At 44.4% G+C, this 230,686-nt stretch carries 212 protein-coding genes, 3 pseudogenes and 1 riboswitch (1 of these 216 cut by a window edge); of the genes and pseudogenes, 118 read left to right on the top strand and 97 right to left on the bottom strand.

The window, feature by feature from the left end:
- The first annotated feature begins 167 nt into the window (after window positions 1–167).
- From dnaA to VC82_RS00015, 3 genes are read left to right on the top strand one after another with little or no spacing between them, the layout of a single operon-like run.
- Entirely contained in the window at window positions 168–1,592 is a 1,425-nt protein-coding gene (gene dnaA, locus VC82_RS00005; protein WP_045800571.1) for a chromosomal replication initiator protein DnaA, read from the top strand.
- A 10-nt stretch (window positions 1,593–1,602) separates the two neighbouring features.
- Window positions 1,603–2,052, top strand: coding sequence for a low molecular weight protein-tyrosine-phosphatase (locus VC82_RS00010; protein WP_045800572.1), 450 nt, complete (start codon window positions 1,603–1,605; stop codon window positions 2,050–2,052).
- Window position 2,053: 1 nt separating this feature from the next.
- Entirely contained in the window at window positions 2,054–2,785 is a 732-nt protein-coding gene (locus VC82_RS00015) for an SAM-dependent methyltransferase (RefSeq protein WP_045800573.1), read from the top strand.
- Window positions 2,786–2,803: 18 nt separating this feature from the next.
- On the opposite strand, the gene VC82_RS00020 is transcribed toward VC82_RS00015, so the two are convergent.
- From VC82_RS00020 to dapF, 4 genes are all read right to left on the bottom strand, one after another.
- Window positions 2,804–3,442, bottom strand: coding sequence for a lysozyme family protein (locus VC82_RS00020; protein WP_045800574.1), 639 nt, complete (start codon window positions 3,440–3,442; stop codon window positions 2,804–2,806).
- A gap of 160 nt (window positions 3,443–3,602) precedes the next feature.
- A complete protein-coding gene (mltG, locus tag VC82_RS00025) occupies window positions 3,603–4,646 on the bottom strand; it encodes an endolytic transglycosylase MltG (RefSeq protein ID WP_045800575.1) in 1,044 nt (347 codons plus the stop codon).
- Window positions 4,643–5,170, bottom strand: coding sequence for a GNAT family N-acetyltransferase (locus tag VC82_RS00030; protein WP_045800576.1), 528 nt, complete (start codon window positions 5,168–5,170; stop codon window positions 4,643–4,645). Before VC82_RS00030 ends, mltG begins: the two co-directional genes overlap by 4 nt.
- A complete protein-coding gene (dapF, locus tag VC82_RS00035; RefSeq protein WP_045803116.1) occupies window positions 5,164–5,940 on the bottom strand; it encodes a diaminopimelate epimerase in 777 nt (258 codons plus the stop codon). The genes VC82_RS00030 and dapF overlap by 7 nt, the downstream gene beginning before the upstream one ends.
- A gap of 132 nt (window positions 5,941–6,072) precedes the next feature.
- Here dapF and VC82_RS00040 point away from each other — a divergent pair, with 132 nt between their 5' ends.
- From VC82_RS00040 to VC82_RS00080, 9 genes are all read left to right on the top strand, one after another.
- Window positions 6,073–7,464: a S1C family serine protease gene (locus VC82_RS00040; protein WP_045800577.1), complete on the top strand. Its 1,392-nt coding sequence runs from the start codon at window positions 6,073–6,075 to the stop codon at window positions 7,462–7,464.
- Between the two features lie 122 nt (window positions 7,465–7,586).
- The gene (locus VC82_RS00045; protein WP_045800578.1) at window positions 7,587–9,035 is read left to right on the top strand and encodes a glyceraldehyde-3-phosphate dehydrogenase; all 1,449 of its coding nucleotides are present in this window, start codon (window positions 7,587–7,589) and stop codon (window positions 9,033–9,035) included.
- Window positions 9,036–9,150: 115 nt separating this feature from the next.
- A complete protein-coding gene (locus VC82_RS00050; RefSeq protein WP_045800579.1) occupies window positions 9,151–9,762 on the top strand; it encodes a hypothetical protein in 612 nt (203 codons plus the stop codon).
- A 9-nt stretch (window positions 9,763–9,771) separates the two neighbouring features.
- Complete coding sequence (locus VC82_RS00055; protein ID WP_045800580.1) at window positions 9,772–10,224, top strand: GNAT family N-acetyltransferase; 453 nt, start codon at window positions 9,772–9,774, stop codon at window positions 10,222–10,224.
- Between the two features lie 27 nt (window positions 10,225–10,251).
- Complete coding sequence (trmD, locus tag VC82_RS00060) at window positions 10,252–10,929, top strand: tRNA (guanosine(37)-N1)-methyltransferase TrmD (protein ID WP_045800581.1); 678 nt, start codon at window positions 10,252–10,254, stop codon at window positions 10,927–10,929.
- A 120-nt stretch (window positions 10,930–11,049) separates the two neighbouring features.
- Window positions 11,050–11,400 (top strand): 50S ribosomal protein L19, encoded by a 351-nt coding sequence (rplS, locus tag VC82_RS00065; protein ID WP_045800582.1) that lies wholly within the window; start codon window positions 11,050–11,052, stop codon window positions 11,398–11,400.
- Between the two features lie 562 nt (window positions 11,401–11,962).
- The gene (locus tag VC82_RS00070; RefSeq protein ID WP_045800583.1) at window positions 11,963–14,182 is read left to right on the top strand and encodes an NADP-dependent isocitrate dehydrogenase; all 2,220 of its coding nucleotides are present in this window, start codon (window positions 11,963–11,965) and stop codon (window positions 14,180–14,182) included.
- Between the two features lie 103 nt (window positions 14,183–14,285).
- Window positions 14,286–16,694 carry a TonB-dependent receptor gene (locus tag VC82_RS00075; protein ID WP_045800584.1) on the top strand — a complete coding sequence of 803 codons (2,409 nt, stop codon included), beginning with the start codon at window positions 14,286–14,288 and terminating at the stop codon, window positions 16,692–16,694.
- Between the two features lie 3 nt (window positions 16,695–16,697).
- Window positions 16,698–17,603, top strand: a complete 906-nt coding sequence (locus tag VC82_RS00080) for a DUF4249 family protein (protein WP_045800585.1) — start codon at window positions 16,698–16,700, stop codon at window positions 17,601–17,603.
- A gap of 3 nt (window positions 17,604–17,606) precedes the next feature.
- On the opposite strand, the gene VC82_RS00085 is transcribed toward VC82_RS00080, so the two are convergent.
- Both VC82_RS00085 and VC82_RS00090 read right to left on the bottom strand, forming a co-directional pair.
- Window positions 17,607–18,935: a GntP family permease gene (locus VC82_RS00085; protein ID WP_045800586.1), complete on the bottom strand. Its 1,329-nt coding sequence runs from the start codon at window positions 18,933–18,935 to the stop codon at window positions 17,607–17,609.
- Entirely contained in the window at window positions 18,923–20,059 is a 1,137-nt protein-coding gene (locus VC82_RS00090; RefSeq protein WP_045800587.1) for a glycerate kinase, read from the bottom strand. Before VC82_RS00090 ends, VC82_RS00085 begins: the two co-directional genes overlap by 13 nt.
- A 67-nt stretch (window positions 20,060–20,126) precedes the next feature.
- Between VC82_RS00090 and VC82_RS00095 the strand changes: the two genes are divergently transcribed.
- Complete coding sequence (locus VC82_RS00095; RefSeq protein WP_045800588.1) at window positions 20,127–20,354, top strand: DUF6095 family protein; 228 nt, start codon at window positions 20,127–20,129, stop codon at window positions 20,352–20,354.
- Between the two features lies 1 nt (window position 20,355).
- On the opposite strand, the gene VC82_RS00100 is transcribed toward VC82_RS00095, so the two are convergent.
- The gene (locus VC82_RS00100; RefSeq protein WP_045800589.1) at window positions 20,356–21,054 is read right to left on the bottom strand and encodes a DUF4294 domain-containing protein; all 699 of its coding nucleotides are present in this window, start codon (window positions 21,052–21,054) and stop codon (window positions 20,356–20,358) included.
- 102 nt (window positions 21,055–21,156) lie between these two features.
- Between VC82_RS00100 and VC82_RS00105 the strand changes: the two genes are divergently transcribed.
- Both VC82_RS00105 and VC82_RS00110 read left to right on the top strand, forming a co-directional pair.
- Window positions 21,157–22,245, top strand: coding sequence for a M42 family metallopeptidase (locus VC82_RS00105; protein WP_045800590.1), 1,089 nt, complete (start codon window positions 21,157–21,159; stop codon window positions 22,243–22,245).
- Window positions 22,242–22,871 carry an NUDIX hydrolase gene (locus VC82_RS00110; RefSeq protein ID WP_313777705.1) on the top strand — a complete coding sequence of 210 codons (630 nt, stop codon included), beginning with the start codon at window positions 22,242–22,244 and terminating at the stop codon, window positions 22,869–22,871. Before VC82_RS00105 ends, VC82_RS00110 begins: the two co-directional genes overlap by 4 nt.
- Here VC82_RS00110 and hisS read toward each other — a convergent pair whose 3' ends face one another.
- The 6 genes from hisS to rpsF all read right to left on the bottom strand — a co-directional run bounded on the left by hisS (window position 22,872) and on the right by rpsF (window position 29,251).
- A complete protein-coding gene (gene hisS, locus VC82_RS00115) occupies window positions 22,872–24,254 on the bottom strand; it encodes a histidine--tRNA ligase (RefSeq protein WP_045800591.1) in 1,383 nt (460 codons plus the stop codon).
- A 73-nt stretch (window positions 24,255–24,327) separates the two neighbouring features.
- A complete protein-coding gene (locus VC82_RS00120) occupies window positions 24,328–24,798 on the bottom strand; it encodes a DUF6495 family protein (protein WP_045800592.1) in 471 nt (156 codons plus the stop codon).
- 60 nt (window positions 24,799–24,858) lie between these two features.
- Window positions 24,859–28,047 (bottom strand): TonB-dependent receptor, encoded by a 3,189-nt coding sequence (locus tag VC82_RS00125; protein ID WP_045800593.1) that lies wholly within the window; start codon window positions 28,045–28,047, stop codon window positions 24,859–24,861.
- Between the two features lie 98 nt (window positions 28,048–28,145).
- Window positions 28,146–28,598: a 50S ribosomal protein L9 gene (rplI, locus tag VC82_RS00130; RefSeq protein ID WP_045800594.1), complete on the bottom strand. Its 453-nt coding sequence runs from the start codon at window positions 28,596–28,598 to the stop codon at window positions 28,146–28,148.
- A gap of 13 nt (window positions 28,599–28,611) precedes the next feature.
- Window positions 28,612–28,908, bottom strand: coding sequence for a 30S ribosomal protein S18 (gene rpsR / locus VC82_RS00135; protein ID WP_045800595.1), 297 nt, complete (start codon window positions 28,906–28,908; stop codon window positions 28,612–28,614).
- Window positions 28,909–28,912: 4 nt separating this feature from the next.
- Window positions 28,913–29,251: a 30S ribosomal protein S6 gene (rpsF, locus tag VC82_RS00140; RefSeq protein WP_045800596.1), complete on the bottom strand. Its 339-nt coding sequence runs from the start codon at window positions 29,249–29,251 to the stop codon at window positions 28,913–28,915.
- Window positions 29,252–29,489: 238 nt separating this feature from the next.
- Between rpsF and VC82_RS00145 the strand changes: the two genes are divergently transcribed.
- Window positions 29,490–30,182: a LytR/AlgR family response regulator transcription factor gene (locus tag VC82_RS00145; RefSeq protein WP_045800597.1), complete on the top strand. Its 693-nt coding sequence runs from the start codon at window positions 29,490–29,492 to the stop codon at window positions 30,180–30,182.
- Here the strand turns inward: VC82_RS00145 and priA are convergent, their stop codons facing one another.
- Genes priA through nadC form a run of 4 tightly spaced genes read right to left on the bottom strand, consistent with a single transcriptional unit; the run spans window position 30,183 to window position 34,902 of the window.
- Window positions 30,183–32,642 carry a replication restart helicase PriA gene (priA, locus tag VC82_RS00150; protein ID WP_045800598.1) on the bottom strand — a complete coding sequence of 820 codons (2,460 nt, stop codon included), beginning with the start codon at window positions 32,640–32,642 and terminating at the stop codon, window positions 30,183–30,185.
- 1 nt (window position 32,643) lies between these two features.
- Entirely contained in the window at window positions 32,644–33,039 is a 396-nt protein-coding gene (locus tag VC82_RS00155) for a DUF2147 domain-containing protein (protein ID WP_245615928.1), read from the bottom strand.
- A gap of 28 nt (window positions 33,040–33,067) precedes the next feature.
- Window positions 33,068–34,045 (bottom strand): YihY/virulence factor BrkB family protein, encoded by a 978-nt coding sequence (locus VC82_RS00160; protein WP_045800600.1) that lies wholly within the window; start codon window positions 34,043–34,045, stop codon window positions 33,068–33,070.
- Window positions 34,045–34,902, bottom strand: a complete 858-nt coding sequence (gene nadC / locus VC82_RS00165) for a carboxylating nicotinate-nucleotide diphosphorylase (RefSeq protein WP_045800601.1) — start codon at window positions 34,900–34,902, stop codon at window positions 34,045–34,047. Before nadC ends, VC82_RS00160 begins: the two co-directional genes overlap by 1 nt.
- 97 nt (window positions 34,903–34,999) lie before the next feature.
- Here nadC and rlmH point away from each other — a divergent pair, with 97 nt between their 5' ends.
- On the top strand, window positions 35,000–35,473 hold the full coding sequence (gene rlmH, locus VC82_RS00170; protein WP_045800602.1) for a 23S rRNA (pseudouridine(1915)-N(3))-methyltransferase RlmH: 474 nt from the start codon (window positions 35,000–35,002) through the stop codon (window positions 35,471–35,473).
- A gap of 75 nt (window positions 35,474–35,548) precedes the next feature.
- Here the strand turns inward: rlmH and serA are convergent, their stop codons facing one another.
- Both serA and VC82_RS00180 read right to left on the bottom strand, forming a co-directional pair.
- Entirely contained in the window at window positions 35,549–37,441 is a 1,893-nt protein-coding gene (serA, locus tag VC82_RS00175; RefSeq protein ID WP_045800603.1) for a phosphoglycerate dehydrogenase, read from the bottom strand.
- A 146-nt stretch (window positions 37,442–37,587) separates the two neighbouring features.
- Window positions 37,588–38,040, bottom strand: coding sequence for a methyltransferase family protein (locus VC82_RS00180; protein WP_052698840.1), 453 nt, complete (start codon window positions 38,038–38,040; stop codon window positions 37,588–37,590).
- A gap of 43 nt (window positions 38,041–38,083) precedes the next feature.
- Between VC82_RS00180 and VC82_RS00185 the strand changes: the two genes are divergently transcribed.
- The 5 genes from VC82_RS00185 to VC82_RS15160 all read left to right on the top strand — a co-directional run bounded on the left by VC82_RS00185 (window position 38,084) and on the right by VC82_RS15160 (window position 43,541).
- The gene (locus tag VC82_RS00185) at window positions 38,084–38,671 is read left to right on the top strand and encodes a non-canonical purine NTP diphosphatase (protein WP_045800604.1); all 588 of its coding nucleotides are present in this window, start codon (window positions 38,084–38,086) and stop codon (window positions 38,669–38,671) included.
- Between the two features lie 122 nt (window positions 38,672–38,793).
- Window positions 38,794–40,524, top strand: a complete 1,731-nt coding sequence (locus VC82_RS00190; protein WP_045800605.1) for a DEAD/DEAH box helicase — start codon at window positions 38,794–38,796, stop codon at window positions 40,522–40,524.
- A gap of 76 nt (window positions 40,525–40,600) precedes the next feature.
- A complete protein-coding gene (locus VC82_RS00195) occupies window positions 40,601–41,377 on the top strand; it encodes a carboxypeptidase-like regulatory domain-containing protein (RefSeq protein ID WP_045800606.1) in 777 nt (258 codons plus the stop codon).
- A 65-nt stretch (window positions 41,378–41,442) separates the two neighbouring features.
- Entirely contained in the window at window positions 41,443–43,137 is a 1,695-nt protein-coding gene (locus VC82_RS00200; protein WP_045800607.1) for an alpha-amylase family glycosyl hydrolase, read from the top strand.
- A gap of 11 nt (window positions 43,138–43,148) precedes the next feature.
- On the top strand, window positions 43,149–43,541 hold the full coding sequence (locus tag VC82_RS15160; protein WP_052698841.1) for a heavy metal-binding domain-containing protein: 393 nt from the start codon (window positions 43,149–43,151) through the stop codon (window positions 43,539–43,541).
- A 3-nt stretch (window positions 43,542–43,544) separates the two neighbouring features.
- Here the strand turns inward: VC82_RS15160 and VC82_RS00210 are convergent, their stop codons facing one another.
- The 3 genes from VC82_RS00210 to VC82_RS00220 all read right to left on the bottom strand — a co-directional run bounded on the left by VC82_RS00210 (window position 43,545) and on the right by VC82_RS00220 (window position 45,281).
- Window positions 43,545–43,925, bottom strand: coding sequence for a VOC family protein (locus tag VC82_RS00210; protein WP_045800608.1), 381 nt, complete (start codon window positions 43,923–43,925; stop codon window positions 43,545–43,547).
- 92 nt (window positions 43,926–44,017) lie between these two features.
- Window positions 44,018–44,545 (bottom strand): SRPBCC family protein, encoded by a 528-nt coding sequence (locus VC82_RS00215; protein WP_045800609.1) that lies wholly within the window; start codon window positions 44,543–44,545, stop codon window positions 44,018–44,020.
- Window positions 44,546–44,621: 76 nt separating this feature from the next.
- Window positions 44,622–45,281, bottom strand: coding sequence for a TrmH family RNA methyltransferase (locus VC82_RS00220; RefSeq protein WP_045800610.1), 660 nt, complete (start codon window positions 45,279–45,281; stop codon window positions 44,622–44,624).
- Window positions 45,282–45,355: 74 nt separating this feature from the next.
- Here VC82_RS00220 and VC82_RS00225 point away from each other — a divergent pair, with 74 nt between their 5' ends.
- On the top strand, window positions 45,356–46,048 hold the full coding sequence (locus tag VC82_RS00225; RefSeq protein ID WP_045803120.1) for an SIR2 family NAD-dependent protein deacylase: 693 nt from the start codon (window positions 45,356–45,358) through the stop codon (window positions 46,046–46,048).
- On the opposite strand, the gene VC82_RS00230 is transcribed toward VC82_RS00225, so the two are convergent.
- Window positions 46,020–46,487 (bottom strand): heme-binding domain-containing protein, encoded by a 468-nt coding sequence (locus tag VC82_RS00230; RefSeq protein ID WP_045800611.1) that lies wholly within the window; start codon window positions 46,485–46,487, stop codon window positions 46,020–46,022. The two genes, VC82_RS00225 and VC82_RS00230, sit on opposite strands and share 29 nt — an antisense overlap.
- A 32-nt stretch (window positions 46,488–46,519) precedes the next feature.
- Here VC82_RS00230 and VC82_RS00235 point away from each other — a divergent pair, with 32 nt between their 5' ends.
- The gene (locus tag VC82_RS00235) at window positions 46,520–47,092 is read left to right on the top strand and encodes a hypothetical protein (protein WP_045800612.1); all 573 of its coding nucleotides are present in this window, start codon (window positions 46,520–46,522) and stop codon (window positions 47,090–47,092) included.
- Window positions 47,093–47,135: 43 nt separating this feature from the next.
- Window positions 47,136–48,479 carry an adenylosuccinate lyase gene (gene purB / locus VC82_RS00240; protein ID WP_045800613.1) on the top strand — a complete coding sequence of 448 codons (1,344 nt, stop codon included), beginning with the start codon at window positions 47,136–47,138 and terminating at the stop codon, window positions 48,477–48,479.
- 56 nt (window positions 48,480–48,535) lie between these two features.
- Here the strand turns inward: purB and VC82_RS00245 are convergent, their stop codons facing one another.
- From VC82_RS00245 to VC82_RS00265, 5 genes are all read right to left on the bottom strand, one after another.
- Window positions 48,536–49,351 carry a mechanosensitive ion channel family protein gene (locus tag VC82_RS00245; RefSeq protein WP_045800614.1) on the bottom strand — a complete coding sequence of 272 codons (816 nt, stop codon included), beginning with the start codon at window positions 49,349–49,351 and terminating at the stop codon, window positions 48,536–48,538.
- Between the two features lie 148 nt (window positions 49,352–49,499).
- Window positions 49,500–50,039 (bottom strand): DUF4252 domain-containing protein, encoded by a 540-nt coding sequence (locus VC82_RS00250; protein ID WP_045800615.1) that lies wholly within the window; start codon window positions 50,037–50,039, stop codon window positions 49,500–49,502.
- Between the two features lie 76 nt (window positions 50,040–50,115).
- The gene (locus VC82_RS00255; RefSeq protein WP_045800616.1) at window positions 50,116–50,658 is read right to left on the bottom strand and encodes a DUF4252 domain-containing protein; all 543 of its coding nucleotides are present in this window, start codon (window positions 50,656–50,658) and stop codon (window positions 50,116–50,118) included.
- A gap of 12 nt (window positions 50,659–50,670) precedes the next feature.
- Window positions 50,671–51,108 carry a hypothetical protein gene (locus tag VC82_RS00260; RefSeq protein ID WP_045800617.1) on the bottom strand — a complete coding sequence of 146 codons (438 nt, stop codon included), beginning with the start codon at window positions 51,106–51,108 and terminating at the stop codon, window positions 50,671–50,673.
- A complete protein-coding gene (locus VC82_RS00265; protein ID WP_045800618.1) occupies window positions 51,095–51,604 on the bottom strand; it encodes an RNA polymerase sigma factor in 510 nt (169 codons plus the stop codon). Before VC82_RS00265 ends, VC82_RS00260 begins: the two co-directional genes overlap by 14 nt.
- A 194-nt stretch (window positions 51,605–51,798) precedes the next feature.
- Here VC82_RS00265 and VC82_RS00270 point away from each other — a divergent pair, with 194 nt between their 5' ends.
- Window positions 51,799–53,235: a S41 family peptidase gene (locus VC82_RS00270; RefSeq protein WP_045800619.1), complete on the top strand. Its 1,437-nt coding sequence runs from the start codon at window positions 51,799–51,801 to the stop codon at window positions 53,233–53,235.
- A gap of 44 nt (window positions 53,236–53,279) precedes the next feature.
- Here the strand turns inward: VC82_RS00270 and VC82_RS00275 are convergent, their stop codons facing one another.
- Window positions 53,280–55,151, bottom strand: coding sequence for a TonB-dependent receptor plug domain-containing protein (locus VC82_RS00275; RefSeq protein WP_045800620.1), 1,872 nt, complete (start codon window positions 55,149–55,151; stop codon window positions 53,280–53,282).
- An 86-nt stretch (window positions 55,152–55,237) separates the two neighbouring features.
- Window positions 55,238–55,533, bottom strand: a riboswitch (cobalamin riboswitch).
- A 34-nt stretch (window positions 55,534–55,567) separates the two neighbouring features.
- Between VC82_RS00275 and VC82_RS00280 the strand changes: the two genes are divergently transcribed.
- The 4 genes from VC82_RS00280 (at window position 55,568) to VC82_RS00295 (ending at window position 60,003) form a co-directional block, all read left to right on the top strand.
- Window positions 55,568–56,734 carry an ABC transporter substrate-binding protein gene (locus VC82_RS00280; protein ID WP_045800621.1) on the top strand — a complete coding sequence of 389 codons (1,167 nt, stop codon included), beginning with the start codon at window positions 55,568–55,570 and terminating at the stop codon, window positions 56,732–56,734.
- Window positions 56,735–57,766 carry a FecCD family ABC transporter permease gene (locus VC82_RS00285; protein WP_045800622.1) on the top strand — a complete coding sequence of 344 codons (1,032 nt, stop codon included), beginning with the start codon at window positions 56,735–56,737 and terminating at the stop codon, window positions 57,764–57,766.
- Window positions 57,766–58,542 carry an ABC transporter ATP-binding protein gene (locus tag VC82_RS00290; protein WP_045800623.1) on the top strand — a complete coding sequence of 259 codons (777 nt, stop codon included), beginning with the start codon at window positions 57,766–57,768 and terminating at the stop codon, window positions 58,540–58,542. The genes VC82_RS00285 and VC82_RS00290 overlap by 1 nt, the downstream gene beginning before the upstream one ends.
- A 117-nt stretch (window positions 58,543–58,659) precedes the next feature.
- Window positions 58,660–60,003, top strand: a complete 1,344-nt coding sequence (locus VC82_RS00295) for a DNA recombination protein RmuC (protein WP_045800624.1) — start codon at window positions 58,660–58,662, stop codon at window positions 60,001–60,003.
- 14 nt (window positions 60,004–60,017) lie between these two features.
- Here the strand turns inward: VC82_RS00295 and pgl are convergent, their stop codons facing one another.
- Window positions 60,018–60,731, bottom strand: coding sequence for a 6-phosphogluconolactonase (gene pgl, locus VC82_RS00300; RefSeq protein WP_045800625.1), 714 nt, complete (start codon window positions 60,729–60,731; stop codon window positions 60,018–60,020).
- 164 nt (window positions 60,732–60,895) lie between these two features.
- Window positions 60,896–62,431, bottom strand: a complete 1,536-nt coding sequence (zwf, locus tag VC82_RS00305; RefSeq protein ID WP_045800626.1) for a glucose-6-phosphate dehydrogenase — start codon at window positions 62,429–62,431, stop codon at window positions 60,896–60,898.
- Between the two features lie 126 nt (window positions 62,432–62,557).
- Between zwf and gndA the strand changes: the two genes are divergently transcribed.
- The 3 genes and pseudogenes from gndA to VC82_RS15940 all read left to right on the top strand — a co-directional run bounded on the left by gndA (window position 62,558) and on the right by VC82_RS15940 (window position 65,135).
- Entirely contained in the window at window positions 62,558–63,976 is a 1,419-nt protein-coding gene (gene gndA, locus VC82_RS00310; protein WP_045800627.1) for an NADP-dependent phosphogluconate dehydrogenase, read from the top strand.
- Window positions 63,977–64,284: 308 nt separating this feature from the next.
- Window positions 64,285–64,656 carry a DUF2200 domain-containing protein gene (locus VC82_RS00315; protein WP_045803121.1) on the top strand — a complete coding sequence of 124 codons (372 nt, stop codon included), beginning with the start codon at window positions 64,285–64,287 and terminating at the stop codon, window positions 64,654–64,656.
- 169 nt (window positions 64,657–64,825) lie between these two features.
- Window positions 64,826–65,135, top strand: a pseudogene (locus tag VC82_RS15940) (CorA family divalent cation transporter).
- 221 nt (window positions 65,136–65,356) lie between these two features.
- Here the strand turns inward: VC82_RS15940 and carB are convergent.
- Both carB and rpmH read right to left on the bottom strand, forming a co-directional pair.
- A complete protein-coding gene (gene carB / locus VC82_RS00325) occupies window positions 65,357–68,209 on the bottom strand; it encodes a carbamoyl-phosphate synthase large subunit (RefSeq protein ID WP_045800628.1) in 2,853 nt (950 codons plus the stop codon).
- Between the two features lie 87 nt (window positions 68,210–68,296).
- Window positions 68,297–68,455, bottom strand: coding sequence for a 50S ribosomal protein L34 (rpmH, locus tag VC82_RS15340; RefSeq protein WP_084598129.1), 159 nt, complete (start codon window positions 68,453–68,455; stop codon window positions 68,297–68,299).
- Window positions 68,456–68,642: 187 nt separating this feature from the next.
- On the opposite strand from rpmH, the gene VC82_RS00330 reads away from it, so the two are divergent.
- The gene (locus tag VC82_RS00330; protein WP_045800629.1) at window positions 68,643–69,158 is read left to right on the top strand and encodes a membrane protein; all 516 of its coding nucleotides are present in this window, start codon (window positions 68,643–68,645) and stop codon (window positions 69,156–69,158) included.
- Window positions 69,159–69,239: 81 nt separating this feature from the next.
- Here VC82_RS00330 and VC82_RS00335 read toward each other — a convergent pair whose 3' ends face one another.
- Together VC82_RS00335 and VC82_RS00340 are read right to left on the bottom strand one after the other, a co-directional pair.
- Complete coding sequence (locus VC82_RS00335) at window positions 69,240–70,193, bottom strand: lytic transglycosylase domain-containing protein (RefSeq protein WP_045800630.1); 954 nt, start codon at window positions 70,191–70,193, stop codon at window positions 69,240–69,242.
- Window positions 70,194–70,235: 42 nt separating this feature from the next.
- Window positions 70,236–70,871, bottom strand: a complete 636-nt coding sequence (locus tag VC82_RS00340) for an alpha/beta fold hydrolase (RefSeq protein ID WP_045803122.1) — start codon at window positions 70,869–70,871, stop codon at window positions 70,236–70,238.
- A 204-nt stretch (window positions 70,872–71,075) separates the two neighbouring features.
- On the opposite strand from VC82_RS00340, the gene VC82_RS00345 reads away from it, so the two are divergent.
- A complete protein-coding gene (locus tag VC82_RS00345) occupies window positions 71,076–71,369 on the top strand; it encodes a GNAT family N-acetyltransferase (protein ID WP_045800631.1) in 294 nt (97 codons plus the stop codon).
- 32 nt (window positions 71,370–71,401) lie between these two features.
- Here VC82_RS00345 and mtaB read toward each other — a convergent pair whose 3' ends face one another.
- The gene (mtaB, locus tag VC82_RS00350; RefSeq protein WP_045800632.1) at window positions 71,402–72,727 is read right to left on the bottom strand and encodes a tRNA (N(6)-L-threonylcarbamoyladenosine(37)-C(2))-methylthiotransferase MtaB; all 1,326 of its coding nucleotides are present in this window, start codon (window positions 72,725–72,727) and stop codon (window positions 71,402–71,404) included.
- 264 nt (window positions 72,728–72,991) lie between these two features.
- On the opposite strand from mtaB, the gene VC82_RS00355 reads away from it, so the two are divergent.
- On the top strand, window positions 72,992–73,549 hold the full coding sequence (locus tag VC82_RS00355) for a hypothetical protein (RefSeq protein ID WP_045800633.1): 558 nt from the start codon (window positions 72,992–72,994) through the stop codon (window positions 73,547–73,549).
- Between the two features lie 247 nt (window positions 73,550–73,796).
- Here VC82_RS00355 and VC82_RS00360 read toward each other — a convergent pair whose 3' ends face one another.
- Window positions 73,797–74,972 (bottom strand): GlmU family protein, encoded by a 1,176-nt coding sequence (locus VC82_RS00360; RefSeq protein ID WP_045800634.1) that lies wholly within the window; start codon window positions 74,970–74,972, stop codon window positions 73,797–73,799.
- Window positions 74,973–75,052: 80 nt separating this feature from the next.
- The gene (locus VC82_RS00365; RefSeq protein WP_045800635.1) at window positions 75,053–75,331 is read right to left on the bottom strand and encodes a type B 50S ribosomal protein L31; all 279 of its coding nucleotides are present in this window, start codon (window positions 75,329–75,331) and stop codon (window positions 75,053–75,055) included.
- 161 nt (window positions 75,332–75,492) lie between these two features.
- On the opposite strand from VC82_RS00365, the gene VC82_RS00370 reads away from it, so the two are divergent.
- Window positions 75,493–76,017: a DUF4199 domain-containing protein gene (locus VC82_RS00370; RefSeq protein WP_045800636.1), complete on the top strand. Its 525-nt coding sequence runs from the start codon at window positions 75,493–75,495 to the stop codon at window positions 76,015–76,017.
- A 41-nt stretch (window positions 76,018–76,058) separates the two neighbouring features.
- Window positions 76,059–77,006: a glycosyltransferase family 2 protein gene (locus tag VC82_RS00375; protein WP_045800637.1), complete on the top strand. Its 948-nt coding sequence runs from the start codon at window positions 76,059–76,061 to the stop codon at window positions 77,004–77,006.
- Here the strand turns inward: VC82_RS00375 and VC82_RS00380 are convergent.
- Entirely contained in the window at window positions 77,003–79,648 is a 2,646-nt protein-coding gene (locus VC82_RS00380; protein ID WP_045800638.1) for a T9SS type B sorting domain-containing protein, read from the bottom strand. The two genes, VC82_RS00375 and VC82_RS00380, sit on opposite strands and share 4 nt — an antisense overlap.
- A 150-nt stretch (window positions 79,649–79,798) precedes the next feature.
- On the opposite strand from VC82_RS00380, the gene VC82_RS00385 reads away from it, so the two are divergent.
- The 6 genes from VC82_RS00385 (at window position 79,799) to VC82_RS00410 (ending at window position 85,470) form a co-directional block, all read left to right on the top strand.
- Window positions 79,799–81,511: a phospho-sugar mutase gene (locus VC82_RS00385; protein ID WP_045800639.1), complete on the top strand. Its 1,713-nt coding sequence runs from the start codon at window positions 79,799–79,801 to the stop codon at window positions 81,509–81,511.
- Window positions 81,508–83,331, top strand: coding sequence for an ABC transporter ATP-binding protein (locus VC82_RS00390; RefSeq protein ID WP_045800640.1), 1,824 nt, complete (start codon window positions 81,508–81,510; stop codon window positions 83,329–83,331). The genes VC82_RS00385 and VC82_RS00390 overlap by 4 nt, the downstream gene beginning before the upstream one ends.
- Window positions 83,332–83,468: 137 nt before the next feature.
- Entirely contained in the window at window positions 83,469–84,011 is a 543-nt protein-coding gene (locus VC82_RS00395; protein WP_045803123.1) for an RNA polymerase sigma factor, read from the top strand.
- Window positions 84,012–84,044: 33 nt separating this feature from the next.
- Complete coding sequence (locus VC82_RS00400; RefSeq protein ID WP_045800641.1) at window positions 84,045–84,581, top strand: hypothetical protein; 537 nt, start codon at window positions 84,045–84,047, stop codon at window positions 84,579–84,581.
- Complete coding sequence (locus tag VC82_RS00405; RefSeq protein WP_045800642.1) at window positions 84,568–85,011, top strand: hypothetical protein; 444 nt, start codon at window positions 84,568–84,570, stop codon at window positions 85,009–85,011. The genes VC82_RS00400 and VC82_RS00405 overlap by 14 nt, the downstream gene beginning before the upstream one ends.
- Window positions 85,012–85,119: 108 nt before the next feature.
- Complete coding sequence (locus VC82_RS00410; protein WP_045800643.1) at window positions 85,120–85,470, top strand: DUF6515 family protein; 351 nt, start codon at window positions 85,120–85,122, stop codon at window positions 85,468–85,470.
- Between the two features lie 156 nt (window positions 85,471–85,626).
- On the opposite strand, the gene VC82_RS00415 is transcribed toward VC82_RS00410, so the two are convergent.
- Entirely contained in the window at window positions 85,627–86,661 is a 1,035-nt protein-coding gene (locus VC82_RS00415) for a WD40/YVTN/BNR-like repeat-containing protein (protein WP_045800644.1), read from the bottom strand.
- Between the two features lie 188 nt (window positions 86,662–86,849).
- Here VC82_RS00415 and VC82_RS00420 point away from each other — a divergent pair, with 188 nt between their 5' ends.
- From VC82_RS00420 to VC82_RS00460, 9 genes are all read left to right on the top strand, one after another.
- The gene (locus tag VC82_RS00420) at window positions 86,850–88,061 is read left to right on the top strand and encodes an RsmB/NOP family class I SAM-dependent RNA methyltransferase (RefSeq protein WP_045800645.1); all 1,212 of its coding nucleotides are present in this window, start codon (window positions 86,850–86,852) and stop codon (window positions 88,059–88,061) included.
- Between the two features lie 352 nt (window positions 88,062–88,413).
- The gene (purL, locus tag VC82_RS00425; RefSeq protein ID WP_045800646.1) at window positions 88,414–92,157 is read left to right on the top strand and encodes a phosphoribosylformylglycinamidine synthase; all 3,744 of its coding nucleotides are present in this window, start codon (window positions 88,414–88,416) and stop codon (window positions 92,155–92,157) included.
- A 141-nt stretch (window positions 92,158–92,298) separates the two neighbouring features.
- Window positions 92,299–94,068 carry an AMP-dependent synthetase/ligase gene (locus VC82_RS00430; RefSeq protein ID WP_045800647.1) on the top strand — a complete coding sequence of 590 codons (1,770 nt, stop codon included), beginning with the start codon at window positions 92,299–92,301 and terminating at the stop codon, window positions 94,066–94,068.
- A 92-nt stretch (window positions 94,069–94,160) separates the two neighbouring features.
- On the top strand, window positions 94,161–94,409 hold the full coding sequence (locus VC82_RS00435) for a hypothetical protein (protein WP_045800648.1): 249 nt from the start codon (window positions 94,161–94,163) through the stop codon (window positions 94,407–94,409).
- A gap of 113 nt (window positions 94,410–94,522) precedes the next feature.
- The gene (locus VC82_RS00440; protein ID WP_045800649.1) at window positions 94,523–94,972 is read left to right on the top strand and encodes a MarR family winged helix-turn-helix transcriptional regulator; all 450 of its coding nucleotides are present in this window, start codon (window positions 94,523–94,525) and stop codon (window positions 94,970–94,972) included.
- A 14-nt stretch (window positions 94,973–94,986) separates the two neighbouring features.
- Window positions 94,987–97,392 (top strand): 3-hydroxyacyl-CoA dehydrogenase/enoyl-CoA hydratase family protein, encoded by a 2,406-nt coding sequence (locus tag VC82_RS00445; RefSeq protein WP_045800650.1) that lies wholly within the window; start codon window positions 94,987–94,989, stop codon window positions 97,390–97,392.
- 46 nt (window positions 97,393–97,438) lie between these two features.
- Entirely contained in the window at window positions 97,439–98,629 is a 1,191-nt protein-coding gene (locus VC82_RS00450) for an acetyl-CoA C-acyltransferase (RefSeq protein ID WP_045800651.1), read from the top strand.
- Window positions 98,630–98,639: 10 nt separating this feature from the next.
- The gene (locus VC82_RS00455) at window positions 98,640–100,451 is read left to right on the top strand and encodes an acyl-CoA dehydrogenase family protein (RefSeq protein WP_045800652.1); all 1,812 of its coding nucleotides are present in this window, start codon (window positions 98,640–98,642) and stop codon (window positions 100,449–100,451) included.
- Window positions 100,452–100,554: 103 nt separating this feature from the next.
- Window positions 100,555–102,006 carry a pyridoxal phosphate-dependent decarboxylase family protein gene (locus VC82_RS00460; protein WP_045800653.1) on the top strand — a complete coding sequence of 484 codons (1,452 nt, stop codon included), beginning with the start codon at window positions 100,555–100,557 and terminating at the stop codon, window positions 102,004–102,006.
- On the opposite strand, the gene VC82_RS00465 is transcribed toward VC82_RS00460, so the two are convergent.
- Window positions 101,996–103,795 (bottom strand): glycoside hydrolase family 15 protein, encoded by a 1,800-nt coding sequence (locus VC82_RS00465; RefSeq protein ID WP_045800654.1) that lies wholly within the window; start codon window positions 103,793–103,795, stop codon window positions 101,996–101,998. The two genes, VC82_RS00460 and VC82_RS00465, sit on opposite strands and share 11 nt — an antisense overlap.
- A 102-nt stretch (window positions 103,796–103,897) precedes the next feature.
- Between VC82_RS00465 and VC82_RS00470 the strand changes: the two genes are divergently transcribed.
- Genes VC82_RS00470 through VC82_RS00490 form a run of 5 tightly spaced genes read left to right on the top strand, consistent with a single transcriptional unit; the run spans window position 103,898 to window position 110,902 of the window.
- Window positions 103,898–106,099: a bifunctional alpha,alpha-trehalose-phosphate synthase (UDP-forming)/trehalose-phosphatase gene (locus VC82_RS00470; RefSeq protein ID WP_045800655.1), complete on the top strand. Its 2,202-nt coding sequence runs from the start codon at window positions 103,898–103,900 to the stop codon at window positions 106,097–106,099.
- Window positions 106,096–107,292, top strand: a complete 1,197-nt coding sequence (locus VC82_RS15345; RefSeq protein WP_245615932.1) for a nuclear transport factor 2 family protein — start codon at window positions 106,096–106,098, stop codon at window positions 107,290–107,292. The genes VC82_RS00470 and VC82_RS15345 overlap by 4 nt, the downstream gene beginning before the upstream one ends.
- 11 nt (window positions 107,293–107,303) lie before the next feature.
- Window positions 107,304–107,927, top strand: coding sequence for a TMEM175 family protein (locus VC82_RS00480; protein ID WP_045800656.1), 624 nt, complete (start codon window positions 107,304–107,306; stop codon window positions 107,925–107,927).
- A gap of 2 nt (window positions 107,928–107,929) precedes the next feature.
- On the top strand, window positions 107,930–109,258 hold the full coding sequence (locus VC82_RS00485; RefSeq protein WP_045800657.1) for a M28 family metallopeptidase: 1,329 nt from the start codon (window positions 107,930–107,932) through the stop codon (window positions 109,256–109,258).
- A 9-nt stretch (window positions 109,259–109,267) separates the two neighbouring features.
- A complete protein-coding gene (locus tag VC82_RS00490) occupies window positions 109,268–110,902 on the top strand; it encodes a M1 family metallopeptidase (protein ID WP_045800658.1) in 1,635 nt (544 codons plus the stop codon).
- 29 nt (window positions 110,903–110,931) lie between these two features.
- On the opposite strand, the gene VC82_RS00495 is transcribed toward VC82_RS00490, so the two are convergent.
- Window positions 110,932–114,333, bottom strand: a complete 3,402-nt coding sequence (locus VC82_RS00495) for a ThuA domain-containing protein (protein ID WP_045800659.1) — start codon at window positions 114,331–114,333, stop codon at window positions 110,932–110,934.
- 108 nt (window positions 114,334–114,441) lie between these two features.
- On the opposite strand from VC82_RS00495, the gene VC82_RS00500 reads away from it, so the two are divergent.
- Window positions 114,442–115,020: a YdeI/OmpD-associated family protein gene (locus VC82_RS00500; protein ID WP_045800660.1), complete on the top strand. Its 579-nt coding sequence runs from the start codon at window positions 114,442–114,444 to the stop codon at window positions 115,018–115,020.
- Window positions 115,021–115,041: 21 nt separating this feature from the next.
- On the opposite strand, the gene VC82_RS00505 is transcribed toward VC82_RS00500, so the two are convergent.
- Window positions 115,042–116,313 (bottom strand): MFS transporter, encoded by a 1,272-nt coding sequence (locus VC82_RS00505; RefSeq protein WP_045800661.1) that lies wholly within the window; start codon window positions 116,311–116,313, stop codon window positions 115,042–115,044.
- A gap of 98 nt (window positions 116,314–116,411) precedes the next feature.
- Here VC82_RS00505 and VC82_RS00510 point away from each other — a divergent pair, with 98 nt between their 5' ends.
- Together VC82_RS00510 and VC82_RS00515 are read left to right on the top strand one after the other, a co-directional pair.
- Complete coding sequence (locus VC82_RS00510; RefSeq protein ID WP_045800662.1) at window positions 116,412–117,779, top strand: amidohydrolase family protein; 1,368 nt, start codon at window positions 116,412–116,414, stop codon at window positions 117,777–117,779.
- Window positions 117,776–118,741: a sugar phosphate isomerase/epimerase family protein gene (locus VC82_RS00515; protein ID WP_157517921.1), complete on the top strand. Its 966-nt coding sequence runs from the start codon at window positions 117,776–117,778 to the stop codon at window positions 118,739–118,741. The genes VC82_RS00510 and VC82_RS00515 overlap by 4 nt, the downstream gene beginning before the upstream one ends.
- A 26-nt stretch (window positions 118,742–118,767) precedes the next feature.
- Here VC82_RS00515 and VC82_RS00520 read toward each other — a convergent pair whose 3' ends face one another.
- A complete protein-coding gene (locus VC82_RS00520; RefSeq protein ID WP_045800663.1) occupies window positions 118,768–119,298 on the bottom strand; it encodes a hypothetical protein in 531 nt (176 codons plus the stop codon).
- A 254-nt stretch (window positions 119,299–119,552) separates the two neighbouring features.
- Here VC82_RS00520 and VC82_RS00525 point away from each other — a divergent pair, with 254 nt between their 5' ends.
- The 4 genes from VC82_RS00525 (at window position 119,553) to VC82_RS00540 (ending at window position 128,159) form a co-directional block, all read left to right on the top strand.
- On the top strand, window positions 119,553–122,837 hold the full coding sequence (locus tag VC82_RS00525) for an amidohydrolase family protein (protein WP_045800664.1): 3,285 nt from the start codon (window positions 119,553–119,555) through the stop codon (window positions 122,835–122,837).
- 44 nt (window positions 122,838–122,881) lie between these two features.
- On the top strand, window positions 122,882–126,112 hold the full coding sequence (locus VC82_RS00530) for a WD40/YVTN/BNR-like repeat-containing protein (RefSeq protein ID WP_045800665.1): 3,231 nt from the start codon (window positions 122,882–122,884) through the stop codon (window positions 126,110–126,112).
- The gene (locus tag VC82_RS00535) at window positions 126,112–126,843 is read left to right on the top strand and encodes a DUF2490 domain-containing protein (RefSeq protein WP_045800666.1); all 732 of its coding nucleotides are present in this window, start codon (window positions 126,112–126,114) and stop codon (window positions 126,841–126,843) included. The genes VC82_RS00530 and VC82_RS00535 overlap by 1 nt, the downstream gene beginning before the upstream one ends.
- 92 nt (window positions 126,844–126,935) lie before the next feature.
- Window positions 126,936–128,159 (top strand): bifunctional alpha/beta hydrolase/OsmC family protein, encoded by a 1,224-nt coding sequence (locus tag VC82_RS00540; protein WP_045800667.1) that lies wholly within the window; start codon window positions 126,936–126,938, stop codon window positions 128,157–128,159.
- A gap of 21 nt (window positions 128,160–128,180) precedes the next feature.
- Here the strand turns inward: VC82_RS00540 and VC82_RS00545 are convergent, their stop codons facing one another.
- Window positions 128,181–128,468, bottom strand: coding sequence for a hypothetical protein (locus VC82_RS00545; RefSeq protein ID WP_045800668.1), 288 nt, complete (start codon window positions 128,466–128,468; stop codon window positions 128,181–128,183).
- Window positions 128,469–128,590: 122 nt separating this feature from the next.
- Between VC82_RS00545 and VC82_RS00550 the strand changes: the two genes are divergently transcribed.
- The 4 genes from VC82_RS00550 (at window position 128,591) to VC82_RS00565 (ending at window position 134,862) form a co-directional block, all read left to right on the top strand.
- Window positions 128,591–129,070, top strand: coding sequence for a YdeI/OmpD-associated family protein (locus VC82_RS00550; protein ID WP_045803126.1), 480 nt, complete (start codon window positions 128,591–128,593; stop codon window positions 129,068–129,070).
- A gap of 71 nt (window positions 129,071–129,141) precedes the next feature.
- Entirely contained in the window at window positions 129,142–131,976 is a 2,835-nt protein-coding gene (locus VC82_RS00555; RefSeq protein WP_052698842.1) for a M16 family metallopeptidase, read from the top strand.
- A gap of 77 nt (window positions 131,977–132,053) precedes the next feature.
- The gene (locus VC82_RS00560) at window positions 132,054–132,641 is read left to right on the top strand and encodes a superoxide dismutase family protein (RefSeq protein WP_045800669.1); all 588 of its coding nucleotides are present in this window, start codon (window positions 132,054–132,056) and stop codon (window positions 132,639–132,641) included.
- Window positions 132,642–132,741: 100 nt separating this feature from the next.
- A complete protein-coding gene (locus VC82_RS00565; protein ID WP_045803128.1) occupies window positions 132,742–134,862 on the top strand; it encodes a glycoside hydrolase family 97 protein in 2,121 nt (706 codons plus the stop codon).
- A gap of 40 nt (window positions 134,863–134,902) precedes the next feature.
- Here the strand turns inward: VC82_RS00565 and VC82_RS00570 are convergent, their stop codons facing one another.
- Complete coding sequence (locus tag VC82_RS00570) at window positions 134,903–137,404, bottom strand: ABC transporter permease (protein WP_045803129.1); 2,502 nt, start codon at window positions 137,402–137,404, stop codon at window positions 134,903–134,905.
- Between the two features lie 50 nt (window positions 137,405–137,454).
- A complete protein-coding gene (locus VC82_RS00575; RefSeq protein WP_045800670.1) occupies window positions 137,455–138,144 on the bottom strand; it encodes an ABC transporter ATP-binding protein in 690 nt (229 codons plus the stop codon).
- Between the two features lie 65 nt (window positions 138,145–138,209).
- On the opposite strand from VC82_RS00575, the gene VC82_RS00580 reads away from it, so the two are divergent.
- The 4 genes from VC82_RS00580 to VC82_RS00595 are packed head-to-tail and all read left to right on the top strand — an operon-like array spanning window position 138,210 to window position 140,866.
- The gene (locus VC82_RS00580) at window positions 138,210–138,902 is read left to right on the top strand and encodes an arylesterase (RefSeq protein ID WP_045800671.1); all 693 of its coding nucleotides are present in this window, start codon (window positions 138,210–138,212) and stop codon (window positions 138,900–138,902) included.
- A 28-nt stretch (window positions 138,903–138,930) separates the two neighbouring features.
- Window positions 138,931–139,461: an RNA polymerase sigma factor gene (locus tag VC82_RS00585; protein WP_045800672.1), complete on the top strand. Its 531-nt coding sequence runs from the start codon at window positions 138,931–138,933 to the stop codon at window positions 139,459–139,461.
- A complete protein-coding gene (locus VC82_RS00590; RefSeq protein ID WP_045800673.1) occupies window positions 139,462–140,256 on the top strand; it encodes an anti-sigma factor in 795 nt (264 codons plus the stop codon).
- A gap of 37 nt (window positions 140,257–140,293) precedes the next feature.
- A complete protein-coding gene (locus VC82_RS00595; RefSeq protein ID WP_045800674.1) occupies window positions 140,294–140,866 on the top strand; it encodes a cysteine hydrolase family protein in 573 nt (190 codons plus the stop codon).
- Between the two features lie 79 nt (window positions 140,867–140,945).
- On the opposite strand, the gene VC82_RS00600 is transcribed toward VC82_RS00595, so the two are convergent.
- Complete coding sequence (locus tag VC82_RS00600) at window positions 140,946–141,659, bottom strand: TIGR04283 family arsenosugar biosynthesis glycosyltransferase (protein WP_052698843.1); 714 nt, start codon at window positions 141,657–141,659, stop codon at window positions 140,946–140,948.
- Window positions 141,660–141,806: 147 nt separating this feature from the next.
- On the opposite strand from VC82_RS00600, the gene VC82_RS00605 reads away from it, so the two are divergent.
- Entirely contained in the window at window positions 141,807–142,595 is a 789-nt protein-coding gene (locus VC82_RS00605) for a DUF547 domain-containing protein (RefSeq protein ID WP_084598253.1), read from the top strand.
- A gap of 158 nt (window positions 142,596–142,753) precedes the next feature.
- On the opposite strand, the gene VC82_RS00610 is transcribed toward VC82_RS00605, so the two are convergent.
- The 3 genes from VC82_RS00610 to VC82_RS15845 all read right to left on the bottom strand — a co-directional run bounded on the left by VC82_RS00610 (window position 142,754) and on the right by VC82_RS15845 (window position 145,526).
- Complete coding sequence (locus VC82_RS00610; RefSeq protein WP_045800676.1) at window positions 142,754–144,028, bottom strand: tetratricopeptide repeat protein; 1,275 nt, start codon at window positions 144,026–144,028, stop codon at window positions 142,754–142,756.
- 90 nt (window positions 144,029–144,118) lie between these two features.
- Window positions 144,119–144,823: a DUF4331 family protein gene (locus tag VC82_RS15840; RefSeq protein WP_045803131.1), complete on the bottom strand. Its 705-nt coding sequence runs from the start codon at window positions 144,821–144,823 to the stop codon at window positions 144,119–144,121.
- 10 nt (window positions 144,824–144,833) lie between these two features.
- Window positions 144,834–145,526 carry a DUF4331 family protein gene (locus VC82_RS15845; protein ID WP_045800677.1) on the bottom strand — a complete coding sequence of 231 codons (693 nt, stop codon included), beginning with the start codon at window positions 145,524–145,526 and terminating at the stop codon, window positions 144,834–144,836.
- Between the two features lie 149 nt (window positions 145,527–145,675).
- Between VC82_RS15845 and VC82_RS00625 the strand changes: the two genes are divergently transcribed.
- Window positions 145,676–146,869: an LETM1-related biofilm-associated protein gene (locus tag VC82_RS00625; RefSeq protein WP_045803132.1), complete on the top strand. Its 1,194-nt coding sequence runs from the start codon at window positions 145,676–145,678 to the stop codon at window positions 146,867–146,869.
- A 75-nt stretch (window positions 146,870–146,944) separates the two neighbouring features.
- Here VC82_RS00625 and VC82_RS00630 read toward each other — a convergent pair whose 3' ends face one another.
- The 5 genes from VC82_RS00630 to VC82_RS00650 all read right to left on the bottom strand — a co-directional run bounded on the left by VC82_RS00630 (window position 146,945) and on the right by VC82_RS00650 (window position 149,243).
- Entirely contained in the window at window positions 146,945–147,700 is a 756-nt protein-coding gene (locus tag VC82_RS00630; protein ID WP_045800678.1) for a LytR/AlgR family response regulator transcription factor, read from the bottom strand.
- A gap of 52 nt (window positions 147,701–147,752) precedes the next feature.
- Window positions 147,753–148,085 (bottom strand): 2TM domain-containing protein, encoded by a 333-nt coding sequence (locus VC82_RS00635; RefSeq protein WP_045800679.1) that lies wholly within the window; start codon window positions 148,083–148,085, stop codon window positions 147,753–147,755.
- A 1-nt stretch (window position 148,086) separates the two neighbouring features.
- A complete protein-coding gene (locus VC82_RS00640; RefSeq protein ID WP_045800680.1) occupies window positions 148,087–148,398 on the bottom strand; it encodes a 2TM domain-containing protein in 312 nt (103 codons plus the stop codon).
- Window positions 148,399–148,483: 85 nt separating this feature from the next.
- Complete coding sequence (locus VC82_RS00645; protein ID WP_045800681.1) at window positions 148,484–148,786, bottom strand: 2TM domain-containing protein; 303 nt, start codon at window positions 148,784–148,786, stop codon at window positions 148,484–148,486.
- 181 nt (window positions 148,787–148,967) lie between these two features.
- Window positions 148,968–149,243, bottom strand: a complete 276-nt coding sequence (locus VC82_RS00650; protein ID WP_045800682.1) for a 2TM domain-containing protein — start codon at window positions 149,241–149,243, stop codon at window positions 148,968–148,970.
- A 622-nt stretch (window positions 149,244–149,865) separates the two neighbouring features.
- Here VC82_RS00650 and VC82_RS00655 point away from each other — a divergent pair.
- The gene (locus VC82_RS00655; protein ID WP_045800683.1) at window positions 149,866–150,660 is read left to right on the top strand and encodes a cation efflux transmembrane domain-containing protein; all 795 of its coding nucleotides are present in this window, start codon (window positions 149,866–149,868) and stop codon (window positions 150,658–150,660) included.
- Window positions 150,661–151,159: 499 nt separating this feature from the next.
- Here the strand turns inward: VC82_RS00655 and VC82_RS00660 are convergent, their stop codons facing one another.
- Window positions 151,160–151,384 (bottom strand): hypothetical protein, encoded by a 225-nt coding sequence (locus VC82_RS00660; RefSeq protein WP_157517923.1) that lies wholly within the window; start codon window positions 151,382–151,384, stop codon window positions 151,160–151,162.
- Window positions 151,385–151,513: 129 nt separating this feature from the next.
- Between VC82_RS00660 and VC82_RS00665 the strand changes: the two genes are divergently transcribed.
- The gene (locus tag VC82_RS00665; RefSeq protein WP_045800685.1) at window positions 151,514–152,179 is read left to right on the top strand and encodes a hypothetical protein; all 666 of its coding nucleotides are present in this window, start codon (window positions 151,514–151,516) and stop codon (window positions 152,177–152,179) included.
- 2 nt (window positions 152,180–152,181) lie between these two features.
- Here VC82_RS00665 and istB (VC82_RS00670) read toward each other — a convergent pair whose 3' ends face one another.
- Window positions 152,182–152,919, bottom strand: a complete 738-nt coding sequence (istB, locus tag VC82_RS00670) for an IS21-like element helper ATPase IstB (protein WP_045800686.1) — start codon at window positions 152,917–152,919, stop codon at window positions 152,182–152,184.
- A gap of 24 nt (window positions 152,920–152,943) precedes the next feature.
- Window positions 152,944–154,488, bottom strand: a complete 1,545-nt coding sequence (istA, locus tag VC82_RS00675; RefSeq protein WP_045800687.1) for an IS21 family transposase — start codon at window positions 154,486–154,488, stop codon at window positions 152,944–152,946.
- A 479-nt stretch (window positions 154,489–154,967) separates the two neighbouring features.
- Here istA (VC82_RS00675) and VC82_RS00680 point away from each other — a divergent pair, with 479 nt between their 5' ends.
- From VC82_RS00680 to VC82_RS00715, 7 genes are all read left to right on the top strand, one after another.
- Window positions 154,968–155,207 carry a helix-turn-helix domain-containing protein gene (locus tag VC82_RS00680; RefSeq protein ID WP_045800688.1) on the top strand — a complete coding sequence of 80 codons (240 nt, stop codon included), beginning with the start codon at window positions 154,968–154,970 and terminating at the stop codon, window positions 155,205–155,207.
- Window positions 155,191–156,135, top strand: coding sequence for a hypothetical protein (locus tag VC82_RS00685; protein WP_052698844.1), 945 nt, complete (start codon window positions 155,191–155,193; stop codon window positions 156,133–156,135). The genes VC82_RS00680 and VC82_RS00685 overlap by 17 nt, the downstream gene beginning before the upstream one ends.
- Window positions 156,136–156,192: 57 nt before the next feature.
- A complete protein-coding gene (locus VC82_RS00690) occupies window positions 156,193–157,593 on the top strand; it encodes a DNA cytosine methyltransferase (protein WP_045800689.1) in 1,401 nt (466 codons plus the stop codon).
- 377 nt (window positions 157,594–157,970) lie between these two features.
- A protein-coding gene (locus VC82_RS00700; protein ID WP_157517925.1) for an IS3 family transposase occupies window positions 157,971–159,064 on the top strand; the annotation gives its coding sequence in 2 pieces (ribosomal slippage) (window positions 157,971–158,232 and window positions 158,232–159,064; 1,095 coding nt in all).
- A 72-nt stretch (window positions 159,065–159,136) separates the two neighbouring features.
- A complete protein-coding gene (locus VC82_RS00705) occupies window positions 159,137–160,927 on the top strand; it encodes a DUF262 domain-containing protein (protein WP_045800692.1) in 1,791 nt (596 codons plus the stop codon).
- Between the two features lie 65 nt (window positions 160,928–160,992).
- The gene (locus VC82_RS15165) at window positions 160,993–161,367 is read left to right on the top strand and encodes a hypothetical protein (protein WP_052698845.1); all 375 of its coding nucleotides are present in this window, start codon (window positions 160,993–160,995) and stop codon (window positions 161,365–161,367) included.
- A 3-nt stretch (window positions 161,368–161,370) separates the two neighbouring features.
- Window positions 161,371–161,718, top strand: coding sequence for a hypothetical protein (locus VC82_RS00715; protein WP_045800693.1), 348 nt, complete (start codon window positions 161,371–161,373; stop codon window positions 161,716–161,718).
- Window positions 161,719–161,962: 244 nt separating this feature from the next.
- Here VC82_RS00715 and VC82_RS00720 read toward each other — a convergent pair whose 3' ends face one another.
- Entirely contained in the window at window positions 161,963–163,018 is a 1,056-nt protein-coding gene (locus tag VC82_RS00720; protein WP_045800694.1) for an IS110 family RNA-guided transposase, read from the bottom strand.
- Window positions 163,019–163,209: 191 nt separating this feature from the next.
- Here VC82_RS00720 and VC82_RS00725 point away from each other — a divergent pair, with 191 nt between their 5' ends.
- The 4 genes from VC82_RS00725 to VC82_RS00740 all read left to right on the top strand — a co-directional run bounded on the left by VC82_RS00725 (window position 163,210) and on the right by VC82_RS00740 (window position 169,125).
- Window positions 163,210–164,046: a helix-turn-helix domain-containing protein gene (locus tag VC82_RS00725; RefSeq protein ID WP_045800695.1), complete on the top strand. Its 837-nt coding sequence runs from the start codon at window positions 163,210–163,212 to the stop codon at window positions 164,044–164,046.
- Between the two features lie 200 nt (window positions 164,047–164,246).
- Complete coding sequence (locus VC82_RS00730; protein ID WP_045800696.1) at window positions 164,247–165,137, top strand: ABC transporter ATP-binding protein; 891 nt, start codon at window positions 164,247–164,249, stop codon at window positions 165,135–165,137.
- Complete coding sequence (locus VC82_RS00735) at window positions 165,130–168,633, top strand: M1 family aminopeptidase (RefSeq protein WP_045800697.1); 3,504 nt, start codon at window positions 165,130–165,132, stop codon at window positions 168,631–168,633. The genes VC82_RS00730 and VC82_RS00735 overlap by 8 nt, the downstream gene beginning before the upstream one ends.
- Window positions 168,634–168,786: 153 nt before the next feature.
- Entirely contained in the window at window positions 168,787–169,125 is a 339-nt protein-coding gene (locus VC82_RS00740; RefSeq protein WP_045800698.1) for a hypothetical protein, read from the top strand.
- 486 nt (window positions 169,126–169,611) lie between these two features.
- Here VC82_RS00740 and VC82_RS00745 read toward each other — a convergent pair whose 3' ends face one another.
- Entirely contained in the window at window positions 169,612–170,667 is a 1,056-nt protein-coding gene (locus tag VC82_RS00745) for an IS110 family RNA-guided transposase (RefSeq protein WP_045800694.1), read from the bottom strand.
- A gap of 184 nt (window positions 170,668–170,851) precedes the next feature.
- Here VC82_RS00745 and istA (VC82_RS00750) point away from each other — a divergent pair, with 184 nt between their 5' ends.
- From istA (VC82_RS00750) to VC82_RS00775, 6 genes are all read left to right on the top strand, one after another.
- The gene (gene istA, locus VC82_RS00750; protein ID WP_045800687.1) at window positions 170,852–172,396 is read left to right on the top strand and encodes an IS21 family transposase; all 1,545 of its coding nucleotides are present in this window, start codon (window positions 170,852–170,854) and stop codon (window positions 172,394–172,396) included.
- Between the two features lie 24 nt (window positions 172,397–172,420).
- Window positions 172,421–173,158 carry an IS21-like element helper ATPase IstB gene (gene istB / locus VC82_RS00755; protein ID WP_045800686.1) on the top strand — a complete coding sequence of 246 codons (738 nt, stop codon included), beginning with the start codon at window positions 172,421–172,423 and terminating at the stop codon, window positions 173,156–173,158.
- A gap of 308 nt (window positions 173,159–173,466) precedes the next feature.
- Window positions 173,467–173,760: a type II toxin-antitoxin system HigB family toxin gene (locus VC82_RS00760; RefSeq protein ID WP_045800699.1), complete on the top strand. Its 294-nt coding sequence runs from the start codon at window positions 173,467–173,469 to the stop codon at window positions 173,758–173,760.
- Between the two features lie 2 nt (window positions 173,761–173,762).
- Complete coding sequence (locus VC82_RS00765; RefSeq protein ID WP_045800700.1) at window positions 173,763–174,119, top strand: helix-turn-helix domain-containing protein; 357 nt, start codon at window positions 173,763–173,765, stop codon at window positions 174,117–174,119.
- A gap of 316 nt (window positions 174,120–174,435) precedes the next feature.
- Window positions 174,436–175,545: a hypothetical protein gene (locus VC82_RS00770; RefSeq protein WP_045800701.1), complete on the top strand. Its 1,110-nt coding sequence runs from the start codon at window positions 174,436–174,438 to the stop codon at window positions 175,543–175,545.
- Between the two features lie 181 nt (window positions 175,546–175,726).
- Complete coding sequence (locus VC82_RS00775; RefSeq protein WP_157517927.1) at window positions 175,727–176,119, top strand: hypothetical protein; 393 nt, start codon at window positions 175,727–175,729, stop codon at window positions 176,117–176,119.
- Here the strand turns inward: VC82_RS00775 and VC82_RS00780 are convergent.
- The 3 genes from VC82_RS00780 to VC82_RS00790 form a co-directional block, all read right to left on the bottom strand.
- Window positions 176,116–177,444: a 2TM domain-containing protein gene (locus VC82_RS00780; RefSeq protein ID WP_045800703.1), complete on the bottom strand. Its 1,329-nt coding sequence runs from the start codon at window positions 177,442–177,444 to the stop codon at window positions 176,116–176,118. The genes VC82_RS00775 and VC82_RS00780 overlap by 4 nt on opposite strands.
- A 3-nt stretch (window positions 177,445–177,447) precedes the next feature.
- Window positions 177,448–178,074, bottom strand: coding sequence for a hypothetical protein (locus VC82_RS00785; RefSeq protein WP_045800704.1), 627 nt, complete (start codon window positions 178,072–178,074; stop codon window positions 177,448–177,450).
- A 252-nt stretch (window positions 178,075–178,326) separates the two neighbouring features.
- The gene (locus tag VC82_RS00790) at window positions 178,327–180,489 is read right to left on the bottom strand and encodes a TonB-dependent receptor (RefSeq protein WP_045803135.1); all 2,163 of its coding nucleotides are present in this window, start codon (window positions 180,487–180,489) and stop codon (window positions 178,327–178,329) included.
- Between the two features lie 225 nt (window positions 180,490–180,714).
- Here VC82_RS00790 and VC82_RS00795 point away from each other — a divergent pair, with 225 nt between their 5' ends.
- Window positions 180,715–181,137, top strand: coding sequence for a DoxX family protein (locus VC82_RS00795; protein WP_045800705.1), 423 nt, complete (start codon window positions 180,715–180,717; stop codon window positions 181,135–181,137).
- A gap of 28 nt (window positions 181,138–181,165) precedes the next feature.
- On the opposite strand, the gene VC82_RS00800 is transcribed toward VC82_RS00795, so the two are convergent.
- Both VC82_RS00800 and VC82_RS00805 read right to left on the bottom strand, forming a co-directional pair.
- Window positions 181,166–181,900 carry a LytR/AlgR family response regulator transcription factor gene (locus VC82_RS00800; protein WP_045800706.1) on the bottom strand — a complete coding sequence of 245 codons (735 nt, stop codon included), beginning with the start codon at window positions 181,898–181,900 and terminating at the stop codon, window positions 181,166–181,168.
- A 2-nt stretch (window positions 181,901–181,902) separates the two neighbouring features.
- Window positions 181,903–183,867, bottom strand: coding sequence for a sensor histidine kinase (locus VC82_RS00805; protein WP_045800707.1), 1,965 nt, complete (start codon window positions 183,865–183,867; stop codon window positions 181,903–181,905).
- A gap of 184 nt (window positions 183,868–184,051) precedes the next feature.
- Here VC82_RS00805 and VC82_RS15170 point away from each other — a divergent pair, with 184 nt between their 5' ends.
- The 8 genes from VC82_RS15170 to VC82_RS00855 all read left to right on the top strand — a co-directional run bounded on the left by VC82_RS15170 (window position 184,052) and on the right by VC82_RS00855 (window position 189,991).
- A complete protein-coding gene (locus tag VC82_RS15170) occupies window positions 184,052–184,576 on the top strand; it encodes an ester cyclase (RefSeq protein ID WP_170218301.1) in 525 nt (174 codons plus the stop codon).
- 36 nt (window positions 184,577–184,612) lie between these two features.
- Window positions 184,613–185,380 carry a hypothetical protein gene (locus VC82_RS00815; protein ID WP_045800708.1) on the top strand — a complete coding sequence of 256 codons (768 nt, stop codon included), beginning with the start codon at window positions 184,613–184,615 and terminating at the stop codon, window positions 185,378–185,380.
- 36 nt (window positions 185,381–185,416) lie between these two features.
- Window positions 185,417–186,181, top strand: coding sequence for a hypothetical protein (locus VC82_RS00820; protein WP_045800709.1), 765 nt, complete (start codon window positions 185,417–185,419; stop codon window positions 186,179–186,181).
- A 172-nt stretch (window positions 186,182–186,353) separates the two neighbouring features.
- Window positions 186,354–186,746 carry a RidA family protein gene (locus VC82_RS00825; RefSeq protein ID WP_417935065.1) on the top strand — a complete coding sequence of 131 codons (393 nt, stop codon included), beginning with the start codon at window positions 186,354–186,356 and terminating at the stop codon, window positions 186,744–186,746.
- Between the two features lie 23 nt (window positions 186,747–186,769).
- Window positions 186,770–187,672 (top strand): nuclear transport factor 2 family protein, encoded by a 903-nt coding sequence (locus VC82_RS15500; RefSeq protein ID WP_157517929.1) that lies wholly within the window; start codon window positions 186,770–186,772, stop codon window positions 187,670–187,672.
- Window positions 187,673–187,685: 13 nt separating this feature from the next.
- Entirely contained in the window at window positions 187,686–188,267 is a 582-nt protein-coding gene (locus VC82_RS00840; protein ID WP_045803139.1) for a nuclear transport factor 2 family protein, read from the top strand.
- A 43-nt stretch (window positions 188,268–188,310) separates the two neighbouring features.
- Window positions 188,311–189,078: a hypothetical protein gene (locus VC82_RS00845; RefSeq protein WP_045800711.1), complete on the top strand. Its 768-nt coding sequence runs from the start codon at window positions 188,311–188,313 to the stop codon at window positions 189,076–189,078.
- Window positions 189,079–189,235: 157 nt separating this feature from the next.
- A complete protein-coding gene (locus tag VC82_RS00855; protein ID WP_084598132.1) occupies window positions 189,236–189,991 on the top strand; it encodes a DUF3179 domain-containing (seleno)protein in 756 nt (251 codons plus the stop codon).
- A 46-nt stretch (window positions 189,992–190,037) separates the two neighbouring features.
- On the opposite strand, the gene VC82_RS00860 is transcribed toward VC82_RS00855, so the two are convergent.
- Window positions 190,038–191,147 (bottom strand): glycoside hydrolase family protein, encoded by a 1,110-nt coding sequence (locus VC82_RS00860; protein ID WP_045800714.1) that lies wholly within the window; start codon window positions 191,145–191,147, stop codon window positions 190,038–190,040.
- 118 nt (window positions 191,148–191,265) lie between these two features.
- On the opposite strand from VC82_RS00860, the gene VC82_RS00865 reads away from it, so the two are divergent.
- Together VC82_RS00865 and VC82_RS00870 are read left to right on the top strand one after the other, a co-directional pair.
- Window positions 191,266–191,877 (top strand): FMN-binding negative transcriptional regulator, encoded by a 612-nt coding sequence (locus VC82_RS00865; protein WP_045800715.1) that lies wholly within the window; start codon window positions 191,266–191,268, stop codon window positions 191,875–191,877.
- Window positions 191,878–191,890: 13 nt separating this feature from the next.
- Complete coding sequence (locus VC82_RS00870; RefSeq protein WP_045800716.1) at window positions 191,891–192,271, top strand: hypothetical protein; 381 nt, start codon at window positions 191,891–191,893, stop codon at window positions 192,269–192,271.
- Between the two features lie 75 nt (window positions 192,272–192,346).
- Here the strand turns inward: VC82_RS00870 and VC82_RS00875 are convergent, their stop codons facing one another.
- Window positions 192,347–194,044, bottom strand: a complete 1,698-nt coding sequence (locus tag VC82_RS00875) for a PorP/SprF family type IX secretion system membrane protein (RefSeq protein ID WP_084598133.1) — start codon at window positions 194,042–194,044, stop codon at window positions 192,347–192,349.
- Between the two features lie 388 nt (window positions 194,045–194,432).
- Between VC82_RS00875 and VC82_RS00880 the strand changes: the two genes are divergently transcribed.
- Window positions 194,433–194,852, top strand: a complete 420-nt coding sequence (locus VC82_RS00880; RefSeq protein ID WP_045800717.1) for a DUF2141 domain-containing protein — start codon at window positions 194,433–194,435, stop codon at window positions 194,850–194,852.
- 103 nt (window positions 194,853–194,955) lie between these two features.
- On the opposite strand, the gene VC82_RS00885 is transcribed toward VC82_RS00880, so the two are convergent.
- Entirely contained in the window at window positions 194,956–195,435 is a 480-nt protein-coding gene (locus VC82_RS00885) for a Dps family protein (RefSeq protein WP_045800718.1), read from the bottom strand.
- 99 nt (window positions 195,436–195,534) lie between these two features.
- On the opposite strand from VC82_RS00885, the gene VC82_RS00890 reads away from it, so the two are divergent.
- Window positions 195,535–196,476 (top strand): LysR substrate-binding domain-containing protein, encoded by a 942-nt coding sequence (locus VC82_RS00890; RefSeq protein ID WP_045800719.1) that lies wholly within the window; start codon window positions 195,535–195,537, stop codon window positions 196,474–196,476.
- Here VC82_RS00890 and VC82_RS00895 read toward each other — a convergent pair.
- The gene (locus tag VC82_RS00895; protein ID WP_045800720.1) at window positions 196,473–196,862 is read right to left on the bottom strand and encodes a hypothetical protein; all 390 of its coding nucleotides are present in this window, start codon (window positions 196,860–196,862) and stop codon (window positions 196,473–196,475) included. The two genes, VC82_RS00890 and VC82_RS00895, sit on opposite strands and share 4 nt — an antisense overlap.
- A 79-nt stretch (window positions 196,863–196,941) precedes the next feature.
- Window positions 196,942–197,139 carry a hypothetical protein gene (locus VC82_RS15350; RefSeq protein ID WP_084598135.1) on the bottom strand — a complete coding sequence of 66 codons (198 nt, stop codon included), beginning with the start codon at window positions 197,137–197,139 and terminating at the stop codon, window positions 196,942–196,944.
- Between the two features lie 109 nt (window positions 197,140–197,248).
- On the opposite strand from VC82_RS15350, the gene VC82_RS00905 reads away from it, so the two are divergent.
- Window positions 197,249–198,559 carry a D-alanyl-D-alanine carboxypeptidase/D-alanyl-D-alanine-endopeptidase gene (locus VC82_RS00905; RefSeq protein WP_045800722.1) on the top strand — a complete coding sequence of 437 codons (1,311 nt, stop codon included), beginning with the start codon at window positions 197,249–197,251 and terminating at the stop codon, window positions 198,557–198,559.
- A gap of 68 nt (window positions 198,560–198,627) precedes the next feature.
- Here the strand turns inward: VC82_RS00905 and nudK are convergent, their stop codons facing one another.
- The 5 genes from nudK to VC82_RS00930 form a co-directional block, all read right to left on the bottom strand.
- Window positions 198,628–199,230, bottom strand: coding sequence for a GDP-mannose pyrophosphatase NudK (gene nudK / locus VC82_RS00910; RefSeq protein ID WP_218917636.1), 603 nt, complete (start codon window positions 199,228–199,230; stop codon window positions 198,628–198,630).
- 49 nt (window positions 199,231–199,279) lie between these two features.
- Window positions 199,280–200,083: a patatin-like phospholipase family protein gene (locus VC82_RS00915; protein ID WP_045800723.1), complete on the bottom strand. Its 804-nt coding sequence runs from the start codon at window positions 200,081–200,083 to the stop codon at window positions 199,280–199,282.
- Window positions 200,084–200,174: 91 nt separating this feature from the next.
- A complete protein-coding gene (locus VC82_RS00920; RefSeq protein WP_052698848.1) occupies window positions 200,175–200,609 on the bottom strand; it encodes an Hsp20/alpha crystallin family protein in 435 nt (144 codons plus the stop codon).
- A gap of 92 nt (window positions 200,610–200,701) precedes the next feature.
- Window positions 200,702–201,178 carry an Hsp20/alpha crystallin family protein gene (locus VC82_RS00925; protein WP_052698849.1) on the bottom strand — a complete coding sequence of 159 codons (477 nt, stop codon included), beginning with the start codon at window positions 201,176–201,178 and terminating at the stop codon, window positions 200,702–200,704.
- Between the two features lie 200 nt (window positions 201,179–201,378).
- Window positions 201,379–202,569, bottom strand: a complete 1,191-nt coding sequence (locus tag VC82_RS00930) for a phospholipase D-like domain-containing protein (protein WP_045800724.1) — start codon at window positions 202,567–202,569, stop codon at window positions 201,379–201,381.
- A gap of 233 nt (window positions 202,570–202,802) precedes the next feature.
- Here VC82_RS00930 and ftsH point away from each other — a divergent pair, with 233 nt between their 5' ends.
- The gene (gene ftsH / locus VC82_RS00935) at window positions 202,803–204,725 is read left to right on the top strand and encodes an ATP-dependent zinc metalloprotease FtsH (RefSeq protein WP_045800725.1); all 1,923 of its coding nucleotides are present in this window, start codon (window positions 202,803–202,805) and stop codon (window positions 204,723–204,725) included.
- A 51-nt stretch (window positions 204,726–204,776) separates the two neighbouring features.
- On the opposite strand, the gene VC82_RS00940 is transcribed toward ftsH, so the two are convergent.
- The 4 genes and pseudogenes from VC82_RS00940 to VC82_RS00955 form a co-directional block, all read right to left on the bottom strand.
- Complete coding sequence (locus tag VC82_RS00940; protein WP_045800726.1) at window positions 204,777–205,430, bottom strand: DUF2461 domain-containing protein; 654 nt, start codon at window positions 205,428–205,430, stop codon at window positions 204,777–204,779.
- A gap of 44 nt (window positions 205,431–205,474) precedes the next feature.
- Window positions 205,475–205,836: pseudogene (locus tag VC82_RS00945) on the bottom strand (four helix bundle protein).
- 81 nt (window positions 205,837–205,917) lie between these two features.
- The gene (locus tag VC82_RS00950; RefSeq protein ID WP_045803144.1) at window positions 205,918–206,718 is read right to left on the bottom strand and encodes a TIGR00266 family protein; all 801 of its coding nucleotides are present in this window, start codon (window positions 206,716–206,718) and stop codon (window positions 205,918–205,920) included.
- 169 nt (window positions 206,719–206,887) lie between these two features.
- Window positions 206,888–207,343: a DUF4442 domain-containing protein gene (locus tag VC82_RS00955; RefSeq protein WP_045800727.1), complete on the bottom strand. Its 456-nt coding sequence runs from the start codon at window positions 207,341–207,343 to the stop codon at window positions 206,888–206,890.
- A gap of 168 nt (window positions 207,344–207,511) precedes the next feature.
- Between VC82_RS00955 and VC82_RS00960 the strand changes: the two genes are divergently transcribed.
- From VC82_RS00960 to VC82_RS00985, 6 genes are all read left to right on the top strand, one after another.
- Window positions 207,512–207,994: a DUF4870 domain-containing protein gene (locus tag VC82_RS00960; protein ID WP_045800728.1), complete on the top strand. Its 483-nt coding sequence runs from the start codon at window positions 207,512–207,514 to the stop codon at window positions 207,992–207,994.
- Complete coding sequence (locus VC82_RS00965; protein ID WP_084598136.1) at window positions 207,991–208,452, top strand: nuclear transport factor 2 family protein; 462 nt, start codon at window positions 207,991–207,993, stop codon at window positions 208,450–208,452. Before VC82_RS00960 ends, VC82_RS00965 begins: the two co-directional genes overlap by 4 nt.
- A 205-nt stretch (window positions 208,453–208,657) precedes the next feature.
- On the top strand, window positions 208,658–208,999 hold the full coding sequence (locus VC82_RS00970) for a PadR family transcriptional regulator (RefSeq protein WP_045803146.1): 342 nt from the start codon (window positions 208,658–208,660) through the stop codon (window positions 208,997–208,999).
- Window positions 208,996–210,822 (top strand): PspC domain-containing protein, encoded by a 1,827-nt coding sequence (locus VC82_RS00975; RefSeq protein WP_045800729.1) that lies wholly within the window; start codon window positions 208,996–208,998, stop codon window positions 210,820–210,822. The genes VC82_RS00970 and VC82_RS00975 overlap by 4 nt, the downstream gene beginning before the upstream one ends.
- 155 nt (window positions 210,823–210,977) lie before the next feature.
- Window positions 210,978–211,700, top strand: a complete 723-nt coding sequence (locus tag VC82_RS00980) for a head GIN domain-containing protein (protein WP_045800730.1) — start codon at window positions 210,978–210,980, stop codon at window positions 211,698–211,700.
- A gap of 200 nt (window positions 211,701–211,900) precedes the next feature.
- Window positions 211,901–212,350: a hypothetical protein gene (locus tag VC82_RS00985; RefSeq protein ID WP_045800731.1), complete on the top strand. Its 450-nt coding sequence runs from the start codon at window positions 211,901–211,903 to the stop codon at window positions 212,348–212,350.
- 67 nt (window positions 212,351–212,417) lie between these two features.
- Here VC82_RS00985 and trxB read toward each other — a convergent pair whose 3' ends face one another.
- Complete coding sequence (gene trxB / locus VC82_RS00990) at window positions 212,418–213,395, bottom strand: thioredoxin-disulfide reductase (protein WP_045800732.1); 978 nt, start codon at window positions 213,393–213,395, stop codon at window positions 212,418–212,420.
- A 537-nt stretch (window positions 213,396–213,932) separates the two neighbouring features.
- Here trxB and VC82_RS15755 point away from each other — a divergent pair.
- Window positions 213,933–214,646: pseudogene (locus tag VC82_RS15755) on the top strand (hypothetical protein); the annotation flags it as partial.
- Here VC82_RS15755 and VC82_RS00995 read toward each other — a convergent pair.
- The 9 genes from VC82_RS00995 to VC82_RS01035 form a co-directional block, all read right to left on the bottom strand.
- The gene (locus VC82_RS00995) at window positions 214,621–214,896 is read right to left on the bottom strand and encodes a metallophosphoesterase family protein (protein WP_045800733.1); all 276 of its coding nucleotides are present in this window, start codon (window positions 214,894–214,896) and stop codon (window positions 214,621–214,623) included. The pseudogene VC82_RS15755 and the gene VC82_RS00995 sit on opposite strands and share 26 nt — an antisense overlap.
- A 1-nt stretch (window position 214,897) precedes the next feature.
- Window positions 214,898–215,944: an ACR3 family arsenite efflux transporter gene (gene arsB, locus VC82_RS01000; protein WP_045800734.1), complete on the bottom strand. Its 1,047-nt coding sequence runs from the start codon at window positions 215,942–215,944 to the stop codon at window positions 214,898–214,900.
- A 3-nt stretch (window positions 215,945–215,947) separates the two neighbouring features.
- The gene (locus tag VC82_RS01005; protein ID WP_045800735.1) at window positions 215,948–216,580 is read right to left on the bottom strand and encodes a low molecular weight phosphatase family protein; all 633 of its coding nucleotides are present in this window, start codon (window positions 216,578–216,580) and stop codon (window positions 215,948–215,950) included.
- 16 nt (window positions 216,581–216,596) lie between these two features.
- The gene (locus VC82_RS01010; protein WP_045800736.1) at window positions 216,597–217,064 is read right to left on the bottom strand and encodes a DUF6428 family protein; all 468 of its coding nucleotides are present in this window, start codon (window positions 217,062–217,064) and stop codon (window positions 216,597–216,599) included.
- 48 nt (window positions 217,065–217,112) lie between these two features.
- The gene (locus VC82_RS01015; RefSeq protein WP_045800737.1) at window positions 217,113–217,445 is read right to left on the bottom strand and encodes an ArsR/SmtB family transcription factor; all 333 of its coding nucleotides are present in this window, start codon (window positions 217,443–217,445) and stop codon (window positions 217,113–217,115) included.
- 120 nt (window positions 217,446–217,565) lie between these two features.
- Window positions 217,566–218,279: a DUF4382 domain-containing protein gene (locus tag VC82_RS01020; RefSeq protein ID WP_084598137.1), complete on the bottom strand. Its 714-nt coding sequence runs from the start codon at window positions 218,277–218,279 to the stop codon at window positions 217,566–217,568.
- 172 nt (window positions 218,280–218,451) lie between these two features.
- Window positions 218,452–218,661, bottom strand: a complete 210-nt coding sequence (locus tag VC82_RS01025; RefSeq protein WP_045800739.1) for a YgaP family membrane protein — start codon at window positions 218,659–218,661, stop codon at window positions 218,452–218,454.
- Between the two features lie 168 nt (window positions 218,662–218,829).
- Complete coding sequence (locus VC82_RS01030) at window positions 218,830–219,447, bottom strand: Crp/Fnr family transcriptional regulator (RefSeq protein WP_045800740.1); 618 nt, start codon at window positions 219,445–219,447, stop codon at window positions 218,830–218,832.
- Between the two features lie 149 nt (window positions 219,448–219,596).
- Window positions 219,597–220,220 (bottom strand): hypothetical protein, encoded by a 624-nt coding sequence (locus VC82_RS01035; RefSeq protein ID WP_045800741.1) that lies wholly within the window; start codon window positions 220,218–220,220, stop codon window positions 219,597–219,599.
- 138 nt (window positions 220,221–220,358) lie between these two features.
- Here VC82_RS01035 and istA (VC82_RS01040) point away from each other — a divergent pair, with 138 nt between their 5' ends.
- Both istA (VC82_RS01040) and istB (VC82_RS01045) read left to right on the top strand, forming a co-directional pair.
- Window positions 220,359–221,903, top strand: a complete 1,545-nt coding sequence (gene istA / locus VC82_RS01040; RefSeq protein WP_045800687.1) for an IS21 family transposase — start codon at window positions 220,359–220,361, stop codon at window positions 221,901–221,903.
- A 24-nt stretch (window positions 221,904–221,927) separates the two neighbouring features.
- Window positions 221,928–222,665: an IS21-like element helper ATPase IstB gene (istB, locus tag VC82_RS01045; protein ID WP_045800686.1), complete on the top strand. Its 738-nt coding sequence runs from the start codon at window positions 221,928–221,930 to the stop codon at window positions 222,663–222,665.
- Between the two features lie 2 nt (window positions 222,666–222,667).
- Here the strand turns inward: istB (VC82_RS01045) and VC82_RS01050 are convergent, their stop codons facing one another.
- The 7 genes from VC82_RS01050 to mbpA form a co-directional block, all read right to left on the bottom strand.
- Window positions 222,668–223,753 (bottom strand): site-specific integrase, encoded by a 1,086-nt coding sequence (locus VC82_RS01050; protein WP_052698850.1) that lies wholly within the window; start codon window positions 223,751–223,753, stop codon window positions 222,668–222,670.
- A gap of 474 nt (window positions 223,754–224,227) precedes the next feature.
- Window positions 224,228–224,626, bottom strand: a complete 399-nt coding sequence (locus VC82_RS01055) for a hypothetical protein (protein ID WP_045800742.1) — start codon at window positions 224,624–224,626, stop codon at window positions 224,228–224,230.
- Window positions 224,623–227,361: a T9SS type A sorting domain-containing protein gene (locus VC82_RS01060; RefSeq protein WP_045800743.1), complete on the bottom strand. Its 2,739-nt coding sequence runs from the start codon at window positions 227,359–227,361 to the stop codon at window positions 224,623–224,625. Before VC82_RS01060 ends, VC82_RS01055 begins: the two co-directional genes overlap by 4 nt.
- Before the next feature lie 254 nt (window positions 227,362–227,615).
- Complete coding sequence (locus VC82_RS01065) at window positions 227,616–228,989, bottom strand: ATP-binding protein (protein WP_045800744.1); 1,374 nt, start codon at window positions 228,987–228,989, stop codon at window positions 227,616–227,618.
- A gap of 251 nt (window positions 228,990–229,240) precedes the next feature.
- A complete protein-coding gene (locus VC82_RS01070) occupies window positions 229,241–229,708 on the bottom strand; it encodes a DUF6730 family protein (protein WP_045800745.1) in 468 nt (155 codons plus the stop codon).
- 4 nt (window positions 229,709–229,712) lie between these two features.
- The gene (locus VC82_RS01075; protein ID WP_245615937.1) at window positions 229,713–230,585 is read right to left on the bottom strand and encodes a relaxase/mobilization nuclease domain-containing protein; all 873 of its coding nucleotides are present in this window, start codon (window positions 230,583–230,585) and stop codon (window positions 229,713–229,715) included.
- 5 nt (window positions 230,586–230,590) lie between these two features.
- On the bottom strand, window positions 230,591–230,686 hold the 3' end of the coding sequence (mbpA, locus tag VC82_RS01080; protein ID WP_045800747.1) for a mobilization protein MbpA. It continues 201 nt past the right edge of the window; only the last 96 of its 297 coding nucleotides appear in the window; its start codon lies beyond the right edge, outside the window — the gene reads right to left on this strand; its stop codon occupies window positions 230,591–230,593.

Genomic DNA, 230,686 nt, shown 5'->3' on the forward strand with positions numbered 1-230,686 from the left:
TAGGAAATTGTTAGAGGAACATGCGAAAAAAAAAGTAGAATTTCAATACTGTTCGGATTTTTTTTTTAGGTTTTTTGTTCACATATTTGTCGAGTTCTTTGCGCAGTTTATGCGCCACTTGTTTTAGTCTAAAAACGTTACACTAACCAGCAAACTAAGTAAATTTCATGAATGTTACTGCAGACTCCGTTTGGAATAACTGTTTGGTCTTTATCAAAGATAATATCCAACCGCAGGCATTCAAAACTTGGTTCGAACCCATTAAACCTGTCAGGCTTACAGACAACGCCCTGAGCATACAGGTTCCCAGCAAGTTTTTTTATGAGTGGCTCGAAGAGCATTATGTCAAATTATTGAAAGTGGCGTTGACCAAAGAATTGGGCCAAAATGCCAAATTGGTCTATGTGATCAAGATGGAAAACAAATATGGCAATAGCGAGCCGTTCACCGAAAAGATACCTAGTTCGAACAGGTCATCGATGGATCCACAAGAATTGAATGTGCCCATTACCTCAAAAAACCCCCAGCTCAAAAATCCGTTCGTAATACCGGGCATACGCAATATCAAAATTGAGTCACAGCTCAATCCAAATTATAACTTTGAAAATTTCTTGGAGGGCGACTCCAACAGGTTGGCCCGTTCTGCCGGCTTGGCAGTGGCAAACAAGCCTGGTGGCACCTCGTTCAACCCCCTGTTGATATTTGGCGGTGTTGGTTTGGGCAAAACCCACTTGGCACATGCCATCGGGGTAGAGATCAAGGACAAGTATCCTGAAAAAACCGTTCTCTATATTTCGGCAGAAAAGTTTACCCAGCAGTATATTGAATCGGTAAAGAAGAACACCCGAAACGATTTTATCCATTTCTACCAATTGATAGATACCCTTATCATTGACGATGTGCAGTTTCTATCGGGCAAATCGGGAACCCAAGATGTGTTCTTCCACATTTTCAACCATTTGCACCAAAACGGCAAACAGGTGATCTTGACCTCTGACAAAGCACCCGTTGACATGCAAGACATAGAGCAACGTTTGTTGTCACGTTTCAAATGGGGGCTTTCGGCTGAGCTACAAAGCCCCGATTACGAGACCAGGGTATCCATCCTTAAAAACAAATTGTACCGCGATGGTGTTGAAATGCCCGAAGAAATCATCGACCATGTCGCCAAAAACATCAAGACGAACATTCGTGAGCTTGAGGGTGCCATTATTTCGTTGATCGCACAGTCATCGTTCAACAAAAAGGAAGTAACCCTGGAACTGGCCCAACAAGTGGTCGAAAAGTTCGTGAAGAATACCAAAAGAGAGGTTTCCATCGACTATATTCAAAAAGTCGTGTCTGACTACTTTGAAATGGATGTGGCAACCTTGCAGTCAAAGACCCGAAAAAGACATATTGTCCAGGCGAGACAACTGGCCATGTTCTTTGCAAAAAAATATACGAAGGCCTCTCTGGCCAGTATTGGTTCCCAAATCGGGAAACGAGACCATGCCACGGTTCTGCACGCCTGTAAAACGGTTGACAATCTTGCTGAAACGGATAAGCAGTTCAGAAAATATCTTGAAGACCTGAACAAAAAATTCACTTAACCTTCTGTACATGACCAAGATACTGATGGTCTGTCTGGGCAATATCTGCCGATCGCCCCTTGCTGAGGGCATCTTAAAGTCAAAAGTAGACGGTTCAAAGGTATTTGTGGACTCAGCTGGTACAGGGGGCTTTCATGTAGGCGAGCCACCTGATTCAAGATCTGTTGAAGTTGCGCAAAAGCACGGAATTGATATTACCGATCAACGATGCCGTAAATTCACAAAAGAGGATTTTGCCCGATTTGACCATATTTTTGTAATGGACAAGAACAACTATCGCGATATAATGGCCTTGGCCGAGTCAGCAGAAGACCGAAAAAAAGTTCGGTTGTTGCTCGAGTTTGCCGACCAAGGACCCATGGAGGTGCCTGACCCCTATTATGGCGGGCGCGATGGCTTTCAAAAGGTTTTTGACATGATCGATGAGACGTGCAAACGCATTGCCGCCCAACTAAATTAATATGACCAAAAAAAAAGAACCGATGCCTTTGGGCAAGCTCTACTTGATTCCCACGCCCTTGGGCGATGGTGGGCCTTTGGAGGTATTGCCGATATCGGTAAAATGGGCCATTGAGAACATCAACCACTATATTGTTGAGAACGAAAAGACGGCCCGTCGTTTCATCAAAAAAATAAGTCCCAAAAAATCGCAGCCAGAACTCAAATTCAACTGGTTGAACAAATTCACAAATCCAGAAGAGATCCCCACTTTCTTGGCGCCCTGCCTACAAGGCAGAGATATGGGGCTGATGTCTGAGGCCGGTTGCCCTGGCATTGCTGACCCGGGGGCCCAAATAGTTCGGTTGGCCCACGAAAAAAACTTACAGGTAATACCGCTGGTGGGGCCCTCGTCCATCTTATTGGCCATGATGTCAAGTGGACTCAATGGCCAAAATTTTGCGTTTAATGGCTACCTATCCATTGATAATGCCGAACTGCGGAAACAGATCAAGCAGTTGGAGAAAAAATCAGCGGATACCGGACAGTCACAAATCTTTATTGAAACCCCCTACAGAAACAACAAGTTGTTGGCAGAACTGTTGAAGTGCCTTAGGCCCAGTACCCTTTTGTGTGTTGCCGCAGACATTAGCCTCTCGACCGAGTTTATTAAAACCCTCCCCGTTAAGGCATGGTCGAAAATCGAGATAGACCTCCATAAAAGACCTAGCATCTTTATTATCAAAGCCGAATAAAGCCCTTAAAAAAGTAGTTTATATTTTTGGATTTCGTTGGGCAGAAATTTGTGAAACATCATAGCCCGCAAACTTACGCATATAATAGGCTATGGTACTGCCATAGGCATCTGAAAAATCCTCGCGCCCATAAGTCCGAAGGTATTTTTTTACGTTGCCGGCCCCTGCCAAATGGGCGGCGGCCACAATGCCAGATTCTGTAACCGTTACCCCGTTGATTCGTTTACCGACAAACCGCTTGATGTCTCGTCGTAGGATCCACTTGTTTCGTGCCACATTTAATTGAAAGATCCTTTCTTGCAAAACAGGGTCTTGCATAAAATCTTCCACATTGTAGACCCCCATCAATTTAAGGGTGTTCGCCCCAAATTGATACTTGCCCAAATAACCCAAGGTATTGACAACACCGTACTTGCCCTGCGACTCTTTAAAGGCCAGTGCCTCTTTGAATCCAACAAATGAGTTGTTCAAGAAAATCGGGTTGGGGGTTTCTTCGGATACGATTGCGGTCTCTGAAGGAAAGCACACTTCCACGGGTTCAAGAACCCTCAGACCTGCTGGAACCTTAATCACCTCTTTTTCGGTACTAAAGCTCACAAAACTTGCAAAAATGACCATTAAAGCAAGATGACTGATAAAACTTATCCATCTTCTCATTGTGTTCTAAATTTTGGCCCTGCATCAAAAAATACAGGCTTTCAAATTAGAGCCGGCAAATATAGTGGGGGAAGTGTTGTTGACAATGCTAAAGTTCATAAGATTTTCATAAACAGCACCCAAAACACGTTAAAATGTATATAAAATCTGACAAAATGTATCAGCGGTTGATTTTCTGCTCATTCAACCATCTTATGTACTGTACCTTATTTCGGTTGTGTTGTGCCAAAGTCTCGGCGAACTTATGGTAGCCAAAATTCGATATGTCGGCCACAAAATAGAGATAGTCATGTCTTTTGGGGTTCAAAACCGCATCTATCGATGAAATATCGGGCATGGCAATGGGGCCGGGTGGTAGGCCGGCATACTTATAGGTGTTATAGGGCGAGTCTATTTCGAGGTCTCTAAACAGTACCCGCTTGATAATGGTATCGAAATTTTGTGTCTCCTTTTTAATGGCATAGATGACAGTGGGGTCGGCCTGAAGCGGCATACCACGCTTAAGACGGTTGATATATACCCCGGCAACCGTCGGGCGCTCATCAACCTTGACGGTTTCTTTCTGAACGATTGAGGCCAAGGCAGCAACCTGTGTTGGTGACAAGCCCAATGCCGCGGCCTTTTTCTTTCTTTCATCATTCCAAAACCGTTGGTATTCTTGAAACATTCTATCACGAAAACCCTGGGCATCGGTATTCCAAAAAAACTCATAGGTATTGGGAATGTACATGGCCAACTTGGTGTCTTCATCAAACCCATTGGTCGCCAAAAAGTCGGGGTCGTTCATGGTGCTGACCAACGAGACACTATCAGCCTCTAACTGCTCGGCTATTCTGCCGGCCAAATGGAAAAGGCTCTCTTGGTTGTTGAACGAAACGCGCACCGGTAGGTTTTTGCTGCGAAGGGTATTGATGATGTCGTTGTTGCTCATCCCTTTTTTGATGGCATATTTTCCGCCCTTGATATTGGTGCTGTACCCTTTTCTATCGGCCACCGCCCGAAACGACCCCAAATCTTTCAATAGGGGTTCCAAACTTTGGGCCACCTCATCAATATCTGCATCGGAGGCAATATATACGTAAGCCTCTTCATTGGCGAAATTGGTATTGGGCGAAAAAATGGCCGAATAAATTTGATAGGCGATAAATCCGCAGACCACCAGTCCCAACAACAGAACGCCCCAGATAACTCTTTTTAAGTTCATGAAGATTTGATTTTTTGGTACAACAATTCATTTTTAAAACCGGTGCCCGACTTGATCCAGTCTTTCTTTACACCCACTTTTTTGAAACCCGCTTTTTCAAACAGGCGAATGCTTCCCTTGTTCTCTTCCAAAATGTTCGCGTACAACTGGTGAAGCCCCAATGCTCCAAAAGCATAGTCAACAAGCAACCCAAGGGCCTTCTGGCCTACTCCCTTATTTCGGTCGTTCGGGTTCAGGATCACGATGCCGACCCCGGCCCGCTGGTTTTTGGGGTCGAAATCGAATAAATCTATCAGTCCCAATCGTTTGTGTGCTGCATTACAGATACAAAGGCGCAATTGCTTTACTTCATAAATATCGCGATGGGCATTTTCAAGATAGGCCCGAAGCACTTTTTTTGAGTACGGGGCCAGTGTTCCGCTGATTTCCCACATGGATGGATTATTCTCCAACTCATACAAAAAATCAAGGTCATCTGGCTCTAGGGCCCTTAAATAAACATCTTTCAGTTGCAACTTTAACACGCTATCTCGCCTTTAAATACAAATTCTGCCGGTCCGGTCAGGGTAACATTGGTATATGTATCCCCTTTCTTTTGAAAAGAGACCGTTAACGGGCCGCCAATGGTTTCAATATGTATCTGTTCTGCGCTTGTATTACCGTAGTGGTGCATGGCAATTGCCACAGCCGTTACCCCGGTACCGCACGATAAGGTCTCATCTTCGACCCCCCTTTCATAGGTCCGTACCTTGAAGGTATCGTTGTCAACCTTTTGCACAAAATTAATGTTACTGCCCTCCTGTCCATAAAGTCCGTATCGTAGTTTGGCACCTTCCAATTTTACATCCATACCGTCAAGCTCTTCCATTAGCTGTACATGATGTGGTGAACCTGTGTTTAAAAAATGGTATTTGGGTTTCGACCGTATTTCATCCACTTCGTTCATATACAGGGTCACCAACCCATTGGCGATATGGGCGCTGTGCAATCCGTCAACAGCACTGAATTGGGTCGAATCATTAATAATGCCAAGCTTTCTGGCAAAGGCAACTATGCATCTACCGCCGTTCCCGCACATGGTACTCTGATGGCCGTCGGCATTGTAGTACACCATCTTAAAGTCTGACATTGTGTCACTTTCAAGTAAAATCAGGCCATCGGCCCCTATGCCAAACTTTCGGTTACAGAGAAACGCCACCAATTTGGTATTGTTTTTGGGAAAGATTTCAAGACGGTTGTCAATGATGATAAAGTCATTGCCCGTTCCTTGGTATTTGAAAAAAGATAGTTGCAAACCTAAATCCATCGTGCAAAGATAGCACAATCTTTAAGGATTTTTTTGCAGTTAAAGAGTCGTTAAACTGGCAGAATCGAGGAACATAACCGTTAATTTTATCAACAAAGAAAGTACGTAAAAAACAGTGATATGAAGAAAAACGCAAGCCTGTTCATAATAGCCCTTTTGTCGGGGGCCATTACGTTGGGAGCCTACAAATTATTATTTGAAAAAGATACCTATAAATTGGTGGGGGCGCAAGAAGCGACTCCGTTTATAACAACCAGTTCAATCCCTACTTCAGCAAGGGGCGCGGGCATCAATGAAGTGGACTTTACCATCGCGGCTGAAAAAACGGTCAATTCTGTGGTCCACGTAAAAAATGTTACAGTGAGCCAAAGTCCAAGCAATTTATTTGATTTTTTCTATGGATATGAAAGGCAACCGCGACTTCAGGTAGGCACCGGTTCTGGTGTTATAATTTCCCCAGATGGCTATATTGTTACCAATAATCATGTAATTGCCGAAGCAAGTGCCCTTGAGGTAACCCTAAACAATAACAAAAGTTATGAGGCCCAAGTTGTAGGGGCAGACGAAAATTCAGATATAGCCCTATTAAAAATCGACGTTGAACAACCTTTGCCCTATCTTGCATTTGGCAATTCGGACAATACCAAAATCGGTGAATGGGTATTGGCCATAGGAAACCCTTTCAACTTAACATCAACTGTAACAGCGGGCATTGTAAGCGCAAAAGCACGTTCTTTGGGAAGAAACCAATCGTTCATACAGACTGATGCCGCGGTAAATCCGGGCAACAGTGGAGGGGCATTGGTCAACACCAATGGTGATTTGATTGGTATAAACACTGCTATCACCTCACAGACAGGTTCATATGTAGGCTATTCGTTTGCTGTACCCAGCAATATTGCCAAGAAGGTGGTGGATGACCTTCTCGAATTTGGAAGAGTTCAAAAAGGGGTGTTGGGCATTAGTGCCCTCAATGCCGATTCTCCCCAAGCGATAGAACAAGGCCTAAATGAAATCGAAGGGGTATATATAGCCGGTATTGAAGAAGACTCTGGTGCTGAAGACGCTGAACTAAAAATAGGTGATGTTATCAAAAAAGTAGACAACATCAAGATCCATCGGTTTTCTGAACTCAGCGGTTACCTAAACTCAAAACGTCCTGGCGACAAAGTTGAAGTATTGATAGACCGTGACGGCAGGATGGTGACCAAGCTGGTGGCCCTGAAAAAACCACAAAGTGCAGTATTGCCCGTTACTGGGTTTCAGGTAAAAAACCTGTCCAAAGAAGACAAAAGAAAATTCAATGTCGACAAAGGGGTCAAAATCTTGAATGTACCAGAGGCATATAAGCCCTATGACCTGGAAAACAAGGTAATCGTGGCGGTTGATGATGAGACGGTCGATGATATTGAAGATGCAAAAATGCTCTTCGCCAATATTTCCCGTTATGGTAAAACGAGTTTTACCATGATCAACGAAAAAGGCGAGAGGGAGCGCTTGATTTTGCAATAGATAAGTAAGGTATCAAATTAAAAACGCCCAGGTTTGGGCGTTTTTTTATTTGAAAAAGCTTTTACGAAAACGTTTGAAATATCTAATTTTACACCAAATTCTTAATCCTACAACAACCTGACATGAGCGACATCAAGTCTTATGAAAAAGAACTGGCCTTTCAGGCCGATAGACGAAAAGCCACCACCGAATTCATTAAAATCATCAGCGATCTTTGGTACGACAAGGCCATAGAGGTGGTGCTATTCAAAAATCAGATTATCGATAAAAATGTCAGTGACATTATCAACCTGCACGAATATGCCGGTGAATTTGTGCAAAAGCCCATTTCAATTTTCGACTCTGTTGAAATATTGAGGGCCATAAACGATATTCAGTTGCCCCCGGCAAAATTGGATATTGGCAAATTAACGTACGAATACCACTCCCAAGACAACCACCATCACGATGTCAAGGCTTTTGTCATTGACAAGCTCAAAGATGCCCAACTGACAAAAGACATTAAGCCAAAAGATGTAGTGCTATATGGCTTCGGAAGAATAGGGCGTTTGTTGGCCCGTGAGTTGATGGCCAAAACGGGCAAGGGCAACCAGTTGCGCTTAAGGGCCATCGTAACCAGAGGTGAAATCAAAGAAGAGGTTCTCGAGAAGAGGGCGGCACTTTTGCGGACCGATTCAGTACACGGACAGTTTAAGGGTACTGTTGATATCGATGCAAAAAACAACGCCTTGATCATTAACGGCACTACAGTATTTCTAATCAACGCAGCCAAACCGGAAGAAATCGACTATACCAAATACGGCATCTTCAACGCCTTGATCATCGACAATACGGGCGCCTATAGAAACAAAGAAGAACTAAGTCGCCACCTGTCGGCCAAAGGTGCCAGCAAGGTATTGTTGACGGCCCCCGGCAAAGATGTTCCCAATATAGTGCATGGTGTCAACCATAGTGAGTTTGACCCTGATAAGACCAAAATCTATTCGGCCGCCTCATGTACCACCAATGCCATAACCCCCGTGTTGAAGGTCATCGATGACTCTTTGGGTATCAAAAAAGGGCATATAGAGACCATTCATGCCTACACCAACGACCAGAACCTGGTTGACAACATGCACAAAAAGTACCGCCGTGGCCGTGCCGCGGCACTGAACATGGTCATTACCGAAACCGGTGCCGGGCAAGCCGTGGCAAAGGCGCTACCCGATTTAAAAGGCAAATTGACCTCAAATGCCATTAGAGTGCCCGTGCCCAATGGGTCGCTGGCCATTTTGAACATTGAGGTAAAGAACAAAACCTCAAAAGAAGCGGTCAATACCATATTGAAAAAATATGCTCTTGAGGGTGATTTGGTCGAACAGATCAAATATTCATTAAGCAATGAGTTGGTTTCGTCAGACATTGTCGGTACTTCGGCGCCGGCCATTTACGATAGCAAGGCCACTTTGGTGTCTGGCGATGGAAAAAATGTAGTGCTCTATATATGGTATGACAATGAATATGGCTACTCGCACCAAGTGATACGGTTGGCAAAATATATAGCCAAAGTAAGAAGGTACACTTACTACTAATCCAAAAGGAAGAACGCACCGTATATTAAGTCGATTGCAGTATTTTTTCTAAAGTGGGAATATTGCCTTAATTTCGTCATGCTCTAATTCTTATAACATTATTACACCCTGTACCATGAAAAGTATAAAATTGCTATTTGTAGCGCTGTTCTTCCTGTTCTTTCAATGGCCGACAGTTCAAGCACAAGAATCTCCCTCTTTGGATGAAGGAAGTATAGAAGAACAGTTCGAAAGTCTTGAAAAAAAGTCCGGTAACTACCGCGCCAATGGCATACGCTACGAAGTAATCAAACTTTTTGAGTTGAACAAACTGAAAAAGAATATTTTCGATTCGCTCGAAACGGCGAACAAGACCATAGCCGACTTAGAAAAGGCCATAGCGCAGAACAGGAGCGAAATCAATGCCCTGAATGCCAAACTTGAGGAGACCACCAAAAACCTGAACGAAACAAGGGCAGAAAAAGATAGCATGTCGTTCTTTGGTGCCATGGTGTCAAAAGGCACCTATAAATTGATAATGGGGATTTTACTTTTTGTACTGCTGCTTTCGCTGTTGTTCTTCATTTATCGCTTTAGAAAAAGTAATTACCTAACCCAGCAGGCCAAAACGGCCCTCGCCGACCTTGAAGAGGAATATGAACAGCACCGCAGAAGGGCCTTGGAGCGAGAGCAAAAGATAAGTAGGCAATTGCAAGACGAACTCAACAAGAACAAAAAATCCATTTAAACCATTGCGATGGTCACAATAAGCAGGGCAAATGCCGACGAGGTGGGCCTTATAGCCCCCCTATTCGATGCTTATCGTGTTTTTTATGGGCAGCCCTCAAATCTTAGGGCTGCCGAATCGTTCTTATCGGAACGTTTCAACAATGGGGAAAACATTGTTTTTTTGGCTAGGCATAACGGCGAACCAGTAGGTTTCGTACAGCTATACAACACTTTTTCGTCAGTGAGCATGCAACCCTTTCTAATACTCAACGACCTTTTCGTAAAAGAAGATTTCAGAAAAAGAGGCGTTGGCGAAGCGCTGCTTGAACGGGCCAAGGCCCACTGTACTGAAATGGGCCTAAAAGGACTTGCCTTGGAAACGGCCACTGGCAACCCTGCACAAAAATTGTACGAACGGCTCGGTTGGAAAAGGAATACGGACTTCTTTCACTATTTTTGGAGCAACCCCAATTTGGCGTAGCCCAAGGCAACTTTTGATACCCGAGCAATGCGAATCGACATCATTACCCTATTGCCAGAACTATTGCGAAGTCCCTTTGAAGCGTCCATTTTAAAGAGGGCTATCGACAAGGGTCTGGTAGAGGTGCACCTTCATGATTTAAGGGAGTATGGTCTGGGCAACTATAAACAAGTAGATGATTATCAATTTGGTGGCGGTGCGGGCATGGTATTGATGATCGAGCCCATTGACAACTGTATCTCGAAACTGAAAAAGGAAAGGGACTATGACGAGGTTATTTATTTAACCCCCGATGGTGAAACCCTTACGCAACCCAAGGCAAACGAACTTTCGTTGAAAAAAAACCTCATATTGCTGTGTGGGCACTACAAGGGTGTTGACCAAAGGGTAAGAGACCATTTTGTCACCAAAGAAATCTCAATTGGCGATTACGTACTCTCAGGGGGCGAGCTTGCCGCAGCGGTATTGTGCGATGCTGTCATAAGACTTATCCCAGGGGTTTTGAACAATGAAACCTCGGCGCTGACCGATTCTTTCCAAGACAATTTACTGGCGCCGCCGGTTTATACAAGGCCGGCCGAATACAAAGGCCTTCAAGTGCCCGACATACTTTTGGGCGGCAACACACCTAAGATTGAATCTTGGCGCGAACAAAAGGCCCTTGAAAACACCCGGAAAAAACGGCCAGACCTTCTTAAAGACTGAACAAAAAATTGTTGAAAGCCTCTTGCAGATTGTAAATAAAGCACTACTTTTGCAATCGCAAAATCAACCGCTGACGAAAATCGTGGATGTTGGTTTTGATTGAACCATAAACCATTTGACATGGAATCGCTAATTAAGTTTGTAGAAGACGAGTTTGTACCTAAAAAAGATTTTCCTGAGTTTTCGGCAGGTGATACCATTACCGTTTATTACGAAATCAAGGAAGGTGAAAAGACCCGTACCCAGTTCTTCAAAGGGGTGGTCATTCAACGTAGGGGCAGCGGTGCCACCGAGACTTTTACCATACGCAAGATGTCCGGTACGGTAGGTGTTGAACGTATTTTCCCCATCAACATGCCCGCACTTCAAAAAATAGAAGTGAACAAAAAGGGTAAAGTTAGAAGGGCACGTATCTTCTACTTCAGGGGCTTGACCGGTAAAAAGGCCCGAATCAAAGAGATTAGAAAATAGTCACGACCCATAAGAAAAATGGCGCTCAAAAGAGCGCCTTTTTTTATGAACAATTGTTAATAACCTTGGTTTATATCTTGTTGATTTTAAATTACTTGTAAAATTTGCAAAAGATAGATTTTATACTACCTTTATCGAACGATGAATGAAAAACAGCTTTGCTGTAGTTCACCATCTAGTAAAGTTGACGTTCTTTATGATACTGTTTCGAATCTTTTGTTGGTAGCACTACTAATCAAAAGAAACTTCACAGAGGGTATGTTTCGGCACACCCAAAGTGGCCCTTAAAGATTTGTTTTCGGGTAAGAGAGCAATTTTTTATCCTTACAAATTGAAAAGGAGAAGCAGTATTGAGAAACACAGGCTGTTGTTTAATTTAATGATTAAGTACAAAATGTGTTTCGAGACGTTGGGAAGTTTGTCAGCGTTGGTCCTAGACCTAGAAGTTTGTGGCAACACAGACAGAGTTGAAAACTTTTCTGAAAGCCATACCAATGTGCAAACATAGGTATGGCTTTTGTTTTTGTGTTTGTGTATATTTGCACCGCTCAAATATCACCGAATGTCAAAAATTCTTTATACCAAGACCGACGAAGCACCAGCACTCGCAACACAATCGTTACTACCCATTATCAAATCGTTTCTCAAACCGGCCCATATTGCCATTGAGACCAAAGATATTTCACTTGCTGGACGTATAATTTCGGCTTTCCCTGAATATTTGAACAAAGAACAACAAATATCCGATGACTTGGCCCTGTTGGGTGCCATCGCCAAAACACCTGAGGCCAACATCATCAAATTACCCAATATCAGCGCTTCCATTCCCCAAATGAAAGAAGCCATAGAAGAGTTACAGGCCAAGGGGTATGCACTACCTGATTATCCTGATGAGCCCAAGAGCGAAAAAGAAAAAGAGATAAAATCCCGTTACGACAAAATAAAGGGAAGTGCGGTCAATCCTGTGCTTCGCGAAGGCAACTCCGATAGAAGGGCACCCAAGGCGGTTAAAAACTATGCCAAAAAACATCCTCACAAAATGGGCGAATGGTTCTCAGGTTCCAAAACCCATGTAGCCACCATGTCGAGCGGGGATTTCAGAAACAACGAGAAATCTCTTACGGTACCTGCAAAAACCGAAGTTGACATCGAGTTCATCGATAGCAAGGGCAACAAAACCCTTTTGAAAAAAGGGATTCCTCTTTTAGAGAATGAAATTATCGATGCGACCGTAATGCGCAAAGAAGCTTTGGTCAATTTCTTGAGAGAGCAAATAGCCGATGCCAAAGAGGAGGGTGTGCTTTTTTCAGTTCATCTAAAAGCAACAATGATGAAAGTCTCTGACCCAATTATCTTCGGACATGTGGTAAAGGCTTATTTTAAAGATGTCTTCGACTCCTATGGTAATATCTTCGATCAATTGGGCATCAACGCAAATAACGGCCTTGAAAGTCTTTTTCATAAACTTGAGGGTCTGGAAAAAAATCAAAGGGACGAAATCGAAGCAGCTATTGCAAAAACACTTCATGAAAACGCACCGCTGGCAATGGTTAATTCCGACAAAGGTATTACCAACCTACATGTTCCAAGTGATGTTATCATTGATGCCTCGATGCCTGCCATGATTCGCAACTCTGGAAAAATGTGGAATGCAGCCGGTAAACTTCAAGATACCAAGGCTGTGATCCCAGACAGTAGCTACGCCGGTATTTATCAAGCCACCATCGATTTTTGCAAAGAACATGGAGCATTTGATCCACGAACGATGGGTACCGTGCCAAATGTAGGTCTTATGGCCCAAAAGGCCGAGGAGTACGGTTCTCACGACAAAACGTTTGAAATAGCACAAAAAGGCACTGTTCAAGTGGTCGATACGGCAACTGGCAAAGTGCTTTTGAATCATGAGGTCGAAGAAGGCGATATTTGGCGCATGTGCCAGGTAAAGGATGCTCCGGTACAAGATTGGGTCAAATTGGCCGTGTCACGGGCCAAAGCCACACAAACACCTGCTGTTTTTTGGTTGGACGAAAATCGTGCCCATGACGCCGAACTCATCAAAAAAGTCCGTAGATACTTAAAAGACCACTATACTGAAGGGTTGGACATTCAAATCATGTCACCTGTGGATGCCACCTATTTTACATTGAAAAGATTAAAGGAGGGTAAAGATACTATTTCTGTTTCCGGCAATGTACTACGCGATTATCTGACTGACCTCTTCCCTATTCTTGAGGTGGGCACCAGTGCGAAAATGTTGTCAATTGTTCCATTGATGAATGGTGGCGGACTGTTCGAGACCGGGGCAGGTGGCTCGGCACCCAAACACGTTGAGCAATTTTTGGAAGAGGGCCATTTACGATGGGACTCCCTTGGGGAGTTTTTGGCGCTTGCTGTTTCACTGGAGCATTACGGCGAAAAAAACAGCAACCAAAAAGCTAAGGTCTTGGCCAATACCCTAGACAAGGCGACCGAAACGTTTTTGGAGAACGACAAGTCGCCCTCGAGAAAAGTCAACGAGCTCGATACCCGGGGAAGCCATTTCTATCTTGCACTCTATTGGGCCCAAGAACTTGCCGCGCAAGATGAAGATACCGGTCTTAAAAATTTGTTCGGAGAGATTTCAGCAGCACTCTCAAAGAATGAAGACGCCATTAACAGAGAGTTGTTGGGCGCCCAAGGGCATCCGGTTGATATTGGTGGGTACTACCTCCCAGAGCCCGGTAAGCTGGCAGCGGCCATGCGACCAAGTGAAACCCTTAACACCATTTTGGGTAGTCTTTAAGAAAGGGACTCCATAAGAAACCTAAAGCCTTTCATTTGTTAAATATATATGAAAGGCTTTTTCTATTTGGGCATTCTCAATACATTTAAAGAAACTAAACTTTATGCCCTTTGCCGATCGGTACACTGTTATTCTTTCGCTATGCTCAGTCTTCTTTTTCACTATTTGTTTCGGTCAACAGAAATACACCCTAAGCGGCACGGTCTACGAAGCCGCCAGCAACGAAACCCTGATTGGGGTCACCATTTCCATACCAGAACTGCGAACGGGCACCACCACCAATGAATATGGTTTTTATTCCATTACCCTGCCCGAAGGTGAATATGAGGTTGTGGTCAGTTATCTGGGGTATCAAAGTATTCGACAGGCGATTTCGCTGAACACCGACAGAAAGAGGAACTTCAATTTGATTGAAGAGCCCGAAGAACTTGAAGAAGTAGTGGTTACAGACAAGGCCAACCGCACCGAAATAAAAAAGCCGCAAATGAGTGTGAACACGCTTCCAGTGGCCACCATCAAGCAGATACCGGTGGTATTGGGCGAGGCCGATGTTATCAAATCACTTATTTTATTACCAGGGGTGACCAACGCCGGCGAGGCTTCCTCTGGTTTCAACGTGCGTGGTGGCGCCGCTGACCAAAACCTGATTTTGCTAGACGAGGCAACCATCTTCAACTCCTCCCACCTATTCGGTTTCTTTTCGGTCTTCAATCCAGATGCGATTAAGGATATCAAACTGTTCAAAGGGGGCATCCCGGCAAGATACGGCGGTCGTGTTTCCTCTGTTTTGGAGATTTTTCAAAAAGAGGGAAACAGTAAAGAGCTGAAGGTCAGTGGCGGAATCGGGGCGGTGGCGAGCAGATTGTTGATAGAAGGACCGGTTATCAAAGACAGAACAGCATTTTTGGCAGGTGGTCGGGCTTCGTACGCCCATCTGTTCTTACCACTTTTCGATATTGAAAACAAGGCATACTTCTATGACCTGAACACCAAAATAAACCACCGGATCAACGAAAGAAACAACATTTATCTTTCAGGATATTTCGGACGGGACCTGTTCAGTATCGGCGACCGATTTGTAAATACCTATGGCAATGCCGTGGGCAACTTTCGATGGAACCATTTGTTCTCAGACAAATTGTTCTCGAACCTCTCGCTCATATATTCTGATTATTTCTATGGCCTAGAGTTGGATTTTGTTGGATTTGAATGGGATTCGGGCATTCAAAACTTCAATGTCAAATACGATTTAAAACATTATATCAGTGATAAGCTGCAAATCAATTACGGGCTGAACAATATCTACTACGTTTTTAATCCAGGTAATATCAAACCCAACCGGCCGAGCTCGGGCATTGTCGAAGATCAACTGACCAAAAAATATGCCAACGAAAACGCTGTCTACGTGGGTGTTGAACAAGAAATCACCGATGAACTGCGAATCAATTATGGTTTTCGGGCAAGCCAGTTCAACAGGTTGGGGCAAGATGAATTCTTTGTCTATGAAAATGGCAATCCTGTCATTTTTGACCCTTTTACCTTGACCTACCAAGAGGCCACCCCGATCGACACCATTAATCCTGGCAGGGGAGGTACCCTAAAAAAGTTCTTTAATTTAGAACCGCGGGTTTCGGCCTCGTATGTTTTTAACGAAAATTCCTCTATCAAAGCAAGTTACACCCGGTTGGCCCAATACCTTCATTTGCTCTCGAATACAAGCTCCCCTACCCCGCTGGATGTATGGACCCCCAGTGGTCCCTTTGTAGAACCCCAACTTTTGGACCAGTACGCACTCGGTTTTTTCAAGAACCTGAAAGAAGGCGACTATTCATTGGAAATTGAAACCTTTTACAAAGACATACAGAACCGTATCGATTATATAGATGGCGCAAACCTCATTGCCAACAACGCCATTGAGCGTGTTATTTTGAACGGCGAGGCAAGGGCCTACGGCCTTGAGCTATTGGTTCGTAAAAATGAGGGCAGTCTGACCGGCTGGTTGGCCTACACCCTGTCAAGATCGGAACAGCGCACGCCTGGCCGTATACCTGCTGTTGACAATGGCCGCTCGAATCTAGAGACCGGCATCAACAATGGGGAATGGTACAGCACCCCTTACGACAAAACACATGATCTGGCCCTTTATGGAAATTTCAAGTTGAACGAAAAATGGAGCTTCAATTCAAACTTTATCTATCAGACCGGCCAACCTACCAATTTTCCGGTCGGTCAGTTCGAGTTTGAAGAATTGGTGGTACCGGTGTATGGTCTTAGAAACCAACAGCGATTGCCCGATTACCATCGGTTGGACATCGGTGCGACCCTGACCCCAAAAAAGAACAAAAACCGTAATTGGCAGGCCGAGTGGGTCTTTAGTATCTATAATGTGTACAACCGAATGAATGCGGCTTCCATTAATTTCAGACAAAATCAAGATACGGGAAGAAACGAGGCCATACGGACCTCTATTTTTGGCATCGTACCGGCCATTACCTATAATTTCAAGTTTTAAGAAATGAGACTGTTTTTGGTATTTATTTTAGTGTTTGTCACATTTGTTTCGTGTGAAGAGGTGGTTGATGTCGATTTGCAGCCGGAAGAGCCACGGTTGATCATAAATGGACTTGTGCGGGTAGATAAGAGCCAAGAGTTTATCGATGTACGGATAAAGGTAACCGAGAGCAGTAATTTTTTTGATGAAAATCCCGTGACACAATTAGAGAGCGCATCCATTATTTACGGTAAAACAAATCCCGATATTCCAGAACAATTAGACAGTATTGCGGTATCGGTTTTAGAAGAAGAGGCCCCGGGAACGGGAATATATATACCAAGCTACATACCCGGCACCGATACTGACGACCGCATACGAACCTCCAGTGCAACCCCAAACACGGGTTTTATACTGGTGGTGGAGCATAAGGGCAGGCGCTACGCGGCCAGAACACCCTACTCACCCACAGTGCCCATAGACAATCTACAAATAGGAGACGATACACTCTTTGATGAAGATGAAACGGAGGTCAAGGTAACCATAACCGATGTTGAAGACAGGGATGATTTTTATGTGTTCGATTTTGGCTTTGGAAACTTTTTAGCTGTGGAAGACCAGTTCTTTGACGGGCAGCAGTTTGAATTCTCTTATTTCTACGACCAGGAGTTTGCACCGGGAACGGAGTTGGAAATCTCGGTTTTAGGGGCAGACCGGGAGTTTTACAACTACATGGACCTTCTGATCGAACAGACCGAAGACACCGGTGGGGTCTTTCAAACACCTGCGGCCATCATCAGGGGGAATGTATTTGATGTTACGGGCCTTGACAATATAACCGTATTCGACAATGTCAATCGCCCAGATGGATTCGGATTGGGATATTTTGCCGTGGTACAGGAATATAAGCAGACCATAACGGTAGAATGATCATCACCCACCCATAATCAGATAGAGCACGATAATAAGCGCAATGCCCACCAAGCCCTGAAAAAGGGTGGCCAAACTATGGCCCTTAAGAGCGTTTTTTACGTCTAAATCTGAAAATTGCGACACCACCCAGAAGTAACTATCGTTGATGTGTGAAACAGTCATGGCACCTGCACCTATGGCCAAAACGCCAAGGGCTTTTTCAGCCACCGATACCAACCCAAAAGTAGAGAGCAAAGGTGCCGCAATGGCGGCAGTGGTGATAATCGATACGGTCGATGAGCCTTGGGCGGTTTTTAGTGCCGCGGCAATACCAAAACAAATCAAAAGTCCGCCGACCCCAGAGGTAGTGCTCAAATCTAAAATAGCGGCAAAGTCGACCGTTCTCAGAATAGCTCCGAAAGCCCCACCTGCCCCTGTTATGAGCACGATAAGCCCTGCTTGTTTCAATGCTTCCACAATCCATTCATTTCGTTCTTTGGATGGATGTTTTCTACCCAAAGAAAAGGCCAAGAAAACCCCGAAGAGCAATGCTACGATCGGGTTGCCTACAAAATCGGTGAATTGGAACAGAATTCCCTCCCCAACTGGTTTGGTAGGATAATTGGCCACAGACTTTAGCGCAATCAAGACCAATGGCACCACCAAGGGCAAAAAGGCCTGTAAGGCCGTAGGTCTGGCAGTAGCCTCTTCAATCGTCAGTATCTTATCATCCCCCGGGTTGGTGGTCTTGATATACCCCGAAACAAAACGCGCCCAAAAATAACCTGTCAAACTTACGGGAATAGCCACCAAGAGGCCCAAAATCAATACAGTGCCCAAATCAGCCTCTAAAATTGCTGCGGCCGCCAGCGGTCCGGGAGTCGGAGGCACAAATACATGGGCCGCATACAGGCCACTCGCCAATGCGATGGCAAAAAACAGCACGGGCAAGCCCGATTTTTTGCTCAATGTCTTGTTGAGTGACGAAAGGATGATAAATCCAGAATCACAGAACACAGGAATCGATACCACGAAACCAGCCAAATTAATGGCTAGGGGCGAACGCTTGAACCCTACCCATTTTAAGATGGTATCGGTAAGCACCTTTGTACTGCCTGTCTTTTCCAAAAAAATACCGATTACACTGCCAAAGGCAATGACCAACCCGATACCGGACAAAGTTTTTCCAAAACCCTCCCCTATTTGCACCATCATCTGTTGGGGCGTCAAACCCAATAAGAAGCCTGAGATTAGGGCCGCCAAGATTAGCGAAAACACAGGGTTCAACTTAAACTTCACCGTGGCGATGATAATGAACAACACAACCAATAGTATGGTCAACAACTCCATTTACGTACTGTTTTAAAATAGTTTTTGACGGCCTTCTGCAACAGCATGGCCGCATGCTGCATATTGTAGTCCAAAGGTTTTTCGCGGTCAGCGATTTCGATGGTGGCCTGTAGGCCCAATGTCCTAGCTTCTTTGGCCGAAAGCTCTTTAATACCACAAAAGGCAATCACAGGAAGGCCGTATTTTTGCCCCAATCGCACTACGCCACTGATCAACTTGCCCTGCAGGGTTTGGTTGTCAATGGCACCCTCTCCGGTAATGATGGCATCAATATGCCCTGCATCCAATAACCCGTTGACTTTTGAAAGGTCCAATAGAAAATCAATTCCCGAAATAAAATTAGCATTGAAAAATGTCATAAGTCCGTAGCCCGTTCCCCCGGCCGATCCAGCGCCGGGAATATTCGCATTCTGTACACCCAAATCGCTGGCCACTACCCTGTCAAGCTTTCGAAGACCAGCATCAAGGCGTTCAACATCGTGGGCATTTGCGCCTTTTTGGACCGCATAGACATGGGCAGCACCTTGAATGCCATACAATGGGTTATTTACATCGTTGATGGCAAAAAAAGAAACACCATCCAGCTTGCCCTCTTTTTTTATGGAAGCTATTCTATCCAGATGCTTCCCAATGGTTTTCAGGTTATTGCCGTTCGTATCAAGGAAACGGTAACCAAGTGCCTTTGCAATACCTGTACCACCATCATTGGTGGCACTGCCACCGATGCCCAACAAAACCCGTTTGGCACCAAGTTCCAATGCTTTCTTTATTTGCAGTCCCGTACCGTAGGTCGATGTTTGCAGCGGATTTCTTTCTTCTTCTTTCAACAGTACCAGCCCAGAAGCCCTGGCCAATTCGATATAGGCCGTCGAGGTTTTCGTATCATATCCGAAGGGAGCCTTCATGGGCCTCCCGATGGGGTCCACGGTGTCTGTCCAAATCCTTTGCAAATCAATATATCTTGCCACGGCATCTAAAAATCCGTCCCCCCCGTCGGAAGCAAGTATACCAGTGATGTTGGCGTCTGGAAGCACACTTTTTATGCCAACAGAAATATTTTCGATTACTTCTTCCGCAATGAGCGAACCTTTGAATTTATCTGGAATGACCAAAAAACGTTTCATACCGTGCGACACCAAAATCTTATGAGGGTGGCTAAATATAAAGTATTCTTGCTACTTTCGTAGTTGTATGAGAACGGATAAGGCCTTACTGGTAAAGGGAATCAAATATCTGGCCATTACGGCATTGACCATGTTCTTGGCACCTGTGGTCATTTACCAAGCTTTCAAAAACCAAGACCACCCATGGTATTTGCCGGTACTGGTCATCGGATTGATTTTGGCAGTTGTGGCGATTGCCCTAGGTTTTTATGGCATCAAACTAATGGTCGATTCCCTTTTCGGGAAGAAAAAATAAATCAGTTTTCTTTTTGGGGTGTATCGTCGGAGGAATCGGACTTCCATTTATTGCTCAACATGGCATAATCATAGTCAAGTACCGATTTTTGGCGTTTAAGCCGATTGGATGCAAAGGCGCGCTGAAGGATATCCTCGATCAAATAATCTTCGTGTACTTCAGTCGGGCGAAACTCCTCTTTGATATTGATCTTGAACATTTTGGCAGTGGTTTGGTACCAAAAGGCCCGCCAACCGTTCCGCAGCTCCTTGACCAGGTCAAAGGCCGTAGAACCAGTCTGTCTATGGATCAACTTCACCAAAATCTGGCCCTCTGTGCGGGTCAGTTTTTTCAGTTCGTCTGAAAACTCGCCCTCAATGTACTTTTGCATTTGCCGTGTATATTTTCTTCTGTGGCGCTTTTTCTTGATTTTGGCAAGACTATCGTTCAACTCAACCAGGCGCTCAGCAGCAAGTTTGGCATACGGGTACACCTTAAGTGTCTTTCTTCTTAAAATATAGTAGCGAAGTTTTTCCTGTTTGTCGGCAAACTCCAGTTTTCCAAAGATATATACCTCATCAAGGGGAATGGACTCCAACAACACCGAGTCGCCCTGCATACGAACATAATATTCAGCAATGGAATCCAGATGCTGCTCTTCTTGTGCGCCTACAAAGAAGAAAAAGGAACAAAAAGATAATTTGACAACTGTGCGAAACATGCAAAAAGTACTACAAAAAGCTCTCCAAAAGTAACGATAATCCCATATCCTTATTATTAAATAAAAGTGAATATTGCTAAGTTTGTAAGCTAAACGCAATATATGGCAGCATCTAAGATCCTTACCAAAAAATCACTTGAATTTTTCGAGAAATACTTGAACAACGCTTCACCAACCGGTTATGAATGGGAGGGGCAAAAAATTTGGATGGACTATCTGAAGCCTTACGTGGACGATTTCATTACCGACACTTATGGCACAGCGGTTGCGGTCATCAATCCCGATGCGAAGTACAAGGTGGTGATCGAGGGGCATTCTGACGAAATTTCTTGGTATGTCAACTACATCACCGACAACGGATTGCTATATGTGATCCGCAATGGTGGTAGTGATCACCAGATAGCGCCTTCCAAATGGGTTAACATCCATACCAAGAACGGTGTGGTCAAAGGGGTGTTTGGCTGGCCGGCCATCCATACCCGGGACAAATCAAAAGAGCAGCCACCAAAAATTGAGAATATTTTTATCGATATTGGGGCCAAAGACAAAGAAGAAGTTGAAAAGATGGGGGTTCACGTGGGTTGTGTCATCACCTACCCCGATACGTTTCAGATCTTGAACAACGATAAGTTTGTATGCCGTGCCATCGACAACCGTGCAGGAGGCTTTATGGTCGCAGAAGTGGCCCGTTTGTTGCATGAGAACAAGAAAAAACTCCCTTTTGGGCTTTACATCACCAATTCGGTGCAGGAAGAAATCGGGCTTCGGGGCGCGCAAATGATTACCGAGACCATTAAACCGAATGTGGCCATTGTGACCGACGTGACCCATGATACCACTACCCCGATGATCGACAAAAAGAAAGAAGGAGAAACCTCGATCGGTAAGGGCCCTGTTATCTCTTATGCCCCAGCGGTTCAACAAAAACTGCGCGAGCGCATCATTGAAACGGCCGAGGCCAAAAAAATTCCGTTTCAGCGACAGGCCTCATCGCGATCTACGGGCACCGACACCGATGCCTTTGCCTATAGCAATGGCGGTGTGGCATCGGCCCTGATTTCATTGCCCTTGCGCTATATGCACACCACCGTTGAAATGGTGCACCGTGATGATGTCGAAAACGTGATTCGTCTGATTTACGAAACGCTGTTGACCATTAAAGAGGGCGAGACATTCAGTTATTTTGAATGACCCCTCCGTCGATCTACGGCGAACACCTCCCCTTGGCTAAGGGCGGATTTGGGAGTATGACCCTTAAAAAGTTTTCTTTGGATGAGCTTGTCGACATATTGGATGAATCTGGAAACCGCACCGGCAACTCCATAATGAAATCGGAAGCCCATCGAAAAGGGTTGTTTCACCCCACCGTCCATGTTTGGTTTTACACCGCGGATGGAAAAATATTGCTGCAACAAAGAGGAAGTGCAAAAAAATCATTTCCGCTGCTATGGGATGTATCCGTGGCTGGCCATATTGGTGCCGGAGAAGATATTGAAACCAGTGCACTCCGCGAAATCAAGGAAGAGATTGGTTTGGATGTGAGCAAAGGCGACTTGGAAAAAATCGGAATCTTTAGATCCGTTCAAAAACACCATAAGGATTTTGTGGATGCCGAATTTCACCATACCTATCTCTGCAAGCTGACCGCTCCCTTTAAAAACTTAAAAAAGCAAGAAAGCGAGGTCAAGGCCTTGGCGCTTGTGCCCTTGCCGACATTTGCCGAAGAAACCTGGGGGCTGGCAAATACGGGCAAATACGTGCCCCATGGAGCGGAGTACTACAAAACCATCATCAAAGAAATCAAACAAAGACTGTAACTAGCCTTTTACTTCATTCACAAAGTTATCAGGCTGGCTCAAATCATAGGTAGTCTGCTCGCCCGTATGCATGTTTTTAACCACAAAATGACCTTCTGATAGCTCTTTCTCGCCCAACAGAACCACATAAGGGACCTTGCGTTTATCAGCATACTTGAACTGTTTGGGCAACTTGGTGCTGGTTGGATACAAATCGGCACGCAACCCTGCACGGCGCAATGTACTGACCAATTTCAAGGCGGTCAGTGCCTCTTTATCCCCAAAGTTCAGGCATAGAACATCCAAAGAGGTTACCAGGCTGTCGGGAAACAGTCCGAGTTCTTCCAAAACCAAATAAATTCGATCAAGACCAAATGAAATACCCACACCGCTCACATCTTTGAGGCCAAAAATTCCCGTCAGATCATCGTAACGGCCCCCACCACCAATGGAGCCCATTTGAACCCCTTCAGGGGCAGCCACCTCAAAAATAGCTCCCGTGTAGTAGTTTAGCCCACGTGCCAGAGTAACATCCAATTGAATATTGGAAGCTTTCAGCTGTAAGTCAGCGACTGCGTTCAAAATAAATTCTAGTTCCCCGACACCTTGAACGCCCACCTCAGAATCCCTTAAAAAATCCTTGAGTACGTCAAGTCGTTCGGTATTTTTGCCAGAAAGCGAAAACAAGGGTGCTGCCTTTTGGATGGCCTCTTCTGAAATACCTTTTGCTAGCATCTCTTTTTTGACTCCTTCTTCACCTATTTTATCAAGTTTGTCCAACGCCACAGTAAAATCTACCAAAAACTGTTGTGCCCCAATCACTTCGGCTATTGCTGAAAGAAGCTTTCGGTTGTTTAGTTTGATGGTCACCCCATGCAGTCCCAAGGCATCAAAAACGGTATCGTACAATTGTACCAATTCTACTTCCTGCAAGAGCGAGTAAGCCCCCACTACGTCGGCATCACATTGATAAAACTCACGAAAACGCCCCTTTTGCGGACGATCGGCCCGCCATACGGGTTGTATCTGGTAGCGCTTGAACGGAAAGTCGATTTCATTCTGGTGCATGACAACGTAACGGGCAAAGGGCACGGTCAGATCATAGCGCAGTGCTTTCTCAGTAATCTTTGGGGCCAGCGTACTAGAGTTTTTTGAACTGTAGGTTACATCGTCCACCTTTGAAATAAAGTCGCCCGAATTCAAGATCTTAAAAATCAGACGGTCGCCCTCGTCCCCATATTTGCCCAAAAGGGTTTCAGAATTCTCAAAACTGGGTGTTTCAATGGGTTGAAAACCAAAGGTTTCAAAAAGTCTTTTAATGGTGTCGATGATATAGTTGCGCTTTGACACCTCGGTAGGTGAAAAATCGCGGGTTCCCTTGGGTATGGATGGTTTTTGTGGCATTGTTTGAATTATCGCTTAAAGATATAAAGAGATTCCCTCCTCCCGATAGCTATCGGAAGCTGGAATGACAAAACTAATTCATAATTTCATCAAACCATTGGTAAAGCTCGCCTTTGGTGATAACGGCACCTTGTTCGATCAGGGCAAACTTGTCTTTGTTCTTGTCTATACCGTATGCCTTTGAAGCAGTCAGGTACTCCACAAAGTCAGATTGAAAGTTGCGCTTGAACCATGCGAAACCTTCTTCGGTACGCAAATCGATTTCAGGATTCATAACCTTGATGGACAACAGCTTCATTTCTTTATCGGTCAGTTCGAACAGGTGCATATGCCGCTCAGAAATGTTCTCAAGGTACCTTACATTCGAAAGTACCCCTTCCCAAATCAAATCACTGAAAACATCAAGCTCTTGCTCAACAACTTCGGGTTTTTCCTTTTTAAGCATTTCCCATTCATCGGCGGTAATAGACTGGGTTGCTAGAAAGTTAATGAACTCTTGGTGTAGTTCTTCGAACTGTTCTTTGGTCAATCGTTTATATTTCATAACGCAAAAATAAAGCCCTGACAAAAAATCAGGGCTTCTATGTACAAACAAAATTTGTTTTTAATCAAGAATGTAGCGTACACCCAATTGCGCCCTCCATCTGGATAGTGCACTGGTGTTTGCTGTGAACGTGCTGGTTAAATTGGGGTCAAATGTGTAGGTTGGATTGTTGTTGTCGTCAACCGTAACGCCCAAAATCTGATTAAAGGCTGGTTGCTCTACCACACCCCACTCTGAGTTGATAAGGTTGCCAATGTTCAATACATCCAAACTCAACTGCAATCTGTTCTTTTCGTTGATCTTAATGTCTTGCAGTACTTTGACGTCCCATCTGCCTCTCCACGGAGCAAGGGCCCCATAGCGCTCTGCATAGCTACCCCTGTTTTCGCTCAGATAATCATCTTGTTGGATAAAGGCCTCAAAAGCCTCCGCTTGGCCTGCACCACTGAAATTCATCTGAGTCAACTCACTGGTTGTTGGAATGTAGATCAAATCGTTGATGCTAGAACCATCGTTATTGATGTCACCACCATAGATATAGTTGAACCTGCCACCTTGTGCATACTCAAAGAAGGCAGAAACAGTGGTGCCAGTTGAAAAGGCTTTTGATACCACACCGATAAACCTATGTGTATCACCATATTTTGAAAAGGCCAATACGTCATTGTTGGCATTGCCAACCACTGCATTTCCTGCAAACGCATCCCCTGTTATTTCGGCCTCAATTGAATTGACCTCTTTCGAGTTAAGGTAGTTGTAGGCAAGCATGGCATAGACACCGTTCTCCCAATTCTTTTGGGCCTTGAACGAGGCATTGAAAATTCTGCCCTGGTCAGAGTTGGTAAATACGTAAGCGTTGTTAGGGCCAAACAACTGCGCTTTGTCATCATTTGTATATACGGGCCTGTTGTCAACACCGGCCAGTGTCGCAGAGGGGGTGTTCAAGCCCCAGTTCTGAACGTGTGCCGCGTTGATATCTTTGGTGTAGGAAATATCAGTGGTCAAGACCAAGCCATTATCAAATGCCTTGTCAAGCCCGATATTGGTTCTCCAAACCTGTGGGAACTTAAAATCGGGGTCGACCACTTGGTAAAAGAAGAAGTCGGTACCCTGTACTTGGTTGCCCAACCATACGAAGGGGAAACGGCCTGTGAAAATTCCTGAACCGCCCCTGATCTGGAGGGTGTTGTCACTGTTCACATCCCAATTGAAACCAACCCTTGGCGATACCAAAAAGTCGTTGTTAGGCAATTTCTCTGAATCTAAAAAGGTTTCTTCGCCTGTTTCTGGATCAAAGTATACGATATCGGGTGCGTACGTGCCTCCTTCTGCCAAAGTGCCTCCTTTTCTTTCTATATTGTCACGTACCTTATTTCCAGTATCAAAGAACAACGGTTTATCAAAACGGACCCCATAGGTCAGTTTAAAGTTATCGGTAACGTTCCACTCATCCTGCAAATAAAATGCCAGTTGACCAACATTGGTCTCGGCCAAGGCCCACCCACCGGGGTTGCCAACACCATTTTCAGACAATGACCTATTGGCCGCAATGGCCGCATCAAAGGCTGCCTGTAACTGGCCCGAATCGGCAAAGTTCTGGAAATCGGTTATGGTTGTGGTCGGAAAGAATACACCTTGCGCACCATAAGCGCCCAAATTGAAACTATTGTCGAATTGGAACTTCTCAAACGAAAAACCTACCGTGTAGGTGTGGTCTCCCTTAAAGAAATTCAAGTTATCGGTAATCTGGAAAACCCGCTGGTCTAGGGTATTGTTAATAGAAAACGGTTCATGGCCCGCAATGATATAGTTAGAGCTTCCGGTGGCATCTAGAATGGTGATTGTGGGTGCAGGACTGGATAGCGGATTTCTAAAGTCATCAAAACGGGTATATCCCATCTGTAATTTGTTGACCGCTTGGTCGCCAATAGTACTGTTCAACTCAAGTTGGAACGACTGAATGTTGTTGTTGATTTCGTAACCCGTATTCTCAAATTGCAAGGTGGCGGCATTTGGGCCCCTAAAGCCAAGGGCAGAGGGGTGTGCCGGTTTCTCTTTGGCCGCATTCAAAAAGTTGTAGATCAGGGCCAAACGGTTCTTGTCGTTGATATTCCAATCCAACTTAATGATTCCTTTAGTTGATTCTTGGTCAAAATTAAAATCTTCAAACCGACCAGGATTGTAGAATATGTCATTGCCCTGGGCATCTTGCCCTATCACAACCTGGCTCAACAGATCACTTACCAATTGAAAATCTGAGGCAAGTACCCTAGATTCATTTATGGCACCGGTACCGCGATTGGGTATAAATCCGGCTGTACCGAGCTCTGTCAAATCGTCTTTTTCAAAATTGGCGAAGAAAAATAGTTTGTTCTTGATGATCGGCCCTCCAACACTAATACCATATTGAAGTTGCTCCAACCCGGTTTTGAATACATCGTCACCGTTGATCTTGCCGCCGGTCAAATCATCATTTCTGAAAAACCCATAGGCTGTGGCGTAGAATTCGTTGGTTCCACTCTTGGTGACCGCATTTACGGTAGCTCCGGTAAATCCTGATTGGGTAACGTCATATGGTGCCAACGAAACCTGTATCTGATCAATGGCGTCCAAAGAAATGGGCTGTGCACTGGTCTGACCACCTGGGGTAGGCGCATCCAATCCAAAAGGATTGGCAAAAAATGAGCCGTCAAGTGAAAAGTTGTTGAACTGATCGTTTCGGCCACCAAATGAAAGCCCTCCGTCTTGGCCGGGCGAACTTGCGCTTGGTTCTAAACGTGTAAAGTCTTCAGCCGACCTTGATATGGTCGGCAACCTCGTAAGCTCACGTCGGCCTACGTTTGTCTCCGATCCTGTTCTATCGCTGCCAAAGGTGCCCGTTTGGTCTGACACTACCACTACTTCTTCAAGTTGTTGGCTATCTGTAACCAACATAATATCAAGATTATAGGTCTTACCCAGTGACAGAAATATGTCTTTTTCTACCTGAGTTTTGAAGCCAACAAAAGAAATGGTTACCTCGTAGGGGCCACCGACCCTGAGGTTCAATAGGTTAAACCGCCCATCTTCGTTGGTAATGGCTCCGTACTGTGTCCCCGTTGGGGTATGTACGGCCAAAACATTGGCCCCCAACAAAGGGGCGCCTTGATCATCTACCACCTTGCCCCTGATATTCGAAGTGGTCACTTGCGAGAACCCGAAAACAGAGACCAAAACGGCCAGTAATGTGAGTACTAGTGCTTTTTTCATAGGTCTGAGTTAAATTGGTTTTAAGTTAGTGCAAACTTAAACAAAAAAAAGAGCTATGCATGCATAGCTCTTTTAAGTTATTAACGTACTTTTCCTGATTATTTTGCCTCTGCGATGACCTCAAATGGAAAATCGACCACCACCTCTCTGTGCAAACGAATCTGGGCGTTGTAGGGCCCGGTTCTTTTAATGGTTCCACCCTGAATATTGATATACTTTCTTTCTATTTCATGGCCAGCTTTCTCCAAGGCCGCTGCCAAATCAATATTGCTTACAGACCCAAATAGCTTGTCTGCCGTACCCACCTTTGCAGGTATCTTAATCTCTAGCTCTTTAAGTGCCTCAGCCGTTTTTTGGGCTTCTTTGATGATCTTTTCTTCTTTATGGGCCCTTTGCTTTAGGGTTTCTGCCAATACCTTTTTCGCAGATGGCGTGGCCAAAGTTGCCAAACCTTGTGGAATAAGATAATTTCGCCCATAGCCGTTTTTCACGGTCACTATATCATCTTTAAATCCTAAGTTCTGTACGTCTTCTTTTAAAATAAGTTCCATTCTTCCAATTTTTTTATTTCAACATATCTCCAACGTACGGCATCAAGGCTAGGTGGCGGGCCCTTTTAACAGCTTGTGCCACTTTTCTTTGATACTTCAATGAAGTGCCCGTGATTCTTCTGGGTAGCAGTTTGCCCTGCTCGTTTACCAATTTCATCAAAAAATCTGGGTCTTTGTAGTCAATATACTTGATACCAGACTTTTTGAACCTGCAGTATTTCTTCTGCTTTGTGGTTTCTATGTTCAGGGGGGTCAGGTACCTGATTTCCCCATCTTTCTTCGATTTTGCTTGTTGTTCAAGTGTTGCCATTTCCCTAAGCTTTTGCCTTTAGTTTGTTTCTTCTTTTCTCTGCCCACGCAATGGCGTGCTTGTCTAATTTTACGGTCAAAAAGCGCATGATACGCTCATCTCTGATCAATTCTACCTCATAAGGGGCAATTACCTCGCCCGGTGCGGTGAATTCAAATAAGTGGTAAAAACCACTTTTCTTGTGCTGAATGGGATAGGCCAACTTTTTAAGGCCCCAATTTTCTTTTGCGACCATTTTGGCACCATTCTTAATTAAGAAATCTTCAAATTTCTTAACTGTTTCCTCTATCTGGGTATCAGATAGAACGGGATTCAAAATGAAAACAGTTTCGTAATGGTTCATAAATATTTATTTTAAAAATGAGCGCAAAAGTAATAATTCTCCTGTCCATTCACAAGAAATTGAAGAAAACTTCGTTTTTCATTTTAAGAGTTATTAACAAAAACCATTTGAACCTAACCTACGTTACATCTGAGGCCATTTACACAACAGAATAGGCAATGTTTACATCTTTTGTTGTACTTGACCGTGTTTTTTATGTAATTTGCCGATGATTTAACCCCACAAATCACCCCAATCTATGAAATTAAAAAGTATAATCGTAGACGACTCGTCAATGCAGCGTATGGCCGTTGCCAAATTGGTGAACAACCACCCACATTTAGCCTTGGTGGCAGAGTACAGCAACGCCATAGAAGCTAAGAACGGTCTAAAAAACCATGAGGTAGACCTTATCTTTCTAGATGTTGAGATGCCCATTATCAACGGCTTTGACCTTTTAGAGGCCCTTGAAAACCCGCCACAGGTCATCTTGATTACCGGTAAGCCCGATTATGCCCTCAAGGCCTTTGATTATGACGTGACCGACTACCTGCACAAACCCATTACCCTTGCACGGTTTGAGGCCTCTGTAAAAAGGGCCGTCACCAAATATGAGCAAATAAATAGGGTTGATGAGGATGAAGAGCACATTTTTGTGAAGAGTAACCTTAAAAAACGTAAGGTTATCCTCAACGATATTAAGTGGATCGAAGCTTTGGGCGACTACATCAAACTGGTGACCGATGAGGCCAACATTGTTATTCTTTCAACAATGAAATCGTTCGAAAAGCAGTTGCCATCTGAAAAGTTCTTGCGCATACACAAATCATATATAGTGAACCTCGAAAAAATTGAAAAGTTCAACAGTAAGAATGTAGAGGTTGACGGCAGGCAAATTCCATTAAGTAGAAATAAAAAGACCGAGTTGGCAGAAGCACTGTCAAACGTGTAGTTATATGTGGTCAACGTTGTAGACCAGTCTGACACTTTTATACTGGGAAATGGCATTAAAGGATTTTTCTATTCTTTTAATGCCATTTTTTATTTTGGAGGGTGAATGCCCCAAGTCTATTTTTATAAGTATGTTCTTCAGGTAATAGCGTCTGATTCGCGACACGGGTGGGTATTCGGGCCCCAGAACCCTTTCATGTGGCAATAGGTTGCGCAAAGCCCCTGCAAACCATTCGGAAGCTTCGTTCAACTTGTTGAAATCCTTGTCCTTCAAGGTCACTTTTATAATCCGCACCACGGGAGGGTATTTGAAGTGTTCACGCTCATAAAGCTGGTTCTCAAACATCTCAGCATAATCATTGGTCGATACCTGCTGTAATATGCGATGATACGGATTGTACGTCTGAACAAGAACCTTGCCCCTTTTCTTGGTACGGCCGGCACGGCCCGCCACCTGCGTCAACAGCTGAAAGCTACGCTCATGTGCCCGATAGTCAGGAAAATTGAGCAAACTATCGGCATTCATGATGCCCACCAAGCTCACATTTCTGAAATCAAGCCCCTTGGTCACCATTTGGGTACCCACCAACACATCAAACTCTTGTTGCTCAAAGGCTGTGATAATTTTCTCGTAGGCATGTTTTCCCCGTGTGGTATCGAGGTCCATACGGCCTACTTTGGCATCAGGAAACAGCTCTGCCAGCTCTTCTTGAACCTGTTCGGTGCCAAAGCCCTTTTTATCCAAGGTAAAGCTACCACAGGCCAAACAGTCATTTTGCAGCACCATATGGTACCCACAATAATGGCAGCGAAGCTGGTTCTTATGTCGGTGATAGGTAAGGCTAACGTCACAATTGGGGCATTGGGGCGAATGCCCACAGGTTGTGCATTCAACAATCGGTGCAAACCCACGTCGATTCTGGAAAAGGATTACCTGCTCGCCATTTTCAAGTGCCTCGCCCACCTGTAATCGCAGCCGGTCAGAGAAATGTCCCGTCATCTGTTTTTTCTTGGTAGCTTCCTTTAAATCGACCAACTCTATTTCTGGCTGCATTACTTTGCCATAACGCTCTGTTATCCGGGCATAGCCATATTTGCCTTTTTTGGCGTTGTTCATGCTTTCAATACTTGGCGTGGCCGAACCCAAAAGGCAGGGGCTGCCATGGTACTGGGCCAGTACAATGGCAGCATCTCGGGCATGGTACCTTGGGGCAGGGTCAAATTGTTTAAACGATTGTTCATGCTCTTCATCAACCACGATCAGCCCCAAGTTTGAAAAAGGCAAAAAAAGCGCAGAACGGGCGCCAATTACAATCTGGGCCTTTTCTTTTTGCTGTAATACGTTGTTCCATACCTCTACCCTTTCGTTCAAGCTGTATTTTGAATGGTAGACCGATACCTTATTGCCGAACACCTTAAGAAGCCTGTTGATCAGCTGTGAGGTAAGGGCTATTTCTGGTAACAGGTACAAAGCTTGTTTCCCTTCTTGCAATGTTCTTTGAAGCAATTTCATGTAGACCTCCGTTTTGCCTGATGAAGTGACACCGTGCAACAATGCTACTTTTCGTCCTCTTCCAAAACTAACTAACAAATGATCAAAGGCCTTCTCCTGTTCTTCGTTCAGCTCAATCGAAACGTTCAAAGGCGCGTCGGTGAACTCCACACGATCTCGTTGCAGGTAGTAGTCTTCAAGTATGCCTTTTTCTATCAATGACTTGATGACCCCTTTCGATACCTTGGCATTGTTTTCAAGGTTGGTAAGTTTTATGGGGTTCTTGGTCCGGGCCTGCAGCTGAAACAAACTCAAGACGGCCTGTAACTGTTTTGGTGCCCGTTTCAGGCTTTCCAGCAACCCTTGCAGTTTTTCTTCCGTTTCATACGCTTCCGATAATCTGACGAAACGTACCTTTTTTGGTTTGTACTGCTCGTACAGTGCTTCTTTTTGCAGCACCACTTGTTTTTCAAGCAAGCGGTTCACCACGGGCAGGGCATTTTTTCTGTCAATGATCTGGCAGATATCGTTGACCTTCAAAGACTCTTGATGCTGTAACGCCTCAAACACCAAAAATTCGTCATCTTTCAAGAGGGACTCATCTATTTCTTGATTTTTGTTGAGGAGGATGAATGTCTCGCTCTCTAACAAAAAAGCGCTGGGCAACGCACTTCTGACGACCTCGCCCAAAGTACACATATAATAATCGGCGATCCACTGCCAATGCTGGAGTTGAAGTTGGTTGACCAAGGGAATCTCGTCTAAAATCTGGTGGATTTCCTTTGCTTCATAGGCCTCGGGCGGATTTTGGTGTACGCGGTGGCACAGCGCAGTGTAGATTTTTGACTTGCCAAACGGAACGGCAATACGCATACCCGGTTCTAAAAAATCGGCCTCTTTGGGTGAAATCTTGTAAGTGAAGAACCGCTCTAGGGGTATCGGCAAAACGACATCGACAAAACACTGCATATCATTCGTCTTTTACCCGTTGCCATGTTTGGGTGCGGTACAAAAAGGCCAAGTATCCCCGAACCTTTAATTTATCCGGGTCTTCGGGGTGCAGCCATATCTTGCCCCTTACCTCTACTCCATACTCGGGGTCGAACAAACGGCCATGTTTGTATTGCCCATCTTCTTCTTTCAACGCCTTTATGACATTCATGCCCACAATAGGCTTGTTCTTTTGGTCTCCCTTACATTTTTCGCAAATGGCATCCTGCCTACCCTCTTCTAATATTCTTAAAATCTTTCCGTAGACCAGTCCACCCTTTTTATAGATCTCAACAATGGCCTTGGGCTTTCCTGATTTGTCGTCTATCGTCTTCCATTTTCCAAAGACATCCTGCGCCCCAACTATTTGGGCCATGCACAGAAACCATAAAAACATAAGCCCCCTAAGCGTCATCCAACCTGTTTTTGTGCCTTTTCTTTAAGACATTCAATGTTGCGTTCAACTCAAAACCAAGCAGTAAGATGCTTGAATTCAGCCATATGAACACCATTAAAATAAGTAAGCCACCCAGCGCACCGTACAATTCGTTATAGCGTGCTATCTTTTCAACATATACCCCGAACAGGTAGGATGTGAACAAAAACAATAGGGTGGTCATCAATGCCCCGGCCGAAAAGAAACGCGCCTGGCGGCCCTCGGCCGTTCCGAAGTAGTAGAGAATAGCGGTAATCAAATAGGTCAACAGCCCAAAGAACAGTACCTTGGCCAATTGCACCAAAAAACTATCGCCCTGCTGTACTTCAAACCCAATGGCCTTACTGAAAAAGGCATCGGTATTTTCTAAAAACAGCTCAAAATACACAAAGGCCACCGCCCCGACGATAACCAAGATCGACAAAATAAGGCCCACCATCAGCGCATAGGCATACTGCTTGAAAAAATTACGTGTCAATTCCACATGGTACGAATATTCAAAACCTGCAAAAATTGAATTCACCCCATTGGCCACTAAAAAAATGGATATCAAAAAGGCTGAAGATAGAAGCCCTCCCCTTTTCTGGTCTTTTATTTGCTGATATATCTCTCCAAAATAATCACTGGTGGCCGAAGGCAAAAACGACTCCAAGAACAACAGAAACTGGGCGTCAAAATTCTCGGTGCCCACACTGATGTAAGGAATCAGGAATGGAATAAGGGTCACAAAAAAGATCAGTAGTGGAAAAATGGCCATAAAAACGCTGAAGGCAATTGAACTGGCACGGGTAGAAAGGGCGCCCTCTACAATGCCGACCACGTACATTTCTATTAAATCGTACAAAGAAAGCCCCTCGAAAGCCTTCAGCTTGATCTTCTTCAAAAGCGCCACCAGCCAATTGACCACGGGGATTTTTTTTAATCGCTCTTCTATCGGTCTAGACATTATACTGCCTTTAAGCTTAAATCCATATTATGAACCGAATGGGTAAGAGCGCCTGAAGATATAAAGTCGACTCCACATTCTGCATACTTTCTGAGCGTTTGCTCATTGATACCCCCTGATGATTCTGTCAAACACTTGCCCCCTATCAGTGCAACGGCCTTTTTGGTTTCTTCGTAATCAAAATTATCCAATAAAATACGGTACACCCCATCAGATTGCAAAATCTGCCTTACCTCATCCAAATTTCTGGCCTCCACAATAATTTTCAGGTTCTTCTTGTTTTGGCGAAGATACTCTTGGGTCTTTTCAATCGCTGTGGAAATACCTCCCGCAAAATCGATGTGGTTGTCTTTGAGCATGACCATATCATAGAGTGCAAACCGATGGTTTTCGCCCCCACCTATCTTTACCGCCCACTTTTCAAAGGCGCGAATACCGGGGGTAGTTTTACGGGTATCGAGAATTTTAGTGCCGGTTCCCTCCAAAATATCCACGAACGACTTGGTCTTGGTAGCAATGGCGCTCATTCGCTGCATGGCGTTGAGTACCAATCGTTCGGCCTTTAAAATCGATTGGGAACGACCTTCCACATAAAAAACGACATCGCCATATTTCACGTGGCTGCCATCGTTCAACAGGGTTTCTACGGTCAAATCGGCATCGACATAGGCAAAAACCTGTTTGGCGAATTCCACTCCGGCGATGATGCCTTCTTCTTTGACCAGCAATTTTGCCTTGCCCTTGGCCTCTTTGGGAATGCATGCCAACGAACTATGGTCGCCATCACCTACATCTTCCCTAATGGCGTTGGCAATAATCAAATCCAATTCTTTTTGAAACTGGGTTTCGGATATCATGGGTGGAATGGTTTGCTGCGAAATTACCAAAATAGCATCAGTAAGAAAAAAGACCGTTCGATTGGTTGGCCAATTAATTTGATGTTATTTTTGGAGCATGACTATTACCTTGCTCACCATCGGGAAAACAGATAGCAGCGCACTCCAAAACCTAATCGAGAACTATACCGCACGGTTGAAACATTATGTTCGGTTCGAGATGGTGGTCATTCCCGATATCAAGAAAACCAAAAACATTTCAGAAAACCAACAAAAGGAAAAAGAGGGCGAAGTCCTGTTGAAACAACTTCAACCTGCAGATTTTTTTGTGCTGTTTGATGAAAAGGGGAAGCAATTTACCTCTGTGGGATTCGCCGATCTGCTACAAAAACACATGAACAGCGGACTCAAAAATTTGGTCTTTGCCATTGGTGGGCCGTATGGATTCAGTGCTGCCGTTCAAAAAAGGGCCAATGCCAAAATCAGCCTTTCGAAAATGACGTTTTCACATCAAATGGTACGATTGTTCGTGGTTGAGCAACTTTACCGAGGGTTCACCATTCTGCGAAACGAACCATATCATCATGAGTAGGCCTCCCCTAGCCCCTCCAAAGGAGGGGAATTGTGGCACAGCCATATTCTCCCCCTATGGGGGAGTCAGAGGGGGCTAATACAACACCCTAAACTTGATGGTATGTTCGACATTGCGAAGTGCTTTCATCACCTCTTTGTCATAGTCTTTGTCAATGTCGGTGATCACATAACCCACATCGGAATCTGTTGAAAGATACTGCCCTGTGATGTTCATGTCGTACTTGGCAAGTACCTCATTGATATGGGCCATAATACCTGGTACGTTTTTATGAATGTGCAAGAACCTGTGGGCATTTTGCTGTTTCGGCAAACGAATGTTGGGGAAGTTCACCGCATCGACCGTGTTACCCGAGTTGATATAATTCATGATCTTATTGGGCACAAAACTCGCAATGTCTTTTTGTGCCTCTTGGGTACTACCACCGATATGTGGTGTCAAAATTACGTTGGGAAGCCCTTGAAGCTCTGTTTCAAAGGCGCCGTTGATCCTGGGCTCCGTAGGATACACGTCAATGGCCGCACCCCCTATCTTACCCGATTTAAGGGCGTCCACCAAAGCGGGTATATCGACCACAAAGCCTCTCGACAGGTTTATCAGATGTGCCCCATCACGCATTTGGTTGATCTCACGCTCGCCGATAAAATTCTTGTTGGCCTTGTTGTCATCGATATGTAGGCTCACAACATCGGAAACCGACAATAAATCTTCCAATGTATCACACTTTCTGGCATTGCCGAGTGCAAGTTTGTCCTCAATGTCATAATAATACACCTTCATGCCCAGGGCCTCGGCAAGCACCGACAATTGCTTGCCAATGTTGCCATACCCCACAATCCCCAAATTCTTACCACGCACCTCATGGGCATTGGCAGCGGTCTTGTTCCACTGGCCTTGGTGCAATTCTGTGCTGCGGGTAAAAATGTTGCGCATCAACATAATGATTTGGCCTATGGCCATTTCTACCACCGAACGCGTATTGCTGTAAGGCGCATTGAATACCACTACACCGCGCTTTTTGGCATATTCCAAATCGATTTGCTTGGTTCCGATGCAAAAGGCACCGACCACTAATAACTTATCGGCCGCATCGAGCACTTTCGGGGTTACCTGTGTTTTGGACCGGATACCCAACACATGAATGCCCTTGACCTTCTCTACCAGTTCTTCTTCGGTAAGACTATGCTTGACCAGTTCAACAGAAAAACCGTCCTCAGAAAGATTTTCAAAGGCATCATGGTGCACATTTTCGAGCAACAATATCTTGATCCTGTTCTTGGGATAAGATATGTTTCTGGGCAAATCGTTCACAAACAAAAATTCATCTAAATTGGGCGCCACATGATCGGCATTGTTCGCCGCCTTCTCACGGTGCACGTTTTCGGTGTAGGCAAAGAACTTGTCGGCGATGCCTGCCTCGCGCATCACATAGTCGCTGTAGCCATCGCCTATAACCTGTACCTCGCCATCAAGGTCCAATCTTTTTAGGCACTCTATTTTGCCGTTGTGCGTCGCCAACACATTGGTTTCATCAAAACCTACAATGTTGCCGTCTTCATCGAATTTGAAAGTATTGGCGTACACGCGATCCGGGGGAATATTGTACTCGGCCACAATCGGATCTATAAATTCTTTGAACCCACACGAAATTACGTATATGTCATCAGAAAACTTATCAAAAAACTCCTTGTTGGCGGCAATTGACTTTGATATCTTCTTACGTAGTTCTGTAACCAGCCTGTCGAGGTCATCACGGTGCGCATCGAGCAGTTTAATGCGTTTTTCAAGCGATTCGGTGAACGATATTTCGCCATCAATGCCCAAATTGGTTATGTGTTGGATTTCTGCTACGACCTCATCTTTGTTCGATTTTCCCTGTAAGGTCATTTCAGCCAAAACATCCAATGCCTCCACTTGGGTCAGGGTACTGTCAAAATCGAATACATACTTTCGTGCCACCTCTACCATATGATTTGAAAAATTAAGCTCCAAAAGTAAAAATTAATCCTGTGCATGGTAAATGTCGTCACCAAAAAAGAAAAGTGTTGCACCATATGGGCTTCTTGGCTAAGGATTTGATTTTAAAGCCGTACAAAAATTATCAAATCGACAATTCAGAACCAGCGACGAACAGCTTTACAGTATAATTTGTAGTCGCGCCCGAATTTTTTCAACAGGGCCTCTTCTTCATACCTGATCTGAAATTGGTTCATGTAATAAACGAACAAGGCTGCCAAAAGGGTGTTGAAGGCATTTCCCAACTTAAGACCATAGGCGAGCAGCAACAACAGCATTCCCAAATACATTGGGTTGCGTGAATACATGAATATGCCCCTGGTTACCAATACTTTTGCCTTCTCGGGATGAAGCGGGTTTGTCGTGGTCTTTGCCCGGTAGAACTGGTACAGCGCCAAGGTAAAAACAATAAGGGCGAGAACGGTCAGGCCAACCGCCATTTCCTTTCTTCCAAAAAAATCGAATTCACCGAAAGGCAGCAACCTGTCGAGCAAATACATCAGACCCGCAAAGATGACCATGACCAAGGGCGGAAGTATCTTGATTTTCATACCTGCGAAAATACTACTTTTGAACGCTACGAAAAATCGTGATATGAAGCTCGTATTTGCCACCCATAACCAACACAAATATGAAGAGGTCAAGCTGCTGATGCCAAAAGGGATTGAATTGCTTGATCTTAGCTCGATAAACTGCCATGAAGAAATTACCGAAACTGGCGAAACCCTGCAAGAAAACGCCAAAATCAAGGCCAACTACATCACTGAAAATTATGGGCTCAACTGTTTTGCCGACGATACCGGGCTTTTGATAGAAGCCCTAAATGGCGAACCTGGTGTGTATTCAGCACGGTATGCGGGCAATCAAAAGAATAGCCTTGACAATATGCAGAAGGTTTTGCGCAAACTCATGAACCACCAGAACAGAAAGGCCTATTTTGAAACCGTTATTGTACTGAACATCAATGGGGAACAATTCTCATTTTCAGGAAAGGCGTACGGCGAAATCATTCAAAGGCCGGTTGGGGAAAAAGGCTTTGGGTATGACCCTATTTTTCGCCCGGAAGGATATGACAAGACCTTTGCCGAACTGCCCGTGGAGGTAAAAAATCGCATCAGCCATCGGGGCAAGGCCATAGGGCTTTTGGTGCAGTTTCTAAAAAAATATCCCCATACTGAATAAATAACACTACCTTTGCCGCTTTATTAACGCCGCCGGTATGGGCAAAGTGTTGCGATGGGCTTAAGTAGAAATAGAAAATCGCTCGGTGCAACACACATATTTGCGATATTTAATTTCTATTTATGACACCATTTGAAACATTGGGGTTAGACAAACCCTTATTGAATGCCATTTCCGATCTCGGATTTAAAACCCCCTCAGAAGTACAGGAAAAAGCAATCCCGGTCTTATTGTCCGATGAAACCGATTTAGTGGCCCTGGCCCAAACCGGTACGGGAAAGACCGCTGCCTTTGGCTTTCCGCTTATCCAAAAATTACAAGCCGATAGTCGAACGACCCAAGGTCTGATATTATCGCCCACCCGTGAGTTGTGCCTGCAGATAACCAATGAAATGCAGCAGTATGCCAAATACATAAAAGGCCTCAATATCGTGGCCATTTATGGGGGTGCCAGCATTACCGAGCAGGCCAAGCAGGTACGTAGGGGCGCCCAAATTGTGGTCGCCACCCCCGGACGTATGAAAGATATGATCCAACGAGGCATTGTTGATATATCAAAAATTGACTATTGTATACTCGATGAGGCCGACGAAATGTTGAATATGGGATTTTACGAGGATATAAAAGATATTCTCTCGAACACCCCAAAAGAAAAATCAACTTGGTTGTTTTCGGCTACCATGCCCAAAGAAGTGGCAACCATTGCCAAAAAATTTATGCACCAGCCCGTGGAAATCACGGTCGGAGAGAGAAATGTGGGTGCCACCACGGTGCAGCACGAATACTATTTGGTGGGCGGTCGTGACCGCTACGCCGCATTGAAACGTTTGGCCGATGCCAACCCCGGAATTTTCTCGGTGGTCTTCTGCCGTACCAAGCGCGACACACAAAAAGTGGCCGAAAAGCTGATAGAAGATGGCTACAATGCCGGTGCCCTGCATGGCGACCTCAGCCAAAACCAACGCGATTTGGTTATGAACGCCTTTCGTAAAAACCAAATACAAATGTTGGTTGCCACAGATGTGGCCGCAAGGGGCATCGATGTTGACGACATTACGCACGTGATCAACTATCAGCTTCCCGATGAGATAGAAACCTATACACACCGTAGTGGAAGAACTGGAAGGGCCGGTAAATCCGGTATTTCAATGGTCATCGTTACCAGAAGCGAGCTTCGCAAGATCAAATCCATTGAAAAGAAAATCAAACAACAGTTCATAGAAAAGAAAATTCCAACAGGGATCGAGATCTGCGAAATACAGTTGTACCATCTGGCAAATAATATCAAGAATACGGCCATAAACCCCGAAATTGAGGCCTATCTGCCTGCCATTAACGATGTGTTACAGGGCATAGACCGAGACGAACTTATCCGAAAAGTGGTTTCGGTGGAGTTCAGCCGTTTCTACAATTATTACAGTAAGACCCGCGATTTGAACAGTGGGGTCGGTTCCTCTGAAGGAAACCGACGCGAGGGCAAATCTGCCGAGGGTACCGTTCGCTACTTCATAAACATCGGTGAACGTGATGGATATGATTGGATGTCGTTGAAAGATTTTCTTCGTGATACCCTGGGGCTTGACAAAGATGATGTTTACCGTGTCGACACCAAAGACAGCTTTTCGTTCTTCAACACTGACGACACCATGACCCCTTTGGTCTTGGAAACCTTCAAAGATTTTCAGGTCAATGGCCGCTACATCAATGTAGAGGTTTCAAAGAGCCCCGGCCGTGGCTCGGGGCGCAAAAAAGACAAGAACAGGGGGCGTAGAAACGACAAGCGGTCCTCTTTCAAAGAAGGAAGGGGCAAATCGCGAAATCGCAAAAACAAGAAAAAGCAAGGCTTCTTTTAGTTAAGGGTTTATTAATTTCAATGGCCCGACCCGGTTTTTTTTCTTTGTTTCGTACTTTTAGGTCGAAAATTGCTGCATGAAGAAGTTCCTGACACTGGTATCATTACTGGTTTTTTCAATAGGATTTTGTCAAGAGGATGATAGCGATACAGCCGTACAAGAGTTGACGGCAACAGTTGTCAGTGCACAAAACGATCTGCCTCTTGAAAGCGTGCACATCATCAACCTGAATCAGGTAGTGGGTGCCATTACTGACCCAAAGGGCAGGTTTACCATTCCTGCCGCGGTCAACGATACGCTGTACCTGACCTATTTGGGCTATAAACCCCAAAAAATAAGGGTCACCAACGATATGTTCCGCTTTGGCGAAACAAAGATTGCCCTTACCGAACTGGCCTATGCGCTCGAAGAGGTAGTGGTGCGGCCCTACCAACTGACAGGGTATCTTGAAATCGATGTGAAAAACCTGCCCATCAACAACTCGTACCAATACAGTATATCGGGCCTCAACAGAAGTTACGAGGCTGGTAGCAAAAGCCCGAGCGCGGTAACAAAGGTATTGGGGGCCATACTGAATCCGGCCGATATGTTGCGAAACCTCTTTGGCAAAAGACCGGCACAGATGCGAAAACTTCGCAAAATGAAGCAGGATGATGAGATAAGAAATCTGTTGGCATCAAAATTTGACCGTGAGACCCTAACCCAATTATTGCAACTTGAAAAAGTGGACATCGAGGACATTCTCAACAACTGCAATTATTCGAAGTCGTTTATAATGACTGCCAATGACTTACAGATACTCGATGCCATCAGCAGTTGTTACGAGGAGTATAAGGTGTTGAACAGAAACTGAGCCCGCCTCCAAATAAATTTTATAATTACCAACGCATTTTTTAGCTTTAGGCAAAATCCCTAAAGATGCGAAATCTACTTATCGCCATGTCGATACTGTCATTTCTATTTGGTTGCAAACAAAAAACCGAGCAGCAAAAGACACCTCAGGAAAAAAAGCTTCCCGAGATCTCTGAAACCAAACAACAAACGCCTTTTGTCTGGGAAGGTGCCAATATCTACTTTCTTTTGACCGATAGGTTCAACAACGGCAATCCTGATAACGACCTCAATTTCAGTCGTACCGACAGTACCGGAGTCTTACGCGGCTTCATGGGTGGCGATATTGCCGGCATCACCCAAAAGATTGAGGAAGGTTATTTTACAGATCTGGGCATCAACGCCATATGGTTTACCCCAGTGGTAGAGCAAATTCACGGTTCTACCAATGAGGGCACGGGAAGTACCTACGGGTACCATGGATACTGGACAAAGGATTGGACAGCCCTTGACCCCAATTTCGGAACCAAAAAAGATTTGGAAAAACTGGTTAAAACGGCCCACGCCAAAGGCATACGTATTTTGCTCGATGTGGTTTTGAACCATACCGGCCCCGTGACCGAGAAAGACCCCGTTTGGCCCGACAGCTGGGTGCGTACCGATCCCACCTGTACATTCGATAGCTACGAGAACACCACTGCCTGCACACTGGTAGATAACCTGCCCGATATTTTGACCGAGTCAGATGAACCGGTGACCCTGCCCGATGCTCTGCTGGCAAAATGGAAAGAAGAAGGTCGCTTGAGCCAAGAACTCGACGAACTGCAACTGTTCTTTGAGCGCACAGGCTACCCCCGTGCCCCTAGGTTTTACATTATAAAATGGCTTACCGACTACATCCACGAATTTGGGGTGGATGGCTTTCGTGTAGATACCGTAAAACACGTCAACGAAAATGCATGGGCCGAACTTAAGAAGGAAGCAGACCATGCCTTTCAACTGTGGAAACAGAAACATCCTGATGAAGTCTTGGACGACAATGAATTTTACATGGTCGGCGAGGTGTACAATTACGGTATTTCTTCAGGAAGGTTGTTCGATTTTGGTGACAAAAAGGTCGATTATTTCGATCATGGTTTCAAAAGCCTTATCAATTTCGAGCTGAAGTACGATGCGCAAAATTCGTACGAGAAAACCTTCAAGAAGTACAACACCCTTCTGCATGGCAAACTAAAAGGAAAGAGCGTACTCAACTACCTGACCTCACATGACGACGGCAATCCGTTCGACAAAGAGCGCACAAAACCCTACAAGACAGCAAACGTTTTATTGCTCACCCCCGGTGCTTCTCAGGTATATTATGGTGATGAAACATCACGACCTTTGGTAATTGAGGGCACACAAGGTGATGCCACCCTTCGCTCGTTTATGAACTGGGAAGACCTCGACACCGTTCCCCAGATAAAAGAGATACACCGGCACTGGCAAAAATTGGGGCAATTCAGAAGAGACCACCCCGCAGTGGGTGCGGGCAAGCACAAGCGATTGGCCTCAAAACCCTATGTGTTCGCACGAACGTATATGAGTGGCGACTTCAAGGATAAGATCGTCATCGGGCTTGATCTTCCCAAAGGCAAAAAATCATTATGGGTCAAAGGGTTCTTTGGGGATGGAACAAGGCTCCGCGACACCTATTCAGACACAGAAGTCGTCGTAAAAAATGGGAAGGTCATCCTAGAAAACGAATATGATACCGCTCTTTTGGAGTTGGTGGAACAATAAACTAAACAAGCATGGCTATTAAACGTATTTTTCTGCACCTACTACTGTTATTGGTCTTTGTCATTTCATGCCAAGACAAGAAGAAGGAAAACACAGAAGAAAGTACAACCGACACTGAACTCGTCGCAAGAGTTGAGTATCAGTGCCCGATGGACTGTGAAGACGGCAAAACCTATCACAAAGAAGGTAGCTGCCCGGTCTGCAAGATGGCGCTCAAACCTTTAGAGCATAGTGCAAATTGCAAGTGTACGGATGCTGGCGAATGCAAGTGCGAAAAAGGTGCTTGTTCTTGCAAAGACTGTCAAGAACATGGTAAAAAAATTACTTGCAACCTGCACGAAGAAGGAAATTGCGATTGCGATGAAGGGGCCTGCAACTGTGACAGCTGTCCCGTTCACAGCTAAGCATTATTCTCTAGAGTGCAGCGCGATACGGTTGTCTTCCGAATCATGAAAAAGTCCCATATACCCAATCTCATCGCTGATTTTGGTCTTGGGCTTTAGAATTCGCCCCCCAGCGGCTACTACCCTACTGAGTTCGTTTTCAACATCTTCGCTCGAAAAATATATCAGTACTCCTTCTTTTCTGTTGGGTATGTACCATTCGGGCTGTAAGATCAAGGATCCTGAACAGCCGGGCTTGCCCTCTGCCCACGGAAACCAGCCCATCAACGTACCAGAGAAATCCTGTACCTGAATTTCGATCTGAAATACCTCTTCATAAAATTTTTTGGCCCGGTCCATGTCCACCACGGGAATCTCGAACCAGCCTACCATGTTGTGTTCCATATTTCTCTAAATAATCTGTCATTCACATGAATACTGGGATCCATAAGATCATTGGATTCCTGCTTTCGCATAAATGACAGTAAATAAATTGATTACCCCTCCAATTTTGCCTTGAGATTGGCCAATCCTTCTTCAAAATCCTTTCCTATCATTTTATCCATGCTCATAAAAAGCATCATGATGCTCATAGGAAACTTATTGTTGCCCGAAAAACCCCATGTGACCCGGGTACTTCCGTTGCCAGCATCTTCGGTGACCATATAAGCATCTGAAGTCGATTTCCAAGGTTTTAAAAAGCGAAGCTCTGATTCTACACGTTCCCCTTCAACAATCTTTGTGATTTCTTGTTCGCCCTCGCCAACATCTTTGTTGCCGTTCCAATAGCTCACGGCACCTACCTCACCGTCAGTGCCCCGAAACTCTTTTTGCATATCGGGGTCTTTTTTGTTCCACGGTGACCACTCGTCCTGCTTTTTCAAGAATCGTAGATACTCAAAAACTTCGCTCTTAGGTTTGTTGATCACAATCGAGCGTGAAACGTCGTAGGTCTTTGGGGCGACCAAAGCCAGCAAAATCAACAGCAGAACGATACCTCCTAAAATGTAGAGTAATGTTGTCATTTGTCGTATGAATTGGTTAGGTCTACAATGTACAAAAAAAGCGCTGTGTTTTGTGGGGCGCCCACATACAAGTACCCTATTTAGGGCCGGGCGCAAACCTTTCGATGATCTTCTCAACGTTCTTGATCGACTTTTTTGTCCAATCCAACCGTTTCTGCAATATCTCATCTGCTGTCAGTTGCCATCGTAGGTCGCTCTTTCTGAGTCTATGGGTGAGTTCTTGCAGTACAATGGCCGCTGACACAGAGATGTTCAGGCTTTCAGAAAACCCCACCATTGGAATCTTTAAATGGGCATCTGCCTGTTCTATGACCGTTTCGCTGAGCCCTTCCTTTTCAGTTCCAAAAAAAAGGGCGGTCTTTTTATCCAACGAAAAATCTTCCAAGAGACAAGAATCTGTATGTGGTGTAGTGGCAACGATCTGGTAGCCCTCATTGCGCAACCGGGCCATGCATTCGGCACTCGAAGGGTATCTACTGACATCGACCCATTGCTCGGCGCCCACGGCAATGTTCTTGTCCAATCGCTGGCCAAAACGGTCTTCCACCACATGAAGGGTCTGTACCCCAAAGGCATCACAGCTACGGAGCACCGCACTGGTATTGTGCAGTTGGTACACATCTTCAATGGCCACGGTCAGAAACTTCGTTCTGTGCTGTAGCACTTCCTCAAAACGTTGTCGGCGTTGTGCGGAGACAAATCCTTCTAAATACTTGAGCAAATCATGATCAAACATAGACACCAATATAAAAATTCTTGAAAATGGTATTTTTGGATTCCCGCCTACGCGGGAATGACAAAATAACAATAATGAGAAGAATAGTCGTGTTGACCGGTGCAGGCATGAGCGCAGAGAGCGGACTCAAGACCTTTCGCGATGCCGACGGACTGTGGGAGGGCCATGATGTGATGCAAGTGGCCTCGCCCCAAGGTTTCGCGACCGACCCAGAACTGGTACTTGAATTTTACAACCAGCGTAGAAGACAGCTTTTAGAAGTTGAACCCAACGCCGGCCACACCGCATTGGTAAAATTGGAGGAAAAATTTGATGTGCAAATCATTACCCAGAACATTGACAACCTTCATGAAAAAGCGGGAAGCACCAACGTGTTGCACCTACATGGCGAATTATTGAAAGTGCGAAGCACGGTCAACCATGATTTGGTGATGGACTGGACAAAAGACCTCCATTTAGGTGATGTGGGCGATGATGGGCACCAACTGCGCCCGCACATTGTTTGGTTCGGCGAAATGGTACCTATGCTTGAACCTGCCATTGAGATTACCCAAACTGCCGATATTTTGATAATCATCGGAACCTCTATGCAGGTCTACCCAGCGGCAAGCCTAATCAATTACGCCGCAAACTCGGTGCCCATCTACTTTATCGACCCCAGGCCAACTATTGGTCGCTCAGATTATAGCAATCTGACCGTTATGGCCGATACGGCGGCCAAAGGGGTGCCAAAATTGGTTAATCGGCTGATTGATAGCGCGCCCTAGCGGCCTGGGCCCAAGTGGTGATCATCTCACGCTGCTCTTTCGTGAGGCGCGCCTCACTGTGGGTCCAAGTATATTCCTTAAGCGGCATTTCGCCTTCTTTCACCTCTTCGACGATTTCCTCGAGTTTGTGGTCTTTCTTTTCGGCATCGTAGTTCTGCCAATCTGAAAAATCGAGATGGCCCTTGCCATGGTCTATGTGGTCTGCCAACCAGTACGATACCGGGGCAATGTTATTGTACCAAGGGTACTCAGTGTGATCACTGTGGCAATCATAACAGCTTTGCTTCAAAATTTTCTTCACTTCTTCTGAAGGGCTGGTCTCGGCTTCAAAAACGGCCACATAATCGGGGTTGTCGGTCTGGTTCTTGTCGGGCCTGATAAATTGCATGACCACCAGAACCACCAACAAGGCTACCGCTATTTTTTTTGCTATTTTCATCGAATGGTTTGTTTCGGCAAAAATAAGATTTTGTGACCAAAGAGCAACTTATCACAGAACTTAGCACACGGCGGATTTCAAAAAACGAGGTCGACCGATTGGCATCCTCGATCGTGAACGACCCTTCTTTGGTGCCAACCGTTTTGAAGCGGGTTTTTGAAGAAGATGGCACCGATTATTTCAATGCCGCCTGGGTTTTTGACAATGCCATGCGAAGAAATCTTCGGCTGTTGCTTCCCCATGTCGATATGTTTATCAGTGGTCTGCCAAGTCTAAGGTCCGAGTCTACCATACGACCCATGGCCCATGTTTGCGAGTTGTTGACCGTTGCCTATTTCAAAAAGAAGGATGCACTTTTTAAAAAAAGCCTATCCGACAAAGACCTGGAACAACTGGTAACCGTCTGTTTTGACTGGCTGATCGGCAAGCACAAGGTAGCAGCCAAGGTTTTTGCCATGACCAGTCTCTTTTATCTGGGGGAAAAATTTGATTGGGTACATGCCGAACTCAAATTGGTTTTAGAACAGACGATGGCCAACGGAACCACCGGATACAAGAATCGTGCCCAAAAAACATTGCATAAGCTAAGGGCACTGGAAAATTAAACCAAGTGGTTTAAGTATCTTTGCCCTTTCAAAATCTTATAAGATGTCATTGAGTCCGCTGAACGCTATTTCTCCTATTGATGGCCGTTACCGAAACAAAACACGATCGCTTGCCGACTACTTCTCAGAAGAAGCATTGATCAAATACCGAATACAGGTCGAGATTGAATATTTTATAGCCCTTTGTGAGCTGCCACTACCACAGTTGAAGGACTTTGACACCGCAAAATTAGGGGCATTGCAAAAAATCTATACGGATTTTTCTTCGGAAGATGCCCTTGCCGTCAAAGACATAGAAAAGGTCACCAACCACGACGTGAAGGCCGTTGAATACTTTATCAAGAGAAAGTTTGATGCACTCGGGCTTGAAAAGTACAAAGAGTTCATCCACTTTGGATTGACCTCACAGGATATCAACAATACGGCCATTCCCCTTTCGATTAAAGCGGCGATGAACGATGTGTACGTACCCTTGTATTTCGAGGTATTTGAAAAATTGAAGGAATTGGCCGCGGAATGGCAAGGCGTGCCCATGTTGGCCCGCACCCATGGCCAGCCGGCCTCCCCTACCCGTTTGGGAAAAGAAATAGCGGTGTTCGTAGAGCGGCTTAAACAACAGTTCGATTTACTGAACGATATTCCTTCTGCGGCCAAATTCGGCGGGGCTACGGGAAATTATAATGCCCACAAAGTGGCCTATCCCGATATCGACTGGAAGGCCTTCGGAAAACAATTTGTACAAGAAAAATTGGGGCTGCACCATTCATTTCCGACCACGCAGATCGAGCATTACGACCATATGGCGGCTCTTTTTGATTGCCTGAAGCGCATCAACACCATTCTCATCGACTTTGACCGCGATGTTTGGGCTTACATTTCAATGGATTATTTCAAACAAAAAATCAAGAAAGGTGAAGTAGGGTCATCTGCCATGCCACACAAGGTGAACCCCATTGATTTCGAAAATTCAGAGGGCAACCTTGGCATCGCCAATGCCCTTTTTGAACATCTGTCGGCAAAACTGCCCATTTCAAGGCTACAGCGCGATCTTACCGACAGCACGGCACTAAGAAATGTGGGCGTGCCGTTTGCCCATACAATAATTGCCTTTCAGGCCACCCTAAAGGGACTCGGCAAGTTGGTGCTGAACAAAGAAAGGTTTGAACAAGACCTTGAAGACAACTGGGCCGTGGTTGCAGAGGCCATACAGACCATTTTGAGACGCGAGGGCTACGCGAACCCCTATGAAGCGCTGAAAGGCCTGACACGTACCAATGAAAAAATAACCCGGCAATCAATAGCCGACTTTATTGAGACCTTGGATGTTTCTTCAAATATCAGGGAAGAACTCAAAAAAATAACCCCGGCCAATTATACCGGGGTTTAAATAGGTTTCAAATTCAAAATCATGCCCCTTTTTAGATGGGGTTCAACATATTGCAATTAGGCATCTTTGTGGATCTCGACACTGTGCGGGTAGGGTATTTCGATTCCTGCCATATCCAAAGCAATCTTTGAATTTTCATAGGTGGCGAAATACACATCCCAATAATCCTCAGGTTTACAGAAAGGCCGTACGGCAAAGTTTACCGAACTGTCTGCCAATTCCATGACATTTACAGAGGGTGCGGGGTCTTTCAATACCTTTGGGTTCGAGGTCAAGACTTCCATCAAAACCTCTTTCGTTTTTTTGATGTCTTCATCATAACCGACCCCGACAACGGTGTCTACCCGTATCTTTCCTTCCTCTGTATAATTGATAATGTTGCCATTTGCCATGGCTCCGTTTGGCACGATGGCCAATTTGTTTTCAGGTGTTACCATTTTCGTTGTGAAAATCTCGATTTCTTTCACGACGCCCAACACCCCTTGCGCCTCGATCAAATCGCCAATACGGTATGGTTTAAAAATCATGATGAGTACACCCCCGGCAAAGTTTGAGAGCGACCCCTGAAGGGCAAGGCCAACGGCCAGACCGGCTGCGGCGATAACGGCGGCAAAAGTAGTGACATCGACACCAAGGGTTGAGACTACGACCAGCACAAGAATTACTTTCAGTGCCCAAGAAATCAAATTCAGTAAAAAACGTTGCAGTGATTCGTCGTACTTACTTTTTGACATCCCCTTTCGCAGAACCCCCATTATTTTTTTGATGACCCAAGAGCCGATAAGGAGTATTAGAACTGCCCCCAGTACCTTGGGGCCGTATTCTACAATAAATTCAATAGTCTTGTCTATCCAGACCTGCGCGTTTTCCATAATTTGTTGGTTTTCGTTAGTGTTCTTTTATAGTGAGACACCACGATAAGAAGAAAGGTCACATGTAATTGGGAGCCATGGGGTTAAAAACAAAAAAATCCCGGACGTTTCCATCGTCCGGGATTCTTGAGGTCAGTTGGTCTGCTGGCTATCCTTTTAAGAATTTTCCAATATCACCAAGCCCTTCTCCCTTGTATTCAGACTTTTGGATGGCCTGCATCAGTTGCACGATATGGGCGGGGTTCATATCATCGCCCAACACCCTGATAAGGGCAAAGCCCTTGTCTTCGCTATCGCCATAGATAATGACCTCATCAATGGCATCCTCATCGCCCAGATACTTGATGACACCCTTTCCGTATTCAGAATTGATCTTCATCAATTCAACAAACTCATCGTCTTTCAGGATTTCTTTTACCTTGGCTTTTTCAACTTTGTACGCTGCGGTGTTATCTGCCGTCTTCTTAAAGGCCAATAGGTTGAATTTTTTAAGGGACTCCACGGCTTCACGCTGCACTTCGGTCAGTTCAACCTCGTCCATCTTCAAGATACTCGCAGGAATGTCCAACGAAATAAAATTCGGGTTCTCTTTGTTATCGACATAGTATTCTTGCAAACTCTGCTGTGAAGAACAGGAGGCCAAAACAACAGCGACAGCCAATATCAATGGTTTAATTATAGTTTTCATGCTTGTACTTTTAAATTATTGTGAACGTTTCAGTGGGAAGTGTCATTACCGACCGCTGCCCACTGTCACTTCAATGTTATTCACCCTTCTTGCCAGCCTTGTTCAGCTCTTCTGGCAAGTTCATCTTTTTGGTCAGCGAATTGATCTTGTTCAGGTCAATATCACCGGTAAGCGAAAGTAGTACCGTTTCGTACTTTTTGCCATTCGCCTCTACGTTCTTCATTCCTGTCACCAACATCAATAGCTCGCTGACATGGTCGCTATCTTTGCCCTCTTTGATGTAGAACTTCACGTTGGCATCTTTATCCTTGACCCGCATCAACTCGGTCAAGCGGGCTGACTTCAGATATTTATCCACTGACGATTTCATGTCTTCCCCGATTGATTTATCATCGGTGGTAAAGACCTTTAGGCTTTTGATACTCTTGGCGATGTCCATAAACTCTTGGGCCTCGGGATCGTCGGTCTCGACATCTATCTTGGCCAACAGGTTGAACATGCTTTGGTTGACAATGACCGAGGTCACCTCATCCAACTCTTCATATTTATCAAAAAGTGACTGTGAAATACCTGTTACGGGCAACAGGCCCACTAAAAGAATCAACATATACTTTTTCATCGTTTTCTGTTTTTAATTTTCGTTATAAATCTTTTGTTTCGCGGCTTCGAACTCTTGCAGATAGGCCACTTTTTCGGTGCCCTTGCCAAAATTCTCTGCCAACAGGTTCAATGCCTTCTTGGTTTCTTGATATGCATATTCTGCCTGTTTTCTTTCTTGGTAATCTTGATATTGCTCATTACCAAAATAGATGCCAAAAGCCAAAACTGCCACCGCTGCAACGGAAATCCATCTGTAATTGATTTTCTTTCTAGGGGTTAATGGAACCTGCTTGGTGTACCGTTCTTTTTTGGCGTTGGAAAAGTAGTTGAACATTGGGCGGTATTGTTCGAGATGGGGGGCTACCCCTTCTTCGGCAAAATAGGCCCTTAAGGTCTCTTCTTCGGCAACCGTGGTGGTGGCCTCGAAATACTTTTCCAATAATTTTTCTATGTTCTTATCCAATTCCATAGCTATGTTTTTCCAATAATTTTTCTCTAACTGTTTTTCTGGCCCTTGAGAGCGCGACCCTTACGGCCGTTGGTTTCATGTCCATCATCTCACATATCTCCTCAAAATCGTACTCCTCGACATCTCTCAACTGTAGCACCATTTTTTGCTGTTCAGGCAACTCTTCCATGATTCGCTCGACCCAGCTGACACTGTCTTGTGCCTCCAATTGTTTTTGCAACGAGGTCTTTTCGTCCCTGTAGTTGCTATGTACCAACTTTAGGTTGGTTGCCTGTTTCGACTTTAACCGGTCTAGACAGAAATTTTTGGTCATGGTCATGGCAAAGGCCTCCACACTTCGCATCTGCCCCATTTCGTCTTGCTTGGCCCAGAGTTTCATCAAAATCTCTTGCGTGGCATCTTCGGCTTCCTCCCTAGAGACCAGCAAACGCTTTGCCAATCTGTAGAGCTTGTCCTTAAAGGGCATGACCACATTAATAAATTCAGTCTGTCTCATCGGTTGTTTAGTCGTTGTAAGCCTTTTTATGTTTGCTTACACCTTGATGACGAAGTATATCGAAAATTGTTACAAAAAATTTTTATTTCTTTTCAATGTAAGTATTTTAGGGTTTTGTCAACTTAAATTGTTGTAGTAAAAGAAATCGTTTCTTTTTTGGTACGTCTTTTGCTATTTATTCTGAAAATTTTGCTATGAAAAAATATCTTTCCCTGTTATTTTTTGTTTCTATACTTTTTGTTGCCTGTAACAAAGATGATGACGAAATTGAGGTGCCGGTCGATATCGTTGTTCAGAATTTCATGTGGAAAGCCATGAACCTCTGGTATTTTTGGCAGGCTGAGGTGCTTGATCTGGCCGATGACCGCTTTTCTACCCAAGACGAATACGAGTCATATTTGGCAGCCACCGCCGACCCAGAGGATTTTTACGAGCAAATACAGTTTAGTGAAGATCGTTTCAGTTTTTTGAACAGTGACTACAAAGAATTGGTCAATAACCTTTCGGGCATTTCAAAGAGCAATGGAATGGAGTTTGGGTTGGTGCGGTTCGCAGACAGTGAGGATATTTTTGGCTATGTACGCTACATCATTCCTGGTTCAGACGCAGCTACTAAAGACATTCAACGTGGCGATTTGTTTACTGGTGTGGATGGCCAAACCCTAAACCTTGACAATTATGTCGAATTGCTGTTTGGAGACAACGATACCTATACCCTGAACATGGCCACCGCCAACGGCAACACTATTGAACCCAATGGTGAAGAGGTAACCCTCACTAAAATGGAAGGATTGGTCGAAAACCCAATCCATGTTGCCACTACTTTGGATATCAACGGACAAAAAATCGGCTACTTGATGTACAACGGGTTTACCCGTGATTTCGATAATGAGCTGAACCAAGTATTTGGACAGTTTCTGGCCGATGGGGTTACCGATTTGGTTTTAGACCTGCGTTATAACCCAGGGGGATCGGTGAATTCTTCACGCCTTTTGGCCAGCATGATCTACGGCACCAATACCAACGACCTATATATCAGGCAACGTTGGAACGATAAAATTCAATCTCAATTGAGTTCGGAACAACTCGAAGATTACTTTGCCAGCCAAGTTAATGGAAACCCTTTGAACACCTTAAACTTAAATCGTGTGTTCGTTTTGGCCACAGGTAGTTCGGCCTCTGCCAGCGAATTGGTCATGAACGGTTTGGACCCCTATTTGGATGTCATCCACATTGGGGAAACCACAAGGGGCAAAAATGAGTTCTCTATTACCATGGTCGATGACCCCGGTAACGACTACATATACAGTTCATCACGTGAAAACCGTATCAACCCAGAAAATAGCTGGGCCATTCAACCACTGGTAGGTAGAAACGAGAATGCCAACGGTTTTTCTGACTACACCGATGGGTTGGCTCCAGATATCGTTTTCGAAGAAGATCTTACCAATTTGGGAGTCTTGGGCGATGAGAATGAACCTATGCTAGCGAGGGCTTTGCAAGAAATTACCGGGGCTTCTAGCAAGCAACGTTTTGATGTGGTGCTACCGGCCAAGGCCATCACCAACTCCAAAATGTTTACCCCGCTAAAGGACAATATGTACATTGACAAGCCCATGGGCTTTCAATAAAAAACGCCTCACTTCGACTACGCCCGGTGACCAAGCCGCTTTTTTTATAGGGTCAAATTCATACCAACCTTAATATTTCTTCCCCTTGTTGAAAAGCCGATGACCTCAACATAGTCTTCATTGAATATATTCGAGATGTTTAGAAATACCTTCAGCTTATTGGCCATTACATCATGGGAAAAATAGGCATCCAGTAACGAAAAGGGTTCTAGTTCCACATCTGAAAAAGTGGCAAAATCGGTATCAATGCGCTGCCCCGTGTACCGATAGTTCAAAGAGGTAAAGGTTCGTTCGTTCCATCGATATCCCAAAAGTGCATTTATTTTGTGCTTGGGTATACGAATTGCATTGTCGCCCTTTCTTTCAGCAAAGGTATAATTTATGTCTAGGGAAAGGTCGCGCAACAAACGCCAATGCAGTTCTGCCTCTGCCCCTTGAGCTTCAATTTCAGTGCCTGCGTTAAAATATTGAAAAGCAACATTGTCAAAGATGACCGCGTTCTTTTCATTCCTGTTAAAATAGAGCAGGTTGGCCCTCAACGTACTGCCAAGGGCATACTCTACCCCGGTTTCAACGGTTCGGTTGTCCTCAGCTTCCAAATCGGCATTGGCACCAAAAGCACCGAAAAGTTGGGTCAACGAGGGGGTAATATACGAAGTGGCATACGAGGCCATGACCTTAAGATATGCCTTTTTCGAGGTTCTTATTCGGTACGACGGGTTCACGTTGTACACAAACTTGCTGCCATATTCAGAATGGATGTTCAAACGAACACCTGTATTCAGATTGAATCCCGAATCTGAGATATACACCACGTTGGCATAGGGATCTATGATCCTAAAGCTTCGATTTTCTTCCAATTGGGCCTCATCTTTTATGTAATTAAGGCCGACGATGGTATGGAGCTTCATGCCAAAGGTGTAGCGATTGTAGAGGTCCACCGTCCAATTCTGCCCCACGAAGGTACTCGGAAATGCGCTGATGTTCTCAGAATCGTAGCTGGCAAAGGCCCCGTTCAAATGGAGCGAACCTTGGCCGTACTCAAAACTGGACGTGACCCCTGTGCGCTTTTGTTCACTGATGAAACGATAAGGGGCATCGACCAACCCGAACGATTCATCATAATCGGTCTTTAGGTTGGTGTTGTTGGCAAATATTATAAAGTCCAGCTTTTTTATCGGGCGATAGCCTACTTTTACATCTAGCGTGGTTCGTGATGTCACATCTTCCTCCTCGGTACCGATCAACGATGACATATTGCTGGCATGGCTATTGGCAAAACCCACCAGATACGTCACATCGCCCAAGGTGCCGTTGATGTTCACACTATTTGAAAAATCGCCCAAGGCATCATACGCTTGGTTTCTTTGATTTTGGTTAGTGCCCAGGCTAGACTGAAAATTACCAGTTATTTTTTGGCCGCTTGCCTTTTTTGTGGTGATGTTGATGACTGCAGTCGCTGCATTGGGCCCGTACAGCGTACTGGCGGCCCCTTTGGTTATTTCGATGGATTCGATGTTGGCAGCCGACAAAAGTCGTAAATCATACTCTTGTGAAAAGGATGATGGATCGGTAACCCGCACCCCATCGATAATGATAAGCACCTGACGGCCCCTTCCACCACGGGCAAAGACTCCCAAGACCTCTCCTTGGCGACCGCGGCTACCGGTAATCTCCATTCCACTTTTTGAGTTAATGATCTCAGCTACCGTTTTACCTTGGTTGCGCTGCAATTCTTCTTGGGTAATCTTGATAACCGTTTTACCCGAATTTTCACGCTTTAGTTCAAAGCGTGAATCACTGACAATCACCTCATCCAACTGCTGTACTTGGGGAGGGTTTGGTTGCACTTGCTGTGCACAAAGGCCTGTACATGCCACAAAGGCTGCCAGAGGCCCAAAGCATTTTTTGTTCATTTTGGTTTAGTTGCTCGGTAAAGCCATATGCATCGCACATGTAAACTTTTGTCCCGAAAGTTTAACATTCAGTGTTTGTCCGCCAAAGGCGGATGAAAATTTTGGCAGGTCTCCTGGCTCACGTCTTGCAAACCACCTTCCCGTCCCATAGTGAAGAACAGTGGTCTTGAAGTTGTTGCAAGCATCCGCCAAAGGCGGACAAAGTTTACAGTTGCGGGAACAGCTCCGGAATTATTGAGGTACGATTTTAGAGGTACAAAATACGAGTCGCAACAATTTTACAATTCGTAATTCTAAATTCGTAATGGGTACTTCAACTCACCGGATTCCCTTTTCATTCCATGGCGCAAAATCCATGAAAACCAAAATTCGCAGCGAATGTAACCAATTTATATTTATGGGCTACTTTTGAACCCATGAAAAAAGTCCGATCAAATCCTTTTGCCATCCTATTGTTCTGTTGTCTTGCCATCGGGTGCCGCAGGCAACAAAAACCATCTGATGCCCTAAAGAGCCCAGCGGAAACAGGGGAAATGGTCACTGTAAGATATGCCCAGGGATTTTCGTTGGAACAAAACACCGATTACACCCTTTTAAAGGTCATGGCCCCGTGGCCCGGAGCGGACAAAGAGTTCAAATATGCGCTGGTTCCAAGGGCGAAATTACCTTCCCTTACCCTGCCCAAAGGGGTCTATGATGCCATTGTACCGGTGCCGGTGCAGACAGTGGTCGTAACCTCGACCACCCATATTCCAGCTTTGGAGTCTTTGGGCGTATTGGACAAGCTGATAGGTTTTCCCGACACCCAATATGTCTCTTCCCCAGCAGCACGGAAATTGATTTCCGAAGAAAAAATCCAAGAACTGGGAAGCAATGAGAGCATCAACACAGAAATGGCCCTGGCGCTCAGACCCGAAGTGCTGGTGGGGTTTGCCATCAACAATCAAAATACGGCCTACCATACCATCGAGAATGCCGGCATACTAGTATTGTACAATGGTGACTGGACCGAGCAATCGCCTTTGGGCAAAGCTGAATGGATAAAGTTTTTTGGCGCCCTGTTCGACAAACAAACCACAGCAGACCGTATTTTCAACGAGATTGAGGCATCGTACCAAAAAGTCAAGTCAATGGCCGCCAAGGCCCATGAGTCGCCCACTGTTTTGAGCGGGGCCCTTTATAAAGACGTGTGGTATATGCCCGGAGGGCAAAGTTGGGCCGCAAGGTTCATCGCCGATGCCAATGCCACGTATCTTTGGAAAGACAGTAAGGGCACGGGAAGCCTTGCCCTGAGCCTCGAAACGGTGCTGGAAAAGGGGCAACAGGCCGATTATTGGATATCGCCTTCCCAATTCACCACATATGAACAGCTGCAATCTGCCAACGACCATTACAAGCGCTTCAAGGCCTTTAAGGAGCGAAACGTTTATACGTTTGCAGCGACCAAGGGCGAAACCGGCGGACTGTTATACTACGAGCTGGCCCCCCAACGACCTGATTTGGTGTTGAAAGATTTGGTACATATCTTTCATCCCATGTTATTGCCCGACCACGAACTGTTCTTTTTCAAACCCATGCAATAAATGTCGGATCAAAAGACCTATAAGGCTCCCTTTCTTTTTCTCTTCTTGGCCTTTTTGGTGGCAGGCCTGCTCAATATAGGATTGGGGTCGGTTTCAATTCCCCTTGGGGCCATGCTAAAAAGCCTCGTAGGACTCCATATCGAAAATGAATCATGGCATTATATTATACACTCCTATCGCTTGCCGAAGGCCGTGACAGCCATTATGGTGGGGGGCGGACTAGCAGTAAGCGGACTGCTCATGCAGACCCTTTTCCGCAATCCCGTGGCCGGCCCTTTTGTGCTGGGCATCAGTTCAGGAGCAAGTTTGGGTGCCGCATTATTGTTGATGGGGGCATCGCTGCTCAGCGGCTATGTTTCCTTTTCAATGGCGAACGATGTTTCATTGGCCGTTGCGGCCAGCGTGGGCAGTTTTTTGGTGCTTCTGGTCATTATGTTGGTGGCCAATAGGGTTCGTGATACCATGGCGCTGCTCATCATCGGGCTTATGTTCGGAAGCATCAGTGCCGCCATCGTAAGCGTTCTGGCTTACTTCTCGCCTGCTGAAAATCTTCAGCGCTTCATTTTTTGGTCTTACGGCAGTGTTGGCAATCTTTCTTGGTCGCAAGTGGGGATACTTTCGTTGGTTGTTTTTTTCGGATTGGTACTGAGCATTTTTTCCATCAAGGGATTGAACGCCTTTCTTCTAGGGGAAAACTATGCCAAAAGCTTGGGGATATCGTTGAAAAAAGCGCGTTACGTCATTATAATCGCCACGGGATTACTGGCCGGAAGCGTTACGGCCTTTGCGGGCCCCATCGCCTTTGTGGGGCTGGCCGTGCCCCATTTGACGCGACAGATCTTCAGCACCATGGAACATAGAATATTACTGCCCGCCGTGTTTCTTTATGGTGCCATATTGATGCTGCTCTGTGACACGCTGGCGCAATTGCCCAGTTCGGCCAATGTGTTGCCCATCAATGCCATAACCTCCATAGTTGGGGCCCCGGTGGTGATTTGGCTGTTGACCAAAAAACGAAAAATGATATTCTGATGGCGGAGAAAAAAAACAGTATATCGGTAGAGGGCCTTTCAATCGGGTTCGGTTCACAGCCCTTGGTCAACAGGCTCCGTTTTCAACTGAACGCTGGAGAGCTTTGCGCCATTGTCGGGGCAAACGGCATTGGCAAGTCGACGCTTTTGAGAACATTGGCCAAGCTTCAGCCCAAGTTGGCGGGTGAAATTTATCTTCATGAAAAAAAAATGCATTCACTAACGCCCAACGACCTGGCCAAAACGTTGAGCGTGGTGCTTACCGAGCCCATCGCCTCAAAAAACCTCACTGTTCAAGAACTCATAGCCCTGGGCAGGCAACCCTATACCAATTGGCTGGGCAATATTTCAAGGAACGACAAAGATGTAATCTTGCAAAGTCTGCATACGTTTGAACTTCATGACATACGCCATAAAAAATGCCACGAACTAAGCGACGGCCAGTTGCAACGGGTGCTCATCGCAAGGGCCATGGCCCAAGACACCTCGATTATTTTATTGGACGAGCCCACCACACACCTAGACCTGCACCATAAGGTGTACATCTTAAAACTGTTGCAACAACTCGCCCATGAATACCAAAAGACCATTCTCTTTACCACTCATGAAATCGGGCTGGCCATTCAACTCTGCGATAAGATGTTGGTGCTTGATGGAAAGGAAAACCCCTTCAACGATCCCTGCCAACTAATCGAAGAGGGGCATTTTGAACGATTGTTTCCCAAAGAAATGGTACAATTTGATCCCAAAACGGGGGGGTTCAAAATAAATAAATGATGCTTTTTCATTTCAGACTGACCGTGAAGGGATCTCTTAACATCTCTTTTTAGATTCCCCCGCGCTTGGTTCTGTTAGAATCACATTAATAGTATCTTTACCTAAAGAATTGACACTATGGATTCAGAACTGCTTTTGATACTCGTGGTATTGGTTTCAGTGGCCATTGGGGCTTTTTTGGGAATGTATGTCCAAAAATTGAAGACCAAGTCGAACGAGGGCGTTTGGCGCGAACGCGAACAGCAACTGAACAATGCCCTCAACAACCTCAATGATAAAATATTGGCCGAGAACGAGGAAAAAAGACAGCTACAATCTGAAAAAGAGCAGTTGGGCAATCAAATTGTCCGTTATCAGGCAGACCTGGAGAACCTGCAGCGGATCAATACCGAACAAAAAGAAGAGGTTGAAAAGCTTCAGGAAAAATTCACCAAGGAGTTTGAAAACCTCGCCAACAAGATTTTGGACGAAAAGTCAAAAAAATTCACCGAGAAGAACGAAGAAAACATCAAGGGCATCCTTACCCCGTTGGAAAAGAAAATAAAAGAGTTCGAAGAAAAGGTAGAGAAATCACAAAAAGAAAATATCAGCATCCACTCTGCCCTGAGAGAGCAACTGCTCAACCTGCAGAGCCAGAACCTAAAGATCACGCAAGAAGCCGAGAACCTCACCAAAGCCCTGAAAGGCGATAGCAAGATGCAGGGCAACTGGGGCGAACTGGTGTTGGAGCGGGTACTTGAGAAGTCCGGACTTGAAAAAGACCGTGAATATAGCGTTCAACAAAGCTTTAAACGTGAAGATGGCAGCCGTGTGATGCCCGATGTGATCATTAATCTACCAGATGGCAAAAAGATGGTGGTCGACTCAAAGGTATCGCTCACCGATTATGAACGCTATGTCAATGCCGATGAAGATGACAAGCCCCGCTTTTTGAAAGACCACCTCACCTCAATCCGCAAACACATCGAACAGCTATCGGCCAAAAAGTATGAGGATCTCTATGAAATGGAGAGTCCTGATTTTGTGTTGATGTTCGTTCCCATAGAACCGGCATTCGCCATCGCCATAAACGAAGATAACTCACTGTATAACAAGGCATTTGAACAAAACATCGTAATCGTTACTCCAGCTACGCTGCTGGCCACATTGCGAACCATCGACACCATGTGGAGCAACGAAAAGCAGCAGCGCAACGCCATTGAGATAGCCCGCCAGGCAGGGGCACTCTATGACAAGTTTGAGGGCTTTGTGACCGACCTCACAAAAGTGGGCAAAAAGATGGATGAGGCCAAGAACGAATACCGCGGGGCCATGAACAAACTGGTCGAAGGCCGTGGCAATATTATCACCAGTATCGAAAAACTGAAGAAGATGGGCGCCAAGGCCAAAAAATCGATTCCCGAACCCATTTTAAATCGTGCTCAGGAAGATGACTTCGAACAATCCAAATTAGAGATGTAGATTTCTCCTTTACCTTAGTTTAAGTTTTGAGCAGCGGCTTCATCCAAAAACCAGTACAACTTTCCTGACTTTGGGTTTACCAACGACGCCGGATATTTTTCATGACCTTCCTCTTTGTTCAAGATTTCACCCACCTTTTCGGCCTTACCGGGCCCTGTGACCAAAAAAACCACCTCTTTGGCCGTGTTGATAACCTTTCCGTTGATCGAAACCCGTTTTTGGCCCGATATGGGGTGGGTGGCCACCACACAATGGTCATTGGCATTCCACAGTTCGATTTCATGCGGAAAGATACTGGCCGTATGCCCGTCATCACCCATGCCCAAGATCACAAGGTCAAATTGGGGAATGTCAGCTACCCTATCAAGATTGATTTCAAGTAAATTTGCATAGCGCATGGCTTCCCTTTTTGGTTCGCTTTCGCCCAAGATTCTATGTATGTTCTCTTTGGGCACCTCAATTTTGGAAAAAAGGTGTTCAAACGTCATTTTGAAATTGCTTTCATCATCGGTGGGCGGTACGCAGCGCTCATCTCCCCAATAAAACTGGATTTTAGACCAATCGATTTGATCTCCATATTCCTTTGCGAGCACATTAAAAACAGTTTTGGGGGTACTGCCCCCCGAAAGGGCCACGTGAAAACTATCCTTACCCTTTACCAAATTGGCAAAGTATTCTGCGAACGCCTTGGCGACCTCCTGTTTGTCCTTATAGATTTTGGTTTCCATAGCCACTAATTGTGAACGTAACGAAGCAATTGCTTCAAAATTAAGACATCTACCAATAACATCGTTTTTGTAATTCATAGACCCGCCCCGACCTAGGCGCTAGAATTGGTTCGACCAAACATTTTATCTGCTCTACCTATGGCAGATTGATGAAGTGAGTCTCACTAACAAATAACGCAATACCCCGGGTCATCGGCCAAATTCTCCCCTGGATTTCGCCAATTACCAGGTCCCTCGATAAGGTCATCGGCATTCTCTGGCCCCCAAACCCCCGCGGCATAGCCGTACATACGAACATTTTTTCCGTTTTGCCAGTAGTCGAGAATGGGGTCTACAAACTCCCAGGCAGCCTCTACCTCATCGGCTCGGGCATAGAGCGTGGCATCACCCTGCATGGCATCGAGCAACAGGCGTTCATAGGCCTGCATCACCCTGGTCTCGGCCAAACAGGAATAATAAAAATCTAGATTGGCCCGCTCAACTTTAAAGCCCTGACCGGGTACCTTGACCCCAAATTTTATCAATATACCCTCATCGGGCTGTATTCTAATGATCAATTTATTGTCTTTACCGCGAATACCTGAGTCTTTGAAAATCTGGTGAGGGGGTGTGTTAAAATGGATGACCACCTCGGTCACCTTGGTGGGCATACGTTTGGCGGTACGCACATAAAACGGTACCCCGTGCCAACGCCAATTATCGACAAAGAACTTAACGGCGGCATAGGTTTCAGTGGTCGAATTTGGAGCTACCCCCTCTTCTTCCCGATATCCCTTTATTTTCTTTCCATCTATTTCAGAAGCCACATATTGGGCACGTATGGTGTTGTTTTTTAAAGTTTCCTCATCCCGCATAATACGCAACGACTTGAGGGCCTTGACCTTTTCATTCCGTATTTCTTCAGGGGCATCGCCAATGGGCGGCTCCATGACCACCAACGAAACAATTTGCAGCAAATGGTTTTGGAACATATCGCGTAGTGCCCCCGATTTATCATAGTACCCGCCGCGCTTTTCAACACCAACACTTTCGGCATTGGTAATTTCAATATGGTGAATATAGATTCGGTTCCATAAAGGTTCAAAAATACTGTTGGCAAAGCGGGTCACCAATAGGTTTTGTACCGTCTCTTTGCCCAAGTAATGGTCAATACGGTATATCTGCGATTCATCGAAAAACCTTTGTAGGCCCCTGTTCAGCTCTTTGGCGGTTTTAAGACTATAGCCGAAGGGTTTCTCCACAATAATATGTTTCCAACCATTGTTTTGTGTATTTAGGTCGGCATTGGCCAAATTTTTAACGATGGTTTCGTACAAAGTGGGCGGGGTAGAGAGATAATAGATGATATTACCCCCGGTATTGAACATATCGTTCAAATCTTCGATACGGTTTCTCAGTTGTTGGTAATCCGAATCATAAGAGCTGCCCACATCCTCATAAAAAAACCTTTTTGCAAACCCCTTGATCTGTTCATCAGATGCACCGTTGTCATTTTCATCGCTCAAATGGGGGCTGTCCAACACCACTCGTTTTCGAAAGGCCCCGTCTGTCAAATCGCTTCTGCTGACCCCCAATACCACAAAATTTTGGGGAAGCTCGCCAGCACGGTACAACTTAAAAAGTGCCGGCACCAATTTACGGGCGGTCAGGTCGCCTGACGCACCAAAAATTACCAGCATCTGGTCAGCGGTGGTTTTCATACGAAAAAAACGATTGAGATGTGAACCCCATTAAATTTTGAGGTTCACGAATATAAGGTTTATTTTAGGTTTGCCTTAGCCCGTTGGGCATGCAAAAGGAGGATTAACTTGTAGAAAAAAATAAGAATGGCAGTAGCGAACTATGATTTCGGATTGGTAGGATTGGGTGTTATGGGAAGAAATTTCATCCTCAACGTGGCCGACAATGGCTTTACGGCCTTTGGCAATGATTTGGATGCCAAAAAGGTGAAGGCATTGATCAAAGAAGGCGGCAATACTGAAAAAGTGAACGCCTCTACCGATGCAAAAACCTTTGTCGATTCGCTAAAGCTGCCCAGAAAGATCATGCTCTTGGTGCCCGCGGGAAAAATTGTGGATACCGTGATCGAAAACCTATTGCCCTTGTTGAAAGAGGGCGATATCATTATCGATGGGGGAAATTCCTTTTTTACCGATACAGATCGCCGGGAGGCCTATTTGAAAAAGAAGGGCATCCACTTTTTTGGGGCGGGCATTTCAGGCGGGGCCAAAGGTGCCCGGTTGGGCCCCAGTATCATGCCCGGTGGCTCTCGGGAAGCCTACCAACATGTAAAACCTATTTTCGAGGCTGTGGCCGCCAAATACAAGGGAGAGCCGTGTGTGGCTTATCTCGGTCCCAAATCAGCAGGAAATTATGTAAAAATGGTGCACAACGGCATTGAGTACGGCCTCATGCAATTGACATTGGAGATTTACGATTTTTTGAAAAAAGCGGCCAAACTCTCCAATGCAGAACTGCACCAGACCTTTAAAAAGTGGAATGAAGGTCGCCTGCAGTCGTTTCTGGTCGAGATCACATCAAAGATCTTGGCACAAAAGGATGACTTGACCGACAACCATCTGGTCGATATGATTCTGGACAAGGCCAAACAAAAGGGCACCGGCAAATGGACCTCGCAGAACGCCATGGACTTGGGGATACCCGTGCCCACTATAGATATAGCCGTGAGCATGCGTGAGATCTCGGCCCTCAAGGCCGAGCGCACCAAAGCCGATGAATTGTACGATAGGCCTATGGTAAAGCCGTTGGACAAGAAAGATGCCATTGAAAAAGCCGAGAAGGCCCTCTATTTTGCCTTTATCATGGCCTATGCCCAGGGCATGCACCAATTGGCCGATGCCTCAGAAGAATACGGCTATGAATTGGATCTGGGCGAAATCGCCAAAATTTGGCGCGCAGGTTGCATTATCCGCGCGGCCTTGTTGGCAGATATTACCGAAGCGTACCGGTCTGAACCACGACTGCAGAACCTATTGCTCTCTAAATCGTTTGCCGAAAAGATACGGTCCACGGTCGATGCCGCCCGCGAATTGGTTTCTTATGGGGCCACCAATGGCATACCGCTGCCCGGACTCTCCAATTCTTTGACCTATTTTGATGCCTATACCTCTGAACGTTTGCCGCTGAATTTGATACAGGCACAGCGCGATTACTTTGGTTCGCATACCTATGAGCGTGTTGATAGGGAAGGTATTTTTCATACAAACTGGCACGACAATGTTTAGGCTTTATACTTTTGAACAAAAAGTAAAGACGCATGTTTAAGTTTCCAAAATAGTGCAATTAAGATAATAAAGGCCTGCTTAGAGATAAGATTACGTCGAACTGTGCACGAACTATTCCATGAGTCAACAAGAATTTATCGGCCGCCCATCTTCGCGGCATACCACATAATAGTCACAATACCTTCGAAAAAACTTATTGGATTTTTAACTATATTTCCATTAACATCGAGCTTAATGAACCAATTCGTACATTGTTGGCACAGATTTGGCTCAAAGCGCCGCGGTTGAAACAATTAAACCCATCGATTATGAAAGTTACCGCCGAAAAAAATGAAAAGGTTGCCAATATGATTTTTGCATCTATTTATCCCCTTTACCTTAATAGATTGGAAAAAAATGGAAGAACAAAAGAAGAGCTAGATCAGGTAATCAAATGGTTCACTGGTTTCGATCAAGATGCATTGCAAGCGCTTATTGATGAGAAAGCGACTGTAAGAACATTTTTTCAAAAAGCCAACATAAATCCCAATGCACACTTGATCAAAGGAGTCGTTTGCGGTTATCGAATTGAAGAAATTGAGGATGAATTTGAATTGTATAAACAATGTCGGCGTTTGGAAAAGCTGATTGATGAATTGGCAAAAGGTCGAAAAATTGAAAAAATTTTTCGAAAAGAATAGAAATTAAACTGGCGTCAACTCGGTATTCTATGAAAAGTTTGGCATTCCCAACCTAAAAGCAAAATAAGGGCAACATAAATATCCATTCTGCTGCTAGCAACATAATTGAAAAGCAACGATTCTTTCGGCCATCTTAAAAAGCAAGTTTTTTCCAAAGAACAATTATGAAATGTTGCGGGTAATGATCAAAGACGTCGGTTCATTGCTAGATCACACTAGTTTCAATTTTGAACGGTTGGAATTTCTACAAAATACATTTCTTGGGTTGGTGGACATGGAACAAAACCGTATCATCAAAATTTTTACAGTGGTCACCATTGTCTTTTATGCCCCCAACACTGATTGCCAGCATATATGGCATGAACTTTCATTTTATGCCTGAATTGGATAAACAATGGGGCTACCCATTTGCCATTCTCTTGATGATCATGTCCTCACTGCTTACCTTACTTTTCTTCAAACGAAAAAATTGGCTGTAAGGCAAGAATAGGATGTAACCTATCACACAATTTTATTTAATGAAGGATTTGAAACAAATGCCACGACCATACTCGTTAGATGTACAAAATAAAGGGGGGCGGATTTCAAAAACTTTTTTCGAAAGGATTACCGACGCTTCAGTACAACTTCCCTAAACCGGGGAATGTTGCCGTAGTATAGTTCTTGATGAATTTAGTATGAAGTATTGTTTGCCAAGTCTCTACTTCGACAAATACATCTTTCTTCTTGAGTACAAGTTGTAGAAATCGTCGTCCTTTAAACTATCAATAAAAAGAATGCTCTCGCCGGTACTCTTCATCTCAGGACCCAGGTTTTTATTCACATTTGGGAACTTATTAAAAGAGAATACCGGCTGCTTGATGGCATAGCCCTCCAGTTTAGGGTTGAAATTGAAATCTTTGATTTTCTTTTTGCCCAACATCACCTTGGTCGCATAATTAACATACGGTTCACCATAGGCCTTTGCAATAAACGGCACGGTTCGCGAAGCACGTGGATTGGCCTCAATAACATAAACCGTATCATCTTTTATGGCGAACTGTATATTGATCAGCCCAACAGTGTTCAATGCCAAAGCAATTTTTCTGGTATGGTCTTTAATCTGCTGTATGACAAATTCACCCAAATTGAACGGTGGCAGGGTAGCGTTAGAGTCGCCCGAGTGGATGCCGCATGGCTCAATATGCTCCATGATGCCGATGATATAAACTTCCTCCCCATCGCAAATAGCATCGGCCTCGGCTTCAATGGCACCATCTAAATAATGGTCGAGCAGCAATTTGTTGTTCGGAATCTTACGCAGCAAATCCACTACATGGGCCTCGAGGTCTTGTTTATTGATAACAATTTTCATTCCCTGACCACCCAATACGTACGAAGGTCGCACCAACAGTGGAAATCCGAGCTCATCGGCCAGCTCCAATGCTTCCTCGGCACTTTCGGCGGTTCCAAAACGCGGATAGGGAATGTTGTTTTCTTTAAGCAATGTTGAAAAGCTTCCCCGGTCTTCGGCCAAATCCAACGACTGAAAACTGGTTCCGATGATCTTAATACCGTATTTGTCAAGCTTCTCGGCCAATTTCAAGGCTGTCTGTCCGCCCAACTGCACAATCACCCCCTCAGGCTTTTCATGAAGGATTATATCGTAAATATGCTCCCAAAAAACAGGTTCGAAGTATAGTTTATCGGCCGTATCAAAATCGGTAGAAACAGTTTCAGGGTTGCAGTTGATCATAATGGTCTCATACCCACATTCGGCCGCCGCCAATACGCCGTGCACGCAGCAATAATCAAATTCGATACCCTGCCCGATACGGTTGGGGCCCGAGCCCAAGACCACTATTTTCTTTCTGTCTGAGGCCTCACTGTCGTTGGCAACATACCGCTTGCCATCGGGAGTTTCGATTTCTTCCTCAAAGGTCGAGTAATAATACGGGGTCAGTGCCTTGAACTCGGCGGCACAGGTATCGACCAGCTTATAGACCCGCTTGATGTTCAGATCCATCCGCTTTTTGTGTACCTCACTCTCCCAACAATCGAGCATATGGGCAATCTGGCGATCGGCAAATCCTTTTTGCTTTGCTTCGAGCAAAAGGGCCTTTGGCAGGGTGGCGATGGTATATTTTGAAATCTCCTGCTCCAACAAATGCAGTTCTTCATATTGCTTCAAGAACCACATATCGATTTTTGTTATTTCATGGATGCGTTTCAGGGGAATTCCCAATTGAATCGCATCATAGATGACAAAAACCCTGTCCCAACTGGGTACGGTCAATTTTTGGATGATGGTCTCGTAATCTTTATATCCCTTGCCATCGGCCCCCAGGCCGTTGCGTTTGATCTCAAGTGATTGGGTGGCCTTGTGCAGGGCCTCTTGAAAAGAACGGCCAATGCCCATCACCTCGCCCACCGATTTCATCTGCAGGCCAAGGGTTCTGTCTGAGCCATCGAATTTGTCAAAGTTCCAACGTGGGATCTTCACGATCACATAATCCAATGTCGGTTCAAACAGGGCCGAGGTTGATTTGGTAATCTGGTTATCAAGCTCATCCAACGTATAGCCAATGGCCAATTTGGCAGCAATTTTCGCAATCGGATACCCCGTGGCCTTTGATGCAAGGGCAGAAGAGCGCGATACCCTTGGGTTGATTTCAATGGCGATAATGTCTTCTTTCTCATCAGGACTAACAGCAAACTGTACGTTACAGCCCCCGGCAAAATCACCGATGCTCCGCATCATATGGATGGCCATGTCGCGCATGCGCTGAAAGGTTCGGTCAGATAGGGTCATGGCCGGGGCCACGGTGATCGAATCACCGGTATGGATGCCCATGGGATCCATGTTTTCGATGGTACAGATAATGACCACGTTGTCGTTCTTGTCGCGCAACAGCTCCAACTCATATTCTTTCCAGCCCATGAGCGCCTTGTCGATCATTACCTCGTGAATGGGCGATACCTCCAACGCGTGGCTCAATTGGTTGTCGAATTTTTCAGGGTCGTATACAATTGATGCCCCTGCCCCACCTAGGGTAAAAGAAGCACGGATCACCAAGGGGAAGCCAAATTCTTGTGCGATCTCCTTTCCCTTCAAAAAGGAAGTGGCCGAGGCCTGGGGGGGCATGCCCACCCCGATTTTGAGCATCAATTCTCGAAACTTCTCCCGGTCTTCGGTAATGTTTATGGCATCGATATCGACCCCTATGATCTCTACCCCAAAATCTTCCCAAATACCCTTTTCATCAGCCTCGATACAAAGATTCAGTGCCGTTTGCCCGCCCATGGTCGGCAACACCGCATCGATATTCGGATGTTTCTTAAGAATCTCAATGATCGATTTGGTGTTCAGCGGCTTCAGGTACACATGATCGGCCATTTTGGGGTCGGTCATGATCGTGGCCGGATTACTGTTGATCAAGACGGTTTCGATGCCATCTTCACGCAATGAGCGCAAAGCCTGAGACCCAGAATAGTCAAATTCACAAGCTTGGCCGATAATGATCGGACCTGAACCGATAATCAAAATTGATTTGAGATCTTCTCTTTTGGGCATTTTTGTAAGGGTATTTATTCGTTATAGTACAAAAAAAAGGTGCTACCGTTGAAAGTAACACCTTTTTTCAATTCTGTTGCAATGTCATTATTTCTTATGTCTTGGCTCAGATGAAACAGACAATTTCTTTCTTCCTTTGGCCCTTCTTCGGGCAAGAACCTTTCGGCCATTGGCAGTTGCCATTCGCTCTCTAAAGCCATGCTTGTTTCTTCTCTTTCGCTTCGATGGCTGATACGTTCTTTTCATGCGTGAAATTTTTTATGGATTCAGGATAGTTTTGTTTCGACTACCCAAAAAATTCTGGGCGCAAATATACAAAGAGTTTTTACTTCAACAAGCGAGTTGAAAAAAATTATTCAACAAGTTTTGTTACTTTTGTGGGCCCAAAAATGTCTGGCATGGGCCAAGAATTCATCATAAAACAAACATTTAAATGTTCCATAAAAACATAAAAATAGTGATTGCCGCCCTTATTGTGGGGTATGCAGGATATCAGTTCGTGGAAGGTGAAATCGGCAACGGTATTTTTTTGATCCTGCTTTCGCTGGTCTTCATATTTCTGTACTTCAGGAACGAATTTATTCTGATGGCTTTCTTGAGGATGCGCAAACAAGATCTGGAGGGCACCCAAAAATGGCTTTCAAAAATCAAGAATCCTGAAGCGGCCTTGGTAAAGAAACAACAGGGGTACTACAACTACTTGCATGGTATCATCTACTCGCAAAAGAACCTGACCCAAGCAGAAAAATACTTCCGAAAAGCACTGAAACTTGGCCTTAACATGGATTATGATGTGGCCATGGCGAAATTGAGCCTTGCGGGCATAGCCATGCAGAAACGGAGAAAGCGTGAGGCCACTACCCTACTTCAAGAAGCCAAAAAGCTCGATAAGAACAATATGCTCACCGAGCAGATAAAGATGATGCAACAACAAATGAAGCGAATTTAGCTCTACTAAATTCGCTTCGTTTGTAAAAAATCAAATTCCAATAAAAACAGTATCAAAAAAATGGAATTTGGAATTTGGAAATTACCGTGTTTCACGGTAATACCCCTTGTTCGGTATCTCAATCACATATTTCTTGCCTGAGGCATTGTTCAGATGCGGCTCGCGAAGCCAGGGGTTGTGTCGCTTCAACACTTTATAGTTGATTTCGTACAGCTGTGCGAAATCGGCCCAACTGGCTACCGTCGTGTCAACCTCCACCGAAAATGTGGGCACTGCCTCGTATAAATCGTCTTCCTCTAGCTCAAAGCCATATTTTTCAGGGTGCGAAAGAATTTCCTTTATGGCCATGATCCGAAAAACGTAACGGCCCGTTTCTTCACCCAAGAGCAAATCGTAGTAGTCATCTGCCTTTTGGATCTTCATGTATTTTTGGATGCCCGCAGGGCCGGCATTGTACGCCGCAGCGGTCAGCGTCCAAGTGCCAAAGCGCTCTTTCCATTTCTTTAGGTACTCACAGGCCACCTGGGTCGCCTTTTCAACATGGTAGCGCTCATCTACATTGCTGTTGACCTCGAGACCATATTCACGGCCGGTTGTCTTCATGATCTGCCAGAAACCTGTAGCACCTGCAGGTGAGACCACATTTTGCAATCCGCTCTCTGCCACCGCCAAATACTTGAAATCATCCGGAATTCCGTTTTTGGCCAAAATGGGTTCTATGATCGGAAAGTACTTATTGGCCCGTTTCATTAACAAAAGCGCATTGGACTGCCAATAGGTGTTGACCAAGAATTCACGGTCTACGCGCTCCATGATCTCAGGGTCGTCAAGCGGTACGGGCTCTCCCGCAAAATTCAAATCTTCAGGAATATCAATGGCGCTGATCTTATAGCCATCACTGACATTCTTGTCTTCTTCCTTTATCTGGACTGCTTCGCCCTTCTCTGTTTCCGTGCTCGATTGAACGGCATATACCAAACTGCCCAACACAAAAAGGGCACCGATAGCGGCCAATATATTCTTGAGGTACTTCATGTTGCTATACTGTTATTTGTTTGCAAGTTACTATTTACAACTCTACGATTTCAAAATAATTGTGGGCAGGTGCTCATTGAACCACTTGGCACGGTGTATGATCATGGTGTGGGTGCCATTTTTTACTACGATGCAATGCTTGATCTTTGACATGGGAAAAACAGCATCCTTTTCACCATGAATATGCACCAAATTCTTGGGCGGTACGGTTTGGTTCCAATTTACGCACTGGTCAATCGACCAATCAATGTAATATTTATCGCGTACCCCCAAGTACTGTTCGTACAAATGCAACCGTTTGGTAACCGTTTCACCAAAGGCATACTTGGCCAACAGTTCAACATTGTTGACCATGCCCGTGGGCAATAGCTTGTGAACCTTGGTGTATTTGGCAAAGAGCATACGCTTGGGCAGCTCATTCTTGCTTTTTACTGATGAGATGATGATGATTTTTTTGGTTGGGATGTACTTGGCCATTTCTTGCACCAACATGCCCCCAAACGAAACGCCAACCAAAACACTGTTGTCGTGGGCGATCTGTTTGCACATTTGACGGGCGTACTGCTCAAACGACATTCCCTTTTCAGGAATGAACCATGCCAATCGGTGCACCTCAAAAGAATTCTCGGGCAATTTTATACCGTCAAAAATGGTCGGGCTCGCCGCCATGCCCGGCATCAGGTACACGGCAATTTTATTGGTCTGCTTATCTTGCCTATGGTCGATCAAAATAGGATATTCGGTATATTTTAACTACTTTTGTATCAGATTTGTAACGGGAAATTCCCTTTTTGCAAATTTTTCTATCATTTAAATTCCAAAAAATTACGTGTCTAGAACACCGTAATTTTTTTGTCTGGTGCCAAAATTAAACTAAACTATATGATTGAAATGGAAATCAAGGACAATAGTTTCTTGCGTCAATTTGAAACTAGGGTCGATGGGCATCTTGCCAAAATCGAGTACTCTTCACAGGACCGCAAGATTTTTTTGACCAAACTGGTGATACCAGAAGAAGTTTCTAAAGAAGGTTTTAAAGAAGACTTCATCAAAGCAGTGCTCAACCACATTCAAGAACAAAATCTGAGAGTGGTACCCACAAGCCCCCATATTGCAGGCTTTTTGAGAAAAAATCGACAGTACAAAGAAATGCTCCCTGTAGGCATACGGATCTGAAAAAAAATCATCCCGCCATCGAGCGGGATTTTTTATGCCAGCATTTTTTCCTCTACAAATTCAAACCGAACCAACCCATCCTCATCGATTGAGGTCAGCTCCACTTCATGTAGCGTGTTTACCAATTCAGGGTTCCAAGGTGCCTTGACCTTTACGTAGTTTTCGGTAAACCCGTGAACATACCCCTCTTTGTTCTCCCCTTCGAACAAAACAGTTCTAACAGTGCCCAACTGGCTTTCGTAAAAGGCACGGCGTTTTTTGGCCGATAGCCCTCGCAACATTTTGCTACGCTTGCTGCGTACGCTCTTCGGAACGACCCCCTGCATTTCGGCGGCCAGCGTATTCTCGCGCTCAGAATAGGTGAATACGTGCAGGTACGAAATATCAAGCTCGTTCAGAAAATGATAGGCCTGTAAGAAATCCTCGTCCGTCTCCCCCGGAAAGCCCACAATCACATCGACCCCGATACAGGCATGGGGCATTACTTCTTTGATGCGTTTTACACGATCTACATATAGATTGGTCAAATAACGCCTTCGCATCAATTTCAAAATCTTATCGCTACCACTTTGCAACGGAATATGGAAATGGGGTACAAAACACTTGCTGTTGGCCACAAAATCGATGGTCTCGTTCTTTAAAAGATTTGGTTCGATTGATGAAATACGCAGTCGGTGAATGCCCTCCACCTCATCCAGTGCCTGCACCAGTTCAAAAAAGGTATGTTCGTGCTTCTTATTGCCGAATTCACCTTTACCATAGTCCCCGATGTTTACGCCCGTTAGCACGATTTCTTTAATGCCTTTGGACGAAATCTCCTTAGCATTCCGCAAAACATTTTCAAGGGTATCGCTGCGCGAAATGCCCCGCGCCAAGGGTATGGTACAGTAGGTACATTTGTAATCACAGCCATCCTGCACCTTTAAAAAGGCTCGGGTACGGTCGCCAATGGCGTAACTGCCCACATAAAAATCGGCCTCCTCTATTTCGCAAGAATGTACCTCGCCCCTTTCGTTTTTGGTAAGGTCGTTCAGGTAATCGGTAATCTTAAACTTCTCGGTGGCCCCCAAGACAAGGTCTACCCCATCCACCGCAGCAAGCTCCTCAGGTTTCAGTTGGGCATAACAACCTATGGCAATGACAAACGCTTCTGGATTGGCTTTCTGCGCTTGTCTTACGATTATCTTGAAACGTTTGTCGGCGTTTTCAGTGACCGAACAGGTGTTGATGACATAGATATCGGCCGCCTCAGAAAAATCAACACGTTGAAAGCCCTCGCTCTCAAAGCCCCGTGCAATGGTCGAGGTCTCTGAAAAGTTAAGCTTGCAACCCAGCGTGTAAAAAGCGACTTTTTTCATTCTACAGAGGCCTTTTTTATGTGAGGCAAAGATAATCAATTGACTACAGTCATCGCTAGGTTAAAAATGTTTTGAAATCTCTTGTTATCAATTAAATTCCACCAGCATCTGAAATTGTAATAATTTCCTCTTATGCTCGTTATCTTCATTACAAGCATTAAACTGAGTTTGTCTTATACAATCAGTCAGATTCAAAAGACTTCAAAGATAGCTTTCGAAAAATATTGGATATGATTAACCAGTTTTGATTCAACTAACCTGAAAATGAGTGATTTAAATATTTCAAAAATGAAAAAGTGGATTAAAGGAGCCCTGTTATTTGCTATATTAGGGACTATTTTACTTGGCTGTAAAAAAGACGATGGTGTGGACGGAGGAACTCTTGGTGGCTCCTTTACATTGGATGGAACGACCTATATTTTGGATAAGGGATTCATTATAGATAAAGGAGGAGAGTATTATATTATTCTTACCTCAACTGGCATATCAGCGACCCCCGGAGGTGGAGACGCATTTGTAGGAAAAGGAGATCTTGTTTCTTTGGCTTTGATTTCTTCCTCGCCTAATTCTTTTGAACCAGGAACTTTTACCTATGATAGTACTAAAAGTAAAATCCCTGGTACAATAGAAAATGTTGGCGCAGCTTTCGATACCGTCTTTGATACAGAAACAGATATAGATGATTTTAATTTGGAGGTTACTGAAGGAACTGCTTCAGTTTCATTGTCGGAAGATATCTATACCGTAACTTTCAACATTACTGTATCAACAAGTTCATATGAAGGTTCTTTCTCAGGAATGTTGACAGAGTTAATAGATTAGAGGGTGTTTTTATTACCACATAGCACATAATTTTACGTGATTATAGAGCTATTGGGTAAAAAAATAGATGCTCAATTCAGTTCGATAATCTCTATTTTAGTGTAAAGAAAAACATAGCAAAAGAATAACTGCAATTGACACAGAACTAATCCCATCCAAAACCAATCAGATAAGCTAACGTCTTCTTAACCAAAAATTGGAAACTTAAAACAATAGGTGAAGAGGATATTGACTCAATAAAAAAATCCTAAAAATTCCGCCATTTTTCTGTTATCTCGAATACATGTTCTAAAATGGCCTGCTCTTTTTCGTCAAACTCACGGCCACGCCTTGCCATCATCACTTTTGCCGTATCGAAAGCAGCTTTTAGGTTATAGGTGCGAAAGCCCGAAGCCCCGCCCCAACTGAAACTGGGTATGAAATTTCTGGGGAAGCCAGGCACATAGATGTTGCTGTTGACCCCAATCACCGTACCCGTGTTGAACATGGTATTGATGGCCGTTTTGCTGTGGTCGCCCATCATAAGTCCGCAAAACTGTAACCCCGTTTGGTCAAAGGTTTCGGTGGCATAGTTCCACAAACGCACCTTGGCGTAGTTGTTCTTGAGGTTCGAATTGTTCGAATCGGCCCCAATGTTGCACCATTCGCCCAAGACAGAATTGCCCAAGTAGCCTTCGTGCCCTTTGCTCGAATAGCCAAAAATCACTGAATTGTTGATCTCGCCACACACCTTGCCATGGGGGCCCACAGTGGTTGGGCCGTAGATTTTGGCGCCCATCTTGACCACCGCCCTTTCACAAAGGGCAAAACCACCACGAATCAGGCTTCCCTCCCACACTTCGGCGTCTTTTCCGATATAGATGGGGCCGTTCGAGGCATTTAAAATACTGTACTCGACCTGTGCGCCTTCCTCCAAAAAAATATTTTCAGGACTTACCAAGCGGTTTGTATCTGAAATGGGGGCACTTTTTCTTCCTTTTGTGATCAAGTCAAAATCGGCCTGTAGTGCTTGGCCATTCCTTGAAAAAATATCCCAAGTGTTTTTAATGATGAACAGCGCTCCCTCAAAGTCAATCGTTTCATAGTCTTCTGGGGCAAAAGCCTTTTCGGGGTCTGCCGTGGCATACGCGATCACCAAGCTGCCCTGTAGCAAGGCTTGGCCCTGTTTGAGCGACGTCACAGCCTTCACCAATGCTGCGTCGGGCAAGACAGCACCGTTGACCACCACATTCTCTGTCTCCTTTTTGAGCGGGTATTTTTCAGATAGATATGTTTCGGTTAAAAAACTTGTGGTTGCCTGCAGTTGTTTTTCCCACTTTTCACGAATGGTAAAAATACCGATCCGGATCTCGGCCACCGGCCGGGTAAAGGTAAATGGAAGCAGTGCTTTTCTGAAAGGGCCGTCTGATAAGATATAGTTCATCTAGCAACAATTAGGTGACAAAAATAAAAAACGCCCACGAGCAACTTCGAGGGCGTTCCATATATTTTGAAAAAAATCCGTTATTCTGCCGCTTTCTCTTTCTTGGCAGGTTTCTCGAATTTCTTGTACTTGTTCTTGAACTTGTCAATTCGACCGGCAGTATCGACCAATTTGGTCTTGCCAGTGTAGTAAGGGTGTGAAGTTCTTGAGATTTCAAGTTTTACCAAGGGGTATTCAACACCGTCAACGGTGATGGTCTCCTTTGACTCTGCGGTTGATTTTGTAATGAACACGTCATCGTTCGACATGTCTTTGAACGCCACCAATCTATAATTTTCGGGATGTATGCCTTTCTTCATCTTCTGATTAACTTAAAGTCGAGATTTTCAGGCTGCAAATTTAGGTAATTTTTAATTTCTGGCAACCATAATTCTTTAAAATCCAAAAAAGCGTACCTTTAGATGTAACATTTTTTCTAAAATGTCCACCAATAATCGTAATCAACTTTAAAAATTTAAAAATGGAAGAACAACCACAAGTAAAACCAACAAAGTATATACTGAACTATGGGCTGCTATTGGGCCTTGTTTCGGTTGTGTTCAGTTTAATGCTCTATTTTCAAGGACTTCACTACGAGCAAACTGCGACTATCAACGTCATTGGCTTTGTTATTCTCTTTGCCATGGTCTTGGTGACCCTTTTTCAATTCAGGAAAGCCAATGGCGGATTTCTTAGCCTTGGCCAGGCCATAAAAATTGGTACGGGTGTGGCCGTGGTAGGCGGGATTATCGGGATTATTTATTTTTTGTTGCTCTCAAACGTAATCGAACCCGATTATATGGACAAGGTGAACGAAATTGCCAAAGCCAAGGCTTTTGAGAGCAATCCGAACCTGACCCAAGAACAATGGGACCAAGGCATGGCCATGCAAGAAAAGTTCCGTTGGATCTTTTATCCGGTCATTATCATCATCCAAGCGATATTGGGTCTGATTTCTGGACTTATCGGAGGGCTTATCTTTAAAAAGGCCAAACCCGCTTACTAAGCAAAAAATGCTACTTTTGAAAGGAATTCGAGAATCGAACAATGCAGCTATCTGTTGTAATTCCTTTACTTAACGAGCAAGAATCGCTGATAGAACTACATGATTGGATTGCAGATGTTATGCAATCCAATCATTTTTCGTATGAAATCATCTTTATCGATGATGGCAGTGATGATGGCTCATGGCAGACCATACAATCATTAGCCTCTAAAAACCCCAGTGTTCGGGGGCTTCGTTTTTTAAAAAACTTTGGAAAATCACAGGCCCTGCATGCTGGTTTCAAAGAGGCCAAGGGCGATATCGTCATTACCATGGATGCCGATCTGCAAGACAGTCCAGAAGAAATTCCGGAACTGGTCCGCTTGGTACGTGAAGAAGGTTACGACATTGTCTCAGGATGGAAAAAGAAGCGATACGATTCCCTCATCACCAAGAACCTGCCCTCAAAGCTTTTTAATTGGGCGGCCCGAAAAACCTCGGGCGTGCGACTGCACGATTTCAACTGTGGCCTAAAAGCCTTTAGAAAAGAAGTAATCAAAAATATTGAGGTCTCTGGCGAAATGCACCGATACATTCCGGTGCTGGCCAAAAATGCGGGTTATGCCAACATTGGCGAAAAAGTGGTAGTTCACCAAGCAAGGAAATATGGTAAAACAAAATTTGGCGCCGAACGCTTTATCAATGGCTTTCTGGACCTTATCACGATTTGGTTCGTCTCAAAATTTGGAAAACAGCCCATGCACCTATTTGGGGCATTGGGGGTACTGATGTTTTTGGTAGGCTTTGGCTTTGCCCTCTATTTGGGTATCGATAAATTGTTTTTGAATCCCTTGGGAAGGTTGATCACACAACGGCCCCAGTTTTACATAGCCCTAACCTCAATGATCATCGGTACGCAACTTTTTTTGGCAGGATTTATCGGGGAACTCATCACCCGCTCAAAAAAACCGGGCAACAACTACGCTATCAGTGAAACCGTGAACCTTTAACGCTTAAGCGTGAAATGCCCTGTAACCACACGACCCTCGGCCAATCGCAGGCGATACCAGTAGTCATCTGAGGGCATCTCCCGTCTATTAAAGGTGCCATCCCAACCTGGTCCATCATTTCGAATAATTGACAAAAGTTTCCCATACCTGTCAAAAATGGAAATTTCGGCTCCAGGAAAAAACTCTGGATTGGCCAAAGCCCATCTATCATTGATACCATCATTATTGGGGGTAAAAAATGATGTGACCCCACCGACCAATATCGTTTTCTTGATTTCGGTGCAACCATCGCTGACCACCAAATCATATACACCAGGTAAAAGTCTGGAAAAGGTATTCGATTCTTGAAAGCTTAGTCCTCCGTCCATAGAAAACCGAACGCCATCCATATTATCTGGTAGTTCTGTCTCAATAATTACTTCGTTGCTTGGCCTAAAATCATTTATGATAATCTTGGAAATGGTAAAAGGGGCTTCATCAATAACGGAAAAAGTTTGTAAATACGAACAACTGTCGTTGCCAAAGATCAAATCAACATTTCCGGTGCCCTGTACGCTATAAACCTGTTGTGTTGAACCATCGGGCCACAGATAGTTCTCAAAGCCATCCATACCGCGCAATACCGCTTCACCATTGCAGGCTATGACTTCTACCAATTCATCAAATACTGGCTTTTCATGAACATTTAATGTGACATGGCCGATAAAGGCACAATCATTTCCTTGTTCAACCCTAAAGTACACCAAAAGTGGGTCAAACGGACCAAAAGTTCTTTCTTCCAAAGGTAGCTTTTCGACTTCCAAAAGCGCATTGTCTTCCGTTAAATACAGTCCGATATCATCTTGCGCAAAATCGATATAAAGTTGGTCATGAACCTCTTGCATATTTACAATAGTTGCCAAAATGCCAACTGTACCATCACATAGGTCGATATCTTTATAAAATTCTAAGTCTGTAAGCGGCTGTGCGGACAGTTCGACTTCCACAATTTCAAAACATTCCGAATTTTCAAACGCCCTAGCAAATACCACTTCACCGTCAACGGAATTTTGGTACCCAATGGGTGCAAGTATGTTTTCATTGTTGAGTGCATCTTGCAAGGTGCCAAAAAAATTGGCCGTTATATCAGCATTGCCATTGTTGAACAAGGGTATCGCTTCATTAAGGTTAAATAGGGAGATGCCATCTTCATTTCCATCAATATCGCACTGCACCAATTGCACATTTTGAATTACATCAGGCACCTCAGCTATTTCAACATACTCCAAAAAGGCACGCGTATTTCCATTCGTATATTCGACCGTAATGGTGACCGTATATACCCCGAAACCTGAAAAGACATGGGTGGGGTTCAAGTCGTTGGAATAATTGGAAGCTCCTGATAGGGGGTCGCCAAAATCCCAAGAAATCGAAGCAATCGTGCCATTGGATTCTGTTGTGAACTGGGTGGTATCACCCTCGCAAAAGTTTTCTATGGTGACGATGGTCTCAAAAAAAGACTGTATAAAAGGTGGTAAGCCATAAGTGGCCCCGCGGCCACCCATGTCAATGTAAAATTGTCTGAAATCACTGTCCAGTCCCTTTAAATTTGGTGTTCTGATTACAGATAAACGGTCACCCGGAATGGCATGGTATATTTTTTTGTCGATGCCTATTTGTAGTGCTCCTGCCACAAAACTGTTTATCGCCTTATTAAAACGAAACACCAAATATTCGGAGGCGGCAATATTAGGTGCATCCAAATCATATTGAACTATCTCAACCTTATCAACTACTTTTTCACCATCAAGCGAAGTGATTCCCATGCCACTAGCATACAGTTTTGATGAATTTGAAGAAAACTCTACGCCATAGTACAACCGTTCGCTACTGATCAATTGTGCATTGCTTACAACACCCGTATCCACTTCAAAGTCAAATAGATAAAAGCTTCCGGTGTATTCTGGCTCTACAATAGTATGGGCCACGGCGAGTTTAGTACCGTCTGGTGAAATTTTAAGGCTTCCGCGTATATTCTCAAAATCGCCTATCCAAGGGCCCGTTGTCGAAACTACAGGATTTTCAGAAACTCCCGAACCATCAACCCTATAAGCATAGAATTGATTTCTGAAATGGGTAACCACCCAATAATAATCCCCTGAAGCATTACGAACAGCAGATACTTTTTCTGAACATTGTGCCAACAAAGTAATATTCTTGTCAATTACATCTCCCCGACCATTGTCCTTGGCCATATCAACAACTGAATAATTGAAACCATTGGTGGTTTGCCCAAAGTTTTTGGAAAGGGCATCATCTGGGGTAAAAACATAATAGATGTTCTTGTCAATCGGATTGGGAACGACCAAAGCAGATTGGGTGGTTGAAAAACTACCGCCCAATTCGGTGCCACTGGGCATTACTTGGTGCGAGCGGTTCCAAACGGTTTTGCCATCGGTATAGAATAATAAATTTCCGTTTGAATCGGAAAAGGCTTCGCACCCTTCCACTGTGTTTATCTGGCCATCCAAAAGTGGCACTGGAGTGCCAGAATTGAAATCAAGTCCGGCATTTTGGCCGAAATACCAATTGGCAGCCTCTCTTTGAGCACTCAAATTTGCCGAAACCAGAATAATAATAATGGTGGTTATAAGTATTCGCATTGCCAGACAACTTACTAAAAATTAAATGAATTCCTCAAAGTAATAGGTGCATGGATTCCTTTTTTGGGAAAAGTGCAATATTCTTTTCTGTTTATAAGTTATTACGTGAAACTACCTTAATTTTGGAAAAGCAATAAAAATTTGTGTTATATGCAAGACATCCTAAAGACTGCACAATCTTGGCTGTCCGATTTTTTCGAGCCAAAAGTGAAGCAAGAGGTACAGCATTTAATCGATAACGACCAAGAAGAACTCAAAGAGCGTTTCTATAAAAATTTGGAATTCGGCACCGGTGGTATGCGCGGTATTATGGGCGTTGGCACCAACCGGATCAATAAATATACCTTGGGCAAAAACACCCAAGGACTCAGCAATTATCTGAAAAAACAATATCCCAACGAAGAATTAAAGGTCGTCATTGCCTATGATTGCCGGCATAATAGCGATACGCTGGCCAGAACCGTGGCCGAAGTATTCTCCGCAAATGGCATCAAAGTCTTTTTGTTTTCTGAACTGCGCACCACGCCAGAGCTTTCATTTTCAGTACGCTACCTTGGCTGCCATGCCGGTATTGTGCTCACGGCATCGCACAATCCGCCCGAGTACAACGGGTATAAGGTGTATTGGACCGATGGTGGACAAATAGTGCCCCCACAAGATGGGGAAATCATCGATGAAATAAATGCCATCAATTTTGAGGATGTCAATTTTAAGGCGAACAACGAGCTAATCGAGCTGATCGATAAGGAAGTCGACGAGGCCTTTTTTGAGGCCTCTGTGAAAAACGGAAGCTTTGGTGCAGAGGGAAAAGATGATTTTAAAATAGTTTTCACCTCCATTCACGGCACCTCTATCACCGCCATTCCCGAGGTTTTAAAGCGTGCCGGCTATAAAAACGTGACCATTATTGAAGAACAGGCAACGCCCGACGGTAATTTTCCAACAGTTGAATCACCCAACCCTGAAGAGCCCGAGGCGTTGCAAATGGCCCTTGAAAGAGCTGAGGAGATAGGTGCGGACATGGTAGTGGGCACCGATCCCGATAGTGACCGCCTGGGCATTGCCGTGCGCAACCTAGAGGGGGCACTCGAATTGCTCAATGGCAACCAGACCATGGTGCTGATGACCAAGTTTTTACTTGACCAATACCAAAAGAAGGGCTTTAAGGGCAACGAATTTGTGGCCACCACCATTGTTTCAACCCCTATGGTCAAAAAAGTGGCCGAAGGGTACGCAGTTGAATGTAAAACCTCGCTAACCGGTTTCAAATGGATTGGAAAGATGATCAAAGACTTTCCGGATTCGCACTTTATCGGAGGTGGGGAAGAGAGTTTTGGCTATATGGTAGGCGACTTTGTCAGAGACAAAGATGCCGTGACCTCTACCCTATTGGCCTGTGAAATTGCCAGTCAGGCCAAGGCCAACGGCAGTTCTTTCTTCAAAGAATTGATCAATTGCTATGTACAGTTCGGGTTTTATAAAGAAAAGCTTATATCGCTCACCAAAAAGGGCATAAGCGGGGCGGAAGAAATCAAGCAAATGCTGAAAGAGTTCAAAGAAAACCCCGTGCAATCGGTGCAGGGTTCGCCCGTAGTGTGGGTCGAAGACTACAACACTTCCATCGCCAAAAATGTTCAAACCGGTGAGGAAAAAGTGCTGCACCTGCCCAAATCGAACGTGCTCATATACGAGACCGCCGATGGCACCCGTGTGGCCGCCAGACCCAGTGGCACCGAACCAAAAGTTAAGTTTTACATCACCACCAACGCCAAATTGGAGAAGGCCGCGGATTATAAAATGGTAAATTCGCAACTGGATGCCAAAATAGCTGGCATTATTGCCGAACTGAATCTGGGCCAATGAACTATTTCAAGAAAATTCTCCGTTTCGCGGGCCCGTACCGCAAATACGGTTTTCTGAACATCTTTTTCAATATTCTGTATGCGCTGTTCAGTGCCCTGTCGTTCGCAGCCCTCATGCCCATGCTCAATGTCCTTTTTGGCAAAACGGAAAAACTGATGCAGCCACCTGTTTACCAAGGCCTAGGTAAGCTTGAGGAATATTTCACCGATTACATGAACTATCAAATCACCCAATATGGGGGCGACAACCCCATGAACGGCCTCGTGATCGCTGTGGTTCTTGTGCTGGTCCTTTTCTTTCTTAAGAATGTCTTTAACTATCTGGCAATGTACTTTATCACCTTTTTGCGCAACGGGGTGCTAAAAGACATTCGAAACAAGATGTACGAAAAAATCGTGAACCTGCCCGTTTCGTACTTCACCGAAAAAAGAAAGGGCGATGTGATTGCCCGCATCACTTCAGATGTTCTTGAAATCCAACACTCTTTCCTTTCGGTTTTGGAACTTATCGTAAGAGAGCCCCTCACCATCTTGTTCACCATTGTCGTCATGTTTTTGCTAAGTGCAAAACTGACCCTCTTCGTATTCATTTTTATGCCCATAGCGGGAATGATCATTTCGCGTATCGGAAAATCGCTGAAAAGAAAATCAGACCGTGTGCAGAAAGAACAGGGCGAGTTCTTATCGATTGTAGAAGAGACTTTGGGCGGACTGCGTGTAATAAAGGCCTTCAATGCCGAATCCCGATTCATAAAAACCTTCAAAAATTCCACAGATCGGTTCTTTAGATTTTCGAACACGCTGCTGAACCGGCAGAATCTGGCTTCACCCACTGGTGAATTTCTGGGTATCTTGGTCATAGGCGTTCTGCTCTGGTTCGGGGGGCGCATGGTACTGATAGAGCAAACGCTCGATGCCGCTGCCTTTATCACCTACATGGGCCTCGCGTACAACATTTTGACACCTGCCAAGGCCATCAGCAAGGCTTCCTATGGTGTGCGCAAGGGCAATGCAGCCGCAGAAAGGGTCTTGTCGATATTGGAAAGTGAAAACCCCATAAAAGATAGAAAAGATGCTGTATCGCTTTCTGAATTCAATCATCAAATTGAGTTGAAGGATGTCGGTTTTAAGTATGAGGACGAGTACGTGCTCAAGAACTTTAACCTGACCGTACCCAAAGGGCACACGGTGGCACTGGTTGGCCAATCAGGAAGCGGAAAAAGTACCATCGCCAATCTTGTTGCCCGATTCTACGATGTCAACGAGGGGGCCATTTTGTTTGACGGACATGACATAAGGGGTGTGACAAAAAAATCGCTCCGCAATCTCATCGGTCTGGTCACACAAGATTCCATACTCTTCAACGACACCGTACGCAACAATATTTCCCTTGGAAAAGAGGATGCGTCGCAAGAAGAGATCATAGAGGCCGCAAAAGTGGCCAACGCCCACGATTTTATCATGCAACTGCCCAACGGCTACGATACCAATATCGGCGATGGTGGCAACAAACTCAGTGGCGGACAGAAACAACGCCTGTCCATTGCCCGTGCGGTACTAAAAAACCCGCCCATCATGATCTTGGACGAGGCCACATCGGCCCTTGATACCGAGAGCGAGCGTTTGGTGCAAGATGCGCTTGAGAAAATGATGGAAAATAGAACCTCTTTGGTCATAGCCCACCGCTTGTCTACCATACAAAACGCCAATTCGATTGTAGTGCTGAAAAGGGGCAAGATCGTTGAACAGGGCACCCACGAAGAGTTGATGAAATCAAAGAAAGGCTACAAAAAACTGGTGGAGATGCAAACGTTGGGCTAGTCTAATTCATTGTTGCATCTCAAAAAAAAACGTTTACTTTTCTTCTAAACCTCGTTTGCCGGTTATATAAAGCCGTTTGAACAATCATATTAAACCTTTCCGCGTTATCTTAGTCATAATTGCAAACGCAGCCCCTTTTGATTGCCGAAGAAACCTTGTTAGCACAGCTCAAAGACGAAGACCGTCGATCTAAGGCCTTTGAGGTATTGGTCAACACCTACAAAGAAAGGCTGTATTGGCACATTCGCCGTATTGTGCTCAACCACGACGACACCGACGATGTGCTGCAGAACACGTTTATAAAGATTTACAGGAATATTGATGGATTTAAGGGAGAGAGCAAGCTGTACTCTTGGATGTACCGCATCGCCACCAATGAAAGCCTTACCTTTTTAAAGCAAAAATCAAAAAAATCAGGTATCACCAATGAAGCGTTGCAAGAGTCGTTGGTCGAAAACCTACAATCCGATGTGTATTTTGAGGGAGATGAGATACAGTTAAAACTGCAAAAGGCCTTGGCCACCCTTCCCGAAAAGCAGAAGCTGATCTTCAACATGAAATATTTTCAAGAAATGAAATACGAAGAAATATCAGAGATATTGGAGACCTCGGTCGGCGGTCTAAAGGCTTCATACCATTTGGCAGTAAAAAAAATAGAGGCGTATCTTAGGGAAGATTAAACCTTTTACTGATTTTGTAGTCATAACAGAGCAATGAAAGAGAAACCAAAACGTACATTCAAAACCCCGGAGGGCTACTTTGAAAACTTCAATGAGCGATTGCTTGACCGAATGGCCAAGGAAGAATCGATTATTCCCAAGGAAGATGGTTTTACTGTGCCCGAAGGGTATTTTGAAAAGCTTCCCGAAAAAATCAATGCTAGGCTCAGTGACGATGACAATAAAGTGGTACGGTTAAACCCTTCGAACAGCCATCCGAACAAAAAATTCTATTACATCGCCGCCGCTATTGCAGCCATAGTGGTATTGGCCCTCACACTTAAACCAGAGCAAGGACAAGAAATCGATTTCAACGATTTGGCCAGCAACGACATTATCGAATATCTTGAAAACAACGACCTCGGGCTATCGACCTACGAAATCGCAGAAGCGCTACCCATTGACAATATGGCTATAACCGATGGCACCGAAATGCCCTTGGAAGAAGAAAATATTTTGCAATACCTCGATGAGAACATAGATATGGAAGATGTCGAAGAACTAAACCTAGATTACGATGATTTTGAATAAAAAGTTTATTTGGATACCGATATTGCTCATGGCCGTTTTCGTGCAGGCACAAGACAATGCCAGAGATAAGGTGAAGACATATAAAGTGGCTTTTTTGACCGAACGCTTAGATTTGAGCAGCCAAGAGGCCCAGTTGTTCTGGCCCATCTATAACGAGCATGAAGAACGTATGGAGGCGTTTCGCCAGAAAGAACGCCGCCAAATGGCCAGCCGTTGGATGGATGCCTCTGAACTCTCTGCACAAGAGGCCGATAAGTTGCTGGATGAACTGATGGCTCTTCAAACAGAAAAGTTGGAAGCAAACAAGCAATACCTCAACAAGGTACGAAAGGTACTTTCGGCCAAGAAGACCCTGCTGCTGATAAAGGCAGAAGAAGACTTTAAAAAACGTTTGCTGCAGCAGTTTCGAAAAAGACGGGGCGGGCGTTAATTTCACAATTCGACCAAAAGCATAAAAAAGGGTCAAAACGGCCCTTTTTTCATTAAACCTTGCCCATTTTTCATTGTCAAACACATAGAAACCCAAAATACCAAGATTATGAAATCGATAAAAATCATGTTATTGGCGCTTGCATTTTTAGGAACATTGGTTACCGTAGAAGCACAAAGAACAGTGGTTCGTGTGTACCCGAAATACGGCACTGTGGTGACCACCATTAAAAAACCAAGGGTGGTCGTACACAATAAAACAAACTTTTATTTTGCAGATGGGGTATGGTACAAACCCAAAGGCAATAAGTTTGTGGTATGTGCCGCCCCAGTGGGTATCAAAGTACGGCACTTACCGAGGGGCCGTAAAGTTGTACGCATCAATGGTAGAAAATTTTATAAGTATAAAGGTGTATGGTATAAGAAATCAGGTCGACACTACGTAGTGGTCACCGTATGAACTTTAGTTTGTTTGGATAGTTGTTAGTCATTAAAGGGCGGCGTTTGCCGCCTTTTTTAATGCCGAGGTCAATAACAAGAACCTATAAACTGCTCGCCCTTGTCAAAAGGGGCTCGATTGGTTTCAGGTGGAGGGTACTCGGTTTTTATAATACCCTTACCTAAAGACCAACCTCGCAATTTTATTCTTGCCTGCGGCATAGGCGATGGAATCGTTCAGAAAACGAAGCGTGTAAAATGATTCATCGGATAGATGCTCCCATGTATGTCCTGCGTCATTGGAGCATGAAATACCCGTAAAACCCACGGCAACCAAATGCTTTCCGGCCAAATTCGGAGCAAACTGTACGCAGCTTTTATAGCCGGGCGGTTTTCCATTTGCGGTCAACTCCCATGTTTTGCCCCCATCACGGGTTATGGCTTTATTGGCGGCATTGGCATCAGATTGGGTATAATCCCCGCCAATCACAAAACCCAATTTTTCATTATAAAAATCAATTGAATAAATGCCTTTGGCCGGCTCGCCTTGAATGATGGGTGTTTCAAAGACCTCCCATGTTTTGCCTTTGTCAGGTGAAAAAAGAACGCGCCCCAAAGTGGTGGCCACCCAAGTGTTCTCCCCAATGGTTTCAATATTCGTATTGCTGGCTGCGAACGCACCTTCACCCGAAGGGGATTCCGGCAGCACAGAGCATGATAACTTCGCCCATTTCTTTCCGCCATCGCGGGTAATAATGATAGAGAGGCAACCATCAATGCTGTCCCCAATGGCAATTCCCTCTTGGTCGTTCCAAAAGGTCATCGAATCGTAAAAAACACCAACGCCCTCTTCAGTATACACCAATTCCATTTGCCCGCTGTCACCAGTTTTATAGAGCAATGCCGGACTCGCCACCGAGAGCATAAAAAAGTCTGTGGAAGTGTTCGCCACAGCCCTAAACTCTGGCAAAATACTATCATACCGTTGCACACTGCTCCGCACCGCGTTCGTCTTGGTGTCGACCGTACCGAATATTCCATTGCTTCCGGCAAAGGCCAAGGTGTTGGTGTCTAAAAATTCAATGGCCCGAATGCTTACCGAATCTTCAAAAACGGTTTCGATTGCTACGGATGTGAAGCTGACTGGTTTTTTCTTGGGATGGCATCCAACGGTTAGAACAACCAGCAGTAAAACGAATGAAGTTTTTTTCATGTAACATGTTTGCCCAAAAGTAACAATTCACATTTTGTCATTTTGAGCTGCCATGTCGAGCCAAGCCGAGACAAAAGCGAAAAATGCAAAGACTGTCCAATTTTTAAATCCCTTTCAATAGGATTCTTCCTCCCCTTCTAAAACAGAATGACAAAGGAAAGTTTACCTTTGCCTCCTTAAATTATTCTATGCGCCTACACCGAAACCTCGTCTTTGCTGTCATCGATGCCCTCAACATGATTTTCAACGAGGGCGAATATGCCGATAAGGTCATTGAAAAAGTGTTGAAACATGACAAACGCTGGGGTTCCCGAGACCGCGGTTTTATTGCTGAAACCACCTATGACATAGTTCGCTGGAGAAGACTCTATGACGAGATTGCCGAAGTGCATGCCCCCTACTCCCGACAGAACCTATTTCGCTTGTTTGCGGTCTGGGCCATTCTGAGGGGAATCAAGCTACCGGATTGGAAACAATTGGAAAACACCCCTGAGCGCCGAATAAAGGGCCGTTTTGATGAACTTTCAAAAATCAGGAAGTACCGTGAGTCCATTCCCGATTGGATGGATGAACTGGGCGTGAAGGCATTGGGTGAAAAGCGTTGGACGAAAGAAATGGAGGCGCTGAACCAGCAGGCCGATGTTGTTTTGCGAACCAACACCCTGAAAACAACCAAAGAGGCCCTTAAAGCAACCTTGGCAGATGAGGGGGTTGAAAGCCATGCACTCAAAGGATATGCTGCTGCCCTCAAACTACTTGAGCGAAAAAATGTGTTCAATACGCAAGCCTTTAAAGATGGGCTCTTTGAAGTACAGGATGCGTCTTCACAGGTGGTGGCGCCTTTTTTAGAGGTTGAGCCCGGCCAACGGGTGGTCGATGCCTGCGCCGGTGCCGGTGGTAAAACCCTGCACTTGGCCGCGCTGATGAAAAACAAGGGCCAGCTTATCGCCATGGATGTTTATGACAACAAGTTAAGGGTATTGAAAAAGCGTGCCCGCAGAAATGGTGCGCACAATATTGAGACACGCCTTATAGACTCGACAAAGGCCATCAAAAAATTGCACAACAGTGCCGATAGGCTGTTGTTGGACGCACCCTGTACAGGCTTGGGTGTACTCCGCCGCAACCCTGATGCGAAATGGAAACTGGAACCTGAATTTCTTGAACGAATAAAAGGTGTTCAGCAAGATATTTTGCAGCAGTACAGTAAAATGGTCAAATCAGGCGGCAAAATGGTCTATGCCACCTGTTCGATTCTTCCCGAAGAAAATAACGAACAGGTAAAAAGTTTTTTGGCATCTGGGGCGGGTCAAGATTTTAGATTGATCAAAGAGCAGCATATCTACCCCTCAGAAAGCGGTTTTGATGGATTTTATATGGCGTTGATGGAAAAAGCATAGGAATTGGTTATTCTGAAAAGATTTTTCTATTTCGCCCAAAACAAGCTGGGCGATGAGGAATCTCGAGATTTCTCACTCCCGATAGCTATCGGGACGTTCGAAATGACAGTGGCACACGTTTTGTCATTTCGAAGGATTGCAACTACTGAGAAATCTCACTACACCAAACACCAAACACCACGCATCGAGCATCCCCCTCCTTCACCCCTAATCCCCAGCTCGCGCTCGTCTTTGACGAGTGATCAATATTTCATCAACACCCTCGGTTAACAACTCCCACACCCGCTACTTTTAAATCCCTCTAAAAACTGTAAATTTGCACTTTCCAAAAACCGCTTAACACCCAGTGACTATGATTCACTTTTTTGGGGATGTGGCCAACAAGGTATTTGCCCTCCAAACCAAACAAGAACCCACCTCTGAAGACATTCAAAAACTAGTATGGTTGTTCGGCAACCAACCCAAGATCAACGCGGCGTCCATTGACGCCTTTTTTGTTGGGCCACGGGCGGCCATGGTCACCCCATGGAGCACCAATGCTACCGAGATTACCCAGAACATGGGAATCAATGGGATTATCAGGATTGAGGAATTCAAAGCGGTTTCTGAAGATTATACCGACTACGACGCCATGCTCTTTCAGAAATACAACGGTTTGGGGCAAGACGTTTTCACTATTGACATCGCCCCAGAACCCGTACAGGAAATCAGCGACATTGCTGCCTACAACCAACAAGAAGGCTTGGCGCTCAACGATGAGGAAATCGAATACCTTGAACAGCTTTCTGAACGCCTTGGCCGAAAACTTACCGACTCTGAAGTGTTTGGCTTCAGTCAGGTGAATTCTGAGCACTGCCGACATAAAATATTCAATGGTACCTTTGTCATAGACGGGAAAGAGATGCCCCACTCACTGTTTAAGCTCATCAAAAAAACTTCTGAGACCCATCCCAACGATATCGTTTCGGCCTATAAAGACAATGTAGCCTTCGTCAAAGGCCCAAAAGTGGTTCAGTTTGCACCGCAACGGGCCGATGTACCCGATTTTTATAGGGAAGAAGAATTTGAGTCCGTACTATCGTTAAAGGCTGAAACCCATAATTTTCCTACCACGGTGGAACCTTTCAATGGGGCTGCAACGGGTTCTGGGGGCGAAATTCGTGACCGTTTGGCCGGTGGCAAGGGTGCCCTGCCCCTAGCAGGTACAGCAGTGTACATGACCTCCTATTCAAGACTTGAAGAAAATCGGCCATGGGAAAAGGCCTTTCCTGAGCGTGATTGGTTATACCAAACCCCGATGGACATTCTCATAAAGGCCTCGAACGGTGCCTCTGACTTCGGCAACAAGTTCGGTCAACCCTTGATAGCAGGATCTGTTTTGACGTTCGAACACAAAGAGGATGTCAGGTCGAGCGCAGTCGAGACCTCATTGGAAAACCGGACGTCTTACCTATCAAAAGCACCCCAGGTGACATCGCGGCAGCTCGGCTATGATAAGGTAATTATGCTGGCCGGTGGTATTGGCTACGGCAAGGCTGAACAGGCTTTGAAGGACACGCCGAAAAAAGGTGACAAAATCGTGATACTGGGCGGTGACAACTATCGCATCGGCATGGGCGGGGCGGCCGTATCAAGTGCCGATACGGGCGAGTTTGAAAGCGCCATCGAATTGAACGCTGTACAGCGAAGCAATCCCGAGATGCAGAAACGCGCGGCAAATGCCATCCGTGGACTTGTGGAGAGCCATGAAAATCCGATTGTTTCCATCCACGACCATGGTGCAGGTGGGCATTTGAACTGCCTTTCTGAACTGGTAGAGGAAACCGGCGGTAAAATAGATTTGGACAAACTGCCCATTGGCGATCCTACCCTGTCAGCAAAGGAAATTATCGGCAATGAGAGCCAAGAGCGCATGGGGCTCGTAATCGGCGACAAAGACATCGATTTACTGCAACGCGTGGCAGAACGCGAGCGTTCGCCTATGTACGAAGTCGGCGATGTGACCGGCGACCAACGTTTCACTTTTGAATCCTCAAAAACCCATGAAAAACCCATGGACTTGGAACTTTCTGCCCTGTTCGGCAGTTCGCCCAAGACCATCATGGAAGATTCGAAGCTCGAAACCAATTATGCCCAAGCGGAGTATTCTTTGGAACATTTTCACGACTATCTAGAACAGGTATTGCAACTCGAGGCCGTGGCTTGCAAAGATTGGCTGACCAATAAAGTAGACCGTTGCGTGGGCGGGCGCGTTGCGAAACAACAGTGTGCGGGACCACTGCAATTGCCTTTGAACAATGTAGGTGTGATGGCCTTGGATTATAAAGGTAGGGAAGGCTTGGCAACCAGCATTGGCCACTCTCCCATCTCAGGACTCATAGACCCTGTGGCCGGTAGCCGTAACAGTATCGCCGAGGCCTTGACAAACATTGTCTGGGCTCCGCTGAAAGAAGGTTTAAAGTCCGTTTCCCTTTCTGCCAACTGGATGTGGCCCTGCCGCAATCCCGGTGAGGATGCCCGTTTGTACGAGGCGGTCCAAGCCTGCTCTGATTTTGCCATAGCATTGGGCATCAATATCCCCACGGGTAAAGACTCACTTAGCATGAAGCAGAAATATAAAGACCAGGAGGTCATTGCCCCAGGCACGGTCATCATTTCTGCAGCTGGCAACTGCAACGACATCACCAAAGTGGTCGAACCGGTTCTGCAAAAAGACGGAGGGGATATCTACTACGTAAATCTCTCAAAAGACGATTTTAAACTGGGTGGTTCGTCGTTCAATCAGATACTGAATTCTGTGGGTGCCGAAGCCCCGACGGTGAGCAATGCGCTATACTTCAAAAAAACATTTGATTCAATTCAAACTTTAATAAAAGAAGGGCAAATTATTGCAGGTCATGATATTGCGTCAGGTGGATTGATTACCACATTGCTTGAAATGTGCTTTACCGACAATGGGTTGGGCGCCGAAATCGATTTGTCCGCTCTGGGCGAGATCGATACCATCAAATTGCTTTTTTCTGAGAATGTGGGCATCGTTTTTCAAGCAGATGCATTGGCAAATGAGCAATTGAGATCAGAGGGTATCAACGCCATAAAAATTGGCTCACCCATTACAGAAGGCACCCTGAAAATCAAAAACCACGGTATTGAAATTGGTCTGAACATCGCTTCGTTACGCGATACATGGTACAGGACCTCCTATCTGTTGGATCACAAACAGACTGCCAACGGGCTGGCGAAGGCGCGGTACGAAAATTACAAAAAGCAGCCTCTTCAATATGAATTCCCTTTGGTCGTCACTTCGAGTGATTCCGCTGTGCGGAATCGTATCGAGAAGCCAAAAGCCGCCATCCTCCGAGAAAAGGGTAGCAACTCTGAACGTGAGATGGCCAATGCCATGTACCTGGCCGGTTTTGATGTGAAAGACGTGCATATGACCGACCTGATTTCAGGGCGCGAAACCTTGGAAGATATTCAGTTTATAGGGGCCGTTGGCGGATTTTCAAACTCAGACGTTCTGGGCAGTGCCAAAGGTTGGGCGGGCGCCTTTAAGTACAACGAAAAGGCCAACAAGGCATTGAAAGACTTTTTTGCACGGCCAGATACCCTTTCAATAGGTATATGCAACGGCTGCCAGTTGTTTATGGAGTTGGATTTGGTCAATCCTGAACACGGCGGCCAACACGGCAAAATGACCTATAATGATTCCGGTAAGCATGAGAGCAGTTTTACATCGGTTAAAATCCAAGAGAACAATTCGGTAATGTTGTCTTCATTCGCCGGAAGCACCTTGGGGGTATGGATCTCGCACGGCGAGGGCAAGTTCAGTCTACCCCTATCCGAAGAAAACTATTATATTGTGGCAAAATATGGGTACGAGGGGTATCCTGCAAATCCGAACGGTAGCGATTACAACGTGGCCATGCTCTGTGACAAGACAGGCCGCCATTTGGTGACCATGCCACATATAGAGCGTAGCATCTTTTCTTGGAACTGGGCCCACTATCCGAAAGATAGAAACGATTCGGTGTCTCCATGGTTGGAGGCGTTTGTGAACGCAAGAAAGTGGATTGATAAGAACAACCAAAAATGATGCGTTTAGGTGCTGGGCTAGAATCTTTTAAGCCGAAGTATTCAATTTTGGCCCGAACCCCTTGGTCTGCATGCCAGATTCTATAGCTAGCATTTTATCAACTAAATTCCCTATTTTGCAATTTCTATAGAGAAACTTGCTATGCATTCGGTTACCAGACTATTTGACTTTCCGTATTACCAAAAAGAAAAGTACGACCTAGAAAAGGCCTTTGCCACCAAATATCAAGGCAAGTGGGAAACCATTTCAACACAAGAGTATATCGATAAGGCAAACGCCATTAGCCGCGGCCTGCTTCGTATGGGGGTCAAGCCCAACGATAAGATTGCGGTCATCTCTATGACCAACCGCACTGAATGGAACATCATGGATATCGGGGTGTTACAGATCGGCGCACAGAACGTACCCATTTATCCCACCATTTCAGAGGAAGATTATGAGTACGTACTGAACCACTCCGAAGCCAAATTCTGCTTTGTGTCGTGCGATGAGGTGCTACAGAAAGTATTGTCGATCAGCGGCAAGTTGAAAAAACTTGAGGATGTCTTTTCATTTGATCGGTTGCAGAATTGCAAACATTGGTCAGAAGTCTTGAAGAAAGGCAAGGATGCCTCGAACCAAAAGGAAGTCGAAGAACGAATGGCGGCCGTCAAACCTGAAGACCTGGCAACCTTGATCTATACTTCGGGCACTACGGGAAAGCCCAAGGGTGTCATGCTCACACACGACAACATCGTCTCAAATGTTATTTCAAGTGAAAAAAGGGTTCCGTTCGATAGAGGGGCCACCGCGCTGAGCTTCTTACCGGTCTGCCACATTTTTGAACGAATGATCCTCTATCTCTATCAATATTGTGGTATCCAGGTCTATTTTGCAGAGGGATTGGACAAGATCAGTGACAATGTAAAAGAGGTCAAGCCCAACGTAATGACCGTGGTGCCGCGCTTGCTCGAAAAAGTATACGATGCCATCATCGCCAAGGGAACAGAGCTTTCGGGCATTAAAAAAAGCCTCTTTTATTGGGCCGTTAAATTGGGGCTCCGTTACGAACCCTACGGTGCCAACGGCTGGTGGTACGAAAAACAACTGGGCCTTGCCCGAAAATTGATATTCAGTAAATGGCAAGAGGCCCTAGGCGGCAACCTTGAGACCATGGTCTCTGGTAGCGCAGCGCTTCAACCACGATTGGCAAGGGTATTTGCCGCGGCCGGCATGCCCGTCATGGAGGGCTATGGCCTTACCGAGACCTCACCGGTAATTTCAGTGAACGATCAACGAAACAAAGGTTGGAAAATCGGAACGGTAGGCCGTGTCATTGAGGGTGTTGAAGTAAAGATTGCCGAAGACGGTGAAATACTTTGCAAGGGGCCCAATGTGATGGTGGGCTACTATAAAGACCCAGAAAAAACAGCCGAGGTCATCAAAAATGGCTATTTCCATACCGGCGATATCGGCGAAATTGACTCCGATGGATTTTTAAAGATCACCGATCGTAAAAAAGAAATGTTCAAGACCTCGGGCGGCAAGTATGTAGCCCCGCAATTGTTGGAGAACCGCTTGAAACAATCGCGCTTTATAGAGCAGGTCATGGTAGTCGGCGAAGGTGAAAAAATGCCCGCAGCCCTGATACAGCCCAATTTCGAGTTTTTGGAAGAATGGGCAAAAAGGCACAACATTACCATACCCGCCAACTCAGATATTATCCACAACGAAAAGATATTGGCGCGAATTCAAGAAGAAGTGGATCTGGCTAATCAAGAATTTGCCAAATGGGAAAAGGTGAAACAATTTCGCTTGACCCCAGACGTATGGACTGTAGAAGATGGCCACCTAACTCCAACTATGAAGCTACGCCGTAAAATCATCAAAGAAAAGTATATCGACCTGTATAACAGTATTTATGGGCATTGAGACGTGTAGTGCGTTTTAGAAACCTTATTGGTCTCAGCACTCAAACCGTCTGTCCAACGCGCAGCATAGGGTCAAAAGCAAAAGCAACCATCATGGCCTTTGAAAAATATTCGACAGAAAAGCTGAAAAAGCTAAATAAAATACTTCTAGCCGTGAGCATCGTCGGGCTCTTCGCCATGTGTTTTGCCTTGGGCATGGGGCTATACCATATTTCACACCAGCACGAGTCGTCACTGGTATATCTTGTACCTACAGTTTTTGGCCCCATAACATTTATTCCCATCATTTTTTCAGCTCTTATTTCTTCGGAAATCAAAAAAAGAAAGCAACAATCACAATAAGCCAATAGGGTTCTACGTGCACAAAAGCTGATGCAACAAAACCTCACAGGTTTGGTACAATTTATTATGCATGCATAATAAATTTTTATATATTTGATGTCGAATCAATCCACATGAAAGAACTGACCATTGATTATGCTTTGCGTGCCACTTGGCAGGCGGTTGCTCGAATGTACAACGAAGAGGCAAAAAACTACGGCCTCACTATGGCCATTGGTTTTACCCTGCTCAGCATCGATCCAAAAAAAGGTACGCCCAGCACGGCCTTGGGACCTAAAATGGGGATGGAAAGCACCAGTCTCTCAAGAATTTTGAAGAGCATTGAAGAACGTGGCTATATTGAGCGAAAACCGAACCCGAACGACGGCCGGGGCGTATTGATCCATTTGACCGCCCTTGGGCTTGAGAAGAGAAAAGATTCCAAAGATGTGGTCTTGCGGTTCAATGAGGTGGTCAAACAACATGTCGGCGATGATGATCTGAAGGGATTTTTCAACACCGTGGACATCATCAATAAATTGATTCTTGACAAGAAGGTATATAATAAAAAAACAACAAACTAATACAGTAACTATAAATGAGAAGGCATATCAACAAAGTTGCCGTTATAGGTTCAGGTATCATGGGCAGTGGCATTGCCTGCCACTTTGCCAATATCGGTGTCGAAGTACTATTGCTCGATATCGTTCCTAGAGAATTGAACGACAAAGAAAAGGCAAAGGGGCTGACCCTTGAAGACAAGATCGTACGTAACAGATTGGTGAACGAATCGTTAAAAAAGGCGCTCAGGTCCAAACCCTCGCCCATCTACCATAAAAAATTTGCCGATAGGATTGTTACCGGAAATTTAGAAGACGACATAGCAAAGGTGAAAGACGTCGATTGGATCATAGAAGTGGTGGTCGAGCGATTGGATATCAAAAAGCAGGTCTTTGAAAACTTGGAAAAGTATCGCACCCCGGGCACGCTGATAACCTCTAACACCTCGGGCATACCCATCAAATTTATGAGCGAGGGGCGCAGTGAAGACTTTCAAAAGCATTTTTGCGGCACCCACTTTTTCAACCCTGCCAGGTACCTAAAACTTTTCGAAATCATTCCGGGGCCCAAGACGTCACAAGAGGTATTGGAATTTCTCAACGAATATGGCGAGAAGTTTTTGGGCAAGACCTCGGTGGTGGCAAAAGACACCCCAGCCTTTATCGGAAACCGTATAGGCATATTCAGCATTATGAGTCTATTCCATACCGTAAAAGAAATGGGTATGACCGTTGAGGAAATCGACAAGCTCACGGGGCCGGTGATCGGGCGCCCGAAATCGGCCACCTTTAGAACGGTCGATGTGGTGGGCCTTGACACCTTGGTACATGTGGCCAACGGTATCTATGACAACTGCCCCGATGATGAACGCCATGACCTGTTCAAACTACCCGATTTCATACAGACCATGGTAGACAACAAATGGTTGGGCAGCAAAACCGGGCAAGGATTCTACAAAAAAGTAAAAGGCGACAAGGGTAAGAGCGAAATACTTACTTTGGATCTGGATACCATGGAGTATCGGCAAAAGAAAAGTGCCAAGTTTGCCACCCTTGAACTCACCAAATCCATCGACAAGGTAATTGAACGGTTTCCCGTTCTAGTAGGTGGAAAAGATAAGGCAGCAGCGTTCTACCGTAAGAGCTTTGGGCAGTTGTTCGCCTATGTCTCGCATCGAATTCCGGAAATCACAGATCAGCTATACAAAATAGATGATGCCATGAAGGCCGGTTTCGGCTGGGAACACGGTCCGTTCCAGATTTGGGATGCCGTGGGATTGGAAACAGGATTGGAATTCATCAAGGCCGAGGGCCAAGAAGCAGCGGCTTGGGTGGCCGAGATGAAAGCTGCGGGCATCAACTCGTTCTATTCTGTAAAAGATGGCGCTACCTATTTCTATGACATTTCATCCAAAGAAATGAAAAAGGTGCCCGGCCAGGATGCCTTCATCATTCTTGATAATATCAGAAAGACCAACGAGGTATTCAAAAATGCTGGGGTTGTCATCGAAGATTTGGGCGATGGTATCTTGAATGTCGAGTTCCAGTCAAAAATGAACACTATCGGTGCCGATGTCTTGTCAGGACTCAACAAGGCCATTGATCTGGCAGAAAAAGACTTTCAGGGCCTAGTGGTAGGCAACCAAGCAGCCAATTTTTCGGTAGGTGCGAATATCGGTATGATCTTTATGATGGCCGTAGAACAAGAATATGATGAATTGGCATGGTCTGTAAAAATGTTTCAAGATACCATGATGCGCATGCGCTATTCATCAATTCCTACGGTTGCGGCGCCACATGGCATGACATTGGGAGGTGGCTGCGAATTGTCGATGCATGCTGACAAGGTGGTGGCTGCGGCCGAAACCTATATCGGGCTTGTCGAGTTTGGTGTCGGGGTGATCCCCGGTGGGGGCGGATCAAAGGAAATGACTCTGCGGGCCTCAGATACCTTTAGAAAGAACGACGTTGAGTTGAACGTGCTGCAAGAATACTTTTTGACCATTGGCATGGCCAAGGTATCGACTTCTGCCTACGAAGCCTATGACCTGGGCATCTTACAAAAAGGAAAAGACATTGTGGTGGTCAACAAAGACCGGCAAATAGCAACGGCCAAGGCCTATGCCAAACTGCTGGCCGAACAGGGCTACACCAAACCTATTCCACGAAAAGACATCAAGGTTCTGGGCAAGCAGGCGCTGGGTATGTTCTTGGTGGGAACAGACTCTATGGAAGCAGGGCATTACATCTCAGAACATGATAAAAAAATCGCCAATAAACTGGCCTATGTGATGGCAGGGGGCGATTTGTCTGAAGCAAGCTACGTCTCAGAACAATACCTCTTGGATTTGGAAAGGGAGGCTTTTTTGTCGCTCTGTACCGAACGAAAGACCCTTGAACGTATCCAACATATGTTGAAAACTGGGAAACCGTTAAGAAATTAAAAGAAGAAGGAACTACATCCAGTTCCTAAAATCTAACATCTAGAATATGAAAACCGCATATATCGTAAAAGCATACCGAACAGCCGTGGGCAAGGCCCCACGGGGACTGTTTCGATTTAAACGTCCCGATGAACTGGCCGCCGAGACCATTCAGCACATGATAAAAGAATTGCCCGGCCTTGACAAAAAGAGGATAGACGACGTAATTGTCGGCAATGCCATGCCAGAGGCCGAACAGGGCTTGAACATGGGACGCCTGATATCACTGATGGGATTGGAAATCGAGGATGTTCCAGGGGTAACGGTGAATCGCTATTGCGCCTCAGGACTCGAGACCATTGGTATTGCCACGGCTAAAATCCAAACCGGAATGGCCGATTGTATCATCGCCGGTGGTGCCGAGAGCATGAGCTATATACCCATGGGTGGTTACAAACCGGTGCCCGATTACACCGTCGCCAAAGAAGGGCATGAAGACTACTATTGGGGCATGGGCCTCACGGCTGAGGCCGTGGCCAAAGAATTCAACGTATCTCGTGAAGACCAAGACGAATTTGCATACAACTCGCATATGAAGGCCCTAAAGGCCCAGAAAGAAAACCGGTTTCAAGACCAGATTGTGCCCATAGAGGTAGAGCACACATTTGTCAACGACCAAGGCAAGAAAGAGACCAAGACCTACACGGTGAGCAAAGATGAGGGGCCGCGAGCCGATACCTCGCTCGAGGTTCTTGCCAAGCTCAAACCCGTTTTTGCGGCAGACGGAAGTGTCACCGCAGGCAACTCGTCGCAAATGAGTGATGGGGCGGCATTCGTACTTGTAATGAGCGAAGAGATGGTCAAAGAGCTGAATTTAGAGCCCATTGCGCGGTTGGTCAGTTATGCCGCTGCAGGTGTCGAACCCCGTATCATGGGAATCGGCCCGGTCAAGGCCATTCCAAAAGCGCTTAAGCTCGCCGGATTGAAACAAGATGAGGTAGGGCTTATCGAACTAAATGAAGCATTTGCGTCGCAGTCTCTTGCTGTGATCAGAGAATTGGGACTCAACAAAGATATTGTGAACGTAAACGGAGGGGCCATTGCCCTCGGACACCCCTTGGGCTGCACAGGAGCCAAGTTATCGGTACAATTGTTTGATGAGATGCGAAAGCGCGAAATGAAAGGAAAATATGGTATGGTGACCATGTGCGTGGGAACAGGCCAAGGCGCTGCGGGTATTTATGAATTTTTGAATTAAAGATATTGCTATGAGCACAGAAACTAAAAACAAAGACATTCTTCGAGGCGGCCAATTCATCGTCAAAGAAACCAACTGTGATGATATTTTTACTCTTGAAGACCTTTCTGAAGAGCAAAAGATGATGCGCGAAAGCACCAAAGAGTTTGTTGACCGGGAGCTTTGGGCGCATTGGGAACGTTTCGAGCAAAAAGACTATGCCTATACTGAAGAGTGCATGCGAAAGGCAGGTGAACTGGGTCTTTTAAGTGTGGCCGTGCCAGAAGCCTATGGCGGCATGGGCATGGGCTTTGTATCGACCATGCTGGTCTGCGATTATATATCGGGTGCCACCGGGTCTTTCAGTACCGCTTTTGGTGCCCATACCGGTATCGGTACCATGCCCATTACCCTTTACGGAACCGAGGAACAGAAAAAGAAATATGTGCCGAAATTGGCCACTGGGGAATGGTTTGGGGCCTATTGTTTGACCGAACCTGGCGCAGGCTCCGATGCCAACTCGGGCAAAACGAAGGCCATACTTTCAGAAGATGGAAAGTACTATAGTATTACAGGGCAAAAAATGTGGATTTCAAACGCAGGCTTCTGCAATCTCTTCATCGTTTTTGCAAGAATTGAAGATGACAAGAATATTACCGGCTTTATTGTAGAAAACGACCCCAACAATGGCATATCAATGGGCGATGAAGAGAAAAAATTGGGAATTCATTCCTCTTCTACTCGCCAAGTATTCTTCAACGAAACTAAAGTACCGGTTGAAAATATGCTCTCTGAGCGTGGCAATGGCTTCAAAATCGCCATGAACGCCTTGAACGTGGGGCGAATAAAATTGGCTGCCGCCTGTTTGGAGGCACAGCGCAGGGTTGTCAACGAGGCAGTAAAATATGCTAATGAACGCGTCCAGTTCAAGACCCCCATTATTAACTTTGGTGCCATAAAGGCCAAGATTGCCGATATGGCCACCAATGCCTATGTAGATGAGTCAGCATGCTATCGGGCCGCCAAAAACATAGAGGACCGCATTGCCATTCGAATAGCCGATGGTAATGACCACCAAGAGGCCGAACTCAAGGGAGTGGAAGAATATGCCATTGAATGTTCCTTGTTAAAAGTGGCAGTTTCAGAACACGTACAGCATACCACAGACGAGGGTATCCAAATCTTTGGTGGGATGGGCTTCAGCGCCGATGCGCCAATGGAGAAAGCTTGGCGTGATGCCCGTATCGCACGAATCTATGAAGGTACCAACGAGATAAACCGTATGCTCTCTGTGGGCATGTTGGTCAAAAAGGCCATGCGGGGCCATGTTGACCTTTTAGGTCCGGCAACAGCCGTCGGCGAAGAATTGATGGGTATTCCCTCGTTTGACACACCTGACTTTTCCGAGCTTTTTGCAGAAGAAAAAGACTTGATAAAAAGGCTAAAGAAAGTGTTCTTGATGGTGGCCGGCAGCGCTGTTCAAAAACTTGGAACCGAGCTCGAAAAGCACCAGCAGTTGTTGATGGCCGCTTCAGATATTTTGATACAGGTGTATTTGGCAGAGTCGGCCATATTGCGGGCCGAGAAAAATGCCAGGCGTTTCGGCGAAGAGGCCCAGGCTACCCAAATAGCCATGGCAAAACTGTATCTATACCGTGCCACGGACATCGTTATCCAGAAAGGCAAGGAAGGTATTGTCTCATTTGCCGAGGGAGATGAACAACGAATGATGCTAATGGGCCTTAAGCGCTTTACAAAATACCATAACCAGCCCAATGTAGTGGCCCTTCGCAACCAGATTGCCGAAAAGGTCGCCGCAGACAACGGCTATACTTTTGACTAATTCAGATAATTACCTTTGGTAATGACCGCCTTGGTGTAAATGCCAAGGCGGTTTTTTTATGGTGGTGGTTGCCTTTAGCACTAATTGCGGTTACCTTTATTGAATGAAAAACCATTTGCTTGAAGAAATTTATAATCCCCAACATTTCACTGAAATAGGGCATCGGTTGATAACCACCTTGGGGAGCTACCTTACCAATACAACACAGGAAAAGAACAGACAAACCATCAACTGGAATGTTCCGGAAAAGGAATTTCGCTTTTGGAAGGATTTTCTTGAGAGCGGACAAAAGGAAGATTTTTTTGATGAAGTATTAAAGCGCACTACCCACACCCATCACCCAAAATACGTGGGGCACCAAGTTGCCGCCCCAGCCCCTATCACGGCTCTCACAGGAATGGTCTCTTCTTTATTGAACAATGGCATGGCCATTTATGAAATGGGCATGGCACCCTCGGCCATCGAACGTGTGGTCACTGATATGTTGTGTGAACAAATCGGCTATGGTGAACATGCAGCCGGATTTTTGACTTCGGGGGGCACGTTGGCCAATCTTACCGCCCTACTTTCTGCCAGAAAAGCGAGGGTCGAACATGATGTGTGGAACAAAGGCTACTCACAATCTTTGGGCATTATGGTCTGTGAAGAAGCGCATTATTGCATCGATAGGGCAGCAAAAATTATGGGATTGGGCCAAAAAGGAATTATCAAAATTCCTGCCGGGGATGATTTTTCGATGGATATTTCAAAGCTGAATGAATATTTCGAAAGAGAAACGGCAAAGGGCATCCACATATTTGCCATTGTGGGTTCTGCACCATCCACCGCAACGGGAGCCCATGACTATCTGGATGCAATTGCCCAATTTGCCGCCCAAAAAAACCTTTGGTTTCATGTAGATGGTGCCCATGGGGGCGCAGCCGTTTATTCCAAAAAATACCGACACCTCTTGAATGGAATAGAACTAGCGGATTCTGTAGTTATAGACGGCCATAAGATGATGCTGATGCCAACTATTACCACAGCGCTGCTTTTCAAAAACAGAAAACACGCCCAGCATACCTTTAGCCAAAAAGCTGATTATCTGCTCAACGATTCCGAAGAAGATGAATGGTTCAACAGTGGCAAAAAAACCTTCGAATGCACCAAAACCATGATGGCCCTGCACTGGTTCATCCTCTTAAAGTTCTATGGCGAACAGGTGTTCGACCGGTTTGTGACACGGCAATACAATCTGGCCAGAACATTTGCCCAACTTGTTCGGGAGCATCCAAATTTTGATTTGGCCATCGAACCGAGTTCCAATATTCTCTGCTTTCGGTATCGGCCTTCAGACACAAACGCATCCGAAGAGGAATTGAACGAATTGAACGCTGCAGTACGACAACGTCTCTTGGAAGATGGCGAATATTATCTGGTGCAGACAAGGTTAAGAGGTACCCACTATCTCAGAACAACCCTGATGAACCCTTTTACCCATAAGGAACACCTGGCCCTACTACTCGATAAAATTGTAAAAACAGCCAACGTTGTGGCCCGGGATATCAACTCATAGACTCCAAAATCTTCTCTTCGCTTTCTTTTCTGGAGAAGTTGATGGCGCACTCTATAAGTGCCAGATGGGAGTAGGCCTGTGGAAAATTACCCAGCAATCGCTTACTCTTGAAGTCTATATCTTCACTGAAAAGTCCCAAGTGGTTGGAGTACGACAACAATTTTTCGAAAAACTCTTTGGCTTTTTTCCGTTCCCCTATCTTGAACAGACTGTTCACAAACCAGAAAGAACATACCGTAAATGAAGAGGAAGGCAACCCAAAGTCATCTTTGTTCTTATAGCGGTACAATAGCCCGTCGTTGCTCAACTCTTTTTCGATGGCCTTGACCGTTCTTATAAAACGTTCATCTTTGGCATCGACACAGCCGTAGGCTTCCATCAAAAGAACAGAGGCATCCAGATGGTCTGAACCATACGACTGGGTATAAGCTCCTACCTTTTCGTTCCATGCATTTTTGTAAATATCATTCCATATTTCCTCTTCAAGGGGCTTCCATTTTTCAATCTTGTGCTTTTTGCCCAGTATCTGTGCCACTTTAATGGCCCGGTTAAGGGCTGTCCAGCACAAAACCTTTGAAAAGGTAAAATGGCGGTCTTCGGTGCGAAATTCCCAAATGCCCTTATCGGGTTCACGCCAGGTCTGGCTCACTATCCAAACAATACCCTTGGTGATGGTCCATAATTCTTCGCCATTTTCAATGTCGGTGCTGAACCTTTCAAGTTGTTGGTAGATGACATCCATCAAAATACCATAGATATCGTTCTGTTTCTGCAAATAGGCAGCATTTCCGATACGTACGGGCTTAGAGCCCTCGTACCCTTCAAGATGCTCCAAGGTCTTCTCCGTCAATTTCTTTTCGCCGTTGATACCATACATGATTTGCAGTTTCTCTGCCTTATGCGGTATGATATTGATAATAAACCTGAGGTAGCGCTTCGCCATATTGACATGGCCGAGTTCAGTGACCACCTTGATGACCATTGATGCGTCACGGATCCAGCAAAAACGATAATCCCAGTTGCGCACCTCTCCAATAGTCTCGGGCAACGAGGTAGTGGCAGCAGCCAAAACCGCCCCCGAACGGTCGTAGCTGAGCAGTTTCAGCGTAACCGCGCTTCGCGATATTTGTTTGTTGTATTTCTTGTAGTTGGGGGTCTTGCTCGACCAGTTCAACCAATAGACCTTGGTTCTCTCTAAATCAAGATAGCTACTGCGAACCGATGGTGGAAAAATTTTCTCATTATAGCTCAACAAAAAATATCCGTGGTCGTCTAAAGTGATCTCCTCACCATACAGCGCCCTTTCCTTATCAAACGAAGTGTATAGAAAAACGGTCTCAAACCTGCCGTTTTTGGTAAGGCTGGCTATAAAATCAGGTTTTATGTAATTCTCGGTCTTGTTTTGGGCATAGTCAAGCTTTGGCTCGTATTTTACCCGAAATCGGGGCTTGCCCGAAATATGCTTAAAATACCGTATCAGTTCTGGAGGGCTATGGTAGCCACCATTGTCTTTGTGATATCGGGGCATGAAATCGTGAACCTCGAACACATCGCCCCCTTTTGAGAAGGTCGTGATCAAAACAGCCGTATCGCGCTTGTATCTTTGGGTTATGGTATAATCATCGTTTACCAAAATCTCAAAACTGCCCCCAATATTTTTGTCGAGCAACTTGGCAAAAACAGATGGTGAGTCAAATTCAGGCAGACAGCACCAATCAATAGAGCCTGTTTTTGAGACCAAAGCCGCGCTTCTACAGTTTCCTACAATTCCGTAATCTAGGTTCTCCATACATTAAATATTCCCAAAAGAATTCCTGTGAATTGGTTTTACGCCGCAATTTGACGAAATTTAGAGAAATTAATGAGCAAATCAAGGTAAAGTCCCCATTTTATGGCCAAAACCATAATAATCTCAAATCGACTGCCCGTTCAACTACAGATTGGCAAGGGAACCATTAACGCCATACCCAGCGTCGGTGGCCTGGCCACAGGAATGAAATCGGTGCATAAAGGGGGAGAAAGTCTGTGGATCGGTTGGTCAGGGCTTACTGATGAGGACATTCACATAAGCCTAGCCCCAAAAATCGATGAAGCATTGGCAAAACATGGTTGTACCGCCGTAAACTTAAGTGAACAAGAGGTAGAGGGCTTTTACTACGGATTCAGCAACCGAACCATTTGGCCACTTTTCCACTACTTCATGGAATATGCAGAATTTGAATTGGATTTTTGGGAGACATACAAGTCAGTGAACCAAAAGTTTGCCGATGCCATTATTGCCCAATCCGACGACGATGATATAATATGGGTACACGACTATCAATTGATGTTGGTGCCACAAATGGTAAAAGAAAAAAAACCAAATGCCAGTATTGGTTTTTTCTTGCACATTCCCTTCCCTTCCTATGAAATTTTTAGGACCTTGCCTTGGCGTGAAGAGGTACTTAAGGGATTATTGGGTGCAGACCTTATTGGTTTTCATACCTATGATTACGAACGTCATTTTCTCAGTTCGGTAAGGCGTCTCTTGGGGTTAGAGGTCAGCTTCAATGAAATCTATTTACAAAATCGGGTCATAAAGGTCGATTCTTTCCCCATGGGCATCGATTACAATAAATTCAGCAATGCTGCCAAAAAAAAGATGGCCAATGCCCAAAGGTCAGATCTACAAGAGAAACTTGACAGCCATAAGGCTTCTGCCCCAGGCACTAAACTTGTACTGTCCATAGACCGGTTAGACTATAGCAAGGGCATTGCCAAACGCATCAATGCCTTTGAATATTTTTTGAACAAATACCCAGAGTACCAAGAAAAAATTCGACTCATCATATTGGCGGTACCCTCACGTTCGAACGTTCCACAATATCAATTGCTGAAGCGGGAAATCGATGAACTTGTGGGCCGCATCAATGGCGAGTTGGCCACCGTCAACTGGACCCCAATTTGGTATTTCTATCGTTCGTTGCCCTTTGACAGTCTTATAGACCTGTACACTTCTTGTGATATTGCATGGCTGACACCGCTGAGGGATGGCATGAACCTAGTGGCCAAAGAATACATAGCAACCCGTACCAAAGGCACGGGTGTGTTGATTTTGAGTGAAATGGCAGGCTCTGCCTACGAAATGAACGAAGCGCTGCTTATAAATCCCAATAATTTTGAAGAACAGGCCGATACCTTGAAGCAGGCCATAACCATGCCTGAGGAAGAACAGGCAAATCGAATCGAAATATTGCAAAAACGATTAAGCCGATATAACGTAGAGGTTTGGGCAAATTCGTTTATGGAAACCTTGATACAACAAAAGGAAGAAAGTCCTGCACGGGTAGCCAAGAAAATAACCCCGTCAGTACTGGAAACAATTAGCAAAAAATACAAAAAGGCGCAAAAACGCCTACTTTTCATTGACTATGACGGAACCTTGACAGGTTTTCACAAGGACCCCCAAAAAGCAATTCCGGACGAGGAAATGTATCAATTACTTGATGCCCTGCATAACCAAGAAGGAACCACCATGTTCTTGATCAGTGGCCGCGACCACGAAACCTTTGGAAGATGGTTTCTCCACAAAAAATACAACATGATCGTTGAACATGGGGTATGGATATCCAAAAATGGGGAAGCCTTTCAACTTTTGGAGCAAGTAAAGAATGATTGGATGCAAAAAATTCGGCCAGTTCTTGAATCTTTTGTTGATAGAACGCCAGGATCGTTTATTGAAGAAAAAAACTTTTCGTTGGCTTGGCACTACCGTAATACAGATCCTGATTTTGGCCAAAAAAGAGCTGCAGAGCTAAATGAGGTGCTTACCAGCCTTATTGGTAATGACGACATTAGCGTGTTATCTGGCAACAAGGTCATGGAAATAAAAAGCAGTAACGTTAATAAAGGGCGTGCAGCTGTGCGTATATTGAGCGAAGACACCTATGATTTTGTTTTCGCCATTGGTGACGACTGGACCGACGAATTCATGTTTCAAGAGTTGCCAAAAGAAGCCATTACCGTTAAAGTTGGATTAAATAAAACACAGGCAAAATATTTTGTTGAAGGAACCAAGCGTGTTCGTGAGCTACTTAAAAAATTTATAGCGTGACCTTGCTGAGAACCATTGCCCTTACATTGCTATGTGGCCTCTTTAGTGGCCATTCAATCTTTTCTCAGGCAGAAACCGAGGTTTACCTTTTTGACCTCGATTGGCAAGAGGGCCTTCCTACATTGACCAACCCAAAGAACATTTCAAATAATGGTGGATATGACAACCAGCCTTCATTCTATGATGATGATACGGTTTTGTTTGCATCAACGCGGGCGGGCCAGACAGACATCCGTAGGTTTGATATTGAAGAGGGCAGCATTTCATCATGGGTCACCGACACCCCCACAGGCAGCGAATACTCTCCCCTGAAAATTCCCGGCAAAGAGGCCGTTTCGGCCATCCGGTTGGATTTGGATGGTTTGCAACGCCTGTACCAATATGATATAAAGACTGGCACGTCAGAACCATTGCTAGACCTAAAGGTAGGCTATCATGTTTGGTTCAACGACCATATCATTGTCAGTTCTGTATTGGTCGGTGACCGTATGGACTTGGTAGTGAGCAATCTAAAAGATGGTTCAAACCGCACGTACCAGAAAAATGTAGGGCGGTCACTCCATAAAATTCCGGATACCGATTTGATCAGTTATATCAGCAAAGAGCATGATCGATGGCAAATTAAATCATTGGATCCAGTTTCTGGGGCCACCAAGAAAATAACCGATACTTACGACAATGCCGAAGACATGTGTTGGTTGAGTGATGGCACCATTTTAATGGGAGCTGGTAAATCCATCGTCAGGTACAACCCTAAAACAGACGTACAATGGGAACGACTGATCTATTTTCATCAAGAAGAAATCAACAACATTTCCCGCATGACCACTAATCCCGCCTCTAATCGATTGGCGTTTGTTGCCGAGACATCACCTCGACATATTGTGCAAAAACAATTGGATGCCTATAATGCCCGTGACATCGATGGTTTTTTGGCCACCTATTCCGAAGATATAGAACTATACGACTACCCCAACGAGCTTTTTATGCAGGGCAAAGAGCAGATGCGAAAAAGGTATGCGGCTTTTTTTGAAAAAACCCCTGACCTACATTGCGAAATCAAAAAAAGAATTGTAATCGGCAACAAGGTGATCGACGAAGAACATATAATGGCAAATGGTGCCAAGTTCAGCACTGTGGCCATTTACGAGGTCGAAAACGGCAAGATTGCCAAAGTCACTTTTTTACGGTAATTTTTTCGCTAGTGAAGTTTTTGCACAACATTGGCCGGATCGAAGCTTTTAGCGATGCCGTTTTTGCATTTGCGGCTACCTTGATGGTCGTGAACTTTGACCTTGATACCGATTTGACCCTTTCAAAAACAGATGCCACTGGTTTTTTGAGTTTCGCCGTCAGTTTTTTTGTGCTTGTGGCCCTTTGGTGGGCGCATTACAATTTCTTCAGGCGCACCAAATATATGGACAATGTACTGATAGCCCTGAATGCCCTGTTGCTTTTCGTGGTGCTTTACTATGTCTTTCCGTTGAAATCTCTAGTGCATTCTTGGATGGGTGAAGGTGTCAAGACCAAAGAAGACCTTTCGAACCTGTTTGTTATGTACGGCATCGGGTTCAGTCTTATATTTTTTTGCTTTTCCGGCATGTATTTCAGGGCCTATAAAAAATCAAAATCGAGCGAAAAATCATTGAATCTATATTTTTATGCCCGGCATTTCGCCATTTTTGTGTTGGTATCATTGATTTCGATTGTTCTTGCCCTTTTTGGTTTTGGCATCGAATTTGGTTTGCCCGGTTTTTTCTATGCACTGTTGGGTCCACTATGCTATTTACATTCAAAACAATTTTATAAACGATACGAATTGAACTGATTATGAAGAAACTCCTTTTCCTGTCACTGCTCATACCTCTTATTTCGCAATCACAGACCGATCCTCGCCTTTACCGGATTATCGATGCTGTTTCTGCAAAGCGTATTGAAAAAGACATCACCATACTTGCCAATTTTGGTACACGCCATACCTTGAGCGACACCGTTTCGAATACACGCGGCATTGGCGCGGCACGGCGCTGGATAAAAAGTGAATTTGAGAAGATTTCAGCTGATTGCGATAACTGTTTGGAGGTGTTCTATCAAAAAAACTTCATTAAAAAGGGCGAAGGGCGCCGTATTGTGAAAGATGTTTGGGTGGTCAACGTGGTCGCGATACAGAGGGGCACCAAATACCCCAACCGCTTCATTATTATGAGCGGGGATATAGACTCTCGTGTCAGCGACCCCAATGACTACACCTCTGATTCCCCCGGGGCAAACGATAATGCCAGCGGAATGGCCGGTACCATTGAAGTGGCACGTGTACTTTCAAAATATGAGTTTGAGAGCAGTATCATCTATGTTGGGCTTTCTGGGGAAGAACAAGGGTTATATGGCGGAAAAGGATTGGCAGAATATGCCAAGCAGCAAGGCTGGGATATTGTCGGTATACTGAACAACGATATGATAGGAAACATCAAAGGGGTGGATGGTGTGATCAGCAATCGTGATTTTAGAATATTCTCAGAACCCGTTCCGCCCACTGAAACAGAAGAACAAAGGGGGGCCAGACGGTTCTACGGCGGGGAGGTCGATGGTATTTCGCGCCAGTTGGCACGGTACGTGCACAAAACCACCAAAACCTATATGCCAGAAATGAACCCTATGATGATCTATCGATTGGACAGGTTTGGCCGGGGTGGCCACCATCGCCCGTTCAACGATGCAGGATTTGCGGGCATTCGCATTATGGAAGCGCACGAAAACTATACCCAACAACACCAAGACATACGGGTTGAAAACGGTATCGCCTATGGCGATGTGCTAGAGCATGTGAATTTTGACTACGCCAAAAAGCTCTCCGCAGTAAATGCCATCAACCTAGCTTCCATTGCATGGGCACCCCCAGCACCTGAAAAGGTCGAAATCGGCGGTATTGTCGAACCATCGGCCAGATTGAGGTGGACAAAGGTGGATGGGGCAAAGGGCTATAAAATCTATTGGCGTGACACCACTTCACCCACTTGGGACAATTATCGTTATGTGGGCGACGTTACAGAACATACACTCGATGGTATCGTAATAGACAATTATTTCTTCGGTGTGGCCGCAGTAGGTGAAAACGGACACGAAAGTTTGGTAGTATTTCCTTCAGGCGTTTTTAGATAAACAAAAAATATGATAAAAAGACTTTTTGCATTCTTTCTGGTATTAACCGTGACTGTTTCTTTTGCACAAGAAGAACCGAGCTACACCCGCGATGAATACCTGCGCGGAAGCATCACACCCGAGCGCGAGTGGTGGGACTTGACATTTTATCACCTAGATATTGAGGTGAAACCTGATGAAAAATATATTTCTGGCCACAACACCATTCAATACAAGGTGCTCAAAGAGCATGATGTTATGCAGATCGACCTGCAGCCACCCCTTGAAATCAAGAAGATAACACAAGGTGGAAAAGAACTCTCCTATAAAAAGGCCGGCACCAATGCCTATCACGTGTTGTTTGATAAGTCACAACAAAAAGGTACCATCAACGAAGTCACCATTACCTATGCAGGTAAGCCGCGCGAGGCCATGAACGCCCCTTGGGATGGCGGTTTTTCATGGAAAAAAGATCAGAACGGCAATCATTTTGTGGCCACCTCGTGCCAAGGCCTCGGTGCCAGTGCATGGTGGCCCAACAAAGACCATATGTACGATGAGGTCGATAGCATGGCCATTAGTGTTACCGTGCCCAAGAACTTAATGAACGTTTCGAACGGCCGACTCAGAAAGGTAGTGGACAATGACGACACCAAAACCTACCATTGGTTTGTAAACAACCCCATCAACAATTATGGGGTGAACGTGAATATCGGCGACTATGTCCATTTTGGCGAAACGTATCAAGGTGAAAAGGGTACACTTGACCTTGATTACTATGTTTTGCGCGATAATCTTGAAAAGGCCAAAGAGCAGTTCAAGCAAGTTCCGATGATGATGGAGGCATTTGAGCATTGGTTTGGCCCTTACCCTTTTTATGAAGACGGCTTTAAACTGGTAGAGGTGCCCTATTTGGGTATGGAGCACCAAAGCTCTGTCACCTATGGCAACCAATACCAAAACGGCTACTTGGGAAGAGATCTTTCAGGTACCGGCTGGGGGCTAAAATTCGATTTCATCATTATACACGAAGCGGGCCACGAATGGTTTGCCAACAATATTACCTACAAAGACATTGCCGATATGTGGGTGCACGAAGGGTTTACCGCCTACTCGGAAAACCTGTATTTGGACTATCATTTTGGTAAGGAAGCTGCCGCTGATTATGTTATCGGAACGCGGAAAAATATTCAAAATGATCGGCCGATCATCGGAAGGTATAATTTGAACAGAAGAGGCTCGAACGACATGTACTACAAAGGGGCCAATATATTGCACACCCTACGTCAACTGCTTGAGGATGATGAAAAATGGCGAAAGATCCTGAGAAAGATGAACCGTGTTTTTTATCACCAAACGGTTACCTCAAAACAAATCGAACAATTTTTGAGCAAAGAAACCGGTATTGACCTTACCCAGTTTTTTGATCAATATCTGAGAACAACCATGATTCCCACTTTGGTGTATAATATTGAGGGAAAATCACTTAAATATCGCTATATCAATATCGTGGAAGGATTTGACATGCCGGTAAAAGTCAAGGTTTATGATAAATGGGAATGGATATACCCCACTGCAACTTGGAAAACCTATGGTAAAGCTGTCTCCCCAGAGAAACGGGTAACTGTTGACCGAAATTTTTATGTGAACGTAACAAAACAATAAGGGAGCTTTTGCTCCCTTATTGTTTTATTTTAGTTGAAGGTTGCATTCACCAAGGCCACAGGTGCAGGGCCACGGTTTTCCCCTTCAGCGGGCTTGTACACGAAATATAGTTCATCTACCGTATCATTAACAGCATTGTCCAAATTTATCATGAGCATGCCACCTGGCTGGGGAACTGCTGGGGCCGTCATGGTGCCAGACCCTAGCAATGCCCCATCAGGACTATCTTTTCTGAGTTCAAATGTAATACTGGCTGTTGGTGGCGCTTGCCAACCCAGTGTGAGCATCACATTTTTTACCCCGGTCAGGTCTATATTTTCCAAGGCAAACCAACTTTCGTCTTCAGGCAGCACCAATAGGTCCATGCCTCCAAATTTCACATAGCTCATTCCGTCTGCTTTGGTATTCTTGCTAAAGCCAACGGTACTGCTTTGCAAATAGGCACTTGTCGTTCCTGTGAGTGGTGTAACACTGCCCTGCCCTTCATCTGTGTAACTGGCCGTCAACACCAGTACCTTAGATCCTTGGGTGGGTTGTGGTACAATTTTACCGAAGGGAGGCAGCGACTTTTTAGAAGCTTGATCTGCCACCAAAGACTGGATATATTGCGCTATCTGTCGCGTTTCATCTTGGGTGATATTCGGGTGTGCGGGCATCATCACCTCACCCCAAACACCAGAACCTCCTTCAGCGATTTTCTTTTGAAGGTAGGCCATGGCATCTTCTTGATCTTTATATTTTTCGGCAATCTCAAGGTAGTTGGGCCCTATGGAACCCTCACGCTCTTTATGGCAAGCCTTACAGTCCATCGATTGTGTCAGGGCTTTTCCGGTGACCGCCGCCGACACTTTTTGATGGCCCATCGACATGTTTACCTGATCCATTCCCTCTAGATAGTCGACCGAGACAAAAATATTTTCTGTGTTGATCTCGGTCCCGTCGGGATCTTCGACCCGCACCTCGTATTCGATCGGTGCGCCTGCTATGAAAAACGATGAATTGCCACCTTTCAGGTCAATGGACACCACGGGTCTTGAATTGCCTGCGGTAATACGTACCAGATTGCTCTTCTGTGAAGCGCCCTTGCTATCTTTCACCGCAACGGAGACCTTGTATTCGCCGGGTTCAGAATAGATATGTTGAATGCTGTTCTCCGATGTTTCCTTGGTTTCACCGTTACCAAAATCCCATACATAACTTATTGCATCCTTTTCCCTATCATGGGCCTGTACGGTCGCAGTAACCTCTAAGGGCAGCCTTCCAGATGTCTTGTCAACTATGAAACTATCGATGAGTGGTGGTCGGTTTCCCCCATTATATTCAATGTATGACAACCCAGAGTCTTCGTTTTGTGTGAACCAACCGCTACCATACTCGAGCAGGTAGATACGGCCGTCATCACTGATTTCCATATCAATCAGATTGTTGACCTTTACGTCTGGTGCAAAGGGTTCCATTTTGTTCAAGGTACCATCCTCAAAAAGCGTAACGGCCATCATCCAACCGCGCATCCATTCATAAATCATAACTTTTCCATCATAATAGTCAGGCAGTTTGTTCTCACCTTCATAAAAGTCTGAATAGTACACGGGGCCTGCCATGGCATTGCGGCCACCTGTGCCCACTTGTGGAAAATCTTGGGTAGGCGCATATGGGTAGAAGATCATGGCCGGTTGGGCAGGGGGCAACTCCCGCAAGCCAGTGTTGTTTCGCGAATCGTTTATGGGTTTTTCCGGATCAAAAGCGGCACCGCTTTCTCCCGTGGCATAATCGTAATCAAGGTACGCCTTATTGTCGGCTATGAACAGGGGCCAGCCATAATTACCGGCCTGGCGTGCTTGACCCACCTCATCATAGCCTCTGGGACCCCGATTGGCCAAGTCATCTTCACCGGCATCAGGACCAACATCGCCCCAATACAGATAGCCATTCTTTGGGTCTACGGATATACGGTATGGATTACGGTGGCCCATGGTGTAGATTTCAGGTCGCGTCTTTTCGGTTCCCTGTGGAAATAGATTGCCCTTTGGAATATCATACGAGCCATCTTCGTTGACTTTTATTCGAAGGATCTTTCCGCGCAGGTCGTTGGTATTGCCAGAAGAACGCCGGGCATCGTACTGTTCTTTCCCCGGTAGGTCATTCAATGGGGCATAGCCCTTGTTGACATAAGGTGCATTGGGCTCGTCAAAGGGGGTGGAATTATCCCCGGTGGACAGATACAGCAGTCCATCGCCCCCAAAAGCGATCGATCCGCCCGTATGGCAACATATTTCACGTTGGCTCTCTACCTCGAGAATCACCTGTTCAGAATCTAGGTCAAAGACCCCATCTTTATACTTAAACCGCGAAAGGCGATTTACCCATTTGTCGCCAGTGGGCGCATAATAGGCATAGATCCAATGATTGTTGGCATAGTCAGGGTCTTTTTGAAGGCCCATCAACCCCTCTTCTGCATTGACTCCCGGGGTGTTCAACGTTTTATGGTACACATCCAAAAAGGCAACTTGTTTCAATTCTTGCGTTTCATTCGAATACAGCATGATCTCGCCCCGGCGCTGTGCGATCAACACATCGTTATTGGGCAAAACAGCCATTTCGGTAGGCTCAAAAAATTCGCCTTCTACCAAGACCTTTTTGGTGAACCTGTCGGCATCTGGTGGAATCTGTGAAGTGGCCTTGCCATAATCAAGTTCTAGGTTCTTGCCAATGGCATATTGGATTCCACCCAGTACGTGTTTCAAGAACAGTTCTTCTGAAAAACTTTCATCGGTATGTCCTGCGGCCGTATAAAAAGACCGCCCACCATCAAACTCGTGGTACCAGCTCATAGGGTGAAAATCACCGTTTTCGCCGCCCTCGTAGGTCGATTCATCAACAGTGATCAGCACATTTACATCGGGATTCAACTTCTTGAAGTTGTACAGCTCATCAGTTCGGTGCCAAACGGTATCGGTAAAAAACTCGGTGGCGGGAAAGTTTTTATCCTTGATGATGAAATCAGCCTCTGGGGTACCATTCGGATGGCTCAAAAACTGGCCCCCGACCAATTTCGTGTACCAGCCCCAGTCGTATTCGGTGTCGGTTGCGGCATGGATGCCCACAAAACCCCCACCGGCCTGAATATAGCGCTCAAAGGCAGCCTCTTGCCTATGGTCAAGAACATTGCCCGTGGTACTTAAAAAGATAATGGCCGAATACTGTTTCAGTGTTTCATCGGTAAATGCTTCGGCGTTTCTGGTCGTATCGACCTCAAACCCGTTTTCGGTACCCAATTTTTGGATGGCAGCAATACCTGTGGGGATGGAAGCATGTTCAAAACCCATGGTTTTTGAAAAAACCAATACTCTTGGGTTGCCCTCCTTTTTTTTCTCACAACTGGCCAAAGACGATACAAGTAATACGGATAAAAGAAATGTGATTTTTTTCATAAGTCAAGTATAGCCTGCTTTTTGGCCAAAAACAAGTAATATTTTTTCAATTTCTTCAGCAATTATTTCATATTCGTTATTTTGAAGACATTTAACATCTTCTTGCAAATGGAAAAAATCAGGGAATACTATTTCAAAGAAACCAATGAATGGCGGCATTGGCTTGAAAAGAACCACGGTTCACCCAACGGCATCTACCTGATTTTTTATAAGGTGGGGCATGAGATGGAAAGCATGCGTTGGGAAGAAGCGGTTAAAGTGGCTCTTTGCTATGGATGGATCGACAGCACCGTAAAAAGTCTTGGCAATGGCAAACGCCGTCAATACTTTTGCCCAAGAAAACCCAAAAGTGTTTGGAGCAGGGTCAACAAAGAACACATAAAGGAGCTCTCAGCGGCAGGACTCATGCACGAGAGCGGACTGAGGGCCATCGAAATTGCCAAACAAAACGGTTCTTGGCATGCATTGGACGATGTGGAGAACGGTGTGGTGCCCAACGACCTGCAAAAGGCCTTCGACCAAAACAAGCGGGCATTCGAAAACTTTCAGAATTTTACCAAAGGGCAGCGCAAAAGCTATCTCTATTGGCTCAAACAGGCAAAGCGAAAAGAGACCCGTCAGAAAAGGATAGACCAAATCATCAACTCTTGTGAACAAGGTATCAAATACCTAAACGGCAGAAGTTGATGAACTATCCAGAATGGAAGCTTAATTCTTGTACATCCGATGATAGACCATCGCCGATACCCCACCGACAAAGGAAAAAACCGCAAGCATTACAAACACATGTTGGTGGCCAACTTCGCCTGGGTTGGCATCCAGAAGATAGCCATAGGCCGGACCCGCAAAAATATCAGGGGTATACCCAATTATAGAAATTAGCCCTACTGCAGTACCGGTCAATGCCAAGGGAATTCTACCCTGACGCATCACGGCAAAATACAGGGCCCTCGCGGCATATATGCCAGTGGCCACGATCATAACCGATAAAAAGAACAACAACCAGGTATTGGGGGCAATGATGCCCGAAGCGAACAGCAACGACCCGATAATGGCCATAAAAAAGCTTGCCATCAACCAAAAGGTAATTTTCGACCTATCGGCAATGATACCCACCAGCACTCCTACCACAGGCCTAATGAACAACAAAACGGTGCCCACTTGTGCCGACTGAACCTCATCGTACAACATCACCTCTTTGGCGTAGAGAGAAAACACGTCTGTAATCTTATAGCCCACATAGGCGCATAGAATAATGACCATCAATAGCCAGACCGAAGGCAGTTTCAGTACTTGGGCTATCTCTTCTTTTGATATTTTGGGCAGTAGTATTTCCTGTTCCTTGACACCTGATTTCATAAAGAACCAGACCAAAACGCCGATAATGCTTATAATGGTTGCCGATACGTAGATGACGTAGGTGAATGCTTCCTTTCGTTCAAAAAGTTCGGCCGTATGAATTTGTCCTGCAATGAAAAGCGAAAAAATCAGCACCCCTAATAGTCCGAACAAGGCGCCCGTAAGCCCTCTCCCCCCATCCAAGAAACCAAAGGCCTTCCCCTGTGAGGTGTCACCTCCCCAAACCCTGGTGGCCTTTATCATGGGTGCCCAAAAGAGAAAAATTGTCGTAAAGCCCCAGTAGCCATATAGTACTTGAAGTGTTCCAAACGTAGGGTACGCCGCAAACAACAATCCGCCCAGAGCGGTCATCCACAGAGCTACCGCCATCAATTTTCGTGGCGGATACTTATCGGCCAAAGGCCCACCGAAAAGGTATGAGACCAAGGCCACAATGCCGTAAACAGAAAAACAGAGCCCCAGTTCGGTGTTATCGACTCCAAACACGTCCAACACCGTGGGACGAAACACCCGCGGCAGCACAAAAGGCAGTATGAAGACCGCTTCGCCGGCCAAAATAAGTAAGAGCAAATAGTACCAAGGCGCTCGTGTTTCTTTTTTTGGGTCTATGTGGTCGGGCATGTATGCCAAATGTACATAAATCTAGATTGTCCCGTCTCATCGCGAACAGTGCCCTACAACTTTTCGCTATCTTTAAGTATTCTCTCAATTCAACCGCCATGAAAAATGTACGGTACATTCTAATTGCATTGTTGTTTGCGGCATGCCAAGCACAGGAAAAAATCAGCGAGACGGCCCTACTCATCTCCAATGTCAGCATTGTTGATGTGACAACAGGAGAAGTGCTTCAAAACCGGCAAGTGGTCATCGATTCTGGAAAAATTAAGTCCATCACTGAATCCCTTGAAAACACCAGTGCCTACACCCAAAAAATTGACGGCTCTGGCAAATACCTACTGCCCGGTCTTGCTGAGATGCATGCCCATATTCCGCAGCCCCCAACGCCCCAAGAACGGATAGACGATGTTCTTTTTCTATATCTCTCGAACGGTATCACCACCATTCGCGGTATGCTCGGACATCCTTCACATTTGGTGCTTAGCGACAAGGCCGAGAATGGTTACATAGTGAGTCCGCGTATATTTACCTCAAGCCCCTCGCTAAATGGAAATTCGGTCACCTCAAAAGAAGAGGCCAAAGCAAAAGTGACCGCTTACAAAGAAGATGGTTATGATTTCTTGAAAATCCACCCTGGTATCCAGTTGGAGGTTTTTGACCAGTTAGTAGAAACAGCTAACAACGTGGATATTGAATTTGCTGGCCACGTGCCTGTGGATGTTGGCATTCACCATGCACTGAATAGCGGCTATGCCTCCATTGACCATGTCGATGGCTTTTTGGAGGGATTGGTGCCCGGATCAGCCGATGTAGACCCTAACGAAAATGGATTCTTTGGCTATAACTTTACGCCTTTGGCCGACACCACCAAAATCGATGAATTGGTACAATTGGCAAAAGAAAATGAAGTATGGATCGTGCCCACGCAAAGCCTTTTCACCAAATGGTTTGCCCCTACCGATGTCGATTCACTGTTGGCCCTTCCTGAGATGAAGTACATGCCGACCGAGACCTTGGCCAATTGGCGACGTGTCAAAGAGCAGTTCATGGCCGACCCCAATTTTAAGGAAAACCAGTGGAGGCATTTTGATGCCATTCGCAGACAACTCATCAAAAAACTGAATGAAAACGGTCATGGCATGCTGTTGGGGTCTGATGCACCACAACTCTTCAACGTACCGGGTTTTTCGATACACCACGAGATGCGCAACATGGCCGATGCGGGCATGACGAATCTGGATATCATCCAATCGGGTACCATAAACCCCGCTATTTTCTTTGGAATGGAAGATGTTTTCGGACAAGTAAAGGAAGGCTTGGAGGCCGACCTGATTCTCTTGGAAGAAAATCCTTTGGAAGATTTAGATGCTTTCAAACAGTTATCAGGGGTCTTTCGGCAGGGCAACTGGTATTCGAAATCTGAGATTGACAATCGTTTGATGGATATCTCCAAAAATAACCAACAATGAAAAGAAATACCTTTTTACAACATTTGGGGCTACTGTCTATGGGTGGAACCCTACTGCCCCATAGCATGTTCGGACAATTGAACGCAGAGCCAAAACTATTGGAGGCCATTGGCATACAGCTTTTCTCACTACCCTTTCTTCTTGAAAAAGACTTCATACAAGCCATTGCAATGCTTTCGCGAATGGGCTACAAAGAAATAGAAATGTATGGCCCCTACCCTTTTAGTTCCGAGGCGGCTTACCAGCGATGGAATGCGGTAACCCCGCATTTGGGCTTTAGCGGCAGTGGTTATTTTGGCCTAAGCGAGAAAGAAGTAAAAGCGATTCTTGACGAACACGGTATAACCGTGCCTGCCATGCATACCGACTTGGTTACGCTCGAAAACCATGTGGTTGAACTTGATAAAGCAGCAAAAAGCATCGGATTTAAATATATTGGGCTTCCGGCAATCCCAGATGAACGCCGAAAAACGCTTGACGATTACAAAGAAATGGCAGATACCTTCAATTCCATCGGCGAGCAGGCACAACAAGAAGGGCTTATGTTTTATTATCACAATCACGGTTACGGGCTCAATGAAATAGAAGGTCAAATCCCCTTTGAGGTTTTGATTGACAATACCGACCCAGACCTTGTATTTTTAGAAATGGACCTCTTTTGGACCCTAGCCGGAAAGGCCAACCCTATTGACTATTTAAAAAAATATTCTGGTCGCTACCATTTGATGCACGTAAAGGATATGAAAGAGCAAATAAGCTTTTCGGGCGATGGCGGTAATTCAAGTCAATGGATTGAACTTTTTCCAAATATGACCACGGTCGGTAATGGAGTAGTTGATTTCAATACCATCATTCCGATAGCAAAAGAAAATGGTGTAAAGCACTTTTTTGTAGAGCAAGATATGGTTCAAAACCCTGAGATTGCACTTAAGAAAAGTTTTGATTACCTATCGTCGCTCTGAGGAAGATCAAATAATCGACTAACTAGCTACACAGTTTTTTTGAGTTTAAAAACCTTAACTATCGCCCTTGTTCCTTTATAAAAGATGAAGAAAAGTAAGGCCAAAATACTACCAAACAGTATGGGGATAATGGCCCCAAAAGTATAGGATGCGCCCAGCACCCATCCTAAGAGATACTCCGATTTGTATAGCGGAAAAATAAAGGCAAGTATAAAAATCAACCCCATAATATAGTCCGTGACCTCAATTCCATGTACAAAACAGATGGATATGGTGACCGCGAACAGGAATCCACCAAAAAAACGCCACACTGAGGTTTTGAGACTTTCTTTATTATGGGGCGTTTCAATGCGCTTATGAACAGGGTACAGTAAGAACCACGTAAATATTGGTAAAGCAATACCGCCCCACCAATTGGGTATTCCGGGCATATCCTTATCGTGCAAGAGATAATGTGTGGGAATGCCCCCATGAAAATGGTCCCATAGAATATGGCCCCAAACCAAAAGGGTCACGACAGTGGTAATACCTATTCGAAGGTTTCTAGAAAGTTTCATGTTGGTGGTTATTTGCGGTTTCTCAACTATGAGACGCCGTGCCGATTCATTTGTTACAAGGCTGCACCGATGTGGCATACCACTCTTAACAACCCTTTAAGAAATCGACATGGGGTTTTCGCTATCTTTAGGCAGCTAATTCCCAAAGAGAACAGACACTGGATTTTCGATGTTGTAAAAGGGCCCAAACTAAATTACCCTAGCCCCAAAAACACACCGCTGGTTTCTTGCCTCTATAGATAACTGACTGAACAATGAAAAAAGTACTTTCCCTGGTGGTGCTTATGGCATCACTTACCCTATTTGCACAAGAAAAAAAAGAAGAAAAAAAGTGGGATGTGGCAAATCCCGGCCATGATTTCAACTACCAAGACCACACCTTTACCACCGATGAGGGCACCTGGATGAACCTTGATGTGAGTCCGGACGGAAAAACAGTTGTCTTTGATCTGCTCGGCGATATCTATAAAATGCCCATAACCGGCGGAAAAGCCACACCTCTTCGTGCTGGAATTCCGTTTGAGATACAACCACGGTTTAGCCCTGATGGAACAAAAATTTCATTTACCAGCGATGCCGGTGGTGGCGACAATATTTGGGTGATGGATGCTGACGGCAACAATCCCGAACAAATCACCAATGAGGATTTCAGGTTATTGAACAACGCCTATTGGATGCCCGATGGACACTATTTAGTGGCCAGAAAACACTTCACGTCACAACGTTCTTTGGGTGCCGGCGAAATGTGGCAGTATCATATTACAGGGGGTAGCGGCCTGCAATTGACCAAGCGCAAAAATGACCAACAAGATGTGAACGAACCCTGTATCTCGCCCGATGGAAGATACCTTTACTATAGTGAAGATGTGTATCCCGGGGGCTTCTTTCAATACAACAAAGACCCCAACAAGCAGATTTACGTGATCAAACGATATGATTTCGAAACCGGAGAAACAGAGACCATCACCGGAGGACCGGGTGGTGCTGCCCGACCCCAAGTTTCAAGAGATGGTAAATTATTGGCCTTTGTGAAAAGGGTGCGCACCAAGACGGTTTTGTACCTGCATGATTTGGAAACCGGCGAAGAGTGGCCCCTATTTGATGACCTCAACAAAGACCAGCAAGAAGCTTGGGCCATTTTTGGGGTGTACCCAAATTTCAGTTGGATGCCCAACAACCGAGAAATCGTTTTTTGGAACAAGGGGAAAATCTACAAGGCCGACGTCCATTCATTGGCCGTGGGCAACATTCCCTTTACGGTCGATGCCAACATTAAGATTGCTGAAACCCTCCGGGTCGATTCTCCAGTGGCTCCCGACCAATTTACGGCCAAGGTAATTCGCCACGCCATTACCTCACCAGATCAGAAGACTTTGGTCTTCAACGCACTCGGAAAAATCTGGAGCAAGCGCCTGCCCAATGGCGTACCCAAACGGTTGACCAATGGTACCGATTTCGAATCGGAACCTGCCTTTTCACCTGACGGCAAAACCATTGTGTTCGTCACTTGGAACGATGAGCAATTAGGGGCAATCCATAAAATTTCGGCCAATGGGGGCACTTCTACCAAGCTGACCACCGAAAAAGGCATTTACCGCACCCCGGCCTTTAGTCCAGACGGGCAACTGATAACCTATCGCAAAGAACCCGGTAACAATGACCAAGGCAGGAGTTTTTCCAAAAAAACGGGGCTCTACACCATGGGTGCTGACGGTTCAGGGGTAAAGTGGGTTTTGGAAGAAGGAGAATATCCCCTCTTTTCGGCAGATGGAAAACGTATTTTCTATCAAACCGGGGGCACCTATTTCGGCAATCTCACCAAAACGCTTAAATCGGCAAACCTCAACGGAAAAGACCAAAAAAGCCACATAAAGTCAAAATATGCCAATCGCTTGATTCCCAGTCCCGACAACAATTGGATTGCCTTTACCATTTTGCACAAGGCCTATGTGGCCCCTTTGGTACTAACGGGCAAGGAAGTCGATCTTGACAATAAGAGTAAATACATACCAGTGGCACAAATTTCAAAAGATGCCGGCATCAACTTGCATTGGTCAAAAGACAGCCAAACAGTTTTCTGGACACTTGGGGATGAGTATTTTGCCAACGACATCAAAGACCGCTACACCTTCTTGCCCGGTTCGCCAAAAGAGCCTACCAAAATAGATAGTGTGGGCATGAAGGTGGGGCTCATCGCCAAAACCGACAAACCTTCGGGGCGCATTGCTTTTACCAATGCCCGTATCATTACCATGGAAGGTGACGAGGTTATCGAAAACGGCACCATTGTCATCAACGAAAACAAAATTGAATATCTGGGTACATCCGATGAGATCCATGTACCCTCCAATGCCAAGGTATATGATGTGTCGGGCAAAACCATTATGCCTGGCATCGTGGATGCCCACGCCCACGTGGGCGGCTTCCGTTATGGCCTTACCACCCAAAAACATTGGCAGTTATATGCGAACTTGGCTTTTGGGGTAACCACGGCCCATGATCCCTCTGCCAATACCGAATCGATTTTTGCCATATCTGAACTCGTTAAAAATGGCGGCATGGTAGGACCGCGATTGTATTCCACGGGCATCATTCTTTATGGGGCCGACGGCGACTTTAAGGCAGTGATCAACAGTTTGGACGATGCGCGTTCGGCCATTCGAAGAACAAAGGCCTTTGGCGCAACATCGGTCAAAAGCTATAACCAGCCCAGAAGAAACCAAAGCCAACAGGTAATGCAGGCTGCACGGGAACTGGGCATCAATGTAGTGCCCGAAGGTGGCTCTACCTTTTATCACAATATGACGATGATCATGGACGGGCACACGGGTGTGGAACACAACATTCCCGTGGCACCGGTCTATAAAGACGTTTTGGAACTTTGGAAGACCAGCAACTCGGGCTACACTCCTACCCTTATTGTAAACTATGGGGGAATGAACGGTGAGTACTGGTTCTATCAAAAAGATAATGTTTGGGAAAACGAGCGTCTGCTAAAATATACCCCCAGAGGTTTGATAGATGCACGTGCGCGCCACCGAACCATGGTGCCCGATGAGGAGTATGAGAACGGCCATATTCTTGTTTCGAAAACCGCTACCGATCTGGCCAATGCGGGCGTACGGGTTAATTTGGGTGCCCACGGCCAATTGCAGGGTCTTGGTGCCCATTGGGAGCTTTGGCTGTTGCACCAAGGCGGCATGACCAATTTACAGGCATTGAAATCGGCCACCATAGACCCTGCAACATATATCGGGGCCGGTAACGATATCGGCTCGTTAAAGGTTGGCAAGTTGGCCGATTTGATTGTTCTTGATAAAAATCCTTTGGAAAATATCCGCAATACTGAAACAGTCAAATACACCATGGTCAACGGAAGGCTCTATGATGCCGAAACCATGAACGAAATTGGAAACACCACCAAAGAACGTGGTATGTTCTGGTGGGAAAACAATAAATACAACGCGGCTTTCCCATGGCACGAAGAGGCACAAAGTTTTTCGAGGCCAGGCTGCGGGTGCCATATAGGGCACAACTAATTTTTACTCATTAAATTTATACGCTAATTCAACTGATCTAAATGATGAAGAAATTACTGTTCCTCGTGGTACTCTTGACGACCACCCCTTTCTTTGCGCAAGAATTTTCAATGGATTTGGTCCAAGACCTAAAACCCCGAAACATAGGCCCAGCGGGCATGAGCGGCCGTGTTACGGCCATAGATGTGGTAACCTCGAATCCTGATGTCATGTATGTAGGCACGGCTTCGGGCGGCCTTTGGAAATCAACCTCGGGCGGCATCAAATGGGATCCCATTTTCGATAAGGAAGCAACAGCCTCAATCGGGGCAGTGGCCATACAGCAATCGAACCCTTCCGTGATATGGGTGGGCACTGGGGAGGGCAATCCCCGTAACAGCCTGAACGGCGGCTATGGCATCTATAAATCCCTTGATGGGGGCAAAAGTTGGAAAAGCATGGGGTTGGAAAAAACCCGGCACATCCATCGGGTCATCATCGACCCAATGAATCCCAATACCGTGTATGTGGGCGCTATTGGTTCTCCATGGGGCGAGCACCCAGAGCGCGGAGTGTTCAAAACAACCGATGGGGGTGAAACATGGGAGAAAATATTATTTGTCAACAACAAGACCGGGGTGGCCGATTTGGTCATGGACCCCGCAAACCCCAACAAACTGTTCGCCGCCATGTGGGAACACAAAAGAGACCCTTGGTTCTTTAAATCGGGTGGTGAGGGTAGCGGACTCTACATGACCCACGATGGTGGAAAAAATTGGAAGAAATTGACGGATGAAGATGGCCTACCAAAAGGCGAGCTGGGGCGTATTGGCATTGCAGTGGCCAAAAACAAGCCCAATATTGTCTATGCTTTGGTCGAGGCCAAAAAGAATGCCCTATATAAATCTGTCGATGGCGGCTTTAAATGGAAAAAAATCAACGACAAAAACGATATCGGCAACCGGCCCTTCTATTATTCAGAGATTTACGTGGACCCTGAAAACGAAAACCGTGTGTTCTCGATCTTTACCTATGTGAACGTTTCAGAGGATGGCGGCAAAAACTTTACACAATTGATGCCGGCCTATGGGGTTAGCAATGGGGTACACCCCGACCACCACGCTTGGTGGATCCACCCCGACAACGGGCAATTTATGATGGATGGCAACGATGGCGGACTCAACATTACCAAAGATGGAGGCAAAACTTGGCGCTTTATCGGCAACCTGCCAGTGGCCCAGTTTTACCACATTAGCACAGACAATGAATTTCCGTACAACGTGTACGGTGGCATGCAAGACAACGGATCGTGGCGTGGCCCAGCCTATGTTTGGCGGGCACAGGGAATCCGGAACAGCTATTGGCAAGAAATCGCCTTTGGCGATGGGTTCGATGTGGTGCCAGACCTAGACAACAGCCAGTTTGGCTATGCCATGAGCCAACAAGGTTTCGTTTCACGGTATGATTGGAAAACAGGGAACAACTATATCGTTAGGCCCACCCCACCAGATCCAGAGACCAAGCTTCGCTTTAACTGGAATGCGGGCATTGGCCAAGACCCCTTCGAAAATGGCACAGTCTATTTTGGAAGCCAGTTCGTGCACAAATCAACGGACAAGGGCCAAACGTGGGAGGTCATCTCGCCCGACCTCACGACCAACGACCCTGAAAAGCAAAAACAGGACGAAAGTGGTGGCCTAACCATGGATGCCACAGGGGCCGAAAACCACTGTACCATTTTGGTCATAGAACCTTCACCCGTTGAAAAAGACATGCTTTGGGTAGGCACCGATGACGGTCGAGTACACTATACCCAAAATGGTGGTGAAACATGGGTTGAGGTGTCGCAAAACATCAAGGGATTGCCCAAAGGCAGTTGGATTCCCCAGATAAAGGCATCAAAAAACAATAAGGGCGAGGCCTTGCTGATCGCCAACGATTATCGCAGGTTCAATTACACTCCATACGCCTACCGTACCAAAGACTATGGCAAGACTTGGACGCGCATCGTCGATGAAAATGATGTGGAAAGTTACACGCTCTCGATTGTCGAGGATGCTGAAAATCCGAACCTGATGTTTTTGGGCACCGATGACGGACTGTACGTCTCGTTCGATGCAGGCAACAAATGGCAAAAATGGACGGAAGGGTATCCAACGGTTTCCACAAAAGATTTGGTGATCCATCCACGGGAACAAGATTTGGTCATTGGTACTTTTGGCCGTGCCGCCTGGGTGTTGGATGATATCCGTCCCCTTCGGGAAATAGCAAAAGATATGTCCGTCTTGAACAAAGAGGTGGCCCTTTTCGATACCCCGACCGCCTACCAAGCAGCCTACCAACAGGCCACCGGCAGCCGTTTTGGTGGTGATGCCCTATACAATGGAGACAACCGCAAGCGGGGCGCCATGATCACTTATTACCTGAAAGAAGGTAAAAAAGACATGAAAAAAGCACCAAAAACGGAGAAACCAAAAGAGAAAGAAGAAGACGCGGAAACCTCAGACCAAGAAAAGAAAGAGTTGACGGGGGTTCAGAAAAAAGATTCCGTACAATTTGATTTTTACGATGGTGATAGGCTGATACGTACCTTGAAATATAAGACTCCTGAAAAGGCGGGCTTCCATAGAATTTATTGGGGTATGGATGAAAAGGGGCCGGATAGGCCTTCCCGTAAAATCAGCAAACAAAATAGGGAACGCGGGGGCATTGATGTCAAACCCGGCACTTATAACGTAGTTGTCAGTTTTGGCGAAATGAAAGACACTACCAGTGTTACCGTTAAACCCGACCCAAGACTGGATGTTTCCATGGCCGCTGTGAACGAGGTATACGAAACGGGCAAAAAACTTGAGGACCATATGCAGACGGCTGCCGATGCGGTCAAGCAACTGGTCGAAAGTAAAGATCTGGCCAAAAAATTCGAAAAAGAGATGAAAGATTTGGATAAGGACAAATTCAAGGACCAGATTAAGGCATCCAAAGAAATTGTAAAGCAAATCGACTCGGTCATTGCACTGTATCTGGGCAAGGAAGATAAGCGTCAGGGCATTACCCGAAATCCTGAAATCACCGTAATGCAGCGTTTGAACACAGCCCGTTTCTACGTGGGTACCCGAAAAAATGGCATTACAGAGACAGAGAGAAGACTTATCCGCTTTGCTGAGGCAGATTTGAAAGAGGCACTGCAAAAGACCAACACCTTTTTCACCGACCAATGGAAAGCCTACCGAGAGTCGATTGAAAGTGTTGACCTATCACCATTCAAAGAAACCAAAACGTTTAGTTTGAATTAATGGGAAAGATTTTCATTCCAATTTTTCTGGCTTTGTTGAACGTTTCAATGGGCCAAGAATCCGCGCCCGAATACAGGGGCGAAGATAAAACCGGCATCTGGTATATGTATTTTGGTATGAACCGCGTAGCTGAAAGATGGAGCGTGCATACCGAAGCACAGTTCAGGTATTATGAGACCAGCGGCAATTTTAACCAGACCCTTTTGAGAACGGGCGCCAATTACCATATCAATGACAATGCGATTGCCACTTTGGGCTATGCGTTCATTGACACCGACCCTTCCTTTTTGGAATCTCCTTTGGCAGACATGGCATTTTCAGGAAATGAAATTTTAGAAAACCGAATTTTTCAACAATTCATTCTGAAAAATAAGGTCTGGGAATTTTTATTTGAACACCGGTATCGCCTCGAACAGCGGTTTCTAGAAAATCGTGGATTGGGCCTAGAAAAAGAGACCCAGCACCGGGCGCGCTATCGTTTACAAGTGACGCTTCCCCTGACCGATACCTTCTTTCTAAATTTTTACGATGAACTCTTCATAAATCTGCAAGACAATTTGTTTGGCCAAAATCGTTTGTACGGAGCGGTTGGTGTACATATTACCGAAAATAGCAGTTTGCAGTTAGGCTGGCTTCGCAATCAATTTTCAAACGCGGTTTACGACAGATTTCAGATAGGGTTCTTCTACAATCCCGACTTAAGGGGTATCTTTAAAAAGAAACCGGATTAAGTTATCAGTTTGAGCGCAGTAGAGAACTGGCCCCCACTTTGTAAAAAGGCCCCTCTTCTGCGCTAAAGGTGACATTCCAGCAAAATTTCGAAATGAACACTACAAAAGTCACCTTCAAGAACACAGAGGGGCAACAGTTGGTCGGCAGATTGGAGTTGCCTGTTGACCGTTACCCACATAATTTCGCGCTCTTTGCCCATTGTTTCACCTGCAACAAAAACCTGATCGCGGTCAAGAACATAAGCCGTGCCCTTACCTCAAACGGATTTGGTGTGCTCCGCTTTGATTTTACCGGTTTGGGTGAGAGCGAGGGCGATTTTGCCGATACCAACTTTTCGGGCAACGTACAAGACCTTATCGCAGCAGCAGATTTTCTAAAGGAAGAATACCAAGCCCCTACCCTACTTATCGGCCATTCACTGGGCGGTGCCGCCATCATTTTTGCGGCTGTTGAAATCGAATCCGTTAAAGCCTTGGCCACCATTGGAGCACCCTCCAATCCCACACACGTCAAACATTTATTGAAGAGCGGTATTGAAGATATCAAAGAAACCGGAAAGGCCACCATAAACCTAAGCGGACGTGATTTTACGATCAAAAAGCAGTTTTTGGAGGATTTGGAAACCAAATCCCTGCCCGAAACTGTCAAGAACCTACGAAAACCCTTATTGATCATGCACGCTCCGCAAGACACTACCGTGGGCATCAAAAATGCCGAAGAAATCTACCATGCCGCACACCACCCCAAAAGTTTTATTTCGTTGGATGGTGCCGACCATTTGCTTTTCAAAAAGGAAGATTCCCTATACGTAGGAGGGGTAATTTCGGGATGGGCCAAGAGATATTTGGATGTTCAGGATATCATAGACCCTGATTTGAAAACAAAGTACCAAGTGGTTGCCCGATTGGGTGCCGATGAAGGTTTTACCACCCAAATGAAGGTTGGAAAACACCATATGCTTGCCGATGAACCGGAAGACGTGGGCGGCAACAATTTTGGCCCAAACCCATATGAATTGGTGGCTGCAGGCCTGTCGGCCTGTACCGCGATGACCATCCAAATGTATGCCAAACGAAAAGGCTGGCCGGTAGATACGGTCGAAGTGCACACATCGTATGGCAAAGATTATGCTAAAGACTGCGGTAATTGCGAAACCGACGGTGCCAAAATTGACACCTTTGAGCGTTTGATAACACTAACGGGGGAACTCGATGACAAACAACGGCAACGAATTAAGGAAATCGCCGATAAATGCCCTGTTCACAGAACACTTCATAGCGAAACCCAGGTAATTACACAGCTTTTGGTAGGATAAAGAGATATTCGTGGCCCAACCTCAACTGCCTGCAAAGGGGGATCCAAAGATGCCCACGCCCAGTTCGGCCCAGACCAGCAAGAATACTAGTAAGACAACGATGCAAAGGGCCACCCGGTGCTGCTTTTTTACAACCCGCCTAAGGATAAGCTCTATTATGAAAATGGCCGCTGCCAAAAGTACTCCCATGACCAAAAAATCAGATGGGGACCAATCGACTTCATCGGTGAACTGCATCACCACCAATGGCAATAGCAAAAGTGCCAAACCGGATAAGGTCAATGTGATCAATCTTTTGTTAGGTGCCATAACATCAGGTTAAAAGTACTTTGAAATACAAAGTAAATAAAAAAATCCAAACCTACCCTATTTTCAATACAAAAGTTGTGTATTTTACCGATTGCAGGTGCTATTTTTTCAATTACAGCTCTATGGAAAGTAAAGTTTTCGAAGTCACCATACAAGGTATGCACAGTATTGTTGTACCTGATAAGGTAGCCGAGCCCTTTATCAAGGGCGGACATAAGCGGGTAAAGGTGCGTGCCTCTTTTGAAGACAAGTCGCTCGAGCTACATGCCGCGCTGAACCGATACCGGGGCCAATACACCATTATGTTCAGCAAAAGCAACCAAAAAGAATTGGGCATTTTTCCCAATGACTATTTTCAGTTGCAACTCTTCGAAGACACTTCAAAATACGGGGTCGAGGTACCCGAAGAACTAGAGGCGGTGCTGCAGAGCGATTACGACGCGTACCAGATATTTGAATCGTTCACCAAAGGAAAACAGCGCGGTATCATCTACGCCATAGCCCGTTATAAAAACCCACAGACCCGTATAGACAAATCGTTAATGCTCTGCGAAAACCTAAAACGGGGTATCCGCGACAACAAAGAACTGTTAAAATCCTAAAAAAATTCCTACATATTTTAAAAGTGTTTTCGGTTTAATTTATATTTAGTTAATAAACCTTTTAAACACTTATGAGAAAAAATTTTGTTACACTAACCGTTATGCTCCTTTTTATAGGAGTAGCATTTGGTCAGTTAGATGCTGGCCTTCCAGAGGGAAAACCTATTCTTGAAGAGGATATCCCCATTGATCCAAACGTCAAGATCGGCACACTAGAAAATGGTCTTACCTATTACATTCGCAACAATGGCAAGCCCGAAGACAAAGTTGAGCTTCGATTGGTCGTCAATGCCGGTTCCATTATGGAAACCGATCGGCAATTGGGACTGGCCCACTTTATGGAGCACATGAACTTCAATGGCACCAAGAACTTTAAAAAAAATGACCTGGTCGACTACCTGCAGAGTATTGGCGTCAAATTCGGGGCCGACCTGAATGCCTATACCAGTTTTGACGAAACGGTCTATATCTTGCCCATACCAAGCGATGACCCTGAAAAACTCGAAAAGGGATTTCAAATAATTGAAGATTGGGCGCACAACACCACCTTGTCAGAAGAGGCCATCGATGGCGAACGGGGGGTTGTGCTAGAAGAACTGCGCCTTCGATTGGGGGCAGAAGAACGGATGCAGCGGGTCACCCTACCCAAAATCATGTATGGGTCCAAATATGCTGAACGGCTTCCAATTGGCACCAAAGAAAATCTTGAAAACTTCAAGTACAGCGATGTGCGTGATTATTACAATACGTGGTATCGCCCCGACCTTATGGCGGTTATTGCCGTCGGCGACTTAGATGTCAAGACCATGGAAGAAAAAATAATAAGTCATTTCTCCTCCATAGCGAAGCCAAAAAATCCTGCCAAACGTGAAGCATATCAATTGCCCAACCATGAAGAGACGTTGATTGCCATAGCTTCAGACAAAGAAGCCCCTTTCACCAGGGTACAGGTCATGTACAAAGATCGTTTCGAGGCCCCTAAAGTGACCACTGTCAATGATTTTAGGCAGCGACTGGTGCGTAACCTGTTTTCCACATTGATCAATAACCGTCTCGACGAGCTTCGCAACAGTGCGAATCCGCCTTTTGTGTTCGCCTTTTCATATTATGGTCGCACCTTCGCCCGAACAAAGAATGCCTACCAATCAATCGCCTCCACGAGTCCTGAAGGACAACTTCAAGGACTTCGGGCCATTTTAGAAGAAAATGAACGGGTCAAACGCTTTGGTTTTCAAGAAGGTGAATTTGAACGGGCCAAAAAAACCTTATTTGCCAGGCTAGAAAAAGAGTACAACGATCGAGACAAACTTGAGAGCAATCGACTTGTTGGGCCTTATATCAGACATTATCTTGAGCAAAGCCCCATACCGGGAATCGAATGGGAATACGAAATGACCAAACGTCTATTGCCCGAGATTGAGTTGAAAGAGGTCAGCGGCCTCATTAAAGAATTCTTGCATGACGATAACAGGGTAATCGTACTGACAGGACCCGAAAAAGAGGGGCTGAAACAACCTACAGAAGCTGAGGTCAAGGCATTGCTTAAAGAGGTAGAATCGGCCAACTTGCAACCATATGCCGATACGGCCACAAGAAACGAACTCATAGAAAAGCTGCCAGAGCCGGGCACTATTGTCGAAACGGTCAAAAATGAAGATTTGGGCACTACCACGCTGGTCTTGGGCAATGGGGCCAAATTGACTTACAAAAAGACCGATTTCAAAAACGATGAAATACTGTTCAAAGCTTTCAGCCATGGTGGCAGCAGTCTTTATTCCGATGAAGAGTTAAAAGCTACTGCCTTTGCCAACAGCGGACTTGCCGAAGCGGGCATTGGAGGACTTTCAAAAACCGATTTGAACAAATATTTAAGTGGTAAAATTGTGAGGGTGACCCCGAGGATAAGCCTTTTCAGCGAAGAGTTTCAAGGCTCTGCTGCACCTAAAGACCTCGAGACCCTTTTTCAAATGGTACACCTGTATTTCACCTCACTTAACAAAGATAAAGAGGCCTTCAACTCTTTTATAACTAATCAGAAAGGCTTTTTGGGCAACCTAATGGCAAATCCGCAATTCTATTTTCAAGATCGGTTGAACACTATCAAAAATGAGGGCAACCCGCGTTATACGGGCTTCCCCACTATCGAGAAATTGGATGCCGCCGATTACGACCTTGCCTACCAAAAGTATCAAGAGCGTTTTGCAGACGCCGGTGATTTTCATTACTACTTAGTGGGCAATATCGATGAAGAACAAGTGGCTGCGTATGCTAAGAAGTATTTGGCCTCGCTACCCGGACTTCAAAGCAATGAAACCTATGTTCCGACCAAATTCAGAAGAAAGGATACATACCAAAAACACATTATCAAAAAGGGTACCGACCCAAAGAGCAACGTGCGCATTACCTGGGAAGAAGAAATTCCGTACGATGAAAAGACCGAAATGGCCATCAAGGCCCTTGGTGAAGTGTTGACCATTAAGCTGATTGAAAAACTTCGCGAGGAAGAAGGAGGCGTCTACGGTGTGGGCGCCCGTGGAAGTCTGAGCAAGATTTCATTTTCAAACCTTATGTTCAACATATCATTCCCTTGCGGTCCTGAAAACGTGGATAAATTGATCGCCGCCACCTTTGAAGAAATCGAAAAAATCAAAAAAGAAGGTGTGACCGATGAAGACATGGAAAAGGTGAAACAGACCTATTTGGTCAAAAGAAAAGAAGACCTAAAGACCAATCGATTTTGGATTGACACGCTTCTAAGCATCGACCAAGAGGACAGAAACCATGAAAATATACTAAGTTACGAAGAGCGCGTCAAATCATTGACCTCAAAAGATTTACAAGAAGTGGCGCAAAAATATTTGGACGGCAATTATTTCTTGGGCATCCTAATGCCCGAAGACAACTAAAATCTGTCTCCAGTATTTGCAGGTTGACAAAGGTTTAAATTATGAGTATTTTTAACGGAACCTAAAAACCCCTTACAATGAAAAGATTACTAGTATTGCCCTTAGGCCTACTACTGATAACCGCTTTTAGCTGCAAACAGGCAAAAAAGGAGGCCGATGAGGCCACCGAAGAAGTTGAAAAGACCGTTGAAAAGGTGGTCGAAGAAGTAACGGTAGAATCGTTGAAATTTGCCATGGAGCCCAAAAGCGACAGCGATGTCAAAGGTGAAGTAACCTTTACCGAAGAAGATGGTATGGTCACCATGGTGGCGACTTTCTCAGGACTAACCCCCGGGGAACACGCCATACATATCCATGAGAAGGCCGACTGTTCTTCCCCAGATGGAACATCGACCGGTGGCCATTGGAATCCCACTTTTCAACCCCACGGAAAATGGGGTGCCGAAGAGGGCTACCACAAAGGCGACATAGGTAATTTTGAGGCAGATGCCGACGGCAATGGCAGCATCGAATTTTCAACTGACCAATGGTGCATCGGCTGCGACGACGAGACCAAGAACATTGTCGGTAAGGCCGTAATCGTGCACCAAGGTGTCGATGACTTTACATCTCAGCCAAGTGGCGCGGCAGGGGCCCGTATCTCATGCACCGGAATCATTCAATAAAAGCACATCACACGTTTCAGAAGCCGCCTTTTTAGGCGGCTTTTATTTTTATGTATTATTTTTAGGGTCTTGAGCTTACTAACCGACTAAAATGATGACTATGGACAAGAAAATTTTTCTATTGGGCTTGGCCTGCACAATGCTTATGTTCGCTTGTGAAAAGAACATTTCCACTGCCAGTGTCTCCTCCCCCAACGGTACAAATGAAATCAGTTTTCACCTTACCGAAGATGGCACCCCGTTTTATCTGGTAAAACACAACAATAATGTGGTCATCGATAGCTCATCCATGGGCTTTGAGTTTAAAGAACAAGCGGCCCTTAAGAGCGGCCTAAAAATAACGGGCACCCAATCGAACACATTCGATGAGACCTGGGAAATGCCCTGGGGCGAGCAAAGAAAGGTGCGAAACCACTACAATGAATTGATTGTAAGCCTCGAGGAAACAACTGCTCCCAACCGAAAAATAAATGTCCATTTCAAGGCGTATGATGATGGTATCGGATTCAGGTATGAGTTTCTTGAGCAAGAGGGGGTCGACAGCCTCGTTATTATGGATGAGCATACAGAGTTTCAATTGACGGGCGACCATACCGCATGGTGGATTCCCGGTGATTGGGACATCTATGAACACCTTTACAGCACTACCAAGGTATCGGAAATCGATGCCCTTTCAAAAAGGGACCACCCAGACCTTGCCGCAACCTATATTCCTGAGAATGCCGTCAACACGCCGGTCACCATGCGCACCGATGATGGGCTTCATCTGAGCTTTCATGAAGCCGATCTGACAGATTATGCAGGCATGACGCTGAAAGTGGACCCCGAAAACCTGCGTTTGACCAGCGAGTTGGTAGGCTCTGACCGTTTGGGGCACAAGGTCAAAAGGGCACTGCCCTTTACAACCCCCTGGCGTACCATTCAGATTGCTGAAAGGGCGGGTGATTTGATCGAGTCGCGGTTGATTGAAAATTTGAACGAACCCAATAAATTGGGCGATGTCTCTTGGTTCACGCCCATGAAATATGTGGGTATTTGGTGGGAAATGCATTTGGGCCTCTCCACATGGGATATGGAGGCCACACAAGACATGAACACCTTTGCCACCTTGGGCAAAGAGCAGACCAGCAAAAAACACGGGGCCACCACCGAGAATACCAAAAGATACATCGATTTTGCAGCCGCCAATGGCTTTGGGGGCGTTTTGGTAGAAGGATGGAATACGGGCTGGGACCGCTGGATAGGTTTTGAAGACCGTGAAGGGGTCTTTGATTTCGTAACCCCCTACGCAGATTATGATTTGGATGAAGTGGCCGACTACGCCAGATCAAAAGGGGTCCAGATTATTATGCACCACGAGACCAGTGCAGCGCCCCGCACCTACGAACAGCAAATGAAAGCTGCCTACGAGTTGATGCAAAAGCACGGTATGCACTCGGTAAAAACGGGGTACGTGGGCAAGATCATTCCAAAAGGGGAATACCACCATGGCCAATGGATGGTGAACCACTATCGAAAAGTACTCGAAACCGCAGCTGACTACCAAGTCGCCATCAATGCCCATGAGCCCATAAAGGCGACAGGGCTCAGACGTACCTATCCCAATGCCATTTCACGGGAAGGACTTCGGGGCCAAGAATTCAACGCCTGGGCCACCGATGGCGGCAATCCGCCCGAACATCTGCCAATCGTCGCCTTTACCCGAATGCTCTCGGGACCCATAGATTTTACCCCTGGCGTATTCGAGATTGCGTTGCCTACCAAACCTAACAATCAAGTCAATACTACCTTGGCCCAACAATTGGCCCTGTATGTGGTGATCTACAGTCCCATACAGATGGCCTGTGATTTGCCCGAGAACTATGAAGGGCAACCTGCCTTTAAGTTTATCAGGGATGTCGGGGTCGATTGGGAACAGAGTAGGGTGTTGAACGGTGAAGTCGGTGACTTTGTCACCATCGCCCGTGAAGAACGCGATACGGGCCACTGGTTCGTGGGTGGTATTACCGATGAAAACAGCCGCGAAATAATGGTGAATTTTGATTTCTTGGAGGATGGAAAAACCTATGAGGCTATCATCTACAAAGATGCAGATGACTCACATTACCGAAACAACCCCACCGCCATTGTCATCGAGCAACTCGACATCAAAAAGGGAGACACCCAGACGATTACCCTACAAGAGGGGGGCGGATTTGCAATCAGTTTGAAGGTGAAGTAAGGTTCCGAAGCGGTACAACCAAATAAAATCTTCCGCACGGTCAACTCACCTCTTTCCGCAATACTTCAAGGGGCGGGCTCTGCAATACCGAACGGCTGTTCCACAGTCCTATGAGTAGAACCAAAAGGGTTATGCCGGGCAAGACAATCAGCATCGGTTCCCAAGATGGGGCGAATGTGGTATCGAAAACAAATTCGGCCAACAGATAGCTTCCCAAAAGCGACAACAATACCCCCATTGCGCTGCCCAAGAGTCCCAAATACAGGTATTCAAGCGCGGTGATGTGCAATATCTGCTTGGCCTTAGCGCCCAAAGTGCGAAGTAGCACGCTTTCTTTGATCCGTTGGTATTTGCTCGTTCGCACTGAGCCTATCAACACGATAATACCGGTCAGAATGCTGAAAAACGCTATAAAATTGATGACCCATGCGATTTTATCAAGAATGTCCTCGATAACGGTAAATATCTGTCGTAGATCAATGATCGACACCGTCGGAAGCCGTTTCACCAATTTTCGCTGCAACGATGCAGATACCGTTTCACTTGGTGTCTTGGTCGTTAGAATGTGAAACTGTGGTGCTTCTTCCAGCACTCCGGAGGGAAACAAAATATTGAAATTCAATTGCATCCGAAGCCAATCGACCGAGCGGATGTGTGCCACAACCGTTTCCATCAGCACACCCTGAATGTTGAATATCAACCTATCGCCCACCCTTACACGCGCATCAGCGGCCACATTATCGGCCAAGGATATAGGTATGGGGCCATCTCGCCAATCTGTTGGGGGCCACTCGCCATCTATGGTCGTTTCAGAGGCGACCAACGAATCGCGATAGGTGACCCGAAACTCATGGTAGAGTATCCATGAACCCAAGGTCGAAGTGGTATCCGCTATGATATCGCGTACTGTGGAGTCTTTGATTTGATGAATACGCATGGTAATGATAGGAATACTGTTGATGACCTCCATTCCTTCCTCGGTGATGCCCATAGAGGCCGTTTCACGCTCGTCTGTCTGTACATCCAACAAAATGAGGTTGGGGGCTTCTTTGGCACCATCGATTGAGGCCCGGGCCAGCAATATGTCACGCGTAAAATATAGGGTGCTGATCAAGAACGTACCGATGCCGATGGCCAATATCAGAACAACTGTCTGGTTGTTCGGGCGGAACAGATTCAACAAACTCTGCCTTGGGGCAAAACCCCATGAGTGCGGAAAATAACGTTTCACCATCTTCATAAAGAACTTGGCGATGCCTCCCAAGACCGCAAAAACTGTGATAATGGCAAAGACAAAATAAAAGGCATACCAAATATTGTTCAATAGCCAGAGCGAAAATCCAAAGATAAAAAGCACGATGGCGCCATAGACCAAGGCAATGGCCCTTCTTGATTTTTGAACATTGTTCTCTTGTACGCGAAGCACCTGTAGCGGTGATACATACCAAGTACCCAACAAAGGACCCATGGCAAACAGTACCGACATTAAAATGCCCAGTACCAAGCCCACTAAAATGGCATCGGGCACCAAACCGACCTCGACCTCAAAAGGCAGGAAGTCTTGCAGCACAAAGGGAAAGGACTGTTGCAGCAATAGGCCCGACAACACCCCGATAATGCCCCCTAAAAAGCCCATACCGGCAATCTGGAGCAAGTAGATCATAAACGTCTGCTTTCGCGTGGCGCCCAAGCACTTGAGTACCGCCACCGATTGCAGCTTCTCTTTCACATAGATATGCACAGAACTGGCAATACCAACACAACCCAACAAAAGAGCGATAAAGGCCACAAGGTTGAGAAACTTCCCGAAGTTGTCATAGCGTCGACCCAAGCGCTGACCTTCCGAAATATGGGTATCCATATCGGCATTTTCGATGTCGAGTTGCGGGTCGACCTCCTCATCAAGGGCTTCCAAATCTTGCCCTGGGTCGGCCACAAAGTAAAAATCATAATCCACTCTGCTACCGACCTGGATCAGTCCGGTTTCCTCTATGAGCCGATAGGGAACCACCACCGGCGGAGCGATAGAGGCCCCAATACCCCCCATACCGGGTGCTGCGACCAAACTACCGGCTATAGGAAACAAACGCTCTCCCAATTTTAGGCTATCGCCGGTCTTTAAGCCGAACTGTGACATCAAGGTAGCATCGACCAAGGCCCCGCCGCTTTGTTGATATGTCGTGGCCACAGAGGCAGGAACAGTTTCAAATTCGCCATAAAACGGATACCCGCCTTCAATGCCCCGCACCCCTACCAATTTCGTATCGCCACTATTGGGAAAGACCGCCATCGATGGAAAACTGACCTCCCTCGCATCGGCCCCGCCCAACGAATCTATGATCCGCAAGACCCGTTCATTCGGGGGTTGATCGCTGTCTATCTTATAATCGGCCCCCATCAGCGCCTTTGACTGTAAGGCTATGTTTTCTTTTAAATTTTCGCCGAACGACTGAATGGAGACCACTGCGGCAATGCCCAGTACGATTGAGGCCATAAATAGCATCAAGCGCTTGCCACTGGCCTTGCTGTCGCGCCAAGCCATTTTCAACAACCAGTCAAGGTCAGCTTTTGGGTTGTAGTTGTTATCGGAATTCACGAAGCTTCACTGGTTTCGTTCGCCAAAATCTTTCCTCCCTTTAACCGCAAAATACGCCCCGTACGCCTTGCAAGGTCCACATCGTGTGTGACGATGACCAAGGTGGTACCGGCATCTTGGTTCAAATCGAACAGTAGCTGTACGACCTTATCTCCCGTTTCTTGATCCAGGTTGCCTGTGGGTTCGTCTGCGAACAATATCGAGGGGCGGCTAGAGAAGGCCCTAGCCAAGGCAACCCGTTGTTGTTCGCCTCCAGATAATTGCGATGGGTAGTGGTGAAAGCGGTCTTTGAGCCCTACCTTGTCGAGCAAATCCATTCCAATCGATTTAGGGTTCTTGCTGCCCCGAAGCTCTAGGGGCACCACCACATTTTCCAAGGCTGTCAGCGTCGGCAGCAATTGGAAGTTTTGAAAAATGAAGCCCACTTCGCGATTTCTGAGCAGGGCCAGTTCGTCTTCGCTCAAATCACCAAGATACGTCCCACAAAGCTCGACACTGCCCGTATCAGGCCTATCCAATCCCGCGCAAAGCCCCAGAAGGGTGGTCTTGCCACTGCCCGATGGGCCCACGATGGCAAAGGTCTCACCTGCTTCAATGGAAAAAGTGATGTCATCGAGTACGGTGAGTTTTTTAGAACCGCTGGTGTAGGTTTTCCCAAGATGGGCAACGTTTAATATCTTTGACATAAATGCCTTGGTTTCCGTTCGGTTAAAGTGGAAAAATAGGCAATTGATTTCGATTTTTTACGCCCATGAAGCTACATACACTCTTAAAGTTTCGTTATTTTTTACTGTTCATTTTGATGTTGTCTTGCAAGGATGCCCCCAAAAGGGAATCCGAGGCAATTTCCGAACAACAAACAGAGAATGCTACCGCATCCGAAGAAACATCTGAAAAGACCATTCTCTTTTTTGGCGACAGCCTTACAGCGGGTTATGGCCTCGATATGGAGGAAGCTTTTCCAGCACTGATACAGGACCGATTGGACTCATTGGAACTCGACTACACCGTGATCAACTCGGGCGTAAGTGGGGAGACCACTTCTGGTGGACTCAACCGTTTGGATTGGGTGCTCAACCAAGAGGTCGATGTTTTTGTACTCGAACTGGGGGCCAACGATGGCCTTAGGGGCGTTCCCCTCACCGAGACACGAAAGAACCTTCAACAGATCATCGACAAGGTCAGGGAGAAAAATCCCGATACCCGAATCATTCTGGCAGGTATGCAGATACCGCCCAACATGGGGCCTGAATACACGGCCGAGTTTCGCAAAATTTTCCCAGAACTGGCCGAAAAGAACGATATTCCATTAATTCCGTTTCTGTTGGAGGGGGTGGCCGGCATCCCCGAGTTGAACTTGGAAGATGGTATCCATCCCACGGCCGAGGGGCACAAGATTGTGCGAGATAATGTTTGGGAGGTTTTGGAACCCAATCTTCAATAAACCTATCATTTTTTATACATTTATGCCAATGGACCTTGATACCCTCATTGCGCGCTTTAAGAACAAAGACATGCTAGCCTTTGAGCGGTTGCACGATATGTATGCCGAGAACATTTGCGGGGTCATCAATACCATTGTTCGAAACCCTGAAAGGGCACAAGAAATCTGTCAAGATGTGTTTGTGAAAATTTGGTACAACGCTGACGACTATGATGCTTCTAAAGGCCGATTTTTCACATGGATCTTAAGCATTGCCCGTAATGCCGCCATCGATGAAGTGCGTTCAAAATCCCACAAAAACCAAAAAAAGAACCTGCAAATCGACTACTTCGTAGGTATTGTTGAGGGTAGCGAGAACATAGAAGGCAAGGTTGATGCCATCGGGCTGAAAAAATTGTTGAAAGGATTAAAAGAAAAATGCATTCAACTGATTGAACTGTTGTATTTTAAGGGCTTTACCCAAAAGGAAGCCGCTGAAGAATTGAACATCCCCATCGGGACTGTAAAAACACGGAACAGGAGCTGTATTTCACAAATTCGAAAAAGGTTAAAACTGTAGATGGATATTGAAAAGTACATAGCGTCAGGCGTGCTGGAACTTTATGTTGCCGGGGCACTTTCTGCGGAAGAAAACCGTGAGGTTCGCCGCTATGCACAAGAGCATCCTGAAATCAGGGCCGAGATTGAAGCCATTGAAAAAGCAGTACTGGCGGTTGCCAAAACGGCCTCTCCCGGTTTGTCACCTGATAGTTTTTCGAAGGTGAAAAATCGACTGACCAATGTAATGCCGCTACCTCCTGAAAAATCTGAAGAAAAAACACCTTGGTCAAGTTATTTAGGTTGGGCGGCTGCACTATTGTTTGCCGTAGGGCTACTTTGGGTATACCTTGAAAATAATGAACTGAAGTCAAAAATCGAGGTGGTCAACGAAGAAAAACAATCGCTTGAAGAGCAGATTTTGAAGGCCCGAAGCGAAATGACCTATACCGAACAATTGTTGAACGAACTGCGCGACCAAAATGTGGCCGTGGTGGCCTTGGGCGGACAAACGGTTTCACCCGAATCGTATGCCAAAGCCTATTGGAACAAAGAGGAACAGAAAGTCTATATCGATGCACAAGGGCTACCCGAGCCCCCTTCAGGGTATACATATCAAGTTTGGTCGTTGAAATTGAACCCGCTCACTCCCACCAGCATCGGACTATTGGATGATTTTGTTGATAACGACACCAAAATTTTTGAGCTGCCGAACCCTAACGAATCGGAAGCCTTTGGCATCACGCTTGAGCCGGAGGGCGGCAGCGATACTCCTACGTTAGAACAACTGTATACCCTAGGGGCTGTGGCTTCTTAGATGATGATGTGTCGAAAAAAATATCCATCCTAAAATCATGATTAAAAAACTGGTGAGGCTTTCAAAAAATACCGCCCTCTTGCTGATCGACATCCAAAAAGGATTGGACGAACACTCCTTTTACGGTGGCAACCCCAATAATCTGGAAGCGGAAGTGAATGCCGCCAAAATATTGGCGCATTGGCGTAAAAATGGACAGCCTGTTTTTCATGTACGGCATAGTTCACAAAATATCGCTTCGCCCTTACATGCCTCAAAACCTGGCTTTGACATCAAAGAAGGGGTAAAACCGCTTGACCATGAGCCCCTTTTTACTAAAAACGTCAACAGTGCCTTTATCGGCACCGATTTAGAGCAGGTTCTAAGGGATAAAAGCATCAAATCTTTAGTCGTGGTGGGCTTGACCACCAACCATTGTGTTTCGACCAGTGTTCGCATGGCCGCCAATCTAGGCTTTGAGACTGTATTGGTTTCCGATGCCTGCGCCGCATTTGACCAAAAAGGTGTCAATGGCCAAACCTTTGATGCAGAGCTCGTTCACCAAACTGCCCTTGCAAGTTTAAAGGATGAATTCGCACAGATCGTTTCCACGGCCCAGCTGCTAGAATAGCTTAATTGCTCCATTGGAATTTTCCGTTTTTACATAACGAAAGAAATCCTTTCGCGGCTTAGGGAATTAACCTGTGTACTTAGGCACGTTGCTTTCTGTAGGGGATGCGCAGCAAGCGGTCGTGCACGTTTTTCAGCTTGTGTGGAGGGTAGCCCATCTTAAACAGAACCACCAGCAACAGATTGGTGAGGTTGATGCGGAGATAAGAATTGTTCTCGTATTTTCTGGCCGAAACAATCAGGTCGTTCGCAACTATCTTGTAGCGCACTCTCTTTGCTTTCATCCTTCGGAAAAATTCAAAGTCTTCCATCAATACCTGTTCTTCATCAAAACCTCCCAATCCATTGAAAATCGATTTTTTTATGAACAGGCACTGGTCTCCCCCACCGGTAAAGATTCCGTCTTTTTTGGTAAATGAGGCATTTATGTTGAGAAAAAAGCTGTCTTTATCGAAACGGTACGAAAAAAAGCCTGCATCGTACCCAGAGGAAAGGGTCTTTAAAATATCATCAAAAAAGCCCTGGGGCGGCCACACATCGGCATGTAGAAAAGCTAATATAGCACCTTTCGCCGCAGCCGCACCCGCATTCATCTGTACAGCCCTGCCTTTCTTTGGTTCGGCAACCTGTTTGGCATTTGGAACACTGTTGACAATCGGCAGGTAATCAACTGCACAAACCCCCTTGCTCACAATTATTTCTACCTCATGGCCCACTGCCAAATTTGACAAATGCGGCAACAATTTCTCTAAATTGTTCTTTTCGTTGTAAACAGGTATAATAATGCTTATCAAAATAATATTATTGCTTTACCATCCATTTACGAAAATTTTTGGATAGGGGTTTGTAATTGGGGCCCATGAAAGTAATAAATTATACTTTCGACCAAACCTTTGACCCTTTAATGTCGTAAATAGATGTTGCAAACAAAATCAATTTTAATGAAAACAAGAGTAATCGCCCTATTGTTTATTGTGGGGCTCAGTTGCTGTAAGGTAAAGAAGGCCGATTTTCAACAGGCATCGGTCACCGCTACCGATTTCAACAGGCTTTCAGAAGAATTTTTACAGCATATCAAAGACGGAAAAGATACCGAGGCCTTTCAAGAACAGCTTGCCAATACCACGCTCGACGAATTGGCCAACACCTTACAGACAGATGAACAGCGCTATGCCTTCTGGATCAACATATATAACGCCTACATACAGGTCGTTTTATCAAAGAACCCAGAATACTACGATGACCGCCGGGCTTTTTTTGGTGACGAACAACTGCACATTGCAGGCGAAATGGTCTCTTTTGAGAAAATTGAGCATGGCATCCTCAGAAAATCACAATGGCCCTTGGGGCTGGGCTATGTGCGAAAATGGTTTCCGGGTCGGTTTGAGCGGAAGCTGCGCGTCAACGAGCGTGATTATCGCATTCATTTTGCCCTGAACTGTGGTGCCAAAGATTGTCCGCCTGTGGCAATATACACCCCCGAACGAATCAAAGAACAGCTTCAAAAGGGCACTGAAATCTATTTGAAGCGTACCTCAGACTACAACGAGAAAACCAAAACCGTGGCCGTTACATCGCTTTTCAATTGGTTCCGTGGTGATTTCGGTGGAAAAAGCGGTGTCAAAAAAATCTTGAAGAACCACAAAATCATTCCTACCACCAAAGGGGTCGACCTCCAATACAAAAATTACGACTGGACATTGGACTTGGACAATTTTATAAGTCTATAATAAAATAAGCCCCAACTTACGGTTACTACCGAAATCGGGGCCCTACCTAAAAAACAACCAACTAAAAACAATTTTAGATTAGTGTGGGCACTACCCTATTAGCAATCAAATCGTCGGGGTTTAGTGACTTCAATAACACGTTGGCCATTAGGTTACAGTTACAAACGGTCAATCTCAATTTCAGACAAAGGGCCCAATTCATATATGGCGCCAACCAGTTCTTGTTTTAAGGCTTTTGCCTTTTGATGTTCACTATTGACCTTGTACACCTTGGCTGCGTTCAATAAGATTTGTGGCTCAAACGTTTTTCCGAGAATGTGTTCATCCACCACTTGAAGTGCTTTGCGAATCTTTCCGTTTAAAACATAGGCATACGCCAAGTAGCCATATGACTCGGGGGTCGGCCTATTTTCAACCTCCTTGCGCGCCATGTCCAAAGCCTTTTCCGGTGCTTGAAGGTGTTCTGAGTAAAAAATAACATTTGTGCCATTGTACATGTCTCCGTACCCAGGTTGTTGTACCAAACTATAATATATATCAAGGTTTTGGGCTTTGAGCTCATCGTCTCCCATAAAATCGGCTATCTCTGCCTTCAGTAAAAAATGGTCGGGCGATTTATGGTGGTGAGTTACGGAATCAAGAATGCGCAGCGCCTCTTTCGGGTTTCGCTCATGTGAAAAAACGATCCAAGCGATTCCCTTTTTGGCATAGGCATTTTGGGCATCCAATTGAAGGGCTTTGATGTAATGGTGATAAGCACCTTCTATTCTACCCGCATGGCCATAGTAATCGGCCAGATTGGTGTACGACCAGAGCATCAAACGTTTGTTCTTTGCCGACTCGGCTTTGGCCAGTGCTTTTTCCATAAAGCGGATAGTGGTATCCAGGTCGCCCTTATAATCGCTCCATTTCGCGGCACGTATAAGAAATCCGAAATCTGACATGTCCCTTATACTGTCCAGGTACTTTTCAGCCGATTTATAGTTGCCCAGTTCCATATGCACATCGAACAACAAACTATGTGTTTCTTTTAGGCCTCCACCCGATTGGAGGGCATTTTCGGCCATCTGAAATGCTTCCTTAAAGCGGTGCTGCGCAATATAATTTCGGGCCAAGGCCCTATAATATCCTGATTTGTTGATGTTGGCAATCTCAGTGGCCTTGGTTAGAGCCTGTTCTGCCTTTTTCAGGTATTGAATGTCTCCCGTGTCTTGGAAATATCGATTGTATTCACTGGCCACATGTCCAAAACTCAATAATTGTAAACTGTCGGGCGCGATTTTTGAATTCCAGAGCTCAAAATACTTTGAAGTGGTTTTAGGGGGTTGCACACTCAAAAATCGATTATAATCCTCTGAATCGGTCACTTTCGATGTTTCCTCTTGGCATAATACCAGTAGAAACACGGTTAGAAAAAATAATAGATATCTCATTATGATGTTTTTGTAATTACCTTGTTTTTTGGTTAAGGAAAGGAGACGTACCGCCCCCTTTCCTTTTTCCCTTTCATAGCAATAAAATCCCTATTCGGGGTCGCCCACATAAGGGAATGTCATCAAAATATCCGCCGTGAGGCCCACACCATCTGAAGTCAATCTGGGCAAATCGGCCATACCGTCATTGTCAAGGTCTTGGCCACTGAAACGGTCGCCTTCCATTCCACCAAAAAGCAAGATCAGTGAAATATCGATGATGTCGTCGCTCAATTTTCGCCCTGTCAGCGCCACTTCATCACCATCGGGCACAAGTATGCGCCCATCATTGTCGGCATCGGTACCGGGATCAAAATAGGTGGTGGGCAGGTCAGGGGCAACCTCCAAAACATCGGCAGATAGCACAGTGGTCAAGGTGGTGGCATCCAGTCCCAAAATGTTGTTCTCATAATCTACATCGGCAGGGTCCAGCCCCAATTTCATGGCGTAGACATCATGGTATTGTTCCAATCTGGCCTCAAAATCTGCCTGGAAGGTGGCTGTCATTTCCGATGGTATTGCCATGTTGTGGGCATCTTTGATGCTTCCATCTGCACTTAAGACCGTATTGATTCCCGGACGCCCCATAAAATCAACTTGTGCAAAAGTGCCACTGAAATCGGGATCCATTCCCATCATGTCATCATCCATCATCATATCATCGTCCATCATGGCTTCATCATCATTGCTGCAGGCCGTTGCAAAACCCACCAACACAAAGACAAGCAGTACATATTTTATTGTATATCGTATCATTTCCATCTTTTTATTGTTTTCTATTTGTTGTTACCCAAGTATTGTAGACGGTCAACCCCAGGGCATTGGTAGCCGTGGGGGTGCCCAAAAGGCTGTTCGGCACCTCAACCACAATCGATATGGTATTGGCACCGTCAAACGTATCTTGGGCCTCATCCGGTGGCAGAAAACCCTGTGGTGCCGAATTTACATCGGGGTCAATGACCGCATTGAACTGAAAAAAGTCAAAGAAGAAGGGGTCTTGGCGAGGGCCCGCAAAAAGTGAGACCCCATTATCGGTGTTCTCAACGATGGCGGTGGTGCCCGATATCTCTACGTCGCCCAAAGGGAAATCCATCAATACCTGACCGTTGAGACCTGTCTGCGAAGGAGCTGCGGGCCCAAAGAAGTACATTCTGCCATCGCGTGGGATAGCCTGTATGACAAGGTCTTCGACCAAATCATCATCAAGGTCAATATTGATTTCGGTCAATACATCTTCATCAAAGGTACCGTATGCCAGATCAGGCAATACATCTGATTGCAGATCAACGACAAAAACGGTATTGTCAGATCCCGCTAACGGCTCAAAAGCAAAGAAATCGGCAATATCGGCCGTAGTGCCCATAGAAGAGGGCGCATCGATATGGTCCGCTGCCATAAACAGGGTGCCCACAAATACCAATGTCCCAAGACGGACCATGGATTTAGTTAATTTGTTCATTTCATCAATTTAATAGGTTAATACACCTTACCTACGGAAGTTTGGCAAAAGGGGTTTGGTTTTGCCCATATTTTTTTGGGGAAGACAGCAGAAACTTGGACGTTGTCCACGCATAATTTCGTTTCTTTGAAATGCAAAACCACTTCGCCATGAATCCATCGGCATCTGGCTGGATCAATAAACTGGGCCATTTTCTTCAAAAAAATACGGATGGCTTCCACGATTTTGACCAGTTGTACCATAACCTGAAAGAAAACGGTTTTGTCTATGGGGTCCATCTGTACATTCCACCCTTTATCAATAGCGAGCACCGGCTCACAGACGATGAAGTCGCCAAGATAAACCTGCTGACAGCCCTTTTTTACGTGTTCCACTTTTCAAGGGGCAGCACCGACCCAAAAGCCTTCGTGCAGGTGGTGTTGGACTATTACCGCCACCTAGAAATTGGCGAAATCTCCTTTTTCGAAAAAATAATTGCGGGGTCTGACAACGAATCAAAGCTCGAACGTTTAATAGACTCGCGGATCAAATTGGGCGAAAACCTTATCGACCGAACTTTTGGCAACAGCATCACCAACTCATTGCTGTTCATTGATGTGCTGACATTCAAGAGATTCTTGGAGGGCGAAAAACGCATACTAGGGCACGCCAGAATATTAGAATATTCGGCCATAAACATTGCGCTGCACACCAAAAAGACCAAAGAAAGTGATGACCATGACGCCAAAATGGTGCAGTTGCTGGCCGCATCGTTAACCTATGTGGACATTGAGCCCGATAAATACGACAAATCGTACCATAAGATCATTGGCAACCAACTTACTGCCGAAGAAAAACAGTATCTGTTGGACCTGACCTGTATGGCAGTCTGGAAAGACCATGCCATTGAGCGGCACGAACTGACTTTTGTAAAAAATATCGGGGCCGATTTGGGCAAAACCCCAGAAGAAGTTGAAGCATCGTTCTGTCAGGCAAAAGAATTCTTCGTAAAAAATTACAAGCGCATTTCGTTTTTGCACGACAAAAGTTTGGCGGAACAGTACTATGACAACATGGCCAAAACGATTGGCAAGTTAATTGTACGCAATAGCAAAAGGCTCAAAAAAGAACTCCTGAAAAGTAAAGAATTGATCGCACTGATCTCTAAATCGACGGTCAAGGAACTGACGATTGAGGAGAAAAAAAAGATGCGGAACCAACTCATCGATATTTTTAAAAGCATTCCTTCATTGGCCATTTTCATGCTGCCCGGCGGCGCCATCTTGCTGCCCATTTTCGTCAAGCTGATTCCTACCTTGTTGCCATCGGCCTTTGATGACAACCGTATGGAAAAAAAGCAGTGATTTTAACAAAAAAACCGCTATAAGAAAAATTTATAGTGACTATTAAAATGCTTTTTATCAGTAATTTAAATTCAATTATTCCAACCAAAGCTTAAAATCTTTCACCCGCTCCCTGCTCACGATGATTTCTTGCTCGTTAAAGGTATTCATTTTTATTTGAAGGCGCGAATTGGTGTACGAAATGATGTCTTTGATATGCGCTACGTTCACGAAAAATTTTCGGCTCACACGAAAGAAATTTTCGGGCGAAAGTTCAGGTTCGAGATTTTCGAGGGTGGTGTCGAGCAAATAGTTTCTACCATCGGTGGTCGCCGCATAGGTACCCTTGTTCTCACTGTAAAAACATTCGACCTCATCGGCATTGATAATTTTTAGGTGCTGCCCTACTTTGGTGGTGAAGCGTTTTTTGTATTCACGCTCCAAGGGGTTGGTCAATAATTTTTTGATGTCCTCAAAATCGACCGCCAATTTTTCTTGGCCGGGTTTAAAGGCTTCGTATTTTTTCACCGCTTTCTCAAGCTCTTCGTCATCGATGGGTTTCAACAGATAATCGATGCTGTTCAATTTAAAGGCCTGCAGTGCATATTCATCGTAGGCGGTGGTGAAGATGATGGCGCTCTTGACATCGATCACATCAAAGATTTCGAAAGAAAGCCCGTCTGACAGCTGTATATCGAGAAAAATCAGGTCTGGGTGTGTGTTGGCCTGGAACCACTCGATGGACTCTTCCACCGAATGCAACAAGGTGGACACATTTACCCCCATTCCATTTAAAAGGCGTTGTAAGCGCCGTGCTGCGGGTTTCTCGTCTTCGATGATGATGGCATTCATAAAATTCGGATTCTGCGGTTAAAATACGTGAAATGATAATGTTTGTTGCGCGCTAGCGGTATTTTTTGTTTTCTTGCTCCTCTTTCTCCATGTACTTCTGTATCTGGCGGGCTTCCCATTTTTTGTAGAACGAAAATTTGTTGCGGTAGGTGATCAAGGCATGGGCCACCAAAATCAACCCCCAAATGAGCAGGTTGGTATGCACCCATGCGAAGTACTCGGGCCTGATCGGAAAATCATCTGCCAAAAACTGGTGCAAAAACCCACTGCGCACCACGTAGAGAAACCCATTGAACACCACAAATATTTTGATATGGTTGTAGAAACCTTTGAGTTCCTTTACCCGCTTGGTGGCCCGTTCATATTTCTCGACTGAATTTTCCATCTTATAAATTCATGTATTTATCGGCCTCTTCCCTATCCTTGTCCATGTACTTCTTGATCTGGCGCTCTTCCCAATCCTTCCCAAAAAGAGGGTTGAACCGAAAGGTGATCGCCGCATGAATGGCCAGGCCAAGCCCCCAAAATAGGGCGGTAAAAAAGTGCCCCCACTGCCAAAAATTATCGGTGCCCAGGGCTATGTTCACCAAAATAAAGGCATTGATGATAAGGTATACGCCCAAGTGAATGTAGAAGGCCTTGAGCTCGTCTACCCGCTTTTTGGCCCTGCCGTATTTGTCGTTGCTATATCGTGTCATGATTTATGCCCAGAACGTCTAGGTATTTTTATATTGTTCACCCTGAATTTATTTCAGGGTCTGTTGTGATATATTTTCAAAGTTTCTAACGCCACTTGGTGCCGTTGTTTTCATTCTCCATGATTTCCTTGATCTTGCGCTCTTCCCAGTCTTTACCGAAAAAAGGGTTCCACTTGAAGGTGTTCATCGCATGAAAAAAGAGCCCGATGCCCCAGCCAAAAGCCGCCCACAGAAACCACATATACCGCCATTCGTTGGTCCAGTAGTTGATACCGGCCAGTGCCGAGATGATCAATACGTACGAGGTCAGGTTGCCATAGAATTTTTTGAGCTCTTCTACCCGTTCTTTGGCCTTGATGTATTTTATTTCGTTTTTGTTGAATTCCATTGTATTTGATTTTATGCCCTCCCGATCGATAGCTATCGGGATGACTGGGCATCTGTTGGTTAAAAAGGTATTTAAAGTTACAAATTGTTGACCTCCCCCCCATTCTCAAAGAGAAATAACTTGGCCAAATGGCAGTTTCTTCCCTCTGGAATAGTCGCGATAGCCATCGGGAGGCAGGGGTCTATTCATCGCGCTCCATGAATTCTTTGATCTTGCGCTCTTCCCAGTCCTTGCCCAAAAAGGGCATATAGCCAAAGGCACGCAGGCCATGGGCCGTAAGCCCAAGTCCCCACCCCAGTGCCGGGAAGAGCACCCACGGAAAACTGGTGGTTGCATAGTTAAAATACGCCAATACAGAGATTACGATGACGTACACCATTAAATGGGTATAGAACCCCTTGATGCACTCGACCTGTTCTTTGGCCTTTTTGTATTTGTATTCGTTGATTGTTTCCATAACTATTGTTTTATTGATTTTTAAATTCTGAGATCAACCATTGGTTATCATTCTTCCCGTATTGTTCATTCTTGATTGTACACCCCAAATATCAGCAGCAAAGGGCGCATTTAAAAAAAGGGCTGACCGAACTGTTGGTTTTTTGGGATGGAATGTGGATTTAACCGATTTTGGCGCCAAATAACATATGGGCATTTTGTATATATTTTAGATGAATATATATTTTTTATATACAAAATGCCCAATATCCATATTATTTGGAAGTTCTTATTTGTAGGGTGTTCCGCACATTTTTTTTACATTTATCGGTATTAAACAAAACTGCACCTATTTAGGTGATGTGGCACAATACCTTCGGTCGCTCAGGCCGTTTGCCTACGGCAAAACTCCCTCCTGAGCTATTGTGCCACATCGGCCAGGCAGTACGACTGCATATTCGCTATATTTAACATTGAAACCATAATCGGGCCATTCGCTCCTCACTGAAGGCACTGTGCACATCAAGGGGCTATAGCGAATATGCGTCTAATGGCGACCCCTAGCTAATGCAAGCTACGCTTGCAACGCTACTCGCCATAGCCGCCTGGCCGTTGTGGTTAATGCGAAAAACCAACGAAATTGAATGAACAAAACGATATTTGAGATTACCAAAATGGATTGTCCTTCCGAGGAAAACCTAATCCGAATGAAATTGGATGGAATTTCAAATATTGCGAATTTGGACTTTGACATTCCAAACCGAAAACTGACCGTTTTTCACAACGGACAAGTCGACCAAATCGAAAAATCCGTTCTCGAACTGAATTTGGGCGGAAAGAAAATCTCGACCGAACAAACCGACCAGACGGAATTTAAAGAAAATGCAAACCAAAAAAAGCTACTTTGGTCTGTACTTGCCATAAATTTTGCCTTCTTTATAATCGAGATGACAACAGGACTGATTTCAAAATCAATGGGATTGGTTGCCGACAGTTTGGATATGCTTGCGGACAGTTTCGTTTACGGAATTAGTTTGTTTGCGGTTGGCGGAACGTTGATTAGAAAAAAACGAATTGCTAAAATTGCGGGATATTTTCAAATAACACTTGCGATTATTGGGTTTGTGGAAATTTTGAGAAGATTTTTTGGAGCCGAGAAAATTCCAGACTTTTCGACAATGATTATCGTTTCGATTTTTGCACTTATTGCAAACGGAATTTGTCTTTACATCTTGCAAAAGTCAAAAAGCAAAAACGAGGTTCATATGAAAGCGAGTATGATTTTTACTTCGAACGATGTGATTATCAACTTAGGAGTGATAATCGCAGGAATTTTGGTAAATTGGTTGAGTTCAAGTAAACCTGATTTGATTATCGGAACAATTGTTTTTGCGTTGGTAATACAAGGTGCATTTAGGATTTTGAAATTAAGCAAATGAAAAAAGCACTAACCACAACAACGTGTATAGCTCATTGCTGTTCAGTTGCTTAAACCGAAGTTAAGGCATATTTGGAAAGTCGCCAAATTTTTAAATTTGACGATTTGCAAGAGAAAAGATAAATAGTAAAATTTAAAAATTTGGCTTGTGGCTCAACCGAAAAATAATCGATAATCTGCACGCAACGAGCCATACACAACACCGATGTGGCACAATACCTTCGGTCGCTCAGGCCGTTTGCCTACGGCAAAACTCCCTCCTGAGCTATTGTGCCACATCGGCCAGGCAGTACGACTGCATATTCGCTATATTTAACATTGAAACCATAATCGGGCCATTCGCTCCTCACTGAAGGCACTGTGCACATCAAGGGGCTATAGCGAATATGCGTCTAATGGCGACCCCTAGCTAATGCAAGCTACGCTTGCAACGCTACTCGCCATAGCCGCCTGGCCGTTGTAATGCATTTTAAAAAATATGGAATCCGACCCGAACACTTTCAAAATGGATGAGTTTTCGTGGTATCAAGATGCTCTAAAATGGACTGAATCGCATCAGAAAGGTTCTTGACCTTTTCTGTGTAAAATTTATAGTCGTCATTGTTCGATATGGTCAAAAACCCAGCGTCACTATGGAACGAAAAGGCAATGAACGGAAATATGGAATGGAGCTGTCCGATTTTTTTTATCGCATCAATGTACAATTCTTCACATTCCGACTTCATTTCTTCCAGTCTTTCTTCAGAAACTGGACTGTCACTGTAAAACATAATAAAAACGCATTACAACATTGGCTATAATTTATAGCTTCCTGTCTGGTTAAACTTAAATTCATTATTTTCAATCGGCTGGATTTGCACGGTTGGAAAACTGCGTTTTCTGCACCGCAACAAATCATAGCCTTGCCCGTTAGCGCCAATATGAAAAAACTACTACTGATAATATCACTTTTTTACTATTTGACCTCTTTTTCCCAAGAAAATAGAGTTCCTTCTATAGTTGTTTTAAGTCCTCAAGAAACTATTACAGACAAAGGACTTGACTCAATCGCCCAAATGTATAAGCGTGAACAGAAATTGACAGAGGAACATAAGCAAAGAGTAAGAGAAAGCAATGGAGAAAATTTCGAACTGAAATCAGAAAAGGAAATCTTATTTATGGAAAAAATGGATTTAGGTTCTCAAATAACATTCGGACTGAATTTCTATTTCAGCTACAAACTGTTTGAGTATCATGAAAACCATATGGTTTATCCAGCTCATGAGGCGAATAATTCAACAAAATCCGAATTGAAAAAGATTGCGGAAAAACATGATATGAATTGGGTTGTGAATATTCCAAAAGTTGAGTTTTCAAAGAATGATAATGGAATCAGTGGAGAAATTAGATACCAACTGTATAATCTGAAATTTGACGAAATAGTCCTTGATGTGGATAAGCCGGGTAAAGTGACCCACCTTCGCCGGATGAAAGTGACCAGTGTAAACGAACTGCTCAGATTTGATCTATCCGTGGGTTAAACTTAGTTTTTATTTTTCAATTTTCTTCTCATTGATTCTCCTTTTATATCTATTCTGTGTGCCGTGTGCACCAAACGGTCCAGGATGGCATCGGCCAGTGTTTTTTCACCTATAATGTCGTGCCATACTTCGACAGGTAGCTGTGATGCTATTATGGTGGATCTTTTGCCGTGCCTGTCCTCGATGATCTCCATCAGGGAGTGGCGGTTTATGTTGTCCAGGGGCTTCAGCCCAAAATCATCCAATATGAGCAAGTCCTGTCTTTCCAATCGGTTTATCTGTTTCAGGTAGGAACCGTCGGCCTTGGAGGTCTTTAGCAGGGTGAATAGTTTGGCGGTGTTGAAGTACATTGTTCTATACCCCATCGAGCAGGCCTGGTGGCCAATGGCGGAGGCCAGATAACTTTTGCCCACGCCCGTACTGCCCGTGACAAGTATGTTCTCCCTTTTTCGGATAAAGCCGCAGGAGCCGAGCCGCTGTACAAGATTTTTGTCCAGTTGGCGCGATGGACGGTAGTCCAAGGCCTCCATAACGGCCGTGTACCTGAACCTTGCGGACTTGGTCAATCGCTCTATCCTGCGGTTGCGGCGGTCGTCCCATTCGCTCTGGATGAGATAGGCGATGAGCTCGTCATTGGTGTAGGTGGTATCGGCACCTCCGGTTTCCATTGTTGTGGCGAAGGCCCTGTGCATTCCAAAGAACCTCATTTGTTTCATCAGTTCCATTGTTTTTTCGTTCATATGTTCTGTTTTTAAGTGTTGTTTTTATTCATAGTATTTTCCGCCCCTTATGTTCTTGTGCTCGGGCATTTCCAGATCCCCGTCGATACCTTCATCAATTTGGTCCCATCCCTTCTTTAAGATGCGCTCGACCATATTGTAATTGTACGCTCCATATTCCGAGGCACGTTTGCAGGCGTTCTCAAGACGTTCCCTTCCATACTTTTTGGCAAGGTGCAATATGCCAAGACAGGATTTATAGGATTGTTCCGGGTGCTGTTTCTTTTCCAATATGGCGATGATGTACCCTTTGCAGTGTTCGCCGATATTGCCTGCCCAACCAATGAACCTCTCACTGCTCCATTCGCTCACAAAGCGGTGGTGCGATGGCATATGGTCGGCCAGGGTGGTATAGCCATATTTCTTTTTGTTCCTTTTATGTACCGCGAACCTTTCGTGTTTATGGTAAATCTCGACGATGCTGTCGGTATAGACCAGCTTGACCTGTTTGCCGATATGGCGATAGGGAACACTGTAATAGTGCTTGTCCTTCCCAAAATAGATATGGCTGTTCTTGTGCACGGTACCTCGGGCATACCTTTTTATCTCATAGCGTTTTTCGGGCAAGGGCATCAGTTCTTGCCTCTCTATCTCAAGGAACAATGAACAACGGGAGTATTCCCTCCCCCTAAATGACATTCCATTGTGCTTCTCTAACAGCTCCCATATCGCTTTGTTGATATCTGTGATGTTATGGAAGGTCCGGTTCCGTAAAGGGGCGAACACCCTAGTGTAGATTATCTTCACGGCGTTCTCCACTATGGCCTTGTCCCTTGGCCTGTAGGTACGTGTGGGCAGTACGGCTGTTTCGTAATGTTCGGCAAAGTCCGCGAATACCTTGTTCAAACTAGGTTCGTAACGACTGCTCTTTGTCACGGCCGATTTGAGGTTATCGGGCACCAAGGCCTTTGGCACGCCGCCATAGAACCATAGGGCGTTCTCGGTACAACGTATAAAATCTTCCAGTTTTTGGCTTGCGCAGGCCTCCACATAGGTATACTGGCTGCTGCCCAGTATGCACACGAACACTTCCAGTTCCTGAAGTTCGCCGGTGTCCCTGTCGACGATATGGAGTTTCTTTCCCGTGAAGTCGATAAAGAGCTTGTCGCCGGCCTTATGCTCCATGTGCATCACGGGCGAGGTCTCCTTGCGCCATTCGGCGTACCAATACTTGAACTGTGAGAGCCTGAACCCATCGGGGTGCTTCGCATAATATTCCTCCCACAGCAATCGTCGCGTAACGCCCGTCTTGCGGAGTTCCTTGTCAAAGTGGGGAAAGTACTGCCTTAGGGTCAGCAGGCGTTGGCTCTTCGGCCTTTGCCCGTCCTTAAAAAGATTGTGGAGTTCCTCCAGGGTCATCTTCTCCACTTCGTACCCCGTGAAACGGTACCGCTTGAAGAATTCGATGTACTTTCTAATGGTAACGCGGGATATGCCCAATTGCTGGCTTATCCGTCGCTTGCTTACACCAGAGGTGTAGAGCTTATAAATCAGTTTTATTTTTCGCATATCTATCTGCTTGTTCGCCATGGTGCTTTTTTAGCAAAAAAAGCACTTCGCCATTTAGAGATAGATCTAATCTAAAGGTGGTACACTTTGGCCCGGCGCGGGGGGGTCAGTTTCGTCCGGCCAGCTATGGTCACTTTAACCCGGCGAGGGTGGTATACTATGTCCGGCGTTTCCACCTACGGCACACTCCCGCCCTTTTGCAAGGCTGCCCCATCGAAAGGGCTACGCCAAATTGCAAAAACCGTAGGATGAGGGACCTAGCCGCCAAAATCGCCGCAACGGCAGAAAAAAACGCTGACACATCACCGGCCAAACGCAATTTGGCACGGCCACAATTGTCTTTTCGCTTTTTACGTACCTTCGGTACGACAAACAAAAATCCAGGGCCGCACTGCGCGTAGCCCTTTCGTTACATGCAAGCTAAACAAACCAAAATGCTAATTATAGTCTGTGGTGTGAACTGAATACTAAAGTTAGCTTTGTGCAGACTTTAGTTAGCAATGGAATCTAAACACGAAATACTAAATTTATTCGGAGAAAACGTTAGAAAATTCAGACGCTTACTCAATCTTTCACAAGAAGAATTAGCACATAAAGCTGATTTGCACAGAACCTATATTGGTATGATTGAACGAGCGGAAAAAAATATAACTCTCGTTAACATTGAGAAAATTGCTAATGCTTTAGAAGTCGAAATAAAAGACTTATTAAAACATAGCGATAATGGAAATAACGATTGAAGAATTTTCTGAACTACTTGATAACAAGTACATAATTGTAGAAGCATTTAGAGAACATTCTAAAGCCTCTGAAAAATACATTGACGTAACTTTCGTCCAAAAAGACGGTTATACTTGGAAAGGTTCAATTCCTTATTTCTACAGACGAACAGGACTTTTTATTGAAACGGCAAATGATTTAGTTGATTATCTCAACGAGATTTATCCTCATTTTACCAAGAATGAAATTGAAAAATTTCAAGCTACAGAAAAAAAGCGGTGGAATGATGAAATGTCAGGTAAAAAGACGACAAAAGGATTCTTTGACAAACTACTTGACCTTGATTGGAATAGTGTGAAATATGACTTACCAAATAATCCAAATTGGGCAAGAAGAATACAAGACATAAAAGAGTTTGGATACACTTTAGCGACTGATACAAGAAGAACGGTTAAGGGTAAATACGAAACAGATACTCATATTCTACTTGTTCCATTACCAAAAGGAGGAGTAACAGGATATGAAGTAATGTCGCCTGCATTTAAAGCTAAAGCTATTGCAGTCATGGAATCAATAAATGTCTATGAATTCAGTAAAGCGAACAAACACGGATTATTACCTGACCATAAGTTTCCTGAAATAAGATGGGACGAAGAAACCAGGGCTGAAAACCCTGATGAAATGCCTGAAAAGGAAATAAAGGAAAAATTTCAACTTGTAGATAACCAAAGAAATCAACAAAAGCGTGAAGTGTGTAGAAAATGTTTCCAAACAGGGAAAAGAGGCACTCTTTATGGGATTAATTTCTTTTATCAAGGCAATGAAAATTGGCCTGATGATATTCCAAAAGTTGGAAAAGATGCAGAAAAAGGCTGTGTTGGTTGTGGTTGGTACGACATCCAAAAATGGCGAGAAAGTTTAAATCAGTTTATAGAAGAAAATAAATAGTTTGCATACTAAAGTTATCATTATTTTGTAGCTTTGTAATCAGATAGAATAATAAATATGGGTAAAAAATTAACATTTGGTAGCGTTTGTTCAGGTATTGAGGCATCTCAATTGGCTTTTAGTCCTTTCGGATTTAAGCAATTATGGAGTTCAGAAATTGCTGAATTCCCCTCAAAAGTCCTCGAACATCATTTTCCTGACATACCAAATGTTGGTGATATGATTAATATACCTAAATTAATCCTCAATAAAGAAATAGAAGCACCTGACTTGTTTTGTGGTGGAACACCCTGCCAAGCATTCTCTTTGGCAGGTTGGAAAAACGGTCTTGCAGATGAAAGAGGTCAATTAACCATGACATTTATCGAAATAGCGAACGCAATTGACAAAGTCAGATTAGAAAATGACAAAGAAAAAAGCATTATACTATGGGAAAATGTAGAAGGAGTTTTAAATGATAAAACAAATGCTTTTGGAAATTTTATTGCAGGTTTAGCGGGTTACGAAGAAGAAATCAAAGTTTCAAAATGGTCAAAAGCAGGATATTTAGAAGGCAAAGAAAGAAATGTTGCTTGGCGTGTTATTGATGCTAAATATTATGGTCTACCACATCAAAGAAAAAGATTATATGTTCTTGCAGGTGGTAAGGATTTCAAACCAGACCAAGTACTATTTGAGTTCGACAATAAAGACATAGTAAAAGAACTAAAGCTAAAAGCTAAAAGTATAACTCAAACGACACCAACACTATTTGCCCAAGAAGTGGAAGAGGAAACAACAGAAAAAGTCTTTAGCAAACAGGGTGTAAAATTTGAAGTTTTTCGAGAATATACAGATTGTTTGTATGCAGCTTATGGAACAAAATGGAATGGTAACGCAGCTGCGTACAATGGCTCATTATACGTTTCAGAAAATGACCGAATTAGACGATTTACACCATTGGAGTGTGAGCGTTTAATGGGTTTTCCTGACAATTACACCAAAGTAAACGGTAATAGTCATACGAACAGATTTCAAGCTATTGGAAATTCATGGGCTGTTCCTGTTGTCAAATGGATTGGTTATCAGATTAGCGAATATTTGTACAATAAGTCAACCCAAAAATTTATTGAATGGCAAAAGTCTATCCAAACCAAAAAGAATAAACAGAATGCACCATTGTATTTATTAAATGGAGTCAATCAAATCAGCCAAACTGTATTTTTAAATTCTTCCAATGTTCCAAACAAACCGGAATATGGAGATTTAAAAGACATTGTGGAACCTAACCATGCATTGGAAAAGTTTTATTTAAGTGCCAAAGCATGTGCAGGAATTTTAAGAAGAAAAAGAGAACGGAATATGAAAATGAATTCGGAATTGGAATTACTAATGGAAAAGATTAGTAGGGGAAAAACCGAAACGACAGAAAATGAAAAAAGCCAGCATGTAACATTGTGTATAAGTAATAGCGGTTAAAGTGCTAAAACTAAAGATAAAATATAAAACAAAGGTCAGTGCAAAACTGAAAAGTTAGTGCCTAGAAATCCGCTACTACTCATACACTAGACCGATGTGGCACAATACCTTCGGTCGCTCAGGCCGTTTGCCTACGGCAAAACTCCCTCCTGAGCTATTGTGCCACATCGGCCAGGCAGTACGACTGCATATTCGCTATATTTAACATTGAAACCATAATCGGGCCATTCGCTCCTCACTGAAGGCACTGTGCACATCAAGGGGCTATAGCGAATATGCGTCTAATGGCGACCCCTAGCTAATGCAAGTGAAGGCTTCCCTGTTTTTGAAGGCTTCCCTGTTTTTCGTACAGTTTAAAAATCAATTATTTTTAGCTTATGAAGAAAAGCAGATTCACGGAAGCACAGATTGTGTCCATGCTCCACCAGTACGATTCGGGAATGAAGGTCACCGACATCTGTCGTGACAAGGGTATCACCACGGCCACCTTTTACAGTTGGAAGCGCAAGTACGGTGGTATGGACGCCCAACAGCTCAAGGAGCTCAAGTCTTTGCAGGAAGAAAACAGGAGACTCAAGGCGATGTACGCAGACCTGAGCCTTGACCATAGGATTTTAAAGGACATCATCGAAAAAAAGCTTTGAGGCCTTGCGGGCGCAGGGAACTGGCGGAAGGCATCGTAAAGGAAGAGGGGCTGAGCATTTCACGTGCTTGTACGATAGTATGCCTTTGCCGTTCGATGTGGTACTATCGGAGCCGTCGTGACGATACGCAGGTCATCGACAAGTTGACGGAACTTGCAGAGGCCAAGCCGAACCGGGGCTTCGACTGGCTCTATAACCGCATGCGCAAGCAAGGCCATAAATGGAACCGTAAACGTGTACTGAGGGTCTACCGGTTCTTGGGCATGCAACTAAGGAGAAAGACCAAGAAGCGATTGCCCAAGCGGATAAAGGAGCCGCTGGAGGTACCCGATGCCCCAAGGGAGGTATGGAGCGCGGACTTCATGTCCGACAGCCTGATAACGGGAAGGAACTTCAGGGTGTTCAACCTGATGGACGATTTCAACCGTGAGGCACTTTGTATGAAAGGAAACTTCTCCATGCCCGGAATAAGGGTGGTGGAGTACCTAAGGGAGGCCATAGAGATCCATGGCAAGCCCTTGGCCATAAGAGTGGACAACGGCCCCGAATTCCTATCCAGAGTCTTTGTCAACTATTGCGAAGTGGAGGATATCGAGATAAAATACATACAACCGGGCAAGCCGAGCCAGAACGGTTTTATCGAAAGGTTCAACCGGACATATCGCGAAGATGTACTCGATGCCCATTTGTTCAGGGACATCGAGGAAGTAAATATGGAAACGGAACGCTTCAGGGAGGAATACAATCGGTTCCATCCCCATAAGTCTCTGGGAAGAAGCAGCCCGAAAGAATTTTTAGAGGTTTTTCAAAGGGGCATGCCCCTTTGAAAAAACATTTTGTTTAATTTAACCGCTGTACGAAAAAGGGTAAGTCTTCAGCATTACAAAAAACGAAATTGAATGAATTTTACAGATAGAATAAAACCAACAGATAAAGGAATAACCACTTACCTTGACGATTTAAAGAATCAGAATTATCAAATTCCAACATTTCAACGTGATGTGGTTTGGGAAAAGGAAAATGTAAAAAAGTTGTGGGACAGTATATATAAATTCTACCCACTTGGAAGTATTTTGGTTTGGAAAACAGACTTAAAACTTCAAAATCACCGCCAAATTGGTGGACACAAAATTATAGACGATAACTTCAGTCGGACTGAATATCAATATCTTTTAGATGGACAACAAAGAACAACTTCGCTTCTGACGTCATTGTATGGTGGTAAAATCGAAGGAAAAGACGGATTTAACCCGTCTTTATATATTGACTTGACAATTTCAAGTGATGATGAAGTTGATGATGAAAGTTACAAAAACAGATTTCTATATTGGGATGAAATTGATGACCGTGATGGTACATTTAAAAGAAACATTGGACGAAACAAGAAATTTAATGATGGTCTAATCGTAAAGCTTCTTGACATTAAACAAGATTTTGAAACAATCCAACAAAAAATTGTAAATCACCCGGAAGTCAATCAGCAATACAACCACCCTTTTTGGGCTGAACTAAGACGAGTTCAGCAAGTGTTAAACAACTATCGCCTTTCATTTATCGAACTAAAAGGGATTCAAGTAGCAGAAGTTTGCCAAATATTTGAAAGAATCAATCAAGCAGGAAAGCCTCTCGACATTTTTGATATTGTAGTCGCAAAAACATTTAGACCGATAAGTGTAAATGACAATGGATTTTATCTGCGAGACCTGATTGATGAATTTAAAGAAACCAACAATAGTAATTTTCTTAAAATTAGTGACTTTGATTATCTGCAAATAATCGCAATTCTTATTCGAGAGAACATTGAAGATTCGGGTATCAGAAATATTACACCTAGATACTTGAATGACATTAAAACAGAACAAATTGAGACAGTTTGGAACGATGCAAAAAAGGCAATACTAAAAACGTTTGACTTTTTTGAGAACACCTTAAATATTAAGGGGCCTCAATTGATTCCGTATAGATACTTCTATTTAACCATAGCGAATTATTTCTACCAAAATCAAAATCCCGATTATTCATTTCTCAAGAAATACTTTTGGTTCAATAGTATGCACCGAAACGACCTCTTGAGCAACACGACTGATATAAACAATCATATACATTTTTTAAATAAGCAAAAGAACAACGAAGATTTCCAGTTTGAAAGATTCTTAATAGACCGAAATGATTTGAGAAATGCTTCTTACAGCTCTAAAGGTGTTTATTCAAGGGCAATCTTATCATTATATGCAAGCAAACAGCCAAAAGATTGGAAATATACAGATAGAAATGTAATCGTTGATAATTTCTTCTTTTCGACTGATAAACCAAACCTTCACCACATATTTCCAACCAATTACATTGCGAACAATCCAGGTAAGAATGAATTGAATAACAACAGCCTTATGAATATTGCTTATTTAACTCAACTCACTAATTTAGAAATAAGTGATAAGAACCCGTTAGAATATATTAGGGACTATGACAGCAATCCTGAGTTTGAAAATGTTATCAAATCTCATATGCTTCCCCTTAACCTGATTGAGTGGTCAAGAATGGAAGAAATGCCAGAAAATGCACTTGACCAATTCATTGAAAAAAGAGTTGATTTTATAGTTGAAGAGTTAAAGTCTATTCTTGAAGGAGTGAATTTTGAAGTGATAGATACGAAAGAAAAGAAACTCGAAGAAGTTGAAAACGCAAGCTAACAAAAGATATGAAGTAATAGGCTCGTGCCTCGCCTACTACTCATATCCAAACCGTTGGGCACAATATGAAAAATTCTATTCTCATACTATTGCTGATATCTTTCAGTTGCTCTGGACAAGAGAAAAACTGTTCGGAATACAAAACTGGAAAGTTTAACTACGTTTTGGAAAATAGACCTGAATTAATCATTCGAACTGATTCTACCCAAATTGAATTGAACCCGATAACGAAAGTTGAAGTGTACTCAAAAGTCAAATGGAAATCTGAATGTGAATACGAAATGATTTATGAAAAAGTCTTGAACTATCCAGAAGACGTTAGTCACATGATTGGTCAAAAAATTAATGTGAAGATAATTGAGACAAGTTCTGACGGTTACAAAGTTCATGCAACCAGTCCAAGAATTGACAACATTTTGGAATTTGTAAAAGCAGAATAAAAAATGAGTGTACTGGCAAAAATAATTCTCTCAATTCCATCATTAATCGGAATTATTTATATGTTGTCTTTTTGGAGTATAGATTTTTTCAAATGGATTTCAAATAAGATTGTGAGTTATGAATATCAAACACCAATAATAAACGGACTTGTCCTTTTGCAAATCGGATATTTAATTTACCGTCTTTGGACTTATAAAAATTTACCCAAATCCAAAAAAACAAATTGGACAGTTTTACTCGTGATTTTCAATGTAGTTTCAAGTCTAATTTTCATATGGAAAAAGGACAGGGAGTTCGGAATTGAAAATAAAAATACTGTGCCCAACACAGTGTCCTATGAAAAGCCTTAGTCCAGTCTCCCAAAGATAATCAATATGTATTTTTTGTCTTAAACCACTTTTTTCTTTTAGTATAACTTGCTCGGCATCCTATATGTGATACACCCTATTGTTCGGGGTTCACGGGCATCTGTGTGATTCTAAGTCATTGAGCCCGGCCACTTGCTATAAATATGTGGTCCCCGCCCGGGGCGGGGCCACCCACGTTGTTCTGTGGTACGGGCCTGTCAATTTTCATGAGCTTTGTTATCGTTTATCATTCAACTACCCCGACCTCGTACGGGGTCTCCGTTTTTATCACCGCCAAGGTCCTTGAAAGCAGTTTGCGGGCCACTTTTATGATGATCTTCTTGGTGTCCTTGCCCATATGCTTTCGGTAATACCCTTGCATAACGGGGTCGGCACGTATCGCCTGCCAGGCCGCCTCCACGAAATAGCTCCGTATCAGACGGTGCGCCCGCATGGCCATGCCCATCGTTCTATGGGTGCCCCCGCTCTGGTGGACCCCCGGGGCCAGCCCCACGTAGCCCGCCAAATGCTTCACGCTCTTGAAACGCCGCAGGTCGCCCAGTTCGCACAGTATGCCACAGGCCACGATGCCACCGATGCCCGGTATGCTCCTGAGCAGCATATAGTCCTTCCCGTAATGCACCTTGCAGTACCTCCTTAGCTGTGTCGAGACGTCACGGAGCTCTTGGTCGATGAACCGGAAAGAGCGCATGCGGCTCTCAAGGGTTTTCTTGGCCGTCGGATACTCAAATTCCAGGGCATCCAGCCACCCACGAAAAGCATGGCTCCAGTGGTCGTTGTCGAACTCCTCGGGGACCTTGGTGCCAAAATACAACAACTGCATCTTGATATAGCTCTTTATCCTCCTGAAATCCTTGACCAGGTCGTTCCTGCGCCTGAAAAGACTGCGAAGCTCCTCGCGCTTTTTATCCGGGACCACGATACTCTCCAAACGGCCATCTTTGAGTTCCCTACTGATGAGCTGCGCATCGATCTTATCGGTCTTGGTATGCCTCTCCTTGCCCTTACGATGGATATCGGCAGGGTTCACCACCAAGGACTTCCACCCATAGGACTCAAAACAACGATGGGCGCGATAGCCGCAACAACCCGCCTCATAGGCCACACTTACCTCATGGTCCGGGAAATGCTTTCCTACGTAGGCACGTAATTGCCCGGGCTCTGGGGCCATGCTGAATGACCTGCCCGAAAACAGTTCCGTGGCGCAGTGTACCTTCCAGCTCCGTTTGTGTATGTCGATGCCAATGAATAACTTGGGGACGGCAGTAATTTGAGTTTCCATATCTTAAGTTTTTTTGTTCAACCTTTAAGGTACTCGACTTACTGCTTTTTCATGGATGCTATAATTTATAGCTTCCTGTCTGGTTAAACTTAAATTCATTATTTTCAATCGGCTGGATTTGCACGGTTGGAAAACTGCGTTTTCTGCACCGCAACAAATCATAGCCGAGACCGTTCTCTGCAAGCCATAAAATGAAAAAAATCTCTAAAAAAAACATCGAAGCCGTAGTTCATATCCTTTTTTGGCTTTTTATTTTTAGTGCTGTCAATGTTGATTGGGCTTCTGACTGGTTTGATAAAACAATTCGACCAAGAACCCCAGCACCGCTCTCCGTACTATTATTTCCAGTAATTTTTTATGTGCATTCATTGTGGGCTGTTCCTGAATTTTTGAATAAGCGTAAATGGAAAATCTATGTACTGACCTTCGTTCTTATCTTCATCTTTCCGGAAGTGGTTCGCTCAGGTTTTCTTACGTGGAATGATCCGGAAGTTACGTTCAGGGAAGAATTCCAAAGCAGGGATAGTCTGATCCTTGGAGAACCCAACGTGTTTTGGATGGCATTTACCTTCTCAATTTTATATCGGTTTACGAAAGATTGGTTTATCAAGCAGTATCAAATTGAGCATTTAGGCAATCAGTTGTCTGAGCACTTGAAAATAAAAGTGCCCATCACCCAACCATTAGATGCAAATGAAGCTGCCTTGCTAAAGCAAAGGTTAGAAGATACCTTGAAAAAAAAACAGGTTTACTTGAACAAGGAACTTTCCCTTGCCGAATTGGCAAAACAGATTGATACCTCTGATAAAAAACTATCTACGCTGCTCAACCAAAATTTGGAAACCAATTTTTATGACTATATCAATAACTTGCGAATATCGGCTTTCAAAAAAGGGGTATCGGAAGGGAAATTGGAACACCTTTCTATTGTAGGGCTCGCACTTCAGTGTGGTTTCAGATCAAAAAGCAGCTTTTACCGCGCATTCAAAAAGGAAACAGGAAAGTCCCCTTCTGAATTCATCGCATAATTTCCTGTTCATAGCAGTCCCGAATATTTTATGGGACTCCCCGCTACATTAAATATCATCCCACTGCTTCTTCTGGGACGAATAACAGCTTGAAAACCATCCATTGATCTTTATAAATCAGGATTTTTGACCTGTTCAAGGCTCATAGTACATAGTATGTTTTTGGGTTTTGCATCCTTCTTAAATAAAGTCAATAATGTATGATGTTGTCTATTCAAAACCTCACCAAAACGTATCCCAATGGTGTAAAAGCCCTTGATGAAATAAACCTGGAAATTCTACCTGGAATGTTTGGTCTCTTAGGGCCTAATGGAGCCGGCAAATCCTCACTGATGAGGACGATTGCCACCCTTCAAACACCTGATAGCGGTAGAGTGGTTTTCAATGGGATTGATATCGGAAACGACCCCATGAGCTTGCGAAAAACACTTGGCTATTTGCCTCAGGAATTCGGAGTTTATCCGAAGGAATCAGCGGAAACTCTATTGGGTTATTTTGCCATTTTGAAAGGCATATCCTCCCGTAAGGAGCGGAAATGGAAAGTCGAGGAAGTGCTACACCTTACGAATTTATATGAGGTCCGAAAGAAGCATGTAAGTTCTTATTCTGGTGGCATGCGCCAGCGCTTTGGTATTGCACAGTTACTGCTCAACGATCCTCAGTTAATCATTGTGGATGAGCCCACAGCAGGGTTAGACCCTGAAGAAAGAAATCGGTTTTTGAACGTTTTACGTGGAATCGGCACAGATAACATCGTTTTGTTCTCTACGCACCTGGTAGAAGATGTAAAAGAACTTTGTACCGATATGGCCATCATGAAACATGGAAAAATTCACCGACACCTTACCCCATCTCAAGCTGTAAAAGAACTGGAATCGAAAATCTGGACCAAAAGTATCCTTGCTACCGAGCTGGAACAATATAAATCTACTTTCAATTATTTGTCGTCCTCTTATAATGAAGACCATTCACTGACCATCAGAGTTTTTGCTGACAACAGACCCAATGATTCATTTGAAAAAGCCGAGAAAGTAACGCTGGAAGATGTGTATTTCCATGCCCTGGAAAAAACCGTAGAAGAATATGCTTAGATCGATCTATTCTTACGAACTGAAAAGGTTGCTGAAGCAGCCTGCTATCTATTTTTATTTCATAGTATTTTTTGGTATCGCCCTTTTATCCATGCTTGGCACAGGGGGATTTTTTGATGGTGTTTCTGAAACCAAAAAGGAAGTGGGATTCCTTAACTCCACCCATCAAATCAATTTTATTTTTCAATATTTCAATAAGTTTTTCATGTTCCTGCTGCCTGCGATTATCGGAATGGTGATATACAAGGACTATAAAAGCAATGTTCATCCCATTTTGTACAGTTATCCCATTAAAAAATCGGATTTTCTGCTTGGAAAATTTCTCAGTTCATTAACCATTGTTTTTCTGATCACCCTTTCCGTTGGTTTTGCCTTCTATCTGGGAGAATATATTTTGGGTACAGATAACCCAATGATTGGCCCAACTAACTTTTGGGGATACGTAAGTGCCTATCTCTTTTTTGTATGGCCTAATATGTTTGTCTATGGTTTAATGATATTTATAGTCGTAGCCTCCCTCCGAAATATTTATGCAGGTTTTATTTCGATTATACTCTTGTTTTTCATTCAGATCATGATCGATAATCTGTTTGAAGGAACGCCATTGCTCTTTGCGCTTTTCGACCCTTTTGGCAAAAATGCTGTTGCTTATGAAACCCGATTTTGGACCATTTCTGAACAAAATGTTCAGCAAATTCCATTGCTTGGGGTGGTGCTCTGGAACAGACTGCTATGGACTACACTGGGCCTATTGTTATTTGGCCTTTTTTACAAAAAATTCAAACTGGAGCAGGAAACATTTCGCCTACTTCCGGGAATCGGAAAGAGAAAGTCTGGGAAAGAGCAAAAAAGCAAATTGATTCAATCAAGAATCAAGAACACAGAAGTAACCATTGATTTTTCCTTTCTCGAACAAGTTAAGGCAATGCTAAAACTGTCGGCTATCGACTTCAGGTTCATCATCAAGAATTGGCTTTTTCAAGTATTGGTTTTTTTTGGAGTATTGGCCTTGGTTTTTGCCGTGAGTCGGGTAACGAATCGGGCTGATATGACCTATCTGCCTTTAACGCGCATCGTTCTGGCAGTGCCTATGTACTTCTTTTCATTGGTAATCATGCTGATGACTTTCATTTATGCAGGTATGTTGGTACATCGCTCCCGGATAGCAAAGTCCAATCAGCTTATTGATACTACTGCAACTACCAACTGGGTTCTTTTAGGTTCAAAGATATTGGCATTGCTAAAGGTTCAGCTCCTCTTATTGTTGGTTGTGATGCTTTGCGGTATAGGGCTACAACTATACAATGGCTACTATCACTTAGAAATTGACTTATACCTTTTTCATTTGTTGATTCTTACCTTCCCAACCTTAATTATCTGGGCTGCACTTTCCGTGTTTATTCATACCCTGGTGCCCAATGTATATGTGGGTATCTTCCTTTTACTGCTGATATGGATCGGTAAAGACCAACTCCCTCAAATCGGAATAGAAACCAATCTCCTGAGGTTCAATTCCCCACCTCAATTAACTTACAGCGATTTAAACGGATTTGGTCATGGATTATTGGCCCATTTGATTATCAACGCATACTGGTTGAGCTTTTCAGTCATCTTGATTTTGTTGACTTATCTTTTCTGGGAACGTGGATATTCGCACTCATTAAAAGAACGAATTGCAAAAGCGGTTCAAAAATTAAAGGGGCACACATTTTATACATTCTTACTCTTATTGGGCCTCTTTTTTGCTTGGGGTATCTACATTTTCCAGGAGGAAGAAAGCTCATCCAAAACAGTGGGAAACAATGAGCAAATACTTCAAGACTTCAAGACCAATTTTGGGAAATATAAATCTACTATCCAACCAAAAATAACTTCAGTAAAATTGAATGTGGAGCTTTTCCCGGAGAGTAATTCATTCCAGACAAGTGGTAGTTATATCCTTGTCAATCAAAGCCCGGAACGAATAGATACTTTACTGATAAAAACCGGATATGACGAGATTACAGACTACTTCTTTAGTGTTACTTCCAGAATCATTCAAAAAGATGATGCCTTACAATTCGCGGTTCATGTTTTAGAGAAATCCATTGAATCAGGAGATTCTCTCCAAATGGAGTTTGAAATTAAGAACAAGCCAAATACACTGTTTTATCAAAATTCCAGTATCCTTCAGAATGGTACATTTTTACGAACCGATATACTTCCACGTTTAGGGTATTTTTTTGATGATGAATATTATGAGCCAACTGACAGCATAGCAAGACATACTAATTTTTATTCTCCTGATGCCGATTTAGTAGACATAGAAACGGTTATCAGCACCAGTCATTTACAAACAGCAATTGCTCCCGGAACCCTGATAAAACAATGGGCGGAAAACAACAGAAACTATTTTCACTACAAAACAGAGAAGAAAATCAAATTTGCTTTTGCCTTTCACTCGGGCGACTTTTCGGTAAGCAAGTCAAACCACAAAGGGGTTAATGTGGAAATCTATCATCACGAAAACCATACTTTTAACCTGAAGGATATAACTGATGGGCTGAATGCTTCACTTGCTTACAATAGTCGATTTTTCGGTTCGTATCAACATGATGATATTAAAACCATTGAGTTTCCTGTTACAGAAGGGACGTATGCCACAATCATGAGCAACACGATCCCTACATCCGAAGCGCGGTTTATTCTGAGCAATGGTGAAGCAAAAAATCATATCAATTTATCCTTTTACGTTCAAGCACATGAGCTCACCCACCATTGGTGGGGAAATCAACTCATGCCTGCAGATGCCTTGGGTGCTAAAATGCTTACAGAAAGCATCACAGAATACATTAGTCTGAGGATATATGAAGAGCATTTTGGAAAGGAGAAAGCGCAACATTTTCTGAGTTTACAACGCCAACGGTATTTAGAAGGAAGGACAAGAGATGCAGGCAAGGAAAGTCCACTATACCTCGTCAGACCAGAGCAGGAATACATTGCCTATGGAAAAGGAGCTATGGCATTTAACACATTGCAGTATTATGTTGGAGAAGAAAACCTGAATAATCTTCTAAAGGAATTTTTGAAAAAATATAAATTCAGAGTAGATCAGTACCCCACTTCAACGGATTTGATCACGCATCTGAAAAATGAAATTCCTGTTGAATTCCATTATATCATTCAGGACATGATGGAATCAATAACCTTCTACGACAACAAAATAATTGACACCAAAGAGCTACCGAATAACCAACTGGAAATTATATTCTCCATACGTAAAATGGATAGCATCCAAAAAAATGAAGTAGAAGCCGCCAATGTGTTTCTAACGATTGGTCAATATGATAGTGATGGAAACCTGCTTCAAATTGAAGAAGTCAAGGCATCATCAGGAGAAAACAACATCACGATTTACAAAAAGCCTGGGGCTACCCATATCTTGCTTGACCCCTTTTTGCATTTCATCGAGCTGAATGTCGAGGATAATCGCCAAAATATTGTGACAAAAGAATAAGGCCAGCAGAGAACATTGTATAAGCGTAATGCGGGCTTTATAACTACAATTCAGTATTTGACATCATTCAAAGTTTGGGGTGGGTAGTTAGTTTATCGCTTCTAATTCCCGCACTACGCTTATACTTGTCCGTTGTAATGCATTTTAAAAAATATGGACACAAAAGAGTTTGATAGACTGCAATATGATTCTTTCATTGAAAGGGCCATAAAAAAATCGGTTTTGGACATCATATCGAACAGGTACGGATTTGTAAGGAACATTCCGAAAGAGCTGGCGGACGACCTATACGCCATCAAAAGCGGAAACCTGCCCAAAAAACCGACCAAAGAAACCGTGAACAGGATCAAGTACATCTGTGAGCTTTCATTGTCCAAAATGTCGGACAGAAGAAAAAATATGGAATCCGACCCGAACACTTTCAAAATGGACGAGTTTTCGTGGTATCAAGATGCTCTAAAATGGACTGAATCGCATCAGAAAGGTTCTTGACCTTTTCTGTGTAAAATTTATAGTCGTCATTGTTCGATATGGTCAAAAACCCAGCGTCACTATGGAACGAAAAGGCAATGAACGGAAATATGGAATGGAGCTGTCCGATTTTTTTTATCGCATCAATGTACAATTCTTCACATTCCGACTTCATTTCTTCCAGTCTTTCTTCAGAAACTGGACTGTCACTGTAAAACATAATAAAAACGCATTACAACATTGGCTCCTATGAAAAGCCTTAGTCCAGTCTCCCAAAGATAATCAATATGTATTTTTTGTCTTAAACCACTTTTTTCTTTTAGTATAACTTGCTCGGCATCCTATATGTGATACACCCTATTGTTCGGGGTTCACGGGCATCTGTGTGATTCTAAGTCATTGAGCCCGGCCACTTGCTATAAATATGTGGTCCCCGCCCGGGGCGGGGCCACCCACGTTGTTCTGTGGTACGGGCCTGTCAATTTTCATGAGCTTTGTTATCGTTTATCATTCAACTACCCCGACCTCGTACGGGGTCTCCGTTTTTATCACCGCCAAGGTCCTTGAAAGCAGTTTGCGGGCCACTTTTATGATGATCTTCTTGGTGTCCTTGCCCATATGCTTTCGGTAATACCCTTGCATAACGGGGTCGGCACGTATCGCCTGCCAGGCCGCCTCCACGAAATAGCTCCGTATCAGACGGTGCGCCCGCATGGCCATGCCCATCGTTCTATGGGTGCCCCCGCTCTGGTGGACCCCCGGGGCCAGCCCCACGTAGCCCGCCAAATGCTTCACGCTCTTGAAACGCCGCAGGTCGCCCAGTTCGCACAGTATGCCACAGGCCACGATGCCACCGATGCCCGGTATGCTCCTGAGCAGCATATAGTCCTTCCCGTAATGCACCTTGCAGTACCTCCTTAGCTGTGTCGAGACGTCACGGAGCTCTTGGTCGATGAACCGGAAAGAGCGCATGCGGCTCTCAAGGGTTTTCTTGGCCGTCGGATACTCAAATTCCAGGGCATCCAGCCACCCACGAAAAGCATGGCTCCAGTGGTCGTTGTCGAACTCCTCGGGGACCTTGGTGCCAAAATACAACAACTGCATCTTGATATAGCTCTTTATCCTCCTGAAATCCTTGACCAGGTCGTTCCTGCGCCTGAAAAGACTGCGAAGCTCCTCGCGCTTTTTATCCGGGACCACGATACTCTCCAAACGGCCATCTTTGAGTTCCCTACTGATGAGCTGCGCATCGATCTTATCGGTCTTGGTATGCCTCTCCTTGCCCTTACGATGGATATCGGCAGGGTTCACCACCAAGGACTTCCACCCATAGGACTCAAAACAACGATGGGCGCGATAGCCGCAACAACCCGCCTCATAGGCCACACTTACCTCATGGTCCGGGAAATGCTTTCCTACGTAGGCACGTAATTGCCCGGGCTCTGGGGCCATGCTGAATGACCTGCCCGAAAACAGTTCCGTGGCGCAGTGTACCTTCCAGCTCCGTTTGTGTATGTCGATGCCAATGAATAACTTGGGGACGGCAGTAATTTGAGTTTCCATATCTTAAGTTTTTTTGTTCAACCTTTAAGGTGGAAACGCCGGACATAGTATACCACCCTCGCCGGGTTAAAGTGACCATAGCTGGCCGGACGAAACTGACCCCCCCGCGCCGGGCCAAAGTGTACCACCTTTAGATTAGATCTATCTCTAAATGGCGAAGTGCTTTTTTTGCTAAAAAAGCACCATGGCGAACAAGCAGATAGATATGCGAAAAATAAAACTGATTTATAAGCTCTACACCTCTGGTGTAAGCAAGCGACGGATAAGCCAGCAATTGGGCATATCCCGCGTTACCATTAGAAAGTACATCGAATTCTTCAAGCGGTACCGTTTCACGGGGTACGAAGTGGAGAAGATGACCCTGGAGGAACTCCACAATCTTTTTAAGGACGGGCAAAGGCCGAAGAGCCAACGCCTGCTGACCCTAAGGCAGTACTTTCCCCACTTTGACAAGGAACTCCGCAAGACGGGCGTTACGCGACGATTGCTGTGGGAGGAATATTATGCGAAGCACCCCGATGGGTTCAGGCTCTCACAGTTCAAGTATTGGTACGCCGAATGGCGCAAGGAGACCTCGCCCGTGATGCACATGGAGCATAAGGCCGGCGACAAGCTCTTTATCGACTTCACGGGAAAGAAACTCCATATCGTCGACAGGGACACCGGCGAACTTCAGGAACTGGAAGTGTTCGTGTGCATACTGGGCAGCAGCCAGTATACCTATGTGGAGGCCTGCGCAAGCCAAAAACTGGAAGATTTTATACGTTGTACCGAGAACGCCCTATGGTTCTATGGCGGCGTGCCAAAGGCCTTGGTGCCCGATAACCTCAAATCGGCCGTGACAAAGAGCAGTCGTTACGAACCTAGTTTGAACAAGGTATTCGCGGACTTTGCCGAACATTACGAAACAGCCGTACTGCCCACACGTACCTACAGGCCAAGGGACAAGGCCATAGTGGAGAACGCCGTGAAGATAATCTACACTAGGGTGTTCGCCCCTTTACGGAACCGGACCTTCCATAACATCACAGATATCAACAAAGCGATATGGGAGCTGTTAGAGAAGCACAATGGAATGTCATTTAGGGGGAGGGAATACTCCCGTTGTTCATTGTTCCTTGAGATAGAGAGGCAAGAACTGATGCCCTTGCCCGAAAAACGCTATGAGATAAAAAGGTATGCCCGAGGTACCGTGCACAAGAACAGCCATATCTATTTTGGGAAGGACAAGCACTATTACAGTGTTCCCTATCGCCATATCGGCAAACAGGTCAAGCTGGTCTATACCGACAGCATCGTCGAGATTTACCATAAACACGAAAGGTTCGCGGTACATAAAAGGAACAAAAAGAAATATGGCTATACCACCCTGGCCGACCATATGCCATCGCACCACCGCTTTGTGAGCGAATGGAGCAGTGAGAGGTTCATTGGTTGGGCAGGCAATATCGGCGAACACTGCAAAGGGTACATCATCGCCATATTGGAAAAGAAACAGCACCCGGAACAATCCTATAAATCCTGTCTTGGCATATTGCACCTTGCCAAAAAGTATGGAAGGGAACGTCTTGAGAACGCCTGCAAACGTGCCTCGGAATATGGAGCGTACAATTACAATATGGTCGAGCGCATCTTAAAGAAGGGATGGGACCAAATTGATGAAGGTATCGACGGGGATCTGGAAATGCCCGAGCACAAGAACATAAGGGGCGGAAAATACTATGAATAAAAACAACACTTAAAAACAGAACATATGAACGAAAAAACAATGGAACTGATGAAACAAATGAGGTTCTTTGGAATGCACAGGGCCTTCGCCACAACAATGGAAACCGGAGGTGCCGATACCACCTACACCAATGACGAGCTCATCGCCTATCTCATCCAGAGCGAATGGGACGACCGCCGCAACCGCAGGATAGAGCGATTGACCAAGTCCGCAAGGTTCAGGTACACGGCCGTTATGGAGGCCTTGGACTACCGTCCATCGCGCCAACTGGACAAAAATCTTGTACAGCGGCTCGGCTCCTGCGGCTTTATCCGAAAAAGGGAGAACATACTTGTCACGGGCAGTACGGGCGTGGGCAAAAGTTATCTGGCCTCCGCCATTGGCCACCAGGCCTGCTCGATGGGGTATAGAACAATGTACTTCAACACCGCCAAACTATTCACCCTGCTAAAGACCTCCAAGGCCGACGGTTCCTACCTGAAACAGATAAACCGATTGGAAAGACAGGACTTGCTCATATTGGATGATTTTGGGCTGAAGCCCCTGGACAACATAAACCGCCACTCCCTGATGGAGATCATCGAGGACAGGCACGGCAAAAGATCCACCATAATAGCATCACAGCTACCTGTCGAAGTATGGCACGACATTATAGGTGAAAAAACACTGGCCGATGCCATCCTGGACCGTTTGGTGCACACGGCACACAGAATAGATATAAAAGGAGAATCAATGAGAAGAAAATTGAAAAATAAAAACTAAGTTTAACCCACGGATAGATCAAATCTGAGCAGTTCGTTTACACTGGTCACTTTCATCCGGCGAAGGTGGGTCACTTTACCCGGCTTATCCATTTAAGGTACTCGACTTACTGCTTTTTCATGGATGCTATAAACAATTGCTATTACAGGCTTATTCTGAAAATTCCGCAGGAATTTTCAGCTTGTCGTGTTCTTGCAAAAGTCCGTGCTAACCCACGTAACTGTTCATAGCCGAGGCCGTTTAAAAAAATTCTTCGAAAGTTACCATTTTGGTAACATTTTTGCTATATTTGCTACAAATAAGCACTTGTGAGAGTTATTGCAAAGCGGACTTTAAGGGAATTCTGGGAAAAACATGCCGACTGTGAACAACATCTAAAGGCATGGTACCAAGAAACTGAAAAGGCCAATTGGAACAATCCAAACGAACTTAAACAAGACTATCCAAGTGCGAGCATTTTAAAAAACAACAGAATCTGTTTTAACATTAAAGGAAATGATTATCGACTAATTGTTAAGTTTAATTTCGAGTTTCAAATTGGATGGATTCGATTTGTTGGAACTCATGCCGAATATGATAAAATAGACGCAGACAATATTTAACTATGGACTTAAAACCTATTAGAAACGAAAAGGATTATCAAAACGCGCTCAAAAGACTTGAGGAAATTTTTGATGCCAAAAAAGGAACGAAAAAAGGCGATGAATTAGAAATCCTCTCCATTCTTATTGATAATTATGAAAATGAGAATTTCCCAATCGAAATGCCTGATCCAATTGAGGCCATTAAGTTTCGTATGGAACAAATGGGAATGAAACAAAAAGATCTCGCAGAAGTCGTTGGCTTTAAAAGTCGTGTGAGTGAAATACTCAATAGAAAAAGGAAACTAACTATTGATATGATCAGAAGATTAAACACTTCTTTGAGGATTCCCACTGAAGTCCTTATTCAGGATTATTAAATACAAAGCCCAACATCGTGTCCTATGATGGTGCAGCATTCGCCTGCGGCGAACAAAATTGCTCTTTCTCATTATCGTTCGAATCACGCCCTTTTGCAAGGCTGCCCCATCGGCCAGGCAGTACGACTGCATATCAATTGTATACTCGAAACGTGGTTAAAGGATATGTCTTAAACCCAAAAAGAACCGATTCGCTACATACCCAAGAATAAATCTCTGAAAGGTAGCCATGGAAAATATTTAATTTTTAAAGTATGACAGATTTAGGTTGGTATATTTGAAATATCCAACCTATTTCGATTCAGTATTTTAACAAATGAGAAAATTATTCTTGATTATATCAGTAGTAGTCATTGTAGCGGTTGCCCTATTCGTAACCTACCGCAGGCTAAAGACTGCTAAGACCGTTACTACCACAAACCCTTTAAATATTGATGATAGCACTTATTTTCTTAAAGATGTAGACTTTGCTGATGGCGATTATGCTTTGTACATAAAGCACAAAGAGCATGGTGAGTTTGTTGTGACCGATAAAGCAGTTCTGAAAAAGAACAAAAATAAATTAAGGTTAAAAAAAAGCTGGAAGAATTATCTTCCCGGTGAGGGAAATAGAAGTTATGGTGCGATACTCTTTAAAGACCAAACCTTGATTAAAAGAAAGCAAGCTGGTTTTTTCTCTACATTTGAAATTGGTGATTTAAAAAAATATGCCAAGCCCGTAAAAGAACGAATGCTTAGAGGGACAAGGGAAGTTATTGAAGAAGAAATAGCCAAAATAAATTCCTCCAACAATAAATTCATTATATCGCAACCCTCTCTTTCTGATAATTTTAGTGAATTCAATTTCCGTGTATTTTTTCCAAGTGTTGTTTTACCTGTATCTAGAGAAGTCGATAAAAATGGCTATGAGAGACTAAAAAAGGTCAATGGTATCGAATATGACGAATGGCTAAAAAAACATGAAAATAAATTTATTCAAGAGTGGACCAGAAAAATAGAAAATTGCATCCATAATGTGGCCAATGGAGCCGGTGACTTTAATGTTGAGATATTACACAGTACCTCCCTTGACACTTATATCCAAATCAATGGCGTAGATTGGGGCGGGGAATTACGAGATACGAATAACGTTATTTTAACCCTTAAAGATTATATATTTTACAACTTTCAAGCCATTATTTCGACAAACCACATCGATGCGGAAAAATTATATTCCCTTAACTATAACAAATGTGACTCGTTGTTTACCACTAACAAGAAAGAGTTGTTAGATAAACTAAAACAGGCAGTCCTTAAGAGCAATAAACCCCATTTAAATGTAGATAAAGGAGAGGTCAGACTATCCGCTTACATAGATACTGTGTTCAAAAGCAAACAGATAGAGCAACAAGAGCATTATTTAAATTGGCTGGAAGTTTATAACTAATTCTGCAATGAACCTCTAAAAACAGCCCTTCATGCAATCTTATGACCGAGATTAAAAATTCCTCTTCTCCATTAAATCCCTTAATTTCTTCAGCGTTCACCTTAACAGTTATTTAATGTTTTGGCAATGGGCATAGCACAACCTTTTTGGTACCTTGTACATGCTTAAAAAAATTACGGCTATGAAAAGGGTTTTACTGATCCTGTTAGCGCCATTGTTAATGGCTACCCAATGCGAAGACGATTTTGTCGATTCGGGTTTTGAGACCACTTATCTTATACAGAACGACACCAACGACGATCTGTTCTTATTGGAAAATGGCCGGTTCACCACAATAGTGGCCCGAACCCTGGTGCCCATCGCCAGTGACCTCAACCCCGACACCGAACCCATAAGGCCCTCACAAACAGTAGCGCTGACCCATATAAAATTGTACAGAAGCCAAGGCGGTGATTTTATTCTGGTCTACCAACAAGACCCTATCAACGATAAGTCTTGGGATTTTGAAGAGCCTGAGAGCAATCGGTTTGAGTACACCTTGACCATCACTGATACAGTGATCGACGGAGGTTAAAAATCTTCCTTCTCCATCAACTCCTTGATCTTTTTTTCTTCCCAGCGTTTGCCCCAGAGCGGGTTATAGCCAAAGGCCTCAAGGGCGTGCATGGTAAGGCCAAAGCCCCAGCCCAGAGTGGGGAAAAAGGCCCATAGAAAGTCCGTCGTGCGAAAATTGAGCCACCACAGTATGGGGATCACGATCAGGTAGGCAGTTAGGTTGCCGTAAAACCCTTTGATGGCCTCTACCCGTTCTTTGGCCTTGAGGTAGCGTTTTTCCTCAATATGGTCTTTGTGGGTATCGGTCTCCATCACTGTGATCTGCTGTGTGAGCATCGGTAGCTTTACGCTGAACTCATCTCTGTTTTTTTCGATTTCTACCTGCCTATCGGTCAGTATCGAATACCGTTGGCGAATGTTCTGCAGCCCTACCCCACTGCTTTTTTTGACCACCTTTTTTTCTTGCAGGTTGTTCTTTACCACCAGCATACCGTCTTCTTCATAGACCTTTAGGTGCAAGGGTTTTGACGAGGTGACCACATTGTGCTTGACGGCGTTTTCGAGCAGTAATTGCAATGAGAGCGGTACAATCTTGGCCTCGGGGTTGCTGGCGTTCTCGGGTATGTCGAACACAATACTGTCTTCAAACCGCATTTTTAAAAGCCGTACATAGGTGCGGGCAAAGTCGAGTTCCTCATTTACGGTGACCAGGTCTTTGTTCTTCTGCTCCAACACATAACGGTATACTTTTGAGAGCGAGGTGGTGAATTTTTGGGCCGCATCGGGGTCTTCTTCTATAAGGCTGGTCAGCACGTTGAGGCTGTTGAACAGAAAATGGGGGTCCAATTGGTTCTTGAGGGCATCAAAACGCGCCGAGGCGGTGCCCGCAATGATCTTCTGCTGCTTTACCTCGCGTTTTTGTAAGGCCCGGTAAAAATAGAAGGCGTGGATGAAGAGCGAGACAAAAAGGGTTATAATAAGGGCGATTACATAGGCACTCGCATGCTCGTTGGCAATAAATTCGCTTACCGAGTAACCTTTGAAATAGAGAAACATAAGATAACGCAAGACAGCAAATACGACCAGGGTAATGACAATGGAGCCCAATGCGCCCACCCACAGCCTTTTTTTGGGTTCTTTCTCCCAATCGTAGCGAAGGCTCACACCGTCGTAGTAATACGAGTTGGCGGCGGTAAGCCCAAATGAAAAGATAAAACTGAGAATAATCTGCGTCAGCACATTTTCTAGGGAAAAATCGCCATCATTAAATATGAAAAGGTTCATCAATGAGATGAAAATCGTTATGACCAACGAAACCTTGAGAACCTTTAAAAAATTCTTCATAATCTACGATTTACATTGCTGCAAAACCCTTTCGGCCTGTTCGGGGCCCCATTTTGGGTAAAAGGGATCATCACCGGCCTTAAAAGTAGCAAAAAGTTCAACAGCCCTTTCAACATCTTTGCAGTAGGGGGTTATGTCTTTGCCAAAATAACGGGCCGAGCCCATGTCCCACTCCGCCTTTGACAGAACAACCCGTGGGTTCTCTGGCGCCAAGGCAAGGGCCTGGTTGTAGAGCTGCGTGTTTTTGCCAGACAAGGTCATGCCATAAGTGGCCCCATCGAAGGCGATCCAGGCCGTGTTGGTCATCGCCTCCAGTATCAACAGTTCTGCGTTGTCGGGCGATATGTTCTTGGCGATGTCGATGAACTCCTTGGCTTTTTCCAATTGTTGCGTCAACTTCTCAACATCCTTTTCGCCAAAAGATGCCGTGGTGTTCACCAGGGCCACGTAGTAATAGGGAATCCAATTGTCATCTTCGGCCATGGCAATGCGCTCAAATAGGTTGGATGCCTCGGTGGTTTTGCCCTCGCCCCATAATTCCATGGCCTTGCCCATGCCCTTGGTATATTGGTCTTGGGCCATTGCCGTGATCGATGTTGCAAATGCCAGTGTTAAAATCAGTTTTTTCATGATGTCGTTTTTTATGGTTATTGACTGTTCGGTTGTATTGAATCCGTTTCAGTATTTCTTGAGTGACGGCGTAAAGATGTGCATCGGCGTTCGTTTTTGACAGTAAAATTGACCGAACTGTTCTTTTTTGGGGATGGGTTGTTGATTGCGATTCGCTTTGTGCGAGGCGCTGAACGGTCTTTGATAAAAAATAGAAAAACATCCCTCGCCCAGCTTCTGTCATCCGTCATCGAGCATCCAACATCCCACATCCTACAAATTATCCAACTGGTTGCTTTTGCTATCGGTGCTGATGGTCCAGAAGAAGCCCACAAAAAAGAAGCTGTCGGCCGGTGGGGTAATGGCCCGTCTGTCAAACACACTATTGGCATTGGGTGCATTGGCGTACTGGTAATTGCTCACATTATTGAAGCCCAGCACATTGTTCACCGAGAAATACAAAATTTTCTGTTGGTCTATCAAATAGGCCCAGTTGACGCTCAAATTGTTGAACGATTTGGTCTTTTCGGCCATAAAGGCAGCCGTATTCGGGTTATCATAGGGCCTGCCCGACCCGAAGGAATAGGATACCCCTACCTGTGAGCGCCAGTCTTCGACCCAATATTTGGTGACCAGCGAAAAACTGTGCGCTGGCGCAAAATTGGGGGTGGCCGCTTCAGTAAAATTGCGGTATTCGCGCTCGGTGTTCAAATAGCTGTAGGAGACCCAATAATCCAAATTGGCAACACTCTTGTTATCGCGCCAAAAGATATCGATTCCTGTCGCGTAGCCGCTGCCCAGATTGCTGTACACCGAATTGAACTGGGGCATTTCAGTATCAAATTTTACGAGATCATCATAGTCTTTGTAGTAGGCTTCGGCCCTAAAGGTCCTGCCATTGTTCAGGTATTGGTAGTTGAGTATATAGTGCGAGGTTTTTTCGTACCCCAATTCTTGATCAAACTTCAACACCTCGGCCAATGGGTTTTGGTAGAAATCACCATAAGCCAATGAAAACTGGGCCTTTTCACCACTTTTATATGCCAACGATAGTCTGGGCGAAACCGTGAATTTATCCAAAATGGACGTATGCTCCATCCTGGCGCCCACTTTAAGGGCAAAATCGTTACTGAAAAAGATATCGCTTTCGGCAAAGCCGGCGAAAAGGGTATCGTCAAAATTGCTGTTGAAGGTAAAGCCGTCCTGTGCCAAGTAGGTTTCTTCATAATCGGTTTGAAAGACTTCTGCCCCGACGCTCAGGTTAAACCGGCTTGAAAAACCTTTTTTGGTCTTGACCTTTAGATGTCCGGCGACTTCGCGGGCATCGATTACATCATCTAGCAGTCCTATTTTGTTGTTGTCCCGAGAAATACTGGCACCGGCGAACAAGGTCCAGTTGGTATCGGTAAAATATTTGTAAGAGGTGTTGAAATATAGGTTCTCATTGGTTAGGCGAAACCGCACGGAATCATCAAAATTGATGTCCTCTTGGGAAATATCCAAGGTCGCACGGTTAAACCCGGTATAGGCCTTGAACATGCTTTTATTGCCTTTGATACGGAACACCCCTTCGCCTGCGAACGATTCGTAGGGGTTGTTCCATTGGGAGCCTTGGGTCGAGGGAATCAATGCTTCGTAGGGCGATAGGTTGATGTACTGGGTATTGATGCTCAATGAAGTATTGTTCCAAATCTCGGTATGGCCCAAGCCACCGCCGACGGACATGACTTGTATATCGGTTTTCTCTTGGTCGGGCACATCGGTGGTATTCAACAAAAGGACACTGGAAAGGGCTTGCCCATATTCGGCCGAATAGCCACCGGTGCTAAAGGTGATGCCCTTAAAGAGAAAGGGCGAAAAACGGCCACGGGTCGGTATGTTGTTGGCCGTGGCGTTGAACGGTTGAAATACGCGAAGGCCATCGATAAAGACCTGGGTCTCTCCCGCTTGGCCACCCCTCACGAATAAACGCCCATCTTCGTTGACGGTAGTGGTGCCCGGCAAGGTCTGCAAAGCGGCCACAAAGTCGCCCGCAGCGCCTGCGGTTGTTACAATATCAAGCGGTTTAAGCACCGATACCTTTGAGTTGTCGCCCGCCTCAAAGGTGCCGGCGGTCAAGGTTACCCCAGTAAGGGTATTGATGGCTTCTGTCAGCTTGATTTTTAGGTTGCTGAAGTACGAAACGTTGCCCATTTCATAATGGGTCTCATAGCCCAAAATGGAGACGACCAAGGTTTGGTCGCCTTTCTCGGTAGTCTCAAAATGGAAGTTTCCGTCCACATCGGTCGAAGCACCATCGTAGGTGCCCTCGAGATAGACGTTCGCACCTGAAATGGGATTCCCTGATTTATCGGTGACCTGCCCAGCGATTTGATTTTGGGCCAGGCCTAAAAGTGATGAAAATAAAAGCAGTAAGGTCGGCAATAAGTGTTTCATGACTGTTCGTTTCTTAATTTGATTTTTTATGGGTTGTTTTTTGATCAATGATGCCCCAAAAGTCTTCAAGCCCCTTGATTCTTGGTAAAAAGATGTACCGAACTGTTGAATTTTACATATGAACTGCGGCTCAACGAAAGGGTTAAACCGCCGAAAATTTCTTTATTTTTTTCTTTTATATATCGCTGTAAATGAGTACCTTAATCAAGACAAAATGGTTCTGTCATGGGAAGAATCAAACAATGGAACAAATGGGCCAACGCCCATACCTATTATCCAATCGATCTGTTGAGGGTCGCTTTGGGGGTTTTTCTTTTTATAAAGGGTGTGGGGTTCTTGTCTGATCCTGAGCAGATGCGGCTACTGATGCAGCCCTTTGGAAAGATTCCCGGTAGCATGATATTTCTACACTATGTGGCGCCTGCACACTTTGTGGGTGGTTTCTTGATCGTGATAGGGTTGCTCACCCGATGGGCCGTGGCGGCGCAGATTCCCATATTGATCGGGGCCGTACTTACCAATTTTTTTGGTGAGATGAACATTGCCAACCTCATGTTGGCCTTGGTGACCCTTTTGGTTTGCTGCTTTTTCTTCTTCTATGGCTCAGGCAAACATTCTACGGATTATTACCTAAAGATGCAGCAATAGCCCTATTGCTTTCGTATCAAAATCCTTTCTAAATTGTCTTGATTCGATCTAATAAAAGCTCCCTATAGGTTTTGCTAAAAGGTATCACCTTCCGCTTTATCTCAAGATGGGTATCGGCAATGGCATCCAATTTTTTCACATTGACAATGTACGATCGGTGAACCCTCAAAAAGGAGTTTTGGGGCAACTTTGCCTCTAAGGTCTTCAAGGTGCTCGACAGCAGATAATGCCCTTTCTCGGTCACTATGTTGGTGTAGTTTCTATCAGCCTCCAAATAAAGGATCTGATCGAGCATCAACTTGTTCATCTTGCCTTTGTGCCTGACAAAAATACGGTCGCCCATTACCTGCATATCGGTCTTGGGCCTTTGGTTTGCTCTTTCTTCGGTCAAGATTTTATCTTCTACCAAGGCAATGGTGTGCTCAAGATCGAGCTGGTTGAAGGGTTTCGACACAAAGGCTTCCGGATGGGTTTCTTTGGCCCTAAAGAATGAGGCGTCATCGGTATTGGCGGTCAGATAAACCACAGGAATGTCATGTGTCTGTTGGATCGTTTTAACAGTCTCAATCCCGTCAATGCTCCCCTTTAGGTTTATGTCCATCAAAATAATATCAGGTGTATTGACCCGCGCATGACCGACCGCTTCTTCGCCCCTCGATTCTATGCCCGTTACCTCATACCCCAACTTTGTCAGCTGCAACGATAGATTAGCGGCTATGATCATGTCATCCTCAACTATCAATATGCGTGTCTTGGTATTCATGTCTATGCTGCTTTATGAAGTTGAAATTCAAAAGAGACCGAAGTCCCATTTTCTACGGTTAAATCCATTTTACCGTCCAATTGCTGGGTGAGCAGATGTATCAGTTTGGTTCCAAAACCCGATCCAATAGCCCCTTTCTTCATGATTTTCCCAATACCATTATCGGCCACCCTTAAATGCACCTGTGAACCTTCTTCCCTTAGGCTTACGGTGATATGCCCATTTGCCTTGTCGGGAAAGGCGTATTTAAGAGCATTTGACAATAATTCATTGACTATCAAACCTATAGGTATAGCCATATCAATATCAAGTTCAAGCGTTTCCATGTCATATATGATGTCGATTTGGCCTGTCATTCCATAGGTGTTCAAAATGTAACTGCCCAAATTTTCAAAATAGTCTTTCATCTCTATGGCCGATATGCTCTTGCCCTGATATAGTTTTTGGTGGATCATGCTCATACTGTGCACCCGTTGTTGGCTCTTCTGCATAACCGCCACGACATTGGGGTCGTTCACTTGTGCCGATTGCAGCGACAATAGGCTTGAAACAATCTCCAGGTTGTTCTTTACCCGATGGTGTATTTCTTTCAACAAGAATTCTTTCTCTTTGTTCTGCCGTTGTAGCAACCGGTTCTTTCGCACATTGTTCTGTATGGCCTTATATGACAACACTAGCAACAGCAGCAACAGGCAGGTGATGATGATGATGAGGGTTTGCCGTGTGCGCTGTTTTTTTATCAGTGTCTCTTGTTGCTGAATGGTCCCTTCTTTGTTGGCAACATCGAATTCTGTTTGAAGCATCGACATACGATGGTCAGAATCCGCCGTAAAAATCAGATTCTGTAATTTGTCGTACTCGGCCAAGGCATGATAGGCCTCTTGATATTGGTGGTTGCCCGCATATGCCTTGCCCAGATTCTCGTAGGCTTGGCTCAGGTAGTACTCATCGCCAAAGTCATCTGTTGCAATGGTGATGCACTTTTGTAGGCTTTCAATGGCGCTAATATATTTTCCCTGCAGGTTTTGCAATTTGCCTATCGACAGCCATGAACGCATCACCATAAAGTTGTTGCTGTTGAGCAACTCGGCATATTTCAGGGCATTGGTGCCCGCCAATTCTGCCTTATCAAATTTACCGAGATAGGCATATAGGTCGACCAAAGAGATATAGGCATCGCTCAAATTGTTATAGAAGCCATAGCGTTCGCCAATGGCAATGGTATGCTCAAAATACCGCTGGGCCTCTTCATATTTGTCCAACGCCAAATAGTTGTTTCCCACCACATAGAGGGTAAAATCATAGTCAAGGTCATTTATACCTCTTTCTTCGAAGATCTGGACTGATCTTAGACCATATTCCAACCCCTTTTCGAATTTTGATTGCTTCCAAAAAAGGTTGCTCAGATCGCTGAAGGCCAAGGCTATGGCCTTTTGGTCGTTCAGCCTTTCGCCCAAAGCGAGTGCCTCCATTGCATAATCGGCGGCCTTGTCCAATATTCCGCGGCGTTCGTACACATAGCCCAGTTGCGTGTTCAAAAAAGCTAGGTCTTTTTCAAGCACCTTGGTCTTGGCATCTTCCAGCACCGATTGGGCACTGTCCAGTTTTTCCATCCGAAGTAAAATGGCCCCTTGGGTTATCTGAAACCTGCCGTGCCAAAGGCTGTCTTGTTTCGTTTCGGTGAGTTTCAGGCCCTCTTCTGTAAAATGCATGGCTCTCAGCAAGTCTCGGGTGTGCCAGTAATAGGAAAGGTCGTTGAGCATTAAGAATTTAAGGGAATCATTGGTTGTCTGGGTGTAGGCCTTTTCGAGAACCTCTAAATACGACCCTCCAAAGTTGTCTGTCTGTTCAAATACTCTTTTGTAGGGGTTTTCGCCGCTGAAATCAACAATTTGGGAACTGCCAACCATACAGCTCAAAATCATAGCTGTATAAAACAACAGGGCTTTCAGCGAACGGTGACCCATTTCCTTTTGATTAAGGCCGGGGAACAAGGCTACTAAAAGTACGAAATTAATGCCAGTTATCGCCCGATAAATAAAAATGGGGGTTCGCACAGTAAATCGGGCTCTTCGTCACAATTCGTTTGGTGGACGGGCAAGAAATGAATCTATTCGTTGCGAATGGCCAAAAAATACTATTCAAACGCCAATGAAACCTCCCCTTCTTACTATCGCCCTTGTTGTATTGATAATGGCTTCCTGTAATAGAAAAGAGCGGCTTTTACAAGAGGAGATGATGACCATGGAAAACACCATAAAGAACAATTTGAACACCTTGGTAGATTCTTGCTGGAACAATAAGGACCTAGAACTTCTGGCCCCTATCTCAACGGAAGATTTCACCAGAACATTAAATGGCATCAAAGTAGCCGGAAACCAAAAAGAGCTACAGGCGCATATCAATGTTTATCTAACGGCATTTCCTGATCTGAATATCCACCTTAAAAACACCTATATAAAAGACAACCAACTCTTTACGCACTGGACCTTTACCGGTACCAATACGGGCGTGTTCGGTGAGTTTCGTGCCACAGGCAAAAAAGCAAAAGTAAGCGGTATGAGCCTACTCTCTTTTGATTCTGATGGCAAATTGTACCGTGAGGAAGTCTACTACAATGAACTTGACCTACTTCAACAATTGGGCTATACGCTGGTACCCCCGGCACTCGAATAATTTCTTAAACAATTAAACAACCAAAACAATGCAATTATGAAAACACTCAAAACATCCATTCTCATTCTAGCGGCCATTCTTTTGATACCGGTACTGTCACAAGCACAGCAAAACACCCAAGCTTTTTGGGTACATGAAGATGTGGTAAAGCCCGGTATGGTAGCCGAGTATGAAACGGTTTGCAAAGAACTGACCTCAAACATGAAAAAACACAACATACAAGGGTTGGACGTCATCGTTTCAAATACGGTCGACAACCGCTATATGTGGGTGAGCCCCATAAGCTCAATGGCCGATGTCGAACGCCCTGTATTCAAGACCCTTGCCGAGAAGATGGGGGCCGACAAAATGGGGGCCCTTTTTGATCGGATGGACAAGTGCTATGATGTTGAACACAATTATGTGCTGCATCTAGACAAGGAACTGTCTTACATGCCCGATGGCATCACCCAAACACCTGAAGGACAGCCCTATCGAAAGTTCCATTACTTTCAGTACGCTCCCGGAAATGGTGATGCCGTGAAAGAAAAGGTGAAATCCATAAAAAACCTATTCAAAAGCAAGGGATCCAAACTTGATTATCGCGTATATCGAACCGGCTTCGGTTATCGGGGCGAGCACTACATGGTCGCCATCGCTGCAAAAGATGCCGCAGATTATGCCAATAAGATAGCTGCCAACATCGAGTTGTTGGGCAAGGAATGGGAAACGATGTACGGCGATTTCATGGACAGCCTGATCAAGTATGAATCCGTTGAGGGGCGTATACGTCCTGATATGGCCTATTCACCCTCGAACCAATAGCAAATAAATATCCACAACCTTAATAAACAAACAGTCATGAGAACACTCAAAACAACCTTATTATTTATGGCCATGTTGTTGTTCATCAACATCATACATGCCCAACAAAGCAAAAACCAAGCCTTTTACATACACGAAGACCAGGTTAAACCATCGATGATCCAAGAGTATGAGGCCGTTTCCAAAGACTTTATGGAAGCCTGTAAAACACACAACCTGCAAGATGTCAACTGGAACATTGCTTCGACCACCACGAACAAGTATTTGACCATATCGCCCATTGAGAGCATGGCGGCACTTGACAACAATGTGTTTGCCCCGTTACGGGAAAAAATGGGAGATGAAGCCTTCGGCGATATCTTCAAGCGTTTTAACAAATGTTATGACGTACACCGCGACTACATCGTCTATTTGAACGAAGAACTGACCTATATGCCAGAGGGCATTGACATAAACACCGAAGGCAAAAACTATCGAAAATGGCACCGTTTGTACGTTGCGCCCGAAAATATCCAACAGCTAAAGGGAAAACTGAAAGAACTCAAGGCGCTCTTTGAAAAAAAGGAATCAAAAGAATATTACCGAATCTATCACAATGGTTTCGGCGCCGAAGGCGATTACTATGTGGCCGTAGTATCGGCCAAAGATGCAGAAGACTATGCCCGACAATCGAAAGAAAACGAGGCATTGCTGGGCGAAGAAGGCAAAAAACTGTTTGGTGAAATGTTCAGGTACGTGCTGCGCTATGAAACGGATGAGGGCCAAATGCGGCCGGATCTGGGCTATGCACCATCAAATTAAACCAATTAATATTAAGACTTACTCCTTAATTGAAACCAATTCAAAAATGATAAAAAAGCACTTTTTGAGAATATCCATTGTTTCCGCCATACTTCTAGCCGCAACTTTTGGGTGCAATCAACAAGAAAAGGAAAAAGAAACGGCAGAACAGTCAGAGAATGTCGAAATCGAAATGCACGCACCTGATTATTTTCTGTTGCGGCCCGAAGTTGAAAAGGCCTATGGCTATTCACATGCGGTAAAAATTGGCAATTCCATTAAAATCTCCGGTGCCGTAAGCATGGACGATGAAGGAAACCCAACTGCGGTCGGTGATATGGAGCAACAAATGAAAAACTGTTATGCCGATCTCGACAAAATCTTGAAACACTACGGATGCACCTTCGATGATGTAGTGGTGGAAAACGTGTTCACCACCGATATGCCCAAGTTTTTGGAAGTAGCCGGCTACCGGGCCGAAATCTATAAAAATCACTTCCCGACGGGGTCTTGGTTAGGTGTAAAAGAATTGGCTTTGCCAGAATTTCTTGTTGAGATTGAATTGGAAGTGCACAAACCGGAATAACAATATAAACAAACACAAAAACTATGAAGAAAGTAATTTTTATCGGAGTTGTATCAATGCTGTTCATGGCCTGCAATCAAGGAACGCCACGATACACCACAACAGGACCAGAGGTAGAACTGGTAAAGTCTTTGGTGGCAGATTATGAAAAAGGTGATTGGGATGCCTGGCTTTCCCACTATGCCAATACGGCCCAAATACACCACAACACTTGGGAAGATGCTTACATTTCACCAAAGGAGTTGAAGGAGAATCTTCTGAGCCTTTTGGCCACTACCTCTTCCTATGGTTTTGACGACACCCCCATCTACTACGAAAAAATTATTGATGACGAGGGCAAGACCTGGGTAAATTTTTGGGGCAACTGGCGGGGAACCTTGGGTGAAAACAATAAAGAACTTCAAGTGCCCGTGCACCTATCGGTACATGTGGCAGACGGTAAAATACATGAGGAATATGCCATGTACGACTTGAGCGAATTCACAGCGGAGATTCAGAAAATTGAAGCCATGAAGAATTTATCGCCCGAAGAAAATAAGAGTATCGTAAACAACATGTACAAATCGTTCTCCACAGGTGATATTCCTGCTGTACTGGAAGCACTTGACCCCAAGGTGGTATGGAACGAGGCCGAGGGCAATCCATGGGCAGACGGCAACCCCTACATAGGACCAGACGCTGTCTTAAACGGCGTTTTTTCCCGAGTTGGGGAAGAGTATGAATACTTTACCCTTGAAGACATCAATTTACATGATGTCGGAGAAGACAAGGTATTGGCCACCTTACGGTACAATGCCGAAAGAAAGGATAATGGCGCCAAGCTTGACGTTCAAGCGGCACATCTCTGGACCATCAAAAATGGCAAGGCAACCGCATTTCAGCAATATGCCGATACCAAACAACTTTATGAAACCACAAACCAATAAAATATATCCAACAATGAAAAAGTCACTATTTCAAATTCTTATCATGCTTGCCATGTTAACGGCAGTTTCATGCAAGCAAGCAAGCACCAACGAGAACACATTGCTTGAAACCGAGATGGGACCAACTGCTGACCATGCAGATTTTAACAAGAAGGTAGAGACCATACGTGCCTTTTTTCAGGCGCATGCCGATGAAGATATAGAGGCACAAGAGGCGATGCTGGCCGATACACTCAAATTCAGCCCTCCAAACTACAATGGCAACAAATGGGTGGGCAAAGAAGAGTTTTTGGCAGCCATCAAGGGCTATCATGACAATTTTGAAAACATTCGATACCATGAGGGTGTCGTCACGGCTGATAACGGTACGGTTGGTGGTTTTTATTCTGGTTCCGTTTATCCGAAGGAAACGGCCGAAACCAAAGCCAATGTCATTCGTACATATGGCACGTGGACGGCGACACACGCCGAAAGTGGCCAAGAAATGGGCGTAAAGTTCTTTAACCTGAGCACTTTCAATGAAGACGGTAAGATTGCCACCCTATCTGACTATTTTGATCTGAGCAGCTTGGTGCCAAAAGAAACAGAGAACTAGAATAATCCTAATAATAATTGCAAACAACTAAAATCGACAAACAATGAAACGAGTATTATTGACACTATTGCTGTTGCCATTTTTGGTATCGGCGCAAGACTATCAAGAACCACTGGTATTTCAAAACGTGATGCTTAGCGTGATGCCAGGACACACCGAAGCCTTTGAAAAGGCGGTAGCGGCCCACAACAAAAAATTCCACCCGGCAGGGCCGTACCAGGCCATTGTCTATTCTATCAACAGTGGAAAAAATGCGGGCAAATATATGTGGAACATGGGGCCTTTGCCTTGGAGCGCGCTTGACGGGCGCCCCACTTCAGACGATGGCCATGATGGTGATTGGGATGCCAACGTGGTACCCCATTTGACCGGTGATGTTGACGTCAACTATTGGAAGTTCCACCCCGAACTTTCCAATTTCTCCAAAGATTTTACCTTAAAGAACCTTTCTGTATTCATGGTTGACGTAAAGCGTTTCAAAGACATGGATTTCATGAACAATGTCGTCAAAAAAGTGCACGAACTATATGCTAAAAAAATGCCCGACCAAATACATGGCGCATATACCAATGAACTGGGAAATGAAGAAGGACTTGACTTTGCTTGGGTAGACTTCTTCGACACCATGGCCTGGATGGGGAAAGAAGACAAATTTCCGCAATATTTTGAAGAGGTTCATGGTGCCGGTAGTTTTCAAAAATTCTTGAAAGATGTTGAGGCCACGACCAATGGCCAGAAAAGCGAAATATGGAGTTTCAGAAAAGATCTTAGTGGTACCGATGGCACAGTTGAAGCGGCAAGCCGACAATAAACGATTCACCCTACCCAAACCAACCGAAGAAAGGTCCAGAAAACTTCTGGGCCTTTTTTGCATCATAAAAAAGTGTAAGCGTTTTTAAAATTTTAGGCGTGGTATCTGTAATTTTCAAAGCATTCTCACTACCAAAAACATATTCAAAACTTTTGCTATGAGATTTCTTGTTTTTTTCCTCATTCTTTCCCTTCCCCTTATTTTGAATGCCCAACGCCCTAGTGCGTTCAACAATGGTAAGTTCTTTGAAAGGCATGGTACAAGAATGCTCTATGGCGGATCTGAAGATAATCAACATTTCATCATCGACAATCTTGATTTGGATCCCGGGCAGTTTCACTACGGATTGGGCCGGGAGCGTTTTCCGGCACTTTTGCAACCCACGTACCTTACGGTCATGGAAGCTGATAGGTACTGGAGAGACGACAGCCGTTTTTTGGTGGCCAAAAAAGGGGGTGAGGTAAAGGCTTACTCCGTTCGAGATTTGACCCGGCATGAGGTGGTCAACGATGTTTTGGATGGTGAGCCCATTTTTGTCGCCTACTGTATTCTTGCTGATTTGGGTGCCATTTACAAACGCACCTATGGTGATAAGACCTTCACCTTTGCCGTGAGCGGGTACACTTACTACGACCCCGATGTTTGGGATGGTTTGGACGGATTTATTCTTTGGGACAGGGAAACCGAAAGCCTTTGGTGGCCCTTGATAGACAAAGCGGTCTCAGGACCTTTGAAGGGGGTAAGGTTGCAAAAACTCAAAGCCATTCACTGGGAAGATACCACTTGGAGGAACATCAAACAGAACTATCCGGATGCCAAAATCATGAAATCAGGTTTGGACTATAAGCGGCCCAAATCATGGAAAAAATACAACGATGTTTCAGATATCGTGAAAACCTACTCGAACCGATAAAACCGAGCAACTGTCCTTACCATTATGGAAAACCAATAAACCCCTTTTACTCTTGTTCTGAATAGTCTTTATAAATCGCCTCTTCAAAGGCTTTCCAATGGGCTTCGGTCATGCGTTCTGGGGTAAACAGGCATATTCCCTTGGCCCCGTTTTGCATGGAAACAGCAATGGCCGTGCCCAGCTCTTCGGGCAACAAGCCGTGGTTTTCAGGGTCGTTTTCATTGGTTTTGTTTTCAGGTTTGGGGCAGATAAAAAGTCCGCTATAAACCGGCTTGCCATTGGCAGCCACAACTTCTTCGGCCACCATTTCGCCGACCCATTCAGGTCCCTTGAGATAAAAATCGTTGTAGTTCATGGGGTAAAAGGCATCCAAGTTCCAGTTGTTCCATTCTTGGCGCACCAGTTTTTTGGCGATTGAAGGACCTGGAAAAACCGCTGCATTTATTTTTTTTCCCTTGGCATGTACCACTTCGGTAAGGTTGTTGACCGTATTGGTAATTAAATCGTAACGGTATTGTTTCCATTCCGGTACCTGAGCCGGGTCTTCGGCCTCTTTGATGTCGATTCCGGTCTTTTCCATGAAATCATTGGTACACTGTTCACAATAACAGTAGTCGTACTGCGGATATTCGCGGTCCATTACCAATCCATATTTATCCCAAAGTCCACGTGCCAAGATCACATCTGGGAACCGGATATAATCCAAATGGACGCCATCGACCTCTTCGACCTCGGCCACACTGCCGTAAAGTTCTGCCAAAAAGTGCTGTACCCCCTCTTTGTTGGGGCATAAAAAAGTATAGTAGGGCACATAGGCCGGCTTTTCAAGGGCTGATTCGCCCAATCCATTAGTAGCGTACCATTCGGGTTTCAGTTTCGGATTTTTGCCCTGCACCATGGTGGGTATCCATGTGTGGAACTCCAATCCCACTTCTTTGGCAATGGCCCCTACCCTTTTGTAGGTGGCGGGGTCATGGCCGCCGTTGTACATCAACCCATCTATGCCCTTGTCTTTATAATCTTTAAACCGGATCTTCAATTCTTGATCGTTTGCCTCACCGGGCCCACTGGTCCAAGCATATACCGGTATCTTTGACTTTTCGGCGCAAGAAGTCGCCAGTAAAACGAGTAGCAGCAGGGTGAAAAATTGTCTCATTGTGAACTATGTATTGTTTTTGTGCTGAAAAATACCGAAAGCTTTACATGATTATGCATATTTTAGATTAACAACATTGCAGAAAACCTTAACGGCACCCAATCAGTAAAAAACGCTCATGTACATTCCCTTACACTATAAAAATGAAAATTTCACAGAGGTAAAGGATTTTTTGGCCCAGAACAGTTTTGGTATCCTTGTGAACCAAGTGGACAAAAGGCCTTGGGCCACCCACATACCATTGGAACTGGAAAAGGATTCTTTTGGCGATGATGTATTGGTGGGACACCTAGCAAAGGCCAACCCCCAATGGAAATCGTTCGGTGACGAACAAGAAGTGCTCTGTATTTTCAACGGTCCGCACGCCTATGTATCTTCTTCATGGTACAAAGAGGAAGAAGTGCCCACCTGGAACTATATTGCCGTACATGTATATGGGAAACTGACCATACTTGATGAAAAGGCCACTATGGAGGCCTTACACCGATTGGTCGACAAGCACGAAAAGGATTCGGATAAACCCATCTCCCTGCACAATATGTCGCCCAAAACCCTGAGGCAGGTAAAAGGGGTGGTCGGTTTTCAAATAAAGATCACTGAAATTCAGGCCGCCTATAAACTATCGCAAACGCGCCCTGAAGACCATGCCACCATCGTTGCCCGTTTAAGGGAGCGGGGTGTAACAGAAAGTGAAATTGCACGACACATAAGAGAACAGTCCAATCAATAAAAACAACCGTACCATGTTACACAGTAAATTTTGGCAGGCCTTCTTCGCGCTTGCCCCCATCTTGATCGGAATACTTTCAATAGGGTTTTGGATGTACTTCGTCGTAAACCTGATCACGAACATAGAAACGGCTGAGGCCTCTGGCGGTGAAGTGGAAGCTTCGATGATACTCGGCAACATCGCCTGGTTTGTGATTGTAATAATGCTGATCATACTCATTTCGTTATCGAGTTTGGTGTTCTACATAGTGCATGCGGTGCAGAACCCCAACCTAAAAGGCAATAGCCTACTGGTGGTCTGGATCTTGCTCTTCGTTTTTGTAAGCGGTATTGGCCAGTTGATCTACTGGCTGGTCGAAATTGTCGGAAAACGGAACGACCCAAAAGTAGAATAGGCACAAAAAAGAAATGGCCCGGGGCGAGGGCCATTTCAAAAATCGGCTCCTTAAAGAAATGGAGCGACCGAACAATCACTCATCGTCAAACAATGTCTCTGCATAGTTTGAATATCGTGGGTTCTCAACATGCATGATCCACATGTCTTGGTTATACTTACCGTTCAGTTGTGAGCCGTATGCGCTTCTAGCGGCCATATCGTCATCAAAATGTGCCAAATACACATAGTTGAGGCCATTCTCGGGATTTTTAAAGTACTTCGGATTCAACCCCTTGGTTTTCAGTTCTTTTATGAACCGGTGTAAATAGTTTTCGTTACCGAAAACATTGACTATGAGGTAATGCCCTTTGCCGATGCCGTCGAGTTTTATATATTTTTCAATGGGTTTAAAGGCTCCCCCTGTAAAAACGCCGGTTTGCTTTTCTGTTTTGCGTGTCGCTCGCGTAATCGAGGCAATATCGTTCTTAAAGGTGGCCGCCTTCACGTTCTTTGTCAAAAAGAGCTCTTGGGCTTTTTTCTCGATATCGGGTTTGTTGTCATGGTTTTCTTTGCGTACCATTCGCATCACCATTTCAAACCGTTGCTCTAGATCTCTTTGGCGGTTGGTTTCCATTGAATCCAATCGAAAGATCAACTCATCGATAATGGCCAGGTTCATGCGTTGTTGCTCTTTTATCTTGGCCAACTCTTCCTCAAGTGGGGTCAAATCGGCATCGGCCTTACCAGGTTTATCTTCTTGACCGGTTTCTTCGACTATTTGGACCAACCTTTTATCATCTTCTTCAGCCACATACAAGTTTTTGGTAAGATTTGGGACAAAAGAGTATGCTACTGAAATTTCATGGGTTACCCCAAGATTGTTCAATGAGTTATTGAATCCCTTCTCAAAATTGTAACCGAACGACAAGCGCTTGTTAAGGTTAAAACCTGTACCCGCAGATGCCCCGTAGTATTGGTCATATCCACCCTGTATCCAGCCTAGTTTGGGCAGGTCGAGAATGAGGCCCCCGCCAAAAATCGGTTCTTGGCTTCCCTCAAAACGGGCCCTGGCCAACGGCATCAATCGCCCATCTTCAAAGATGCCCCTTCCATTTTTGAATTCATGTGCATACTGTAGGTGGCCAGAAAAAGTCTTTCCATTCACTTCTGAAAGCATTTCGCCACTTTTCAGATTAAAATCGAACAGATTCTGTGCAAATACACCCACATCGAACATACCCAGAGAAAGGTTAAGACCGGGTTGAAAAGATATGATCGAGCTATCCTCAAGGTCGTCTAACAAAGGGTCTTCTTGCAGGGCTACCGCACGACTTTCGTCGAAACTGCTCTTGTAATAGGGCAGGTTAAAACCAAAACTAAGATCGGTGTTCTTGCCAAGTCGAATACCATGGGCGTAATTGGCCATGACCCCAACATTTGAAATTACACCTGATTGTTGGTTGTAGACACTGAGCCCAAGCCCTGTACGATTATTGAGTACCGCACTGTAGCTCAAAAAATAATTTTGTGCATTGTCTTGAAAGTCTGATCCTTGACTACGATGGAAAAAATTAAGATAGGTCTTGTCTTCACGAACCGTAGAAAAGGTCGGGTTGATCAAAAACCTGTTGAACTTCATCAAGTTCTGAAAGGGCACGTTATAGGCCACATAGGGGTTTTCGCTCTGTGTGTGGGCATTGGGCGAAAATAGCAAAAGGCACACTGCCATAACCAAAGTACTTTTGCCCATTAGTGGCCTTATGCTAAAACTGGGGGTAGTTATTGAAGCCATAAGCTGAGTATTTTGGATTAATCACAATCCCAACCAGATCTAGGCCCATCAACATTAGAAACAATAAGAAGACAAGAATATCCATAACAGGGTAATACTTGATCATAGGCTAAGTTTGCATTTGGGATTGCAATTGTAATATTACATACAATTTGGATGAATGACCAATTTTTTCGATGAAATGCGCCAAAACATATAATTTTTTATAAGAAAATACTTATTTCGTTTTTTTAAGTCTAGACTATATGGTACGATAGTCTTCTGGGTGCAAACATGTATCGCCGCCACAGTTCAACCTGAAAATTCAACAATTGGGTTCAAACGATTATTTCGATGGCAAAAGTTCCCTGATTTTTGACCTATCAATAATTACTTAAAAACAAGAAACATGAAAAACTTATCAATCATCTTCGCACTCCTTTTTACCAGTTTTGTAAGCATTGCCCAAGAGAATAAAGGTGTTACCGTAACGGTGACCATAGAAAACGTACTGTCAGATGGTGGCACCATATTGGCAGGATTGCACACAGCCGATACCTTTATGAAAGGGCCCGGAGTGGCAAACGCCATGCAGCCTGCAAAAACTGGCGAACTGACCCTGACCTTTGAAAATGTTGAACCTGGAAGCTATGCCATCATGGTCATGCACGACAAGAATGATAACCAGCGCATGGACTTCGAAGAAAACGGCATGCCGAAAGAGAGCTACGGTATGTCGGGCAATGAAATGACGATGGGCCCACCCACATTCGATGCTGCAAAGTTTGAAGTATCAGACGAGGATATACAACTCAACATTCGCTTTTAAAACATAATCGTAAGGCATTGTATATGTTTAAAAAAGCGCAGCTGAAACTTTTTCAGCTGCGCTTGATTTATTCAAAGTCATCCCTAGTTGTAGGGTATTCAAATCATACCTCTTCTGCCAACCAGGCCTTCATCATCCAAACGGTTTTCTCCTGTTCTGTGATAAAATCGCTCATCATGGCGTTGGTGCCTTCATCGTCAGCATCATCTGATGTGTGTAAAATATGGCGCTCGATATTCAACAGTTCCTTCAAGGAATCAACAATGAGCCGAATGGCATCCTCATCTTTTGTGATGTTAATGCCCACAGGCACCTTCGAATGCTTGATATAATCCTCGAAGGTATGCTGTGGCACACCGCCCAAGGTCAATATTCGCTCGGCAATTTCATCGACCTTTACATTTGCATCGGTGTAAAGCTCTTCAAACTTTAGGTGAAGGTCAAAAAAGCGCTTGCCCTTAATGTTCCAATGAATTCCCCTTAAATTTTGGTAATAGCGTTGAAAATTCGCCAAGAGTACATTCAACTCTTGGGCCAAGGCTCTTGACTTGTCCAAATCCAATCCTATACTGTTTGTTCTCATGTTCTGATTTTTAAAGGTATAAAGATATTGAATTACAAAGTTGATTTCTATAAGATTTATCGATTGTTTTTATATCTTTATCGGCACTAATTATTCAATATGACCATTACACAATTACAGTATGTTTTGGCGGTGGCCGAATACCGAAACTTTACCTTGGCCGCCCAGAAGAGTTTTGTTACACAGCCCACTTTGAGCATGCAGGTGCAAAAGCTCGAAGATGAGTTGGATGTGCTCATTTTTGATCGTGGCAAAAAACCCATAGCCATTACAGAGGTAGGCAAAAAAATCGTGGCCCAGGCCAAAAACATTGTGGCCGAGGCCGAGCGCATCAAAGATATCGTCGACCAAGAAAAAGGGTTCATCGGGGGTGATTTCATATTGGGCATCATACCTACAGTGATGCCAACCTTATTGCCGATGTTTCTGCCAACGTTTGTCAAAAAATACCCAAAGGTAAACCTGATCATCAAAGAACAGGCCACCGATACCTTGATCCGCAACCTTCATGACGGGCATATCGACGCGGCCATTGCTGCCACCCCCCTTGAAATTGAATTCATTAAAGAGCGACCCCTGTACTATGAGCCGTTTGTGGGCTACGTTCCACCAAACCACCGTTTGGCAAAGGCACAAGAGCTATCAGCCAGTGATCTAGACATACATGATGTGCTTTTGTTGCAAGATGGGCACTGTTTTCGTGATGGCGTGATCAATCTGTGCAACTCATCCCGAAACAGGGTTGCTGAGCATTTTCAAATTGAAAGCGGAAGTTTTGAGACCTTGGTCAATTTGGCCAACGAAGGCATGGGCATGACCCTGTTGCCCTATTTGAACACCTTGGAACTGGATGCTAAGAAGAGAGGGAACCTTAAGCATTTTAAAAATCCGGCACCGGCACGCGAAATCAGTCTAATCTATCATAAAAGCGAGTTGAAAATACAGATAACCGAGGCGCTCAAAGAAGTAATTTCAGGTATTGTAAGAGGGGCCATCGCTTTTCAAGACGTAAAAATCATAAGTCCTTTGAACAAAAGTTAGTTGCGCCTTCGATAGCGATATGAACACTCTTCTATACAACCAATAAATCCTAATATCATCTTATCGCCTTTCAGTTGAACATTAAATCTCAGTTGGTTGTTTTCCTGGGGTAAAATCGTCAATATTTGGTTATCATCATCAAAGCCATAATTTCCCGAAACATCATTTGAAGAGTTTTTTCTGCTGAAAGAACCATCGCTCTTAAAATGATAGATTTCTCCATCTTCTACCAAAGTCCATTCTTTGACGATATCCCCTGGACTTATTCTTGTGGCCTCCAATTCCCATTGGCCAATAATTTTACTGTTACCAATGGGCATCTCTGAAGAATTGTCTTCCTCACAGGCTAAAAAAGAAACAGAAAGCAATAAGATTACGATTCGCATTTTGCTTTTTTTTAATAGAGTCGAAAATGCGGGGTTGGTTGCGAAAAAAAGCCCTGACAAAATTGCCAGGGCTTTTTTCTCATGCTTTTAAATACATTAAACTTGTCTGCAATTCTGGTTTGTCCAATACAAAATATTGTAACCAGATCTTTAATTCTTCAATTTCATTTGGCAATAGCCTTGAGATTGCTTTTTTCAATTCTCTAGCAAAGAGTTTTGCATCAAAACTGACTTTCTGCAAGACAGTTTTGGTATACTCTAACATAGCTCTGGCCATATGTCAAAAAGTTTATTTGGTTTACTGGGTTGCACCCCAATTTACCTATAAAAGATATATCTTGGTTGGCAAAACACGTTAAAATTTAGATAAGTTGTTGTTAAAATCGATGAACGACAGATCGCAACTGCCTTTAAAACAACACATTACGAAGACATGGGTCTATGTGTTGATTTGCTTGTTGGTTATGGGTGCCTGCGCTCCCGCCAATCACCTAAAAATCAAGAAACAGGTCGACATAAACCTGTCTCAGACTCTTTTCGAAAACCATTTTTCGGGTTTGTTGGTCATTGCCCCCGAAACCAATGATACCCTCTATGCCCAAAACAGTAAAAAATACTTTATCCCGGCCAGCAACACCAAGATATTTACCCTTTTTACCGCATTGAAGCTGCTACCTGAACACGTGCCTTCACTAAAGTACTTGGGTATGAACGATACCCTCTATGTTGAAGGCACCGGCGATCCATCTGCCTTGCATCCTTATTTTAACGACAGTACGGCCCTAAATTTTCTGAAAGAGCATCAACATATCGCCCTTTTTCTAAACAATTTTCAAGACGATCGTTTTGGTCCCGGCTGGGCTTGGGGCGATTACCAGTGGTACTATTCCCCGGAACGTTCGCCCCTGCCCCTGTATGGCAATGTGGTGACCGTTTATAAAGCCGATTCGTTGGTGGTGTCACCCTCCTATTTTGCCGATAAGCTTATTGCCTTGGATTATCGATTGCAACGTGAGGAAAACGAAAATGTGTTCTATTTCGACCCGGCCAGAAAAGATACGGTTGAAATCCCCTTTCGGGTCGACAGTACCTTGACACGCCATCTTCTGGAGGAGGCGCTACAGAAAAAGCTCACCGTTGTAAACAAAATGCCCGAGGGTGAAAAGCAGGTATTATTTGGTATGTCGAGGGATTCGCTATGCCGCAGAATGATGTTGGAAAGTGATAATTTCTTGGCAGAGCAGCTATTGGTCATGGCTTCTTCTACCCTATCGGACACCCTATTTTCACAAAAAGCACGCGCCTTTGTTCTCGATAGCCTGCTCACCGATCTGAAACAGCCTCCTCGATGGGTCGATGGGTCTGGCCTCTCGCGCTATAACCTCTTCACACCCGAGTCAATGGTTCAGGTGCTGCACCATCTTTACAAGGAAATGGATAGAGACCGATTATTCGGATTCTTTCCGGCAGGCGGAGTATCGGGCACACTTGAAAAATGGTATGCAACCGAAGGAAATCCCTATATCTATGCAAAAACAGGAAGTTTGGGGAACAACCACAATTTAAGCGGTTATCTCATCACCAAATCAGGTAAGGTATTGATATTCAGTTTTATGAACAATCATTTTCGTCTGCCATCAGCTGAAGTAAAAAAGCAGATGCAGGCCATATTCGAGTTTATGCGCGATACTTACTGAAGAAAATTTCAAATTTCAAATTCCAAAAAAAAAAACAATTTGGTGCATGGAGCTTGCAACATGAGGTTTTAGCAGATCAACTTGTTGATCTGTGCATACTGCAACAACATAATGGTCTTGGCATCTTTTATTTCGCCTGATTCAATCATTTTTAGGGCTTTGCTGAAGAGCATTTCGAGCACCTCGATGTTCTCGTGCTCATCTTCGGCGCCACCGCCCTGGCTTACTTTCATGGTATCTGTGTACTGCCCAATAAAAAAGTGAAGGATTTCTGTGACCGACCCCGGCGACATATATGATTCAAATATTTTTTTGACGTTGTCAATCTTATAGCCTGTTTCTTCCTCGACCTCTTTGATGATGGTCGCCTCAGCATTTCCATTTTCCAAAACACCCGCACAAGCCTCAATCATCATTCCATCTTCATTCCCGTTCAAATAGGTGGGCATTCGAAACTGCCTTGTCAAGACCACTGTTTTCTTTTGTTTGTTGTACAAAAGAATGGCAGCCCCGTTGCCACGGTCGTACACTTCCCGTACTTGGGTTTCCCAGCTTCCGTCATCCTTTTGGTATTCAAATGTGAACTTTTTGAGCCAATGCCAGTTATCTGACAATAGTTCTTCATCAATGTTGCGCACCTTACCCATTGTTTGAATGTCTTTGTTCTGCATTCAAATATATGGCATTGACCAACGTACCGCTTTGGAAAGTTGCAAAGGGTCAAATTGCCAAACTTTTTACAATAGGGGCTGCTTCTTCCTCCAATACCTTGCTGGCATATTCGTAACCGATCATATAGGCTTTTTCAATGCCTTTTTTATCTAATACTCCAATATACTCGAGTCCCTTAGGTTTGAATAGAAGGTCAACAGTGTTGAACTTGCCCATCGAATTGGCATACAACATCAACGATTTGGCCCGATTGGTAATATCATACGAGTTGTTCATGCCCGTAGCACCTATTTCTTTTACAGCGGTGGTGTACGAACCTATGATCACGTCTGCCCTGCCTTCAAGCGGTTCCACGGGAAAATTGTTCATGATACCGCCATCTGCATAGAGGTAACCATTAATTCGAACCGGGCTAAAAACAGGAGGTAATGCTGCTGATGCCAGAAGCGGTTTGTAAAGTGATCCTGAGCAAAAATATTCTGATGTACCTTTCTGCAGATTGGTGGCCACTATATGCAACTCTTTTTGCAATGCCTCAAAACTATCTACTGGAAAATGTGTTTCCAAAAAGGCAATGTATTTATCGGTATCAAAGAGGCCCGGTTTATTGATGGTCAAAAAGTTATATTTAAAGAGCGGGGTTTTTCTAAAAAAGGCCAGCATATCTATGGTGCTGGCCCCGTTGCTGTACAGAGCACCTACCAATGCACCTGCGCTGACCCCCGATATAATTTCGGGAAATATGCCATGCTCGTTAAGAGCCTTCAAGATACCAATATGGGCCATGCCCTTTACCCCACCGCCAGAAAGTACAAGGCCTACGACTTTGTCTCTTTTAACTCCTGTTTTCATAAAATATGTTTTGTGCCAATGGTCGTTTTTTCAATGGTGCAAGCCGGCAGGGTTCGATAAGGCCCCTTCTCCACTTTTTTTAAGCGTTCCCTTACGCTATCTTTATACTTCTTTTGTTGCTAAGGCTTTTGTCTTTGCCCACCTTGATGTCTAGACGGCCGTTCTTCATTTTTGCCTGAATGCGGTCTGGGTCCGCATTGCTGGGCAATTCAAAAGCCCTATAGAAAGAGTTGCTTACAAACTCGGTTCGCACCCAGTTTTTGTTTTTTTCTTCATGGCTCTGTTCTTTATGGGCACTTACAACCAAATAGTTATCATTTACCTCAATTTTAACATCTTTTTTATCAAGACCGGGCAGAGCCAACGACAGTTCAAACGCCTCTTCACCATCACTGATGTTAGTTGAGGGAATGGTCACCAACTCTTCCGTGTCTTTGTTCTTGTTGGGCAGCAGTTTACCAACAAATTTATCAATAAATGGGGGAAATTTTATATCTGTTCCGATTTCCTTTCCGAATACTTTCATGGCACTACACTTTTATTTTTGATTGAACAAGTTGACTTATAAATAAAATAGGGAGCCGCATCCCTGAATAGAGCGACCCCCTTGTCTAAGTCTTATGAGATTTTGATGGTCTTGGCCGGTTTTTGAATGGCCTCTTCTTTTTTGGGAAGATGAATGCTCAAGATACCATCTTTGTACTTGGCCTCAATTTTATCATCATTCACTGTTTCAGGAAGCGAGAATGTTCGCTTGAATGATGCATAGCCAAACTCTCTTCGGGTATAGTTGTCTTCTTGCACTTCATCATGGTTCTCCATATCGGCAGAAATAGAGAGAACATGGTTGTCTAAATCTACCTTAAAATCGGATTTTTTGAGTCCTGGCACAGCCATTTCCACAAAATAGGCATCCTTGGTTTCCCTAATGTTTACTTTAGGCAAGGTTATGCCTTTATTGAAGTTTGAAGTAAATACAGATGGCATGTCCATGTTGAACATTTCATCGATCCAAGATGACCATGCTGGAAAGGTAAGGCCGTTTGAATTTGCGATTGCCCTACTTCCATTTCTTGTGGTTACCATATTGCTCATAGCTACACAAATTTTAAAAGTTAGACAATAATTTCAAACCAGAACCAAATTCTTGATTCCGTTAAGAACATAGCAAAATTAATGCCAAAATATGATGAGTGCCGAGGTTGCAATTTATCTTAATTTAAAAGGTCAAATTGACACTTAACACCTGTCATAACAATACATGAGGGGTGACATTATTTCATAAAATCATGCCATTATTCTATTTGATAGTCTTTGTTCTTATCAGTCATCCAATAAAGAACTTTTAGGCTTTGCACTAAAATAAAGTAGTGCGATTTCCAAAGAAAATGATAAATCGGAGATGGTTTCTCAAAATCTTTTTTAGAAATTTTCAGACAATCTGTTTTAATAATTTGCCGGAGTTTTGTAGAAAAATCGCCCACCACCTTCAAGTCAAAAATTTCTACATTTAACTCTATACTCAATAAGTCGCTTAAATCATTCAAGTTATAAGATCCGACCGTGCACCATCTATCGTCAGCAACTGCAACTTTGGCATGTAAAATAGCGGGCTGGTACTCATAAATGTGTATGCCTTTGCGCAGTAAGCGGCCATAATAATATTTCACCGCAGTTGAGTAAAACAGTACATCCGATTTATGTGGAAGCACTAAATGGATATCTACCCCCCTTCTTGCAGCACCCTCCAACAATTTCAATTGACGATAACTGGGAAAAAAATAACTTGCGAACAGTAGTACCGAATGCTGTGCATTTCGAATGGCCCTGTGATAACTTTGTCGAATTTGTAGTTTATTCTTGAAAAAATCATTTTCGAGTACGTTTATTTCTTTCAGATTTTGGTGATCGTGCTTTAACCAATGGTTTTCTGCCACCACTTTTTGTACACTTTGCTTTTTAAGGATTCTAATAGCCAAATTATGAAGTCTAACACAGACCTCGCCCTCTAAAAAAACAGCAAAGTCGAGCCAGGGAAGTGATTTGTGGGTACCGTAATAACGATTGGCAATATTAATGCCCCCAACAACGGCCCGATGGCCATCTACCACCAATAGTTTTTGGTGCAGCCTGCGACCCATACGAATTGGAACTGAAAGCCGGAGTTTTGAGAAAAACCGAACCTCAATGCCCGAATCATGAAATTTATTGAGAAAATTGTTGGTCAAGTGCCCACTGCCAAAGCCATCGAGTACAAGGTAAACTTTAACGCCCCGATTAGCAGCCCTTATCAGCGCCCTTTGAACAAGAATACCGGTGCTGTCATTCTCAAAGGTGTAGATCTGTAAATGAATTTCGTTTCTTGCCTCTTCTATAAGCCGAATATATTTTCTGAAATACAATGGACCCCCTCTGAAAATTTCACTTCTTGAAGTGGTTTTATCCCTAAGCTTCCTGGTCTCTTTGTCTGGTTGGTTGTTTGGCATCCCGCAATTTAATATTAATCACATAAAAACTTCCAAGAGCATCAATGTTTTAATCTATGTTAAAAAGCAGAAAATTCTTGTTTGCAGCTTTTTTCCCGCCTCTATCGACGAACTGACATAATTTTGACCTATCTTTTTCAAAATTTTATGACAACTCGTCAAAAAGGCACCTTAGCATCTAAATTGCCCATAATGGCTATACAAAATGATTTCTGGACAATTTCCTTACTAAAATGAAAAAACAAGATAAGTACTCCATTTGGTTTTATTTGGCCGTATTCGCCTTCATGATCGGACTTCAGGTTTTGCTTTTTCCTGCCAGCAATGCCGCTAAACAAGAGCTATCGTACAAACAGTTCAAAGAAAAACTTTTAGAGGGCAAAATTGAACGCCTAGTAATCCAACAAGATAAAATTTTAGGGATTTTTAAAGATTCAACGCGCACTACCGATACTATAAAAGTGTCTTCAGGGCCCACGGCACCATGGCGAATTCGAATGCAAGAAATAGAAAATCAAATGAAGCGTCAGTTTATCGTTAACCGATTGCCAAATGTGGATGACGATCAATTGCTCTACCAATTGGAAAAAGCCAATGTCGATTATTTGGGAAGGATAGAAAACAATTTTCTTCGTGATTTTTTCCTCAACTGGATAATTCCCTTTGTAATCATCATATTCATCTGGGGTTTACTATACCGCCGTATGTGGGGAGGTAAAGGGCATCCTATGATGAACCTCGGAAAGAACAAGGCCAAAATCTATGCTGAAAAGCCTGACAATCAAGTTACTTTCAAAGATGTTGCAGGTGTTGACGAGGCTGTTGAAGAGGTACAAGAAATGGTCAATTTCTTGAAGGATCCAAAAAAATACACCCAGTTGGGCGGTAAACTACCCAAAGGCATTTTATTGATCGGTCCACCTGGTACGGGAAAGACCCTGTTGGCCAAAGCGGTTGCAGGCGAGGCCGGTGTGCCGTTTTTTAACCTTAGTGGGTCTGAATTCGTTGAAATGTTCGTGGGAGTCGGTGCGGCAAGGGTTCGCGATCTTTTTAAACAGGCCAAAGAACAGGCCCCTTGTATCATTTTTATTGATGAATTGGATGCAATAGGCAAAAAAAGAGGTGGGCCTGGTGTGGTCGGAGGCGGTTACGATGAACGTGAAAACACTTTAAACCAATTACTGGTTGAAATGGATGGTTTTGATCCAGGTAAAGGGGTCATTATAATGGCTGCCACTAACCGACCAGAAGTACTTGACAGGGCTTTGTTGCGCCCCGGTCGTTTTGATCGACAAGTTTTGGTCGACAGACCTGATATGAAGGGGCGTGAGGCCATTTTTAAGGTACACGCCCGTAACATTAAAATGGCCGATGATGTAGACCTTAAAAACTTGGCAGCACAAACCCCTGGTTTTGCTGGTGCAGAAATAGCCAATGTATGCAATGAAGCAGCGTTACTGGCTGTAAGAAAAGGTCATGACAAGGTGACACAAAGAGATTTTGAAGAAGCAATTGAAAGGGTAATCGCAGGGCTCGAAAAGAAAAATAAACTCATTACTGACAAAGAGCGTAAAATTGTGGCCTATCATGAAAGTGGTCATGCCATTGTAGGCTATTTCACCGAAGGTGCTGACGAGGTGCAGAAAGTAAGTATTGTGCCAAGGGGAATCGGGGCCTTGGGCTACACCTTACAAATGCCTCTAGAAGATCGTTACCTGATGAGCAAAAGCGAATTAATGGGTAAGATTAAAGGGCTTTTGGGCGGCAGGGCCGCAGAAGAAATTGTGTTTGGCGATATCACCACCGGGGCCTCCAACGATCTTGAGCGTGTCTCAAAACTGGCCCGCAACATGGTAACCGTATATGGCATGAGCGACAAAGTGCCAAACATTTCATTGGTGCAAGACAGCAGCGGCCAGTTTTTGGGCAATGACCTGTTCAAGGAAAAACGCTCAGAAAAATTGGAGCAATTGATTGATGACGAGGTTCAAAAAATCATCGATGAATGTTATAAGGAGGCCAAGCAGTTATTACAGGAAAAAAGGCCGCTCTTAGAGAAAATGGCGGTCATGTTATTGGAAAAAGAAGTGCTTGACCGACAAGAAATCAAAGAAATACTGGGCGATAAAAAGAAGAAAAAGCAGGTGGCCCATTGAAGTTTTAGGTTCGTTCAGGAAGTTGCATTGCTTTTGTACAATTCAAACAAATCAAACAGTCACCGCCTTGTTCAGGTACTGTCTAAACGGAAGCATCTCTTCGTACACCTTTAATACATGGTCATCAAAATATGGGGCGAGCACCATTTTTCTTGACATTTCATGGGCCACGGCAAAAGATTTGTTGCGCAGTAGATCAATGTGTTCATGATTGTTCGAAAATCCCTTGGGAGCGTTGATCAGCTTTTCATCTTTATACAATTCTCCAAAAGTTTCCTTGAAGGATTTTTTATTGATGACCTTTACGAATTCTTCGCCATTGTAATCAATAGCCTCTCGGATACTGCACAAGGTCTTGTGGTCGGGCCGCCAAAAACCACCTGCCAACATGCACTCGTTGATTCCGATATGGATATAGAAATCTGCTGAATTGGGCGCCTTGTCCAATCCTGCTCCAAAATGGTCTTTATAAATCGGTTTATTCGGGTGGAACATCAAATTGTTGTTGATGCGGTTGATGCCCATTTTGCCCGGTGTGGGATAATACCCTTTATACTTTTCGGCCAATACGGCATCCAGCCCATCCAACCAAGCGATGAAATCATTGCGAAATTGGTGGTAGTGTTTGCGGTGGGCATCCATCCATTCTTTATTGTTGTTTTTTTGGAGTGCTGTAAGAAAGTTGAAAAGGTTCTCGAAGTTCATGCTGTTGGATGCTGGTTGCACGATGCACGATGTTTCAGCAAATATTACAATTTATTTCTAAAAGCAATAATCATGTTCATCAATTTGAAGCTTGTATCGTAAAGCTCTTCAAAATGTTGCTGCGAGATGTATTTTCTCAAACGTGCTTTGTGCAAACAGGTTACAACCTCGGCAAGTGAACGGGCAGCATAGCCCAAAATTTTCGAAACTCAGGAGTCGATTGAATAATCGACCCTTCAGAAATATTTAAGGCTACAGAATCCATAGCACGGCAAATCTGTGATGATAAGTTGTACAATTCTTTTTTGGGAAAGTCAACTGTCAGAGAATCTATTTTTTCGCCCTTATCCATGGCATCTTGCCAGATATGCAATTTTTCGAATTTAAATTTTGCAGTTTCTTTCATGTTAGAAGATTTCAATTAGCAGCAAAAGTTATTGAAATTCCGACAGAAAACATCCAAAACCGAGCATCCAGCTTCCAGCTCCTAAAACCTATTATCCCCGTCGAGCAAATCACCAAGACCGCCCAAAATGCTGCCCTCGCCCTTGTCTTTTCCGCCGCCTTTGGGGGCCGCCGCCCATACACGACCGGCCAGACGACTGAACGGTAGCGACTGAATGTAGACCGTACCAGGACCGCGAAGTGTGGCAAAGAACAGTCCCTCACCACCAAAAATGGTATTCTTGATGCCGCCTACGAACTCGATATCGTAATCGACATGTTGTGAAAAGCCCACGATACAGCCCGTATCGACTTTAAGCACCTCACCAGCGGCCAGTTCTTTTTTTGCCAGTGTGCCACCCGCATGTACAAAGGCCATACCATCGCCCTCCAATTTCTGCATGATAAAGCCCTCACCGCCAAAAAGGCCACGGCCCAAGCGTTTTGAAAACTCAATACCCACCCGAACGCCTTTGGCGGCACAGAGAAAGGCATCTTTTTGGCAGATAAACTTACCGCCCTTTTCAGAAAGGTCAATGGGCACGATCTTACCTGGATAGGGTGATGCAAAGCTCACGCTTTTTTTGCCCTGGCCTACGTTCAAAAAAGCGGTCATAAAAAGACTTTCACCCGTCAATACTCGCTTACCGGCCGAAAATATCTTACCCAATACGCCCTTATCTTGGTTGGATCCATCTCCGAAGATGGTGTCCATTTTGATGTCGGTATCCATCATCATAAAGCTGCCGGCCTCTGCCACTACGGCCTCTTGGGAGTCGAGCTCAATCTCAACGTATTGCATTTCTTCCCCATAAATTTCATAATCGATTTCGTGGTTGTTCATTTTTGTTGTTTTTGTCATTCCCGCGTAGGCGGGAATCTGTTGATTTTTTGTAGAATGTTTATGCGTTTATGAGTTGAGAAGTTTGGGGTTTTGATACAGATTTATTTTAAAGAACCAAAATTTTTTCAAGGCAACAATCCTTCTTTTACACTTTTACACTCATAAACCCCTAAACTTTCACTTTAATCGTCCATTCAAAGTTAAATGTAGAAACCACTACCCCATCGGTATTGACCCCGACGGACTTCATCCAGAACTTCTGTCCCTCGCCAGTTGCAATGGTTTTTTCCAGGGCCTCTGTGATCAAATGGCCTTCTTCGCAGGTGAAGGTGATCTTACCCGTGGCCTTTTTTGAAAAGTTTGCGTTGTTGTTTTGAACCAGCATCGATATTTTTTTGCCGCTTTGTCTAATCTGGTGCATGACCATGGCCCCTGTGCTCAACTCTGCAGCCATGCCCTGCACCGCCCAAAACATCGACTTGAACGGGTTCTGGTTGATCCATTTATGGGTAACCGTTGTCACGGCCTTCTGGTCATCCAGATAGCGTAACCGCACACCGCACCACCAGGCAGATGGTAGTTTAAAAAACAGAAAAGTATTGAATTTACTGGTATTTTCAGCCATTTCGGAAGTTTGTTGCTGCTAAAAATAGCTAAAATTATCCATTCCTTAAATGTTAATTATTTGTTAATTTTTAGTACTTTGTTTTGCATAGTACCATCTTTTAGATATATATTTGTATCGTAAGCTAATAGGCAAACCATTTATCAACCAGAAATTCATCAATCAAAAATGGCAACAACCCTTACCAAACACGAGCGAAACCTGTCGGCTATCATTCATGCATCGACCTTTTCGAAGTACTTTATACCCTTCGGAAATTTTATTCTTCCACTTATTTTGTGGACCGCCAATAAAAAAGAGTATGCGTTTGTCGATTACAATGGCAAGCAGGCACTGAACTTTCAAATCAGCATGTTGCTCTACTCTGTAGTAGTGGGTTTGGTAAGCATACCGTTCTTTATCGGTTTTTGGCCCGATATTTTTGATTGGAACTTTTTCGGCCTGCGCCACTTGAACGATTTCAACAATTTTGACATACATATCAGTAGTGACGATTTTAAGTTTGGCCGGTTGTTTTGGCCAGCGGGCATTGCCGGACTGCTTCAGGTTGCCTTGGTGATCATCAATGTGGTGTATACCATATTGGCAACCATAAGGACCAATGAAGGACAAAAATTTAAGTATCCATTCACCATAAGATTCATCAAATGAAATTGCCCGGTAGAAATAACATGTTGTTGCTTGGCTTGACAATTTCGTTAACGGCCAGTGCGCAGGTATCACAAGAGTCTGAATTATATAAAACCATTGTGGAATTGGACAATACCTACTTCACCGCCTATAACGAGTGCGACATGGCCACCCAAGCCGCCATGTATAGCGAAGACCTCGAGTTTTATCATGATATGGGCGGTTTGAATACCTCTAAAGAACAGATTATCAAGAGTATTGAAAAGAACATCTGTGGCAAGGTCACCCGTGAATTGGTGGAAGGTAGTGTAGAGGTACATGAAATACCCGGTTTTGGGGCCATTGAGATAGGGATGCACAAATTTTACAACAATCAAGAACCCAATGTTGCTTCAAAAGCCAGTAAGTTCATCACGGTCTGGAAAAATGAAGATTCAAATTGGAAAATAAGTAGGGTCATCAGTTTACATAAAAATTAAAGAGTTTATTCATCAATCAATCAACGTGCCCTGAACTTGTTTCGGGGCCAACAACCGATCAAAAACCCGTTTCCACTCCCCTGCTCATCACAGGGGGTGGGTGGAAACAAATACCGAAACAAGTTCGGCACGAAAAACGAAGAGTCAATCAAATACCGAAAATCCCGATAATTATCGGGACGGCAGAACTAAGAACCATGTAATTATGAACATAGAAAACACAAAAGCACAAATGCGCAAAGGGGTTCTCGAGTACTGCATACTGTCAATTCTAAAAGATGAAGACAAGTATGCCTCTGAGATACTCGAAGCCCTTAAAGATGCAAAAATGCTAGTGGTCGAGGGTACCATTTATCCTTTGCTGACCCGATTGAAGAACGCGGGGCTTCTCAACTATCGGTGGGAAGAGTCTACTTCAGGCCCCCCACGAAAGTATTACGGCCTTACGGAGACAGGCCATTTATTCTTAAAAGAGCTCAATGGCACTTGGGATGAACTCAGAAGCGCCGTAAACCTTGTAACCAACAAAAACAATATCAAAAAATGAACAAGACAGTCAATATAAATCTCGCCAACACCTTCTTCCATATAGACGAAGAGGCGTACAACAAGCTAAGGCGCTACCTAGAGGCCATTAAGCGCTCGTTCGCTGGCACCACTGGCAGCGATGAAATCATTGCCGATATTGAAGCGCGCATTGCAGAGCTTTTTTTGGAAAAATTGGAACACGACCGGCAGGTAATCACCCAAAGAGAGGTCGATGCCGTCATAGAGGTCATGGGGCAGCCCGAAGATTATATGGTCGATGAGGATATCTTTGAAGACCAGCCAAGGGAGAAAACAACCGCTAATTCACGTAGTGTAAAAAAACTGTACCGCGATATCGACCACAAGTACATCGGTGGGGTCTGTGCCGGTTTGGAACATTACTTGGGCGTTGATGCCCTTTGGATACGGATAGTGTTCATACTTCTGGCCATATTTTCAGGATTTGGCTTAGTGGCCTATATTCTACTTTGGATCCTGGTGCCCGAAGCGGCCACCACCTCGCAAAAATTGGACATGACGGGGGAGCCCATCAACATCAGCAATATAGAACGCAAAGTTAAAGAGGGGTTTGATGATGTTGCAGACAAAGTAAAAAGTGTTGACTACGAAAAAGTGGGCAACAAGGTCAAAAGCGGCTCCAAGACCTTTTTCGACACCATAGGTGACATTATCATGTTTCTGTTCAAGGTGTTCGGCAAGTTTGTAGGCATTCTGTTGATCATCATCGGTGCGGCCACCCTTATCGGGTTGTTCATCGGCCTGTTCACAGTGGGCATTGTAGATGTGGTACACTTTCCGGGGGTAGATTTCTTCGATATCATCAACACATCGGGTGAGCCCGTTTGGCTTGCATCAATTTTAATGTTCTTCGCCATCGGAATCCCTTTTTTCTTCCTCCTCTACCTAGGCTTGAAGATTTTGGTGAACAACTTGAAATCTATAGGAAACATTGCCAAATTCTCTTTGTTGGGTCTGTGGCTCATCTCTATCGGCACCCTGATTGTACTGGGCATTCGCCAGGCAGCAGAATTTGCCACCGTGGGCAGTAGCACCGTGAAAGAAGAGTTTGTGTTGACAGGCGAAACCGACACGCTCTACATTAAGATGAATGAGCGAGATCGCCAATACGATTCAAAAACGGTCCATTTTGGTGATATGAAGCTTTGGTATGGCGACAATGACGAAGCCGTGCTGCTATCTGACGACGTGCGCTTCGACATAAAACAATCAGAAGATTCTCTGTTGCGCATCAATATCAGAAAAGATAGCCATGGCAGTACCTTCAAGGCCGCACGTGAAAGGGCAGAAGCCGTACGGTACAACTATGGGGTATCGGGCAACCAAATAATCCTTGACGACCATTTGACCACCGACACCTCAAATAAGGCCAGACAACAAGAAGTGCGGGTAACGGTATATGTGCCCGCCGGCAAGGTCATATCTTTTGATCGCTCAACTAAAGGACATGTTGGAAGAAGTACCAAAAACGACCGTAACCTTTATAGAAGCAGTATAGTTGATTACCTATGGACAATGGGGCGCGATGGCGAATTGAAATGCCTTGACTGCCCCATTGACCTCAATAACGATGACCATGATGACAGGGGTAGAATCATCATCAATGAAGATGAGGTCGATATTGACCTAAAGGATGGCGATGATTCTTTTAAGATGAAGATCGATGAGGATGGGGTCGAGATCAAGGCACAAGACAATGACGAAGAGCGTGTCAACATCGACATTGACAGTGATAGAAACTCGATAAAGATCAAAGCAAAAGATGGCGATACGACCTTAACGAAAACCATTGTCAAATACTAGTTTTTAGAGAGCCCTACCGTTTGGCTTGCAAAAACCACAGTTCAGTATCAAAAAATGGTAGATCCTATTATAAAACAACAATTTTACATCAATCAATTAATAACAAATGTCCAATCATTGAGAAAGTTCTCACAAGGGCATAAAAAACAACAACTATGACAACACTAGCAAAAATTGCAATCGCATTCTTACTGGCACTCTTTGCCTCTTCTTGCGCTTTCGACATAAATTTTGGAGATGGCAAAAAGGGCAACGGAGTGGTGGTTGACGAAGCCAGAAAAGTAATGGAAGATTTTACGGTGGTATCAGCTGCTGAGGGTCTCGATGTTTTCGTAACCCAGGGTGACGAGTATTCGATTTCGGTAGAAGCCGACGAAAATGTCATCGCCCTTATCGCCACCGATATCAAAGATGGTAAGCTCAGGATTCATACCGTTGAAAACATAGGGCGTGCCACCAAGAACATTTATGTGACCCTGCCCACCGTTACGGCACTTGAAAGCTCAAGCGGTGCCGATTTGATTGTCCAAGACCTAATACGCACCGATCGGATAGAACTTGACGCAAGCAGTGGATCCGACCTTCATGTCGAGGTACAGGCCCGAGAGGTGTATGCCGATGCCAGCAGCGGTGCCGATATTAAGGTTTCGGGCATCACTGATCGGCTTGAGGCCGATGCCAGCAGCGGTGCCGACATCAGGGCTCGTGAACTTGTGGCCAAAACCTGCCATGCCGATGCCAGCAGCGGATCGGATATTTCTGTGAACGTATCAGAGACCTTAGTGGCCGATGCTAGCTCGGGAGCCGATATTTCCTATACAGGTGAGGCACGGGTTACCAAGAAAAAGTCCGTTTCGGGAAGCGTGCACAAATACTAGGGCATACCTTACCAAACAATCCATACATAACACCAATCAAAAGAGCCTTGACAGCTGTCAAGGCTCTTTTTTTAGCAGATTATTTAACTTTATAACACTATTTATGACACATTTCCAAAAATTATAACACGATTTTAACTTTTCGTCAAAAAAATTGTATCTTTTATGTGAAAATAATTCCTCACAAAATACACTATGCCATGAAAAAATTACTCGGACTCCTATTCGTGATGTTCATTTTGGTGGCGGCCACAGAAATTTCAAACCCGCATGAAAACCAAGAAAGCTCAATTGAGGGCACATGGGAACTGAAAAGTTTTTACAACTATGATGGAGAAGGTAACATTGCCGACACACTGCCCACAACCCCGGGTTACCGACAAATAAAGATGTACTACAATGGCAAGGTCATGTGGACGCGCTATGTGCCCCAAGACTCCGTTGAATGGTTTGGCTATGGTTCATATGAGGTCACCGACAGCACCTTGACCGAACGTTTGGAATATATGTCGGCCTCAATGCGTAAAATAGCCAACGACAGTATGGTATGGAACATGATCTTGGTGCTCGAGCCCAATCAATACAGCCAAATATTTGTGGATGAAGAGGGTAACAAAATCAATTCTGAAAACTACATTCGAATCGACTAAATAGCTTTAAAAGAAAAAAAAATGTCGCTGCACTTCGACTTCGCTCAGTGACCAGCGACATTTTCAATTAATCCCAACGGGCCGTAGCTTCTTCGGCCTGGCCAATGGTCGCCAAATAGCGCTCGGCATCCAATGCGGCCATACAACCGGTTCCGGCAGCCGTTACGGCCTGTCTGTAGATTTTATCCTGGGCATCGCCACTGGCAAACACACCGGGCTTGTTCGTCTTGGTCGATTTACCCTCGGTTATAATGTAACCGGTTTCGTCCATCTCTAATTGCCCCTTGAAAATGTCTGTGTTCGGCTTGTGCCCTATGGCAATAAAAAGTCCGGTAATTTTGATTTCCTCTTTTTCGCCGGTTTGGTTATTGACCACGCGCACACCTTCTACCACCTGGTCGCCCAGCACCTCATCAACCTCCGTATTATAACGTATCTCGATGTTGTCAAGGCTGTTCACCCTATGCTGCATGGCCTTTGAGGCGCGCATATGGTCTTTTCTGATCAGCATGGTCACTTTTTTGCAGATGTTGGCAAGGTATGAGGCCTCTTCGGCAGCTGTATCGCCACCTCCTACAATGGCCACCTCTTGACCCTTGTAGAAGAATCCATCGCAAACCGCACAGGCCGAAACCCCTCCCCCGCGCAATCGTTGCTCACTGGGGATGTTCAGATATTTGGCCGAAGCCCCTGTGGCAATGATAATGGTACGTGCCTCAATTACCTTTTCATCGTCGATCGTAACTTTATGGATACCCCCGACCTCATCGCTCAGCTCAACGGCCGTGGCCATGCCCACACGAACGTCGGTGCCAAAACGCTCGGCCTGCTGCTGTAATTGCATCATCATCGTGGGCCCGTCGACCCCTTCGGGATAGCCAGGAAAGTTATCGACCTCTGTGGTTGTGGTCAATTGCCCCCCGGGTTCCATACCAGTATAGACAACAGGTTTCAAATCTGCCCGAGCGGCATATATAGCTGCGGTATAGCCCGCAGGTCCAGATCCTATGATCAACGTTTTAACTCTTTCAATTTGTTCTGACATATCCTAGATTCTCAGTAGTTTTTGCTCTTACAAAAGTAGCTTTTTTGTGCCAAAACTTACACTTGGCACAGCTAGTTATAAACAAAAGAACCAACAATAATATCTAATCTTTCATCAGCAATAAATTGATAATCTCACTTATTGGATGGAAGCCTTACAGAAAAAGTAAAGGATTATTTGTAAACACCAAGAAATCCATTTTTTTTACCATCCACAAATTTGCCCATTTTCATGTGTCTAACATAATTTACATCTATTTTCATATTTATTCCATTTAAGTCTATGGGCATCTTTATCTAACCCTAGATCTGTACTTTCATAGGTTTTTCTTCCGGCCGAATCAGCATATCTATAAGTAATTCCACGATAACAGATTGAATACCTGAACTAGTTTTATTGCCTCTGACAAGTGATTATTTTTAGTTTATCGAATATTGCGTTGTTTGCTATATGAATCCAATAATCAGGTCGGTCATTGGACATACAATTTCATTACAATATTCCTCACTTTATTTAGTTATTTTCTTACAGGTAACTATGAAAAAACAGACCCATTCGATATTGGCTCTAGCTCTTGTTTTTGGGCTAATTTTTCATGGCACTAGCATCTTTTTCACATTGGAATCTACCTATGATGCTTTGGTGCACCTATTCTTTGCTGAACATTACTCAAAAGACTGGTTTGAACCGTGGGATTATAGATGGTATACTGGATTTACGGTTCACGGCTATCCCCCACTTGTTCATCAGAGCATGGCATTGCTTTCCTATATCGGGGGCTTGAAATTTGGTCTTTTCAGTATGTCCTTAATAATAATAAGCCTATTCATCACTGGAACCTACCGATTTGCATATGTTATCACCGGCAGCAAAAAAATTGCGGGCTATACAGCACTTTTGGGTGTTTTTTCTTCAATGTTTCTAGAGACTTTACACCTATTTGGACAATTGCCCAGTCTAATGGGCATATCGGTTCTTATGCATGCCATGCCCGAAATCTACAATTGGATAAAGCTAGGAAAAGTCAGATTTTTAATCTCATCATTCTCGTTAATTGCCTTAACGGTTACCTCACATCACGTCACTCCTATTTTCGGTATGGTCTTTTTTATATTTCCACTCATCGGAATGGTAATTATGGATGCTGCCAAAGACCGTGTCAAACAAAATCAGAAGGTTACCTTTAAGGTATTTTTAAAGGAACTTTTTAAACACCTAAAACGAATTATAACATTTGGTGCAGGTTCGCTTTTTCCTCATCGCTTTTATAGGCACAGCCGCAGTCATCGCTTCTCCTACCGATTCCAAAATCATAGTTTCCCGCTATGGTCGGAATTTGGCGTTTCCTTATTTCATTGATGACCTCATTGGGCCAAATGTTGTAACCCACCAAATCGCCCAGGCAATAGGTAGCATCGGGCCGGTGTTTTTCCAAATCATCGAAAAAGGCTTCCAATGCGGGAAGATTGGCGTGAACATCCGAGAAAAGTGCAATTTTCATATCAAGTGGTCTGAGGTCTGTAGTATTTTTTACGGAGCCAAAAAGCCACGCGAACCAGGAGTATCAGGGCGGGAACTTCCACCAATGGCCCTATGACACCTGCAAAGGCCTGTCCTGAATTCAGGCCAAAAACAGCAATCGCGACGGCTATGGCCAGTTCAAAATTATTCCCTGCCGCCGTAAAGGCCACGGACGCGGTCTTGTCATAATCCCCACCCATGGCCTTGGTGAAAAAGAATCCTATGATGAACATCAAGGTAAAATACACCAGTAACGGTACTGCGATAATCAATACATCCATGGGGATTTCAACGATCAATTCCCCCTTTAACGAGAACATGACCACAATGGTAAACAGTAGTGCTATCAACGTCAGCGGTGATACTGTTGGGATAAGTTTTCGGGTGTACCATTCTTCTCCCTTCATTTTGACCAAGATAAGCCTGCTCAAAAATCCGAGCAAAAAGGGTATTCCCAAATAAATGGCGACACTTTCCGCAATGGTGGCAATGGAAATATCGACGATGGCACCCTCAAAGCCAAAAAGAGGGGGCAATTTTGTGATGAAAAGCCAAGCATAAAAGCTGTAGGCAAACACCTGAAAAATACTGTTAAGGGCCACTAATCCCGCACCGTATTCAGAACTTCCCTCTGCCAAATCGTTCCACACCAGCACCATGGCGATACAACGGGCCAATCCGATCAAAATCAATCCGACCATATACTCCGGGTAATCCCGCAAAAAAGTGATGGCCAGTACGAACATCAAGATGGGGCCTATAATCCAATTGAGCAACAATGAAATGGATAGGATCTTTACGTTCTTGAAAACCTTGGGCAATAGGGCGTAATCGACCTTGGCCAAAGGCGGGTACATCATTACGATCAAGCCAATGGCTATGGGCACATTGGTAGACCCCGTGCTGAACGAGTTTATGATTCCCGGAATCGAAGGAAAAAAATAACCCAATCCGACACCTATGGCCATTGCAATAAAGATCCAAAGGGTCAGATTCCTGTCCAAAAAACTTAATTTTTTTGTTGCCATGTTCTAAAATGTGATTTGAGAGAATACATAATGTAGTTCCGTTGCTATTTGCAGGCTTCTTTCCTCATACTTTTCCGCCTGTTGGGGCGTACCGTCAAATGCCTTGGGGTCTTCAAACGCAATAGGTATCCGCTTTTCAGCCCCTGGCACGAACGGACAGGCCTCATTGGCCGAATCGCAGGTCATGACCGCCGCGAACGTAGAGGTTGGATTGAACGCATCGTCCAATTTTTTGGAGAACCCAATGATGGGATGTTCATTTTCAGCATACTTGATGGCATAAATGGGATTGTCACTGTCGGACAACTTTTGAATGTGGAAACCCTGTTTTTTCAAAGTTTCCACGACCATGGGAAACAAGGCCGTTGCCTCGGTCCCTCCTGAATAGCAAGCTACTCCGCTGATGTTAAAATAGGAAGCCATGGTCTGCGCCCATATTTGGGACAAATGGCTTCTACGTGAATTATGGGTGCAGATAAAGTTGATGCGTATGGCATTCCCTTCCGACACCTTTGCTTGAATGTAATCAATCAAGGGCTGCAAGATGGCCTTTCGATTTGCTGGAATATCCGTTTTTTTCAGTTCTTCGATGACCCCAATTATTTTTGCATAGGGGCCGTTTTGTGTTAATGGCATATTTGATCGGGTTAAATTAGCAACAGTTTCCATCGGCAGCGCAACAAGGCTCGCCACCCACTTGGGACAGCCTGATTTTTGGTTTGGGCGCTTCTATACCGCACTTATCCTTTGCCAGACAGTCGGTCTGCTTTGAGGTAAGTTGAAAACGGTATCCATCGAAATCCAATCCAAATTTTTGGATGGTCTCGCCCTGATATTCCACCTCCACTTCCAAATCCCCGATTCCGAGAATCCTTTCCGAAAGTTCGATGATATTGACCAGTTTTTCAGGGTGAAGCCTATGGTCATAGTCATTGGCATTCCATAATTGAAAGTTGACCACTTCCTCATTTCTCACCGTTCCCCCGCAGTCGATAAAGTGCTTGGTGACCTTGCCCACCTCGGTGACGTGAAAGTGACTGGGTACAAGTTCCCCGTTGGGCAGTTGAAAGGCTATGGTTTCAAGGTTCTTCAATTGGTGTTTTACATCTGATAGTTTCACTTCTACATTTTTTTATTGCGATAAAACGATTAATAAGTTCAAATTTTTTTAACAACAATCCTCGTTTTCGGGAAGGTCTTGGTCCAGAAAATCCCCCATTACGGCTTTCATAGCGGCCCAGTTTTCCTTATCAATGCAATAGCATACACTGGTTCCCTCAACATTGCCCTTGACCAGCCCCAAGTTTCTCAATTCTTTTAGGTGCTGTGATATGGTGGGCTGGGCCAATCCGATTTCATCGACCAGGTTACCACAATAGCAACTGTCCATCTGGAAAAGCTGTTGCAGTATGGCCACTCTTGCAGGATGACCAAAAGCCTTGGCGAAAATCGCTATCTGGTTTTGGGCATCGGTGAATATTTCGGTCTTGGCAAGCCCCATATTGATTATTTAATTGCAATATTACGATAAATATTTGTTCCTTCAAAGGAGATATTCCAATAGACATAAAAAAAGCACCACTTAATGTGGTGCTTTATACATAAAACTATGGTATGTCAACTACTTATCTATCAAATCTGCGGTTTCCTTGATGTTGTCTTTCAGGTCTTTTGCAATCTCTTGATTTCCGTCCTCATCATTCGGGAATATTTCGATAATCCCATTTTCATTACCATCAATGGCCTGGGTCAAGTCAATTTGTTTTAGGGAACCCAAAAATTGTGACATATCAAACTCCACTGTGAAGTTCACCATACCACCGACCACTTCTACACCGGTGCTTCTACCAACATCCAAGTTTTCACTGGTGTCATGCCAAAATACAAAAGGTTGGCCGTCTATTGTACCCTCAATATAAATTGACTTATCGAACAGTTTGTCGGTAGTAGGCAAATCCTCGTCCTTATGGAACTTGAACCGCAACTCTTTGTAAATGCCATCGGGCACGACAACATCCCCAATGGTCTGGGTCAAGGCATCACCTCCATCCAGAAGGTCAATCTGATAAGGCCCTCGAAACTGTATTTCATCAGTGTCCAGGTTACTGTTTGGGTCATCGTCGTTCTTGAATACCACGTCACGAATCGAAATTCTAAAATCAGTAAAAATCACATTTTCATTGTTCTTTCCCGTAAAAGAGGCTGTTTTCGCACTGGTGCCGTTACTATTGGTGGCACTCACCTTAAGACGGATTCGGCCATCATCGCCATCATCATTGGAACAGCCTACGATGAAAAGCGAAATCAACATAGCGAATAGAAAAGAATGTTTCATAACAATAAATTTGGTTAATAGTAAGATTTAAAACATTTTTTTTTGCTTTACGTATATAAAACAACTGAAGATCAAAAACTCCTGAAAAAATCTGATTTTTTTCCCTGAGAACGGCTACAAAAAAAAAGAGAGCGTTAATTCGCTCTCTTTGATTCAATTATGAAGTTAATGGTCATTTTTGCTTTACAGTGCAAGTACTAATACCAAAAGGGGCGTAAAGCGGGCAAAAACTGATAAAGCTAGTAAGTAAAAACACCCCAGCCAATACAAGTAGTATTATCCCCAAAGTTCCACTGATGGTACCTGTAAAATACAGCACCCCAATTATTACCGCTATCACAAATCGGATAATTCGGTCAGCTGATCCCATATTCTTTTTCATTGTTTTGAATTTTAGTTAAACGAAAACTCCAATATCAATACTATCAACGTAATCAAGGCAATGCAGACTAGGCAAACGAGTATAAGTTTTGTCACCTTTTTAGTCATAGTTTTCAATTGGTTTCACTAAATTAAGGTGATGGATCTACTTGTGCAGTGACCGAAGTCACTATTTGAGTATTTTAATCGAGTTGCCCAATTGCTTTACCAGCGCTTCTCTTTCCAATTTTTTGATTGCGCGACTGATTACCTCTCGCACTGTTCCCAACTCATCCGCAATCTGTTGGTGCGACATTCGAAGTGGATTTTCCTTTTTTAGCGCGGATTTTTCTTTTAGGTGCTGATAAAGCCTTACATCAATCTTATCGAACAATACATGATGTATGGTATTTAGAAGTTCTGCATAACGGCCTTTGTACTGTTGAAAGAAAAATCTATTGATGTCAGGATAGGAATTGGTCAGGGATCGTAATTCCCTCAATGGAAGCAAAAGGACTTCGGTATCTTCTTCAGCCACAGCGTATACTTGACTGGGTTCATTGTTGAAACCGGCCGAGAAAGACATGATACAACTTTCTTCAGGCTGGATATAATAGAGCAGTAGCTCTCTATCCTCATAACGAGTAAAAACTTTGATGAGTCCTTTTCGAACGAAAGGTATGAGCTTGACAAATTGCCCCTCCCTAAGAATTTCCGCGCCCTTCTCAATTTTTTGGATGGTACCCACTTCCAACAATTTCTGGAACAACAGGCTGTGAATCGCTGTACTTTTGTGTTCGGGTTTCATTGGTCAGTTTTGGAAGAAAAATTCGTCTTCAGTAAAGATAAAAAAACCGCCCCATAGTCAACTTTGGGGCGGTTCGCCAACCTTTCTTTTTCATAGCGGGGGTTTACCAATGCATTCAGAAAGGTTTACGGGTTGTATATAAAAGGGGCTTATTGTTTTTCAAAGGTCAACAGATCAATCTCTCCATCACTACTTTCATCGATGAGCTCAATCTTTGTAGCCGAGTATGACACGATGTTCCAATCATCTGATAGTTCGCTGAAGTTTTCAGGTGAGGCAAAAAAGATGTTGAAATCGATTTCCCCAGTGGTCTGCCCACCATCAAAATTACCAAGGGTACAACCGTTCTTGAATCGCAGTCGGTCTTCGCCATTGATTCTCATGTCAACTTTTGATTCTCCGTTGTATAACTCAATTTCATGTAGCGTCCAAGTATCTTCAAAATCGGACAAACCAGAAATGGTCAATACCACTTGAATGTTGTTGCCGCTACCAGAGGCTTCCCATGTGCCCGAATAGCTGTCCATGCCAGCCGTAACCGTCACCACGCCGTCCGCAGTAAAGTTGAAATCATACCCTGTGAAATTGTCTTCCAGATCGTTGTCATTCCGCTCCAACTTGTCCACGAACCAATCCTCACATGCCGTGAGCACTTCGGTAAGCTGTTCCACAGTACAGCTGTTGCAGTCATCATCATTGTCATTGCCCGAACTGTCATCATTCGAATCATCGTTGGAGTCATCATCAATAGTCACTGTGGAAACGCCGGACATAGTATACCACCCTCGCCGGGTTAAAGTGACCATAGCTGGCCGGACGAAACTGACCCCCCCGCGCCGGGCCAAAGTGTACCACCTTTAGATTAGATCTATCTCTAAATGGCGAAGTGCTTTTTTTGCTAAAAAAGCACCATGGCGAACAAGCAGATAGATATGCGAAAAATAAAACTGATTTATAAGCTCTACACCTCTGGTGTAAGCAAGCGACGGATAAGCCAGCAATTGGGCATATCCCGCGTTACCATTAGAAAGTACATCGAATTCTTCAAGCGGTACCGTTTCACGGGGTACGAAGTGGAGAAGATGACCCTGGAGGAACTCCACAATCTTTTTAAGGACGGGCAAAGGCCGAAGAGCCAACGCCTGCTGACCCTAAGGCAGTACTTTCCCCACTTTGACAAGGAACTCCGCAAGACGGGCGTTACGCGACGATTGCTGTGGGAGGAATATTATGCGAAGCACCCCGATGGGTTCAGGCTCTCACAGTTCAAGTATTGGTACGCCGAATGGCGCAAGGAGACCTCGCCCGTGATGCACATGGAGCATAAGGCCGGCGACAAGCTCTTTATCGACTTCACGGGAAAGAAACTCCATATCGTCGACAGGGACACCGGCGAACTTCAGGAACTGGAAGTGTTCGTGTGCATACTGGGCAGCAGCCAGTATACCTATGTGGAGGCCTGCGCAAGCCAAAAACTGGAAGATTTTATACGTTGTACCGAGAACGCCCTATGGTTCTATGGCGGCGTGCCAAAGGCCTTGGTGCCCGATAACCTCAAATCGGCCGTGACAAAGAGCAGTCGTTACGAACCTAGTTTGAACAAGGTATTCGCGGACTTTGCCGAACATTACGAAACAGCCGTACTGCCCACACGTACCTACAGGCCAAGGGACAAGGCCATAGTGGAGAACGCCGTGAAGATAATCTACACTAGGGTGTTCGCCCCTTTACGGAACCGGACCTTCCATAACATCACAGATATCAACAAAGCGATATGGGAGCTGTTAGAGAAGCACAATGGAATGTCATTTAGGGGGAGGGAATACTCCCGTTGTTCATTGTTCCTTGAGATAGAGAGGCAAGAACTGATGCCCTTGCCCGAAAAACGCTATGAGATAAAAAGGTATGCCCGAGGTACCGTGCACAAGAACAGCCATATCTATTTTGGGAAGGACAAGCACTATTACAGTGTTCCCTATCGCCATATCGGCAAACAGGTCAAGCTGGTCTATACCGACAGCATCGTCGAGATTTACCATAAACACGAAAGGTTCGCGGTACATAAAAGGAACAAAAAGAAATATGGCTATACCACCCTGGCCGACCATATGCCATCGCACCACCGCTTTGTGAGCGAATGGAGCAGTGAGAGGTTCATTGGTTGGGCAGGCAATATCGGCGAACACTGCAAAGGGTACATCATCGCCATATTGGAAAAGAAACAGCACCCGGAACAATCCTATAAATCCTGTCTTGGCATATTGCACCTTGCCAAAAAGTATGGAAGGGAACGTCTTGAGAACGCCTGCAAACGTGCCTCGGAATATGGAGCGTACAATTACAATATGGTCGAGCGCATCTTAAAGAAGGGATGGGACCAAATTGATGAAGGTATCGACGGGGATCTGGAAATGCCCGAGCACAAGAACATAAGGGGCGGAAAATACTATGAATAAAAACAACACTTAAAAACAGAACATATGAACGAAAAAACAATGGAACTGATGAAACAAATGAGGTTCTTTGGAATGCACAGGGCCTTCGCCACAACAATGGAAACCGGAGGTGCCGATACCACCTACACCAATGACGAGCTCATCGCCTATCTCATCCAGAGCGAATGGGACGACCGCCGCAACCGCAGGATAGAGCGATTGACCAAGTCCGCAAGGTTCAGGTACACGGCCGTTATGGAGGCCTTGGACTACCGTCCATCGCGCCAACTGGACAAAAATCTTGTACAGCGGCTCGGCTCCTGCGGCTTTATCCGAAAAAGGGAGAACATACTTGTCACGGGCAGTACGGGCGTGGGCAAAAGTTATCTGGCCTCCGCCATTGGCCACCAGGCCTGCTCGATGGGGTATAGAACAATGTACTTCAACACCGCCAAACTATTCACCCTGCTAAAGACCTCCAAGGCCGACGGTTCCTACCTGAAACAGATAAACCGATTGGAAAGACAGGACTTGCTCATATTGGATGATTTTGGGCTGAAGCCCCTGGACAACATAAACCGCCACTCCCTGATGGAGATCATCGAGGACAGGCACGGCAAAAGATCCACCATAATAGCATCACAGCTACCTGTCGAAGTATGGCACGACATTATAGGTGAAAAAACACTGGCCGATGCCATCCTGGACCGTTTGGTGCACACGGCACACAGAATAGATATAAAAGGAGAATCAATGAGAAGAAAATTGAAAAATAAAAACTAAGTTTAACCCACGGATAGATCAAATCTGAGCAGTTCGTTTACACTGGTCACTTTCATCCGGCGAAGGTGGGTCACTTTACCCGGCTTATCCACCTTAATGTACTGATTCATCTTTTGATTGGAATATATCGGAAGCAAAAGATTTGAACCATTGTTTGCATCGTACTTTTTTAGAATCTCCAAAGCTCTGTTCAGCAAAGGTATCTTGACAGGCTCCAAACTTTTCTTCCTATAGAAGGAGAGCCATTTTTTTCCATCAGCCCCAAAGACAATGTTGTCCTTGGTCAATCTCTTCATATCAATATAGGATAGACCTGTATAGCAACCAAAGACAAAAACGTCTCTGGTTCTTTGGTGTATGTCCCTTTTCAATACAGTTTCTTCCAATAGCCGAAGCTCTTTTATTGACAAAAAAGGCCTGTCAAACTTATGGTATTTTAGATCATATTTATTAAAGGGATTCTTTTCAAGCCATTCTAATTTTACAGCCAAGTTCATTAATTTTTTCAGCCGTTCTATATGCTTCATTATTCCATTGTTATTCAATATTTGGTTACTAAGATTATTCCTTTTGTTTCTCAGGTACTGCTCAAAGTCAACTAGGAATCCATAATTAAGATGTCTCAAGTATATATCCGATGATTTCATCTTGACAAGTAGGAACTTCATTAAGTACTTCTTGGTGGTTCGGTAATTTTTTAATGTCCCGGGTTTCAAAACCCCTGTCATTCTTTCCCCATGATAGGCAAACAAGTCCAAAAGGGTCGCGTCATGGTAGTCCAGCCCGAGATACCTCGCTTTTACTGTTTGGGCCGTCACAAACTTTCCCTCCTTTCTCAATTCTTTATAAGCGGTCGTGATATCTGCATATATATTATCCAATTCGTCATTTATGGCCCTGGCTCTATAAGTTCGGCCAATTGCCCTGCTCATTTTGTTGTCCCATTCATCTATTGGATGGAATTTGCCCAGACTGAATTCTGTTCGTTTTCCATCGACAGTGATTCGCACATAAATTGGGGCTTGATCATCTTTTCTTTTGGCCTTAACCTGTCGAAAAAGAACTTTGAATGTTCTTGAAGTCTTCATTTTCTTTCGTTTTAGGTCCCGAATTAATCCTAGTAACGAAAGTCAAATCACTTGGGAAGTCGTGTAATTACTGATAAATATACTAAAAATGAAAGTAGTGTTCAGGTCCCGAATTGGTCCCTTTTTGCTTGCAATCAGAGCTATTCGAATGGCATCAAATTTTATTAACTAATTGATTTTCAAAAAATTAACTTTTATCTGATGCCATTTGATATAGCCTTCGTCGGGATGACTGAACTAAATTTATACAGTTAAGTATTCTATTTTCAAATAGTTAGGCGTTGAAATCTTTAATAAAATCCCTTTATGGACACCGATAACCAAGAAGTAACTTAAGAACGTAATCTTATTGTGTCTTTCTGACGCTAAACTAATGAGAAATTGTGTAATTTATTTCACAATTCAACATTAAAAACCATTATTATATTTAAATCGCAAGATTATATTAGAAAACCTTTGATTTAAAATATTCTGTCATTCCCTCTCAGCCAAAAATCGCAAATCATTTAAAATTGTACGCGTGGGCAAGGATACACAACTATTAGGAGCACAATCAATACTAGTAGGATTCTCTCCCATAAATAAATTTACTGCAAAATAATCAATACTAGACTGGGTAGTTTCCAATTCAAAACGAAATGAGCCATCATTTCCTGACTCTATTTCTTCTTCAATTATAACCTCATCTAACTGACCTACTCCAGAAACTCTTTTCCTTCCTTGAAAGTTAAGGGTTGCTCCAACAACTGGGGATAAATCATCCTCATAAAGAAGTACGCCTTCATAAATTGTTAATTTGCTATCATTATCGTCCGAGTCGCATCCCAAAAAGGTAAAGATGGAAATACTAAAAATTAATAAATGTTTCATCATGGTCTTTCTATTATAATTTTGTATTTCAAGATTTCAAAATCGGTTTTTATTTCCAACACATATATGCCCTCTTTTAATGCAGAAGTGTAATAAGTTTCCTCGTACTCACCCAAAGGTCTATAACTATTGGTTATGGTAACGGTCTCACCACCAAAATTAGTAATAGGAATTAATGAAATATTTACATTACCTTCCGCTGGCATCGAATATTTCACGTTCACCTGTCCTTGAACAGGGTTTGGCCAAATAGTAATTCCTTTTTCAAATTCACTTTGCACTATTTCGTCCTCATCGACGGTTTCTTCATCTTTACCAATGTCATCAGTCTTTCTAATACCTCCACCAGGGTCTCCACCTTCACTACAACCATAAATAGGATGATATTCATCATATACGGTAAAAGTTCGGCTCATGGCATTGGAAGAACCTGAGAATCCTGAACTTGATGAATACGACCTTCGCAGATTCACGGTATAAGTTCCGACGGGTAATCCAGGGCCCATTCTTAATGTTTTTCCCTGAAGGCTAAAATTTCTTGGGCCCGTTACCGTCCAAGTATGAGTATACAAATTAGCGATTTCACTTCCGTCGTCAACAATAAACAATGTACGGCTTCCAACTTCACAGGTATACCAATAATCGGTATTAATTCGAGGTCTAGGTGGAGAAGATGAACCAATTGTTTGATTGCAAAAGCTCGTTAAACCAAATCCAAATTCATCTTGGAAGAGGTCTGCCCAAGAATCATCTATGTCTGAATTATTTATATGCTGAGAATTGTCATTCTCTCCATATATTTTATCAAAAGGAGTCCAGTTATTTGCTTCAAGTTGTGCCACACTTCTGTTTAAATGAGACTGTGTAGTTCGTGGTGCTGTGGATGCCGTACTGCTGAACAATGGAACAAAGCTAAATAAAGAATTCCCAAAATCATTGACTGTATGCCCACCGAACCAACTTGCAATGTTAAAAACATCGAGTAAAAAATTCACATCTGGACCTATGTTATCTGTTTGATTGCTCTCTGTGCCCCCAGCCACCATATCATAATTAAACCCATTGAAATTATACGAGTCTTCCCTTACAGTTGTTGGAACACCTAAAGTTAGTATAATCAAAGAGGAAACCTTGGTATTCGTGTTCAAACCATTAGTGCGAACAACAATGAATCCACTAAGAGCATTTACAAAATCAACATCCAGTAATTTGTTTCCTGGGCTATAAGTTAGTTCAGGTTCATTAACTGACCCATCTACAGCAGCATTGACAATACTCAGATTTTTTATACCACCTTGAGAAGGAAATCCAAGGTTCTGAAATTCATTCTGAAGGCTAGTGAAATCGGAATGAGGATTAGGGCCTAATCTCCTAAGAAGTAGTTGCTTAGCAGCCTTACTGTTTACACTGGTCATAGCGTCATCAACTTCTGATATTGAAATATTTAACAGTGAAAACAAATTAATATCATCAATATCTTCAATCAGTTTTTGATACCCTACAGGTATGTTGGCACCAAGATGAGGAGCATCAAAGCTTATGAAGTGACTTACATTATGAACCCTACTTGAGTTTTCCATAGAAGTTAGAGCATATCGAGCAATTAATCCTCCCATGCTTTCACCAATAACTATAATATCATTGTTGCCTATTTTCTGGTCGTTGACCGTTTCAATCAATTGCTCAAGAACGTCCGCATTGGTTCTAATGTCTCCGCCACCGCTGTAGAAATTCAGGTAAATCATATCGTATCCATTATTTCGAAGTGTTCCCTCGATGTTAGCCACTTGAAAACGGTCTTGGATATCATAGGCGTTTGAATCTCCTAGTGGGTCAAATCCCTCCACATAGATTACTGGCCTATCGAAAACCCTGTCACATCCCCTAAATACCAACGCCTGTCCTCGGAAGAAGCTGCTGCCCCTGGAAGTAGTATTTGAATTCTGTTTTGAAGAATTAGGTAATGCTAAATCATATGAAAGGTATGGTTCTTCTTTTTCCAACGTAACAATGTAGAGTTTACTATAATTGATAAATTCCCTTTCTTTGTTAAGTTCAAATTTTACAGCTATTGATTTTTCCCCATCAGAATCATATTCAACATTGATAATTTCTCCTGCGCTAACTTCTCGAAAACCTTGTCCATCTGAAAAGTCTATGGATATCGATTTAACGTTGGCATTACTTTCAACGTAGAACAAATCCCTCAAAACTTCAAATCTAATGGTACCCGAATAAACCTTATTTTTCAGAATTCCACCATTAAAAATTTTATATTTCTTATATTTTTTATCTAATAGAAAACCGTTTTTGGTAGCTTCTATGTTTTCATCTATATCATAGTCTTCTAGGTATTCTCCTTCAACACAAATAATCCCAATTGGAACAGTTCCCTCTTGTTCTTTAGAGGATTCCATGATTTGAAGAACATCTGTCTCAGGGAAGTCTGAGTTCTTTTTCAAAAATGACTTAGACAATCCTTGATAGATTACTTCCCAACTACTCGGCTCAACAAAAGAAAAGTAACTATCCAGTTTTTCTTCCTCAAACTTCAGAAACTCCGCAACACGGTTTTTAAAGAAAAAGCCTTTGTTCAAGAATTTCTCTGTTTTTATCGATTTCTTTTCTACACTATCCAATCGGTCATAGGCATCTTTAAGTTTTTTAAGACCATCTTCCTGGGAATAAGAAGAAGCGAATAAAATAAGAGTTAAAAATGTAAGTAAATAATTTTTCATAGTCAGTGTATTTATAGGTATTTATAATATATTTCTGACAGAAATTTACAACACATAAAGATACCAGACGTAAATTTTTTGTAAAATTCGTTCAATTGAAAAACTATCAATCCTTTACATTTTAAGGATTACCCATATTTCAAATGAGTTTGCGATTTCGAAATAATTTGCAAATAGTTTTTAGCAACAATTTCTGATTTGAATATGATAGTTTATCTATCCTTGAGAGAAACCTGATTAAGTGAAAAACTATATTATCCTTCTTTTTCAGACATAGAATGATTATCTACAAAATATTCAATATAGTTGGGCAACTGTGTACCTAAATAATAAGGTAAATTCATCAATAAAAAAGGTGTTCCGGCTATAGTAGTTGATTTCTCCACTTTGTACCCCCCACCATAGATTCGAATGGCATATGGATGGTCAGTTCGGTCCATGAACTGATGCAAGGATTTTAAGGTTCCTGTTGCTCCTGATTTTATCTCAATGGGAATAACCTTATCTTGGTAGGGATACACCAAATCTACTTCCGAGGAAGATTGTTTTTTTTCTCTAATCCAAAAATGGGGTTTTGTACTACTAATGGTATTCAATGATATAATTTCTTGCGTTATGAGATGGGGAATGATAGCTCCTTTAAAAGCATTACTCAAATCTTCCATCCCCAAAAGCTGTGCTTGAATTCCCAAAGTGTAGTTTACGAGACCGGTATCTAAAAACTGTAAACGAGGTGATTTATTAATATTTGGCTTAATAGGTGGTTCAATGTCTGTTGTAGGATAAATGAGTTGTATGATTTTTGCTGCATCCAGATTACGCATGGCTTCTCCTACCTCCCTTGACCTATAATTCGAATTTCCAAAATTCTGGAATTTGATTCTTTGGTCTATATAGAGATGGGCAGTTTCCATAATATGTCTGATTACCCGTCTTTCGGTAGCATTGGAGGCATATTTTTCAACATCTTCCTTATAGGTGGCCCAAATGCTTTCATAAACATTGGGAAGATTAGCCAAGTTGCCATCTCCAATGTTCCTTTTGACCACTTCGGGCATTCCTCCAATTATGGCATACCGATGAAAAAGTCCTAGCAATGTCTTATGTGCTACAGGATTTAAAGGTACGCTTCGCAAATAATTTAAAGCCGTATTATGGTTTATTGCTTGTAGGTATTCAGAAAAATTTAAAGGGAATAAATATAGAAACTCGACTCTTCCCACTGGAAAGCTCTCTACCTCTTTTATTGCAAATTCCAGTAGAGATCCTGCTGAAATCACATGAAGCTCTGGAACTTCTTCAAAAAAATACCGAAGTAACTGGATGGCCTTGGGTAGTTCTTGAATTTCATCTATAAACAGTAACGTGTTCTGCTGCTGGTCAGGAGTAATATTATTTGATAATAATAATGACTCTACAATGGTATTAACATCGTCATAGGCTTCGAAAAACTCTTTGTCAGAAGTTTTTTCCAGATTCAATGGAATAAAAAAATCATAGCTTTTGGCAAATTCCGTTACTAGGGTCGTCTTGCCCACCTGTCTTGCTCCACGTAATATTAGCGGTTTCCTATTATTACTGGCCTTCCAAGCTTCCAGATTTTTTAGAACATACCTTTTAAAATTCATATTACAATAATATTTGTAACAAAGTAAGGGTTATTTTTTTAATTTATTGTAATAAAGTAAGGGTAAAAGTTAGAAAATTTTGTAACAAAGTAAGGGTAGAAAGGTGTCCAGCACCCACATTTGAACCCACGCCGCCCCAAATCTTACCATAACCTTCATGCGCGTGGTTCCTGTGGAATTTCTTCCGCGTTCGGGAAGATAAGCGGGAAGCCCGCCAGAGGCGGGTGAAAAGAAATTCCATAGGGCGCATCCTACTTTTGATTTGTGATGCTGTCATGTTTTTGGACCCACTCTTGGTAATCCTTGAAAATGACAGGATGGTCCTCAAAATATTGTGTCGCTTTAAATAATCCCTCATTCTTTCCCTCCAGATAGGCAGTTTCCTTTTGCTTTTCATATTGAATGTAATGATAACCGAAGTAACCGAATACCGTTGCATTCAGAATCATTACTGTGTAAATTAAAGCTACCTCCCATTTCGGTATTAACCTCGATTTGTCAATATTCTTTAGTGCTTTATCCAAAGCCTGATGCTGCTTTTCCGAAATGCTTTTCAAATTGGATTGGTGTACGTTCAACAGGCGTTCCATTTCCGAGGTGTCCGGCTCGAAACCAAATTCGTCGATATTTTTGAGCAGTACTTTGAGTTCAGTAACCCAACTTCCAAAAGACCTGATTTCCTCGGTCAGCAGTTCCGCTATTTCATCCAGTTTTGCCATAACATTACAATCCTATTTCGATTCCTATCCCTTTATCGATTGTTCTTTTGATGGTTTTTGAAATTGCTTTTGTAGCAATTTTAGCAACGAGATTGGGAGATAGATTTACTGTGTTGCCCATCAGTTTCATTGCATTTTCGGTTTTTGCTTTCTCCACTACATTTCTGTTGAATCCAATCTGTTCGGCTATCTTGTTCATGGACATTGAAGGGTGCACCTCACTGCCTTTTAAGTTCTGTCCTGCAAACTCAAACCGAAAGCCCTGCAATTGGTTCTGCTTATTAATGGATGGGATGACCTTTACTGGGTAGGCTTCCATCGCTTTAATGTATTGGTCAAAGTCCTTTGGCCTCATTTCGCTGATGACCTTTTCGTGAATTCTTTTGAGAATCATCCGCATATCCTTCGCCATGTCCAGTTTTTGTTGTTGGACTTCCCGTACTGTAGTCAGGCCCATTTCCTTTGCCACCCGTTCCGCAGCTTGCTGGCTCCGCTTTCCAATAAAGTTGTCTTTATAAGCCTGACCTTGAAAATTGATTCGGTTTACGTACAAATGGATATGGACGTGCTTTCTGTTTCTGTGGACAAATGCAATGGCCTGGTTCTCCCGTAATTTCATCTGTTTCAGAAAGCGTTCCGTGATTTCTTGGAGTTCTTTGTTTTTCATTTCCCTGCCATCTTTGATGGTTGGACTCAATACAAAACTCAGGGTGTTCTTTTTACATTGATGGTTCTGCTGTTGGATGGTCCTGAACTCTTGTGTAATCTCCTTTGGGGTATCTCCGGCGAGATATTGGCTATGGATAATCTCGGGTTTCTTTTCTTCCCGAAGTCCGTAGGCCATGGATGCCGATGTGTGCGATATGGATTTTCCCATTCCGATCATGCCTTAAATCTTAAAAGGTGTTCCCTGATTTCTTTTGCCAGTTGGGTGACTTCATCTGCCAATTTTGGATTTCGCTTTCGAAACATGTTCCC

It is taken from the genome of Flagellimonas lutaonensis, assembly GCF_000963865.1.
In the GTDB taxonomy this organism is placed as follows: domain Bacteria; phylum Bacteroidota; class Bacteroidia; order Flavobacteriales; family Flavobacteriaceae; genus Flagellimonas_A; species Flagellimonas_A lutaonensis.

Coding starts and splice junctions, on each gene's coding strand:
- dnaA (WP_045800571.1), top strand. CDS start 168: ATGAATGTTACTGCAGACTCCGTTTGGAATAACTGTTTGGTCTTTATC.
- VC82_RS00010 (WP_045800572.1), top strand. CDS start 1,603: ATGACCAAGATACTGATGGTCTGTCTGGGCAATATCTGCCGATCGCCC.
- VC82_RS00015 (WP_045800573.1), top strand. CDS start 2,054: ATGACCAAAAAAAAAGAACCGATGCCTTTGGGCAAGCTCTACTTGATT.
- VC82_RS00020 (WP_045800574.1), bottom strand. CDS start 3,442: ATGAGAAGATGGATAAGTTTTATCAGTCATCTTGCTTTAATGGTCATT.
- mltG (WP_045800575.1), bottom strand. CDS start 4,646: ATGAACTTAAAAAGAGTTATCTGGGGCGTTCTGTTGTTGGGACTGGTG.
- VC82_RS00040 (WP_045800577.1), top strand. CDS start 6,073: ATGAAGAAAAACGCAAGCCTGTTCATAATAGCCCTTTTGTCGGGGGCC.
- VC82_RS00045 (WP_045800578.1), top strand. CDS start 7,587: ATGAGCGACATCAAGTCTTATGAAAAAGAACTGGCCTTTCAGGCCGAT.
- VC82_RS00050 (WP_045800579.1), top strand. CDS start 9,151: ATGAAAAGTATAAAATTGCTATTTGTAGCGCTGTTCTTCCTGTTCTTT.
- VC82_RS00055 (WP_045800580.1), top strand. CDS start 9,772: ATGGTCACAATAAGCAGGGCAAATGCCGACGAGGTGGGCCTTATAGCC.
- trmD (WP_045800581.1), top strand. CDS start 10,252: ATGCGAATCGACATCATTACCCTATTGCCAGAACTATTGCGAAGTCCC.
- rplS (WP_045800582.1), top strand. CDS start 11,050: ATGGAATCGCTAATTAAGTTTGTAGAAGACGAGTTTGTACCTAAAAAA.
- VC82_RS00070 (WP_045800583.1), top strand. CDS start 11,963: ATGTCAAAAATTCTTTATACCAAGACCGACGAAGCACCAGCACTCGCA.
- VC82_RS00075 (WP_045800584.1), top strand. CDS start 14,286: ATGCCCTTTGCCGATCGGTACACTGTTATTCTTTCGCTATGCTCAGTC.
- VC82_RS00080 (WP_045800585.1), top strand. CDS start 16,698: ATGAGACTGTTTTTGGTATTTATTTTAGTGTTTGTCACATTTGTTTCG.
- VC82_RS00085 (WP_045800586.1), bottom strand. CDS start 18,935: ATGGAGTTGTTGACCATACTATTGGTTGTGTTGTTCATTATCATCGCC.
- VC82_RS00090 (WP_045800587.1), bottom strand. CDS start 20,059: ATGAAACGTTTTTTGGTCATTCCAGATAAATTCAAAGGTTCGCTCATT.
- VC82_RS00095 (WP_045800588.1), top strand. CDS start 20,127: ATGAGAACGGATAAGGCCTTACTGGTAAAGGGAATCAAATATCTGGCC.
- VC82_RS00100 (WP_045800589.1), bottom strand. CDS start 21,054: ATGTTTCGCACAGTTGTCAAATTATCTTTTTGTTCCTTTTTCTTCTTT.
- VC82_RS00105 (WP_045800590.1), top strand. CDS start 21,157: ATGGCAGCATCTAAGATCCTTACCAAAAAATCACTTGAATTTTTCGAG.
- VC82_RS00110 (WP_313777705.1), top strand. CDS start 22,242: ATGACCCCTCCGTCGATCTACGGCGAACACCTCCCCTTGGCTAAGGGC.
- hisS (WP_045800591.1), bottom strand. CDS start 24,254: ATGCCACAAAAACCATCCATACCCAAGGGAACCCGCGATTTTTCACCT.
- VC82_RS00120 (WP_045800592.1), bottom strand. CDS start 24,798: ATGAAATATAAACGATTGACCAAAGAACAGTTCGAAGAACTACACCAA.
- VC82_RS00125 (WP_045800593.1), bottom strand. CDS start 28,047: ATGAAAAAAGCACTAGTACTCACATTACTGGCCGTTTTGGTCTCTGTT.
- rplI (WP_045800594.1), bottom strand. CDS start 28,598: ATGGAACTTATTTTAAAAGAAGACGTACAGAACTTAGGATTTAAAGAT.
- rpsR (WP_045800595.1), bottom strand. CDS start 28,908: ATGGCAACACTTGAACAACAAGCAAAATCGAAGAAAGATGGGGAAATC.
- rpsF (WP_045800596.1), bottom strand. CDS start 29,251: ATGAACCATTACGAAACTGTTTTCATTTTGAATCCCGTTCTATCTGAT.
- VC82_RS00145 (WP_045800597.1), top strand. CDS start 29,490: ATGAAATTAAAAAGTATAATCGTAGACGACTCGTCAATGCAGCGTATG.
- priA (WP_045800598.1), bottom strand. CDS start 32,642: ATGCAGTGTTTTGTCGATGTCGTTTTGCCGATACCCCTAGAGCGGTTC.
- VC82_RS00155 (WP_245615928.1), bottom strand. CDS start 33,039: ATGGCCCAAATAGTTGGGGCGCAGGATGTCTTTGGAAAATGGAAGACG.
- VC82_RS00160 (WP_045800600.1), bottom strand. CDS start 34,045: ATGTCTAGACCGATAGAAGAGCGATTAAAAAAAATCCCCGTGGTCAAT.
- nadC (WP_045800601.1), bottom strand. CDS start 34,902: ATGATATCCGAAACCCAGTTTCAAAAAGAATTGGATTTGATTATTGCC.
- rlmH (WP_045800602.1), top strand. CDS start 35,000: ATGACTATTACCTTGCTCACCATCGGGAAAACAGATAGCAGCGCACTC.
- serA (WP_045800603.1), bottom strand. CDS start 37,441: ATGGTAGAGGTGGCACGAAAGTATGTATTCGATTTTGACAGTACCCTG.
- VC82_RS00180 (WP_052698840.1), bottom strand. CDS start 38,040: ATGAAAATCAAGATACTTCCGCCCTTGGTCATGGTCATCTTTGCGGGT.
- VC82_RS00185 (WP_045800604.1), top strand. CDS start 38,084: ATGAAGCTCGTATTTGCCACCCATAACCAACACAAATATGAAGAGGTC.
- VC82_RS00190 (WP_045800605.1), top strand. CDS start 38,794: ATGACACCATTTGAAACATTGGGGTTAGACAAACCCTTATTGAATGCC.
- VC82_RS00195 (WP_045800606.1), top strand. CDS start 40,601: ATGAAGAAGTTCCTGACACTGGTATCATTACTGGTTTTTTCAATAGGA.
- VC82_RS00200 (WP_045800607.1), top strand. CDS start 41,443: ATGCGAAATCTACTTATCGCCATGTCGATACTGTCATTTCTATTTGGT.
- VC82_RS15160 (WP_052698841.1), top strand. CDS start 43,149: ATGGCTATTAAACGTATTTTTCTGCACCTACTACTGTTATTGGTCTTT.
- VC82_RS00210 (WP_045800608.1), bottom strand. CDS start 43,925: ATGGAACACAACATGGTAGGCTGGTTCGAGATTCCCGTGGTGGACATG.
- VC82_RS00215 (WP_045800609.1), bottom strand. CDS start 44,545: ATGACAACATTACTCTACATTTTAGGAGGTATCGTTCTGCTGTTGATT.
- VC82_RS00220 (WP_045800610.1), bottom strand. CDS start 45,281: ATGTTTGATCATGATTTGCTCAAGTATTTAGAAGGATTTGTCTCCGCA.
- VC82_RS00225 (WP_045803120.1), top strand. CDS start 45,356: ATGAGAAGAATAGTCGTGTTGACCGGTGCAGGCATGAGCGCAGAGAGC.
- VC82_RS00230 (WP_045800611.1), bottom strand. CDS start 46,487: ATGAAAATAGCAAAAAAAATAGCGGTAGCCTTGTTGGTGGTTCTGGTG.
- purB (WP_045800613.1), top strand. CDS start 47,136: ATGTCATTGAGTCCGCTGAACGCTATTTCTCCTATTGATGGCCGTTAC.
- VC82_RS00245 (WP_045800614.1), bottom strand. CDS start 49,351: ATGGAAAACGCGCAGGTCTGGATAGACAAGACTATTGAATTTATTGTA.
- VC82_RS00250 (WP_045800615.1), bottom strand. CDS start 50,039: ATGAAAACTATAATTAAACCATTGATATTGGCTGTCGCTGTTGTTTTG.
- VC82_RS00255 (WP_045800616.1), bottom strand. CDS start 50,658: ATGAAAAAGTATATGTTGATTCTTTTAGTGGGCCTGTTGCCCGTAACA.
- VC82_RS00260 (WP_045800617.1), bottom strand. CDS start 51,108: ATGGAATTGGATAAGAACATAGAAAAATTATTGGAAAAGTATTTCGAG.
- VC82_RS00265 (WP_045800618.1), bottom strand. CDS start 51,604: ATGAGACAGACTGAATTTATTAATGTGGTCATGCCCTTTAAGGACAAG.
- VC82_RS00270 (WP_045800619.1), top strand. CDS start 51,799: ATGAAAAAATATCTTTCCCTGTTATTTTTTGTTTCTATACTTTTTGTT.
- VC82_RS00275 (WP_045800620.1), bottom strand. CDS start 55,151: ATGAACAAAAAATGCTTTGGGCCTCTGGCAGCCTTTGTGGCATGTACA.
- VC82_RS00280 (WP_045800621.1), top strand. CDS start 55,568: ATGAAAAAAGTCCGATCAAATCCTTTTGCCATCCTATTGTTCTGTTGT.
- VC82_RS00285 (WP_045800622.1), top strand. CDS start 56,735: ATGTCGGATCAAAAGACCTATAAGGCTCCCTTTCTTTTTCTCTTCTTG.
- VC82_RS00290 (WP_045800623.1), top strand. CDS start 57,766: ATGGCGGAGAAAAAAAACAGTATATCGGTAGAGGGCCTTTCAATCGGG.
- VC82_RS00295 (WP_045800624.1), top strand. CDS start 58,660: ATGGATTCAGAACTGCTTTTGATACTCGTGGTATTGGTTTCAGTGGCC.
- pgl (WP_045800625.1), bottom strand. CDS start 60,731: ATGGAAACCAAAATCTATAAGGACAAACAGGAGGTCGCCAAGGCGTTC.
- zwf (WP_045800626.1), bottom strand. CDS start 62,431: ATGAAAACCACCGCTGACCAGATGCTGGTAATTTTTGGTGCGTCAGGC.
- gndA (WP_045800627.1), top strand. CDS start 62,558: ATGGCAGTAGCGAACTATGATTTCGGATTGGTAGGATTGGGTGTTATG.
- VC82_RS00315 (WP_045803121.1), top strand. CDS start 64,285: ATGAAAGTTACCGCCGAAAAAAATGAAAAGGTTGCCAATATGATTTTT.
- carB (WP_045800628.1), bottom strand. CDS start 68,209: ATGCCCAAAAGAGAAGATCTCAAATCAATTTTGATTATCGGTTCAGGT.
- rpmH (WP_084598129.1), bottom strand. CDS start 68,455: ATGAAAAGAACGTATCAGCCATCGAAGCGAAAGAGAAGAAACAAGCAT.
- VC82_RS00330 (WP_045800629.1), top strand. CDS start 68,643: ATGTTCCATAAAAACATAAAAATAGTGATTGCCGCCCTTATTGTGGGG.
- VC82_RS00335 (WP_045800630.1), bottom strand. CDS start 70,193: ATGAAGTACCTCAAGAATATATTGGCCGCTATCGGTGCCCTTTTTGTG.
- VC82_RS00340 (WP_045803122.1), bottom strand. CDS start 70,871: ATGCCGGGCATGGCGGCGAGCCCGACCATTTTTGACGGTATAAAATTG.
- VC82_RS00345 (WP_045800631.1), top strand. CDS start 71,076: ATGATTGAAATGGAAATCAAGGACAATAGTTTCTTGCGTCAATTTGAA.
- mtaB (WP_045800632.1), bottom strand. CDS start 72,727: ATGAAAAAAGTCGCTTTTTACACGCTGGGTTGCAAGCTTAACTTTTCA.
- VC82_RS00355 (WP_045800633.1), top strand. CDS start 72,992: ATGAGTGATTTAAATATTTCAAAAATGAAAAAGTGGATTAAAGGAGCC.
- VC82_RS00360 (WP_045800634.1), bottom strand. CDS start 74,972: ATGAACTATATCTTATCAGACGGCCCTTTCAGAAAAGCACTGCTTCCA.
- VC82_RS00365 (WP_045800635.1), bottom strand. CDS start 75,331: ATGAAGAAAGGCATACATCCCGAAAATTATAGATTGGTGGCGTTCAAA.
- VC82_RS00370 (WP_045800636.1), top strand. CDS start 75,493: ATGGAAGAACAACCACAAGTAAAACCAACAAAGTATATACTGAACTAT.
- VC82_RS00375 (WP_045800637.1), top strand. CDS start 76,059: ATGCAGCTATCTGTTGTAATTCCTTTACTTAACGAGCAAGAATCGCTG.
- VC82_RS00380 (WP_045800638.1), bottom strand. CDS start 79,648: ATGCGAATACTTATAACCACCATTATTATTATTCTGGTTTCGGCAAAT.
- VC82_RS00385 (WP_045800639.1), top strand. CDS start 79,799: ATGCAAGACATCCTAAAGACTGCACAATCTTGGCTGTCCGATTTTTTC.
- VC82_RS00390 (WP_045800640.1), top strand. CDS start 81,508: ATGAACTATTTCAAGAAAATTCTCCGTTTCGCGGGCCCGTACCGCAAA.
- VC82_RS00400 (WP_045800641.1), top strand. CDS start 84,045: ATGAAAGAGAAACCAAAACGTACATTCAAAACCCCGGAGGGCTACTTT.
- VC82_RS00405 (WP_045800642.1), top strand. CDS start 84,568: ATGATTTTGAATAAAAAGTTTATTTGGATACCGATATTGCTCATGGCC.
- VC82_RS00410 (WP_045800643.1), top strand. CDS start 85,120: ATGAAATCGATAAAAATCATGTTATTGGCGCTTGCATTTTTAGGAACA.
- VC82_RS00415 (WP_045800644.1), bottom strand. CDS start 86,661: ATGAAAAAAACTTCATTCGTTTTACTGCTGGTTGTTCTAACCGTTGGA.
- VC82_RS00420 (WP_045800645.1), top strand. CDS start 86,850: ATGCGCCTACACCGAAACCTCGTCTTTGCTGTCATCGATGCCCTCAAC.
- purL (WP_045800646.1), top strand. CDS start 88,414: ATGATTCACTTTTTTGGGGATGTGGCCAACAAGGTATTTGCCCTCCAA.
- VC82_RS00430 (WP_045800647.1), top strand. CDS start 92,299: ATGCATTCGGTTACCAGACTATTTGACTTTCCGTATTACCAAAAAGAA.
- VC82_RS00435 (WP_045800648.1), top strand. CDS start 94,161: ATGGCCTTTGAAAAATATTCGACAGAAAAGCTGAAAAAGCTAAATAAA.
- VC82_RS00440 (WP_045800649.1), top strand. CDS start 94,523: ATGAAAGAACTGACCATTGATTATGCTTTGCGTGCCACTTGGCAGGCG.
- VC82_RS00445 (WP_045800650.1), top strand. CDS start 94,987: ATGAGAAGGCATATCAACAAAGTTGCCGTTATAGGTTCAGGTATCATG.
- VC82_RS00450 (WP_045800651.1), top strand. CDS start 97,439: ATGAAAACCGCATATATCGTAAAAGCATACCGAACAGCCGTGGGCAAG.
- VC82_RS00455 (WP_045800652.1), top strand. CDS start 98,640: ATGAGCACAGAAACTAAAAACAAAGACATTCTTCGAGGCGGCCAATTC.
- VC82_RS00460 (WP_045800653.1), top strand. CDS start 100,555: ATGAAAAACCATTTGCTTGAAGAAATTTATAATCCCCAACATTTCACT.
- VC82_RS00465 (WP_045800654.1), bottom strand. CDS start 103,795: ATGGAGAACCTAGATTACGGAATTGTAGGAAACTGTAGAAGCGCGGCT.
- VC82_RS00470 (WP_045800655.1), top strand. CDS start 103,898: ATGGCCAAAACCATAATAATCTCAAATCGACTGCCCGTTCAACTACAG.
- VC82_RS00485 (WP_045800657.1), top strand. CDS start 107,930: ATGAAGAAACTCCTTTTCCTGTCACTGCTCATACCTCTTATTTCGCAA.
- VC82_RS00490 (WP_045800658.1), top strand. CDS start 109,268: ATGATAAAAAGACTTTTTGCATTCTTTCTGGTATTAACCGTGACTGTT.
- VC82_RS00495 (WP_045800659.1), bottom strand. CDS start 114,333: ATGAAAAAAATCACATTTCTTTTATCCGTATTACTTGTATCGTCTTTG.
- VC82_RS00500 (WP_045800660.1), top strand. CDS start 114,442: ATGGAAAAAATCAGGGAATACTATTTCAAAGAAACCAATGAATGGCGG.
- VC82_RS00505 (WP_045800661.1), bottom strand. CDS start 116,313: ATGCCCGACCACATAGACCCAAAAAAAGAAACACGAGCGCCTTGGTAC.
- VC82_RS00510 (WP_045800662.1), top strand. CDS start 116,412: ATGAAAAATGTACGGTACATTCTAATTGCATTGTTGTTTGCGGCATGC.
- VC82_RS00515 (WP_157517921.1), top strand. CDS start 117,776: ATGAAAAGAAATACCTTTTTACAACATTTGGGGCTACTGTCTATGGGT.
- VC82_RS00520 (WP_045800663.1), bottom strand. CDS start 119,298: ATGAAACTTTCTAGAAACCTTCGAATAGGTATTACCACTGTCGTGACC.
- VC82_RS00525 (WP_045800664.1), top strand. CDS start 119,553: ATGAAAAAAGTACTTTCCCTGGTGGTGCTTATGGCATCACTTACCCTA.
- VC82_RS00530 (WP_045800665.1), top strand. CDS start 122,882: ATGAAGAAATTACTGTTCCTCGTGGTACTCTTGACGACCACCCCTTTC.
- VC82_RS00535 (WP_045800666.1), top strand. CDS start 126,112: ATGGGAAAGATTTTCATTCCAATTTTTCTGGCTTTGTTGAACGTTTCA.
- VC82_RS00540 (WP_045800667.1), top strand. CDS start 126,936: ATGAACACTACAAAAGTCACCTTCAAGAACACAGAGGGGCAACAGTTG.
- VC82_RS00545 (WP_045800668.1), bottom strand. CDS start 128,468: ATGGCACCTAACAAAAGATTGATCACATTGACCTTATCCGGTTTGGCA.
- VC82_RS00550 (WP_045803126.1), top strand. CDS start 128,591: ATGGAAAGTAAAGTTTTCGAAGTCACCATACAAGGTATGCACAGTATT.
- VC82_RS00555 (WP_052698842.1), top strand. CDS start 129,142: ATGAGAAAAAATTTTGTTACACTAACCGTTATGCTCCTTTTTATAGGA.
- VC82_RS00560 (WP_045800669.1), top strand. CDS start 132,054: ATGAAAAGATTACTAGTATTGCCCTTAGGCCTACTACTGATAACCGCT.
- VC82_RS00565 (WP_045803128.1), top strand. CDS start 132,742: ATGGACAAGAAAATTTTTCTATTGGGCTTGGCCTGCACAATGCTTATG.
- VC82_RS00570 (WP_045803129.1), bottom strand. CDS start 137,404: ATGGCTTGGCGCGACAGCAAGGCCAGTGGCAAGCGCTTGATGCTATTT.
- VC82_RS00575 (WP_045800670.1), bottom strand. CDS start 138,144: ATGTCAAAGATATTAAACGTTGCCCATCTTGGGAAAACCTACACCAGC.
- VC82_RS00580 (WP_045800671.1), top strand. CDS start 138,210: ATGAAGCTACATACACTCTTAAAGTTTCGTTATTTTTTACTGTTCATT.
- VC82_RS00585 (WP_045800672.1), top strand. CDS start 138,931: ATGGACCTTGATACCCTCATTGCGCGCTTTAAGAACAAAGACATGCTA.
- VC82_RS00590 (WP_045800673.1), top strand. CDS start 139,462: ATGGATATTGAAAAGTACATAGCGTCAGGCGTGCTGGAACTTTATGTT.
- VC82_RS00595 (WP_045800674.1), top strand. CDS start 140,294: ATGATTAAAAAACTGGTGAGGCTTTCAAAAAATACCGCCCTCTTGCTG.
- VC82_RS00605 (WP_084598253.1), top strand. CDS start 141,807: ATGAAAACAAGAGTAATCGCCCTATTGTTTATTGTGGGGCTCAGTTGC.
- VC82_RS00610 (WP_045800676.1), bottom strand. CDS start 144,028: ATGAGATATCTATTATTTTTTCTAACCGTGTTTCTACTGGTATTATGC.
- VC82_RS15840 (WP_045803131.1), bottom strand. CDS start 144,823: ATGATACGATATACAATAAAATATGTACTGCTTGTCTTTGTGTTGGTG.
- VC82_RS15845 (WP_045800677.1), bottom strand. CDS start 145,526: ATGAACAAATTAACTAAATCCATGGTCCGTCTTGGGACATTGGTATTT.
- VC82_RS00625 (WP_045803132.1), top strand. CDS start 145,676: ATGAATCCATCGGCATCTGGCTGGATCAATAAACTGGGCCATTTTCTT.
- VC82_RS00630 (WP_045800678.1), bottom strand. CDS start 147,700: ATGAATGCCATCATCATCGAAGACGAGAAACCCGCAGCACGGCGCTTA.
- VC82_RS00635 (WP_045800679.1), bottom strand. CDS start 148,085: ATGGAAAATTCAGTCGAGAAATATGAACGGGCCACCAAGCGGGTAAAG.
- VC82_RS00640 (WP_045800680.1), bottom strand. CDS start 148,398: ATGACACGATATAGCAACGACAAATACGGCAGGGCCAAAAAGCGGGTA.
- VC82_RS00645 (WP_045800681.1), bottom strand. CDS start 148,786: ATGGAATTCAACAAAAACGAAATAAAATACATCAAGGCCAAAGAACGG.
- VC82_RS00650 (WP_045800682.1), bottom strand. CDS start 149,243: ATGGAAACAATCAACGAATACAAATACAAAAAGGCCAAAGAACAGGTC.
- VC82_RS00655 (WP_045800683.1), top strand. CDS start 149,866: ATGAACAAAACGATATTTGAGATTACCAAAATGGATTGTCCTTCCGAG.
- VC82_RS00660 (WP_157517923.1), bottom strand. CDS start 151,384: ATGAAGTCGGAATGTGAAGAATTGTACATTGATGCGATAAAAAAAATC.
- istB (WP_045800686.1), bottom strand. CDS start 152,919: ATGAACGAAAAAACAATGGAACTGATGAAACAAATGAGGTTCTTTGGA.
- istA (WP_045800687.1), bottom strand. CDS start 154,488: ATGGCGAACAAGCAGATAGATATGCGAAAAATAAAACTGATTTATAAG.
- VC82_RS00680 (WP_045800688.1), top strand. CDS start 154,968: ATGGAATCTAAACACGAAATACTAAATTTATTCGGAGAAAACGTTAGA.
- VC82_RS00685 (WP_052698844.1), top strand. CDS start 155,191: ATGGAAATAACGATTGAAGAATTTTCTGAACTACTTGATAACAAGTAC.
- VC82_RS00690 (WP_045800689.1), top strand. CDS start 156,193: ATGGGTAAAAAATTAACATTTGGTAGCGTTTGTTCAGGTATTGAGGCA.
- VC82_RS00705 (WP_045800692.1), top strand. CDS start 159,137: ATGAATTTTACAGATAGAATAAAACCAACAGATAAAGGAATAACCACT.
- VC82_RS15165 (WP_052698845.1), top strand. CDS start 160,993: ATGAAAAATTCTATTCTCATACTATTGCTGATATCTTTCAGTTGCTCT.
- VC82_RS00715 (WP_045800693.1), top strand. CDS start 161,371: ATGAGTGTACTGGCAAAAATAATTCTCTCAATTCCATCATTAATCGGA.
- VC82_RS00720 (WP_045800694.1), bottom strand. CDS start 163,018: ATGGAAACTCAAATTACTGCCGTCCCCAAGTTATTCATTGGCATCGAC.
- VC82_RS00725 (WP_045800695.1), top strand. CDS start 163,210: ATGAAAAAAATCTCTAAAAAAAACATCGAAGCCGTAGTTCATATCCTT.
- VC82_RS00730 (WP_045800696.1), top strand. CDS start 164,247: ATGATGTTGTCTATTCAAAACCTCACCAAAACGTATCCCAATGGTGTA.
- VC82_RS00735 (WP_045800697.1), top strand. CDS start 165,130: ATGCTTAGATCGATCTATTCTTACGAACTGAAAAGGTTGCTGAAGCAG.
- VC82_RS00740 (WP_045800698.1), top strand. CDS start 168,787: ATGGACACAAAAGAGTTTGATAGACTGCAATATGATTCTTTCATTGAA.
- VC82_RS00745 (WP_045800694.1), bottom strand. CDS start 170,667: ATGGAAACTCAAATTACTGCCGTCCCCAAGTTATTCATTGGCATCGAC.
- istA (WP_045800687.1), top strand. CDS start 170,852: ATGGCGAACAAGCAGATAGATATGCGAAAAATAAAACTGATTTATAAG.
- istB (WP_045800686.1), top strand. CDS start 172,421: ATGAACGAAAAAACAATGGAACTGATGAAACAAATGAGGTTCTTTGGA.
- VC82_RS00765 (WP_045800700.1), top strand. CDS start 173,763: ATGGACTTAAAACCTATTAGAAACGAAAAGGATTATCAAAACGCGCTC.
- VC82_RS00770 (WP_045800701.1), top strand. CDS start 174,436: ATGAGAAAATTATTCTTGATTATATCAGTAGTAGTCATTGTAGCGGTT.
- VC82_RS00775 (WP_157517927.1), top strand. CDS start 175,727: ATGAAAAGGGTTTTACTGATCCTGTTAGCGCCATTGTTAATGGCTACC.
- VC82_RS00780 (WP_045800703.1), bottom strand. CDS start 177,444: ATGAAGAATTTTTTAAAGGTTCTCAAGGTTTCGTTGGTCATAACGATT.
- VC82_RS00785 (WP_045800704.1), bottom strand. CDS start 178,074: ATGAAAAAACTGATTTTAACACTGGCATTTGCAACATCGATCACGGCA.
- VC82_RS00790 (WP_045803135.1), bottom strand. CDS start 180,489: ATGAAACACTTATTGCCGACCTTACTGCTTTTATTTTCATCACTTTTA.
- VC82_RS00795 (WP_045800705.1), top strand. CDS start 180,715: ATGGGAAGAATCAAACAATGGAACAAATGGGCCAACGCCCATACCTAT.
- VC82_RS00800 (WP_045800706.1), bottom strand. CDS start 181,900: ATGAATACCAAGACACGCATATTGATAGTTGAGGATGACATGATCATA.
- VC82_RS00805 (WP_045800707.1), bottom strand. CDS start 183,867: ATGGGTCACCGTTCGCTGAAAGCCCTGTTGTTTTATACAGCTATGATT.
- VC82_RS15170 (WP_170218301.1), top strand. CDS start 184,052: ATGAAACCTCCCCTTCTTACTATCGCCCTTGTTGTATTGATAATGGCT.
- VC82_RS00815 (WP_045800708.1), top strand. CDS start 184,613: ATGAAAACACTCAAAACATCCATTCTCATTCTAGCGGCCATTCTTTTG.
- VC82_RS00820 (WP_045800709.1), top strand. CDS start 185,417: ATGAGAACACTCAAAACAACCTTATTATTTATGGCCATGTTGTTGTTC.
- VC82_RS00825 (WP_417935065.1), top strand. CDS start 186,354: ATGCACGCACCTGATTATTTTCTGTTGCGGCCCGAAGTTGAAAAGGCC.
- VC82_RS15500 (WP_157517929.1), top strand. CDS start 186,770: ATGAAGAAAGTAATTTTTATCGGAGTTGTATCAATGCTGTTCATGGCC.
- VC82_RS00840 (WP_045803139.1), top strand. CDS start 187,686: ATGAAAAAGTCACTATTTCAAATTCTTATCATGCTTGCCATGTTAACG.
- VC82_RS00845 (WP_045800711.1), top strand. CDS start 188,311: ATGAAACGAGTATTATTGACACTATTGCTGTTGCCATTTTTGGTATCG.
- VC82_RS00855 (WP_084598132.1), top strand. CDS start 189,236: ATGAGATTTCTTGTTTTTTTCCTCATTCTTTCCCTTCCCCTTATTTTG.
- VC82_RS00860 (WP_045800714.1), bottom strand. CDS start 191,147: ATGAGACAATTTTTCACCCTGCTGCTACTCGTTTTACTGGCGACTTCT.
- VC82_RS00865 (WP_045800715.1), top strand. CDS start 191,266: ATGTACATTCCCTTACACTATAAAAATGAAAATTTCACAGAGGTAAAG.
- VC82_RS00870 (WP_045800716.1), top strand. CDS start 191,891: ATGTTACACAGTAAATTTTGGCAGGCCTTCTTCGCGCTTGCCCCCATC.
- VC82_RS00875 (WP_084598133.1), bottom strand. CDS start 194,044: ATGGCTTCAATAACTACCCCCAGTTTTAGCATAAGGCCACTAATGGGC.
- VC82_RS00880 (WP_045800717.1), top strand. CDS start 194,433: ATGAAAAACTTATCAATCATCTTCGCACTCCTTTTTACCAGTTTTGTA.
- VC82_RS00885 (WP_045800718.1), bottom strand. CDS start 195,435: ATGAGAACAAACAGTATAGGATTGGATTTGGACAAGTCAAGAGCCTTG.
- VC82_RS00890 (WP_045800719.1), top strand. CDS start 195,535: ATGACCATTACACAATTACAGTATGTTTTGGCGGTGGCCGAATACCGA.
- VC82_RS00895 (WP_045800720.1), bottom strand. CDS start 196,862: ATGCGAATCGTAATCTTATTGCTTTCTGTTTCTTTTTTAGCCTGTGAG.
- VC82_RS15350 (WP_084598135.1), bottom strand. CDS start 197,139: ATGGCCAGAGCTATGTTAGAGTATACCAAAACTGTCTTGCAGAAAGTC.
- VC82_RS00905 (WP_045800722.1), top strand. CDS start 197,249: ATGAACGACAGATCGCAACTGCCTTTAAAACAACACATTACGAAGACA.
- nudK (WP_218917636.1), bottom strand. CDS start 199,230: ATGCAGAACAAAGACATTCAAACAATGGGTAAGGTGCGCAACATTGAT.
- VC82_RS00915 (WP_045800723.1), bottom strand. CDS start 200,083: ATGAAAACAGGAGTTAAAAGAGACAAAGTCGTAGGCCTTGTACTTTCT.
- VC82_RS00920 (WP_052698848.1), bottom strand. CDS start 200,609: ATGAAAGTATTCGGAAAGGAAATCGGAACAGATATAAAATTTCCCCCA.
- VC82_RS00925 (WP_052698849.1), bottom strand. CDS start 201,178: ATGAGCAATATGGTAACCACAAGAAATGGAAGTAGGGCAATCGCAAAT.
- VC82_RS00930 (WP_045800724.1), bottom strand. CDS start 202,569: ATGCCAAACAACCAACCAGACAAAGAGACCAGGAAGCTTAGGGATAAA.
- ftsH (WP_045800725.1), top strand. CDS start 202,803: ATGAAAAAACAAGATAAGTACTCCATTTGGTTTTATTTGGCCGTATTC.
- VC82_RS00940 (WP_045800726.1), bottom strand. CDS start 205,430: ATGAACTTCGAGAACCTTTTCAACTTTCTTACAGCACTCCAAAAAAAC.
- VC82_RS00950 (WP_045803144.1), bottom strand. CDS start 206,718: ATGAACAACCACGAAATCGATTATGAAATTTATGGGGAAGAAATGCAA.
- VC82_RS00955 (WP_045800727.1), bottom strand. CDS start 207,343: ATGGCTGAAAATACCAGTAAATTCAATACTTTTCTGTTTTTTAAACTA.
- VC82_RS00960 (WP_045800728.1), top strand. CDS start 207,512: ATGGCAACAACCCTTACCAAACACGAGCGAAACCTGTCGGCTATCATT.
- VC82_RS00965 (WP_084598136.1), top strand. CDS start 207,991: ATGAAATTGCCCGGTAGAAATAACATGTTGTTGCTTGGCTTGACAATT.
- VC82_RS00970 (WP_045803146.1), top strand. CDS start 208,658: ATGAACATAGAAAACACAAAAGCACAAATGCGCAAAGGGGTTCTCGAG.
- VC82_RS00975 (WP_045800729.1), top strand. CDS start 208,996: ATGAACAAGACAGTCAATATAAATCTCGCCAACACCTTCTTCCATATA.
- VC82_RS00980 (WP_045800730.1), top strand. CDS start 210,978: ATGACAACACTAGCAAAAATTGCAATCGCATTCTTACTGGCACTCTTT.
- VC82_RS00985 (WP_045800731.1), top strand. CDS start 211,901: ATGAAAAAATTACTCGGACTCCTATTCGTGATGTTCATTTTGGTGGCG.
- trxB (WP_045800732.1), bottom strand. CDS start 213,395: ATGTCAGAACAAATTGAAAGAGTTAAAACGTTGATCATAGGATCTGGA.
- VC82_RS00995 (WP_045800733.1), bottom strand. CDS start 214,896: ATGAAAATTGCACTTTTCTCGGATGTTCACGCCAATCTTCCCGCATTG.
- arsB (WP_045800734.1), bottom strand. CDS start 215,944: ATGGCAACAAAAAAATTAAGTTTTTTGGACAGGAATCTGACCCTTTGG.
- VC82_RS01005 (WP_045800735.1), bottom strand. CDS start 216,580: ATGCCATTAACACAAAACGGCCCCTATGCAAAAATAATTGGGGTCATC.
- VC82_RS01015 (WP_045800737.1), bottom strand. CDS start 217,445: ATGGGGCTTGCCAAGACCGAAATATTCACCGATGCCCAAAACCAGATA.
- VC82_RS01020 (WP_084598137.1), bottom strand. CDS start 218,279: ATGAAACATTCTTTTCTATTCGCTATGTTGATTTCGCTTTTCATCGTA.
- VC82_RS01025 (WP_045800739.1), bottom strand. CDS start 218,661: ATGAAAAAGAATATGGGATCAGCTGACCGAATTATCCGATTTGTGATA.
- VC82_RS01030 (WP_045800740.1), bottom strand. CDS start 219,447: ATGAAACCCGAACACAAAAGTACAGCGATTCACAGCCTGTTGTTCCAG.
- VC82_RS01035 (WP_045800741.1), bottom strand. CDS start 220,220: ATGTCCGGCGTTTCCACAGTGACTATTGATGATGACTCCAACGATGAT.
- istA (WP_045800687.1), top strand. CDS start 220,359: ATGGCGAACAAGCAGATAGATATGCGAAAAATAAAACTGATTTATAAG.
- istB (WP_045800686.1), top strand. CDS start 221,928: ATGAACGAAAAAACAATGGAACTGATGAAACAAATGAGGTTCTTTGGA.
- VC82_RS01050 (WP_052698850.1), bottom strand. CDS start 223,753: ATGAAGACTTCAAGAACATTCAAAGTTCTTTTTCGACAGGTTAAGGCC.
- VC82_RS01055 (WP_045800742.1), bottom strand. CDS start 224,626: ATGATGAAACATTTATTAATTTTTAGTATTTCCATCTTTACCTTTTTG.
- VC82_RS01060 (WP_045800743.1), bottom strand. CDS start 227,361: ATGAAAAATTATTTACTTACATTTTTAACTCTTATTTTATTCGCTTCT.
- VC82_RS01065 (WP_045800744.1), bottom strand. CDS start 228,989: ATGAATTTTAAAAGGTATGTTCTAAAAAATCTGGAAGCTTGGAAGGCC.
- VC82_RS01070 (WP_045800745.1), bottom strand. CDS start 229,708: ATGGCAAAACTGGATGAAATAGCGGAACTGCTGACCGAGGAAATCAGG.
- VC82_RS01075 (WP_245615937.1), bottom strand. CDS start 230,585: ATGGGAAAATCCATATCGCACACATCGGCATCCATGGCCTACGGACTT.